Source organism: Alcaligenes sp. NLF5-7, assembly GCF_024266725.1.
Taxonomy (GTDB): Bacteria; Pseudomonadota; Gammaproteobacteria; order Burkholderiales; family Burkholderiaceae_B; genus Alcaligenes; species Alcaligenes phenolicus.
Window position 1 is genome coordinate 1,148,243 of the sequence record NZ_CP100755.1, and the last position, 230,686, is coordinate 1,378,928.

Annotated in this window: 204 protein-coding genes, 2 tRNA genes, 1 pseudogene and 2 riboswitches (2 of these 209 cut by a window edge); of the genes and pseudogenes, 88 read left to right on the forward strand and 119 right to left on the reverse strand. The window is 56.2% G+C overall.

Features of this window, described 5'->3' with window-relative positions; all coding sequences use genetic code 11:
• The 4 genes in view from MID00_RS05465 to MID00_RS05480 are tightly spaced (at most 19 nt apart) and all read right to left on the reverse strand, a layout consistent with a single transcriptional unit that may run on beyond the window.
• A protein-coding gene (locus MID00_RS05465; RefSeq protein ID WP_009463182.1) for a carbohydrate ABC transporter permease crosses the window boundary here: on the reverse strand, window positions 1-385 show its beginning. 506 nt of this gene lie to the left of the window's left edge; only the first 385 of its 891 coding nucleotides appear in the window; it begins with the start codon at window positions 383-385; the stop codon falls past the left edge of the window.
• A 12-nt stretch (window positions 386-397) separates the two neighbouring features.
• Window positions 398-1,660: an ABC transporter substrate-binding protein gene (locus MID00_RS05470; protein ID WP_254499867.1), complete on the reverse strand. Its 1,263-nt coding sequence runs from the start codon at window positions 1,658-1,660 to the stop codon at window positions 398-400.
• 19 nt (window positions 1,661-1,679) lie between these two features.
• A complete protein-coding gene (locus MID00_RS05475; protein ID WP_254499870.1) occupies window positions 1,680-2,780 on the reverse strand; it encodes an ABC transporter ATP-binding protein in 1,101 nt (366 codons plus the stop codon).
• Entirely contained in the window at window positions 2,777-3,547 is a 771-nt protein-coding gene (locus MID00_RS05480; protein ID WP_009463176.1) for a DeoR/GlpR family DNA-binding transcription regulator, read from the reverse strand. The genes MID00_RS05475 and MID00_RS05480 overlap by 4 nt, the downstream gene beginning before the upstream one ends.
• A 274-nt stretch (window positions 3,548-3,821) precedes the next feature.
• On the opposite strand from MID00_RS05480, the gene MID00_RS05485 reads away from it, so the two are divergent.
• Genes MID00_RS05485 through MID00_RS05495 form a run of 3 tightly spaced genes read left to right on the forward strand, consistent with a single transcriptional unit; the run spans window position 3,822 to window position 6,755 of the window.
• The gene (locus MID00_RS05485) at window positions 3,822-4,781 is read left to right on the forward strand and encodes a tripartite tricarboxylate transporter substrate binding protein (protein WP_009463174.1); all 960 of its coding nucleotides are present in this window, start codon (window positions 3,822-3,824) and stop codon (window positions 4,779-4,781) included.
• Window positions 4,782-4,800: 19 nt separating this feature from the next.
• Window positions 4,801-5,274: a tripartite tricarboxylate transporter TctB family protein gene (locus MID00_RS05490; RefSeq protein WP_254499872.1), complete on the forward strand. Its 474-nt coding sequence runs from the start codon at window positions 4,801-4,803 to the stop codon at window positions 5,272-5,274.
• On the forward strand, window positions 5,274-6,755 hold the full coding sequence (locus MID00_RS05495) for a tripartite tricarboxylate transporter permease (protein ID WP_250756674.1): 1,482 nt from the start codon (window positions 5,274-5,276) through the stop codon (window positions 6,753-6,755). The genes MID00_RS05490 and MID00_RS05495 overlap by 1 nt, the downstream gene beginning before the upstream one ends.
• A gap of 68 nt (window positions 6,756-6,823) precedes the next feature.
• Here MID00_RS05495 and MID00_RS05500 read toward each other — a convergent pair whose 3' ends face one another.
• The 5 genes from MID00_RS05500 to kynU all read right to left on the reverse strand — a co-directional run bounded on the left by MID00_RS05500 (window position 6,824) and on the right by kynU (window position 12,177).
• Window positions 6,824-7,375, reverse strand: coding sequence for a peroxiredoxin (locus tag MID00_RS05500; RefSeq protein WP_250756673.1), 552 nt, complete (start codon window positions 7,373-7,375; stop codon window positions 6,824-6,826).
• Window positions 7,376-7,462: 87 nt separating this feature from the next.
• Window positions 7,463-7,972, reverse strand: a complete 510-nt coding sequence (locus tag MID00_RS05505; RefSeq protein WP_152978317.1) for a TetR/AcrR family transcriptional regulator — start codon at window positions 7,970-7,972, stop codon at window positions 7,463-7,465.
• 238 nt (window positions 7,973-8,210) lie between these two features.
• Complete coding sequence (locus MID00_RS05510; RefSeq protein WP_009463164.1) at window positions 8,211-9,155, reverse strand: hypothetical protein; 945 nt, start codon at window positions 9,153-9,155, stop codon at window positions 8,211-8,213.
• Between the two features lie 360 nt (window positions 9,156-9,515).
• On the reverse strand, window positions 9,516-10,889 hold the full coding sequence (locus MID00_RS05515; protein ID WP_254499875.1) for an amino acid permease: 1,374 nt from the start codon (window positions 10,887-10,889) through the stop codon (window positions 9,516-9,518).
• Between the two features lie 37 nt (window positions 10,890-10,926).
• Window positions 10,927-12,177: a kynureninase gene (gene kynU, locus MID00_RS05520; protein ID WP_009463162.1), complete on the reverse strand. Its 1,251-nt coding sequence runs from the start codon at window positions 12,175-12,177 to the stop codon at window positions 10,927-10,929.
• 143 nt (window positions 12,178-12,320) lie between these two features.
• On the opposite strand from kynU, the gene MID00_RS05525 reads away from it, so the two are divergent.
• Window positions 12,321-12,782 (forward strand): Lrp/AsnC family transcriptional regulator, encoded by a 462-nt coding sequence (locus MID00_RS05525; RefSeq protein ID WP_021447021.1) that lies wholly within the window; start codon window positions 12,321-12,323, stop codon window positions 12,780-12,782.
• 42 nt (window positions 12,783-12,824) lie between these two features.
• Here the strand turns inward: MID00_RS05525 and MID00_RS05530 are convergent, their stop codons facing one another.
• From MID00_RS05530 to MID00_RS05540, 3 genes are all read right to left on the reverse strand, one after another.
• Window positions 12,825-13,529 carry a GntR family transcriptional regulator gene (locus MID00_RS05530; RefSeq protein WP_009462553.1) on the reverse strand — a complete coding sequence of 235 codons (705 nt, stop codon included), beginning with the start codon at window positions 13,527-13,529 and terminating at the stop codon, window positions 12,825-12,827.
• Window positions 13,530-13,642: 113 nt separating this feature from the next.
• Window positions 13,643-14,071: a hypothetical protein gene (locus MID00_RS05535; protein WP_083054229.1), complete on the reverse strand. Its 429-nt coding sequence runs from the start codon at window positions 14,069-14,071 to the stop codon at window positions 13,643-13,645.
• A gap of 204 nt (window positions 14,072-14,275) precedes the next feature.
• The gene (locus MID00_RS05540) at window positions 14,276-15,289 is read right to left on the reverse strand and encodes a TetR/AcrR family transcriptional regulator (RefSeq protein WP_021447022.1); all 1,014 of its coding nucleotides are present in this window, start codon (window positions 15,287-15,289) and stop codon (window positions 14,276-14,278) included.
• A 507-nt stretch (window positions 15,290-15,796) separates the two neighbouring features.
• Here MID00_RS05540 and lldP point away from each other — a divergent pair.
• From lldP to MID00_RS05595, 11 genes are all read left to right on the forward strand, one after another.
• Entirely contained in the window at window positions 15,797-17,464 is a 1,668-nt protein-coding gene (gene lldP / locus MID00_RS05545; protein WP_021447023.1) for an L-lactate permease, read from the forward strand.
• Window positions 17,465-17,542: 78 nt separating this feature from the next.
• Window positions 17,543-18,322, forward strand: a complete 780-nt coding sequence (lldR, locus tag MID00_RS05550) for a transcriptional regulator LldR (protein ID WP_254499878.1) — start codon at window positions 17,543-17,545, stop codon at window positions 18,320-18,322.
• Window positions 18,319-19,458, forward strand: coding sequence for an FMN-dependent L-lactate dehydrogenase LldD (lldD, locus tag MID00_RS05555; RefSeq protein WP_026484948.1), 1,140 nt, complete (start codon window positions 18,319-18,321; stop codon window positions 19,456-19,458). The genes lldR and lldD overlap by 4 nt, the downstream gene beginning before the upstream one ends.
• A 2-nt stretch (window positions 19,459-19,460) precedes the next feature.
• The gene (dld, locus tag MID00_RS05560; RefSeq protein ID WP_009462558.1) at window positions 19,461-21,182 is read left to right on the forward strand and encodes a D-lactate dehydrogenase; all 1,722 of its coding nucleotides are present in this window, start codon (window positions 19,461-19,463) and stop codon (window positions 21,180-21,182) included.
• A 294-nt stretch (window positions 21,183-21,476) separates the two neighbouring features.
• Window positions 21,477-23,264 carry an ABC transporter ATP-binding protein gene (locus tag MID00_RS05565; RefSeq protein ID WP_254499880.1) on the forward strand — a complete coding sequence of 596 codons (1,788 nt, stop codon included), beginning with the start codon at window positions 21,477-21,479 and terminating at the stop codon, window positions 23,262-23,264.
• Complete coding sequence (locus MID00_RS05570) at window positions 23,258-25,024, forward strand: ABC transporter ATP-binding protein (protein WP_254499884.1); 1,767 nt, start codon at window positions 23,258-23,260, stop codon at window positions 25,022-25,024. Before MID00_RS05565 ends, MID00_RS05570 begins: the two co-directional genes overlap by 7 nt.
• Window positions 25,024-25,968 carry an ABC transporter permease gene (locus MID00_RS05575; protein ID WP_254499886.1) on the forward strand — a complete coding sequence of 315 codons (945 nt, stop codon included), beginning with the start codon at window positions 25,024-25,026 and terminating at the stop codon, window positions 25,966-25,968. The genes MID00_RS05570 and MID00_RS05575 overlap by 1 nt, the downstream gene beginning before the upstream one ends.
• Complete coding sequence (locus MID00_RS05580; RefSeq protein ID WP_254499888.1) at window positions 25,965-26,906, forward strand: iron chelate uptake ABC transporter family permease subunit; 942 nt, start codon at window positions 25,965-25,967, stop codon at window positions 26,904-26,906. The genes MID00_RS05575 and MID00_RS05580 overlap by 4 nt, the downstream gene beginning before the upstream one ends.
• Complete coding sequence (locus MID00_RS05585) at window positions 26,903-27,679, forward strand: ABC transporter ATP-binding protein (RefSeq protein WP_254499890.1); 777 nt, start codon at window positions 26,903-26,905, stop codon at window positions 27,677-27,679. The genes MID00_RS05580 and MID00_RS05585 overlap by 4 nt, the downstream gene beginning before the upstream one ends.
• Window positions 27,676-28,680: a siderophore ABC transporter substrate-binding protein gene (locus MID00_RS05590; protein ID WP_250756665.1), complete on the forward strand. Its 1,005-nt coding sequence runs from the start codon at window positions 27,676-27,678 to the stop codon at window positions 28,678-28,680. Before MID00_RS05585 ends, MID00_RS05590 begins: the two co-directional genes overlap by 4 nt.
• Window positions 28,681-28,787: 107 nt before the next feature.
• Window positions 28,788-31,040, forward strand: coding sequence for a TonB-dependent siderophore receptor (locus MID00_RS05595; RefSeq protein WP_254499891.1), 2,253 nt, complete (start codon window positions 28,788-28,790; stop codon window positions 31,038-31,040).
• A 158-nt stretch (window positions 31,041-31,198) separates the two neighbouring features.
• Here the strand turns inward: MID00_RS05595 and MID00_RS05600 are convergent, their stop codons facing one another.
• The 3 genes from MID00_RS05600 to MID00_RS05610 form a co-directional block, all read right to left on the reverse strand.
• Window positions 31,199-31,747 carry a GNAT family N-acetyltransferase gene (locus tag MID00_RS05600; protein ID WP_250756663.1) on the reverse strand — a complete coding sequence of 183 codons (549 nt, stop codon included), beginning with the start codon at window positions 31,745-31,747 and terminating at the stop codon, window positions 31,199-31,201.
• Between the two features lie 118 nt (window positions 31,748-31,865).
• Entirely contained in the window at window positions 31,866-32,342 is a 477-nt protein-coding gene (cueR, locus tag MID00_RS05605; protein ID WP_009463760.1) for a Cu(I)-responsive transcriptional regulator, read from the reverse strand.
• Window positions 32,343-32,540: 198 nt separating this feature from the next.
• Window positions 32,541-33,542 (reverse strand): 2Fe-2S iron-sulfur cluster-binding protein, encoded by a 1,002-nt coding sequence (locus MID00_RS05610; RefSeq protein WP_083054240.1) that lies wholly within the window; start codon window positions 33,540-33,542, stop codon window positions 32,541-32,543.
• 327 nt (window positions 33,543-33,869) lie between these two features.
• Here MID00_RS05610 and MID00_RS05615 point away from each other — a divergent pair, with 327 nt between their 5' ends.
• The 3 genes from MID00_RS05615 to MID00_RS05625 are packed head-to-tail and all read left to right on the forward strand — an operon-like array spanning window position 33,870 to window position 39,753.
• Window positions 33,870-35,090: an efflux RND transporter periplasmic adaptor subunit gene (locus MID00_RS05615; RefSeq protein ID WP_254499893.1), complete on the forward strand. Its 1,221-nt coding sequence runs from the start codon at window positions 33,870-33,872 to the stop codon at window positions 35,088-35,090.
• A complete protein-coding gene (locus MID00_RS05620) occupies window positions 35,087-38,263 on the forward strand; it encodes an efflux RND transporter permease subunit (RefSeq protein WP_254499895.1) in 3,177 nt (1,058 codons plus the stop codon). Before MID00_RS05615 ends, MID00_RS05620 begins: the two co-directional genes overlap by 4 nt.
• A gap of 14 nt (window positions 38,264-38,277) precedes the next feature.
• Window positions 38,278-39,753: an efflux transporter outer membrane subunit gene (locus MID00_RS05625; RefSeq protein WP_302329849.1), complete on the forward strand. Its 1,476-nt coding sequence runs from the start codon at window positions 38,278-38,280 to the stop codon at window positions 39,751-39,753.
• A 109-nt stretch (window positions 39,754-39,862) separates the two neighbouring features.
• Here MID00_RS05625 and MID00_RS05630 read toward each other — a convergent pair whose 3' ends face one another.
• The gene (locus MID00_RS05630; protein ID WP_254002629.1) at window positions 39,863-40,393 is read right to left on the reverse strand and encodes a MarR family winged helix-turn-helix transcriptional regulator; all 531 of its coding nucleotides are present in this window, start codon (window positions 40,391-40,393) and stop codon (window positions 39,863-39,865) included.
• A 102-nt stretch (window positions 40,394-40,495) separates the two neighbouring features.
• Here MID00_RS05630 and MID00_RS05635 point away from each other — a divergent pair, with 102 nt between their 5' ends.
• Window positions 40,496-41,473, forward strand: coding sequence for a tripartite tricarboxylate transporter substrate-binding protein (locus MID00_RS05635; RefSeq protein ID WP_254499897.1), 978 nt, complete (start codon window positions 40,496-40,498; stop codon window positions 41,471-41,473).
• 18 nt (window positions 41,474-41,491) lie between these two features.
• Window positions 41,492-43,054 carry a sulfatase-like hydrolase/transferase gene (locus MID00_RS05640; RefSeq protein WP_254499898.1) on the forward strand — a complete coding sequence of 521 codons (1,563 nt, stop codon included), beginning with the start codon at window positions 41,492-41,494 and terminating at the stop codon, window positions 43,052-43,054.
• 50 nt (window positions 43,055-43,104) lie between these two features.
• Here MID00_RS05640 and MID00_RS05645 read toward each other — a convergent pair whose 3' ends face one another.
• The 4 genes from MID00_RS05645 to MID00_RS05660 form a co-directional block, all read right to left on the reverse strand.
• The gene (locus MID00_RS05645; RefSeq protein WP_009463740.1) at window positions 43,105-43,389 is read right to left on the reverse strand and encodes a hypothetical protein; all 285 of its coding nucleotides are present in this window, start codon (window positions 43,387-43,389) and stop codon (window positions 43,105-43,107) included.
• 131 nt (window positions 43,390-43,520) lie between these two features.
• On the reverse strand, window positions 43,521-44,042 hold the full coding sequence (locus MID00_RS05650; RefSeq protein WP_009463738.1) for a ferritin-like domain-containing protein: 522 nt from the start codon (window positions 44,040-44,042) through the stop codon (window positions 43,521-43,523).
• Between the two features lie 196 nt (window positions 44,043-44,238).
• Window positions 44,239-45,513, reverse strand: coding sequence for a chromate efflux transporter (chrA, locus tag MID00_RS05655; protein ID WP_254499900.1), 1,275 nt, complete (start codon window positions 45,511-45,513; stop codon window positions 44,239-44,241).
• 168 nt (window positions 45,514-45,681) lie between these two features.
• On the reverse strand, window positions 45,682-46,587 hold the full coding sequence (locus tag MID00_RS05660) for a LysR family transcriptional regulator (RefSeq protein ID WP_254499902.1): 906 nt from the start codon (window positions 46,585-46,587) through the stop codon (window positions 45,682-45,684).
• Between the two features lie 104 nt (window positions 46,588-46,691).
• Here MID00_RS05660 and MID00_RS05665 point away from each other — a divergent pair, with 104 nt between their 5' ends.
• Together MID00_RS05665 and dkgB are read left to right on the forward strand one after the other, a co-directional pair.
• The gene (locus tag MID00_RS05665; protein WP_254499903.1) at window positions 46,692-47,897 is read left to right on the forward strand and encodes an MFS transporter; all 1,206 of its coding nucleotides are present in this window, start codon (window positions 46,692-46,694) and stop codon (window positions 47,895-47,897) included.
• 151 nt (window positions 47,898-48,048) lie between these two features.
• Window positions 48,049-48,852 (forward strand): 2,5-didehydrogluconate reductase DkgB, encoded by an 804-nt coding sequence (dkgB, locus tag MID00_RS05670; protein WP_254499906.1) that lies wholly within the window; start codon window positions 48,049-48,051, stop codon window positions 48,850-48,852.
• Window positions 48,853-48,933: 81 nt separating this feature from the next.
• Here dkgB and MID00_RS05675 read toward each other — a convergent pair whose 3' ends face one another.
• A complete protein-coding gene (locus MID00_RS05675; protein WP_226348180.1) occupies window positions 48,934-49,968 on the reverse strand; it encodes a porin in 1,035 nt (344 codons plus the stop codon).
• A gap of 846 nt (window positions 49,969-50,814) precedes the next feature.
• Here MID00_RS05675 and MID00_RS05680 point away from each other — a divergent pair.
• Together MID00_RS05680 and MID00_RS05685 are read left to right on the forward strand one after the other, a co-directional pair.
• A complete protein-coding gene (locus MID00_RS05680; RefSeq protein ID WP_254499908.1) occupies window positions 50,815-51,249 on the forward strand; it encodes a hypothetical protein in 435 nt (144 codons plus the stop codon).
• Window positions 51,250-51,301: 52 nt separating this feature from the next.
• Window positions 51,302-51,847 carry a hypothetical protein gene (locus MID00_RS05685; protein ID WP_035273628.1) on the forward strand — a complete coding sequence of 182 codons (546 nt, stop codon included), beginning with the start codon at window positions 51,302-51,304 and terminating at the stop codon, window positions 51,845-51,847.
• 206 nt (window positions 51,848-52,053) lie between these two features.
• Here MID00_RS05685 and MID00_RS05690 read toward each other — a convergent pair whose 3' ends face one another.
• From MID00_RS05690 to MID00_RS05715, 6 genes are all read right to left on the reverse strand, one after another.
• Entirely contained in the window at window positions 52,054-53,055 is a 1,002-nt protein-coding gene (locus MID00_RS05690; RefSeq protein ID WP_254499909.1) for a restriction endonuclease, read from the reverse strand.
• A 73-nt stretch (window positions 53,056-53,128) separates the two neighbouring features.
• On the reverse strand, window positions 53,129-53,851 hold the full coding sequence (locus tag MID00_RS05695; RefSeq protein ID WP_254499910.1) for a M48 family metallopeptidase: 723 nt from the start codon (window positions 53,849-53,851) through the stop codon (window positions 53,129-53,131).
• The gene (locus MID00_RS05700) at window positions 53,848-56,958 is read right to left on the reverse strand and encodes a type I restriction endonuclease subunit R (protein ID WP_254499912.1); all 3,111 of its coding nucleotides are present in this window, start codon (window positions 56,956-56,958) and stop codon (window positions 53,848-53,850) included. Before MID00_RS05700 ends, MID00_RS05695 begins: the two co-directional genes overlap by 4 nt.
• A 19-nt stretch (window positions 56,959-56,977) precedes the next feature.
• Complete coding sequence (locus MID00_RS05705; RefSeq protein WP_254499913.1) at window positions 56,978-58,231, reverse strand: restriction endonuclease subunit S; 1,254 nt, start codon at window positions 58,229-58,231, stop codon at window positions 56,978-56,980.
• Window positions 58,224-59,948, reverse strand: coding sequence for a type I restriction-modification system subunit M (locus MID00_RS05710; RefSeq protein WP_254499916.1), 1,725 nt, complete (start codon window positions 59,946-59,948; stop codon window positions 58,224-58,226). The genes MID00_RS05705 and MID00_RS05710 overlap by 8 nt, the downstream gene beginning before the upstream one ends.
• Window positions 59,949-60,350: 402 nt before the next feature.
• Window positions 60,351-61,562, reverse strand: a complete 1,212-nt coding sequence (locus MID00_RS05715) for an inovirus-type Gp2 protein (RefSeq protein WP_254499917.1) — start codon at window positions 61,560-61,562, stop codon at window positions 60,351-60,353.
• Between the two features lie 277 nt (window positions 61,563-61,839).
• On the opposite strand from MID00_RS05715, the gene MID00_RS05720 reads away from it, so the two are divergent.
• From MID00_RS05720 to MID00_RS05730, 3 genes are all read left to right on the forward strand, one after another.
• Window positions 61,840-62,112, forward strand: coding sequence for an AlpA family transcriptional regulator (locus MID00_RS05720; RefSeq protein WP_254499919.1), 273 nt, complete (start codon window positions 61,840-61,842; stop codon window positions 62,110-62,112).
• A 332-nt stretch (window positions 62,113-62,444) separates the two neighbouring features.
• A complete protein-coding gene (locus tag MID00_RS05725) occupies window positions 62,445-63,092 on the forward strand; it encodes an inovirus-type Gp2 protein (protein ID WP_254499921.1) in 648 nt (215 codons plus the stop codon).
• Between the two features lie 404 nt (window positions 63,093-63,496).
• Window positions 63,497-64,174, forward strand: coding sequence for a uracil-DNA glycosylase family protein (locus tag MID00_RS05730; RefSeq protein ID WP_254499923.1), 678 nt, complete (start codon window positions 63,497-63,499; stop codon window positions 64,172-64,174).
• A gap of 312 nt (window positions 64,175-64,486) precedes the next feature.
• On the opposite strand, the gene MID00_RS05735 is transcribed toward MID00_RS05730, so the two are convergent.
• The 5 genes from MID00_RS05735 to MID00_RS05755 form a co-directional block, all read right to left on the reverse strand.
• Window positions 64,487-65,386, reverse strand: a complete 900-nt coding sequence (locus tag MID00_RS05735; protein ID WP_254499925.1) for a hydrolase or metal-binding protein — start codon at window positions 65,384-65,386, stop codon at window positions 64,487-64,489.
• Between the two features lie 86 nt (window positions 65,387-65,472).
• Complete coding sequence (locus MID00_RS05740; RefSeq protein WP_254499928.1) at window positions 65,473-65,973, reverse strand: RadC family protein; 501 nt, start codon at window positions 65,971-65,973, stop codon at window positions 65,473-65,475.
• A 90-nt stretch (window positions 65,974-66,063) separates the two neighbouring features.
• Window positions 66,064-67,068, reverse strand: coding sequence for a YqaJ viral recombinase family protein (locus tag MID00_RS05745; RefSeq protein ID WP_254499931.1), 1,005 nt, complete (start codon window positions 67,066-67,068; stop codon window positions 66,064-66,066).
• An 85-nt stretch (window positions 67,069-67,153) separates the two neighbouring features.
• Window positions 67,154-68,113 carry a DUF932 domain-containing protein gene (locus MID00_RS05750; protein ID WP_254499934.1) on the reverse strand — a complete coding sequence of 320 codons (960 nt, stop codon included), beginning with the start codon at window positions 68,111-68,113 and terminating at the stop codon, window positions 67,154-67,156.
• Between the two features lie 19 nt (window positions 68,114-68,132).
• A complete protein-coding gene (locus MID00_RS05755) occupies window positions 68,133-68,507 on the reverse strand; it encodes a hypothetical protein (protein ID WP_254499936.1) in 375 nt (124 codons plus the stop codon).
• 66 nt (window positions 68,508-68,573) lie between these two features.
• Here MID00_RS05755 and MID00_RS05760 point away from each other — a divergent pair, with 66 nt between their 5' ends.
• Together MID00_RS05760 and MID00_RS05765 are read left to right on the forward strand one after the other, a co-directional pair.
• Window positions 68,574-73,676 carry a type ISP restriction/modification enzyme gene (locus tag MID00_RS05760; RefSeq protein ID WP_254499938.1) on the forward strand — a complete coding sequence of 1,701 codons (5,103 nt, stop codon included), beginning with the start codon at window positions 68,574-68,576 and terminating at the stop codon, window positions 73,674-73,676.
• 86 nt (window positions 73,677-73,762) lie between these two features.
• Window positions 73,763-74,116 (forward strand): hypothetical protein, encoded by a 354-nt coding sequence (locus MID00_RS05765; RefSeq protein ID WP_254499940.1) that lies wholly within the window; start codon window positions 73,763-73,765, stop codon window positions 74,114-74,116.
• 20 nt (window positions 74,117-74,136) lie between these two features.
• On the opposite strand, the gene MID00_RS05770 is transcribed toward MID00_RS05765, so the two are convergent.
• The 3 genes from MID00_RS05770 to MID00_RS05780 form a co-directional block, all read right to left on the reverse strand.
• Entirely contained in the window at window positions 74,137-75,381 is a 1,245-nt protein-coding gene (locus tag MID00_RS05770; RefSeq protein WP_254499942.1) for an integrase arm-type DNA-binding domain-containing protein, read from the reverse strand.
• A gap of 209 nt (window positions 75,382-75,590) precedes the next feature.
• Window positions 75,591-75,675: transfer RNA gene (locus MID00_RS05775), tRNA-Leu, on the reverse strand.
• 313 nt (window positions 75,676-75,988) lie between these two features.
• The gene (locus MID00_RS05780) at window positions 75,989-77,053 is read right to left on the reverse strand and encodes an AI-2E family transporter (RefSeq protein WP_021447032.1); all 1,065 of its coding nucleotides are present in this window, start codon (window positions 77,051-77,053) and stop codon (window positions 75,989-75,991) included.
• Window positions 77,054-77,606: 553 nt separating this feature from the next.
• Here MID00_RS05780 and MID00_RS05785 point away from each other — a divergent pair.
• The 4 genes from MID00_RS05785 (at window position 77,607) to MID00_RS05800 (ending at window position 81,457) form a co-directional block, all read left to right on the forward strand.
• Window positions 77,607-77,987 carry a cupin domain-containing protein gene (locus MID00_RS05785; RefSeq protein ID WP_254499944.1) on the forward strand — a complete coding sequence of 127 codons (381 nt, stop codon included), beginning with the start codon at window positions 77,607-77,609 and terminating at the stop codon, window positions 77,985-77,987.
• A 136-nt stretch (window positions 77,988-78,123) separates the two neighbouring features.
• Entirely contained in the window at window positions 78,124-79,047 is a 924-nt protein-coding gene (locus MID00_RS05790) for a tripartite tricarboxylate transporter substrate binding protein (protein ID WP_143241228.1), read from the forward strand.
• A 17-nt stretch (window positions 79,048-79,064) separates the two neighbouring features.
• Window positions 79,065-80,294 carry a CaiB/BaiF CoA-transferase family protein gene (locus tag MID00_RS05795; protein ID WP_254499946.1) on the forward strand — a complete coding sequence of 410 codons (1,230 nt, stop codon included), beginning with the start codon at window positions 79,065-79,067 and terminating at the stop codon, window positions 80,292-80,294.
• Window positions 80,291-81,457, forward strand: a complete 1,167-nt coding sequence (locus MID00_RS05800; RefSeq protein WP_063689226.1) for an acyl-CoA dehydrogenase family protein — start codon at window positions 80,291-80,293, stop codon at window positions 81,455-81,457. Before MID00_RS05795 ends, MID00_RS05800 begins: the two co-directional genes overlap by 4 nt.
• Before the next feature lie 8 nt (window positions 81,458-81,465).
• Here MID00_RS05800 and MID00_RS05805 read toward each other — a convergent pair whose 3' ends face one another.
• Window positions 81,466-82,221 (reverse strand): IclR family transcriptional regulator, encoded by a 756-nt coding sequence (locus MID00_RS05805; protein WP_035273598.1) that lies wholly within the window; start codon window positions 82,219-82,221, stop codon window positions 81,466-81,468.
• A 2-nt stretch (window positions 82,222-82,223) separates the two neighbouring features.
• The gene (gene nadE / locus MID00_RS05810) at window positions 82,224-83,051 is read right to left on the reverse strand and encodes an ammonia-dependent NAD(+) synthetase (protein WP_254499949.1); all 828 of its coding nucleotides are present in this window, start codon (window positions 83,049-83,051) and stop codon (window positions 82,224-82,226) included.
• A gap of 283 nt (window positions 83,052-83,334) precedes the next feature.
• Between nadE and MID00_RS05815 the strand changes: the two genes are divergently transcribed.
• Entirely contained in the window at window positions 83,335-83,988 is a 654-nt protein-coding gene (locus MID00_RS05815; RefSeq protein WP_254499951.1) for a GntR family transcriptional regulator, read from the forward strand.
• 84 nt (window positions 83,989-84,072) lie between these two features.
• Here MID00_RS05815 and MID00_RS05820 read toward each other — a convergent pair whose 3' ends face one another.
• The 6 genes from MID00_RS05820 to ilvD form a co-directional block, all read right to left on the reverse strand.
• Complete coding sequence (locus tag MID00_RS05820) at window positions 84,073-85,521, reverse strand: amidase (RefSeq protein ID WP_254499953.1); 1,449 nt, start codon at window positions 85,519-85,521, stop codon at window positions 84,073-84,075.
• A complete protein-coding gene (locus MID00_RS05825; protein WP_115635265.1) occupies window positions 85,518-86,810 on the reverse strand; it encodes a TRAP transporter large permease in 1,293 nt (430 codons plus the stop codon). Before MID00_RS05825 ends, MID00_RS05820 begins: the two co-directional genes overlap by 4 nt.
• Complete coding sequence (locus tag MID00_RS05830; RefSeq protein WP_021447035.1) at window positions 86,811-87,323, reverse strand: TRAP transporter small permease; 513 nt, start codon at window positions 87,321-87,323, stop codon at window positions 86,811-86,813.
• Window positions 87,324-87,341: 18 nt separating this feature from the next.
• Window positions 87,342-88,364 (reverse strand): TRAP transporter substrate-binding protein, encoded by a 1,023-nt coding sequence (locus tag MID00_RS05835; protein ID WP_254499956.1) that lies wholly within the window; start codon window positions 88,362-88,364, stop codon window positions 87,342-87,344.
• Window positions 88,365-88,515: 151 nt separating this feature from the next.
• Window positions 88,516-89,001 carry a cupin domain-containing protein gene (locus MID00_RS05840; RefSeq protein ID WP_026484132.1) on the reverse strand — a complete coding sequence of 162 codons (486 nt, stop codon included), beginning with the start codon at window positions 88,999-89,001 and terminating at the stop codon, window positions 88,516-88,518.
• A 173-nt stretch (window positions 89,002-89,174) separates the two neighbouring features.
• A complete protein-coding gene (gene ilvD, locus MID00_RS05845) occupies window positions 89,175-91,034 on the reverse strand; it encodes a dihydroxy-acid dehydratase (RefSeq protein ID WP_137430784.1) in 1,860 nt (619 codons plus the stop codon).
• A 163-nt stretch (window positions 91,035-91,197) separates the two neighbouring features.
• On the opposite strand from ilvD, the gene ppc reads away from it, so the two are divergent.
• Both ppc and MID00_RS05855 read left to right on the forward strand, forming a co-directional pair.
• Complete coding sequence (ppc, locus tag MID00_RS05850; RefSeq protein WP_254499959.1) at window positions 91,198-94,032, forward strand: phosphoenolpyruvate carboxylase; 2,835 nt, start codon at window positions 91,198-91,200, stop codon at window positions 94,030-94,032.
• A 138-nt stretch (window positions 94,033-94,170) separates the two neighbouring features.
• A complete protein-coding gene (locus tag MID00_RS05855; protein ID WP_088451290.1) occupies window positions 94,171-94,953 on the forward strand; it encodes a sulfite exporter TauE/SafE family protein in 783 nt (260 codons plus the stop codon).
• An 85-nt stretch (window positions 94,954-95,038) separates the two neighbouring features.
• Here MID00_RS05855 and MID00_RS05860 read toward each other — a convergent pair whose 3' ends face one another.
• Window positions 95,039-95,608 carry a bifunctional 2-polyprenyl-6-hydroxyphenol methylase/3-demethylubiquinol 3-O-methyltransferase UbiG gene (locus MID00_RS05860; RefSeq protein ID WP_009462587.1) on the reverse strand — a complete coding sequence of 190 codons (570 nt, stop codon included), beginning with the start codon at window positions 95,606-95,608 and terminating at the stop codon, window positions 95,039-95,041.
• A gap of 119 nt (window positions 95,609-95,727) precedes the next feature.
• On the opposite strand from MID00_RS05860, the gene MID00_RS05865 reads away from it, so the two are divergent.
• Both MID00_RS05865 and MID00_RS05870 read left to right on the forward strand, forming a co-directional pair.
• Window positions 95,728-95,949: a hypothetical protein gene (locus MID00_RS05865; protein WP_009462588.1), complete on the forward strand. Its 222-nt coding sequence runs from the start codon at window positions 95,728-95,730 to the stop codon at window positions 95,947-95,949.
• A 4-nt stretch (window positions 95,950-95,953) separates the two neighbouring features.
• Window positions 95,954-97,168 (forward strand): class I SAM-dependent methyltransferase, encoded by a 1,215-nt coding sequence (locus MID00_RS05870; protein WP_115635269.1) that lies wholly within the window; start codon window positions 95,954-95,956, stop codon window positions 97,166-97,168.
• 214 nt (window positions 97,169-97,382) lie between these two features.
• Here MID00_RS05870 and MID00_RS05875 read toward each other — a convergent pair whose 3' ends face one another.
• Window positions 97,383-98,525 (reverse strand): tRNA CCA-pyrophosphorylase, encoded by a 1,143-nt coding sequence (locus tag MID00_RS05875; protein WP_254499961.1) that lies wholly within the window; start codon window positions 98,523-98,525, stop codon window positions 97,383-97,385.
• An 11-nt stretch (window positions 98,526-98,536) separates the two neighbouring features.
• On the reverse strand, window positions 98,537-100,639 hold the full coding sequence (locus MID00_RS05880) for a transglycosylase SLT domain-containing protein (protein WP_254499963.1): 2,103 nt from the start codon (window positions 100,637-100,639) through the stop codon (window positions 98,537-98,539).
• Here MID00_RS05880 and MID00_RS05885 point away from each other — a divergent pair.
• Entirely contained in the window at window positions 100,638-101,267 is a 630-nt protein-coding gene (locus tag MID00_RS05885; RefSeq protein WP_254499965.1) for a 5-formyltetrahydrofolate cyclo-ligase, read from the forward strand. The genes MID00_RS05880 and MID00_RS05885 overlap by 2 nt on opposite strands.
• 143 nt (window positions 101,268-101,410) lie before the next feature.
• Here the strand turns inward: MID00_RS05885 and metF are convergent, their stop codons facing one another.
• The 4 genes from metF to metK form a co-directional block, all read right to left on the reverse strand.
• Entirely contained in the window at window positions 101,411-102,250 is an 840-nt protein-coding gene (gene metF, locus MID00_RS05890) for a methylenetetrahydrofolate reductase [NAD(P)H] (RefSeq protein ID WP_021447042.1), read from the reverse strand.
• A complete protein-coding gene (locus MID00_RS05895) occupies window positions 102,247-102,585 on the reverse strand; it encodes a phage holin family protein (RefSeq protein WP_009462594.1) in 339 nt (112 codons plus the stop codon). The genes metF and MID00_RS05895 overlap by 4 nt, the downstream gene beginning before the upstream one ends.
• Before the next feature lie 42 nt (window positions 102,586-102,627).
• Window positions 102,628-104,025 carry an adenosylhomocysteinase gene (gene ahcY, locus MID00_RS05900; RefSeq protein ID WP_026484121.1) on the reverse strand — a complete coding sequence of 466 codons (1,398 nt, stop codon included), beginning with the start codon at window positions 104,023-104,025 and terminating at the stop codon, window positions 102,628-102,630.
• Between the two features lie 74 nt (window positions 104,026-104,099).
• Window positions 104,100-104,192: riboswitch (S-adenosyl-L-homocysteine riboswitch) on the reverse strand.
• A 204-nt stretch (window positions 104,193-104,396) separates the two neighbouring features.
• A complete protein-coding gene (gene metK / locus MID00_RS05905) occupies window positions 104,397-105,560 on the reverse strand; it encodes a methionine adenosyltransferase (RefSeq protein ID WP_009462596.1) in 1,164 nt (387 codons plus the stop codon).
• Window positions 105,561-105,797: 237 nt separating this feature from the next.
• On the opposite strand from metK, the gene MID00_RS05910 reads away from it, so the two are divergent.
• From MID00_RS05910 to MID00_RS05930, 5 genes are all read left to right on the forward strand, one after another.
• Window positions 105,798-106,652 (forward strand): lysophospholipid acyltransferase family protein, encoded by an 855-nt coding sequence (locus MID00_RS05910; protein ID WP_250756641.1) that lies wholly within the window; start codon window positions 105,798-105,800, stop codon window positions 106,650-106,652.
• Entirely contained in the window at window positions 106,649-107,539 is an 891-nt protein-coding gene (locus MID00_RS05915) for a lysophospholipid acyltransferase family protein (RefSeq protein ID WP_009462598.1), read from the forward strand. Before MID00_RS05910 ends, MID00_RS05915 begins: the two co-directional genes overlap by 4 nt.
• 8 nt (window positions 107,540-107,547) lie before the next feature.
• On the forward strand, window positions 107,548-108,471 hold the full coding sequence (gene dapF / locus MID00_RS05920) for a diaminopimelate epimerase (protein WP_254499968.1): 924 nt from the start codon (window positions 107,548-107,550) through the stop codon (window positions 108,469-108,471).
• Between the two features lie 2 nt (window positions 108,472-108,473).
• Window positions 108,474-109,151, forward strand: a complete 678-nt coding sequence (locus MID00_RS05925) for a DUF484 family protein (protein WP_021447044.1) — start codon at window positions 108,474-108,476, stop codon at window positions 109,149-109,151.
• A 74-nt stretch (window positions 109,152-109,225) separates the two neighbouring features.
• A complete protein-coding gene (locus tag MID00_RS05930) occupies window positions 109,226-110,179 on the forward strand; it encodes a tyrosine recombinase XerC (RefSeq protein ID WP_031232760.1) in 954 nt (317 codons plus the stop codon).
• A gap of 1 nt (window position 110,180) precedes the next feature.
• On the opposite strand, the gene MID00_RS05935 is transcribed toward MID00_RS05930, so the two are convergent.
• Genes MID00_RS05935 through MID00_RS05945 form a run of 3 tightly spaced genes read right to left on the reverse strand, consistent with a single transcriptional unit; the run spans window position 110,181 to window position 112,851 of the window.
• Complete coding sequence (locus tag MID00_RS05935) at window positions 110,181-111,230, reverse strand: metal ABC transporter substrate-binding protein (RefSeq protein WP_250756638.1); 1,050 nt, start codon at window positions 111,228-111,230, stop codon at window positions 110,181-110,183.
• Window positions 111,230-112,129, reverse strand: coding sequence for a metal ABC transporter permease (locus MID00_RS05940; protein WP_031232761.1), 900 nt, complete (start codon window positions 112,127-112,129; stop codon window positions 111,230-111,232). Before MID00_RS05940 ends, MID00_RS05935 begins: the two co-directional genes overlap by 1 nt.
• On the reverse strand, window positions 112,129-112,851 hold the full coding sequence (locus tag MID00_RS05945) for a metal ABC transporter ATP-binding protein (RefSeq protein ID WP_009462606.1): 723 nt from the start codon (window positions 112,849-112,851) through the stop codon (window positions 112,129-112,131). Before MID00_RS05945 ends, MID00_RS05940 begins: the two co-directional genes overlap by 1 nt.
• A 234-nt stretch (window positions 112,852-113,085) precedes the next feature.
• Between MID00_RS05945 and MID00_RS05950 the strand changes: the two genes are divergently transcribed.
• The 5 genes from MID00_RS05950 to hslU all read left to right on the forward strand — a co-directional run bounded on the left by MID00_RS05950 (window position 113,086) and on the right by hslU (window position 117,629).
• Complete coding sequence (locus MID00_RS05950) at window positions 113,086-113,577, forward strand: Fur family transcriptional regulator (RefSeq protein WP_009462608.1); 492 nt, start codon at window positions 113,086-113,088, stop codon at window positions 113,575-113,577.
• 199 nt (window positions 113,578-113,776) lie between these two features.
• The gene (locus tag MID00_RS05955) at window positions 113,777-114,877 is read left to right on the forward strand and encodes a GTP-binding protein (protein WP_009462610.1); all 1,101 of its coding nucleotides are present in this window, start codon (window positions 113,777-113,779) and stop codon (window positions 114,875-114,877) included.
• A gap of 82 nt (window positions 114,878-114,959) precedes the next feature.
• Window positions 114,960-115,397: an RNA polymerase-binding protein DksA gene (dksA, locus tag MID00_RS05960; RefSeq protein WP_026484112.1), complete on the forward strand. Its 438-nt coding sequence runs from the start codon at window positions 114,960-114,962 to the stop codon at window positions 115,395-115,397.
• A gap of 343 nt (window positions 115,398-115,740) precedes the next feature.
• Window positions 115,741-116,274, forward strand: coding sequence for an ATP-dependent protease subunit HslV (hslV, locus tag MID00_RS05965; protein WP_009462614.1), 534 nt, complete (start codon window positions 115,741-115,743; stop codon window positions 116,272-116,274).
• 17 nt (window positions 116,275-116,291) lie between these two features.
• Window positions 116,292-117,629: an ATP-dependent protease ATPase subunit HslU gene (gene hslU, locus MID00_RS05970; protein ID WP_026484111.1), complete on the forward strand. Its 1,338-nt coding sequence runs from the start codon at window positions 116,292-116,294 to the stop codon at window positions 117,627-117,629.
• Between the two features lie 228 nt (window positions 117,630-117,857).
• On the opposite strand, the gene MID00_RS05975 is transcribed toward hslU, so the two are convergent.
• Complete coding sequence (locus tag MID00_RS05975) at window positions 117,858-118,163, reverse strand: copper-binding protein (RefSeq protein WP_009462618.1); 306 nt, start codon at window positions 118,161-118,163, stop codon at window positions 117,858-117,860.
• A gap of 111 nt (window positions 118,164-118,274) precedes the next feature.
• On the opposite strand from MID00_RS05975, the gene MID00_RS05980 reads away from it, so the two are divergent.
• Together MID00_RS05980 and MID00_RS05985 are read left to right on the forward strand one after the other, a co-directional pair.
• Window positions 118,275-118,799 carry a GNAT family N-acetyltransferase gene (locus MID00_RS05980; RefSeq protein WP_009462620.1) on the forward strand — a complete coding sequence of 175 codons (525 nt, stop codon included), beginning with the start codon at window positions 118,275-118,277 and terminating at the stop codon, window positions 118,797-118,799.
• A 9-nt stretch (window positions 118,800-118,808) separates the two neighbouring features.
• Window positions 118,809-119,372 (forward strand): cob(I)yrinic acid a,c-diamide adenosyltransferase, encoded by a 564-nt coding sequence (locus MID00_RS05985; RefSeq protein ID WP_021447048.1) that lies wholly within the window; start codon window positions 118,809-118,811, stop codon window positions 119,370-119,372.
• 140 nt (window positions 119,373-119,512) lie between these two features.
• Here the strand turns inward: MID00_RS05985 and MID00_RS05990 are convergent, their stop codons facing one another.
• Together MID00_RS05990 and MID00_RS05995 are read right to left on the reverse strand one after the other, a co-directional pair.
• Window positions 119,513-120,550, reverse strand: a complete 1,038-nt coding sequence (locus MID00_RS05990; RefSeq protein WP_009462624.1) for a C45 family peptidase — start codon at window positions 120,548-120,550, stop codon at window positions 119,513-119,515.
• A gap of 5 nt (window positions 120,551-120,555) precedes the next feature.
• The gene (locus MID00_RS05995; protein ID WP_254499970.1) at window positions 120,556-121,443 is read right to left on the reverse strand and encodes a MurR/RpiR family transcriptional regulator; all 888 of its coding nucleotides are present in this window, start codon (window positions 121,441-121,443) and stop codon (window positions 120,556-120,558) included.
• A 155-nt stretch (window positions 121,444-121,598) separates the two neighbouring features.
• On the opposite strand from MID00_RS05995, the gene MID00_RS06000 reads away from it, so the two are divergent.
• Together MID00_RS06000 and MID00_RS06005 are read left to right on the forward strand one after the other, a co-directional pair.
• Window positions 121,599-122,924 carry an aspartate aminotransferase family protein gene (locus MID00_RS06000; protein ID WP_254499973.1) on the forward strand — a complete coding sequence of 442 codons (1,326 nt, stop codon included), beginning with the start codon at window positions 121,599-121,601 and terminating at the stop codon, window positions 122,922-122,924.
• 103 nt (window positions 122,925-123,027) lie between these two features.
• The gene (locus MID00_RS06005; RefSeq protein WP_026484105.1) at window positions 123,028-123,552 is read left to right on the forward strand and encodes a carboxymuconolactone decarboxylase family protein; all 525 of its coding nucleotides are present in this window, start codon (window positions 123,028-123,030) and stop codon (window positions 123,550-123,552) included.
• Here MID00_RS06005 and MID00_RS06010 read toward each other — a convergent pair.
• Window positions 123,549-124,490 (reverse strand): LysR family transcriptional regulator, encoded by a 942-nt coding sequence (locus MID00_RS06010; protein WP_051359130.1) that lies wholly within the window; start codon window positions 124,488-124,490, stop codon window positions 123,549-123,551. The two genes, MID00_RS06005 and MID00_RS06010, sit on opposite strands and share 4 nt — an antisense overlap.
• An 86-nt stretch (window positions 124,491-124,576) precedes the next feature.
• On the opposite strand from MID00_RS06010, the gene MID00_RS06015 reads away from it, so the two are divergent.
• The 3 genes from MID00_RS06015 (at window position 124,577) to MID00_RS06025 (ending at window position 126,733) form a co-directional block, all read left to right on the forward strand.
• Window positions 124,577-125,212, forward strand: coding sequence for a threonine--tRNA ligase (locus MID00_RS06015; protein ID WP_254499976.1), 636 nt, complete (start codon window positions 124,577-124,579; stop codon window positions 125,210-125,212).
• A gap of 125 nt (window positions 125,213-125,337) precedes the next feature.
• Window positions 125,338-126,072 (forward strand): 2OG-Fe(II) oxygenase, encoded by a 735-nt coding sequence (locus tag MID00_RS06020; protein WP_009462634.1) that lies wholly within the window; start codon window positions 125,338-125,340, stop codon window positions 126,070-126,072.
• 1 nt (window position 126,073) lies between these two features.
• Window positions 126,074-126,733 (forward strand): LysE family translocator, encoded by a 660-nt coding sequence (locus MID00_RS06025; protein WP_021447051.1) that lies wholly within the window; start codon window positions 126,074-126,076, stop codon window positions 126,731-126,733.
• Between the two features lie 217 nt (window positions 126,734-126,950).
• On the opposite strand, the gene MID00_RS06030 is transcribed toward MID00_RS06025, so the two are convergent.
• The 8 genes and pseudogenes from MID00_RS06030 to MID00_RS06060 all read right to left on the reverse strand — a co-directional run bounded on the left by MID00_RS06030 (window position 126,951) and on the right by MID00_RS06060 (window position 138,769).
• Window positions 126,951-127,073, reverse strand: a complete 123-nt coding sequence (locus MID00_RS06030; protein WP_009462638.1) for a putative transporter small subunit — start codon at window positions 127,071-127,073, stop codon at window positions 126,951-126,953.
• Between the two features lie 33 nt (window positions 127,074-127,106).
• Window positions 127,107-128,810 (reverse strand): sodium:solute symporter family protein, encoded by a 1,704-nt coding sequence (locus MID00_RS06035; protein ID WP_021447052.1) that lies wholly within the window; start codon window positions 128,808-128,810, stop codon window positions 127,107-127,109.
• Window positions 128,811-129,337: 527 nt separating this feature from the next.
• Window positions 129,338-130,135 carry a winged helix-turn-helix domain-containing protein gene (locus MID00_RS06040; protein ID WP_250756635.1) on the reverse strand — a complete coding sequence of 266 codons (798 nt, stop codon included), beginning with the start codon at window positions 130,133-130,135 and terminating at the stop codon, window positions 129,338-129,340.
• A gap of 42 nt (window positions 130,136-130,177) precedes the next feature.
• A complete protein-coding gene (locus tag MID00_RS06045; protein ID WP_152978318.1) occupies window positions 130,178-130,747 on the reverse strand; it encodes a hypothetical protein in 570 nt (189 codons plus the stop codon).
• Window positions 130,748-130,854: 107 nt separating this feature from the next.
• Window positions 130,855-136,272, reverse strand: a complete 5,418-nt coding sequence (locus MID00_RS06050) for a YadA-like family protein (RefSeq protein ID WP_254499978.1) — start codon at window positions 136,270-136,272, stop codon at window positions 130,855-130,857.
• Window positions 136,273-136,431: 159 nt separating this feature from the next.
• A pseudogene (locus tag MID00_RS20675) lies at window positions 136,432-136,503 on the reverse strand (ESPR-type extended signal peptide-containing protein); the annotation flags it as partial.
• Between the two features lie 278 nt (window positions 136,504-136,781).
• Window positions 136,782-137,561, reverse strand: coding sequence for a DNA-binding response regulator (locus MID00_RS06055; protein WP_250756633.1), 780 nt, complete (start codon window positions 137,559-137,561; stop codon window positions 136,782-136,784).
• A gap of 332 nt (window positions 137,562-137,893) precedes the next feature.
• The gene (locus tag MID00_RS06060; protein WP_254499980.1) at window positions 137,894-138,769 is read right to left on the reverse strand and encodes a phosphorylase; all 876 of its coding nucleotides are present in this window, start codon (window positions 138,767-138,769) and stop codon (window positions 137,894-137,896) included.
• A gap of 117 nt (window positions 138,770-138,886) precedes the next feature.
• Here MID00_RS06060 and MID00_RS06065 point away from each other — a divergent pair, with 117 nt between their 5' ends.
• From MID00_RS06065 to MID00_RS06080, 4 genes are all read left to right on the forward strand, one after another.
• Entirely contained in the window at window positions 138,887-139,264 is a 378-nt protein-coding gene (locus tag MID00_RS06065) for a RidA family protein (protein ID WP_009462650.1), read from the forward strand.
• A gap of 92 nt (window positions 139,265-139,356) precedes the next feature.
• A complete protein-coding gene (locus tag MID00_RS06070; protein ID WP_009462652.1) occupies window positions 139,357-139,854 on the forward strand; it encodes a RidA family protein in 498 nt (165 codons plus the stop codon).
• Window positions 139,855-139,998: 144 nt separating this feature from the next.
• Complete coding sequence (locus tag MID00_RS06075) at window positions 139,999-140,349, forward strand: CidA/LrgA family protein (RefSeq protein ID WP_254499982.1); 351 nt, start codon at window positions 139,999-140,001, stop codon at window positions 140,347-140,349.
• Window positions 140,349-141,083, forward strand: a complete 735-nt coding sequence (locus MID00_RS06080) for an LrgB family protein (RefSeq protein WP_021447054.1) — start codon at window positions 140,349-140,351, stop codon at window positions 141,081-141,083. The genes MID00_RS06075 and MID00_RS06080 overlap by 1 nt, the downstream gene beginning before the upstream one ends.
• A 20-nt stretch (window positions 141,084-141,103) precedes the next feature.
• Here the strand turns inward: MID00_RS06080 and MID00_RS06085 are convergent, their stop codons facing one another.
• From MID00_RS06085 to MID00_RS06100, 4 genes are all read right to left on the reverse strand, one after another.
• Window positions 141,104-141,676, reverse strand: coding sequence for a trimeric intracellular cation channel family protein (locus MID00_RS06085; RefSeq protein WP_022983380.1), 573 nt, complete (start codon window positions 141,674-141,676; stop codon window positions 141,104-141,106).
• A 53-nt stretch (window positions 141,677-141,729) separates the two neighbouring features.
• Window positions 141,730-142,959: a muropeptide transporter gene (locus tag MID00_RS06090; protein WP_254499984.1), complete on the reverse strand. Its 1,230-nt coding sequence runs from the start codon at window positions 142,957-142,959 to the stop codon at window positions 141,730-141,732.
• 17 nt (window positions 142,960-142,976) lie between these two features.
• Complete coding sequence (metW, locus tag MID00_RS06095; RefSeq protein WP_009462662.1) at window positions 142,977-143,606, reverse strand: methionine biosynthesis protein MetW; 630 nt, start codon at window positions 143,604-143,606, stop codon at window positions 142,977-142,979.
• Window positions 143,603-144,847 carry a homoserine O-acetyltransferase gene (locus MID00_RS06100; RefSeq protein ID WP_009462664.1) on the reverse strand — a complete coding sequence of 415 codons (1,245 nt, stop codon included), beginning with the start codon at window positions 144,845-144,847 and terminating at the stop codon, window positions 143,603-143,605. The genes metW and MID00_RS06100 overlap by 4 nt, the downstream gene beginning before the upstream one ends.
• A riboswitch (SAM riboswitch) is annotated at window positions 144,837-144,915 on the reverse strand. Its footprint overlaps the gene before it by 11 nt.
• A 203-nt stretch (window positions 144,916-145,118) precedes the next feature.
• On the opposite strand from MID00_RS06100, the gene MID00_RS20610 reads away from it, so the two are divergent.
• Window positions 145,119-145,394, forward strand: a complete 276-nt coding sequence (locus tag MID00_RS20610; RefSeq protein ID WP_009462666.1) for a response regulator transcription factor — start codon at window positions 145,119-145,121, stop codon at window positions 145,392-145,394.
• On the opposite strand, the gene MID00_RS06110 is transcribed toward MID00_RS20610, so the two are convergent.
• Window positions 145,324-145,854 carry a hypothetical protein gene (locus MID00_RS06110; RefSeq protein WP_254499986.1) on the reverse strand — a complete coding sequence of 177 codons (531 nt, stop codon included), beginning with the start codon at window positions 145,852-145,854 and terminating at the stop codon, window positions 145,324-145,326. The genes MID00_RS20610 and MID00_RS06110 overlap by 71 nt on opposite strands.
• 194 nt (window positions 145,855-146,048) lie before the next feature.
• Between MID00_RS06110 and gshA the strand changes: the two genes are divergently transcribed.
• The 3 genes from gshA (at window position 146,049) to MID00_RS06125 (ending at window position 150,636) form a co-directional block, all read left to right on the forward strand.
• Complete coding sequence (gene gshA, locus MID00_RS06115; protein ID WP_254500004.1) at window positions 146,049-147,632, forward strand: glutamate--cysteine ligase; 1,584 nt, start codon at window positions 146,049-146,051, stop codon at window positions 147,630-147,632.
• Between the two features lie 176 nt (window positions 147,633-147,808).
• Window positions 147,809-149,863: a TonB-dependent receptor gene (locus tag MID00_RS06120; protein WP_250756629.1), complete on the forward strand. Its 2,055-nt coding sequence runs from the start codon at window positions 147,809-147,811 to the stop codon at window positions 149,861-149,863.
• Window positions 149,860-150,636, forward strand: a complete 777-nt coding sequence (locus tag MID00_RS06125; protein ID WP_035269227.1) for a class I SAM-dependent methyltransferase — start codon at window positions 149,860-149,862, stop codon at window positions 150,634-150,636. The genes MID00_RS06120 and MID00_RS06125 overlap by 4 nt, the downstream gene beginning before the upstream one ends.
• A 400-nt stretch (window positions 150,637-151,036) precedes the next feature.
• Here the strand turns inward: MID00_RS06125 and MID00_RS06130 are convergent.
• Window positions 151,037-151,111, reverse strand: a tRNA-Arg gene (locus tag MID00_RS06130).
• Window positions 151,112-151,354: 243 nt separating this feature from the next.
• Between MID00_RS06130 and MID00_RS06135 the strand changes: the two genes are divergently transcribed.
• Together MID00_RS06135 and MID00_RS06140 are read left to right on the forward strand one after the other, a co-directional pair.
• On the forward strand, window positions 151,355-152,248 hold the full coding sequence (locus MID00_RS06135) for a cytochrome c5 family protein (protein WP_035269225.1): 894 nt from the start codon (window positions 151,355-151,357) through the stop codon (window positions 152,246-152,248).
• 180 nt (window positions 152,249-152,428) lie between these two features.
• Window positions 152,429-153,037, forward strand: coding sequence for a hypothetical protein (locus MID00_RS06140; RefSeq protein WP_254500005.1), 609 nt, complete (start codon window positions 152,429-152,431; stop codon window positions 153,035-153,037).
• Between the two features lie 29 nt (window positions 153,038-153,066).
• Here the strand turns inward: MID00_RS06140 and MID00_RS06145 are convergent, their stop codons facing one another.
• From MID00_RS06145 to MID00_RS06220, 16 genes are all read right to left on the reverse strand, one after another.
• Window positions 153,067-154,353 carry an MFS transporter gene (locus MID00_RS06145; RefSeq protein ID WP_254500006.1) on the reverse strand — a complete coding sequence of 429 codons (1,287 nt, stop codon included), beginning with the start codon at window positions 154,351-154,353 and terminating at the stop codon, window positions 153,067-153,069.
• Between the two features lie 29 nt (window positions 154,354-154,382).
• Window positions 154,383-155,399: a porin gene (locus MID00_RS06150; RefSeq protein WP_254500007.1), complete on the reverse strand. Its 1,017-nt coding sequence runs from the start codon at window positions 155,397-155,399 to the stop codon at window positions 154,383-154,385.
• A 177-nt stretch (window positions 155,400-155,576) separates the two neighbouring features.
• Window positions 155,577-156,545, reverse strand: coding sequence for a PDR/VanB family oxidoreductase (locus tag MID00_RS06155; RefSeq protein WP_254500008.1), 969 nt, complete (start codon window positions 156,543-156,545; stop codon window positions 155,577-155,579).
• 78 nt (window positions 156,546-156,623) lie between these two features.
• On the reverse strand, window positions 156,624-157,643 hold the full coding sequence (locus MID00_RS06160) for an aromatic ring-hydroxylating dioxygenase subunit alpha (protein ID WP_083054292.1): 1,020 nt from the start codon (window positions 157,641-157,643) through the stop codon (window positions 156,624-156,626).
• Window positions 157,644-157,686: 43 nt separating this feature from the next.
• Entirely contained in the window at window positions 157,687-157,905 is a 219-nt protein-coding gene (locus tag MID00_RS06165; protein WP_254500009.1) for a recombinase-like helix-turn-helix domain-containing protein, read from the reverse strand.
• An 89-nt stretch (window positions 157,906-157,994) separates the two neighbouring features.
• Window positions 157,995-158,966: a VOC family protein gene (locus tag MID00_RS06170; RefSeq protein WP_254500010.1), complete on the reverse strand. Its 972-nt coding sequence runs from the start codon at window positions 158,964-158,966 to the stop codon at window positions 157,995-157,997.
• 128 nt (window positions 158,967-159,094) lie between these two features.
• Entirely contained in the window at window positions 159,095-160,582 is a 1,488-nt protein-coding gene (locus MID00_RS06175; RefSeq protein ID WP_247966076.1) for an aldehyde dehydrogenase, read from the reverse strand.
• A gap of 25 nt (window positions 160,583-160,607) precedes the next feature.
• A complete protein-coding gene (locus MID00_RS06180) occupies window positions 160,608-161,408 on the reverse strand; it encodes an aspartate dehydrogenase (protein ID WP_083054295.1) in 801 nt (266 codons plus the stop codon).
• A gap of 11 nt (window positions 161,409-161,419) precedes the next feature.
• Window positions 161,420-163,129 carry a thiamine pyrophosphate-binding protein gene (locus MID00_RS06185; RefSeq protein ID WP_254500011.1) on the reverse strand — a complete coding sequence of 570 codons (1,710 nt, stop codon included), beginning with the start codon at window positions 163,127-163,129 and terminating at the stop codon, window positions 161,420-161,422.
• Window positions 163,122-163,955 (reverse strand): SDR family oxidoreductase, encoded by an 834-nt coding sequence (locus tag MID00_RS06190; RefSeq protein WP_254500013.1) that lies wholly within the window; start codon window positions 163,953-163,955, stop codon window positions 163,122-163,124. The genes MID00_RS06185 and MID00_RS06190 overlap by 8 nt, the downstream gene beginning before the upstream one ends.
• A gap of 64 nt (window positions 163,956-164,019) precedes the next feature.
• Window positions 164,020-164,823: an IclR family transcriptional regulator gene (locus tag MID00_RS06195; protein WP_083054297.1), complete on the reverse strand. Its 804-nt coding sequence runs from the start codon at window positions 164,821-164,823 to the stop codon at window positions 164,020-164,022.
• Window positions 164,813-165,733 (reverse strand): alpha/beta fold hydrolase, encoded by a 921-nt coding sequence (locus MID00_RS06200; RefSeq protein ID WP_247966080.1) that lies wholly within the window; start codon window positions 165,731-165,733, stop codon window positions 164,813-164,815. Before MID00_RS06200 ends, MID00_RS06195 begins: the two co-directional genes overlap by 11 nt.
• Before the next feature lie 25 nt (window positions 165,734-165,758).
• The gene (locus MID00_RS06205; protein WP_026484076.1) at window positions 165,759-166,292 is read right to left on the reverse strand and encodes a cupin domain-containing protein; all 534 of its coding nucleotides are present in this window, start codon (window positions 166,290-166,292) and stop codon (window positions 165,759-165,761) included.
• 24 nt (window positions 166,293-166,316) lie between these two features.
• Window positions 166,317-167,129, reverse strand: coding sequence for an SDR family oxidoreductase (locus MID00_RS06210; protein WP_254500014.1), 813 nt, complete (start codon window positions 167,127-167,129; stop codon window positions 166,317-166,319).
• 264 nt (window positions 167,130-167,393) lie between these two features.
• Window positions 167,394-168,929 (reverse strand): 3-hydroxyacyl-CoA dehydrogenase, encoded by a 1,536-nt coding sequence (locus tag MID00_RS06215; protein ID WP_009462680.1) that lies wholly within the window; start codon window positions 168,927-168,929, stop codon window positions 167,394-167,396.
• A 31-nt stretch (window positions 168,930-168,960) separates the two neighbouring features.
• Window positions 168,961-170,193, reverse strand: a complete 1,233-nt coding sequence (locus tag MID00_RS06220) for a CaiB/BaiF CoA-transferase family protein (RefSeq protein ID WP_254500016.1) — start codon at window positions 170,191-170,193, stop codon at window positions 168,961-168,963.
• Window positions 170,194-170,439: 246 nt separating this feature from the next.
• Between MID00_RS06220 and MID00_RS06225 the strand changes: the two genes are divergently transcribed.
• From MID00_RS06225 to MID00_RS06245, 5 genes are all read left to right on the forward strand, one after another.
• Complete coding sequence (locus MID00_RS06225) at window positions 170,440-171,411, forward strand: nitronate monooxygenase family protein (protein WP_009462684.1); 972 nt, start codon at window positions 170,440-170,442, stop codon at window positions 171,409-171,411.
• Between the two features lie 13 nt (window positions 171,412-171,424).
• Window positions 171,425-172,168 (forward strand): enoyl-CoA hydratase/isomerase family protein, encoded by a 744-nt coding sequence (locus MID00_RS06230; protein WP_254500017.1) that lies wholly within the window; start codon window positions 171,425-171,427, stop codon window positions 172,166-172,168.
• 219 nt (window positions 172,169-172,387) lie between these two features.
• Window positions 172,388-177,121: a glutamate synthase-related protein gene (locus tag MID00_RS06235; RefSeq protein WP_254500018.1), complete on the forward strand. Its 4,734-nt coding sequence runs from the start codon at window positions 172,388-172,390 to the stop codon at window positions 177,119-177,121.
• A gap of 33 nt (window positions 177,122-177,154) precedes the next feature.
• A complete protein-coding gene (locus MID00_RS06240; RefSeq protein WP_009462691.1) occupies window positions 177,155-178,627 on the forward strand; it encodes a glutamate synthase subunit beta in 1,473 nt (490 codons plus the stop codon).
• Window positions 178,628-179,338: 711 nt separating this feature from the next.
• Window positions 179,339-179,575, forward strand: a complete 237-nt coding sequence (locus MID00_RS06245; protein WP_022983381.1) for a hypothetical protein — start codon at window positions 179,339-179,341, stop codon at window positions 179,573-179,575.
• Window positions 179,576-179,904: 329 nt separating this feature from the next.
• Here the strand turns inward: MID00_RS06245 and MID00_RS06250 are convergent, their stop codons facing one another.
• The 13 genes from MID00_RS06250 to MID00_RS06310 form a co-directional block, all read right to left on the reverse strand.
• Window positions 179,905-181,980, reverse strand: a complete 2,076-nt coding sequence (locus MID00_RS06250) for a UvrD-helicase domain-containing protein (protein WP_009462695.1) — start codon at window positions 181,978-181,980, stop codon at window positions 179,905-179,907.
• Window positions 181,981-182,274: 294 nt separating this feature from the next.
• Window positions 182,275-184,368, reverse strand: a complete 2,094-nt coding sequence (locus MID00_RS06255) for a primosomal protein N' (protein WP_254500019.1) — start codon at window positions 184,366-184,368, stop codon at window positions 182,275-182,277.
• Window positions 184,369-184,653: 285 nt separating this feature from the next.
• A complete protein-coding gene (gene hemE, locus MID00_RS06260; protein WP_042488206.1) occupies window positions 184,654-185,730 on the reverse strand; it encodes a uroporphyrinogen decarboxylase in 1,077 nt (358 codons plus the stop codon).
• A 31-nt stretch (window positions 185,731-185,761) separates the two neighbouring features.
• Window positions 185,762-186,565 (reverse strand): hypothetical protein, encoded by an 804-nt coding sequence (locus MID00_RS06265; RefSeq protein WP_009462701.1) that lies wholly within the window; start codon window positions 186,563-186,565, stop codon window positions 185,762-185,764.
• A 115-nt stretch (window positions 186,566-186,680) separates the two neighbouring features.
• Window positions 186,681-187,637, reverse strand: a complete 957-nt coding sequence (locus MID00_RS06270; RefSeq protein WP_230940616.1) for a helix-turn-helix domain-containing protein — start codon at window positions 187,635-187,637, stop codon at window positions 186,681-186,683.
• Window positions 187,638-187,747: 110 nt separating this feature from the next.
• Entirely contained in the window at window positions 187,748-188,248 is a 501-nt protein-coding gene (locus tag MID00_RS06275) for a hypothetical protein (RefSeq protein ID WP_021447058.1), read from the reverse strand.
• 137 nt (window positions 188,249-188,385) lie between these two features.
• Complete coding sequence (locus MID00_RS06280; protein ID WP_137430807.1) at window positions 188,386-188,934, reverse strand: methylamine dehydrogenase light chain; 549 nt, start codon at window positions 188,932-188,934, stop codon at window positions 188,386-188,388.
• The gene (mauD, locus tag MID00_RS06285; protein WP_254500020.1) at window positions 188,918-189,559 is read right to left on the reverse strand and encodes a methylamine dehydrogenase accessory protein MauD; all 642 of its coding nucleotides are present in this window, start codon (window positions 189,557-189,559) and stop codon (window positions 188,918-188,920) included. The genes MID00_RS06280 and mauD overlap by 17 nt, the downstream gene beginning before the upstream one ends.
• Window positions 189,560-189,568: 9 nt before the next feature.
• Window positions 189,569-190,111 (reverse strand): MauE/DoxX family redox-associated membrane protein, encoded by a 543-nt coding sequence (locus tag MID00_RS06290; protein WP_009462709.1) that lies wholly within the window; start codon window positions 190,109-190,111, stop codon window positions 189,569-189,571.
• A 1-nt stretch (window position 190,112) separates the two neighbouring features.
• The gene (locus MID00_RS06295; protein WP_083054306.1) at window positions 190,113-191,285 is read right to left on the reverse strand and encodes an amine dehydrogenase large subunit; all 1,173 of its coding nucleotides are present in this window, start codon (window positions 191,283-191,285) and stop codon (window positions 190,113-190,115) included.
• Window positions 191,286-191,316: 31 nt separating this feature from the next.
• Window positions 191,317-192,189, reverse strand: coding sequence for a transporter (locus tag MID00_RS06300; RefSeq protein WP_051316325.1), 873 nt, complete (start codon window positions 192,187-192,189; stop codon window positions 191,317-191,319).
• Between the two features lie 63 nt (window positions 192,190-192,252).
• A complete protein-coding gene (locus MID00_RS06305) occupies window positions 192,253-193,743 on the reverse strand; it encodes an aldehyde dehydrogenase (RefSeq protein WP_250756621.1) in 1,491 nt (496 codons plus the stop codon).
• A 125-nt stretch (window positions 193,744-193,868) separates the two neighbouring features.
• On the reverse strand, window positions 193,869-194,426 hold the full coding sequence (locus MID00_RS06310) for a methylated-DNA--[protein]-cysteine S-methyltransferase (protein WP_009462720.1): 558 nt from the start codon (window positions 194,424-194,426) through the stop codon (window positions 193,869-193,871).
• A gap of 791 nt (window positions 194,427-195,217) precedes the next feature.
• On the opposite strand from MID00_RS06310, the gene MID00_RS06315 reads away from it, so the two are divergent.
• Entirely contained in the window at window positions 195,218-195,373 is a 156-nt protein-coding gene (locus tag MID00_RS06315; protein WP_254500022.1) for a hypothetical protein, read from the forward strand.
• Between the two features lie 76 nt (window positions 195,374-195,449).
• Here the strand turns inward: MID00_RS06315 and MID00_RS06320 are convergent, their stop codons facing one another.
• The 6 genes from MID00_RS06320 to MID00_RS06345 form a co-directional block, all read right to left on the reverse strand.
• On the reverse strand, window positions 195,450-196,355 hold the full coding sequence (locus tag MID00_RS06320; RefSeq protein WP_254500023.1) for a dihydrodipicolinate synthase family protein: 906 nt from the start codon (window positions 196,353-196,355) through the stop codon (window positions 195,450-195,452).
• 14 nt (window positions 196,356-196,369) lie between these two features.
• The gene (locus MID00_RS06325; protein WP_009462726.1) at window positions 196,370-197,038 is read right to left on the reverse strand and encodes an amino acid ABC transporter permease; all 669 of its coding nucleotides are present in this window, start codon (window positions 197,036-197,038) and stop codon (window positions 196,370-196,372) included.
• A gap of 12 nt (window positions 197,039-197,050) precedes the next feature.
• Complete coding sequence (locus MID00_RS06330) at window positions 197,051-197,722, reverse strand: amino acid ABC transporter permease (protein ID WP_026484058.1); 672 nt, start codon at window positions 197,720-197,722, stop codon at window positions 197,051-197,053.
• Between the two features lie 8 nt (window positions 197,723-197,730).
• Window positions 197,731-198,462 carry an amino acid ABC transporter ATP-binding protein gene (locus MID00_RS06335; protein WP_009462730.1) on the reverse strand — a complete coding sequence of 244 codons (732 nt, stop codon included), beginning with the start codon at window positions 198,460-198,462 and terminating at the stop codon, window positions 197,731-197,733.
• Between the two features lie 87 nt (window positions 198,463-198,549).
• A complete protein-coding gene (locus MID00_RS06340) occupies window positions 198,550-199,488 on the reverse strand; it encodes an ABC transporter substrate-binding protein (RefSeq protein WP_026484057.1) in 939 nt (312 codons plus the stop codon).
• Between the two features lie 254 nt (window positions 199,489-199,742).
• On the reverse strand, window positions 199,743-200,651 hold the full coding sequence (locus tag MID00_RS06345) for a LysR substrate-binding domain-containing protein (protein WP_009462734.1): 909 nt from the start codon (window positions 200,649-200,651) through the stop codon (window positions 199,743-199,745).
• Window positions 200,652-200,801: 150 nt separating this feature from the next.
• On the opposite strand from MID00_RS06345, the gene MID00_RS06350 reads away from it, so the two are divergent.
• The 9 genes from MID00_RS06350 (at window position 200,802) to MID00_RS06390 (ending at window position 209,812) form a co-directional block, all read left to right on the forward strand.
• Entirely contained in the window at window positions 200,802-201,815 is a 1,014-nt protein-coding gene (locus tag MID00_RS06350) for an ABC transporter substrate-binding protein (protein ID WP_035268378.1), read from the forward strand.
• 67 nt (window positions 201,816-201,882) lie between these two features.
• Entirely contained in the window at window positions 201,883-202,644 is a 762-nt protein-coding gene (locus MID00_RS06355; RefSeq protein ID WP_009462739.1) for an ABC transporter ATP-binding protein, read from the forward strand.
• Window positions 202,644-203,462, forward strand: a complete 819-nt coding sequence (locus MID00_RS06360; protein ID WP_021447064.1) for an ABC transporter permease — start codon at window positions 202,644-202,646, stop codon at window positions 203,460-203,462. Before MID00_RS06355 ends, MID00_RS06360 begins: the two co-directional genes overlap by 1 nt.
• 2 nt (window positions 203,463-203,464) lie before the next feature.
• Window positions 203,465-204,973, forward strand: coding sequence for an amidohydrolase family protein (locus tag MID00_RS06365; RefSeq protein ID WP_254500024.1), 1,509 nt, complete (start codon window positions 203,465-203,467; stop codon window positions 204,971-204,973).
• A 122-nt stretch (window positions 204,974-205,095) separates the two neighbouring features.
• Complete coding sequence (locus MID00_RS06370) at window positions 205,096-206,463, forward strand: dihydroorotase family protein (protein ID WP_009462747.1); 1,368 nt, start codon at window positions 205,096-205,098, stop codon at window positions 206,461-206,463.
• Window positions 206,460-207,722: a Zn-dependent hydrolase gene (locus tag MID00_RS06375; RefSeq protein WP_254500026.1), complete on the forward strand. Its 1,263-nt coding sequence runs from the start codon at window positions 206,460-206,462 to the stop codon at window positions 207,720-207,722. Before MID00_RS06370 ends, MID00_RS06375 begins: the two co-directional genes overlap by 4 nt.
• A gap of 1 nt (window position 207,723) precedes the next feature.
• The gene (locus MID00_RS06380) at window positions 207,724-208,362 is read left to right on the forward strand and encodes a flavin reductase family protein (protein ID WP_254500028.1); all 639 of its coding nucleotides are present in this window, start codon (window positions 207,724-207,726) and stop codon (window positions 208,360-208,362) included.
• A 7-nt stretch (window positions 208,363-208,369) separates the two neighbouring features.
• Complete coding sequence (locus MID00_RS06385) at window positions 208,370-209,035, forward strand: aspartate/glutamate racemase family protein (RefSeq protein WP_115635294.1); 666 nt, start codon at window positions 208,370-208,372, stop codon at window positions 209,033-209,035.
• Between the two features lie 6 nt (window positions 209,036-209,041).
• Entirely contained in the window at window positions 209,042-209,812 is a 771-nt protein-coding gene (locus tag MID00_RS06390; protein WP_250756618.1) for a 2-keto-4-pentenoate hydratase, read from the forward strand.
• Between the two features lie 153 nt (window positions 209,813-209,965).
• Here MID00_RS06390 and MID00_RS06395 read toward each other — a convergent pair whose 3' ends face one another.
• From MID00_RS06395 to MID00_RS06410, 4 genes are all read right to left on the reverse strand, one after another.
• Window positions 209,966-210,736, reverse strand: coding sequence for an APH(3')-II family aminoglycoside O-phosphotransferase (locus tag MID00_RS06395; protein ID WP_250756617.1), 771 nt, complete (start codon window positions 210,734-210,736; stop codon window positions 209,966-209,968).
• Between the two features lie 77 nt (window positions 210,737-210,813).
• Window positions 210,814-211,248: an acetyltransferase gene (locus MID00_RS06400; RefSeq protein WP_254500029.1), complete on the reverse strand. Its 435-nt coding sequence runs from the start codon at window positions 211,246-211,248 to the stop codon at window positions 210,814-210,816.
• A gap of 100 nt (window positions 211,249-211,348) precedes the next feature.
• Window positions 211,349-211,966: a GrpB family protein gene (locus tag MID00_RS06405; protein WP_009462759.1), complete on the reverse strand. Its 618-nt coding sequence runs from the start codon at window positions 211,964-211,966 to the stop codon at window positions 211,349-211,351.
• A gap of 34 nt (window positions 211,967-212,000) precedes the next feature.
• On the reverse strand, window positions 212,001-212,588 hold the full coding sequence (locus tag MID00_RS06410; RefSeq protein WP_009462761.1) for a TetR/AcrR family transcriptional regulator: 588 nt from the start codon (window positions 212,586-212,588) through the stop codon (window positions 212,001-212,003).
• Between the two features lie 78 nt (window positions 212,589-212,666).
• Between MID00_RS06410 and MID00_RS06415 the strand changes: the two genes are divergently transcribed.
• Window positions 212,667-213,770 (forward strand): DUF418 domain-containing protein, encoded by a 1,104-nt coding sequence (locus tag MID00_RS06415; protein ID WP_009462763.1) that lies wholly within the window; start codon window positions 212,667-212,669, stop codon window positions 213,768-213,770.
• Window positions 213,771-213,810: 40 nt separating this feature from the next.
• Window positions 213,811-214,302, forward strand: coding sequence for an N-acetyltransferase (locus MID00_RS06420; protein WP_009462765.1), 492 nt, complete (start codon window positions 213,811-213,813; stop codon window positions 214,300-214,302).
• An 86-nt stretch (window positions 214,303-214,388) separates the two neighbouring features.
• On the opposite strand, the gene MID00_RS06425 is transcribed toward MID00_RS06420, so the two are convergent.
• Window positions 214,389-215,309 carry a LysR family transcriptional regulator gene (locus tag MID00_RS06425; RefSeq protein ID WP_060186133.1) on the reverse strand — a complete coding sequence of 307 codons (921 nt, stop codon included), beginning with the start codon at window positions 215,307-215,309 and terminating at the stop codon, window positions 214,389-214,391.
• Window positions 215,310-215,417: 108 nt separating this feature from the next.
• Here MID00_RS06425 and MID00_RS06430 point away from each other — a divergent pair, with 108 nt between their 5' ends.
• Complete coding sequence (locus MID00_RS06430; protein WP_009462769.1) at window positions 215,418-216,260, forward strand: branched-chain amino acid aminotransferase; 843 nt, start codon at window positions 215,418-215,420, stop codon at window positions 216,258-216,260.
• Between the two features lie 84 nt (window positions 216,261-216,344).
• Here MID00_RS06430 and MID00_RS06435 read toward each other — a convergent pair whose 3' ends face one another.
• From MID00_RS06435 to MID00_RS06450, 4 genes are read right to left on the reverse strand one after another with little or no spacing between them, the layout of a single operon-like run.
• Window positions 216,345-217,277 (reverse strand): hypothetical protein, encoded by a 933-nt coding sequence (locus tag MID00_RS06435; RefSeq protein WP_254500031.1) that lies wholly within the window; start codon window positions 217,275-217,277, stop codon window positions 216,345-216,347.
• Between the two features lie 3 nt (window positions 217,278-217,280).
• Window positions 217,281-219,191: a beta-ketoacyl-ACP synthase III gene (locus tag MID00_RS06440; protein ID WP_254500032.1), complete on the reverse strand. Its 1,911-nt coding sequence runs from the start codon at window positions 219,189-219,191 to the stop codon at window positions 217,281-217,283.
• A 14-nt stretch (window positions 219,192-219,205) separates the two neighbouring features.
• Window positions 219,206-220,120, reverse strand: a complete 915-nt coding sequence (locus MID00_RS06445; RefSeq protein WP_254500033.1) for a fatty acid desaturase — start codon at window positions 220,118-220,120, stop codon at window positions 219,206-219,208.
• The gene (locus MID00_RS06450) at window positions 220,117-220,854 is read right to left on the reverse strand and encodes a sterol desaturase family protein (protein WP_254500035.1); all 738 of its coding nucleotides are present in this window, start codon (window positions 220,852-220,854) and stop codon (window positions 220,117-220,119) included. Before MID00_RS06450 ends, MID00_RS06445 begins: the two co-directional genes overlap by 4 nt.
• Window positions 220,855-221,044: 190 nt before the next feature.
• Here MID00_RS06450 and MID00_RS06455 point away from each other — a divergent pair, with 190 nt between their 5' ends.
• The 3 genes from MID00_RS06455 (at window position 221,045) to MID00_RS06465 (ending at window position 224,040) form a co-directional block, all read left to right on the forward strand.
• Window positions 221,045-221,908 carry a pirin family protein gene (locus MID00_RS06455; protein ID WP_254500037.1) on the forward strand — a complete coding sequence of 288 codons (864 nt, stop codon included), beginning with the start codon at window positions 221,045-221,047 and terminating at the stop codon, window positions 221,906-221,908.
• 145 nt (window positions 221,909-222,053) lie between these two features.
• Window positions 222,054-222,404 (forward strand): hypothetical protein, encoded by a 351-nt coding sequence (locus MID00_RS06460; protein ID WP_022983384.1) that lies wholly within the window; start codon window positions 222,054-222,056, stop codon window positions 222,402-222,404.
• Between the two features lie 76 nt (window positions 222,405-222,480).
• A complete protein-coding gene (locus MID00_RS06465) occupies window positions 222,481-224,040 on the forward strand; it encodes a TerC family protein (RefSeq protein ID WP_021447067.1) in 1,560 nt (519 codons plus the stop codon).
• A gap of 35 nt (window positions 224,041-224,075) precedes the next feature.
• On the opposite strand, the gene MID00_RS06470 is transcribed toward MID00_RS06465, so the two are convergent.
• The gene (locus tag MID00_RS06470; protein ID WP_254500039.1) at window positions 224,076-225,050 is read right to left on the reverse strand and encodes a FecR domain-containing protein; all 975 of its coding nucleotides are present in this window, start codon (window positions 225,048-225,050) and stop codon (window positions 224,076-224,078) included.
• A gap of 169 nt (window positions 225,051-225,219) precedes the next feature.
• On the reverse strand, window positions 225,220-226,116 hold the full coding sequence (locus MID00_RS06475; protein WP_009462789.1) for a LysR family transcriptional regulator: 897 nt from the start codon (window positions 226,114-226,116) through the stop codon (window positions 225,220-225,222).
• 89 nt (window positions 226,117-226,205) lie between these two features.
• Between MID00_RS06475 and MID00_RS06480 the strand changes: the two genes are divergently transcribed.
• Entirely contained in the window at window positions 226,206-226,775 is a 570-nt protein-coding gene (locus MID00_RS06480) for a DMT family transporter (RefSeq protein WP_254500040.1), read from the forward strand.
• A gap of 6 nt (window positions 226,776-226,781) precedes the next feature.
• On the opposite strand, the gene MID00_RS06485 is transcribed toward MID00_RS06480, so the two are convergent.
• The gene (locus MID00_RS06485; RefSeq protein WP_250756611.1) at window positions 226,782-227,975 is read right to left on the reverse strand and encodes a multidrug effflux MFS transporter; all 1,194 of its coding nucleotides are present in this window, start codon (window positions 227,973-227,975) and stop codon (window positions 226,782-226,784) included.
• 180 nt (window positions 227,976-228,155) lie between these two features.
• On the reverse strand, window positions 228,156-230,686 hold the 3' portion of the coding sequence (locus MID00_RS06490) for a DEAD/DEAH box helicase (protein WP_254500042.1). 670 nt of this gene lie beyond the right edge of the window; the window shows 2,531 of its 3,201 coding nt (coding positions 671-3,201); its start codon lies off the right edge, out of view; its stop codon occupies window positions 228,156-228,158.

Below are 230,686 nucleotides of genomic sequence, written 5' to 3' on the forward strand. Positions count from 1 at the left end.
ACAGCCATAGATTGGCGGCGGCAATCATGGGCAGCATGGTGGGCGTGAAGTAGGCACAACGCACCCAGGCCCGCATGCTCATGGCCCGGTTGGCCCACAAGGCCATCAGCAAGGCCAGAGCCATGGACACCGGAATCACAATGGCGGCATACCAAAGATTGTTCTTCAGAACCAGCCAGAACGTCGGGTCAGCCAGCATGGCATCGTAGTTGTCCATGCCCACAAACTGGGCCGGGCGACGAGCCGTGCCTTTGCTCAACAGGCTGGACCAGAACGTGTGCAGCGCCGGGATAAAGGCAAACACGCTTAGCAGCACAAACAGCGGCGTCAACAAGAGGTAAGCAAATACCCACTCTTTACGCAGCACACGCAATGGTTCAGCCATTCCTGCACCTGCTTAGTTGAAAGGACGCAGCAGACGGTCTGCGGCAGCCTGGGCTTCGTCCAGAGCGGCCTTGGGCGTCTTGGCATTGGTCAGCACGGCTTGCACGGCGTTGGACAGCAGCTCGCGTACACGTGCTGTCTCGTAAGTGGCAAACTCGGGCGAGGCCACGGCCAGCTGATCGCGGGCGACCACAGCTTGCGGGAACGTTTTGGCGTACTCGACCAGAGCAGGCGTTTCATAGGCAGCAGGGCTGACACCGACATAACCCGTAGCCATGGACCAGTTGGCCGCACGTTCGGGAGCCGTCATCCAGCGCACGAAATCCAGGGCCGCTTTCTTCTGTTCCTCGTTCGCGCCCTTGAACAGGTAGAAGTTGCCACCGCCGGTAGGCGACGCGGCTTTTTCCTTGGCGGGCAGCATGGCAACACCAAAGTCGAACTTGGCTTCATTCTTGACGGCCGTCAGGTTGCCCGTGGTGTGCCACATCATGGCGGTCTTGCCTTGGACAAAAGCCTGGCGCAGCGTGCCCCATTCAATGGTGCCAGTGGGGCTGACTTTGTGCTTGTAGGCCAGGTCGTGGAAGAACTGTAGCGCCTCCACCGACTTGGGGTCATTGAAGTAGACCTGTGTGCCTTCTTCATTCATCAACTGACGGCCATTTTGCAAGGCCATGGCCTGGAACATCCAGTAGGGGTAGCCCGTCGACGGAATCATCAAGCCGTGATGCTGGTCATTAGTCAGTTTCTGGGCGGTTTGCACCAGCTCGTCCCAGGTCTTGGGAGCTTGATCCGGATTCAGGCCCGCTTCACGGAACATGTCCTTGTTGTAGAACATGACAATGGTGGAGCGCTGGAACGGAATGCCCCAGACCTTGCCTTCCAAGGTGCCGTTAGCCATCAAGGCAGGATAAAAGCTTTTCAGCCAATCCTGGCTGGGGGTGTCCTGAGCCACATCGCTAAAGGCTTCGACCAGACCTTGTTCCACCAGATCATGCGTATCCAGTGCGCCCAGTACAGAAAGCTGCACCGGCTCGCCCGCACGCAGGGCCGACAAGGCACGTACTCGGGTTTCATCGTAGTTACCGGAGTAGACGGCTTTAACGGTGACCTCCGGGTTTTGGGCCTGGTAGTCCTTGATCATTCCATCGACCACATCGGTCAGCGGACCTCCTACGGCAATGGGGTAATACATGGTCAATTCCACCGCGCTATGGGCATTGGCGCCCAGGCCCATCAACAGGGCGCTGGAGGTGGCAAGCAAACAATTCTTCAACATGGGTAGACTCGCAGTACGTTTAGGGAAGAACAGCAGGAGGAACAGCGAAAGGAGCAGCAGTCAGAGCATCCGCAGACGGCAGGCGAGCCCCGCTGTCCTGGTTAAAGTAAAAAGCGTGAACAGGGTCCCAGCTCAAGCCACAGCGAGCACCCGCCTCGACGCTGCGGCTGTGCGGCGCGCGCACGATCAGGGTGTGGCCATCGTCAAGCTGCACATACACATAGGCATCGGCCCCCTGAAACTCCTGGTGCACCACGGTGGCAGCCACATACTGCTCGCTCGCTTCGTGCAAGTTCAGGTTCTCCGGGCGCACGCCCACCAGCACACGATGCGGCTGGTCGTACTGACGGCGCGAGGGCCACAACTCCAAGGGCACTTGGTCACTGTGAATCATCATCATGGGTGGGCTGCCGATAAAGCCGGCGGTAAAGACGCTATTGGGCTGCCCGTACAGGTCCTGAGCACTGCCCTGCTGCTCAATATGTCCGGCATTGAGCAGCACCACGTGATCGGCCATGCCCATAGCTTCGGTCTGGTCGTGCGTGACATATACAACAGTCAAGCCCAAACGCTGCTGCAAGGCACGGATTTCATGGCGCACGGTGTGGCGCAGCTTGGCATCCAGGTTCGACAGCGGCTCGTCCATCAGGCAGATACGATGGCCCGACACAATGCTGCGCGCCAGGGCTACACGCTGCCGCTGCCCGCCCGACAACTGGCCGGGCTTGCGCTCTTCCAGGCCTTCCAGATTGGTCAGCGCCAGGGCTTCACGCAGACGCTCTTTTTGCTGCTGACGATCGGCACGGCGTACTTGCAGGCCGAACAAGATGTTGTCGGCCACATTCAGATGCGGGAACAGGGCGTAGGATTGGAACACCATGCTCAAGCCACGCTTGGCGGGCTCCAGATAGGTGGCGTCCTGCCCATTGATCAAAAGCCGACCCTGATCGGGGGTTTCCAGCCCGGCAATAATGCGCAGCAAGGTGGACTTACCGCAGCCCGAAGGCCCCAGCAAGGCGGTAAATTTACCTTCCTGAATGGACAGATCCATTTGTTTGAGCACGGCCTGTTCGCCCCAGGCTTTGCCTATGCCTTGCAACTCGATAGCTGCGCGACTCATGCCTGCACCTCGTCAGCAATCACGATCTGAACACGCGCAGGAATTTGCTCGCGGTAAGGCTCGGGAATAGGCTGGTCGCTGACCAGAATATCCACATCATCCAAAGAGCCACTGCGCACAGGGGCACGACGGCCAAATTTGGTGTGATCCAGCACCAGAATCCGCACACGGCAATTGCCGCGCAGGGCTTTGTGGCAATCGGACTCGGCCATATCAAAATCCAACAAGGCACCGTCCGAGTCAAAGCCCCCTACCCCGGACACGCCAAAGTCCGCCTTGAAGCTGTTGAACAGGCGTTCGGCGCCGGGGCCCAGAATTTCGGGGTTGGGCTGACGCAGTTCACCACCCGTCAGTACCACGCGGTGGCTCATATTGTGGGACAGGGCCAGAGCGGCACTGATGTTGTTGGTGACCACGGTCAGATCGCGATGGTCGGCCAGCGCCAGGGCCACTTGCTCGGGGGTGGTGCCAAAACCCAGCAGCAGGCTGGCACCGGGGGGAATCAAAGTGGCAACGGCTCGCCCGATACGGGCCTTGGCTTGCAAATGGGTAATGCGGCGCGTTTGGAAAGGCACATTACGCTCGACCACATTCAGCTCGGCACCACCATGGCGGCGGCGCACCAGATCGGCTTCATACAAGTGGTTCAGGTCGCGCCGGATAGTCTGCGGCGTCACCCCGAAATGCGCGGCCAAGCCATCCACTGACACCGCCCCTTGGGCGGCCAGCAGATCCACAATAATGCTTTGCCTGACAGATAGGTTCATAACACGGCGTATGGGTTTCGTTTGAATACCCGGCAGTGTAGGAACGCGAAGTTACGTGTCGGTGACGCTCAGATGAAAGTTTTATGACGCCCAAATGTTCATATGAACATACTCTGCCTACCATCAGCCATCAAACGCATGCGCCACTCGAGCAGGCCGACTCCATCGTCCATCCTGCACATAAGGTAGCTCTGCATTACGCATAGGGTAATATCAACGCCGAACAACTAAAAAAACCAGGCGTCTACAGGCGCACTTATTCAGGAGACATGACATGAAACTTCATCGCTTTCTGCGTCCCTTGCTGGCCGCTACCTTGCTGGGGGCTACAGTCACTGCGCAAGCCCAGCTCAGCATGATGCTGCCTGCCAACCCAGGCGGAGGCTGGGACTCCACAGGCCGCCAATCCATGCAGGCCATGAATGAGGCGGGCATCTACACCGGCACGGTCAGCTTTAGCAATAAAGGCGGTGCCGGCGGCACCATCGGTCTGGCCGACTTCCAGCGCTCGCAAAAGGGCAAACCCGATGCACTGGCTGTATTCGGTGCGATCACAGTCGGCTCGATTGCCATGAACAAATCCCCCATCGATTTAAGCAAGTTTCGACCTGTTGCGCGTTTGACAGCGGAATACGTTGTGCTGGCGGTCAAAGCCGACTCCCCCTACAAAAACCTGGACGATTTTGTACAAGCGATGAAAGCCAACCCTGGGGCCATGCCCGTGGGCGGTGGCTCTGCCGGTGGAACGGATCACATTGCTCTGGCCTTGCTGGCACAGCAAGGCCAGGTGCCCGTCAAAGCCCTGAACTACATCCCGCAAGCCGGCGGGGCCGATACAGTGACAGGGATCGTCAACGGGACCCTGAAGGCCGGAATCTCGGGGGCGTCCGAGTTTCAGCAATTTGCCGACAGCGGCCGCATCCGTATTCTGGCCATCTCCTCGGACAAACGGATGAAAGGCCTGGAGCAAGTGCCTACCTTCACAGAAGCTGGCTACAAGGTGGAGATTGCCAACTGGCGGGGCATTCTGGGCTCGGTGGACATGCCTGAAGAAAACTATCAGCTGTGGATTGACCACTTCACCAAACTCAGCGAAGCACCACAATGGAAAGCAACGCAGGAACGCTTGGGCTGGGAACCGTACTTTCTGGCCGGCGACAAATTCGGTGACTTCATCAAGGCAGAAACCGAGCGCACCACGACCATCCTGCAAGACGCAGGCTTGATCCAGTAAAGCAAGTCGGGGAACACACATGAGTGTAACTTCGCGTCAGCCCTGGTGGCTGGGGCTGGCGGTCATCCTGGCGGGTGCCGTCTGTCTCTACGCCTCCATGTCCCTGACTCTCGGCGCACAATATGCCGCGATCGGCCCAGGCCTGTTCGTTGCGCTGGTCGGCGTGGGACTGGTTGTTCTGGGCATTTTGTTCCTGCTGCAAATGCATCGTGGCACCGCCTTCGACAAGGAAGAGCTGGCCCAGGATCCAGGCATGGACAAGGGGCCCTTCCTGACCGTCCTGCTGGCTGCCGTGCTGCCCAGCCTGATGATGGAGCCGTTGGGCCTGCCACTCACGGCCTCAGTGTGTTTCATGCTGGTGGCACGTGCCCTGGGTTCACGTCGCGTGCTGCTGGATCTGCTCTCCGGCTTGGTACTGGGCAGCGCCTGCTGGTTTCTGTTTGGCCGCCTGGGTTTGCAACTGGGCGGCTTTCTTCCTGTGGCGGGGCTGTAATGAATACGCTTTCTTTGCTCTTGCACGGCTTTGAGGTGGCTCTGCAGCCCATGAACCTGATGTGGGCCTTGATCGGTTCGGTGCTGGGTACGGCCATCGGCATTCTGCCCGGCATTGGCCCGGCACTGACCATTGCCCTGCTGCTGCCAGTCACGGTTTCCGTGGGGCCGGTCTCAGCCTTCATCATGTTCGCCGGTGTGCTGTACGGCGCCATGTACGGAGGTTCGACCACCGCCATTTTGATCAATACCCCCGGTGAAGCGGGCTCCATGATGACCGCGCTGGAAGGCAACAAGATGGCACGCCGTGGGCGAGGCGCGGCCGCCTTGGCCACGGCCGCCATTGGCTCTTTTATTGCTGGCACCATCGCCACGCTGGCGTTGACCTTCGCCGCCCCGGCCGTGGCCGAACTGGCCTTTATTTTCACACCGGCGGACTACTTTGCCCTGACCATCATGGCATTTACCTCGGTCGCTGTGGTGATGGGAGCTTCCCGTGTCCGTGGTTTTATTTCCTTGTTTCTGGGCCTGGCTTTGGGCGTGATCGGCATCGATGCCATGACCGGGCAGGCTCGCATGACTTTCGGGCTGCCCGACCTGCTCGATGGTGTTGAGCTGACGGTGGTGCTGGTCTCGGTCTTTGCGGTGGGAGAAATTCTGTACGTGGCCAGCCGCTTTCGTCACAACGACGAGCAGATCATCCCCATCAGTGGCAAAGCTTTCATGACACGCAATGAATGGGCACGCTCATGGAAGCCCTGGTTGCGTGGCACGGTCATTGGTTTCCCGATGGGAGCGATTCCTGGCGGAGGCTCTGAGCTGCCCACCATGCTGTCCTATTCCCTGGAAAAAAACCTGTCCAAAAACAAGGACGAGTTTGGACACGGTGCAATCGAAGGCGTTGCCGGTCCCGAAGCGGCCAATAATGCCGCCGCAGCCGGAATTCTGGTGCCCTTGCTAACGCTGGGCTTGCCCACATCCGCCACCGCCGCCATTTTGCTGGTTGCCTTTCAAAACTACGGTCTGCAGCCCGGCCCTTTTCTGTTTTCCAGCAACCCCGAACTGGTCTGGGGCCTGATTGCCTCGCTGTATGTCGGCAATGCCATGCTGCTAGTGCTGAACCTGCCGCTAGTCGGCCTGTGGGTGCGTCTGCTTTATATTCCCAAACCGCAGCTTTACGCCGGAATTCTGGTCTTTGCCATGATCGGCATCTGGGGCGTGTCCGGCTCCACCTTTGAACTGGCCATGATGGCCGGCCTGGGCGTGGTCAGCTACATCATGCGAGTCTACGGCTTTCCCATTGCCCCTTTGCTGATCGGTCTGATTCTGGTGCCCTTGGCAGAAAATCAGTTGCGAACGGCCCTGGCGGCCGGACAGGGAAATTTTCTGGTACTGCTGGAAAGTCCAGTTGCAGTGGGTTTTTATATTGCTGCCATTCTGTTTTTGAGCGTGCCATACATGCTCAAGCGCCTGCAAAAATAAGCCAAAAAAAAGCAAGCCCCGTATCCTGCGCGGCTTGCTTTCCCCCGACCAAGCCTCAAGCCAAGCGTTTATTTTGTCCCTTGCTGCGCCGCCAGATCGCGCACGGCCTGCAAGGTTTTGCTGACATGCTCATCGGGATCCATAGCCGTGTATTCGTACACAATCTTGCCTTCGGGCGAGATCACATAAGACATGCGGGCAGCCCGTTCGGTGTGCGTCCCCAGGCCCGCATCATAAGCCTTGATGACCTGGCCTGTGGTGTCCGCCCCCACCGCGAACTTGCTGCCGCAAGGTCCGGTGGAAAAATCCTTCAGGGTATCGATATTGTCTGAAGACAAACCAATTACAGTGGCGCCAAAGTGGCTGTATTCGTCAATGGCTTGCGCAAAAGTATGCGCTTCGACAGTACAACCCTGAGTAAACGCTGCCGGGTAAAAATACAGGACGACCGGCCCCTTCTTTAAGGCCTCATCCAAATTGAATTCAAAGGTTTTACCGGCCAGAGCGGCCTGCACGGTAAAGTCCGGCGCGGGTGTGCCCACGTCCAAAGCGGCCTGTGCGCCACCTGCCCCCGCCAGCAGGGACAAACCCAAAGAGAAAGCTGCTATTGCCTGCTTCATGCCATTACCTCCGTATGTGTGCGCTGCACCAGCAAGCAGCGTAATCCGCACAGGCATGAAAGCACAAGGCCTGGTTTTCCGGCCCGATCAGGGATGAACGATGCCGCTCCACAGCAGGACAAACACATTGTGGGGTGCGTCATGGCGGGCCAGACGGCCAGCTCGAATCAGCCTGGCGGCCTTGCCCAGCAAGGCAAACAAGGACTCGCATAACCAACTGGCCGCCAGATCGCGCCGCAAGTCCCCGCTTTCCTGCCACTGTTGGAACTGCTCAATCAACGCCTGTCGTACCGCTTCAGTGCGAGCCGTGGAATACTCCTCTACCTGCAACTGGCGCTCAACGTACATGTACAGATCCACAATAGGCAGCAGTTCCTGGATTAGTCGTTGAATGACTTCTTGTGGACTTCCCTCGCACAAGCGGGCGCGCTCAATAGCCTGCTCCGCACTATTTACCCCTTCCTGGAAGATCTCCATCATCATGGCTTCACGAGACGGGAAGTAGCGGCACAGGGTTGCGCGACTCAAGCCCACCAGACCGGCCAATTGCCCCATGGACGCCCGCGGCTGGTCGGCCAAAGCGCTTACAAGGCGCAATAGCAATTCCTCGCGAGGCCGAGGCTTTGCTGCAGTCATAATTCTTCCCCTAGGTAATACAGGACTGGATCGGGCACGGGCTATTGCCAGATCGCTGCGAATCGGTCTTCTTGTTTGGCACCACTGGAGAGCAGGAAAACGAACAGGCACGCTACCTGGGTGGAGCGTGCGCTAGTGTAACGTCATTCATTGAGAAACCGTATTTCACCCATGGAATAATGACTATGCGGGTGATTTTTTAAACGCTCAGACCGGCACGCGGAGCCGGCCAGAAAGCATCTGTCAGCAAGGTATCCGGATCCAGATCCAAAGGGCCGGGCCGGGTCTCCGGCACGCAGCGGCGCAAGGCTTGCTGCATCCGGTGCAAGGCCAGTTCGCCCGTGGCCCCGGCAGTGACCCGATCCCACCAGAAGCGATGCACATGGCGTACCTGCACGGGTACGCTAGGCAGGCCCAGCCTCTGGGCCATGGCCAATCGGTGCAGACCACGATTAATTTTCAGAATACGGCCATCACGGGAGATCACCACTCCCAAGGCATCTTTGCCGCGCCTGGGATCAAAGCCATCACGAGCCATCTCATCCAGAAAACCCAGGTAAATACGCAGGTACTCAATAATCTTCTCCGGCGTATCCAGAAATACACCTTGCTGATACGACTCCCAAGGATTGCCCTGTTCAATACGCTTCATCAGCTTTTTGAAACGCGCCGTTTGTTCCAGCTGATGCCGGTTTTCATCCAGATCGCTGATCAGGGAGTAACGCGTTCCGACGCGCAAATCTTCACGTCGCTGGTCCCAGCTTCCCTCCCAGATAAAGGCCAGGGAGGACGGCCGTTTTTCCTCTTTGCGAGGCGCCTGAATGGCCATGCGGATCAGCTCGCGCGGGTTCACATGCAGGGTTAAGGCCTGCTCCCCCAAGGTTTCATGGACGATGTGACGCGGCAGGCCAAACGCCTCGATCCGACGGCTGCCAGCTTTGCTGTGCATCCAGCGCTGCAGCATGATGCGGCCCAAGGGGAAACCCAAGTACTGCTGGGTCTTGTCCCGGCTATGGGCCACCCAATGGGCCAGCAGCACGCGCTGCCGAATCTCGGGCGCCGCCAAGCTGCTAAAAGCGGCATCCGCGCCGGGGCCCAGCAAGGCTTCGCGATTCGATTGACGCAACTCACGCGGATGAGTCATGCGCTTTCCATGACGGTTCACAGTTTTCCTCCCAAGCACTCGCAGCCCTGGCCGCCCCCAACAAAGCACAGCGGCCCAGAACGACTGACAGTGGCCTTATTGAGCAATCACAATACCAAATGATACATAATAGTCTCAAATAATACATATTTTTATCGAGCCGATTCTCCACAAACCGCAAGGCTGACAAAGATCAAACCGGCCCCACACCGCATCCTTACCTGTTCAGACACACACGCCTCAACATCACTACGCTCCCGCTGTTATCCGACAGGACGAGCTTCCTGAAACGCACGCTGCAAAAAAAAAGCCCCTGCCAAGGCAGGGGCTTGTTCAAACAGAGCCAGAAAGTCAGATCACTCAGGCAGCCTTACGAGCGCCTCGTACAAAGTAAATCACGACCAATGCAAGCAGGAACGGCACACCAAACAGCAAGGTGTAGTGAAAGATATTGATGAACCAGGTGGTCACCAAAATCGCGACAATGCCAATCAAGCCCAGCAAGGTGCCGATGGGATAGGCCGGCATACGGAAACGTAGCTGCACACCGTCCTGTGCCACGCGGCGGCGGAAGAACAAATGAGTCAGGAAGATCATGCCCCATGTGAACAAGGCGCCAAACATGGACAGGGCGATCATCACCGGAAAGGCGGTTTCCGGATTGTTGGCATACACCACTGCGGCCACGGCCACACCGCTGGCCGATAAAGCCAGGGCATTCAAGGGCACACCATTGCGCGCCACCTTGCCCAGCGCAGCGGGCGCATCACCGGCACGCGACAGGCTGAACATCATGCGGGTCGAGATATAGAGCATGCTGTTCATGGCCGACAAGGCCGCAATAATCACAATGAAGTTCAGGATACTGTCTGCATAGGGAATGCCGACGGACTGCATCACCGTAATGAAAGGACTGGTTGTGCCTTCCGCTACCAGCACCTGCCAAGGCACCAGCATCACGATAAGCGACAAGGACAGCAGGTAGAAAATGATCAAGCGCCAGATGGTGGCCTTGAAGGCCTGGCGCACGGCTTGATCGGGGTTTTCTGCCTCGCCCGCCGCCACGGCAATCATCTCTATACTCAGATAGCTGAAGATGGAAATGATCACCCCTACCCACACCCCATACCAGCCATTGGGCATGAAGCCACCCTGGCCAAACAGGTTTTCCTGTACCTGTGCGGGCTTGTAATAGCCCGTCAACATGCCAATGGCCAGCACGATGAACGCAATAATGGCAAACACCTTGATCAGGGCAAACCAATACTCCACCGAGCCAAAAGCCTTGACGCTGTAGGCATTGACGGCAATCAGCACGGCCGAGAAAAAGGCGATCCAGATCCAGGGTGAGACGTCCGGGAACCAGAACTTCATATAGTCCGCCACCGCCGTCACCTCGGTGCCCACGGCCAGAACAATGCAGGCCCAATAGCTGTAGCGCACCAGGAACCCGGCCAGCGGATGAATATAGAACTCCGCATAGGCTCCAAAAGAACCCGGTGTGGGGTGTTCCACCGTCATCTCGGCCAGGCAGCCCATCAGGACCAGAGCAATGAAGCCGCCAATCACATAACTCAGTACAACGCCGGGACCAGCAAAGCCAATGGCAAATTTGCTGCCCAGGAACAAGCCGGTACCGATGGCGCCCCCGATCGCAATCATGCTCATTTGGCGGGCACTCAGTTTTTTATGCAGCCCGGCTTCGCGCGATTGAATTTGCTCAAATCGGCTCATGTCTCCTCCTTTATGCTTATTTTTTATATCAGCCTGATCAGGTCACCTTGGAGCGTGTTTTATAGGCGGGCTTGTCCCATTCCTTATCGGTCAGTACCGCCTTGATATGCTGCACAGCCTGCCAAATATCCACAAAAGACAGATACAAGGGCGTAACACCAAAGCGCATCACTTCAGGCTCGCGGTAGTCCCCAATCACACCACGGGCGATCAGGGCCTGCACCACGGCATAGCCTTGCTCATGGGCAAAACTGACATGGCTGCCACGGTAGTGGTGATCGCGTGGAGTCACCAGACGCAGGCCAAATTCCGCACATTCCTGTTCCACCAACGCGATGAACAAGTCCGTCAGCGCCAGGGATTTACGGCGCACCGCCTGCAGGTCGGTTTGCAGGAACACGTCCACACCGCAAGCCACCAGGCTCAAGGAAACAATGGGCTGAGTACCGCACAAGAAACGCTCGATACCGTTGGCGGCTTCATATGACGGGCTCATGGCAAAAGGGTGCTTGTGGCCCCACCAGCCGGACAAGGGCTGGCTGATCTGGCCCATCAGCTTGGGGTTCACCCACAGCAGGGCCGGAGCACCCGGACCGGCGTTCAGATACTTGTAGGTGCAGCCAATGGCAAAGTCGGACTCGCTGTCTTTCAGCTCGATAGGCAAAGCACCCACGGAGTGGCACAAATCCCAGATCAACAGGCCATTGTGTTCATGCACCAGGCGGTTGGTCGCCTGCATATCGTGCAAGTAACCCGTGCGGTAATTCACATGGGACAGCACCACCACAGCGGTTTCATCATTGACGGCTGTTTGCAGGTCTGCCGGGTCATCAATCAATTCAAGCCTATAGTCTTTGCCAAAGAAGGCGTTAAACCCTTCAATGATGTAAAGATCCGTAGGGAAGGAATCACGCTCGGCCAGGATCACTTTCTTTTCCGGATGGCGCTCTTTTTGCAAATTGACGGCGGCAGCCAGCACCTTGAACAGATTGACCGAGGTGCTGTCGCTGACGATGGTTTCACCTTGACCGGCACCGATCAGGGGCGACATCTGGTCGCCCAGACGCACGGGCAAGGTCCACCAGCCTGCCTTGTTCCAGCTATTGATCAGGTCGGTACGCCATTCCTGAGCAATAACTTCCTGGGCACGCTCCATGGCGTGTCGGGGCATGGCGCCCAGCGAATTCCCGTCCAGATAAATCGTGTTGGGTGGCAGGTCGAACTTGGCTTTGAAGGCAGCCAGTTCATCGGCCTGATCCCACTGCTCGCATTGCTGCAAGGTAATCATATTCATGCTCCTCGATTCTGCTTTTTAAGCTATTTAGTCTAGCACCGAGCCTCTGGTAAATTATTGCAAAGCGATGAAGATTACGATTAATACTGGAAGAAAATTCGGTTTTTAAAAACCTTTTTCATAGAAAATTCTAAAATATGAGACTAGATGAGACAGACCTGAAAATCCTGCGTCTTTTACAGGACAACGGCAGGCTCAGCAACCAGGAACTAGCTGACCTGGTAGCCCTTTCGCCCTCCTCCTGCCACCGGCGCGTAAAGATTCTGGAGCAGGAAGGCTTCATCGAAAACTACAGCGCCAACTTGAGCGCAGGCAAACTGGGCTTTGCCATTGAAGCCTTTGTGGAAGTGAATATCGGGCAGCTCAACGAGAGCGAGCATCAGTACCTGAGCAAAGCACTGGCTACCATGGATGAAGTGCTCCATGCCTACATCGTGACCGGGCAGGCAAACTACATGCTGCACATACGCACGCGCAACTTCGAGACTTTTTCCAATTTTGTCATTCACAAGCTCAACACACTGCGCGGCGTCACCAAGATCCATTCGCAGATCGTGCTGTCTTGCATCAAGGCCAAGGGGCAACGCTTGCCTGTGTAAACCGGCTACCGGCAAGGTCTGGCCAGGTGCCAGACCCCGGACTTAGTCGTAGTTCAGTTTGAAGCGTCGCTTGAAATGCTCGCTGCGCCACCAGCCCTTGCCGCTTTGCACCGGTTTGTTATCGGTATTGAACAGATCAATACGCTGCACAATCACGGCCTGGTTCTCCTTGATCCAGAGCTGCTTGGCCATGTCTGCCGACGCATTGGCCATGCTGATCTCTTCTTGCGCATGCTTAATGGGCACATTCAGCACGCCAGTCAGCATCTCCACCATGGTGTGTGTTTCCAGAGCCTGTTGCTCGATACGTTCTCCTATCGAGCGTAGCAAGTAGTTCTCAGCAAAATAAAGGGGCACCGCTGACCTGTAGCGCACCGCTTGCAGCTTATAAACCGGCTCATCGGAAGCGAAAAACTCAGCAATATCTGCCGGAGGGGTGACCAGCCCCCAACTGGCAATCTGAGTGGTGGTGTCTTTGCCCAACTGCACCAGGTCATTGATGGAACTCAGCTCCCAGGAGCCGGTGTTCTTGCGTTCCAGCACAAAGGAGCCTCGGCTGGGAAAACGCTCGATCAAGCCATTGCGCGTCAAGATCGCCAGGCCCTGACGCACGGTGATGCGGCTGACGCCGAACATCCCCCCTAGCTCGGCCTCTGTAGGCAAGCGGTCGCCGGGCTTCAAGCGACCGTCCTGGATATAGCGGGTCAGCTTGTCAGCAAGCTGCTCATACAGTGGTTTTGTACTCACTTTTTTATCTCATCCCTGTTGATGACGCTCTGCTGCTGGCTCTCCCTACGTGTTGTGTTCCACCTGCGGTATCAACAGAAAATCGTTGGTTCCCCTGCCAGTAAGCCGTCTTCTTATTCGCGTTCCAGCAGGCCCTTGATCAGAAACATCTCGGCCTCATGGACACAGGAAATCTGCTCCCATGCCGCATCGCTTTGTGTAGCCAAACGCCAGGTCAGCAAGCTCACTACACATTTGTCTGCGCCCAGCTTGAGCACCTCGCCTGGAATAACGCGCGACATATTACGAAACTGCATCGCCTCCTTGCTGGCGCCCACCTCGTAATCCACCTGAAAGCGGTCTGCATCCACATTCAAGCGCACATAGGTTTCCTGGCCGCTAAAGACCGAGGTCCCCATGAACAGACCCGGTTCCACTTCGCTGCGATTCGCACTGCCCCAGGCCCACTGACCTTGCAAGATGCCATCGGACATGATCTCAAAAGCGACCTTAGCCGGGCGCTCCACCAGGATGCTACTGGAATGACAATGTGGATCTTTCACGTACTTGCTCCTGTGACCAATGCTTATTGTTATGACAATGTTTTTATTGTCATGCCAAAGGAAAACCGATACTAGACGGGAAAACACGTACAGTTCAGCAAAAGATTGTCCATAACAAAGCCGCTGCCTCTCAACCCGGAGACGCAGCGGCTTTGAAACCTGAAGCAAAGCGCTATCAGGCGATGGACTACTGTCAGTTATGTCCTAACTTGCTGTCACCCACTGCTGGATGAAAGCGCGCAGCTCGTCGGGGCTGGAGGCCACACCCCCAGGTACCCGATAAACCTTTTCCAAAGGCCCCACCATCTCCTGCAGGGCAGGCAGATTGGCAGGGTCATCGCACATCATCACAATCCCGCGGCAATAACGACCGAAGCCTTCACGATGTGCCTTTAACCACAACACCGCTTTCTTGCGCCCTTCCGGGTCGCCGGGAGTGGAAGGATCGGGCAGGCTTTCGTAGACCAGAACGAACTCTTTTTCGGCCTTGATCAGGGTTTCCATATCGTCCAGCCATTGCGTGGCCAGCTCCAGGGTCAAGGGGAACTCGCGCACCCTTGCTATCGGCAAAGCGGATGTATCCAGAAACTGGGTAGAAAAGTCAGGAGAAATGTCTTGCTCACTCATTGCTAAAGCTCCTTGAATGAGGGCTGTCATGCCCAATTGCAGTATGCCCTCCATCTCGACCTCCTCCACGACCCGTTCCACGGCTGCACGTGGCTCCCGGCCAGCCACGGCATAGACCGTATCGGCAACCGCCAGGCAATGAAAGGCCACCGTTCCCATCAAGTAACGCGAGCGCTCGAAGGACACGCCATAAGCCTGGGCAATGTGCTCTTGATGCTCCCGGATCTTGTCCAGCATGGAAGGAGTCGCCACCAGCCTGCGTATCACATAGGGCGTGATACCAGGATTGGCTTTCACAAAAGCCTGTGTCGCCGCACTGAACAGCTGCAGATAGTCCTCCAGGCTGTCTTGAACCGGAATCGTGGCCCGAGGCACTTGCCAGCGGCTGAAAATTTCTTCGGCCACCAGTTGTTTAAGCCCTTCCAGATTGCCCACATGCTTGTACAGCGCCATCTGGCTGACACCCAAAGCGGCCGCTACCCCCACAAAGGTGATGTTGGGCAGGCCAATCTGAATGCCAGCGTCGGCAATCCGTGCTCGGGTGATGGTGGGAGGACGTCCGCGTGGCGCGGGCGCCTGAGGGGTTGGCATATCTATGTTGACCCTTTTGATGGCAGCAGCGTGCTAGTACCTGCCACTGCCTCTTATTTAATTTATGAAACTCTACTAATTAGAAGCCTAGTTTACATCCACGATAATGATTCTCAATATCATTTTTTGCAAAGCGAGTGTTCCCGCTGATGAAGTCGCAAGACATCGACCTGAACGAGCAACAGCGTAACCCGATTCCTCCCGCCCCATCCTGGCAAAAATAGTCAGGAACAGAGACTTTTCACGCCTGAAAACCGTGTGACAGCCCCTGCCCGTTCCACCTCTTATTTCTGGTTTTTGACCAAAATTGGTCTGACCAATTAATTGGATAAAAAATTGTTTATTCTTGAATCGTTAGGGTAAACACTTAGATTCAATAAAATAATCCTTTCTATACAATGCGCTCTGTTCTTGACGATCTCAAGAAATGGTCAGACCAATTTAACGACCTTCAGGCTCGCTTGCGATACAAGCGCCTCCCATTTGCTCCTGCGGAGATAGAACAACATGCAACAAGCGTGGCTGCAGCAATACGATCCCACCGGCAATATCTGGCTGTCGGCACTGATCGCCCTTATTCCGATCATCTTTTTTTTCCTGGCCCTGACCAAGTTGCGCATGAAGGGGTATATGGCAGGGACGATTACCGTCTTGCTGGCCCTGGGCGTTGCCCTGTTTTTCTATCGCATGCCGGTTTCCACTGCGCTGGCCTCGGTGGTGTATGGCTTTTTCTATGGGCTGTGGCCGATCGCCTGGATCATTGTGGCCGCCGTTTTTCTGTACAAGATTTCGGTCAAGACCGGTCAGTTCGACATCATTCGCGCCTCCATCCTGTCCGTCACGCCTGACCAGCGCCTGCAACTGATCCTGGTGGGCTTTTGCTTTGGCGCCTTCCTGGAAGGGGCAGCCGGTTTTGGTGCGCCCGTTGCCATTACTGCCGCCTTGCTGGCTGGCCTGGGTTTCCGCCCCTTGTACGCGGCCGGTCTGTGTCTGATTGCCAATACCGCCCCGGTGGCATTCGGTGCCATGGGTATTCCTATCATCGTGGCCGGTCAGGTATCGGGTATTGATCCCTTTGAAATCGGCCAGATGGCTGGTCGCCAACTGCCTTTCATGACGGTGCTCGTGCTGTTCTGGCTGATGGCCATCATGGACGGCTGGCGCGGTATCAAGGAAACCTGGCCTGCCGTGCTGGTCGGTGGCGGCTCCTTCGCGCTGGTGCAGTTCCTGACCGCCAACTACATTGGCCCCGAGCTGCCGGACATTACCTCGGCTCTGGTTTCCCTGGTTGTGCTGACCCTGTTCCTGAAAGTGTGGCAACCCAAGCGTATCTTCCGTTTTGAAACACAAGAAGGCTCGCCTGCCCAGGACAATCTGGCCGATCAGGCCCCTACCGTGCTGAGCACTGGCCGCATCATCAAAGCATGGTCGCCCTTCATCATCCTGACCGCCATGGTCACGATCTGGAGTGTGCAGCCTTTCAAAGCCTTGTTTGCTGCCAATGGCCCGCTGGCGTCGACCATCGTGAATATTCCTGTGCCCTTCCTGCACAATCTGGTCGACAAGGCCCCACCCGTCGTGGCCTCGGCCACTCCGTATGGCGCGGTCTACTCCTTTAACTGGCTCTCTGCCACCGGCACCGCCATTCTGATTGCCGCCTTGCTGACTATCCTCTTTTTGCGCATGAAACCCGCAAAAGCGGTGGAAACCTTGGGCGAAACCTTCAAGGAACTGGCTGTACCGATCTACTCGATTGGCATGGTGCTGGCCTTTGCCTTTATCGCCAACTACTCCGGCCTGTCCGCAACTTTGGCGCTGGCCTTGGCTCACACCGGCAAAGCCTTCACCTTCTTCTCGCCATTCCTGGGCTGGATTGGTGTGTTCCTGACTGGTTCCGACACCTCTGCCAACGCCTTGTTTGGTGCCTTGCAGGCAACCACGGCACAGCAGCTGGGTCTGCCTGAAGTGCTGATGGTGGCCGCCAACACCACAGGTGGTGTGACCGGCAAGATGATCTCGCCCCAGTCGATCGCCATTGCCTGCGCGGCAGTGGGTCTGGCCGGCAAAGAATCCGATCTGTTCCGCTTTACCGTGAAACACAGCTTGATCTTTGCGGTTCTGATTGGCCTGCTGACTACCCTGCAAGCCTATGTGTTACCTTGGATGATTCCCTAAGGGCCCGCCCTCATCCTTCATCTGCAAGGCGCGTAGACGCGTGCCTTGCAGATTTATTTTTCCGGTATCTCAAGAACTATGCGCCTCTCTGATCACGTTGCCCAACAATTGCTGGCGCTGATTCAATCCAGCGATTTCAAGGCCGGGCAAAGACTGCCTGCCGAGCGTACGTTGGCAGCTCAATTGAATGTGTCGCGTGCATCGCTGCGCGAGGCTATTCAGCAACTGAACAGCCAGGGCATTTTGCGCAGTCAGGTAGGTTCAGGCACTTACCTGGCCTCCCAAACGCCCCAATGGACCCAGCGCTCGGTAGACCCGCTGGCCGCCCTGATGCTGTCTGATCCCCAGTACCGTTACGACGTGCTGGAAGCGCGCATTGCTCTGGAGAGCAGTACCACCTGGCACGCCGCCCTGCGTGCCTCGCCCGAAGACAAGGACAAGATCCTGCAATGCTTCGAGCAAATGATTCGCTACCAGCAAAGCGGCGATACCGTGCAGTCCGCCCGCGCCGATGCCCAGTTTCACCTGGCCGTGGCCGAAGCCTCGCACAATCTGGTGCTGGTTCAGGTCATGCGGGGCCTGTTTGATCTGGTGCTCAGCAGCGTGACGCAAAACCGGGACATCATCATGTTCGTGCATGACTCCCCCGAGACCATTGTCAATCTGACGGCGCAACACGAAGCCCTGGTCAAAGCCATTGTCGATGGCGATCCCGCTCAAGCACGCCACGTTGTGAACGACCACCTGGGCTACGTACGCAACACCCTTCTTCAGGCTGACGAAGACCTTGCACGCCGCGAACGTGCCGCGCGCCTGCAAACCCCTCCTTCCGTCTTATCCGACCCGACTCTGCCATGATTATTTCCTCCTCGACCGACTACCGGCGTGCCGCCCAAAAACGACTGCCTCCTTTCCTGTTCCACTACATTGACGGCGGTGCCTACGCCGAGCACACGCTGCGCCGCAATGTGGACGATCTGGCCAATGTCGCCCTGCGCCAGCGTGTCCTGAAGGACATGAGCCAGCTCGATACCAGCATTGAGCTGTTTGGTGAAAAACTGTCCATTCCGGTGGCCCTGTCCCCGGTAGGTCTGACAGGCATGTACGCGCGTCGAGGTGAAGTCCAGGCTGCCCAGGCAGCCGATGCACATGGCATTCCCTTCACCATGTCGAGCGTGTCAGTCTGCCCGATCGAGGAAGTTGCCCCGCGCCTGAAGCGGCCCATGTGGTTTCAGCTGTATGTGTTGAAGGACCGTGGCTTCATGCGCAATGCACTGGAACGCGCGCAAGCTGCTGGCTGCAGCACCCTGGTCTTTACCGTGGACATGCCCGTACCCGGCGCTCGTTACCGCGATGCGCATTCGGGCATGAGCGGCCCGAACGCCGCCCTGCGTCGCTATGCACAGGCTGTCATGCACCCGCGCTGGGCCTGGGATGTTGGTCTGCTGGGTCGCCCGCACGATCTGGGCAATATCTCGCGCTACCTGGGCAAGCCTACGGGTCTGGAAGACTATATGGGTTATCTGGGCGCGAACTTTGACCCCTCGATTTCCTGGAAGGATCTGGAGTGGATACGCGAATTCTGGAAAGGCCCCATGCTGATCAAAGGCATTCTGGACCCCGATGACGCCCGCGATGCCGTGCGCTTTGGTGCCGATGGCATCATCGTCTCGAATCACGGCGGCCGTCAGCTTGACGGCGTCTTGTCCTCGGCACGCGCGCTGCCTGCCATTGCCGATGCCGTCAAAGGCCAGATCAAGATTCTGGCAGATTCGGGTATCCGCAGTGGCCTGGACGTGGTGCGCATGATTGCGCTGGGTGCCGACGCTGCCATGCTGGGCCGCGCCTACATCTATGCCTTGGCCGCCGCCGGGCAATCCGGCGTGGACCACCTGCTGGGCCTGATTGAAAAAGAAATTCGGGTCGCCATGACACTGACCAGTGTCAGCAGCATTTCCCAGATCACCTCTGACCTGCTTGTACAGGAGTCTTGACCATGTCAGTTTCCACCAGCGCTGCGGATTTGTTGCAGCAACTGCGCTCTATTGTCGGCAACCCTCACGTCCTGACGGACGACCGCAGTACGCGTCGTTACCGCAAGGGCCATCGCACGGGTGAAGGCAAGGTATTGGCCGTTGTGCGGCCCGGAACGCTGCTGGAACAATGGCGCAGCCTGCAAGCCGCTGTCGCTGCCGATTGCATCGTGATCATGCAGGCAGCCAACACCGGCCTGACGGGCGGCTCCACCCCCGACGGGGACGACTACGACCGCGACATCGTGCTGATGAACACCATGCGTCTGCAAGGCATACAAGTCATCAACGATGGCCAGCAAGTTGTCTGCCTGCCCGGTGCCACGCTGGACCGTCTGGAACAGACCCTGGCCCCGCTGGAGCGTGAGCCCCACTCGGTGATTGGCTCCTCATGTATCGGCGCCTCTGTGCTGGGCGGTGTTTGCAATAACTCAGGCGGTGCGCTGGTACGACGCGGCCCGGCCTACACGGAATTGACGCTGTACGCGCAAGTGCTGGACGATGGCACCCTGCAACTGGTCAATCACCTGGGCATCAATCTGGGAGATACCCCGGAAGAAATTCTGAGCCGCCTGGAGCAAGGCAAATACAGTGTTGCGGATATCATCAACGATCCGGAACGCAAGGCCAGCGACCCACGCTACGCCGACGATGTGCGCGATGTGGATGCCCAGACCCCGGCCCGTTTCAATGCCGACCCTTCACGCCTGTACGAAGCCTCCGGCTCGGCCGGCAAGCTGTGCATTTTTGCCGTGCGTCTGGATACCTTTCCCAAAGAAGCCAGTACTGTTTTCTACATTGGCACCAATGACCCGGACGAGCTCACGGCTGTGCGCCGCCATCTGCTGACGGAACTGCCCCGCCTGCCCATTGCGGGCGAGTACATCCATCGCACCGCCTACGATATTGGCGAGCAATACGGCAAAGACACCTTCTTGCTGATCGACCGTTTTGGTACCGCCAAAGTGCCATCCGCCTTTGCCATGAAAAGCCGTGTGGATGGCTTTTTTGAGCGCTTTGGCTGGCGCGGCGTCACTGATCGCGTGATCCAGGCCATCATGAACCGCCTGCCCAGCCACCTGCCGCCGCGCATGCGTGAATGGCGCGACCGCTTCGAGCATCACCTGTTGCTGCGCGTCTCCAACGACACCGCGCAGGCCACGCGCGATTTTCTGAGCCAGCAATTTGAAGGCAGCCAGCAAGGTGCCTATTTCGAGTGCGATGCCGAAGAAGGTCGCAAAGCCTTTCTGCACCGCTTTGCCATTGCCGGTGCCGCCATCCGCTACCGCGAGGCGCACCCCGACAGCGTGGAAGATATTGTGGCGCTGGACATTGCCTTGCGCCGTAATGACAAGGAATGGGTGGAGCAACTGCCGGACGATATGGAAAAAGACATCGTCCACAAGCTCTATTACGGTCACTTCCTGTGCCACGTATTCCACCAGGACTACATCGTCAAAAAAGGCGTGGTTCCTCTGGATATGGAACACCGCATGTGGAAGTTGCTGGATGAACGCCGTGCCGAATACCCGGCCGAGCACAATGTCGGCCACCTCTACATCGCCAAACCTGCCCTGGCCGGCTTCTACCGCGAACTGGACCCGACCAACACCTTCAACCCTGGCATCGGCCACACCTCGCGCCGCAAATGGTGGAGTGTGTGCTGCGGCGGCAAACACGACTAGCCCCCTTTTTCTTGAAGGCACTCACGGGCTGCAAGCCATTCCCTTGCTTGCAGCGCGGTCCGCCCCTTCAATAAACCGTCCGTCATGCAGACCAGCAGGCCCCCAAGCTCGACTTGGTGGGCCTGTTTTTTTGTGCATTGTGACAAACAGAACACAAAAATATTCTGCCGCCTTTCCTATTTAGTTTAATAGGTTCCACTAATTCAAAATTTAGATTACATTATCGATAATGATTCTCAATACCTTATATTGAAGAGCCGAATTCTCCGGCTTTTTAGATACTTACCACCGCTCATGACCACTCGTGAAACTGCTACGGACGTGCGTAAAGAGCCTGGCCCAATCAGCCAGATCCTCAGCTCCATACGCTCACGTCTGATTGTTGCCGCCGTTCTGGCGGCCTTGGGTTCAATGCTGACCCTGGTGCCTTTGGCCGGAATCGCCCATATCGCCAAGCTGACTTTGGGCAATACCCTGTCTGGCGAGCTGCAAGGCGATATAGGCTGGACGGTGCTATTGAGCATCATCAGCATGTTTGCAGGCCTGGCCCTGATCTCGGCAGGCGAGCTGCTGGCCCACCTGGCCGACAATCAGCTGACACGCGGTCTGCGTCTGAGTGCCGCCCAGAGGTTAGCCAAGGTGCCCCTAGGCTGGTTTACCGGCCAGGCTTCAGGCGAAGTGAAACAAGCCATGCAGGATGACATCGCCACCCTGCACAGCCTGACCGCACACTTTTACACCTCGGTCGGCCGCGCCGTCGGTGCTATTGCGATCTCGGTGCTGTACCTGTTCGTCATGGACTGGCGTATGGCCATCGTGGCTTTGCTGCCCTTCCCCGGTTTTTTCCTGTTCCTGCGCCACGCCATGAAAGCCAGCAGCGCGAACATGCAGGGCTTTGTCGAAAAGCTGGGCCGCTTGAATAGTGCCACCGTGGAATTTGTCAGCGGCATTCCCGTGGTCAAGGCCTTTGGTTCCAATGGGCAGGCACATGGCGGCTATAGCAAGGCCGTGGATGGCTTTGCCAACGCCTTTCTGAACTTTGCCCGCCCTTTGGTGGCCCGCATGGCTCACGCCCATGCCATGATCGCTCCAGTCACGGTTCTAGGTGTCGTGCTGATCTTCGGTGCCCTCTTCAGCTATTTGAACTGGATTGCCCCGGTAGACATTCTGCCCTTCGCCCTGGTGGCTCCCGGCATTTGCGCCCCCCTGCTCTTGCTGCATACCCTGCTGCACGATCTGGGTGGCGCAACGGGTGCCGCACAGCGCCTACAAGCTTTGATGAAAACACCCGTACTGGAACCGCTGAGCACTGATCAGCAACAAGTCCCAGCAAATCACGAAGTGCGAGTCGAAAACGTCAGCTATGCCTACGGCGAAGGCCATCTGGCACTTAGCAATATCAGCTTCACCCTGGAGCCAGGCACAGTCACCGCGATTGTGGGCTCTTCCGGTTCTGGAAAATCCACCATCGCCCGCCTGCTACTGCGCTTTTTTGACCCCAGCGAGGGCCGCATCACCCTGGGCGGTGCCGATCTGCGCCAGATTGAATCCACCGAACTTTACCGCCGCGTTGGCTTTGTGCTGCAAGAGGTGCGCCTGATCAATGCCAGCGTGCGCGAGAACATTGCGCTGGGCCGCCCCTCGGCCAGTCAGCAAGAGATTGAAGATGCCGCTCGCGCCGCCAATATTCACGACCGTATCTTGACCCTGCCTCGTGGCTACGACTCTGTCGTGGGTGAAGACGCCCAACTCTCGGGCGGCGAGCGTCAGCGCGTCAGCATTGCGCGCGCTGTCCTGCTGGACCCACCCATTCTGGTGCTGGACGAAGCCACCGCCGCTGCCGATGCCAGCAATGAAGTGGCTATTCAAGATGCTCTGTCACGCTTTGCCCAAGGCCGCACCTTGCTGGTCATTGCTCACCGCCTGGACACCATCATGCACGCGGATCGCATTCTGGTGCTGGAAGACGGCGCGATTGTGGAGCAAGGCAGTCACACCAGCCTGCTGGCTGAACAAGGCCGTTACGCACGGCTCTGGACCCTGGGTGGCTACGACAACCGTTCCAAGGACACATCATGCTAAAGACCCTGATTCAGTTGCTGGGTACGGATGCCCCCATTTTCCGCCGCTATAGCTGGATGGCTGTCTTATACGGCCTGCTGTGCGGCCTGACCATGACTACCTTGGTCCCCGTTTTCACTCATCTGCTCAATGGCGAACCCAAACAAGCAGGCGGCTGGTTGCTGATCCTGCTGCTTGGCGTGGCTATCTGCTGGGCTTGGCGCCGCCATGTGGAGCAGGCTGGTGTAAATGTTGGGGCCGCCATCCTGCAAGGTGGCCGGCATCGTCTGGGCGAACATATCGCCCAACTGCCCGTAGGCTGGTTCTCCGCTCAAAACACCGCGCGGCTTGGGCACATCGTCACTCAAGGCATGATGTCGGTGGCCCAATTGCCTGCACACGTCTTCACCCCGCTGATCGCCGGAGTTGTGACGCCGCTTGTGCTGGTCGTGGCGCTGTTCATCCTGCATTGGCCGCTGGGTTTGATTGCCCTGATCGCGTTGCCTTTGCTGGCGGGTGTTCTGGCACTGACCGCCCATTTGGGACGCAAGGCTGATGATGCCTTCCAGGCCCACTTCGCCCATGCCAGCCAGCGCGTGGTGGAGTTTGCCCAGGCCCAATCCGTGCTGCGTGCCTTCAATGGCGAAGGCGGTGGCACCCGTCTGCTGGAAGAAGCGATTGAGCGCCAGCACCAGGCGGGCAAGAAACTGATCTGGCAATCCACGGCCTCGGCGGTACTCAATGCCTGGGCCGTACAAGCAGCCTTTGCGGCCTTGCTGATTGCCGCCACGCTTTGGCTAAACAGCCATACGGGTCTGGGCCTAAGCAGTGCAGAAGTCATCGCCGTCATCGTGTCCTTGCTGCTGAGCGCACGCTATATCGACTCCTTGCTGGAAGTGGCCAGCTACGGTGAAGTGCTGCGCGGTGCACGCGGCCAACTTGATGCGATTCAAGAACTGTTTGCCGTTCAGCCCCTGCCCGAACCCGCTTCGCCCCAAACTCCAAGCGACGGCTCGATTGTGCTGAACAATGTGCATTTCCGCTATGCCGCCGACAAGCCCAATGTACTGAATGGCGTCAGCCTGAACATTGCACCTGGCAGCATGGTGGCCTTGATCGGGGAATCCGGCTCAGGCAAAACCACACTGGCTCGTCTGATTGCCCGCTTCTTTGATGTCAGCCAGGGCAGTGTCTCCATTGGAGGCGTGGATGTACGCCAGATCGGCAGCCCTGTACTGGCCACACAAATCAGCCAGATTTTCCAGGACGACTATCTGTTTGCAGGCAGCATTGCCGAGAACATACGCCTGGGCAAACCGGATGCCAGCCAGGCCGAGTTGATGGAAGCGGTAGAACAAGCCGGTGTCAGCGAAATCATCGCGCGCTTGCCAGAAGGTCTGAACACAACGGTGGGCGAAGGCGGGGCCCGCCTGTCCGGGGGCGAGCGTCAACGCATCGCCATTGCGCGCGCTCTGCTCAAGAACGCCCCCATTTTGCTGGTGGACGAAGCCACTGCCGCACTGGATGCCGAAAACCAGGCAGCCATTGCCCAGGCTTTGGCCCGTCTGCGTGGCAAGCGTACCCTGCTCGTGATTGCTCATCAGCTCTCTACCGTAGCCATGGCCGATCAAATCGTGGTGCTGGAAAACGGCCAGATTATCGAGCAAGGCCCGCCGGCCCAACTGCGCGAAACCCAAGGCCGTTATGCCCACTTCCTGAACCAGCGTCATGCCGCCAAAGGATGGCGTATTGCCACCGCAGCCCAGAATAACGGTGTGTGATGCGAGCTAGATCTTTTGTGCTGGTGTTTCTGATCTTGTGCAGCCTGTCTTTGCTGATAGGTGCACGGCAAATCAGCTGGGCACAATTATGGAGTTTTTCAGGCGATGCCTGGCTGACACTGAGCGCCAGCCGCCTGCCCCGTCTGGCGGCGCTGGTCTTGAGTGGTATAGGCCTGTCTGTCTGCGGGGTGATCTTGCAGCACATTGTGCGCAATAAATTTGTGGAACCGGCCACCTCGGGCGGGCTGGATGCCGCCAAGCTGGGCATTCTGATCGCCCTGACTCTGGCCCCCACCAGCGGCACATTGGGCAAGCTGCTGTTTGCCCTCTTGTTCTGCTTTGCCTCCAGCCTGATCTTCATCGCTGTGGTACGCCGCATCCGCTTCAAGAACACCGTGCTGGTGCCGGTGATTGGCTTGATGTATGGGGGTGTGCTTAGCGCCATTGCCGAGTTCTATGCCTACCACCATCAGATTTTGCAAAGCATGCAGGGCTGGATGCTGGGCGACTTTTCCAAGATCGTGCAGGGCAATTACGAAATCATTTATTTGATCCTGCCCATTGTGTTGCTCACCTATCTGTATGCGCATCGCTTCACAGTGCTGGGCATGGGCGAAGGCATGGCCACCAGCCTGGGCCTGAACTATTCCGCCACCGTGGCCCTGGGTTTGATACTGGTCGCGGTTACCGTCTCGGCCACTGTTATTACCGTAGGGGCCATTCCCTTTATCGGCCTGGTCATCCCCAATCTGGTGGCGCTGCGCTATGGTGACAATCTGGCTCGCACCTTGCCCATTGTGGCGCTGGGTGGTGCCAGCCTGCTGCTGGCTTGCGACATCCTGGGCCGCCTCATTATCTACCCGTTTGAAGTCCCTATTGGCCTGACCGCAGGTGGCGTGGGTGGCCTGCTGTTTCTGTTCCTGATCTTCTGGAGGAACCGATGAAACGGCAACATCTGGTCTGGATACTATTGCTGGTGCTGGCACTGAGCTTTGTGTTCTATCGCTCCGGCCTGGACTTCGACTACATCATCCCCAAACGCCTGAACCGTTTGGCGGCTATGGTGATTGGCGGCATCTGCATTGCCTGGTCCTCGATTATTTTCCAGACCATGACCGGCAACCGGATTCTGACGCCCGCCATCATGGGATACGAAGCGGTTTACCTGCTGTTCCAGTCCCTGCTGATTTTGCTGCTGGGCACACAAAGTCTGGTGATGCTGGGCGCCAATGGCAATGTGGTGCTGTCCATTGTGCTGATGCTGGCCTACTCGCTGGCAATCCATCACTGGCTGTTTCGCCAGGGCAAGAACAATGTGTATTTCCTGCTGCTGATGGGGCTGGTACTGACCATGATCATCAGCACCTTCGCACAGTTTGTGCAGCTAAAGATCAGCCCCGGCGAGTTCTCCATTTTGCTGGGTTTTAGCCAAACGTCCTTTAACCGGGCCGAGCCTTTGCAACTGCTGGTTTCCGCCCTTCTGGTGGGGAGCATTTGCCTGGGCAGCCTGCGCAGCTTGCCCACGCTGGACGTGCTGTCTTTGGGCCGCGAACAAGCCATTTCTTTAGGTGTCGACTATCGCCGTACCGTGCGCATCCAGCTGGCACTGATTGCTGCCCTGGTGGCTATTTCCACCAGCCTGCTCGGGCCCACTGCCTTCATGGGGATTTTTGTAGCCAACACCAGCTATGCGCTGGCCCGCAGCTTCCGACACCGAATCACGCTGCCGCTAGGCTGCGCCATCGCCATCGTCATGTTTTTGCTGGCACAGATAGCGGTGGAACACATTTTCAATTACCGCACGACCGTCGGGATACTCGTCAACCTGGTGTGTGGCGCGTACTTTCTGGGACTGATGGTTCGTACCCGAGGCACTGCATGATTACGATCAATCAGCTCTCCAAACACTACAAGAAGAAGACCGTGCTTTCCAAGGTCAGCACACAGTTCCCCGCCGGACAGCTCAGCTCCCTGATCGGCCCCAATGGTGCCGGCAAAACCACCTTGCTGATGAGTATCGCCCGCTTGCTGGAGACCGACGAAGGCCGGATCCAGCTGGACGGCCGCAACATTGCGGATATACGTATTGCCGACTATGCGCGCCGGGTAGCCACCTTGCGCCAATCTCCTGATTTCAATTTGCGCCTGACCGTGGAAGAACTGGTCGCCTTTGGCCGCTTCCCCTATAGCCGGGGCGTGCTGACGGATGAAGATCAACAAGCCATCTCCGACGCTATTCAGTTTCTGTCGCTGGAACCCTTGCGCCAGTCCTATCTGGACGAGTTGAGCGGCGGTCAGCGACAGATGGCTTTTCTGGCCATGACCATTGCCCAGCAAACCGATTATTTGCTGCTGGATGAGCCGCTGAACAATCTGGACATCAAGCACGCCGTTCAGATCATGCGCGCCTTGCGTCGGCTCTGTGACGAGTACGGCCGTACCGTGATTCTGGTGGTACATGACATCAACTTTGCCGCCAACTATTCCGATCATATTGTGGCCATGAAAAACGGTGCTTTGTACTGCGCAGGACCGGTGTCAGAGGTCATCACGCAAGCACGGCTGACCGAACTTTATGGTCTGGATTTCGAGATTACGCACAGCGAGCGTGGCCGCCTGTGCAATTACTTCACCCCATCAGGAGAACTAGCATGATCGCCAAACACAGATACGGGCTGATAGCCCTGTTTGTGGCCGCCAGCTTTGCCTTGCAAGGCTGCGAGAAAAAGACCCAGGCAGCGGCGGAAACCCCGGCACCGCAAGCCGCCGTCAGCCCGCAGGCCAGTGCCCGCTATGAACCGATTGTGGTCGAACACAAGCTGGGCTCGACACGCATCGAAAAACTGCCACAACGCGTCGTGGCGCTGGACATGAACGAAGTGGATTTTCTGGATGCCTTGGGTGTCCCGGTGGTGGGCATGCCCAAAGACTTCATCCCGGCATTCCTGGACAAGTATAAAAATGCCCCTGAAATCCAGGACACCGGCGCAATTGTGCAACCGAATGTGGAACAGGTGTACGCCGCCAAACCGGACCTGATTCTGATCACCTCCTTGCAAGCCAATCACTACAAGGAACTGAGCCAGATCGCCCCCACCATTCACTTTGACGTGGATTACCGCGATAGCCAGGTCAACCACATTGAAGTCATCAAGAATCACCTGCTGACTCTGGGCTCGATTTTCAAGAAAGAAGAGCTGGCCCAACAAAAAGTGGCCGAACTGGATGCCAAAGTCGCCCAGGCCAAACAAATCACCCAGGATCGTCCTGAAAAAGCCCTGATTGTTCTGCATAACAACGGCTCGTTCAGCTCCTTCGGGGTGCAGTCCCGCTACGGTTTTGTATTCAATGCGCTGGGCGTACAGCCTGCCAGCCCGACAGTAGAAACCGGCCTGCACGGACAGCCTGTTTCCAGCGAGTTCATCCAGCAAGCCAATCCGGACATCATTTACATCATCGACCGTACCGCCGTAATGGAACGTCGCCCTGCCCTGAACGCCGACAGCCTGAGCAACCCGCTGCTGCGTGAAACCAAAGCCTGGCAAAACGGCCGTGTGGTATTTGCCAATGCCGAAGCCTGGTACGTAACTGCCGCCAGTGTCACCTCGCTGAAATTGATTATTGATGACGTGATCAAAGCCTACCAACAACCATGATCTAACGGTTTTTACACGGGCAAATAGACAGTAACGCGACTCAATCCAATTTCTATTTGCCTTAATCAAAGCAAAGAAACACACCCCGCCACATAAAGGAAACTGGCATGTACACACCACGCCACAATGGGACGTTTGCGCCCTCGATACGTAAAATCGGCAGTTCCAGCCGCTCCGGCTTTGCCCTGGACCGCACTTTCAGCGCCGTGCAAATAGCATTAATACTGGGTTTGGGAGCCAGCGCGCTGGCCTTGATGGCCTCGCCTGCGCAGGCACAAAACAGTACGGCTGCCCAGGCCGATGGAGTCGTCACCCTGCCATCCGTTACCGTCAAAGGCCAGCGCGACAAGACCGTCGAGAGCTACGCCGGTGGACAAGTTGCCACTGGCGGACGTGTCGGTTTGCTGGGCACCAAAGACTTCATGGAAACACCCTTCAACACCATCAGCTATACCGAGCAATACATAGCCGATCAACAGGCGCGTGACATCAGCGAAGTGATCGCCAAAACCGACCCCAGCGTGTTCATGAGCGGCATCGCAGGCGAGAGCAACGAAAGCTACTCCATCCGCGGCTTCCGTTCCGATGTGGGTGATGTCACCGTCAACGGTCTGGCCGGGATGGGCGGCTACTACCGCAACTCGCCCGAAGCCTACGAGCGCGTCGAGGTCCTGAAAGGCCCCTCGGCCCTGCTTAACGGTATGCCGCCCAAAGGCTCGGCAGGCGGCGCCGTCAACCTGGTCACCAAACGCGCCGGCGACGATCCCCTGTTTCGCGTCACAGGCAGCTATATGTCCGACTCGCACTTTGGTGGCCACGTGGATCTGGGCCGTCGATTTGGCGAGGACAAGCAGTTTGGTGTACGCCTGAACACAGCCTACCGCGATGGTGAAATTGCCGTCAAAGACCAGGACAAGAAAATTACCCAGACCTCTTTGGGCCTGGACTGGCGCGGTGAGCGTGTCCGCTTGTCTGCCGACCTGTTTCACAGCAAAGACCGCGCCTACGGCCTGACGCGCGGCCTGACCTTGAATCCCGGCGTAGAACTGCCCAAACCACCCAAACCCGATGTGTCGTGGAACCCGCCTTGGGCTTTTTACGACACCACCGATAAAGGCGCCATGATCCGTGGCGAGTTCGATCTGAACGATCAATTCACCGCTTACGCCGCCGCCGGTATCAGCCGTACCAAATTCAGATCCAATATGGGCGCTGGTCAGGTGATCAATAACGCAGGCGACTTCCGGATCAACTTCAGCGGCGTGGCCGACGAGATGCGGCGCAAAACCGCTGAAGTGGGTCTGATGGGTAAGCTGCAAACCGGCCCGGTCAGCCATCAATTCGCGATCAACGCCACGCAGTACAACGAAGACTACGACCTGAGCGGCTTTCGCAACTTGCTGCCCACCGCATGGGAAACCAATATCTACGATCCCGTCTGGGGCCCAGAGCCTTCCTTGCCGAACAATATTCCGCTGATCAGCACCACTAAAACTCGCTTGAAGAGCATCGGTTTTGCTGACACCCTGTCCTTTGCCGAGGACCGCGCACAAGTGACACTGGGCGCACGCCGTCAGCAAGTGATCAACGAGAGCTTTAACGGCACCACCGGCCAGCGTACAGGCGAGCGCTACAAGGAAAGCGCAACCACTCCCGCCGTCGCTTTCCTGGTGAAAGCCACTGATCAAGTCTCGGTCTACGCCAACTACATCGAAGGCTTGTCCCAAGGCGCGATTGCTCCCAACACCGCCGCCAATGCAGGTCAGGTTTTTGCCCCCTTCAAAACCAAGCAGAAGGAAGTGGGCCTGAAGCTGGATCTGGGTGACTTTGCCCATACCCTGGCCTTGTACGAAATCAAGCGCCCCGGCAGCTATACCGACCCATTTACCAACGTGTTCTCCTTTGGTGGCGAGCAACGCAACCGGGGCATTGAATGGGGCTTTTTCGGCTCCCCCATGGAAGGTGTTCGCTTGATGGGTGGCGTGGCTTACTCCGATCCGGAAATCACCAAAGCCGCCAACCCGGCTGAAGAGGGCCGCCAGGCCACGGGCCTGCCCAAGTGGCAAGCCAAGCTGGGCGTGGAATGGGATGTACCCAACTTGCAAGGTCTGACCGTGATGGCCAACGCCTCCACCTCATCCAAGCAATACCTGAGCGCGGACAACTCCCTGTCCATCCCCGGCCATACCGTGTTTGATCTGGGCGCACGCTATCGCACCAAGATCTCCGGCCGTCCGCTGACCTTGCGGGCGACGGTGAATAACGTAGCGAACAAAGCCTACTGGGCCAAGCCGCACTTCACCAGCCTGGGTGTGGGCGCACCACGGACTTTCATGTTGTCAGCAACGATGGATTTCTAAGCTGAAGAGCTGAATTTGATGACAGGGCCTTGTTGCAGCTGAGTGGTGTGACAAGGCCCTTATTTGATGACAAGCAGATGCTGCCATCGGTATTTTCAGGTGAGCTCACCAGCGGTCGACTCACCAGTCAGCTAAGTGGCGTACAAGTGAGCAATTTCTTAAGCCACGAAGCACAACAGGTGAATATCTTCCGGGTCCAGCGCAAATAAACGCGGGTCTGGCTCTGGCGCGATTTCAAAGCCGTGAGCCATATAAAAATCCACCGTATTCACCGAAGGCGTGGCCGAGGCATAGACCGCCTTTGCGCCCCACTTCACAGCCTGCTTCTTGGCCTGATCCAGCAGCCATACGCCCATCCCCTGCCCGCGCAAGGACTGGCTGACATGCAGAAAGAACAACTGACGCCACTCCCCCTGTGGTCCCAAGGGCAGGCTGTCCAGGCCGACGGCGGCCAGCAGGCTATCACCCTTGAATACGCCCATGAACCAGGAGCCTCGATGAAAAGCGTCCTCATGTTCCGGGTGATATTTCTCCGGGTCACCTTCCGGCCAACCCTGCAAATCAATATCAGCCGCTTGCTTGTGCAAGACGCCATCGCGCAGCTCGTACAAACCGTCAATCCGTTCACTACGGTCTATAGACCACAACAGATTCAGTTCGGTTTCTTTCAAAGGGCGCAGCGTCAAGCCTGGAGGTAAAGAGGGCATGGTAATCAAGGTGATGTATTTCGGGTTTGTAGAGGATTGAATCCGCCTCAACGCTCAACCAGGGAACTCGCCTGGCCAAGTCCCGCATGAAACTTGCCCCCTGAGTGAACGCGCCCGATTATAGGCGTACATCGCTCTGAATGCCTCGGCGAACAGGACGGCGCAAGACCGTAGCAGCTCGCAAATCGGGCTGTGGATCACGATCCTCTGCCTGCGCCAGCGTACTTAAAATCGAGCAGTCAGGCTGTTCATCACCCGGACAACAACCAATGGATGCTTCCAGCGCCAAGGCCATGTCCTGCATGTTTTTAATGCGGCTGCTCAGCTCAGTCAGATGCTGTTGCGCGACCCGCTTTACATCTGCACTCTGACGCGACGGGTCGTGCCACAGGCTCAGCAAATCACCAATGGCTACCATGGAAAATCCCAGATCGCGAGCACGTCTTATAAAGCGCAAGCGCTCCACATCTTTTCGGCTATACGTCCGGTAACCCGCAGCAGTGCGCTCGGTTTCCGGGATAAGGCCAATCTGCTCGTAATAACGAATCATTTTGGCCGACACTTTGGATACCTTGGAGGCTTCACCAATATTCATCTTGCTCCCCTTGCTCAATGAAAGGACTCGAAAGTCGGGTGTCAGTGATGGCAAAAGGTGGCAGGCCTTGTCCAAAGCCCCATCAGTCTTTTCTGCCTGCCCAGGCCTGTGTTGCCAGCACTGACAACACACAGTGTGAAGATTCCCACGGTAGGAAGGTCAAGCGCCCGCGTGGCCCAAGCCTCCGGCTCTAGAACGCTATGGCGTAAAAAATACATCCACATGCAAATCCTGCACTTTCAAACCGCGCTTGAGCACCATGCCCATCGTGGCATCCACCATGGATGGCGAGCCCGCCACATAAACCTTCCAACCGCTTAAATCAGGCTGATCGTGGCCAACGATATCGGTGACAAGCCCCCGGCGATAGTGAGTGGCCGGTATCCCGGAGATGACAGGAGTAAAAGCCAGATTGGGGTATTGGCGCTCCAGCGCCCGGAAGTCATCAATAGCATATAAATCCCGCAGTTCGCGCGCTCCAAAATACACATGAATGGGCTGGCTCATGCCACAGGCCAACGCCGTTTCAACAATCGATTTGATAGGGGCCAGGCCCGTGCCTCCCGCAATGCACAAGATAGGGCCGCCATGTCCCTCGCGCAGATAGGAGGAGCCGCGAGGCACGTCCAGGCTGAGCTTCTCGCCCGGCTGAAGCACGGTGTGCACATACGAAGACGTCACCCCACGGGGAACACGGCGTATGTGAAACTCCAGCTCGGGTGCACCAGGGCGGTTGGCCATGGAGTAACTGCGCACGGGCGCCTGTCCGAATTTGATATCCGCGTACTGACCGGCAAAAAACATCAGAGGCTCAGGCTCATCCAGACGGATACGCACAAGGCGCACATCGTGCGTCAGTTCTCGCAACTCGGACACCGTGCCGGTCACGCTACGCGAGGGTGCCAGCCCCCGTACATCATCCGTGCCAATCCAGTCTACGGTCACATCACTTAAGGGGATCGCCCTGCAGGCCAGAATCAGACCGCGGGCTTGCTGCTCCTCGGTCAGGGCAAAGCGGGAGTGCTCCAGCCGGTCAATTTGCCCATCAACCAGCCGGGTTTTACAGCCCCCACAACGTCCCAGACGACAGCCATGCGGATAGGCCAGGCCGCTTTGCAAGGCGGCCTGCAAAATGTTTTGCCCCTCCTGAGCGGCGATCTGCTGACCGGTCTGACGGATAAGAATTGTTTTGCTGCTCATTGCTGCCCCCTTCACGTATAGCCCCACGGGCCACGCATTGCTCTCAGTTCCCGCCCGGTTCTGGTTGACCAATAGGGATCTGGCTGTCTCATTCTTGTATTTGACATGGCGACTCCACACAAAGTTGTTGTTTAACGACACAAAAGGCTTATTTCTCAATGCCTTGTGAACAAGCTAAAGCTTCCAACGATTGGAGAGTCAACACCTTCAACAAGGTGTGCAGACAAACCTTGACCTTCCAATCGTTGTAATGCCTAGCCTTGGCTAACAACTTTGCACAGACGCTTCGGAAGGGCCGAAGCCCTGCTGCAAGAAAGGGATACAGCCATGCGTCGAACATTCAAATTTGCTTTAGCGGCAAGCGCCATCGCCGCCATCGGAACCGCCTACGCTGCCCGCGATGGTTCCGATCATAAAGACAAGGCAGCAGAACCGCCACCAGAAGCCGCCAGTGCACCCGCAGGCCCCAGCGTGCCTGTTGCTCAAGTTCTGGAGCGCAGCATTCTTCCCTCTACGGATTTCACCGGATTTCTTGCCGCCCCTCAATCGGTAGAACTACGTTCGCGCGTAAGTGGAGCGGTCGAAGCGGTCAGCGTCCCGGAAGGCAGTCTGGTACGTAAAGGGGAGGCTTTATTTCATATAGACCCGCGCCCCTTTCAAGTGGCTCTGGATACAGCCACAGCGCAATTACGTCAGTCCGAGGTTCTGGCCAAACAAGCGCAAGACGATCTGAACCGGGTACAGAAACTGGTCGAGACCGGCGCCGTTTCCCGCAAGCAATACGATGATGCACTGGCCATACGCAACGCCCAGCAAGCCCAGGTCCAGGTTGCCAAAGCAGCGGTCGCCGCCGCGCAGCTGGACCTGTCCTACACCCATATCCGCTCGCCCATCTCGGGTCGGGTAGACCGGGTCCTGGTCACGGCAGGCAATCTGGTCAATGGCGGCGCCACTGATCAGGCCAGCCTGTTGACCACCATCGTCTCCACAGACCCTTTGTATGCGTACTTCGACATAGACGAAGCCACCTACCTGAAAGCCATCCGCCAGACCCGCCCCGAAAAGGATGACAACACCTCCGGGCTACCCGTTTCCGTTGGACTGGCAACAGATCAGAGCTTCCCATATCAGGGGACACTGGACTTTGTGGGAAACCAGATTGATCGCAGCACCGGAACCGTACGGGCGCGCGCAGTCATTCCCAATCCCGACGGCATGCTGGCCCCCGGTTTGTTTGCACGCGTCAGACTGGCTACAGGGGCAGAACAGGCCGCTATCTTGATTGACGATCAGGCCTTGGGCACTGATCAAGGGAAAAGATATGTACTGGTTGTAGACCAGAACAATCAAGCCCAATACCGCGTGGTCGAACCTGGACCGATGGTCGATGGTTTACGTGTCATTAAAAGCGGTCTGCAAGCCGGTGAAAAAGTCATCATCAAAGGCTTGGTACGCCCCGGCATAAGCATCACTGCCCGCCTCGTTCCCATGCAGGCGAGCAGTGAAACAGCAAGCGCTGCGGTCCACCCCGCGGAGGCCCAGCCATGAAGTTCCCTCACTTTTTCATCGCCCGGCCCATCTTTGCCATCGTGCTGTCCTTGCTGATGCTGATCGCCGGTTCCATGGCCTTCTGGCAACTGCCGCTAAGCGAATATCCGGCAGTCACGCCCCCTACCGTGCAGGTAACGGCCAAGTATCCAGGTGCCAATCCAGAAGTCATTGCCGACACGGTGGCCGCGCCGCTGGAACAAGCTATCAACGGCGTGGAGAACATGCTGTACATGAACTCCCAAATGGCGACCGACGGCCAGATGGTCCTGACCATCGCCTTCAAGCAGGGAACGGATGCCGACATGGCACAGATCCAGGTGCAGAACCGGGTTTCTCGCGCCCTGCCTCGTCTGCCCGAGGAGGTTCAACGCATCGGCGTTGTCACCCAGAAAACCTCGCCAGATGTGCTGATGGTGGTTCATCTGGTCTCCCCGGAAAAACGCTACGACTCGCTGTATCTGTCCAACTTTGCCATCCGGCAGGTACGAGACGAACTGGCCCGCCTTCCTGGGGTGGGTGATGTGCTGGTTTGGGGAGCCGGTGAATACTCCATGCGCATCTGGCTGGACCCGTCCAGCGTGGCAACACGTGGGCTGACAGCCAGCGACATCGTGGCGGCCTTGCGCGAACAGAACGTGCAGGTCGCTGCCGGTTCGGTGGGGCAACAGCCCAATACGGACTCGGCCTTTCAAGTCACCGTCAATACCGTGGGGCGCCTGTCCACGGAAGAACAGTTTGGTGAGATTGTGGTCAAGACGGGCGAGGACGGACAAGTGACCCGTCTGCGCGATGTAGCCCGAGTCTCTTTGGGGGCCGATGGCTACACACTGCGCAGTTTGCTTAATGGCGAATCCGCCCCTGCCCTGCAAATCATTCAAAGCCCAGGTGCCAATGCCATTGATGTCTCCAATGCGGTACGCGCCAAGATGCAGGAACTGCAAGGCGGTTTTCCGCAAGACATTGAATACCGCATCGCCTATGACCCGACAGTGTTCGTTCGGGCCTCCTTGCAATCCGTGGCCATCACCTTGCTGGAAGCCGTCTTGCTGGTGGTGATTGTGGTTGTCCTGTTTCTGCAAACCTGGCGTGCTTCCATCATCCCACTGGTCGCCGTGCCAGTGTCCCTGGTGGGCACCTTCGCCTTGATGCATATATTTGGTTTCTCCCTGAACACGCTCTCGCTGTTCGGGCTGGTCTTGTCCATCGGCATCGTGGTTGACGATGCCATTGTGGTGGTAGAGAACGTGGAACGGCACATGGCGCTGGGCGAGTCGCCCAAGCAAGCGGCCTTCAAAGCCATGGATGAAGTAACCGGCCCGATTATTGCCATCACATCCGTTTTGGCAGCGGTCTTTATCCCCTCCGCGTTTCTATCCGGACTGCAAGGCGAGTTTTATCGACAGTTCGCCCTGACGATCGTGATTTCCACCATTTTGTCGGCCATCAACTCCTTGACCCTGTCGCCCGCGCTGGCCGCCATCCTGCTAAAACCCCATCACAGCAAGACACGTCCAGACTGGCTGACACGGCTGATCGATACCCTGTTTGGCGGATTCTTCCGCCTCTTTAACCGCTTCTTTGACCGCGCTGCCGGCTCTTACGTAGGGACAGTGCGCCGTGCAGTCCGTGGCAGTGCGATTGTTCTGGTGTTGTATGTCGGCTTTGTGGGTCTGACCTGGCTGGGTTTTCACCAAGTACCCAACGGCTTTGTGCCCGCTCAGGACAAGTACTTTCTGGTGGGCATCGCTCAGCTTCCTAGCGGAGCCTCACTGGACCGCACCGAAACGGTGGTCAAGCAGATGTCGAACATTGCCCTGTCCGAGCCGGGCGTGGAAAGTGTGGTCGCGTTTCCAGGCCTGTCCGTCAACGGGCCGGTCAATGTTCCCAATTCCGCTCTGATGTTTGCCATGCTCAAGCCTTTTGACGAACGTCAGGACCCCTCGCTTTCTGCCAACGCCATCGCCGGCAAGCTGATGGGCAAGTTCAGCCAGATCCCTGACGGATTTTTGGGGATTTTCCCACCGCCACCTGTCCCCGGACTAGGCGCCATGGGTGGCTTCAAACTGCAAATTGAAGACAGAGATGGTTTGGGCTTCGAAGCTCTGGTGCAGGCACAAGGGCAAATCATGGCCAAAGCCATGCAGGCCCCGGAGCTGGCCAATATGCTGGCCAGTTTCCAAACGAATGCGCCCCAGCTGGATGTGGAGATTGATCGGGTCAAAGCCAAGACCCTGGGCGTCTCCATGACAGACGTATTCGAGACCTTGCAGATCAACCTGGGATCGCTGTATGTCAACGACTTCAACCGCTTCGGGCGCACTTACCGCGTCATGGCACAGGCTGACGCGCCATTTCGCGCCCAGGCTCAAGATATTGGTCTGCTGAAAGTACGCAGTAATAAAGGCGACATGATTCCCTTGAACGCCTTTATCACCCTGACCGAAGGCTCCGGCCCCGACCGGGTGATCCGTTACAACGGCTTTCCTTCCGCCGACATCAGTGGCGGCCCAGCCCCTGGCTACTCGTCGGGACAGGCCACAGACGCTATCGAAAAAATCCTTAGGGAAACCTTGCCCGAAGGCATGGTCTACGAATGGACAGACCTGGTCTATCAGGAAAAGCAGGCCGGCAACTCCGCCCTGTACATATTCCCTCTGGCCGTCCTGCTGGCCTTCCTGATTCTGGCCGCGCAATACAACAGCTGGTCCCTGCCCTTTGCCGTCTTGCTGATCGCCCCCATGGCCCTGCTCTCGGCCATAGGTGGTGTCTGGCTATCCGGTGGCGACAACAACATCTTCACGCAGATTGGTTTTGTAGTACTGGTCGGGCTGGCCGCCAAAAACGCCATTCTGATTGTGGAGTTTGCCCGCACGCAGGAAGAGGCGGGAGCTGACCCATTAACGGCCGTCCTGGAGGCCGCCCGGCTACGGCTGCGCCCCATCTTGATGACCTCTCTGGCCTTTATCGCTGGCGTGGTTCCCCTGATGCTGGCCAGTGGAGCAGGTGCAGAAATGCGCCACGCCATGGGGGTGGCCGTGTTCGCCGGCATGTTGGGCGTCACCCTGTTCGGCCTGCTACTGACCCCTGTGTTCTACGTGCTGGTGCGCAAACTGGCACTGCGCCGCCAACAGCGCCGGGCCCCTGACCGCAACGACCAGCAACACGCATGAAGCCAAGGACAAGCATGAACATGATTTTCCCCTCTCTGCCCCGCGTTCGACGCCTCAGCCCCCTTGCCCTGGCATTGATACTGACAGGCTGTACGCTGGCTCCCAAGTACGAGCGGCCGGAAGCCCCTATCGAGGCCACGTATCCCGCTTCCCCCCTTATGACCGAAGAGGCTAGCTCTGCTGCAGTCATCGCTGCAGAAATAGGCTGGCGCGACTTCTTCCGCGACCCGCTACTACAGCAACTGATAGAAATTTCACTGGCAAACAACCGCGACTTTCGTACAGCGGCCTTAAATGTCGAAGCGGCACAGGCGCTGTATCGCATTCAACGCGCCAAACTGCTACCAGAGCTGGAGGCGGCCGCCAGCGGTGCCTCCGAGCGACTTCCCGCCGACCTAAATCCAACTGGCACCAGCCAGCTTAATCGTCGCTACGAGGTGGGCGGTGTCAGCACAGCCTGGGAGCTGGATCTATGGGGCCGCATCCGCAGTCTGAACGAACAGGCACTGGCCCACTATCTGGCCCTGGATGAAACTCGCGTAGCGGCCCAAACCAGCCTGATCACCGAGCTGGCCAATACCTATCTGACGTTGCGGGCCGACCAGGAGCTACTACGCCTGAGCAGCGACACGCTGGCAACGCAACAGCGCTCCTACGAATTAAGTCGCCAGTTAAAGGAACTGGGCCATGCCACCCAACTGGACCTGCGCCGCGCGGAAGTCGCCCTGCGACAGGCAGAATCCAGCTATGCCGCCTATAGCCGCCAGGCAGCCCTGGATCGCAACGCTCTGGTCCTGCTGTTGGGACAAGCACTCAGCGCTGATCTATCCAGACAGCTGGATGAGGCGGTTACGCTGCCCGATCAGATCCTTGTGGCGGATCTACCTGGCGGCCTGCCCTCCGACCTGCTGGTACGCCGACCCGACATTCGGGCTGCCGAGCAAACCCTTCGAGGCGCCAACGCCCATATTGGCGCAGCACGAGCTGCTTTTCTTCCTACCATCAGCCTGACTGGGTCCATCGGAACCGCCAGCGCTTCACTGGAAGGTCTGTTCGACTCGGGTACACGGGCCTGGAGCTTTTTTCCCAGCATTAATCTGCCCATTTTCAAGGGCGGTGCCCTGCTGGCAAATCTGGATGTCGCCCATGTGCGCAAACGGATAGAAATCGCCCAGTATGAAAAAACCATTCAGGTCGCTTTCCGGGAAGTTGCGGACGGGCTGGAAAGCAAAAGCCTGCTGGACCAGCAGATCCAATCCGAGAAGCTGGCGGTCACGGCCAGCCTTGAGGCTCAAACCCTGGCCGAGCAACGCTTTCAGGAAGGTATGGACGACTACTTGAGCGTTCTGGATGCACATCGCAGCCTGTACAGCAGCCAGCAAACACTGGTCAGAACGCGCCTGGCACGACTGAGCAATCTGATTGACCTGTACAAGGCTTTGGGGGGTGGGTGGAAGGAGTACACAAACTCGGCGGATCACAACACTTGAACCTCGCTTTTGTGCCCGAGGCAGGACGGCATGTGCATGGCGTGCATGGATGGACCTCCCACTCTGGCCCTGACACTGCTCTAGCAGTGCCAGGGCAGCACGGTTGATCTTAACGATTCCGACGGGCCCGCTCCTGCACGACGTTACTTTCCAGCATCAATGCCGCCCGGCTAGTAACCCGATCCAGCATGCTGCTCAGGGCCGACAGTTCTGCTGCACTCAAATCCTGAAAGATCTCCTCGTTCAAGGACGCAACAACCGGCATGACCTCCTCATAACGCTGCACTCCCAACTCCGTCACCGAGACATGCACAATGCGCGTGTCTTTGGTATCGCGCGTACGCTTTAGCAAACCTTTCTCGCACAAAGTACTGACCGCTCGTGAGCAACGAGCGGTATCCAATGCTGCCGCCTCGGCCAAAGCCGTGCCTGTCAAAGCAGGATGCATGTTGGCAATCGCCAGAATGCGCCATTCACGGCGAGTGATATTGAAACGCCCCTCGCATAAGCGAATAAAAATCGGATTACTGGCAGACCAGGCTCGATACAGCTGGAACATCATCATGGCCGGCAGCGTAAGGGGCGCCGCACTGCCTGCAGTGCTTGCCAAGGCAGGGGAAGGCTTGGGGGAGCTGACCATGGGATGACCTTTAACCTTGAAGATACTTGATTAGAACAACTATCAGCCCCCTTGGTAAGCTGCGGTAAAAACTGATGGAAATCAAAAAAAAGGAGACAAATCATGGCCCTGAACCGCCTTCGCGCCACGGTAACAAGCTGTCTGCTGTCAGGACTGCTGTTCACTGGTTTATCCCACGCAGCAAGCCCCGTTGAAACCCTGACTGTCGTTGTGCCCTATGCGCCCGGAGGCGCGTCTGACCGGGCCGCACGCATTGTGTCGGACGGTCTGCACAAGAAACTGGGTATTCCCATTGTGGTCGAGAACAAGACCGGCGCCGGGGGCCGAATTGCCGCCCAGTATGTCAAAAGTACGGCGGCAGACAAAAATGTGCTGATCCTGGCCAACCCCGCCGTCATGGTCGTCGCTCCCCTGGTTTTCAATGACATCCCCTACAAACCCGACACCGACTTCCAGGCCGTTTCCATGGTGACTGAATACGGTTTTGGGGTAGCGGTGTCGGCAGACAGCGACATTCAAACCATGGGCCAACTGATTGCCTGGGCCAAAGAGCATCCCGGTGCCTTCAATATTGGCGTCCCGGCCACTGGCAGCCTGCCGCACTTTTTCGGCTTGATGCTATCCCAGCAAATTGGCTCCAAGGGCGAGATCATCGGCTATCGCGGTTCGGCCCCAGTCATTACAGACTTGATCGGCGGCGTACTGCCCTTGGCTATCGATACGCTGGATGTACTGACGTCTCAGCACCAGGGCAAGCGCATCCGCACTCTGGCCACCTCGGGCAGCGAACGAGAGACCACCCTGCCAGACGTACTTACCTTGAAACAGTCCGGTGTAGACCTGGAAGCCTCAGGCTGGAACGCCTTCTTTGCCCCGGCTTCCATGCCTGCCGACAAAGTCGCCTTCCTGGGCACGGCCATTAAAGAAGTCACCCGCGACCCGGCGCTGCAAGAAACACTGCTGAAAAATGAATTGATTCCCGTATCTGCCGATGCAGAAGAAACCCGCGTCCGCATTGAACAATTCCGCCAGCAATGGGCTCCGGTTATTCAGGCTTCCGGCTTCAAAGTCACGCAATAAACCAGCAACACAGACAACATGACACAACGCAAGAACGTCCTGTTCATCATGGCCGATCAACTGCGGGCTGATCACCTGGCCTGCTACGGCCACCCTCATATTCGTACCCCCCATCTGGATGCTTTGGCCGCCAAGGGGGTGCGCTTTGATCGCGCTTTCGTCAATTCCGGCGTCTGCGGCCCATCCCGCATGAGCTACTACACGGGTCGCTACCCGTCGACGCACGGAGCCACCTGGAACCGCGTGCCCTTGTCGGTAGGCGAAGTCACCATGGGCGAGTATTTGCGCGCCGGTGGGCATAAACTGGTATTGGCGGGCAAGACCCACATCATGGTCGACCACAAGGGGCTGGAACGACTGGCTCTGGATGGTGGCAGCGAAATGGCCCGCCTGCTTAAAACAGGGGGGTTTGAAGAGATAGACCGCTACGACGGCCACCACGAACCGGGAGAAGAAAGCGGCTACCCGGCTTACCTGCGGCGTCATGGTTATGAATCCGACGACCCATGGACAGACTTTGTCATCTCTGCGCACGGGCCCGATGGGCAGCCAGTCAGTGGCTGGCACATGCGCAATGCTTGCTACCCGTCCCTGGTAGAGGAAAAGCACTCGGAAACGGCCTATATGACGGACCAGGCCCTGTCCTTCATGGAGCGCATGGGGGATGAACCTTGGGTGATGCACCTGAGCTACGTCAAACCACACTGGCCCTATATCGCTCCTGCGCCCTACCACGATATGTATAGCGCCGAGCAATGCCTGCCCGTAGTGCGCAATGAGGCCGAATTAAGCAATGCGCATCCGATCGTAGAGGCCTACCGCCAGCAAGAGGAATGCGTCAGTTTCGCCAGCGAAACCTGCATCAACACGGTCAGACCCGCCTACCAGGGCCTTATTACCCAATTGGACGACCACCTGGGCCGCTTGTTCGACTTCATGTCCCGCAATGGCCTGATGGACAACACCCTGATCATCTTCACGGCCGACCATGGGGATTTCCTGGGCGATCATTGGCTGGGCGAGAAAGAGCTGTTCTACGACACCGTGCAGCGTGTACCTTTCATCGTCTACGACCCGTCACCGGAGGCGAATGCTACGCGGGGAACAGTCGATAACAGAATGGTCGAAGCCGTGGATGTGCTACCCACCATGCTCTCGTGGCTGGGCCTGCCGCTGGCTTCCCACCGCCTTGAGGGACGAGACTTGCTGCCCCTGCTACATGGCACCCAGCCACCTTGGCGCGACTGCGTGTTTTCCGAACTGGATTACAGCTATCGCCTGGCCCGCGTGATACGCGATAAATCACCATCCAATGCCAGAGCCTGGTCCCTGCGCAGTGACCGCTGGCGCTATGTGTATTGGCTGGACGAGCCTGAGCAGCTCTACGACCTGCATGCCGATCCTGAGCAGTTCAACGACCTGGGCCAATCTCCAGACCACGAAGACGTACGGGTTGAATGTCGGGAGCGCTTGCTGCAGTGGTTCACAAGCCTGAAACGCCGAACGACCGTGACGGATGAAGAAGTAGAGCGCGGTACCAATGCGTATAAAAAAGCAGGGGTATTTTTCGGGCAGTGGTAAGCCCAGGAGCAGAAAGGGCAAGCGTGTAGCATCAAGCGCTTGCCCCCTTCCTAGTCCGGGTTCTTCGGACCGCGGCGCTTGGGCAAGATGGTGGGCGTATCGTCATGTGGCTTGAACAAATACGGACTCTTGTCGGGTTCCGGGTTCGGAGAACCATCAAACTGCGTGGCTTTATGGTCTACCGGCCGCCTTCGCTCCTTGTCTTTGCCGCGTTCATTTACTTCCTTCAGGTCTTCCTGCACCCGCCCGGCAATATCCACTTGGGATTCGCTGCTGGGCTCCGGTGCTTTGGCTTGATTCGAGCCTTCGGTGTTGCCTTTGCGTGTGGGACTCATGCTGACTCTCCAAAGATCAGGTTGCGCAGACAGGCTCCAGCAAACAGTGTGCCTGGTAGCCTTCATGGCTGCCCCCAAGCTGAAAACCTGCCAAGCAAGGCCGTCAATCAACCGCCTTGGACGGATGTGGACTAAGGTTTGGCCTGACTGTGACCTTCATTGGCACGAGCCAGAAAGATCCGTATCAACTCCGGTGAGTGCTCTTCCAGCCAACGAGCCATCGCGCGCTCTTGCTCCAGGATTTGATGGCACACCATCGCCGTCTCCGTATCGCCCACAAAATCAGCGGCCTCCTTGAGCTGGCTGTAGGCCGCAATTTCCAGGTTTTCGAAGGCAAAGCTGAACATCGTGCCTTTCACCACCTCATCAGAGGCAAAGATCCCGGAAAAGCCCTGAAACGCTGCCATAACTTTCCCGCCCAGGTCTTTGAGCAAGGACGTATCCCCACCGCGCCGCTCTATGCATTCGCGCACCAGCCCCTGCTGTGTCTGAGTTTCCTTGATATGTTGCTGAATGCGCTGATGCAACTCCGGGTAGTTCTCCACCCGCGAGAGCATGCTGTTCAGCATCGTCTCAGCCTGTTCTTCCATTGCATGCGCGTCTCGAAGCCAGTCCATCAAGTGTTTGTCCGCGCGTGATTTATTGGTATCCATGACATTCTCCTGTCGGTTTACCTTGCCGCAACTGCGACAAGCAACTGATACCCAGCATATGGCGTTCCCAAGGTGCCAGCGCCCCGCGCACACCTTGAAAAACACCAAACAGCTACCTGCTTCCTCTTGAATCAGCCCCCACACATCTCGGACCGAAAAATTGAAGCCAGGCAATCACACACGGCAAGCAAAACACTTAAATAATCGACATTAGAAAGGCGCCCAGCCCCGCCAAAAGCACAACCAACGCCGGCGGTACACGCCCCACCGTCAACAAGCCAAACAAGAGCAAGGCCAAGCCAAAATCCGCCTTGTCATGAATGGCACTGGTCCATACCGGGTCATACAGCGCGGCCCCCAGGATGCCGACCACCCCTGCATTAATCCCTGCCATCGCCGTGCGCACACCAGCCCGATGTCGCAGCCCTTCCCAAAAAGGCAGGACGCCAATCAGAATCAAGAACGCCGGGATAAAAATCAGTGCCAACAGCGCCATGCCACCCAGCCAGCCTTGCAAAGGCCATTGAGCCATCGCCCCGATATAAGCCGCGAAGGTAAACAGTGGGCCCGGCACTGCTTGCGCTGCTCCATAACCCACCATCAAGTCCGCATTGCTGACCATTCCTGTCGGTACGACAGAGGCCTGCAAGAGCGGCAACACAACATGCCCCCCACCAAAGACCAGTGCCCCAGATCGGTACACCCCCTCAAGTAACTGAACAATCGATGAGCCTGTTGCCGCAGCCCACACGGGCAAAACAAGCAAGAGCCCGACAAAAGCCACTAGGGCAGCCATCCCTACCCTGCGAGACACCGGAAACGAATGAGCCTGAGCCACTCCTGCTTGAGCAAAGTCCAATTTCCTCCATGCGATCAAACCTGTCACCGCAATGGCCAGAACCTGCCCAAAGGCCGAGGGCAAGGCCAGACTTAACAAAGCAGCCACCATCGCCAATGCAGCACGAGATCGATCAGGACATAAGGACCGGGCCATTCCCAACACCGCCTGGGCCACAATTGCTACCGCCACAATCTTGAGCCCATGTACCCACGCAGACTCTGCAATCCCCTGCTGTCCCGCCAATCCCATGGCAAACAAAATCAATGCAATGGCCGATGGCAAGGTAAAGCCGGTCCAGGCTGCCAGCAAACCCATCCACCCGGCACGCCCCAGCCCCAGCGCCATCCCGACCTGGCTGCTGGCCGGGCCCGGCAAGAACTGACACAGGGCAAGCAGATCGGAGTAGCTGCGATCATCCAGCCAGCGACGGCGCTCTACGAACTCGGTACGGAAATAACCCAGGTGCGCGATCGGGCCGCCAAACGAAGTCAGCCCGAGTTTCAGGAAGGCCCAGAAGACCTCCAGCGGGCTGCCTGGCCTATCCGACACCTGCCTCTGCACTTCTGCCGGTACTGATGTGGGTGTCTGTGTCTGTGTCTGTGTCTGCACAGGTTCGTTCGAATTATTCATTGCTGCCTGTTCCCCCCCTTGATCAACATCCGGCACACGTCATCTGCACCACCTGTTTTTACTGCTGATTAGTTTTCTGCTTACCGCCGATAGACAAGCTACAGACACCTTAGCCTGGCAACATATGAATACTGTGATGTAGAACGTCAGAACCGTCCTCATCACGCGCTATTTCGACCCACCCAGCCCTGCCTCCCAGCACTCGCTCAGATAGCTTACAAACGTGGAAATCCGCGCCGATAAAGCCGTATTGCGGTAGTACACCGCATTGATAGGCTGACACATCTCCAGCGTGCGTTTCGGGAACAACTGCACCAAACGTCCTGCCTCGCGATCCCGGTGCGTCATGAAGTCCGACAACGACACAATCCCCACGCCATCCAGCGCCAATTGCCGCAAGGTTTCCCCACTGGAAGCGGCAATACTTGGCTTGATATGCACCGGCATCCCGTCCTGCGCAGGCAAGGGCCATTCATTCAGAGATAGCGGCTGGGTAAAGCCCAGCAAAACATGATTATCCAGATCGGCCACGTCACGCGGATGACCGTGCTTTTCCAGATAAGCAGGTGAAGCCATCACGCGCAGACGCGTGTTGCCAATAGGTCGCGCATGCAAGGTAGAGTCCTTGAGCCGACCAATCCGAATAGCCACATCCGTGCGATGCTCCAGCAGATCAATCCATCCTTCATTACTGGTCAGCTCCAGGCTGACCTGCGGATAACGCTCCTTATAGCCGGGCACAATCGGCACCACGCAATGCAGAATAAAAGGCGAGGCCGCATCCACCCGCAAGCGCCCTACTGGCTGCTGCCGGCGTATGGCCAGATCCTCCTCCGCCTCCTCCACATGGGCCACAATGGATCGGGCTCGCTCCAGAAAAACCGCCCCTTCCTCCGTCAGTTCCAAGCGCCGTGTGGTACGCCGTAGCAAGGTGGTGTTGAGCTTCTCCTCCAGCCTGTTCAATGTGCGGCTGACCGCCGACACCGTCAGCCCCAGATGCTCGGCCGCCCGCGAGATGGCACCGGCATCCACCACGGCTATAAATGCCTGCATTTCATCCAGAGTTGTTTTCATTATTGACTTTAAATCAAATGTATTTCGACCAATATGGACTTTTTAGACTAAATCATCAAGAACACAATGGCATCTTCTGCAATGCTCCACGCAAGGATGCCATCATGCCTATAGCTCTACTGGCGCTGACCATCAGTGCCTTTGCCATCGGAACGACAGAGTTCGTGATCGTTGGCCTTCTCCCTACCATCGCGGCGGACCTGGCCGTCAGCCTGCCCTCCGCCGGGCTGCTGGTCAGCTTGTACGCCCTGGGCGTTGCCGTAGGTGCCCCCGTCCTGACCGCCCTGACCGGCAAGGTCCCCCGCAAAGCCTTGATGCTGGGCTTGATGGCCCTGTTCACCATCGGCAACCTGGTGGCCTGGCAAGCACCAGGTTATGAATCCCTGATCGTGGCCCGTATTCTGACCGGCCTGGCTCATGGCGTGTTCTTTTCCATTGGCTCCACCATTGCGGCCAGCCTGGTCCCCAAAGAAAAAGCCGCCAGCGCCATTGCCATCATGTTCACCGGCCTGACCGTTGCCCTGGTGACGGGCGTACCGCTGGGCACCTTTATCGGCCAGCAGTTCGGCTGGCGCACCACCTTCCTGGCTGTCTCAGCCCTGGGTGTGATCGCCTTCCTGGGTAGCCTGCTCTTTGTGCCCAAGAACGTAGTACACAGCAAACCGGCCACACTGCGTCAACAAATCCGCGTCTTCGCCCAACCACGACTGTTGCTGGTGTACGCAATGACAGCGGTGGGCTACGGCGGCTCTTTCATTGCCTTCACCTTTCTGGCGCCCATGCTGGAACAGATTACGGGCTTTTCCATTCACGCCGTGGGCGGCGTCATGCTGGCTTACGGGGTGTCAGTTGCCATCGGTAATCTGTGGGGTGGCAAGCTGGCCGATCAACGCGGCCCCATCCCCGCCCTGAAACTGATTTTCCTGCTGCTGGCCATCGTCCTGCTGGCCCTGACCTTTACCGCCCACAACCCTTGGTTGATGCTGGCAACCGTACTGGCCTGGGGTGGTGTGGCATTTGGCAACGTACCCGGACTGCAGATCTATGTTGTTAACCAGGCCCAACGCTTTGTCCCTGAAGCAGTCGATGTGGCCTCCGGCCTGAACATCGCCGCCTTCAATATCGGAATTGCAATCGGAGCCTGGGGTGGTGGCCTGATCGTCGCCAACGTCGGCCTGATTCATACCGCCTGGATCGGGGCCATCGTCGTCCTGCTGGCCCTGAGTCTAACCGTCTGGGCAGGCAAACTGGATCAGCGAGATCAAGAAGATCAACTGGACGTAAAGGCAAGGCCCCTGGCGGTTTGCTAAGCATCCAGCCCCAACAACGCAACAACCCAGCAATACTGCTGCACCAAAGCACCGAGCACGCTCCCGAAATCAGCACTGGAAGCGTTCCCCCATACGCATCAACGGGCGGCTCTTGCCAACCGTACAAATTTACTCAAATGGAGTTACCACTATGTCTATCCCACAAATCGGCCTCGGCACCTTCCGCCTGAAAGAACAAGCGGCCATTGATTCAGTACGCACCGCCCTGGACGTTGGCTACCGCGCCGTCGATACCGCCCAGATCTACGAGAACGAAGCTGAAGTTGGCCAAGCCATTGCCGAATCCGGAGTGCCTCGGGACCAACTGTTCATCACCACCAAGATCTGGATCGACGAGCTGTCTGCCGACAAACTGATCCCTAGCCTGAAAGCCAGCCTGGAGAAACTGCGCACCGACCACGTAGACCTGACCTTGATCCACTGGCCGTCGCCACAAGGCGCTGTGCCTTTAAAAGAGTCGCTCCAAACCTTGCTGCAAGCACGCGAACAAGGCCTGACCCGCCAGATTGGCGTGTCCAACTTCAACATCGCTCTGCTGGACGAAGCCATCAACGCCATTGGCGCAGAAAACATCGCCACCAACCAGGTAGAAATCAGCCCCTACCTGCAAAACGCCAAGCTGGCTGCCTTTGCACGGGAGAAAGGCGTGCACCTGACGTCCTACATGACCTTGGCTTACGGCAAGGCGGTGCAGGATACGGTGTTGCAGGAGATCGCAGCTAAACATGGAGCGACTGCGGCCCAAGTGGCACTGGCCTGGGCGATGCATCAAGGATTTTCGGTGATTCCTTCGTCGACCAAACGGGCGAATCTGGAAAGCAACCTGAAGGCTGGCGAGCTGAAGCTGGATGCGGAGGATTTGCAGAAGATTGCAGAGCTGGATCGCGGGGAGCGTTTAGTTGATCCTGAGGGTTTGGCGCCGGTTTGGGATTGAGGCCAAGGATTCAATAAGCCCAAAAGCAGACGACACGTCTACGGGCATGTCGTCTGCTTGCCTTCTACTGCAGTGAACCGTTTAGAAGCGTGTGCGTATACCCACACCAAACGTATCGCCACGCGACAAACCAGTCAGTTTGTCGCTGTAATACGCGGCATAAACATCCGTGCGCTTGGAAAGGTCATAGTCGTAACCCAAGGCCCAACTGTTGCGCTTGACGTCACTCGCCCCGCTGCTACGAGTATGACCATACGAAGCCAGCACCTTGCCGCCGCCCATGGGGACAGACACACCAAACTGCCCGCCCTTCATCGTGATGTCACCACTAGTGATGGTGTTCTTCACGTACTGAAACTGAGCAAAAACCTTGGCGAAATCAAAGTCATAAGCCATGCCTAACTGGCTTGCTCGCTGATGACGAAAGCCCACAATAATGTTTTCCAGATCATCCGCCTGATTGTCGAACTTGATCTGCTGATAGGCCAATGTCGCAGAGAAAGCACCATTGAAATACAGCGCATTGCCACCCCATTTATTGGAGCCAGACTTGTTAGGCTCGTTACTGAACCCGTAAATCAAGTTTGCCGTCAGGCCATTGAAGTCTGGCGTGGTGTACTTGACCGCATTGCTCCAGCCCGAATCGCCCAGCACGCCTTGGCCTTCCATCCCCAGATACGTGTGAAACACCGACGGGGAGAAAGTGTAGGAATCGCCAAACGGGTTAAACAAAATGGTGGAGACGAAATAAGGCGTAGTCAGCCGCCCCAACGTCAAGGTACCTGCATCATCACTTTGCAAACCCACATAAGCACTACGAGAAAACATGGGATCGCCATTGAACCGCCCCGCTTGGCCTGTCTCTGGCCGGAAGAACCCTTCCATGGCAAACACGGCGCGAACACCGTTGGACAACTCCTCCTGGCCTTTCAAGCCCCAGTAAGAGGTTGTCATCCCTCCCCCGCCTACCGTCCCTTCCCGCTTGTTGCCTCCTACAGGCTTATGTATACCTGCCCAGGCATCGACCAGACCGTACAGCTGCACATTGGATTGAGCGTGGGCAGTTGACCCTATTCCCAGCAAAGCGGCCAGCAGCCCGCCTGCCAATATCGGCATCTTTAGAACCATTGTGTCTCCGTTATCGTTTTCAGTATTGTGGTGATCCCCCTTCCCTTTTTCTAAGGGGGAGCCCTGACTGGGTGTCATCCACTTCGGCAGTACAAACAGGCAAAGCGAACAAACCCAATTTTTCTAGGGACTTTTAATTTTTACTGTCACTTACAAGTGGTTTGGAAAGATGCGGGTGATAACGGTTATTCCTGGGCCTGCTTTAAGAAGCACACACCTTGTACTGGCACTACCGCCTTTTTTGCCTGAATTTGTTGCTATTGAGAACTTTCTACATAGCCAAAGAGAGCGCAATAGACATAGGCGTAGATGCGCACCCGCTTGGGAAAGATAGATCGATAAGTTGAGCCTCAGGCCGGTTGTAGAGGTATTCCCTAACGTGACGCCTAGACTACAAAATCTTCCAAAGATTCGGCATGCGAACAAGGATTGAGCGTGCCAAGACCGGACTCAAACCAGCATAACTTGCCGCCTAAACCCCCAGTCGAAGAGTGGCCTGATGCCTACAGGAGAATGCTGATGTCCCTTACCTAAAGACGAGCGTTCTCTTCTTGCCTACTTGACCCTCTAAGGTCAGAAGCGGGAAAAAAATTTGCTAAATCCAAAAGTCATATTTTTTAAAAACAACAGAAATTTAAAATAAATGACAATTAATAATTAATAAATAAAAATAGAATTAAAATATATTAATATTTAATTATTAGCATACTAATAAAAAACAATAAAAAAAAGAAAAAAATGAATTAAAGCTGTTTCACATACCAATCCTTGTTTTTTAATAAAAAACAAACGAATAAACTAAAAATTACTCTTAATCAAAAGCAAGGAAATGGCGTGAAAAATAGAACCTCTATAGCATCATTGTTTTTTTTATTGCTGCAAAACCTGCTCTTTATCGCCCCAACACACGCCGCCAGCTCTTACTGGATGGGCACACAAACATTCCAACTGAACAGACTAAGCTCCTATCAGGAAACCTACGACCCAAGCAGGTTCGGCCACAACATCCCTCCCGGCTCTAGAATTACCCGTGTCGAAGTTGGCATGTCGGGAACTCAAGCCAACACCATCTCGGCCAACAACAAACTCTGCTGGAACAGCACTACAAACTGCGTCAGTTTTCTTGGCAAAGATCTGACCACTCGAGTTTTTAATGACCTCGATGCCAGCAAACCTTTCTACGTCATTTTTGATGTCAGAAGCTGGGGTAGCGGACGACCACCCATCTATGTCCCCACAACCGTGACCGTGTACTACTCGTACCCCTGATCTTCTCGGGGCTCCATAAACTCACTGGGGCCCCCACTTCTGGATGTGACCCATGCTTATCAACTCATCAACTCCCAAATTTGCTTTGGTTGGCACAAACGTCAATCAACAGCCGCCCAACGCAAGCACTACTACGACCAGCTTCCAAGCCGCTCTTGAATCAGCCTCGACACGAGTAACAATCTCATCCGCAGCTCAACAACAAGCTCAGGTCACCGAGCTTAAGCATGGCAGCTTTGCAATGCGCGACACCGTCAGCAAAATGGACGAAAGGGAATTTGGCGCTTTTCTGAAAGATATCGTGTATGAAGGAGGGCCCAAAAGACTAGCCCTGCACGAAATCATGGTTGATATCACCGACTGGCTAAAAGGTGGACCGATGTACTACTCAAATACACGGGAGCCGGTCACGGAAGAAAGCACCGCCTATTTCATGATGGCTGATGCCAAATACCAGGCGGAGAAAGTCGCCTTGTATGAGCTGGAACTAAGTAAGGGCACGCCGCTTATTGATATTTATGACAAGTTATCAGACTTGACATCCAAACAACCTGCACGGCTTTTGGGGATGAGGGGGTATCTGGTTAAGCCGACTTGATTCTGCCTATCCGGTTTGAAAGGCTACATGTTCTGATGAAGCCAACAGGGAGCTGTTCGCAGGCTCCCTTTTTAACTACACCTTTTGTTGCACTATCCTGGCATCGCAAGAGCGAGGATCACGACACATCGCCATACGTTTTGTTAGCCACGGCTTAGCCGCCCCATCAGCAACAATGCACTGCACAGTGAAATACTTGCGCACTACTATGCAGGTACATAAAAATACTTAAGCGGCACTAACTGCTTGGTAGCCATATCAGTATCCTGATAATTATCCATTAGTGCTCTGGCCAACTCTTCCAGAGTCCAAAGCATCAATGGCACATTAGCTCGATCAGCCTCATAATAGGCATCCTTAGTAAAGCCTCCGGTACTGACAAAGAGCCCTCTATCGTCCTTATGACGCCCTCCTAAGAAGCTACGTATTTGGGGGCTGGAAATACGGCCATTCCGATGCTTTACTTCAACGACGATACGAGGTTGTTGAAAACCGAATCCATCCGGGGATGCCAGAATATCCTTACCTCTGTCCGCACCAACTGAGGACACAGTCGTCTTATACCCCATCGCACGTAATATACCCGCGACCAGCTCTTGCATTTCCTCCCAACCCAAGCCATTGATCTGATCCTTGATCCGCTCAAACGCAATATCACTCAGACCTTTTAAAGGATCATCTAACTGCTCATCATCCAGCTTTTCAAGTACTGGATTAATGGTGCTTGGCTTTCCTGCGGCGAGAGCCAACAATTCCTGACGAGCAAAGTCAGGGACCTTGAATACAGTAAGGGTAGAGCCAAGACTGTTTTTACTAGCAATGCTCAGTAAGTCCCGATCAACCTCTTCTACCTTCCATTCAACAGCGCGAGTCAGTGCCATGCCATTTTCGGCACCACCTGGATTGTATTGCGATGGACTTTTGAACTTTCCAACTAAATACGTCCGTGTCGCTGGCGAATATGTCACCACGTCATCGTCTTCTTTCACCTCATTCACAAAACGAAAAACCTGAGAGGCTCCTGAAATAGCGGTACCCTCTTTGATCCCTGGCTCTCCTGCTAAATATGCATGAGTAAGGGCCTGACGAGAAACACCTGGCTTAGCCTGTTCAGCAATCTGAGACCACCCGATCGCCGCTATTTTTTGCTCGCGAAAATCGTCGTAAAGACGGCCAGCGTCTCCTCGAATCATCCACATGTTTTTCATAAAATTATGTGCCTCTTCAATGACTTTGCAACAACAAACCGTTGTGCCACTATTACCAGGTCCGCCTCTTGTGTCAGACCCTTAGGTTTTCCCCGTTTTCCCTCAGCCACAAGCGACACTCTAGATAATCGGGCATCACCCGCGCCACTTCCTTCCAAAATGCAGGCGAATGATCATGGCGAATAAGATGACAAAGCTCATGAATCACCACGTAATCCACCATCCTGTTCGGGGCCATAGTGATCTGCCAGTTGAACTCTAGCTTGCCGTGGGCGGTACAACTTCCCCAACGGGACCGAAAGGTTTTAACGCCTACACCATTAGGGAGGACGCCTACGATAGGCGCAAAACGCGCTACTTTTTCTGACAGCTTTTGTGCTGCTTGCCGCTTGTACCAACGCACCAAAGCATTTCGTACCATGTGCGGCTGCTCGCTACCTTGTGGAGCACGGACAAGCAGCCTACCTTGTATCAGGCGCACAGGAGCAAAGTTGCCGTGCTCCACCTTCAAACGATAATTGCGCCCCAGGTAAGGAAAGGCCTCCCCAGAGACAAATGCTTTGCCACCAGCAGGTGCTATTTCTTGATATAGCGCCAATTTTTCTTTAATCCAGAGCCGCTTTTTCGCCAAAATCTGGTCGATTTTTTCGACGCTAACATGATGGGGAACCACAATGGAAACAGCACCGTCCTCGACACGCAAATCAGCCGTTTTCTTGCGGTCTGTACGAATGACTTCAGCTATAAACCCGTCACCGTCACGAAACTCGCCTTGCGCGTTCTTCCTATCAATCATGACGCAAACTTGGTTTTTGCAAGTTCCATAAACCGATCTTGAAGCACACTTACCAAGGCTCTATCGTTAAACGAACAATCCATAAGCGCACGTTTGATTTCTTTTTTCATGCGCTTGATCTCATCCGGTTTCCGAAAAAAATCCACAATACGGGTCGCTTCCTCAAAAACACCCACCAGTGCCTGGCTTTTCAACTTGATTTCGTCATTCACTGTCTCGCTAACCGTATCCTCACCTAAAAGCTGCGTCACTTCCGCCATCAAAATGTTATAGAACGCATACTCAGTTGGGTTTAAACCAAGGGCCTCAGCCGCCTGCTGGTGGTCGGTCTTCATGGTGCCAACCATATGCAGCAGCAACTCCAACTGCTGCTCCCACTTACCATTTGTTTGCTCAATAATGTCCCGTAAGCGTAGGCTCAGCGACTTATAGTATTCGGGGTCTTCATCCAGATTCACGGTGATATGGTGTTTGATGGCACTTTCAATTTCTGAGGCCCGTGACTCCAGCGACTTGGTGTCGTCGATACTTATCTTGAAGTTTGCATCCATCAAATCTATAGGTGGGATTTTCGGGTCAACGCCAGTACTGATGATATGTTCATCCACCAGCTTGCGTACCTTGGCTCCCGCATCATGCAGATTTAGACCCGGATCGTAATACCTGTTACGAGCGGCATGCTGCACTTTGCCCCATAGTCGAAGGTCCGCTAAAAAAGGTTTGGCGGCTGCATCAGGCAGAACAACGTCCATCTGCTTTGCAAACTTCTTAAAGGCTATATCAAACTGTTGACGAATTTCCTCATCTTTGAGGTACAAAACATAGTCATCAACATCGTGACCCTGTACCGTTTTAAAGATGGCTGCCACTCGAGTATGAGTAGCCTCCAACTTAGGAATCTCGTCGCGCAAAGTCACATAACTACCTTCTACATCATCGCTGCTAAACAGATCCAATGCCTGCGTCAAATGATCCGATAGCCCGTAGTAATCCACGATGAAACCGGCTTGTTTTCCCTTATAGGTTCGATTGACACGTGCGATAGCCTGCATCAAGGTGTGATCTTTCAGACTACGGTCGATATACATCACTTGAGCGATCGGCGCATCAAAACCCGTCAACAGCATATCCTTCACGATGAGCAAGGCGGTCGGGTCTTCGTCTAACGGCTTGGTGAAGTTCTTGATAATGGACTTCTGGCGCGTACTATCGGTGTACTGCGCCAAATAAGCCGGGTCATTATGACTACCCGAAATAATCACTTCGCTTGGCGGGGCACCCAACTCATCCAGGGTCTTTTTGAAGATCGTCGCAGCATGGCGACTACCTACAACGATCATGCCTTTAAAGCCGTTAGGCAGGATATGTTCTCGGTAATGCTTTAAAAGGTCGATACAGACCCAACGAATCCGTGCTGGTGCTTCACGCACAGCACGCTCAACACCATATTTCTTCTTGATCGCTCGCTTGTCTTCCTCGCTGTAGTCTTGAAAATACTCTTCAAACAAAACATCCAACGAGTCACCCACAACATCGGTTTTCACCTGGCGACCTTCATAGATGATGCGCACCGTAGCACCATCCTCAACGGCTTCATTAATCTTGTACTGATCGATATAACCGCCAAAAGCCTGATCCATTTTCTGGGTCTTTAGTAATGGCGTACCCGTAAAACCAATCTTGGGCGCGTTGGGCAGAGCGGCATTAATAGTCATGGCTAAGCCACCAAACTGCGTCCGATGTGCTTCGTCTGCCAGCACAATAATCTTGTCGCTGATGTTCAGCTTGCTAAAGTCGCCTTCTTGTTCAGCTTCCTGAAACTTCTGCACCATGGCTGTCACAATGTCGGACGCATCCTTCTGCAGCAAGCTGCGTAGATCAGCCACGGAATCCGCGTTATGCACTGTCTCATTTTGCGCATTGCGAAAAGTCGTGGACAGTTGGCTGTCCAGTTGAGTGCGGTCAGTCACGAACACCAGTTTGTACTGCTTTAGGACCGGATCGCGCCGCATCTTCACCGCCAGCATAACCATCGTCAGACTCTTACCTGAACCTTGGGTATGCCACACCACCCCCGACTTTTCTTTACGGGTAACTCCGTTCTTCAGACGGTCAATAACCTTGTTAACCGCTCGATACTGTTGATAGCGAGCCACTTTCTTGATCAGACGACCATCAATCGGCTCATAGATCACAAAATTTTGAATAATGTCCAGAAAATGCGAGCGGTAAAACATACCCGCCAACAAACACTCTTGGGCCGTAATTGCGGCAGGGGCACTGTGAACTCGCTCTGCAGGGCGTGTCGCCTTGATAAGATAAGGGGCAGCCGACATATCGCTAAGCAAGGTAGGTAATGCTTCGTTGGCGACTGGAGCCTCCAAGAGATCACGAACCTGGCTGATAGTCAGCGGGTAGGCATCCTTCCAATCGGCGTAATGCGACATGCCTGAGCTAATTGTCCCTACCTTGGCCTGATCGCGGCAGGTAGACACCATCAACTGGTTGTACCAGAACAATTTCTGTGCACCCTCTTCGGCTGATGGCTCACGCAAATTGGCATAACGGTGCAACTGATCTATGCCCTGCGCCACTGCATCTGCAATGTAAGGGGATTTGCACTCAATCACGGCCAAAGGCAAGCCGTTCACGAAGCAAACAATATCGGGAATGATCTTCTGGTTCGGACCTTCGATTTTGAACTGAGTAGTACAAAGAAAATCGTTATTGTCCGGGGTGTCGAAGTCAATAATCTTGACTGTCTGGCCCTTGCGCCCTCTCCCAAGGTCTTGCTCGACAGAGACATAATTAACCAGCATTTGCCAAAACGCTTGGTTGTACTCCATCAGCCCCGCATGGATCGGATGCGTGATGTCACGCAGCACTTTACGTAGATTCTCTTCACTGAGCCATGGGTTTAGGCGTTGGATTGCCCGTTCCAAGCGATTGGCTAGTACGACATCGCGGTAATAGGCCCGCTCAGCTTTTTGACCGTATTGAGTCGGTGCGTCAGGCGTAAGCAACGCGCCAGGAATATACGTCCAACCGAGACGCTGAAGCAGTTCAATGGCGGGCTGTTCAACTTTCTGGATTTCGTCTTGGAACATGGCAAAGGGCGGCAACGCCTTAGGCTGCTACAGTTTCCGGGGAATCTACCTTGACGCGGACTTTGCCGGTTAGGAGGTCTTGCATTAGGGCTTTTTTTAGATCTATCAGCGTTCTAAGCTGATCACTCTTTCGCATTATTCGTTTCGATAAGATTTTATGCACATCAACTATTTTTTTCTGCTCTTCTATGGGAGGGACAGGAACCATCAAACTCTTTAAAGTTGACGAGCTTATAGACTCCATCACCCCACCTTGAGATTCATTAAGAAACTGCTTTTTCACCCAATCAGAAAAATTAATTTGCCAGCAAAGCAACTCAGGAAAATACTTCTCTTTATCAAGTGACAAAGTCCAAACATGCTTAGAGGATAAGGCTATACCAAAATCTTCTGGAACCACACAACATCTTCCTACCGTACCCATTATTGTAACCATTACATCATTGGGAAAAACTCTATATTTTCTTAATTCTTGAAATTTTTCATTGCTTACAAATCTTTTAAAAACCGAGCGTAATTCCTCAACATGTACATTGTCTATTCCCAACAAAGGAATTCCAGAATTAACTAGCTCACTTTTCAGTAAAGCGCTTCCGAATGGCCCACTTCGGAGAGCATATTTCGTATCCGCCAGTAGTTCTTGCACTTTGATCATCGACCAAGTTTTCGGGATTTTTCCAATAGGCGAATCCTTGAACTCCGTATGCCCTATCCCTTGTGTCAGCAACTCCTGCATCATGCCGGTTTTCAGGTCTTTCAGCTTTTCAATTTGGGCACGCGTTTTTTCGATCACGTTATCGACGAATGACAGGATGGTAGCGATCTTTCGTTGTTCGAGGAGTGGGGGATAAAGAAATAAAAACTCTTTCAGCTCATTGCCATTGATAGCTTCGAACGTACTGCCCTGAGAGACTGCCTCAAACTGCGATTTGGAGTGACAAAGATATTGAAAGAGAAACTCTTGATCAGCATCCTTTGCTCTTATAGCAGCGAGACCGCGCCCGATACAGCAATCCGTCGGGGCAATATTTACTTCTCCAACAGGAGCTCGGACGGAAAACAAAACTGAGCCAGCTTGTGCAATCTTATTTGGCTCTGAGCACCAATTTCGAACGATTGCCTTCCTTGAGCTAAAGTCTGCCTTTCCTTGAAAAAACGGTAGGCCAATACCCTCTACGTTGTAAGTTTGGGAGGCAGGAGATTGCCCCATTGTCAGCACGGCAACATCGCCCAGTTTCTTGTGAGCCCACCCTAACGGAATCACCTCACTCATACCCCAACTCCTTCAAATACCCACGCATCACCTTCTCTGCCTCGGCCACCTGCACATCCAACTCATTCAGCGACACGCGATACTTATCCCACCAGCGTTCTAGTTGAGTGATCACCTTACTATCAACCTCTCCCACCGCTTCCCGAATCTGCTCTTTCGTCTCGATCTGCGGCTTGAACTCGTAATACGCATCGTCGCGCTTTACAAATACAGCCGACACATCAAAATCCCCCAGAATTTCCTCACGGATGTACTCGCTTTCGACCTCACGCACGGGAATGCCGCCATGCAGAATGGCTCGTACATCAAATATTTCTGGCGGTGGCGAGGTATCCGCATAGCGGCGGATGTTGAGGTTGTAATCGTTCTGGGTAATCTCATCCAACGTAACGATTTCCGAGTACCGTTTGATCCGGGTATAGCCCTCAAACGTACTGACAATCTTGTCAATATCGATATCACGTAACTTGTTCTGGTTTTTGCCTTCTTCGTATTCCAGCTCGCCGTTAATAAAGAGCACCTTGCCCTGACGCGATGCTGGTTTGTTCTTGTTGATAATCAATAAGCAGGCCGGAATGCCTGTGCCATAGAACAAACCCGCAGGCAGTCCAATGACGGCTTCGAGCAAGTCACTGCTCAAGATACCCTTGCGAATTTCTTTCTCGCTGGAGCCACGGAACAAAACACCGTGCGGCATGACCACGCCCATCACGCCATCCGCATTCAAGCTGGCGATCATGTGCTGCACAAAGGCCAGATCACCAGCATCTTTGGGCGGAGTACCGTAGGGGAATCGGCCGAAGGCATCGTTGTCGGCTTCCTCTTTACCCCACATTTTCAAGCTGAATGGCGGGTTGGCGATGACCCGATCAAACGTCATCAACTCACCCTGATGAGTGTGTTGCGGTTCGCGCAGCGTATCGCCCTTACGAATGTCAGCACTGTAGACCCCGTGCAAGAACATGTTCATCTTGCAGATGGCCCAGGTATTCAAGTTCATTTCTTGGCCGAACAAGGACAGGTTCGCGGGGTTCTCTCCATGATTGGCCAGATAGTTACGCGTCTGGATCAGCATGCCGCCTGACCCGCAGGTGGGGTCATAAACACGCATACCGGCGGTAGGTTTAAGCAGCGACACCAGAAGCTGCACTACTTCGGATGGGGTGTAGAACTCACCGCCCTTTTTGCCAGCACTGTCGGCAAACATCTTGATAAGGTATTCGTAAGCCGTGCCCAGCAAGTCAGTACGCTCGAAGTCTGCATTGCGCAGCCGGTAGCGACTGAAATGGCTAAGCAAGTCGCGCAGCTTTTTATCGGACAACTTGTTCTTGATATTGAAGTCGATAGAGACCAACACCCCTTCCAATGTAGTGTTGTATTCTTCAATCGCTTCCGTGGCTTTGTTTAGCTCTGCACCAATATCATGCTTCAGGTCTTTTAGCGCGTCCCAACGGGCCACAGGAGGGATGTAGAAAGCCTGGTCGTACTCATCCTCATCATCGGCTAGCTCATGAGCCTCCGCCTTCGTTTTACCTTTATCCAGGTAGTACTGAATTACGCTGTCTCGCGCTTCGTCAAACGCATCAGACAGCCGTTTCAGAAACATCATCCCGAAGATATAGTCCTTGAATTCAGACGCATCCATGTTGCCGCGCAAAATATCGGCCGCGTCCCAGAGAAAGGATTCAAGTTGCTGGAGGGTAATACGTTGGGTCATGCTAGAAATTCCGAGGGATAGATCAACGGCCTGAATACGCCGTTCGCGGCATATCAGCGTGCAAGCGTCTACCGCGTGCTGCGCAATGATTGTGTGATGTTATTGTCTTAGCGTCAAACTTAGATACATGCAAGGCTGTACGCGGAGACGCACGGGTGCACCAAGGCTGTACCTAAGCGAACTTTGAGGAAAATCCCCCAGTACTGGGGCTATGACTTGAATCGCGCTAAGTGCTTGTGAACACTAGGGATTTTTGAGTGGTGCCGGGGCCGGAATCGAAGATCTTTGTATGTTGTTGAAAAAACAAAGGTTTTTTGTTTTGTTTCTTGCGTGTACCAACATATGTACCAACAACAATAAAAATGATGGTGTGACATAGGTCGGGCAATATATTGTTAGTGGCTATTTTGGTATTTGTCCTTTGCCAAAGATTCGTCCTTTATCAGGTGGAGTGACACGTAAGAGGTAGTCCGTACGAATAAGCCTAGAAACCAGTTCCTGCATACGCCCAGTATAACCATTTTTACTCGTGGGCAGTGCGGATGCTTGATCGGGGGAGGGGGTAAGTGAAGCCATTCCTTGTTGCACGGTATGTGCTCTTTTACAGAGCTGTAACCAAAGCTGGTTGCAAGTGGCGTGCAGATATGACTCACTTAGGTTGGGCTGGGAGGCAATATCAAAAAAAATGGCTAAATCATAAGACCATGAAGAAAAGCCGTTGTAATTTAATTTCCATACATAGCCAGCAAAAGCGTCTCCTAACACAGTGTGCTTTTGCATGTTTTTAATATGAGCAGTACGTGCATTTTGTAGAGTTTTATATAACGCATGGTTAGGGTTAAGGGTCCGATCTGAAGGTAGCAAACTTGGATCTATATGCAGTCTAGAGTGTTTGAGAATTTCCGCCTCATGAGCGGATTTTCCTGTCTCAGAATCCGAGAAATTAATTGAGTCAGCTAACGTGATGTTTTGTTGAACAAGCAAAAGTCTAGGGTGTTTTTTTTCTAGCTTAATCAGGTAATCTTTCAGTCTTTTTGCATTCTGCCTTACGGGTTTATCAAAGTCATTGACAGCAGTAGTGAACCCATTTTCTCCATGAAAATTCTTCATTAACCTGATGACTAGATGACAGACTCTCCATACCAGTTTTGCCTCTTCTAAGCTCATGGGGTGGGAAAGATTGTTCTCGATAAAGTAGAAATTATCCTCTAGGCTTAAGCGCTGTTTCATCATCTTTTTTGCAGTGATAAAAGCTTCTAAATAGGGGTTGAATCTGTGGTGATAAAAGTAAGAAGTGAGTTTTTTTAGGTCAGACATTAATGCGTCATAAAACCTACTTCCGAGTTCGGATGTTTCTATTTTGAAGTGATTTTCTAAGTGATGCTTCTTGATCTTGAAGTAGATGAGTTGGTGCTTTTTTTGTTCATAACCTAGTGTTTCAAGGATGATTTTTTTGCCCTTTATGAGAGGATGGTCGATGATTTTTTTTGAAAGTTTTGTAAGCGATAGCAAGTGGTAAGAGTGGGTAATTCCATCAGGAAATATAAATTTTTTACCGGTTGAGTTGTCTAGGATTGTGGAGTTTTTCTTCATATTTTCTAGACTGTTTTTCATGCTTTTCTTCACAATCCCTCCTGTTAAGTTAGTGGCTATATGTTTTTAAGTTAGCTCCTATTGTTGGTTTTGTGGGTGTTGCTGTCAAGAAAAAGGTACTGTTTTCTATGTGGGCTTAGGAAGAGCCTCAGTACGAAAGAAAGATGAGTATGGTCGTTCTATGTACCAAGAAATGAAAATAAAAATATTTTTTTAATGGCTGATTACATGCTTTGGAAGTGGTGTTGACTACTCTTGTTAGCACGAACTTCTGACTCTGAAAAGACAGGAGCTCAGCATGACTGAAAAGCCTATTGAAAATCTATTTTTATCAAAAATTCCACTACAGTCTAGTGTCCCTTTGCTTGAGGATCAGTTTGTAGATATGAAGTTCATCACGAAGTTTACTACGATGTCAGATAAGTGGTTTTACAAGCTTATAAATGAGGGGAGGTTTCCAAGTCCGGTTAAGCTAGGAAGGAGATCTCTTTGGTTAAAAAGCGAAGTTGAGGATTGGCTGCTACAGCGTATTCTAAGCTCTAGAGGATGTTTAAGATCTGAGATAGGTTGAAGGGGGGAGTGGCATGCCTGCTACTCCTCTAAAGTGGGTTTTACATGAAATCTAATGATTGGTTTCCTAGGAAGTAACGGATAATTTTTTATGCCGTATCACACATGTTATGAACCTAAGTGTGTAGAAAATATTTTCCTATGAAGACTGATTTTGGTGCTGATTACAGCGATGTTTTGAAATGACTTCCTGCACTGATTGGGTTCGTGATTTTAGGTTTTAGATGTTATTAAAGAGAAAGGTATGATGAGGAGTAAGGGTGTGCCCAACACTCCCTCCTTGACTCTCTTCATTTAAGACCTATTCCTAAATCTACACTTAAGGACATAGGCATGCACGTAACCACTATCAACCGTCGATTATCCGTTAATCTTTTCAACCAACGTAGACTTCATGGACTGATCAATGAACTCTTCAATGACTACTCAAAGCTGTTAGTTATCCGACTAGACCTTTACCTAAAAAGTGAGTACGAAGACATCAATACTCATGCATACATGAACCAAGCGTTTACGCGCTTAAGAAATAACTTAAGGTTTAACAGTCTGTTCGAGCACTACATCACCTACGCGGCAAAGCTTGAGTACGGAGAAGACAGAAAATGGCACTACCACGTGCTATTTTTCTTTGATGGGCAACGTGTGAGAAATGATTACTTACTCGCCAGAGACATAGGCGAATATTGGACTCACACTATCACCCGTGACATCGGTGACTACTACAGTGCCAACATGAACACCAGTAAATACCAAACAGTAGCAGTAGGTATGCTTCACTACCAAGACAGCTTAAAGATAGAGAACCTAAAGGCTATTGCAAACTACCTAGTCAAAGAAGACAGGGGCAGGTTTACGATACGTGATGCAGCAAACAAAGCCTACCGCTCTTATAGACAAGGGCACTATAAGCCTAGAGTTACAGGCTTAGGTAGGCCAAGGGAATACACTTTCAACAGACGCAGGACTACTACGCCCAGTTAAGTTCGGGTGTAATTCACATTGGCTAAAAAAAATGACAGAGTGGGTCCTGGGGCGTATTGAAGAGGCACGTATCATCTAAACAAACCAAGTGTTTTTGGCGCTTAAACGGAACTTAAGCCTGTTGCATAGATCATCAATCAGTTGGGCTTCAGCTCTAAGATACAGAGGCTTACTCATGCAAGATGCAAAGGCAGAAACCATCTTAGGTAGCTGCTATGAACAGCTCAAGAAACTCATCCAGAAACAGGACTGGATAACGGTGAGCTTACTCCAACATAGTTTCAGGTTGAACTATCCGTATACTTTCTTTCCGATGGATATACTAGAGAGCAGAGGCTTCAGGGCTGCACACTCAACGGGAATACCTCAACTGATCACTACCACCATTCAAAAAGGATAAGGCTATGCAAACAAATAACATCCCTACTATTACAAAGGAAGATATCCCTGCTCTTGCGGCACAGACTCTCGATGAACTGCTAGATCAGCCAGGAACCATTTTATATAGCAGCCATGAGACGATCAGTCCTGGAAGTATCTATCTGATCGGCCTTAACCCAGGTGGAAGTGAGAGCGACAAGCTCCTACGCGGAAATATAGCCAACATGTTGAGTGAAACCCAAAATGCCTACCTTGACGAGGCCTGGGGGAGCTCAGATGAAGGAAAATCACCTTTGCAACGAAGGGTTCAATGGGTCCTGGAAACGCTGGGTACCAATCCAAGAGATGTGCTCTCCACAAATCTGATATTCAAGCAGAGCCCCGACAGTACAGGCGTCACCACAGACATGGCTAGGAAGTGTTGGCCGATTCATGAGGCTTTGCTGGGTATTGTTCAGCCATCACTGATTGTCGCTTTTGGTAACTCTGGTTTGTCGCCCTACAACTATATTTACTCTCTCTATGGAGGGACACCACAGGAGTACCAGCTAGCAGGACATGGCGACTGGAACCTGAAACGTTTTCAGACTTCCATAAACGGGCGAACAACAACGGTCATCGGACTCCCTCATCTGAGTTGGTATCAACCGATGGGTAAGCCCAATGTAGAGGCTTGGCTGAAGACAAACCTGCCGCGCTAATTTCAAGTTGTACTAGCCCAGACCTGATCTGATAGTTACCCGATTTTGGGTGCCGTTGTCAGATTAAATTTGGGCTAAATACTTTGCACTAGCTCAGACCTACTCCCTATTTTAATTTTCATTACAATCCAGCAAACTCGTGCTGACTCTTTGATTGGTTACAGGAGAGGTGAGCGCTTCCATCGCTCACGTAAACACTCGTTTTCCAACTTCAGTCGCTGATACTTTACGTAGTGTTTATAGCTAGCTCGTAGCATCACAATAAAGCCTATTGCTGCAAATAATAAAAACATGGCTATCTCCTAAAAATGATTACGCACACGCAACGTCAGTTTCTGCCTCACCAGTCAATTGCGTAAGTTTGTCAGTAAGTGATGGTCTACTTTGTACGCTGTCATCAAGGCTGCTCTGACTTGGGTAAAACTCTTCTATCACCTCTGGCGCTTCATCTGCGCTGTCCTCAAAGGCTCCGTTAGCAAAGCCTGTACGCGCAATGGCGTCTAGTGCTTGTTGGTCAAATCCCATGGCCTTACGCTGTGCGTGGATTTGCTGTGCTTGAGTCAACGCCTCTTCTAGCGTCATGCCTTCGCGTATGGTGAGGTCTACGTAGTAAATAGGTGTGCCGCGAGATTGGGCGGTACTCTTACCTCGTAGCCGTAACTCTAAAGGCAAGCAAGCGAGCAGATCACCTGATACGGCTTGGAAGTAATGCAATCTCGCCGCTAAGGTGCGAATGCTGTTGTAGCCGGTCGTTCTAAAGATAAACGTACCCAGTTCATCGTCGGCAGTGAGTTTGACGTTTAAGCGTCCATAAGGCTTACACGCGCCGCCTTTCGCTAGCTCACAGCTATCGCTACCAGGGCAAGGCAGGCTTTGTATGCCACTGGTGGTAAGTCGTCGGCACGTATCCCCATTACCAACACACACCGGACGTCCTGAACTGCGATCAAACAGTGAGTACTCTGCGCGTAGGTTCAAATCGGGATCATTAAAAAGTAATGTGATAGGAGTAGAGCGCAACTTACCGTTAGGGTTTTGTTTACGTAACGTTTCATCCAAGGGGTGAACAAGCCAGCCGTCTTTTGTATTGATCTGGCTGGTAATCGTGAATTGGTCGTCTTTCTCTGGCAGTCGTTTACCGTTACGTTCAACAACACGGCCAATAGAGATACGACCAAGCACAGGAGGAGTGATGGCTAAACCTTTAATCATGAGGAGCTCCAAATATAAAGAGCCCACTGCATGCACAGAGGGCTCTAGGAAAGAGTGATAACAACAGTAGAGTAGTAAGTAACTCGCTATATCTGGCCACGTTCTGCTAAAGACGTGCAGCCTTCAGTCCCTACAACGATATGGTCAACCACTTGAACAGCAACGAGATCCAGTGTGTTTTTTAGGTTGCGGGTGAGATCAATATCTACTTGGCTAGGCTCAGGGTTACCTGAAGGATGGTTGTGTACCAAAATAGCGGCGGCAGCATTGTGTTTGAGGGCTAGCTTAACGACTTCGCGCGGATGCACTACAGCCGAATTGATCGTGCCACGAAAGAGTTCATGCAGACCAATGACACGGTAGGTATTGTCGAGCAGCAAGATACTAAACACCTCATGCTCATAATGCGCATACAGGGTTTGTAAGTGAGCTTTGACGTCGCTGGGGTTCGCAAGGCTTCGGCCCTTAGCAAAACGCTTACGTGCGAGTTGTCTCGCCATGGTCAGAATATCGTGTTCGGTCACAATAGCGCTTTCCATGACGTAAGTGCCCGGCTCAGGGCCAGCTTTAAGTTTGTGGTAACGCATGGGGATTCCTTGATAATGCAAAATGCCGCTCATTAATAGCGGCATCTATGCGGGTGAAAGTAATAGGGAGGACCAAGGCAGTAGAGACGACTACGCACTGATCACGAAACGTCTACTGCCTGGACGAGTGAGGCTGAACTGATTGAGGAGTTCAGGTTGCTCACTGAGTAAGCGTTTGCTATCGAGCACAATGCTGTCTTTGCTGCGTTTCCAAGTCACCGAGCCCGTTTCAAAGACTGCTTTACTGGCTTCGCCCATAGACTGCTGAATTTTCTGTTTGTACTGTTCCTCTAAGGCTTTGTATTTATCAGCATGGAACCGTGCCTCTTGCAGATCCGTAAACAGTGCAGACATCTGGCTGTCTTGGCTAAAGTCCACGTGTTGGCCGCTATCTACGGGGTACAGGAATTGCAATGCTGTAGCGGCAGAATGTGAACCGTCTGTTGGTGGTGGTGTATCTGTTGTGACGTATTGCCAGAAGCGTTCTTGTAGTCCAATGAGCTTCATGATGAGTTCCTCATCACGGGCTATGCGGTATACCTGCAATTGTTGACCGCATAACAGCACGGCGACATCTGCCGCTTGTTTACCAGTGACGGCTAATTGGTGTTGGACTTGAAGTTGTACATATTCCGGTACGCCTTCTTTCCATAAACGAGCCCCAAACTCCCCCGCAGTTTTGCACTCCAAGATTTGTACATCACTGGCTCCAATGACCTCACGGTCTATATTGGCGAGCATCCACGGTTTTTCTGGATGTTGTAGTACGGCATTGATCTTGCGTACTTTACGGCCTGTTTGTTTGGTGTAAGCAGTCGCCACGATGGGTTCCAGTAACGTTCCCCAATACACCGGAGCCGTTGTGTCATCTGGATCAGGTTTTGGTAAGCCTGCATCGCGTCCTGTTTTTTCCATCCAGAGTTCGAGTTGGCTTTTATAAGGGCTTAAACCTACCGCTGCTGCTGCATCGGAGCTGCCAATGCCATGCTTACGTACAGTTAACCATTCATCGCGTGTGAGGGTGTTGGTTTTGACTAGGCGTAAAGCAGGACGTAGTGTGGGTGGTGAAGTATAGGTTTGTGCAAGATTCGTCATGGTTTTTGAACCCATAAATAGCATAAGGCCCAGCGCAATGAAGTCGCTGGGCCTTATGCTGTAATCGTAGAAAAGGAAGATGGTGTTAGGCGAGCATGAGTAATGTTTGCTCTAAGGCACTTTGTTTAAGTGTGGCGCCTTGGCCGAACCAGGCGGAGTCTAAGCGATAGTCACTATTACGGGCTCGGCGTTCATGATCCACAAACTCTGTGACCGAGTTAAGTAACCCCAGTGCCGTACCTTTGGCTGCCCCTAACTCTGCACCACGACCTTGACCGTTATAGATGCTAAGCGTCTTACGCATGGCATGTTCATTGGGTGTTTGTGTGGCAGGCTGCTTGCTACCTGAAAATAGCTGCCTGAAGAATTGCTCGGCTTCAGCGTGTTTGACTTTGCGTTCACTCAACTGCTTCATGCGATACATAAAAGTATCCCAACTAGAGACAGAAATGCCTAATTGCTGTTTTACCGCTTGAGCATCAAAGGCTGTACTGTGTGGGACTTTAACCGCTCCTTTGTTATCGTCTAGTGCGACAGCTAACGTGTTGTTGCAGACTACGCGAATCGCTGTAAATTGTGCGGTGGTCGCCAACGAGCCATCACAGGCTGTGGCTAGCAGCACATAGGCATTGGTAACATCATTGCCTTGTAAGGAGGCAGAGTGCCCGGTCCGCGCTAACGCCCATACCTTTTTACCGCCTTTTAATACACCGGCTGTTTCCAACTGAAAACCTGACACCTCGGTGAGATCTCTATAAAACTCCAGAATCTCGCGAGGTTGTACAACTTGATAGCGTTGGCTGACAACGGAGAGTGGTGTATTGGTATCTGAGCGGTACAAGACCTTATTCTGGGGAAAGGTAATGAGACTGCTTTGGGTTTCATCCACCGAGTCCATGAACTGTACCGGCGCTTCTTTTATGTCCCAGTCCATACCCGCTTGCTGTTGCCAGACCTCAATAGGCTGATTGGCTGATAAGTGATTGCCCAAGCCATGCCAGGGCGTTTGGCCTACATAGGCCATCTGTTCAACGTGATGTGACATTGTGACTCTCCTGTAGGTGTTAGGTGGTTTGAAATGAGTGATGACAACGTAAACACCTGTAGTTTTTTAAGATGGTGTTATCAATTGCTTGTCCAAAAGCAGCACCGGTAGCGCAGCCTATTGCTCCTCCTACGAGGGCTCCGAGTACGGATGCTGAGATACGAGTAAGGGGATGTGTGGATGATGTAAAGTGAAAAGCCAGTGCAGCACCACTGCTAGCTCCTTGAGCAGCACTTGATAAGCTGCTGAACATCCCAAGTCCAGCACCTAGCGTACCGCCGAGTTTTTGAGCGTGGTTTTTAGTGTGGATAGAAGAAGAGCCGCAAGCTGGGCAGCGGATAGGTGGCTTGGCGCGATGAGCACGTTGCCCATCGGTAGTGAACGATTCAGACATAGATAATCCTTGATGTAGGTAAACGGCATATGAGCAAGCCTTCGCTTGCTCTCATCAAGGTGATATATGTTTGAAAAAATTTGGATTCCTTCAGGTAGAGTGTTTAAGCAAGACTGCGACGATACTGCGTTGATTGCTATACTCCGTCATATTCGCTATATCGCTATTGTCACGGAAATCCACATGTCAGCATTGCACACCATTCTTGATTCCTTTCGTCAGGTCGCTGTTACTGAGCGGGAGAAGGGTACGTACTTTGAAGAGCTAATACTTACTTACTTACGTAATGAAGCTACCTACCGGGATTTGTATAGTGACGTGTGGACGTATTCGGACTGGGCTGCACAACAGCAGCTCGATAAACGTGATACCGGTATTGACCTTGTGGCTAAAACTCGTGGTACGAATGAATATCATGCCATTCAATGTAAGTTCTATGCAGAGGACTACAAGGTTCAGCGTCGTGACATTGATAGTTTCTTTACCGCATCAGGACAACGTCCTTTTACGCATCGCATTATCATCAGCACCACAAACAACTGGAGTGAGCATGCTGAGGACGCCTTACGGGATCAGCAGCCTCCTGTCAGTAAAATCGACCTATACGACCTAGAGAACAGCCAAATTGATTGGGTGCAGTATCAGATAGGTCAGCAAGCACCTGTCTTAAAACCACTTAAAACCTTACGACCCCACCAAGTCAATGCGCTAGAAGCAGTAGAGCGGGGCTTAACCACAGCGGATCGGGGCAAGCTAATCATGGCCTGTGGTACAGGTAAAACCTTTACTAGCTTAAAGATTGCTGAGAAGTTAGCAGGGGCTGGCGGACGAGTCTTATTCCTCGTGCCTAGCTTGTCGTTGTTATCCCAAACGTTGACCGAATGGACGCAGGAAAGTGAGGTGCCGCTGCATAGCTTTGCGGTGTGTTCAGATAGTGACGTAGGTAAAAAACGCAGCGCAGACGATGACATGGTGCAAACCTTTACCCATGAACTACGCTACCCAGCCACGACCAATGCCAAGCGTTTAGCTGAAGAGATGACTAAGCGCTATGACAATGAACATATGAGCGTGGTCTTTAGTACCTACCACTCCATTGCCACGATCAGTGAAGCACAGCATGAGTTTGATCTGGCTGAGTTTGATTTGGTGATTTGTGATGAAGCCCACCGCACAACAGGGGCTAGTTTTGCAGATGAAGATGAAAGTGCTTTTGTACGAGTGCATGATGCTGACTTCTTGCGTGCTAAAAAGCGCTTGTATATGACAGCGACGCCTCGTATCTACAGCGCGGATGCCAAGATGACCGCAGCAGAAAGCAACGCTGCGGTGTACTCGATGGATAGCGAAGAACACTACGGTAAAGAGCTGTTTGTGATTAACTTCTCTGAAGCCGTACAACGTGGTCTATTGGTGGATTACAAAGTCATTGTTTTGACGGTATCCGCTGATCTGGTAAGCGATCGTCTACAAACTCTCTTGGCTGATGATGATAATCAACTCAAAGTCGACGACGCAGCGAAGATAGTAGGTTGTTGGAAGGCTCTGGCTAAGCAAGGCTTAGACGAAGGCTTAGAGCATGACCCAGAGCCAATGAAACGAGCCGTGGCTTTTTGTCAGGTGATTCGTCCTAGTGCTAAGGCACGTCGTCATCAGGTGTCATCAGTCAACATCGCCAATATCTTCCAAGATGTGGTAGAAGCGTACCAAGAGGCGGAGGCCTTTGAGAGCCTCGATCCTGAAACGGCTGTTCGACTCCGATGTGAAGCCGAACACGTTGATGGCAGCATGAACGCCAGTCAAAAAGAAGAAAAACTAAACTGGTTAAAAGCCGACACGCCTGAAAACACTTGCCGTATTCTTAGTAACGTACGATGCTTATCTGAAGGGGTAGATGTGCCTGCGTTGGATGCAGTGTTATTCCTTACCCCGCGTAACTCACAAGTGGACGTGGTGCAATCCGTAGGCCGTGTGATGCGCAATGCACCCGGTAAGAAGTTGGGCTATGTGGTGTTACCGGTGGTGATTCCATCAGGCATGGAGCCACATGCAGCCTTAAACGACAACCAAACCTATAAAGTCGTTTGGCAGGTGCTACAAGCCTTACGCTCGCACGATGACCGTTTTGATGCGATGGTCAACAAGCTAGAGCTAATCGGTCAAGATCGCAGCAAAATGGAAGTCATTGCTATTACTGATAAGGTGCAGCAACGCAGTAAAAGCACACCTCAACAGAAAAAGAAAAAAGCAGGTAAAGGGCAATACGGGCTTGGCGAGTCAAGTGGAGGTTACCCAGCAGAGCAGCAACAGGCGAGCTTGCAATTTGAGATTGGTGAGATTGAACGTGCCATTTACGCCAAGCTCGTCGAGAAGGTGGGCAACCGTTTGCACTGGGAAGAGTGGGCAGAAGATATTGCGAAAATTGCCAATACTCACATCAGTCGAATCAAAGTGATTCTTGATAACCCAGCTAACCTAACCGAACGGGCAGCTTTTGATGCCTTTTCCCTTGAGCTACGAGATGACCTGAATAACTCCATCAGTGATGACGAAATCATAGAGATGCTGGCTCAGCACCTCATTACCAAGCCTGTGTTTGATGCTTTGTTTAAGGGGTATAACTTTACTGAGCATAACCCCATGTCAAAGGCCATGCAGGCGGTGGTAACGGCCTTAGAGGCGCACCATATAGACAAAGAGGCAGATACGCTCCAGTCGTTCTACCAGTCCGTACAAATGCGAGCCGAGGGCATTGAAAGCGCCGAAGGGAAGCAACGCATTATTGTGGAGCTGTACGATAAGTTCTTCCGTAAAGCCTTCCCACGTATGACTGAACGCTTAGGGATTGTGTACACCCCTGTGGAAGTGGTGGATTTTATTATCCATAGTGTTGAAGATGTGATGCGCAAGGAGTTTAACTCCAGCCTAGCAAACGAAAACGTTCACATCATCGACCCCTTTACGGGCACAGGCACATTCATCACACGCCTACTGCAAAGCGGCATTATTCCAGCCGACAAGCTGCCGTACAAATTCAAAAATGAAATCCATGCGAACGAGATTGTGCTGTTGGCGTACTACATTGCCGCCATCAATATCGAAGCCACTTATCATGGAATTTTGTCCGGTAATGTGACGGGTAAAGAAGATGAGGATGACATCACCGATGTACCCTATGTACCGTTTGAAGGTATTTGCTTAACTGACACCTTCCAGATGTACGAGTCAGAAGACCTAGTGGACCAACTACTAGAAGAAAATAGCGAACGTAGAAAGCGTCAAAAGTCATTAGATATACGAGTCATTATTGGTAATCCACCGTATTCGATTGGACAGGCTAGTGCAAATGATAACAATGCGAATATTGCCTATCCAGAGCTAGATAGGCGTATTGAGTCCACATACGTTGCTCGTTCCAGTGCTGCTCTTTCTAAAGGTATGTACGACAGCTATATACGAGCCATTCGTTGGGCGTCGGATCGAATTGGAGATCAGGGTGTAATTGGTTATGTGACTAATGGTGGCTTTTTAGAGGCGAATACTGCCGATGGAATGCGCCAGTGCTTGGCTGAAGAGTTTAGTAATCTGTATGTGTTTCATTTGAGGGGTAATCAACGTACCTCTGGTGAACTGTCACGTAAAGAGGGAGGCAAGATTTTTGATTCAGGAAGTCGCGCTCCTATTGCTATCTCTATCTTAGTAAAGAACCCTGAAGCCAAAGAGCATGGCAAGATTTTCTTTCATGACATTGGTGATTATTTAAGCCGAGACGAAAAATTAGGGTTGATTAGTCAGTTTGGCAGTATTGAGGGTATTCCAAAGTGGAAAACCATTACGCCCGATGAGCATGGGGACTGGTTGAGTCAGCGAGATGATAGCTTTGAGCAATATGTTGTCTTGGGTGATAAGAGTCGACAGCCGGAGCTAAAGTTATTTGATAATTTTTCGTTAGGGGTCGCTACTAACCGTGATGCGTGGGTCTATAACTCTAGTCAAGTAAAAATGATTAGCAATATGCAGCGTATGATTGCTAACTACAACGCGGAGTTGAATAGATTCAATGTAGAACAGCAAGGTTCAGATAGGAAGTCTAGGCAGGCGGCTGTTGATGGGTTTATAGATAATGATCCAACCAAAATTAGTTGGACCGTTAACTTGAAAACAGAGCTGGCTAAAGGTAGTGAAATTGCTTTTAAGGGTGAGAGTGTTGTTACTTCTTTGTATAGACCATTTACGAAGCAATGGATGTATTTCAATCGTCAGTTAGTTGAACGTGTACTTCAAATGCCCCGAATTTTCCCCAATGCTGAGGCTGAGAATTTGGTTATTCAAGTTAGTGGGATGGGCGCTAAAGAGCCAAGTGTAATTATTTCAAATGTAGTTACAGACTTGCAGGTGCAGTTTAATGGCCAATGCTTCCCCCTCTACCTTTATGAGGAAGCCCCTAAGCTAAGTGAAGCCGATTTATTCAACGACGCCACAGTCGAAACAGGCTTAGTTCGTCGTGATGCCATCACAGATGAAGGCTTAGCGCACTTCCAAGAAGCCTACCCCAACCAAACCATCAGCAAAGAAGATCTGTTCTACTACGTGTATGGTATTTTGCACAGCGAGGATTACCGCAGCCGCTTTGCAAACAACCTAAGCAAAGAACTACCTCGCATCCCTCGCGTTAAAACCTTTGAGGATTTCACAGCCTTTAGCCAAGCAGGCCGTCAGCTTGCTGAGTTGCACTTGAACTATGAAACCGTCGACAAGTACCCCGTGACATTTACGGGCAAGCTCCAGCATAACGGTGCTGATTTCGTGGGGGCTACAGATGAGGACTTCTACGTCACTAAAATGAAACACCCAAAGAAAAAAGACGAGGAAACGGGTAAGAGCGTAAATGACCTGAGTAAGATCATTTACAACACCAGGATCACGCTCTCTGACATCCCCTTAGAGGCTTATGACTATGTAGTTAATGGTAAACCCGCCATTGCTTGGGTCATGGAACGTCAAGGCGTATCTACGCATAAAGACTCTGGCATTGTGAATGATGCCAACGATTGGGCGGTTGAGACGATGGCCAACCCACGTTATCCGTTGGAGCTATTACAACGGGTTATTACTGTGAGCTTGGAGACGCTGAAAATCGTACGAGACTTGCCTGAGTTGGATATTTAACTATTTTCTCGGGGTAGTCCATTTTGAAGGACAGGACTATCTAGTAAACAGGTGGCGACTCATGTGCCATACTAGGAAAAATCAGCATGAAGAAAGATGAAACTCAAGAACTAGAAGCCAGCATTATTGCCAAGATAAGAACCAAGAAAAAACCGAACAATGTGGATGATTTCTTGTTGCTAGTAGATGCAGCAAGAAATAAAGCCTCTACAGAGATGCTCAGTGTGTATAGAGCTCTAATGCGGGATTTGGTGAAAATTGAGCTGTTAAAGCAAGAGCAACAGAGTTTAGCGGATGGGTTAGCCAGCAAGTATGGTGAGTATTTGGCGAACACGGATGGAGTTCTAGGGATGCTGCTGAGTCTCCAAAGAGAGGTTGAGCAAAATGCAGAAATAGAAAAAATGATAGAAAGAGAGGAGAGCTCTCAGGCAGGAGACTAATCTGCTGAAAGCTCCTTCGATTATTTACTGAACTCGAACGGATTAATGTAGTGATCGCGATTAGCATCTAAGTAGTCAGCCCACCATTGCATCATTTGCTTTCGTTCTTCTAGATGTCCGGCTTTATGGATGTATGCAGCTCGTACAGAGTTGCGTTCCTGATGGCTCATTTGCCGTTCAATCCCATCCTTAGACCAAAGCCCAGACTCGATCAGAGCACTGCAAGCCATAGCTCTAAAGCCATGTCCGCAGAGCTCTGTTTGAGTGTTATATCCCATATTGCTAAGAGCCTTGTTGATAGTGTTTTCACTCATGGGTTTTTGTGTATTGTGGTCACCTATAAAAATCAAGTCATGATTGCCGCTATAGAAATGAATAATCTTTAACACGTCCAATGCTTGACGGCTAAGCGGCACTAAGTGGGGGGTGCGCATCTTTGAGCCACGATGGGAAAATGGCACTCCTTTAATGGGTTCTCGCTCAGCAGGGATAGTCCACAGTGCTTTAGAAAAGTCGATTTCCGACCAGCGTGCAAAGCGCATTTCACTTGAGCGTACAAATGTCAACAAAGCAAATTTAATGGCGTGCAGAGTAAGTTGCCTGCCTTTGTATTGCTCAATGCGTCCTAGTAAGTGTGGCAGTTGGTCTAGATCTAAAGCTGGGCGGTGAACTGTTTTTCTCACTGTCAGTGCCCCCGCTAGTTCTTGTGCAGGGTTGTAGTCAGTAATTCCATTTTGTACAGCAAAACGCATAATGGATGTTACCCGTTGCTGTAAGCGGGTGGCGGTATCGTAGTTGCCAGTTTTGTCCACGCGTTTGATGGGGGCGAGCAAGTGGGGTGTTTTGAGCTCACTTACTTGCTTGTTCCCTATGTAAGGGAAAATATCTTTTTCTAAAGACCGTAAGACACGAGCGCGATGATCAGCCGTCCACGTTTTGTTAGCGTTGTGCCATTGACGAGCAATAACCTCAAAAGTGGTTTCAGTTGCTGTTTCTAAGGCTACCTCTTTTTTAAGCTCATTCGGGTCAAGGCCTTTAGCCACTTGAGTTTTGGCTTGGTTTCTAGCTTCACGAGCCTCAGCAAGTGAGATCAATGGATAGACTCCCAAAGCTAAAGTTTTTTGTTTGGTTTGAAAACGATAGTTGAGACGCCAGTATTTTGAGCCGTTGGGATGGATGAGTAGGTACATGCCTTCGCCGTCTACAAGTTTGTAGGGTTTGGCCTTGGGCTTGGCGTTTTTTACTTGGGTGTTTGTGAGCTTCATGTTCGATCCTTATTTGTTGGTACAAATTTCTATCGAACCAGCCTATACCAACAAATGTACCAACAAAAATTGCTTGATGTGGGTAGAGCTCTGTTGACTTCAGTAGACTTTCAAAATTGGTAAAAATCATGAAAGGCGCATGAAATATAGCTTTGGCAAACTGTAGACGAAAAAAAAGACCGCGTTAAGCGATCTTCTTTTAGTGTTCTTGGTGCCCGGGGCCGGAATCGAACCGGCACGCCTTGCGGCGGGGGATTTTGAGTCCCCTGCGTCTACCAATTTCACCACCCGGGCTAGGTATGGCAACCTGGGAATCCAGGCTTGGAAGGAAAGATTGTTATTATACGCAGATTCCTCGGGGTTTTGGCAAGTGATACAGCAATTTTTTTAAATTTAGCCTGGCACTGAAAACATTCCCGCCTAAAGTCCGTCTGAAGCTCCGTTTTCCGCCTGCTTTGTCACAACTGCTTAAGCATTAACAGACGGTTCTCGGCAGGCAGGAATCCACACCACTTTTGACCATACTCAAATCTGGATTCCAAATAAAAAAACAGGCCAGGTACACCGTCCTGGCCTGCTCAATTTTTTGGTTCTAAGTATAGAGTCCCTAGTCCCCTGCCACAGCCTGTCCGTTACGAATCCACTCTCTCCAGATCGCGACCAACAAAGCCATCAGGACCGGGCCGATAAACAAGCCCACGATGCCCATTGTTTGCACACCTCCAACCAAACCAAAGAAGGTCGGCAAAAATGGCAGTTTCACCGGACCACCGACCAAACGTGGTCGCAGTGTTTTATCGACAATGAACAGTTCGATTGCGCCCCACAGGAACAAGCTCACGCCAGCCACCAGGTGGCCAGAGCCTATTAAATACAAGGACACCATTGTGAATGACAGGGGGGCACCGCCAGGGATCAGTGCCATGAAGCCGGTGATCACACCCAAGAGTACGGGCGATGGAACACCTGCAATCCAATAGGCAATACCCAGAACCACACCCTCGCCCAAGGCGATCAAGCCCATCCCAGTGACGGTGGAGTTAACAGTAGCAGGCACAACACGAGAAAAACGCTGCCAGCGGCCTGGCAGGATGCGCTCACCAACAATATCCAATTGCACCAGCAGCCTGTCACCATCTTTAAAGATGAAGAACAGCGTGATCAGCATGAACAGCACGGTCAGCAGCAGGTGGAATACGTTGCCTGTAGCGGACAGTACCATGCGATAGATATTGCCCAGATGCTGGCCGCTGACCATCTCGACCAGCTCGCCCAACGCGTGGGGTTCGCCTAAATAGACTTGCCAGTATTCGGTCAAGCGCTCGCCCATCAGGGGCATGGCTTTGATCCATTCCGGGGTCGGTGTGCCGTAGCGGTTGGCAGCCAGCGCCCAGGTAATGAAGCTGCTGGCTTCCTGGATCGCAAAGGACAAGGCCAAGGATAAAGGCACGACCAGGACCACGATGACGACCAGCAAGGCCAATGTAGCCGCCAGTGCGGTGCGGCCATTGCAGCGTACGACCAGCCGTTTATATAAGGGCCAACCGGCCAGGCCTATGATCAACGCGGCGAGGACAGGGACCAGAAATCCCTTTAAAAAGTAGACGCCTGCGGCCAGCAAGAGCAGCAATAGCCAGCGAGCGATAAGGAATGCGGGTAAGACGGGTTGCATAAACGGTGGAGACCCTCTTGTCTATTGGTCTGGGCATGGGTCGGTGCCCGAAAGTTTTTTGACGATAGCATGATCACAGCCCTAGGAATACCCGTTTCTTACAACAAGCTGAGTGAGGTGTTTGATATGGCAAATTTGCTTTAGGCAAACCCGGTTCTTCAGGTCAAGCCGGCCTTGGTATAGCACCAAGCTATTTGGCGGTTAAACCAAGCCAAGGCCTGAAAGCTCAATTACATGATCTGCACCGCCCACTAAGTATCCTCCTCGCTCATCTAAAGGCCTAGAAAAAAAGTTGTCTCCAGCGCCTCACGGCCAAGTTTGTATGTCCACGGCAACTCTCAGGCTCGTCGCTCCTTTTGGGTCAACACGCTAAGGCCCTCCGCCCTTCCCCTCCTTACCCATCTTTCTCTCTGCTGGCCTGACTCAGAGTTCAGGCACGCGCTGCTGCATCTTTTTCTGCTTAAACCCTCCCAATCAATCACCCACAGGTAAACCCCAGTTTTTTTAATTTTTCACATACGTAAAATATTTTTCTTACACAGGAAATCTATAAATGAAAAAACCATCTTGGATTGTTAGTCCCGAAGACGCCGTTGCCTACTCTCCCGCCAATCACACGGGCACTGTGAATCGCCGCTTGATCAGTCAGGCCAATGTCGGCGCCAAGCATGTGGAGGTGCTTTTGGGGGTGATTGAAAAGAACCAGGGCGCCCTTCCCCATGCGCATCCTGGAATCGAGCAGGTCTGTTATCTGCTCAGCGGTACTGCCGATGTAGAAGTCGACGGCGAGCGCGGTCAGATGAAAACAGGCGAGTGCTGCTATCTCCCCCCAGACAAAAAGCACGTTTTCACCGTCACCAGCGATGAACCTGCCCAACTGCTGGTGATTTACTCCCCGCCCTATGAAGAGCACCCCGATCGGGTTATCCGCTGATTCGCTTGTGCTTGCTGGTTTGGGCTAACGCGCCCTGCCTTTCCACCCAGAGGAGACCGCTATGAATTTCAAGAAAAATAATCTTTTGCTTTCGCTACGTTCACGCTGCAAGGCCGTATTGGCTTGTAGCGCCGCCATGTTACTGATGGGAGGCAATGCCTGGGCTCAGTATCCGGAACGAGCCATTACCTTGATCGTGCCTTTTCCGGCTGGCTCAGGCACCGATGCCGTAGGTCGAATCTTTGCGGAAGAGATGGGCAAGCGGGTAGGCCAGACCATCATTGTGGAAAACCGCCCTGGTGCCAATGCCTCGATTGCGGCCAACTATGTGAAACGGGCTGCGCCAGATGGCTACACCCTGTTCATCACCACCAATACGTCGCATTCTGCTGCGCCGTGGTTGATGAAAAATGTGCCCTATGACCCGATCAAGGATTTCACGCCCATTGCCCGTGGTGGCAACCTGCCCTTTATTCTGGTGACGAATCCTGATCGTCCCTACCAAACTGTTGAGCAGCTGCTGCAATACGCCAAAGCCAACCCTGGTCAGATTACGTACGCCTCTGGCAACAGTACCGGCATCGTGGCAGGCGGCACGTTGGATCTGCAAGCAGGCATGAAAGCGCTGCATGTCCCGTACAAAGGCACCCCTCAAGCACTGACTGACCTGATCGCCGGGCAAGTGGACTTTATGTTTACTGACGTCACCTCCGGGCTGGCGTTTATTAATAGTGGCCGCCTGAAAGCCCTGGCCGTGTCCACCGCCAAACGCAGTGCCTTGCTGCCCGATCTGCCTGCCATGGAAGAAGCAGGCTTGTCTGACTTTGACATCACTTCCTGGAACGGATTTTTCGGCCCGGCGGGGATGGACCCGGAGCGCGTGCAGCTACTCAACCGCACAATCAATGAAATTGTTCAGGACGAAGCCGTGCGCCAGAAGCTGGCCCAGCTAGGTTTTGATGCCTTTAGTGGCCCACCCGAGGAGTTTGCCCAGTTTGTTCAAGAGCAGTATGTACTGTGGGGAAAACTGATTAATGACGCCAATCTCGGCCCTCAGTAATTGGGTGGACTCCTGCCATGACTGAACACAAGAAGGACAATGTGGGCCCCTTGAGCGGTATCCGTATTCTGGATTTAAGCTCGGTGGTGATGGGGCCTTTTGCCACGCAAATTCTGGCCGATCTGGGAGCTGACGTGATCAAGGTGGAGTCCCCCAGCGGGGACACCATGCGGGCAGTCGGCCCTATGCGCAACGCGGCTATGGGGGCCTTGTTTCTCCATCTGAACCGCAATAAGCGATCCGTAGTTCTGGATTTGAAGACCCCTGCCGGTCAAGAGGCCTGCCTGCAGCTGATTCGGGAATCGGATGTGCTGCTCTACAATCTGCGCCCGGCTGCCATGGCACGCCTGGGCCTGGATTACGAGCGCGTCGCCGCTGCTAACCCGGCTATTGTGTATGTCGGCGCCTATGGCTTCGGGGAAGATGGCCCCTACGCCGGACGTCCTGCCTACGATGACCTGATCCAGGGCATGACGGGGCTAGGCCATCTCTACCAGCAGCAGTCCGGTGATGTACCTCGCTATACGCCGTTGACTCTATGTGATCGCACAGTAGGTCTGCATGTAGCCGTAGCGGTACTAGCTGGTGTCATTGAGGCACGCCAAAGTGGCCAAGGCCAGGCCATTGAAATCCCCATGTTCGAAGCAATGGCGCATTTTGTGCTGGGCGATCATCTGGGCGGCCACTCTTTTGAGCCTGCACTGGGTCCCACCGGCTATGCCCGCCTGCTGGCTAAAGAGCGCAAGCCCTATCAAACCAGTGACGGCTTTCTGGTGCTGTTGATCTACAACGACAAGCATTGGACCAATTTCTTCTCCCTGATTGGTCAACCCGAACTGCAACAGGACCCACGTTTCAGCTCGCACTCGGCCCGCGCCATTCATATTGGCGAGGTCTATGACTTTGTGGCCTCACAGATCAAGCAAAAGGACACAGCTTATTGGCTCCACGCCTTGCGTCAGGTCGACATCCCGGCCGCCCCCTTGTACTCCATCGAACAACTGATCGATGACGAGCATCTACAAGCGGTACAGCATCTGCAACATATGGAACACCCGACCGAGGGCCCTATCTGCACCCCCTCCCCTCTGGGTAAATATTCGCGCACCCCTCTCAGCATTCGACGCCATGCACCGAGCCTGGGAGAACACACCGCCCAGGTTCTGGCAGAGCTGGGCTACACCGAGCAAGACATACAGGCCATGCTGGCCAGCGTTCACCCCTCACCCCGAGAACAGATTGTATGAATATTGAATTAAGCGAAGATCAACGCGCCTTGGTGCAGGCTATTGAGTCGGTTTGCCAGCAGTTTGATGACGAGTACTGGCTGGCCCGCGATCAGGATGGCGTCTATCCCCATGACTTTCATAAAGCGTTGGCAGACGGTGGCTGGTTGGGCATTGCCATGCCAGAGCAATACGGCGGGGCGGGCTTGGGCATGATGGAAGCCGCTCTAATGATGCACACCATCTCCCGTACAGGCGCTGGGTTCTCGGGGGCGTCTGCCGTACATATGAATATTTTTGGTCTGAATCCGGTTGTGGTGTTTGGCAACGATGAGCAGCGCGCCCGCTTTCTGCCACCATTAATTCAGGGCAAAGACAAAGCCTGCTTTGGCGTCACCGAGCCTAACTCCGGACTGGATACCAGCAAGCTGGAAACCCGTGCCGTTTTGCAGGGTGAGCACTATCAGGTACATGGTCGCAAGATCTGGATTTCTACGGCACAAGTTGCCAACAAAATCCTGCTACTGGCCCGCACAACCCCGCTATCGGAAGTCAAGAAACCAACGGATGGTCTATCTCTGTTCTATACCGACCTGGATCGCAGCACCATCGAGGTACGTCATATCGACAAGATGGGACGCAACGCAGTGGACTCGAACATGCTGTTTATCGACGGGCTACGTATTCCTGTTGAGGACCGTATCGGTGAGGAAGGTAAAGGCTTTAGCTATTTGTTGCACGGCTTGAACCCGGAACGAATCCTGATCGCCTCCGAGGCTATTGGACTGGGCAGAGCCGCCTTGGAGAAGGCCACCCTCTATGCCAAAGAACGGCATGTGTTTGGACGGCCAATCGGGCAGAATCAAGGCATACAACACCCGCTGGCTCAAGCCTGGATGCAGCTGGAAGCCGCCGACCTAGTCACTCTGAAGGCTGCAGCTTTATATGATGCTGGCAAGCCTTGCGGGGAGTACGCCAACGCCGCCAAATACCTGGCAGCCGAAGCCGGTTTCCAGTCTTGTCAGACCGCCATTCAAACCCTAGGAGGCATGGGTTACGCCAAGGAATACCATGTAGAGCGCTATCTGCGCGAAAGCTTTATTCCGCGTCTGGCTCCTGTCAGTCCGCAATTAATCATGTGCTATATAGCGGAAAAAGTGCTGGGACTGCCCAAGTCCTATTGAGGTACCTTCTAGGCCTCTTCAATAAAACGGCAAGCTACACGCAGCCGCTCCGCATAACTTTGCAGGTTCTGTTCAATACGATAAACAGGACCTGCAATCGAAATGGCGTAACTGCCGCCTGAAATCCGGATGGGCCACGCAATACCGCCCACATCGGACATGGATTCGCCCATATTGCCGTACCAGCCGCGCTGCGCAGAGGTTTCCAGGTCTGCATTCAAACTGTCCAGGCTGGTCAAGGTCTTGTTCGTAAAGGCTTCCAAAGGCCCATCACCCAAAAGCTGGGCGCGCTCTTCCAGTGTCATCTGAGACAACAGCGCTTTACCAATAGAGTTGGCATGAACATGGCGTTGGGTTCCTGCCACCGCCACATAGCGTATGGGATGCGGGGAAGAAATCACCTCTACATAGACTACTTTCTTATCCAGATCCAGCTTGCCAAACACAACGGTTTCCTGCGTGGTGTTGCGCAGTTCTTCCAGGCTGGGGCGAACTTTTTCCAGAATCGGGTCTGCTTGAGAAATACGCTGGGCCATCGCCAGCAAACGGCCTGTCGGGTAATAACCTTGCCGACGTCCCGTCTCGTAGATATACCCCTGCCGAGACAAAGTGCGCAGCAAAGCCAGGCAGCTGGACACAGGCGCATCCAGCAATCGGGCCATTTCAGAAAGCGCTAAAGGGCGCGTCTCTCGAGCAAACAGTTCGATAATCTCGATAACGCGCAGAGCCGTTTTGACATTGCTCTCGGCTGGTTTGGTGCTCATGCTCAGGGCGCCACCGGCAATGCACGTTTATGCGCCGAGGCATGGAAAGTCTTGATGATGATCTGCGTGGCTTCATCATCAATGGCTTTGCCTTCCAGAAAATCATCAATCTGGTCGTAGCTGACACCGAAGGCATCTTCGTCTGGCTTCAGAGGGCTGAGACTTTCCAGGTCAGCGGTGGGGACTTTAAAGACCAAGGCATCAGCAGCGCCCATTGCCGTAGCCAAAGCGCGCACACGGCGTTTGTTCAAGCCAGCCAAAGGCGTAATGTCAGCAGCGCCGTCACCAAACTTGGTGAAAAAACCCATCAGGGCTTCAGCGGCGTGGTCTGTACCAACCACCAAACCACCGTTCGCACCGGCAATCGCGTACTGCGCCACCATACGTTGACGGGCTTTAATGTTGCCCATCAGAAAATCCTGTTGTGCCGCGTCGCGGAACTTCAGGCCGGAGGCCAGCAGTTGCTCCAGCATGGCATCCGATGCGGGCTTCACATTCACGACCAAGGTCTGATCGGGATTGATAACCTTCAAACCACCTTGGGCGTCTATCTCGTCAGCCTGCTCACCGTAAGGCAAACGCACGGCGATGAATTGCGCTTGATGGCCTTGCTGACGTGCCTGCTCTACGGCTCGCTGAGACAGACACCCTGCTGCCAGGGAGTCCACGCCCCCGCTGATCCCCAGGACCAGGCTGCGGCAGCCGGTACGCAGCAGATAGTCACTTAAAAAGCGGACGCGACGTTCGATTTCTTCCTGAGCATCGAAATGATCCGTGATCCCCAATTCCGCACGGATACTGGCTTGCAAAGCTCGTTGATCATCTGTCATGGCGCAGGCTCTCTACACAAAGTGAACAATAGTTCGATTGTAAAGGACTGGGAGAGCTGTGCCATACCGCCTTATCAGGGGCTGTTAAAAAATTGGGATCCTTATTCATTAAAAATGGATTCTGTATATAATCTTCAGTCAAGAAAAACAAATCGCCCTTACTGAGACAAGCCCCTTAGCTACTGCTCGGGCACCATAAAACCCGCCCATGCCATCCAGTGCCTTGCGCGACATTGAGCGTGCCTACGCGCCCGGCTGACAGCAAGCTCACCAGACGTATCCCATGAGATCCTCAACTGAAATCGCAGACGAAATCCTGAGACGTATTCAGTCCGGCCACTACCGGCCCGGCGACTCGCTAAGTCAATACGAGCTTGCGGAGGAGTTTCAGACCAGCCGCACCCCTGTTCGGGAAGCCCTGCGTTTTCTGGAGGCACGCCGCGTGACCTCGTTGACCAAGACCGGGCGCACGATTGTGGCTATTCCTTCTGCCAAATCAATCCGCGAGGCATTTCAGATTCGGGCCGAACTGGAAGGCTTGGCAGCGCAACTGGCGGTGGACTGGATCAAGGACTCGGATCTGGAGATCTTGATGCAGCATCAGTCCGACTATGCCCGCACCTTGCGAACGCGTGTGCGCAGCGAGGAGGGGTCAGAATGGTTGCAACACAACCGCGCTTTCCACGACTTGATCACGATCACCAGTCACAACGAGCGCCTGCACGAGCTGATTCAGGAGCTGCAAAACGACAGCGTCTCCAGCGCTTTAAGTTTTGCCTCGAAAATGCCGCCGCGTTTGATGGAAGAAAATATTCTGGAGCACGAAGCAATTATCTCTGCACTGGCCGAACGCAATGGGACAGCAGCACGCGAAGCCATGACCGAGCACGTTGCCAAGACCATGAATCTGGTCCTGGACTGGTTGCCAGAGCGCTAAGCAAAAAAACAGTGCCACCCGCAAGGAGAGGTGGCACCGCACAATCAAGGTGGTTTGCGATCCCCCGGACAAACCACCCGATTGTTAAAACCGCGGCCTGCGCACTTGCAGGCAATCCTCTACCAGCTGGGCAACGTCCACCAGCCACTCATCCTGATACAGCCCCCCCACCAGTTGCAGCCCCACGGGCAAACCGGAGGCGCTGATACCGGCTGGCAAGGAAATGGCGGGCTGCCGCGTCAAATTGAAGGGATAGGTATAGGGATTCCAATCCAGCCAATTCTGCGAAGCGGCGTCAGACGGCGCTTCCCGGCCCGCCTCAAACGGCAATATCGGAACGGTAGGCGTCAGGACCAGATCAAACTGCGCAAAGTGTCTAAGCATGGCTTCACCCAGCTTTTGTCGGCCAATCAGGGCTTGGTAATAATCTGACAGGCTGTTTTGCTCGCCCTTGCTGGCGACCCGGCGCAGGCCCTCGTCAATTAAAGCGCGTTGCCCAGTAGAGACCTGACTTACCAACCAGGCCGTACCGGCTTCCCAATGCGCCGTAATCAGCTCTTTTGCACCAGCCAAGGGTAGCTCGGTAGGCATGATATGCGCGCCCTGCTCTTGCAACTTGTCCGCCGCCGTCTGGATGATGTCCCTGACCTCGGGGCTGCAATGCTCATCCAGATGCAGACCGATACGCAGGCCCTGCAAGGCACGAGCGGGAGCTCGCACATGACGCGGCAAGGGCACCGAGTTCCAGTCACGTGGGTCGGCCTGCATCATGACGTTCAGCAAGCCTTTCAGGTCCGCCACGGATCGGGCCATGGGGCCTACATTGGATAAAGTCAGCATCGGGCCAGCAGGCCAGGCCGGTACGCCCCCAAAGCTAGCTTTCATGCCGGTGACACCGCAAAAGCTGGCGGGAATCCGGGTGGACCCACCGCCATCCGTACCGATTTGCAGCGTTCCCATGCCCGCTGCCAGCGCCGTAGCCGCACCGCCACTGCTGCCCCCGCTGGTCAGACTAAAGTCCCAGATATTGCGTGTGACTCCCGTTAAAGGACTGTCCGCCGTGCCTTTCCAGCCAAACTCCGAGGTCGTCGTTTTGCCGATCAGTACCGCCCCGGCCTCACGCATCCGCGCCACCGCAGGCGCGTCATCCTGGGCAGCGTCCGCCATCTTTGCTGCACTTGAACCATAACCAGTCGGCAAGCCACGCACCAGAAGCAAGTCTTTAACTCCGTACGGAATGCCATCCAAAGGACCACGTGCCGCACCTGCCATCCAGCGAGCCTCTGATTCGGCAGCCTCTTGCAAGGTCAAGGCACGGTCCAGATAACAGTAGGCATTCACAATGGGATTCCAGCGATCTACCGCATCCAGCGTAGCCCGCGCCACATCTACAGGAGACACCACTTTGCTTTGATACAAGCGCTGCAGTTCATCCGCACTGGCATAAATCAGATCCATAGAAGTGGGAGACTTCATGTCCACGGCGCTCTCAGGTTTGGCGATTGGCTCATCCTTGTGGGAACTGCGCATCATGCTGACGCCTCCATCAAACGAACCAGCACCAGGGAGATCTCAGGCACATAAGCCAGGATGAACAGAACGATGATGGCTGCAATGACAAAGGGCATGACCCCTCTCACCACCACCTCGTAAGGCTGGCCTGATACGGAGACCGTCGTGAACAGATTCAAGCCAAAGGGAGGGGTAAAGAAACCCACCACCAGATTGACGCAGAACACCACGCCCAAATGAATAGGATCCACGCCCAAGGCAATGCCTATAGGAACCAGAATCGGTGCCAGGATCACGATGCTGGCTGCAGCATCCATCACGCAACCAACCAGCAGCAAAAACACCACCAACAAAGCCAGGTACAGGAACTGTGTATCAAGCAAAGGCGTCAGTTCCGTCACCATCAGCATGGGGATACGCGCCGAGGCCAGAATCCAGCCAAAAATACCGGCTGCGCCCAGAATAATGCCCACCATGGAAGAGGTTTCTACCGAGCTTTTCATGACCTGCCACAGGGTACCTACGGTGAACTGGCGGTAGCACACACCCAACACCAGGCTGAATACCACACCCACGGCGGCGGCTTCGGTAGGCGTGAACACACCACCATAGATGCCGCCCAGAATCACAACAGGCATCAACAAGGACGGAATCGCCTTCAAAGCCACCATGACCATCTCTTGCGAGGTATAGGAACGCGTTGCGCTTTTAGGCACTTTCAGCTTTCTGGTCAGCAGCATATGGGTCAGCATGAAAGCCAGAGCCATCAACAAGCCGGGCAGGATATTGGCTACAAACAGCTTGGGGATAGAAACGTTGACGGTTGCGCCATACAGAATCAAGGCAATGCTGGGCGGAATGATATTGCCCAAGGCACCGGACGAAGCCGTAATCCCTGTCGCCAAAGAAGCCGGATATTTCTGCGCGATCATCGCGGGCATCATGATGGCACCAATAGCCGCCACCGTTGCCGGAGCCGAGCCAGTCAAGGCACCAAACATCGCACAAGCAATCACCGTCACATAGCCCAGTGCGCCATGGACGCGCCCGACCAGCATGTCGATCAGATCAATCAGGCGCCTGGACAGGCCCGCCTTTTCCATCAGGTTTCCCATCAGGATAAACAGCGGCACCGCCAGCAAGGGGAAGGAGTCCAGCCCCGCCATCACACGCTGCGGCACAACAATCAGTGGCCGCATGCCGGTAAACAGCAAAAACAGCGCACTGCACAGCAATAAGGAAAAAGCGATAGGAATGCCCGCGATGAACAGCGTGAACATCAAGCTAAAAAGTAAGAGAGCTTCTTGCATTTACACCCCCTGCGCCGCTGGGCTGGGCTGATCCCGATACCCGTCCAGCAAGGCATTCACACACTGCACGGCAATGATGGCGCCACCTACCGGCAAGGCCGCGTACACATAGGCCATGGAGATGCGCATGGCAGGACTAAGCTGTTGGTAAACGATGGCAATCAATTGCAAACCCTGCACCAGCAGGACCAGTGCGCAGGTCAAAATCGCAATCTGAACCAAGCCGCTATGCACTTGGCGGGCTTTGCCTTTCAGTCGCATCACCAGCAGGTCAATCACGGCATGACCATTGCTTTTAACCAGCACAGCCGTGCCCAGCATGATCATCCAGATAAAGCTGTAGCGTGTGATTTCCTCAATCCACGGTGGGGAGTAACCCATAAAATAGCGCCCGGCCACCTGTATTGATGCGGCCAGCACAATCAGCCCCAGAAATGCCGCCCCCAAGGTTCTGCATAAGCTATCCAGGCGGGTACTGACTCTATCGGCCCAATCGAGCAAAGAGTGTTTCATGATGGTTATCCGCCAGGATTATTGAGCAAGCGCCGCAGCACGGGTGACCAGATCAGGATCAATCACCGTCTTGTACTTTTCATAAATCGGCATGACGGCTTTGCGGAACTGAGCCTTGTCCACATCGGCATTAATGGACACGCCTGCATCCATCAGCTTTTTCTCGATCTGCGCTTCGCTCTGGATCAGGAACTGACGCTGCTCCTGCACTGACTCGCTTGCTGCTTTCTGGAAGATGGCTTTTTCATCAGCCGACAAGGTGTCCCAGACCCGCCCGGAAATCACCAAAGGAATCGCCACATACACGTGCTCGGTTCGGGACAGATAAGGGGCCGCTTCGTAAAAGCGACTGGTATAGAACAAGGCCGTGGGGTTCTCTGCACCATCAATGGTTTTTTGCTGCAGGCCGGTAAACAGCTCCGGATACGCCATGGAGGTGACATTCACGCCCAGCGCCTGCCAGGTATCCACATAAATAGGACTTTCCGGCGTACGCACTTTCATGCTGCTCAGGTCCGACAAACTGCGGATTGCGTGCTTGGAGTTATACAGATTCCGGAAACCGCCATGCCCCCAACCCAAAATTTTCAGGCCGGACTTTTCCAGATCTGCTTCAATCGGATCCGTGAAACTGGAGTCCAGGGTTTTGAAGGCGGTCTGGTAATCCTTGAACAGGTAAGGCAGGTCAAACACCATCGCTTTTTTCTCGAAGGTGCCCAAGGTGAAGCTGGCAAGCAGGCTCATGTCCACCGTGCCCAACTGCATGCCTTCGGACACATCGCGCTCGCCACCCAGTTGAGCTCCGCCCAACACTTGGACCTTGATTGCCCCCTTGGTTTGATCTTCCACTCGCTTGGCAAAATTCGTTGCCAGGTGGTGGTACATGTCTTCGCTCTGCTCTACCGAAACGTGGGCAAGCTGTAGCGTTCGCGGGCCTTTGCTCTCGTTGTTGGCGGTATCGCCAGAACCGCCTTTGTCACATGCGCTCAGCGCGCCCAGCATCGCCAGAACCGCGATTCCCACTCGTGTCATTCGTTTCATGATCGTCCCCCTGCATCCTGTGGTATTGAATTTCTGTTCAGTTTTATTTGTGTTTCAAGCCAGCCCTGATCGGGCTTTTTTTGCTTGTGATGCTGCCCATACGCAAAGGCATGGGCAGCTTTCCTGTAGCTCGCTGTTAAAGCGGGACTGCTTACACCGCTCTGGATTCTTCGTCTAGGGAACGGCGGGTTTTCATATTGAAGCGGCCTTCATAAATCGCAGGCTGGCGGGTGGTCGGCCCCATGTACTGCACGTACAGAATCTCGCCGTCTTCCAGGGTCGTCAGTGCGTGCTCGTAATGCGGGTCCGGGTGAAACACCATGGTGCCCTCGCCGTAGATCACGCCATTGATCTCGAACTTGCCCGCCAGGATGTACCAGATCTGGGCAAAGTAATGGCTGTGCAAAGGGTGCCCGGAACCCTTCAGATACTTCACGACCCCGGCATTAGGAATGGTGGGGTCGTCTTGCGTGGGGTGGAACATCATCTTGGTGAACTGCCCTTCGTAGCGCAGGTTGTCCCACTCCAGATCATCCCGATGCTTGACCGCCATTTCCCGGTGAGCTGCCGTCAGCGGGCCACCAATGCCACCCGGATTCAGAATCGGAGCCAAGGTAATTGGATCTATTTCACTCATCACTTCCTCCTTAAAAACCAAATTAACAAAATGGGATCCCGTTTTGCATGAAATGGATTCTATCAGGACGATGGCACTGGAATATTCGTATTTACCCGGTACGTTTCTACCAGGCAGAAAAAAAACCCCACCTGCTTCAAGGCAGGTGGGGTTTTTACAAGCAGAACTAGTGCTTAGCGGTCCAGTTGCGACACATCACGCACGGCACCACGGTCAGCCGATGTTGCCAGCGCGGCATAGGCTTTCAATGCTTGCGACACAACGCGCTCGCGGTTCACTGGCTTCCAGGCCTTGGAGCCACGCGATTCCATTTCGGCACGGCGTGCGGCCATTTCTTCATCGCTGATAGCCAGGTGAATACGACGGTTGGGGATGTCAATCTCGATGGTGTCGCCATCTTGCACCAGGGCGATATTGCCACCTTCGGCAGCTTCAGGTGACGCATGACCAATCACCAGACCGGACGAACCGCCGGAGAAGCGACCATCGGTGAACAAGGCCGAGCTTTTACCCAGGCCCATGGATTTCAGATAGGAGGTGGGGTACAGCATTTCCTGCATACCTGGGCCACCTTTGGGGCCTTCGTAGCGAATGATGACCACATCGCCTGCCTTGACCACGCCGTCCAGAATGGCAGCAACGGAATCATCCTGGCTTTCATAAACACGCGCCGTGCCGGTGAAGGTCAGAATGCTGTCATCCACGCCAGCGGTCTTGACGATACAACCGTTGATGGCCAGGTTGCCGTACAGCACAGCCAAGCCACCGTCTTGAGAATAAGCGTTGGCCTTGTCGCGGATACAGCCCTTGACGCGGTCTGTGTCCAATTCCTGGTAGTAACGATCCTGGCTGAAAGCCACTTGGGTCGGAATGCCGCCGGGGGAAGCACGGAAGAAGTCGCTGATGGCTTTGACGTTGTCGCCCTTGACGTCCCAACGCTTGATGGCTTCACGCAAGGTGCCACTGTGTACGTTGCCCACATCCAGGTTCAGCAAGTCGGCCCGGGCCAGTTCGGCCAGAATGGCCATGATGCCACCTGCGCGGTGCACGTCTTCCATGTGGAATTCGGGGGTGGCAGGGGCCACTTTACACAGGCAAGGGACGCGACGCGAGATCTTGTCGATATCGGCCATCGTAAATTCCACACCGGCTTCCTGGGCTGCGGCCAGCAAGTGCAGCACGGTGTTGGTGGAACCGCCCATGGCCACGTCCAGGGTCATGGCGTTTTCAAAAGCCTGGTAGGTGGCGATGTTGCGTGGCAGGACGGATTCGTCGTCTTGCTCGTAGTAGCGCTTGGCCAGATCCACGATCAGGCTACCAGCACGCTCGAACAAACCTTGGCGACGAGCGTGGGTGGCAACAATGGTGCCGTTACCGGGCAAGGACAGGCCCAGCGCCTCGGTCAGACAGTTCATGGAGTTGGCGGTAAACATGCCCGAACAGGAACCACAGGTCGGGCAAGCGCTACGTTCAACAGCTTCAGCCTGTTCATCAGTGACATTAGGGTCAGCGGCTTGAATCATGGCGTCCACCAGATCCAGCTTTTGCACCACGGTCTTGCCGTCTGGCGAGTAGACCTTGCCCGCTTCCATCGGTCCGCCCGACACAAACACCACAGGGATGTTCAGGCGCATGGCGGCCATCAACATGCCGGGGGTGATCTTGTCGCAGTTGGAGATACACACCATGGCGTCAGCACAGTGGGCGTTGACCATGTATTCCACCGAGTCGGCGATCAGTTCGCGCGAAGGCAGGGAATACAACATGCCGCCGTGGCCCATCGCAATACCGTCGTCCACCGCAATGGTGTTGAACTCTTTTGCCACACCGCCGACCGCTTCAATTTGACGGGCAACCAGTTGGCCCATGTCTTTCAGGTGTACGTGACCCGGTACGAATTGCGTAAAGGAGTTCACCACCGCAATGATCGGTTTGGAGAAATCCTCGTCTTTCATACCGGTGGCGCGCCACAGGGCACGCGCGCCGGCCATATTCCGACCGTGGGTCGAGGTACGGGAGCGATATTGGGGCATGACTACTCTCTGAACAGGAAAATTATGTAAAGATACCTATCATAAACGTCCCAAGGCGCTTTGTGCGCGTCAAGGTCGGGAAGGCGTCTTACCGTAGGGCGGCTACCGATCTGGCACCCAGAATCCTTTGCAGCAAAACCCCTTAGTTAACAGGAGATATATTATGCCGCAGGCCGTGCCTGACCTTTCCAACCTGCTTCGACAGGACATCCGCTTTCTGGGCAAGGCCCTGGGAGAGGTGATTCGTGATAGCGAAGGAAAGGCGACCTTCACGCTGATTGAAGCCCTGCGCCGGGCGGCTGTCAGTTTCAGACGTGAACACGATCCGCAGCAAGCACGGATTCTGGAAAAAGACATTCCCAAGCTGAACGATGCGCAGGCCCGTTCCGTGGCCCGTGCCTTTGCCTACTTTTTGCACCTGTCCAATATTGCCGAGGACCGCGACCAGAACCGTCGCCGCGAAGAGCAAGATCCCGAGAAACTGCTGGGCAGCCTGCAACACGCCATTCAGACCTTGATGGACCAGGGTCTGAGCGCCAAGAAAATTCGCCGCTATCTGCAAGAAGCCTGTGTGATGCCGGTGCTGACGGCTCACCCTACCGAGGTCCAACGCCAAAGTACGCTGGCTGTGCATATGGCCATTGCCGATGAATTGAACGGCCTGGATCACAAAGCCAACGCCACACAGTCAGCCCGCACCCAGGAAAAGCTGACCGGTCTGGTGTCCCTGCTGTGGCAAACCCGCATGCTGCGCGATCACAAGCTGACGGTGATGGACGAGATCGATAACGCCCTGGCCTATTACGGCTCCACCTTCCTGCCCACCATTCCGCAGCTGTACCACGACCTGGACCGTTTGCTGGAACCGGGCAAAAAAAGCCTGCTGGATCAGAAAACACGTTCTCTGCCCGCCTTTTTGCGCATGGGTAGCTGGATTGGCGGTGACCGCGATGGCAACCCCAATGTGGGCCCTGAAACCGTTGAGCAAGCGGTGCTGCGCCAGTCGACACGCGCGCTGCAACACTATCTGGAGCAGATTCGTCTGCTGGGTACAGAAATCTCCGTATCCGACGCACTGAACCGCGTCAGCAAAGACCTGGCGGCCTTGTCGGCCAGCAGCCAGGACCCATCGCCACACCGTGTAGACGAACCTTATCGCCGCAGCTTTATTCACCTGTATGCCCGTATGGCGGCCACAGCGCAGAACCTGCTGGGCCGCGATCTGGCCGATCGCCCCACTTACACCGCTCCACCCTACGCAAACCCGCAAGAATTCAAGGCTGATCTGCAAATCATTGCCGACTCTCTGGCTGAAAACAAAGGCGGCGCCATTGCCGGCCTGCGTCTGAACGAATTGATTCAAGCTGTGGAGGTTTTTGGCTTCCATCTGGCCACTTTGGACCTGCGCCAAAGCTCGGACGTGCACGAGCGCGTACTGGACGAACTGTTCCGGGTGGCAGGCACGCTGTACAAGGACGAACCCGTCAATTACCGCCAACTGTCCGAAGAGGACCGCATCACTTTGCTGCGCTCGGAGTTGCGCCACCATCGCCCCCTGGTTTCGCCCTGGTATCGCTACTCGGAAGAAACCGAGAAAGAACTGTCCATTCTGCGCAAAGCCGCCGAATGCCGCCGTCGCTTTGGTGCGCGTGCGCTGGAACAAACCATTGTGTCGCACACCGAAACGCTCAGCGATTTGCTGGAAGTGCTGGTGCTGCAGCAAGAAACCGGCCTGATCGTGCCCAACTCCAACGAGCCAGAGCATCAAGGTTTGATGGTTGTACCGCTGTTCGAGACCATTCCTGACTTGGAGCGTGGCCCGCAAATCATGCAGGAATGGCTGGATATGCCTGAAATCCGCCAGCGCGTGCGTCACGCTCAGGACAGCGTGCAGGAAGTGATGCTGGGTTATTCGGACAGTAATAAAGACGGTGGCTACCTGACCTCCAACTGGACGCTATACCGTGCCGAGCGTGAATTTGCGCAGGTATTCTCGCGCCGCAAAGTACGTCTGCGCCTGTTCCACGGCCGTGGCGGTTCGGTAGGCCGAGGCGGTGGTTCCAGTTTCGACGCTATTTTGGCGCAGCCTCCAGGCACCGTGAACGGTCAGATTCGTCTGACTGAGCAAGGCGAAATGATTCAAGGTCGCTACAAGGATGCGGACGTGGGTCGCTGGCATCTGGAGCTGTTTGTCGCTGCCACGCTGGAAGCCAGCCTGGGTTCACGCAAAGGCTCGTCCAATGACGACGAACATCTGGCTGCGTATGGTGACGCCATGGCCTGGATGTCCGAGCAGGCTCATCAAAGCTATCGCCAACTGGTCTACGGTACGCCGAACTTTGATCAGTACTTCTTCCAGTCCACGCCTATCAAGGAAATTGCTGGCCTGAATATCGGCTCGCGTCCTTCCTCGCGCAAGGCCACGCAAAGCATTGAAGACCTGCGCGCCATCCCCTGGAGTTTCTCCTGGGCACAATGCCGTCTGCCTATTCCTGGCTGGTACGGCATGGGCACGGCCTTGAACCGCTATCTGGAATCGGGGCTGCCCAATGATGGCCTGAACCGCAGCAAGCGCTTGGCTCAGTTGCAAGCCATGGCGCGCGACTGGGCCTTCTTCCGCACGCTACTGTCCAATATGGAGCAGGTGCTGGCCAAGACTGACTTGGATATCGGCCTGAAATACGCCGGTCTGGTCGAGGACGAGGAACTGCGCGAGACCATCTTCACGCAAATCCGTGACGAGTTCGAACTGACACACCGGCTGTTCCGTGAAATTACGGGCCACGAACTGCTGGCGCACGATCAGGCTTTGCAAGATGCCCTGGCCGAACGCTTTGCCTATATTGACCCGCTGAACCACTTGCAGGTGGAACTGCTGCGCCGCCATCGCCGTCAAGGTGAAAAGGCCAACAAGCCCACACGCAGCGGTGTGAACAAGCAACACGTCATTCACCTGACGATCAACGGTATTGCGGCTGGCCTGCGTAACTCGGGCTAACTCCAAGCCATGGAAATTGACCTATTAATTACTTTTATAAATAAGCTAATTTCCAAAAGAAGTTAAGAGCGTACAATAAGCCATTACTACGCTTTCTGAAAAAGGCGTGATCCCTACCGGGGTCACGCCATATGGCTTATGGCGCTTGCAATCATCCTGGGAATTCTGACTGGCCTGTCGCTGGGCCTGACTGGCGCGGGTGGCGGTATTTTGGCCGTGCCCGCTTTGGTATTGGGCATGGGTTACAGCATGACGGCGGCCACGCCAGTGGCCTTGCTGGCTGTAGGCGCCGCCGCTCTGGTCGGCGCGCTGGATGGTCTGTACAAGCATATCGTGCGCTATAGAGCTGCCATGTTCATGGCTATCACGGGCGCTTTGGTCACGTCTTTGGGCGTACGCATCAGCCACGCCTTGCCGGAAAAAGTGCTGGTAACGCTGTTTGTCGCCATCATGCTGTGGATCGCCACCAAAATGCTGCGTCGTCCGGCGGCAACAGCACATGCTCATACACCCTGTTGCCTGAACCCGGAAACCGGCCGCCTGCGCTGGACGCCAGCAGGCACAGCCACCTTGGCTTCAATTGGTGCGGTAGCGGGTTTGTTTTCAGGCATGTTGGGCGTGGGCGGCGGCTTTCTGATCGTGCCTGCCCTAAAACGTTTCAGCGACCTGTCCATGCATAGCATTGTGGCTACATCCTTGATGCTGATCGCCCTGATTTCCCTGAGCGCGTCGGCCATGAGTCTGGCACACGGGGCGGAGATTCCCCTTAGCGGCTGGGTTTTTGTGGCCTCGGCCATGGGTGGCATGGTGATAGGCCGACAACTAGCCCCTCATATTCCTTCTGTGCGCTTGCAACAGGGTTTCAGCATCCTGACCGCTGTTGTGGCCCTGTCCATGCTGGCACGTACCTATCTGTTTTAAGCCGCGATTCGATACGCGCGCTCAAGCAACAACGGATACATGGCTTTGAGCCAAGCGCTGCGCTTGGCTCAAAACTGCACATACTTTACTCGCAGATACTGCCACCACCGTCTTGCGGATTCAGACGGTAATCGCTGAAAGAGCCGCCCTCACGCGGACGCACGGCGACAATGCGCTGAACAATATGGTCCGGATCGGCCCGGAAACCATGCTCATACGCCACGATATCCAGGTCCGCACACCAGCGCAGCAGCTCCCCCGGCTGCAACAGAAAGTCCGGATTACGCGGCGTGTTGTATTGCTCGTTGCCCACCCCAAAGGTTTCGTAAACCAGCACCCCACCTGGCTCCAGACTCTCCAGCAAAGTCGGCATCAAGGGGCGCCACAAGTACTTGGTCACCACCAGAGCATTGAACTTGCGCCCGGCAAAAGGCCAGGGACCGTTTTCGATATCAGCCTGGATAATTTCCCCGTAAGGCGAAGTCGCTGCCACCGCTTCCGGGTCCCGGTCTACACCGATCACGGTATTGCCGCGCTCGGCCAACCAGCGGGCATTGCGCCCCCGACCACAGGCCACATCCAGGACCGTGCCCGGATTCGGAATCAAATGGGCCCATGCCTGTAACCAGGCGCTGGCCTGTCCCCTGTCGTTCATCCTTACCCCTTTGCTAAGCAGACAAAACGCCCATGGTAACGCAGCAGTGGGCAAGCTCAAGCACAGCACTGGCCTGGGCTACAATTGGCCCCGATTCCACGCTATTTTTTTGAGGGTGTATGAAAGTTCTGCTGCAAAAACCCATATTGCTGATGGCCGTTCTGTGCCTGCCTTTATGGTTTGTCTACGGCAACTTCATCCTGGCCGCTGCCACCTCCATCCTGATCGGGATGCTGGTGGGCATGATCCGCACCCTGCACCAAGTGACCCAGGCCAAGAAAGCCAGCGCCAAGAGCGCCGCCCCGGCTTCTTCCGAGACACCTAACGACAAGCCCAACTGACGCCATGAACGTACTGTCCGCCCCTGCCCTGCCACACGGTTTGCCTCCCCTGTCCGAGGAACTGAAGAAACACGTCGCACAGGTTAACGATTACTTGCTGGACCGCATTGCCGATGAAGGCGGTTTCCTGCCTTTCGACCAATGGATGCACCATGCGCTGTACGCCCCGCATCTGGGCTACTACACCGGTGGCAGCACCAAGTTTGGCAGCAATCAGCCAACGGGCGACTTTACGACGGCCCCCGAACTCTCCCCCCTGTTTGCTCAGACCTTGAGCCGTCAGGTCATGGAAGTGCTGGAAGGCAGCCAATCCCTGTCCATTTTGGAGTTTGGCGCGGGTAGCGGTGCTTTGGCCGAAGCGCTGATTACGGAATTGCGCAAGCAAGGTATCGAGCCGCAGTATTCAATTCTGGAAGTGTCGCCGGACTTGCGTGCGCGTCAGCAAGAGCGTCTGGCCCCCCTGCAAGCACAAGTGCAATGGCTGGACAGCACCCCACACAGCTTCAAGGGTTGCGTGGTAGCTAATGAAGTTCTGGATGCCATGCCTGCCAGCCTGTTCACGTTTGATGTGGCTGGCAAGGTGCTGGAAGTAGGTGTCATTGCCGCAGACGACAGCACGGCCCAAGGCCTGCCAGCGCCTTTCTACCTGGCTACCCGCCCGGCTCCCGACCATCTGGCTTCGCTGGTGGCCGAGCGCGTGGAAGCGCAGCCCTTCTACCTATCCGAGATCAACCTGCAAGCCGAAGCCTGGGTGCGCAGCATGGGTACCTGGTTAAAGCAGGGCGCGGCCATTTTGATCGACTACGGTTTTCCGCAGCGCGAGTACTACCACCCACAACGTGACAAAGGCACCTTGATGTGCCACTTCCGTCACTTTGCTCATGCCGAGCCGCTGGTGCTGGCTGGCTTGCAGGACATTACCGCCCACGTGGACTTCACCGCCATGGCGGATGCCGCCCTGGAGGCCGGTTTGGATGTGCTGGGCTATACCAGCCAGGCGCGCTTCCTGATGAATTGCGGCATCACCAATTTCCTGGCTTCTCCGCCGGAAGACCCATCGCCCGCCGTGCAACAGCAATGGGCACAGACCATGAGTGCCGCCAACAAGCTGCTGTCTGAAGCGGAAATGGGGGAACTGTTCAAAGTGCTGATTATTGGGCGCGATATTTCAGCCCCAGTGCTGGGCACAATGAGCGGAGATCGACGCGAGCGTCTGTAAAGCGGCCTTGAGGAACTTCCTGAGGGCATTTCCCTCAAGAGCCATAAGCAGAGATCAGCAAACGGCAGGGTATATACCTTGCCGTTTTTACGTGAAGCAACCGCGCCAGAACACTCCCACGAGACACCGCCCCCTAGACGAACACGCACTCAGCAGAAAAGAATAAGCGGCTTATTCTTTTCTGAGTATGCACTCCAGGCTGCTCACACATAGACTAAACAGACTGCTCCAAAGCTGCCAATCGAGCTGCGCGCACCGCTTCACGGATTTTGCCTGGCTCGGCCTTGTATCGAGCAGCAACTGCACCGGCATCCACACTGGCCATCACCTTTCGCAAAGAGTCCCATTCCAGCTCTGGAACGTCTTGCAGACAGGCCGCCGCACTGATCAGCTGAGTAAAGCGCTCTGGTTTGCGCAAGGCATCCAAAGACTCCATGACTTGCAAGGCAGATTCCACGTCTGCACGAGGCTGCAACAAGGCAGGGCTGGCTAACAGCACTGGCAAAAGACGGGCCTGGTCGCGCCATTCAGAGGGTGCACGAATCTGTTCGGCCACCTGTCCTGGGGTGTCCGAAATATGGCACAGAACGGCAAAGCAGCTTGCCAGATCCAGACGCCTGTCTTTAGCGACCTGCACTTGGTGGCCCACCTGATCGTTGTAATTCAAACCAGGCATGACACGCTCTAGTGCGCCGACTTCCCGCAGTACCTCGAACATGCGAGCGGGCTGCTTGGCAGACAAGCCTTTGGCTATTTCCAGATAAATGCGCTCGGGCACCAGCTCGTCCACTTCACCCTGCTCGACCAGATCACGTGCCAGAGCCCAGGTATCGTCGGCCACGGTGAACTCGGAAAAGCGGGCGGCAAAACGTGCCAGACGCAGCAAGCGTACCGGGTCTTCGCTAAATGCGGTGCCCACATGCCGGAATAGACGGGCCTGCAAATCCGCCAAACCATTCAAGGGATCATGCAGATTCCCCGCCGCATCCACGGCCATGGCATTGATGGTCAGATCACGGCGACGCAAATCGTCCGCCAGGCTCACGTCTGTGCCGGTGTAAAAGGTAAAGCCCTTGTAACCACGGCCCGACTTGCGCTCAGTTCGGGCCAGGGCAAACTCTTCTTTGCTATGGGGATTCAGAAAGACAGGAAAGTCGCCACCTACGGGAACAAAGCCGCGCGCGGCCAGGTCTTCGGGCCGGGCACCGACTACGACCCAATCCTTGTCACCCGCTGGCAGCCCCAGCAAGGCATCGCGAACCGCGCCACCCACCACATAGACCTGCAAACCGTCCAGAACAGGATCTGGCGGCCCCATCAGGGCCGCCAGAGCTGCTTGCTGTCTGTTATCAAGCATGGACGAACTCATCAAGGCGAAATCGTACCCAAACGCCCTTTGAGGGACTGCGGCTGACCGCTGAACATCATGGCGTAATAGGTCGCGTTGGAGAGTACGTTTTTCACGTACAAGCGCGTTTCGGTAAAGGGAATGGTTTCGGCAAAAATGGCTCCTTCTACCGGAGTGTTCAAGCGCGAACGCCACTGGCGGGGACGACCTGGCCCTGCGTTATAGCCTGCCGATGCCAAGACCTGCGATCCATCCAATTGGCCCAGAACCATGTTCAGGTAATTGGTACCCAGCACCGTGTTCACCTCGAACTCGTTCACACGGGAGGGAGAGAAGTCGCGCATATCGATCTTGTTGGCCACCCATTTGGCGGTGGCAGGCATCAGCTGCATCAAGCCCGACGCCCCGACTCCCGAGCGTGCATCGGTAATGAAGCGCGATTCCTGACGGATCAGGCCATACACCCAGGCCGGGTCCAGATTGATGGACTTGGCCTGCTCGGTTACGCGGCCTTCAAAGGGCGCGATAAAGCGCTGGCTGAAGTCGATCTCGTTCTTGGTCAACAGGGAGGTATTCACCACGCGATCATAGATATGCTGCTCGCGCGCGAACTCGGCTGCTGCACGCAACTGTCTGTCGTTCATGCCACGCAAGGCAAAGTTCCACTCGGGTACCGCTTCCGGACGCCAACCCAGCTTGAACAGCTCCACCGCACGCAGCAAGCCCGCATTGGTACGGGCATCCTGCATGTCCAACGGCGTCAAAGGCTGTGGCTGAGGGGGCAAGGAAGGTGTCAGACCCAACTCTTCCGTGGCCAGTTGACCGTAGAAGTTCAGATCACCCACAATGGACTGGAACTTGGCACGAGCCTGATCTTTATGACCCAAGGCTTCATGGGCACGCCCCGACCAGTACACCCACACCGGCTCGGCCTTTTGCGCATCGTTCATCTTGTCGATGGCGGCAGAGACATGCTTCCACTCGATGGTGCTCTGACGCAACTCGGCGCGCACTTGCCAGGCATTGTTGTAATCCGTCATGGGGGTACGACCGGAGCGGCGATACCATTTGGCCGCATCGTCTTCCACCCGCAAGGCACTGATCAGACCAAACTGGCCCCACACCCAATTCAGGTTCTCCTGAGGGATCTTGCCCGCCCAGGTACGGTCGATATAGGCCGCTACAGCATCACGCTGACCACGACCCAGACGGGACAAGGCCAAGGACACCAGCTCCGGATTGACCGAACTGTTGTTCACATTACGATCCAGCCACTTCTGCGGGGAAGCCATCAAGGCGGTGTAATCCTTCATTTGCGGCGCAGTGAAGATAATCGCAGCCAGGCGGCGGGCCTGGGATGTGCGATTATTTTCCAGAGCATCACGCATCAGATCACGGACCTGATTCTTGCTGATCACTTTACGGGCGTACAACTGGTCCAGTGCCGACCAGCAGGCCTGGCTTGGAGAGAACGACGCCAGCAAGTCCTGCACATCCACAGGCTGACCGGCCATGTTCTGTGCTGACGCTACTGCACACTTCACAGCCGAGGTAGGGGCGTGAACGGGGGCAAGCTCACGCACCAAAGCATAGTTGCCGGTACGCGCGGCCGCCACAATCCAGTCGGACTTCAGGCGATTTTCCAGGTATTCGTCTTGATTGCCGCTCAGGAACAAACGAATTTGCTCATCGGGCACGGGCGTGGTCGTATCCTGCAAAATCCGGCGCAAGCGCCAGTATTCGGCGTAAGAACCCAGAACAGGATCATTAGCGGCAACCGGAGCCAGAGCATCGAGCGCCGTCCAGCGCTTGGCCTGCATGGCATCACGGGCGTCAATCAAAGCCTGGCGGGCCGTTGGCGGCACAGGCGGGACTCGATCCCAGCGACGCACGGCTTCTTTGGCAGGCTGCAACGCGACAGCTTGCTTGGCAACGGCAGGATCCGGGGAATGAGTCTGGGCTTGCGGCGACTGCGACCCCGCACAGCCGACCAAACCCAGGGCAAACACCACCAAAGCGCTCAAGGGCGGGCGAGGAAGCATGGATGCCATGCCCCAAGCTGGTGTTTTCTGGTACTTTAGCTGGTTGATACCCATAGTGACGGCCTTTAGAAAATCACCCATGATTCAGAACGTAGAGCATAACGCAGCCGCGCTGCGCACGCGACTAAAAGACCTGCGAGCCGGGCAGCCCTCCATCGACACCAACCGGGGCGCTTTGCTGATACGGGGCCGTCTATTTACCTGGCTGGCCACCAACCGCAGCCGCCTGCGTGAACAGGGCCGTACCGAACCCACTACCATTGCCGCTTTCTGGCCTATGACCCAGGAGCCGGACTTGCGCCCACTGCTGCTTCAATGGGTGGAAGAGGAAGGCATCAATGTCTGTCTGCCCGTTGTCAAAGAGGCCGATGCCCCTTTGAGCTTTGTCGAGTGGACACCCGAGACCGAAATGGAAAAGGGTCGCTACGGCATCGAAATCCCCATTTCCACTAAAACCATGCAACCGGATATTGTCCTGGTCCCAACCCTGGGCTACACCAGACAGGGTGATCGTCTAGGGTATGGCAAGGGTTACTACGACCGGACCTTGGCGGCGCTGAAAGAACAAAACCACGCTTTTACCAGCATTGGTATTGCCTGGGCAGTGGGCGATTTATCCGGCCAGGCCTACCAGCCCGCCCCGCACGACCAACGCCTGGACAGTATTCTGACTGATAAAGGCTGGGCTGTGCCCGCTCCGGAACTATAAGTAACCCGCTACCACAAACTGTTTAATCCACAACTCTGTTTGCCAAGCAGTTGATTAAACCGGGTCAGATGCTGGCTAGTCAGTTCCCCATGAAAAAACCCGCCAAATGAATGTGGCGGGTTTTTTTTCGCGACGCGAAGTGCTTAGCGCCAGGTCAAATTCGGCAAGATAGCCATGCTTGCATCTGCCCCGTTCAGGGTGTACATGTGAATGCCAGGAGCGCCGCCATCGAGCAGGTCCTGACACAAGCGTGCCACCACATCGATACCGAAAGCACGAATCGATGCACGATCATCACCAAAATCGGCCAGTCGCAGGCGAATCCAGCGCGGCACTTCTGCACCGCACATGGTCGAGAACCGCAGCAACTGGGACGAGTTGGTAATGGGCATGATGCCCGGTGTGATCGGAATCGTGACTCCTTGCGCCTGGGCTCGCTCAACAAAGCTGAAATACGAGTCCGGGTTGAAGAAGTACTGCGTGATCGCACCGTGCGCACCAGCCTTGACCTTGTTCACAAAGTGACCCAGGTCGTCGCTAAAGCCTGTGGCCTGAGGGTGCATCTCGGGATAAGCGGCCACTTCGATATGGAAGTGTTCGCCATAGTTTTCACGAATGAATGACACCAGATCGCTGGCATAGCGCAGTTCGCCCGCGTCACCACCCATACCCGAAGGCAAGTCACCGCGCAGGGCCACGATACGTCGTATGCCCTGATCGCGGTAATTGTCCAGCATCTCGCCAAGCTGCGCGGGCGCCGTACCAATGCACGACAAGTGCGGTGCGACATCAAAGCCCAGTTTTTGCAGCAGTGCTACCGCATCGACCGTGCCAGCACGGGTGGAGCCACCGGCTCCAAACGTCATGCTGACATAGGCGGGGTTCAGGCCCATCAAGGACTTGGCGGTGCGCACCAGTTTTTCCTGCGCCGCGATATCTCGCGGCGGGAAAAACTCCAGGCTCAAGGTTTGCTTGTTGCTCATTTCATTAACAATCCCGACAGCAGCCCGGAAACCAGACTGTAGACGATCGCCCCAATCACGGCCCACCAGAAGCCTTCAACCTGGAAGCCTTTGAGGATGGAGCCCGCAAACCAGAACACCAAGGCGTTGAGCACCAGAAGGAACAAGCCCAACGTCACAATAGTGATGGGCAAGGTCAGCACAATCAGCAAAGGTTTGACCAAGGTATTGAGCAGGCCCAGTACCAGCGCAGCGATCAGTGCCGAGCCAAACGAGGCAACCGTAATACCAGGCAGGATGTAGGCGACAACCAGCAGGGCAACAGCATTCAGGATCCAGACAAGTAGCAAAGTCATGATAGGGCTCCAAGAATAGGCGTCCGAAGACGCCGGTGCGTTTTAGTAGCGGTAGTGCTCAGCCTTAAATGGCCCTTGCACAGGTACGTTGATGTAATCCGCCTGCGCCTGAGACAAGGTCGACAAGTTCACACCCAATTTCTTCAAGTGCAAACGAGCGACTTTTTCGTCCAGATGCTTGGGCAGTACATATACTTTACCCGTTTCGTAGTTCTCGCCACGAGTGAACAGTTCAATTTGTGCAATGGTCTGGTTCGTGAACGAAGCCGACATCACAAAAGAGGGGTGACCAGTAGCACAACCCAGGTTCACCAGACGGCCCTTGGCCAGCAGAATGATGCGCTTGCCATCAGGGAAAATGATGTGATCAACCTGAGGCTTGATCTCTTCCCACTCCAGATCTTCCACCGAGGCCACGTCAATTTCATTGTCGAAGTGACCGATATTGCACACGATGGCCTGATCTTTCATGCGTTCCATGTGCGAGCGGTCGATCACGTGGTAGTTACCGGTGGCAGTCACGAAGATGTCGGCCTTGTCGGCGGCTTCTTCCATGGTCACAACACGGTAGCCTTCCATCGAGGCTTGCAGGGCGCAGATAGGGTCAATTTCGGTAACCCAAACCTGGGCGCGCAAGGCGGCCAGTGCTTGGGCACAACCTTTACCCACGTCACCGAAGCCGCAAACCACGGCGATCTTGCCGGCAACCATCACATCGGTAGCACGCTTGATACCGTCTACCAGGGACTCGCGGCAGCCGTACAGGTTGTCGAACTTGGACTTGGTCACCGAGTCGTTCACGTTGATGGCAGGGAAAGCCAGTTCGCCTTTCTTGGCCATCTGGTACAGACGATGCACGCCTGTGGTGGTCTCTTCGGTCACACCCTTGATTTGGGCCAGACGGGTGGAGTACCAGGTTTTGTCGTTTTGCAGACGGGCACGAATGGAGGCGAACATGACGCGCTCTTCTTCGCTGCCGGGTTTGTCCAGAACGGACAGGTCTTTTTCTGCACGGGCACCCAGGTGCAGCAACAAGGTTGCGTCGCCACCGTCGTCCAGAATCATGTTGGCCTGTTCGCCGGGCCAGTCGAAAATGTCGTGGGCGTATTGCCAGTACTCTTCCAGGGTTTCGCCCTTGACGGCGAACACAGGCACGCCAGATGCGGCAATGGCAGCGGCTGCGTGGTCTTGAGTCGAGAAAATATTGCATGATGCCCAGCGCACTTCAGCGCCCAGGGCGGTCAGGGTTTCAATCAGAACCCCGGTTTGGATTGTCATGTGCAAACTGCCGGCAATGCGTGCGCCCTTCAGGGGCTGGGAGGCAGCAAATTCCTCGCGGGTGGCCATCAGGCCAGGCATTTCGGTCTCGGCAATGGTCAGCTCGCGGCGGCCCCATTCAGCCAAGGAAATATCGGCAATTTTGTAATCGGTAAAAGTCACAGTCGGGCTCCGTTATACGGCACGCAGACTGCAGGGAGAGCAAATGAATTCTCACCAGCAGCCCGCCATGCAGGTCGTGGTGAGCGTCGTTCTCCAAGGTGGATACCACCTATCCATGCCCCGAGCCTGGCAAGACCGTGAGTCTTGTCGCAACGCCCCTCGAGGATGGCAAATGAATGTGGGTGACTGTACCCGTTTGGATCATCTTGGGAAGACAGCCCCACGGGTAAAAATCATAATTTCTTCTCATGAGACTGGCACTTGCCCGTCCCACCCAGCGTTGCTGGCTGACTGGTTTCCCGGCCCCGACAACGCTGTCAAACTGCAGCAAAGCGCCGCCCGCAAGCGGCCTTTGCCTATCTGCACATCGCTTAGATAGCCTGACGCAAAGCCTGGGCCTTGTCCGTAGCTTCCCAGCTGAACTCGGGTTCGCTGCGGCCAAAGTGACCGTAGGCAGCAGTCTTGGAGTAGATGGGACGCTGCAGATCCAGCATTTCGATGATGCCGCGTGGGCGCAGATCGAAATGTTGGCGAACCAGCTTGGCGATCTCGGTGTCCGGGATCACGCCTGTGCCTTCGGTGTAGATGGTGATATTGATAGGCTCGGCCACACCAATGGCGTAGCTCAGTTGCACCTGACACTGGCGGGCCAGACCGGCTGCCACAATGTTCTTGGCCACATAACGGGCGGCGTAGGCAGCGGAACGATCCACTTTGGAGGGGTCCTTGCCGGAGAAAGCACCACCGCCGTGAGGGCATGCGCCACCGTAGGTATCCACAATGATCTTGCGACCAGTCAGACCGCAATCGCCTTGAGGGCCACCAATCACGAACTTGCCGGTGGGGTTCACCAGGAAGCGGGTTTTCTCGGTCAGCAGATCCGAAGGGAAGCATGGACGAATGATGTGTTCGATCACGGCTTCGTGAATGTCTTTCTGGGACATTTCAGGCGCGTGCTGAGTGGACAGCACCACAGTATCCACTTCGGTAGGACGGCCATCCACGTAGCGGAAGGTCACCTGGGACTTGGCGTCAGGACGCAACCAGGGCAAACGGCCATCTTTGCGCAGCTCGCTCTGGCGCTGTACCAGGCGGTGGGCGTACCAGATAGGAGCAGGCATCAGATCAGGGGTTTCGTCGCACGCGTAGCCAAACATCAGACCCTGGTCGCCAGCGCCCTGGTTCAGCAACTCTTCTGGACTGCGATCCACACCTTGGGCGATATCGGGCGACTGCTTGTCATAGGCCACCAGAACGGCGCAGGACTTGTAATCAATGCCGTAATCGCCATTGTCATAGCCAATGCGCTTGATGGTGTCACGGGCAACCTGGATGTAATCCACGTTGGCGTGCGTGGTGATCTCGCCAGCCAGCACCACCAGACCGGTATTGCACAAGGTCTCGGCAGCAACACGTGCCTGAGGATCTTGCTCGAAAATAGCGTCCAGGATGGCGTCGGAGATCTGGTCGGCTACCTTGTCGGGGTGGCCTTCAGAAACGGATTCGGATGTAAAGAGAAAGTCGTTGTTGTTCACAGCGTAGCTTCCTTGAATAAGGGCTGATAATCAGCACGAGGTTGAACAAACTGCGTTGCACCTCGAAGCCAGCGATGTGGATACGATAGACGGGGCGCGACGCTTTAGCGGTTTATAGTGGGCAGCTTGCTGCCCGATCGCTCCGCAAGTTGTCGTTTAACTCAGCGATACAATCTATTTTAAGCGAAAATACGTATTTATTTCAGCAAAACTTCATTTTCAAGGATTGCCTGGCCCATGCTAGTGGCTCTTTTGCGCTTGATGGCTCGCCTGCCTTTACCCGTCCTGCATGGCTTGGGTAGAGCTATAGGCCGACTGATTTACGCCTTTCCCGGACGCTATCGCCGCCGTCTGCAAAGCAACTGTCGTCAAGCGGGCTACAACTCTCCGGCGTTCTTCCGACAAGCCGCCGGAGAAACGGGGGCCATGATAGTGGAAACCCCGCGCGTATGGCTGCACCCGCAAGCCTGTCTGGAACACTGCACAATCGACAATCTGCCCCTAGTACAAGCAACCTTGGCCGAAGGGCGCGGCATACTCTACCTGACCCCGCACCTGGGCTGTTTTGAGATGATTGCGCGCTACTTTTCCGGTGTGGATCCGATGACCGTTCTGTTCCGCCCGCCTCGTCAAGCGTTTCTGGAACCCTTGATGGTGGAGTCACGTGAGCTGCCAGGCCTGCATGCCGTACCCGCCAATATCAAAGGCGTGCGCGAACTGGTTCGCGCGTTTCGCCGAGGTGAGTCGGTAGGCATGTTGCCCGACCAGGTCCCCAGTGGTGGCGATGGTGTGTGGGCCCCATTTTTTGGTCGCCCTGCCCTGACCATGACACTGGCTGGCAAATTGGCCCGTCAGTCCAATGTGCCTGTGATTGTGACCGCTGCCGAGCGCCTGCCTAAAGGGCGCGGCTGGCATATTCACACCTTGCGCCTGCCCGAGCCGTTGCCCGAAGACCCGACGGAACTGGCCACCCTGATCAACGAATCCATGGAAAGCTTGATACGCCGTTTCCCCACCCAGTATCTGTGGGGCTATAACCGCTACAAGATTCCCCACGATGCGCCCCCTTTGCCTGGCGATACCACCCCATGAGTTTTAATTCTTACCCGCTGCTCAAATCCGTTTTCACCTACTTTGGCCGTGCCTCGGTACGCACGCGCCAGCGTTGGGGTGCTGTGCTGGGCGGGCTGGTGCATCGCTTTGCCTCCCGCCGCCGTCATATCGTGCGTACCAATCTGGATCTATGCTTTCCAGACACGCCCGAGAGCACCCGTCGCGAGTGGGAAAAGCAGCACTTTCGCCTGCTGGCCCAATCCTATCTGGACCGGGGCCTGCTCTGGTTTGGTTTGCCCAGCACTATTCTGAACACTCTGCACCTGACGGGCGAAGAACACATCACCCAGGCTCTGGAACAGGGTCGCAAGGTCATGCTGCTGGTGCCTCACTTTCTGGGTATGGATGCGGCGGGTACACGCCTGTCCATGTCCATCTCGCCGTTGGTTGCCTTTTACACTCCCCAACGCGACCCCCATGTGGATCGCCTGATGTACGAAGGCCGTAGCCGCTTCTCCTCCGTCCCGCTGATTTCTCGCAAAGACGGCATTCGCGGTCTGATGCGTGCGCTGCAAAAGGGCCAGCCGATTTATTACCTGCCTGATATGGACTTCGGCACCAAGGGCTCGGCCTTTGTGCCCTTTTTCAATGTACCGGCGGCCACGCTCTTGTCCACAGCCCAGATCGCACGCAACCAGGACGCGCTGGTGATTCCGGTCATTTCCCGCGTGGACGCCGAGACTGGTCACTACCATATTCAGGTGCTGGAACCCATGTCCGACTTTCCGGGTGAAGGCAGCCTGGAAGAAGCCACGGAACGCATGAATGCCCTGATCGAAAAATATGTGCGCGAAGACCCGCCGCAGTATTATTGGGTACATCGACGCTTCAAAACCCGCCCTGAAGGTCAACCCGGCATCTACTAGGCCCCATCATGCACAGCCCCACCACACCCCAGCCCGCTTCCTCGCTTTGGCGTTTCAGCAAAATGCACGGCGCGGGCAATGACTTTGTCATGCTGGATGGTGTCAGGCAAAGCATTGAAATGACCCCCGAACGCGCCCGCGCGCTGGCGGATCGTCACTTTGGCATTGGGGCGGACCAGATCTTGCTGGTTGAAGCCGCAACCGAACCCGGCGCGGATTTCCGATACCGCATATTCAACGCTGACGGTGGCGAGGTCGAACATTGCGGCAACGGCGCTCGCTGCTTTGTCCGCTTCGTACACGAACAAGGCCTGTCCTCGGCCAACCCTTTACGAGCACAAATTCGTACCGGCATCATCAGTTTGAATGACGATCCGGAGCTTGGCGTGGATGTCATGATGGGCACCACCCGATTTGCCCCTGCCGATGTCGCTTTTGACCCTAGCGGGCTAGAACAGAAAGCTCAGGGCGAAGATACGCTGTGGCTTCTGCCCGTACCCGATCAAGCCGAACCTGTCGCCCTGTCGCTGGTGTCCATCTCCAATCCGCACGCCGTGCAGATGGTAGACGATGTGCTGCAGGCGCCGGTTGCCAGCGTCGGCCCCTTCATCGAATCTCATCCGCGTTTTGCTCAGAAGGTCAACGCCGGTTTCATGCAGGTTCTGGACGCCCATCACATCAAGCTGCGCGTCTACGAGCGCGGCGCCGGTGAGACCCTGGCCTGCGGTACAGGCGCTTGTGCGGCTGTGGTGGCAGGCATACGGCGGGGATTGCTCCAAAGCCCGGTTGTCGTTGATACTCGTGGAGGCAGTCTGCGCATTGAATGGGACGGACAGGCGCTACGCATGAGCGGCCCGGCCCAAACTGTCTTTACCGGACAAGTCGATATAGATGCACTGTGTGCGTCCCTAGCCAGAAAGGAAACCTTCTAGACATGGATACCCCCAACAGCCTTAGCGCCGTGGAAGTGGCCCAGTTTTTGAAAGCCAACCCTGATTTCTTCGACGCGCATGCCGATGTTTTTTCCAAACTGATGGTGCCGCACCCCCATCAAAGCCGCGCTATTTCACTGGGCGAGCGTCAGATCATGCTGCTGCGCGAGCGCGGCAAGAAAACCGAGCGCCAACTGGCCACGCTGGTCGCCAATGCCCGTGGCAATGAAAAAATTTCGCGCCAACTACACCAATGGAACTGCCAGATGCTGGCCGAGTCCGACCCGGCAGCCCTACCCGAACTGATCTGCAGCAGCCTGGAGCGCATCTTTGAAATGCCCGTGGTCCGTCTGCACTGCTGGAATCCGGACGAAGTGCTGGCTGACGACGCCCTGGTCAGCTGGGCCTACACCTTGATCAACCCCTATTGCGGCGCTCGACGCGAACAGGAGTTTCTGGCCGATTTGCAGCAAGACGCGCAATCGGTGGCCATTGTGCCCTTGACGTTTCCGGAGTCGAACACCCTGTTTGGTCTGCTGGTTCTGGGCTCGCCTGAAGCCACGCGTTTTACGGCCGATATGGGTACGGACTTTCTGGAAGGCATTGGCGAATTGTGCAGCGCCGCCCTGCAGCGTTTGTACAAGCCCAGCAGTGTTGATCAAAGCGAATGTCCGGCCTGAAAAAACAAGATCACTCCCCTTCTGGGGACACGCCTCAAAAGCAGCCAGCCGCCCCCCAGGCCCTCAGCCCGGCCATGCAAAGCTGGCTGCATCAACTAAGCCACGAAAAACGCTATTCGGAACACACCCTTAGTGCGTACCGTAATGATTTGCGCCACTTGCTGGCGCAGTACCCAGGTACAGACCCCGACACACTGACTCAAAGCCAGTTGCGACAGGCTGCCGCCCGCTTGCATGCGCAGGGCCTGGCACCACGCAGCCTGGCCCGCATTCTGGCAGCCTGGCGTGGCTACTATCAAGCGCGCACTAAAGAACTGGGTTGGCCCTTGAACCCTGCAGCCAGCCTGAAGGCACCCAAGATAGGCCGCCCTCTGCCCAAGGCCTTGTCCGTAGACCAGACCCAGCAGCTATTGGACCGCCCCACCGCCCCCATTCAGGACGACCCGGTCAGCTGGCGCAATCAGGCCATGTTTGAATTGTTTTATTCCAGCGGACTACGTTTGTCCGAGCTGGTCAGCCTGGACACGCACTATCACCAGGACGCGCACTATCAGTCCAAGAGCTGGTTACTGCTGGATGATCGTGAGCTGGTGGTCAGTGGCAAAGGCGGCAAGACGCGCCGCCTGCCTGTCGGGGAGAAAGCGCTGCATGCCTTGCAGCAGTGGCTGGAAAAGCGCCCGGCTTTGGCATCACTGGCGACCAGCGCAGATGCCAGCGCGGCCCTGTTTCTGGGTGCCCGTGGAGCCCGCATTCACCCACGCGTGGTGCAGCAAGAACTGGAAAACTATGCCCGCGCCAGCGGCCTGCCAGTGCATGTCCACCCGCACAGCTTGCGTCACAGCTTTGCCAGCCATTTGCTGCAATCAGCACAAGACTTGCGGGCGGTGCAGGAACTATTGGGTCATACCAATATTTCCACGACTCAGATTTATACCCGTCTGGACTTCCAGCATCTGGCCCAGGCTTACGATCAGGCCCATCCTCGGGCACAACGCAAGAACCGGGCCAGTGACAAGCCGGAGGAGTGAATCAGGGCTGCAAGGCCTTGACCAACTGGTCTGTGTTCGAGCGCATCATGCCCAGGTAGGTATCCACGCCCGAGCCTGGGGCTCCCAAAGCATCGGAATACAAGGTGCCGCCGACTTTGGCGCCGGTCTCCCGTGCCACTTGCTCGACCAGTTTTGCGCTGACCGTGTTTTCCACAAAAATGGCCTGAATCTGCTCGCTACGCGCTTGCTGGATGATCTGCGCAATATCACGGGCTGAAGGCTCCGCCTGGCTGGATACCCCCACCAAGGGAATGAAACGGATGTCGTAAGCCTTGCCCATATAAGAGAAAGCATCGTGCGAGGTAATAACCTTGCGCTTTTCTACCGGCACCGCCTGCAGGCGGGTTTTGATGGAATCGTCCATCTCCTGAATGCGCTGTGCGTAATCCTTGGCGCGACGCTGGTAGTACTCGGCATTGGCCGGATCAGCCTGCTCCAGACCTTTGCTGATATTACGAACATAGATCTGTGCCAGGCCCAGGCTTTGCCAGGCGTGGGGGTCCTGGCTGCCGTGCTGATGACTATGGTCATGCCCGCCGTGGGACTGTGTATCCTCTTTGGCGTGGGTCTGCTCATGGTCGTGGGCATGCTCAGGTTCGGAGTCGTGACCGTGGTCATGGTCATGGTCATGGTCATGGTCATGGTCATGACCAGCATGATCCTCGTGTCCGCCACCTTCAAATGCCAAAGGCGTAATACCTTCTGTCGCCACGACTTGCGGCCCTTTATAGCCTGCTGCCTGCTGCAAGCGTGGCAACCAGGTCTCGAACTCCAGACCATTGATCACCAGCAGTTGCGCGTTAGCCAAGGTCTTTGCATCACTGGGACGCGGCTCAAACGAATGGGCATCCCCATTGGCGGGCACAATCGTGCTGGCCATAACCTTGTCGCCGCCTATCTCCTTGACCATATCGTTCAAAATCGAGAAGCTGCTGACCACACGCAAAGGCTCCGCCTGCACCGACAGGCTGGCCGCCAGCAAGCCCAGGGCCAGCACCGTGCGGCCTGAGTAAATGTCTCGCATTTTCATCAATCGTGCTCCAAGAGAGAGGCCATGCGCCGACGCCGTGCACGCCATTGGGAATAAGCACGCAGCAAACCGCCTTGGGGGCCAAAGGTGATAGAAAGAAAATAGAAGGCGCCGGCTGCCAAAATAATCGCGGGCGAAGCAGGCACGTTGTAGTAGTACGAGAACAGCAGGCCCAGATAGGCGCTGATCATGCCCAGCAAGGCCGCCACCAGCATCTGACGACCAACGGAATACACCCAGAATCGGGCCGAGGCAGCGGGCAGCATCATGATCCCCACCACCATCAAGGTTCCCAGCACCTGGAAGCCAGCCACCAGCGTGATGACCAGCATGAACAAGAACAACATATGGACGACGGAACCGCGCCCGCCTTGCGTGCGCAAAAAGATCGGGTCCATGCACTCCAGCACCAGAGGCCGGAATACCAAAGCCAGAATAATCAGCGTAACCGTCGTGCTGCTGGTCACCAGCAGCAAGGAGGCATCATCCAGGCCCAGCACCGTGCCAAACAGCACATGGATCAAATCCATATTGGAGCCGCGCAAGGACACCAGCAGCACCCCCAGCCCCAGGGATACCAGGTAGAAGGCCGCAAAACTGGCGTCCTCCCGTTGTGGTGTCAGGCGGGCCACCAGTCCGGCCAGCAAGGCGACAACCAGGCCGGTAATCATGCCGCCTATGGCCATCGCGCTTAAAGACAGGCCCGCCGTCAGAAATCCAACCGCCACACCGGGCAGGATGGCATGTGCCATGGCATCGCCCATCAGGCTCATGCGGCGCAACACCAGGAATACCCCCAAAGGTCCGGCCGCTGCAGCCAGGGCGAAAGAACCAGCCAGTGCGCGCTTCATGAAACCAAAGTCCATGAAGGGGCCAAACAGCACATCAATCAGCGCCATCATAGGTAGTCCCCCGCGCACAAATGGCGAGCCAGATGCAGGTTCTCCGGCGTCAGCACCGCCTCGGTCTCACCCCAGCCCACCACCTGCCCGGCAAGCAGCACGGTTTGCGGAAAACAGCTACGCACCATATCCAGATCATGCAGCACGGCCATCACGGTACGGCCCTGTTTGTGCCAGTCCAGAATCAGGTTCATCAATTCGTCCGAGGTTGCACGGTCCACCGCAGCAAAAGGCTCGTCCAGCAACAATATCTGGGCGTCCTGCATGATCATGCGGGCAAACAGGGCTCGCTGTAATTGCCCACCCGACAAAGTGCCAATGGAGCGACGCGCAAAGTCGGCCAGCCCCACCTGCTCCAGCGCATGGCCAATACGTTCATGTTCTGCCTTGGGAAATCCGCCCCAGGCACCCACGCGCTTCCAGGCTCCCATGGCCACCAGGTCATGCACTGTCACAGGGAAGCTTTTATCCAGATCGCCCATTTGCGGCAACAAGGCCAACTGATCCAGAAAACCGCTATCGACGGCAATGCGCCCTTTCAGGGGATTGATCTGCCCTGTCAGCCCTTTCAACAAGGTGGATTTGCCCGCCCCATTTGGCCCCACAATGGCCGTCAGCGAACCGCGTTTGAAACAGCCGCTGATGTCGCGCAAGGCTATCTTGTCTTTCCAGCCCAGCGCCACATGGTCAAGCTCGATCAAGGTTTGGTGTGAACTCATGCCTCTACCACGCACCCAATGCCCAGGTGGTCAGCAACCACAGGACTGCTGACACGCACAAAGCGCCCAGTACGCGCTGCCCGGCCGAAGCCAGCAGGAGCGAACGGCGGGGTGCCGCACTACGGGGAGTCGAGGAAAATTGAGAACAGGACATGAAACAGGGATAATGCGGCTAGATTGGGAATTTAATTTTTCCAAAGATGTTATAACATAACAAACACCTCATCAAGCGCCATGCCTGTACATATTCTTACGCCCAACGCCATTGAAGATCAGCTTGCTACCGCTGAACAGCTTTGTCTGGAACGCGGTAAACGGCTGACTTCAATTCGCCGCCAGGTGCTGGAAATCCTGATTCAGGCCCAGCGCAGTTTGCGCGCCTACGAACTGCTGGATCTGGTTCGCGAGTTCCAGCCCGGCGCCAAACCCCCTACCGTTTACCGCGCCCTGGACTTTCTGACGGAAGAAGGCCTGATCCACCGCCTGGATGCCGTCAATGCCTGGACGGCCTGTGTGGATGCCGGCGGCCACCCCCACGACTTGCTGATTGTCTGCACCCAGTGCGGCACCGTGGTGGAGCTGTGCGCTCCGGACCTGAGCCAAAGGCTGGCCGACTGTGTGCGCGGAGCGGGCTTTGCCCTGTCCGGCCACGAAACTGAACTGCGCGGCCTGTGCCAACGTTGCGTTGCAGCTAAAAACGAGCGAAAACCCTTATCTGCCCCCTAAAACGTGGTATTTTGCCGCCAATCGGTATATATTCCCCGATCTATTGGCAAACCTCTGTGAATTTTTACAGATCACCGTTTGCCCAACAGGCAAGGCTGTGATGTAATCGCACGTTGTTTTCGTGCGGAGCAGATGGGTGCAGGAAGCCGCGGTTGGTGCCGTGCCTTGTACCTTTCGCCCGCCACTGCGAGGCATGTTTATGAACGCGGCATCAGATCTGAACAACATGGTTCCAGTCACTGTTCTGACTGGTTTTTTGGGCGCTGGTAAAACCACGCTGCTCAAGCGCATCCTGAGCGAATATCACGGTCGACGCATTGCCGTCATCGAAAACGAATTCGGGCCCGAAGGTATCGACAACGAACTGTTGGTGCAGGACTCCGAAGAAGAAATCGTTGAGCTGAGCAACGGTTGCGTATGTTGCACCGTGCGTGGTGACCTGATGCGCACCCTGAATGATTTGCGCGTTCGCCGCCAGGCAGGCGAACTGAAGTTCGAGCGCGTCATCATCGAGACCACCGGCATGGCTAACCCCGGCCCGGTCTGCCAGACCTTCTTCATGGACGATGATATTGCCGACTACTATCGGCTGGACGCGGTCATCACGGTCGTGGATGCCAAACACGGCATGGCCACACTGGACCAGCAAGAAGAAGCTCAAAAACAAGTTGGTTTTGCGGACCGCCTGCTGATCTCCAAAAAAGATCTGGTCAACGATGTGGATTACGAGGCCCTGCGTGCCCGTCTGATCCGCATCAACCCGCGAGCCACGATTACGCCGGTTCACTTCGGTGAAACCGACATCAAGGATTTGCTGGAAGTCAGCGGTTTCAACCTGAATTCCATTTTGGACATTGATCCTCAATTCCTGGCAGAGCAACACCCCGATGCGGCGGACGGCCATGATCACCACCACGATCATGCCCACGGCGACGAAGGCGAGTGCGGTCCGGGCTGCGGACACGATCACCATCATCACCACCACGAGCACGCAGCTCACAATGACGAGATCGGGGCTTTCGTGTTCCGTTCGGACCGTCCTTTCGACCCCGAGCGTCTGGAAGATTTCCTGTCGGGCATTGTCCAGGTATTTGGACCAGATCTGATGCGCTACAAGGGCATCCTGTATCTGAAGGGCATCAATCGCCGTATGCTGTTTCAGGGCGTACACATGATGATGAGCGCCGAGCCTGGCAATGCCTGGCTGGCCAAAGATAAAAAGGGCACCAAGCTGGTCTTTATTGGCCGCAAATTGCCACAAGACATATTCACCCAGGGCCTGGAGAATTGCCTGGTTTGAATTAATAATTATTCAGTAAATGCGGAGCGATTGCGCGTGACGACAGTTACAGGCTCCCAGACGTCAACAAGAGGTAAGCATCATGGCAACTAAGTCACATGACAGTACTACAACCCTGCTGACCGAGCAGGAGCTTTTGGCGATGCCTGAGTCAGACTACATGAACGCCGCCCAGCTGGAGTTTTTCAAGCATCGCTTGCGCCAGCTGGAGCAAGACATTCTGGCCAACGCGGGTGCTACAACGGAAAACCTGCGTGAAACCCAGTTCGTTCCTGACCCGGCTGACCGTGCCACGATCGAAGAAGAACACGCTCTGGAGCTGCGTACCCGCGACCGCGAACGCAAACTGCTCAAGAAAGTGCAACAGTCCATCGCCCTGATCGATTCGGGCGAATACGGCTGGTGTGAGGAAACTGGCGAGCCCATCGGCCTGCCTCGTTTGCTGGCACGTCCTACGGCTAACCTGTCTCTGGAAGCCCAGGAGCGTCGCGAGAAGCGTCAAAAGATGTTTGGGGATTGATAGGCGGCACAGCCCATCACCCTGATAAAAAGCCCGCCCGATCATTCTGGCGGGCTTTTTTGTGAGTCACCCAACTCGATCCAACCCACTTGTGTACGCTGCTGAAAATAAGCAGGCTCAAAAAAGCCGGCTGCGTCTACCGCTAGCAGGCCAACAGGCTGCTTGCACGCCAAGAAGCCAGGCGACATACGAGAACAACCCCTGCAGCAGCCCCTGCCAAGGGAAGCCACCCTGTTTCAGCCCGGTTACCAGGCACGACCCTCAGTCGGCAAAAACTTCCTGCTGTCATGCGCTTGAAATTTCCTTCCGGGCCCCCAGATGGGAACCTTAAAGGAAGGAAATCATGGAACAATTTCACGCCACTACTATTGTCTGTGTACGCCGCGGAGATCAGGTCGCCATTGGCGGCGATGGTCAGGTCACCCTGGGCAATATCGTCATCAAGGGCACGGCCCGCAAAATTCGCCGTTTGTACAATGACAGCATCCTGGCCGGTTTTGCCGGTGCGACGGCTGACGCCTTCACCTTGCAAGAGCGCTTTGAAGCGAAGCTGGAAAAGCACCAGGGCAACCTGCTGCGCGCCGCCGTCGAACTGACGCGCGACTGGCGCACCGACCGCGTTCTGCGCCGTCTGGAAGCTATGCTGTTGGTGGCGGACAAGGAGCACACGCTGGTGCTGACCGGCAATGGCGACGTGCTCGAACCCGAACATGGCCTGGCCGCCATCGGCTCGGGCGGCTCCTATGCCCAATCTGCCGCCATGGCCTTGCTGCAAAACACCGATATGGCTCCCGCCGACATCGTCAAGAAATCGTTGGAGATCGCAGGTGATCTGTGCATCTACACCAACCAGAACCATATCGTCGAAACACTCTGACAGCCGGATACACCACCATGTCTACACCTAATATGACTCCCGGAGAGATCGTCTCCGAACTGGACAAGCATATCGTTGGCCAGGGCAAGGCCAAGCGCTCCGTGGCCGTGGCCCTGCGCAATCGCTGGCGCCGCCAGCAGGTTGCCGAGCCCCTGCGTAGCGAGATCGTCCCCAAGAACATTCTGATGATCGGACCCACCGGCGTGGGTAAAACCGAAATCGCCCGTCGTCTGGCCAAGCTGGCCAATGCGCCTTTCATCAAGGTCGAAGCCACCAAGTTCACGGAAGTGGGCTATGTAGGCCGCGACGTTGAAACCATCATTCGCGATCTGGTGGATATTTCGGTCAAGCAAACCCGCGAAATCGAAATGCGCCGTGTGCGCACCCAGGCCGAGGAAGCCGCTGAAGACCGTATTCTGGACGTGCTGGTGCCCCCTTCGCGCGATGCCCACGGCCAACCCCAACGCGAGGACAACTCTGCCCGCCAGGTGTTCCGCAAGCGCCTGCGTGAAGGCAAGCTGGACGATACCGAGATTGAAATCGAGATGGCCCAGGCCATGCCTCGTATGGAAATCATGGCCCCTCCCGGCATGGAAGAGATGACCGAGCAGTTGCGCGGCATGTTCTCCGGTCTGGGTCAGGAAAAGACCAAAGCCCGCAAGCTGACGGTCAAGGAAGCCTTCAAGCAACTGACCGAAGAAGAAGCGGCCCGTCGCGTCAATGAAGACGATTTGCGCACTGCTGCAGTGGCCAATGCCGAGCAGAACGGCATCGTGTTCCTGGACGAGATCGACAAGATCACGGCGCGAGGCGAAAGCCAGGGTAGCGGCGGCGATGTGTCCCGCCAAGGCGTGCAGCGCGACCTGCTGCCTTTGGTAGAAGGCACCACCGTCACCACCAAATACGGGGTGGTACGTACCGACCACATCCTGTTTATTGCCTCGGGTGCGTTCCACCTGTCCCGCCCATCGGATCTGATTCCTGAACTGCAAGGCCGTTTCCCCATCCGTGTGGAACTGGAATCGCTGAGCGCCCAGGATTTTGTACAGATTCTGTCCACGACCGACGCTTCGTTGACCAAGCAATACGCAGCCTTGCTGGGCACCGAAGACGTACAGCTGGACTTCCGTCCCGACGGCATCCAGCGTCTGGCCGAGCTGGCCTTTGAGGTCAACGAGCGTACCGAAAACATTGGTGCCCGTCGCCTGTACACCGTCATGGAAAAACTGCTGGAAGAGCTGTCCTACAGCGCTGGCAGCCACGGTGAGCAAAACGTGGTCATTGATGCGGACTACGTGAACAAACAGCTGCAGGAAACCGCAGCCAGCCAGGATCTGGCGCGCTACGTGCTGTAAGCCTGACTTCGGTCGGACATGAAAAAGGGGCAGATTTCTCTGCCCCTTTTTTTACATTTCGCTTGCAGACCACATCCAACACGGCATCAGGCTCTACCCTGTCAACGTAAACGCGATGGTCATCACATCACCCTGTCATCTCGACCACGAACCCACACCAGTGTTTCTCCTGCGTCGGAGATGAAAAAACCGGGCGAACCCGGCTTTTATCAACCCACTCAAACAGGCTTACTTGCTGATCTTGGTGACCACGTAATCACCACCGTCACGTTTGGCAGTGAACTTTACCTTGTCACCCGGTTTGATGTTGGCCAGCAAGGCGGGATCAATTTTGTACACCAATGTCATGGCGGGCAGTTCCAGGTCGCTGATCTCACCATGCTTGATGGTAATTTTGCCGGCCTCGGCATCCAGTCGGCGCACTTCACCCGACGCACTGGCTTCCTGAGCCTGGGCGACCACGACATATGCCGAGCCAGCTACCACACCCAAAGTTCCCAACGCCAAGGCTGCGCTTCGTTTCGTCCACGTCATTTTTCACTCCTGCAAATTGGGCAGAGCCAGACAATTAGCTCATAATGCCTACTTTCGGACGCCTGAGGCGTCTGTTTCCGATCAAGCATAACGCTAAACCTTTGCAAAAGCATGAGCGAATTTATTAAAGGGTATGTGCTGCGTCCAGCCACCCCCGCAGACCTTCCGGCCATTTTGGGCCTGATGCGCGATATGGCCGCCTTTGAGAAACTGGAGCATATTTTCAAGGCCAGCGTTGAGTCTCTGCGCAACAGTTTCTTCTCCGACGAGCCCAGTGCCTACTGCCTGGTGATTACTCCTGAGGATCAGCCCGACGCACCAATTTCTTACATTATGTGGTTTTACAACTACTCCAGTTTCCTGGATCGCCGCGGCATCTATCTGGAGGATTTGTATATAGACCCGGCTCACCGCAAGCACGGTCTGGGCGCTGCTGCCCTGCGCCATCTGGCTCAAATGGCCGTGTCCCAAGGCTGTGGCCGCCTGGAGTGGGTAGTACTGGACTGGAACCAGAACGCAATCGACTTCTACAAGTATCAGGGGGCCCAAGTGCTGGAAGACTGGCGCGTGGTACGCGTCACTGGCGATGCCCTGGTCAATTTGGCTCAAGGCACCCCTACTCCTGCCGAAACATAAGGCTTCTTCATGTCCACACGACTTTCCATTATCAGCACCCGCACCGGCGACGATGGCACAACGGGCCTGGGCGATGGCAGCCGCCTGCCCAAGACTGCCCCCCTGATTCATGCCCTGGGCGACGTGGATGAACTGAACAGCCATATCGGCGTCTTGCGCAGCATGGCACTGCCCGAGGATGTTGATGTCCTGCTGTCCGACATTCAGCACGACTTGTTCGATATGGGGGCCGAGCTGTGCATCCCTGGCCATCAGGTCATAGGCAGCGTCCATGTAGAACGTCTGGACCAAGCGATTCGTCACTACAACGAGCCCTTGGGCATACTCAAAGAGTTCATTTTGCCCGGTGGCAGCCCCGCAGCCGCACAAGCACATGTACTGCGTTGTGTGGCGCGTCGTGCAGAACGTAGCGTCGTGGCGGTGCCCTCAGAATCCTTGCCGCAAGAAGGCCCGCGCTTGTATCTGAACCGCCTGTCGGATTTGTTGTTTGTGCTGGCGCGTACCTTGAACCGCCATGCAGGCCGCTCTGACGTGCTGTGGGAGCCCAAGCGCAACGAGCCTGGCAAGGGCTGATCGCCCCATCGCGACTGCGACTGCGACTGCGACTGCGACTGCGACTGCGACTGCGACTGCGACTGCGACTGCGACTGCGACTGCAACTGCAACTGCAACTATAAAAATAGGGCCCTGCTTTAGCAGAGCCCTATTCCTTTTCAGGCCAGATCAATGCGAGTGGTATCCGCAAACCTCAGCACAGGCTCGTCCGTGGGGTCCTCATAGACCTGCCACTTCAAGGACTGGCTGCCCACCTGAATATCCACAGTAGCCAGGGTGTTTTCCGCATCACTGTCCGCTGGGTCACAGCGCCAGATCGGAAATTCCGCATGGTGCTGATCCGCCAGGACGGTCAAAGGATCAAGCGCAGCACCGGCTTGTGCCAACAATTGATCCCCACGCTCCTGCCGCAGTTCGGACGACCGGGTAATACGCTGTTCAAAGCCTTTCATGGACGGATGTACCGCATGGTTGGCGTGCAGATGGTTTTGCTCAATGGTCTGCACAGAAACGGCCTCGGCACTGAACTCCACGCTCAGCAAGCGTGGATCGCCACGCTGCGCCAGGCTCAAATGGAAAGCGCCGGAACGTGGGTGATCCTGCAAGATCCCTACTGCCTGATCCAGATCAGGCTGATCCAGCATGGCACGGGTCAGGACCATGCGCGGCACCCCTGGGGCCACATGCCGCGCCCGCACATTATTCACCGTCATGGCCAAACCGGCCTGGGTCACTGCAAAGCTGTGGCCCGGCAAGGAAGCAGGGTAAAGAAAGGAGACAAAGGACATGCCGCTGTCGGGGATGAATTTGGCCACCCCGCAGTAACCGGCAAAACCTGGATCACCATCTTCGTTATGCACCAGACGAGGTTCGCCCTGGGCGGGCATTTGCACGGTGGTGCAACCATCGGGAGCCATGGCCCACAAGTCGCCCCGGCAATTCCACAGGAAAACGTCTTCAAAGGGGAGCTCCAGACCCAATGCCAGGCCCTGGAGCTCGGTCCATATTCGGGGGAAATAACGCTCGGTGTACTGAGCCAGCTGACCGGCTACAGCCGTCCCCTTCGATTGCATGATGCCTTGCCATGCTGCTGAGTTCAGCAAGTAGGCATGCACGGCGGGGGCTCCGAAACGTCCCAAAGAATGGCCAATTTCTTTGGGACCACCACTTAACTCCAGATAGGACAACTTAGCCATTGCGTCTATTTCCAGTAAGCACCGGACTGGTGCAATTGATTTTCAACCAACTCAATACCGCTGACAGCACGACTGCCCGCCTTGGCCAGAACCTGTTCCAGCAAGACCTCCACCAGTGCCTGCGCAGCAACCAGAGAAGGAAAAAAAGACGGACTGTCGGTTCCAAACAATAATGTGGCATCTGCCTGCTGCGCAATAGGGGCAAGCAAGCTGTCGCAAATCGCCAGAATTTGTGCATCTGCCTGTCGGGCCGCTGCATGGGCCAGCACGGCTTCCTGGGAATACGGTGCAAAACCGAACAAGACCAGCACATCCCCTTTTTGCAGCGCCCGCAGATCCATATCCAGAGTACCGGACTCGCCACGCAACAAGCCAATCGAGGGCCGGAACAGACGGTACTGATAATGAAAGGAAAAAGCGGGTGCAAAAGAGGCTCTGAACCCGGCCACAAAAACCCGCTTGGCCTTGTTCAGCAATTCCACAGCCTGTGGCAAGCGTGCTTCATTCACCTCGCGCAGCAGCGCCAGAGTATCCATTTGTGCTGTCAGCGTCTGCGCCAGGCGATCTTCTTTATTTCGATTGCGTACCACCGCCCGGGCCTGATCGGCATAACGCCGTGCACCCTGTCCATGCAGCGCCTGGGTGAACACAGCCTTGAATTCCGCCCAACCGCCAAAGCCCAAAGACTGGGCAAAGCGCAGCAAGGTGGCAGGCTGCACCTGTGCCTGCGCGGCCAACTGACGCATGGACATCAAGGGCACCTGATCGGCATGATCCAGCACATAGCGCGCGCTTTGCTGGAACTGCGGCGACATGGTGACAAACACTGCCTGAATACGCTCGGTCAGATTGCTCAAGGAGTTCATGGGCCAACACGCTTCAAAAGGGGACATCAAGTATATATCGGGCGCAAATGCAGTCTGGGCGCAACAGTGAGGCCTTTATCCACCTGTCCCGACAAATCAATGATGATTTATTTGTTGAAAGTATTATTATATATTCAACATACGTTGAAAATCCTTCCGGGCCTACTTTCTGGATCTGCGCCATGACACATGTCTTTCATCGCAACCCCAAACAAACCTTGCCCTGCGCCGTCAAAGGCGATGGTATCCGCATCGTGGACAGCAATGGCAACACTTATATAGACGCCAGCGGTGGCGCGGCCGTATCCTGCCTGGGCCATAGCCACCCTGTTGTGATCGCTGCCATCAAGCAACAGCTGGACCAGATTGCCTACGCCCACACGTCCTTTTTCAGCAGCCAGGCTGCCGAGGACCTGGCAGATTTTTTGACCAGCCGATCCCCCGGTGATCTGGACCATGTGTACTTTCTGTCCGGAGGCTCGGAGGCCGTAGAAGCCAGCCTGAAGCTGGCACGGCAATATTTCGTGGAGATTGGTCAGCCCGAGCGTCATATTTTCATCGCACGCCGTCAGAGCTATCACGGCAATACGCTGGGGGCTTTGGCCATTGGCGGCAATGAATGGCGTCGCAAGCCGTTCCTGCCTCTACTGGCTCCGGCCCAGCATGTCTCGCCCTGCTACCCCTACCGCGACCAAGGCAGTGATGAAAGTGCCGAGCAATATGCCGACCGTCTGGCTCAGGAACTGGACGACATGATTCAAAGCCTGGGTCCCCAGAACGTCGCGGCCTTTGTCGGCGAGACTGTAGTGGGCGCGACCGCTGGTGCCTTGGCGCCAGTAGGCGATTACTGGAAAAAGATCCGTCGGGTTTGCGACAAGCACGGCGTGCTGCTGATTCTGGATGAAGTCATGTCGGGCATGGGGCGTACCGGCTATCTGTTTGCCTGCGAAGAGGACGGAGTCGTGCCGGACATCATGGCCATTGCCAAGGGTCTGGGGGCGGGCTATCAGCCTATTGGTGCAATGTTGGCCAGTGACCGGATTTACCAGGCCATCCTGAATGGCTCGGGCTTTTTTCAGCACGGCCATACTTATATGGGTCACGCCACAGCCTGCGCTGGTGCTTTAGCCGTGCAACAAGTGATTGAGCAAGACCAGTTGCTGGAAAACGTCCGTCAGCGCGGCGAGCAATTGCGCCGGGAGCTGCATCAGGCGTTGGACAGCCACCCCAATGTGGGTGATATACGTGGTCGTGGCCTGTTTGTCGGAGTCGAACTGGTGCAAGACAAGGCCAGCAAGCAAGCGCTGGACCCTGGCTTGAAAACCCACGCCAAGATCAAGCAGCATGCGTTTTCCCAAGGTTTGATGCTCTACCCTATGGGTGGCACGATAGATGGAGTTCACGGCGACCATATCTTGCTGGCACCGCCCTTTATCTGCACCGAGGCCGACATTCACGAAATCGTGACACGTCTGACCCAAACCATCGAACACATCCTGCCCCGATAAACCCGTCGAGCAGAGCGTCGAACAAACAGTCAGAACGCTCTGCTGACTGCGCTGCGGCAAGCCAGCCGCAAGAGGCACCGCTAGTTATACATAAAGGAGAACCATGGCCCGCCTACCCTATGCTGACCTGAAAGCCCCCGACGCCGCCCCATTGGTAGAACAGATCATTGCAGAGCGCGGCAGCGTCTTGCACCTGTACCAGATGCTGCTGCACAGCCCACCCATTGCCAAAGGCTGGCTGAATCACCTGACCGGCATACGCCACAACAGCAGCCTGCCAGGCGATCTGCGCGAACTGGTCATCATGCGCGTAGCCCTATTGAACCGTGCCCCTTACGAGGCCGATCAACATGCCCCTATCGCGCTGGCAGAGGGGCTGAGTCAAGCCCAACTGGATGCCCTGCCCGACTGGCAAGACTCCGATGCCTTCACGCCCATTCAGCGTGCTGTGCTGGCTTACACCGATGCCATGACTCTGAATGTGCAAGTGGAGCCCGCTGTTTTTCAGGACGTACGCCAGTATTTTGATGAAAAACTGACGGTTGAGCTGACCGCCACCATCGCTACCTACAATATGGTGTCGCGCTTCCTTGAAGCCTTGCACATTCATTCCGACGACTCGCGTTAAAACGGCACCTTGAGCGCCTCCGTCCGGCCACCTCCCAGGCGCCCCGCCAGAAACTCCACAAACAAACGCAATTTGGGAGGCAAATGGCGGGTGGGCGGATACAAGGCCCACAAGGCACCACAATACTGCGTGCGGAACTCCCAATCGGCCAGCACGCGCACAATACGCCCTTCCAGCTCCGGCTCCCTGGCCACAAAGCAGGGCAAACTGCCTATCCCCAAGCCGCGCTCTACCGCATCCAGACGCACACCCGTATGGTTAGCCGCATAGCGCCCGCTAACCGACACATTCAGTACCCGCCCGCCTTTATTGAAACGCCAACGTGAATCGCTGGGTGCCTCGCCCAGGTAGATGCAGCTATGTTCGCGCAACTGCTGAGGATGAACGGGCAGGCTGTGTTCGGCCAGATAATCCGGACTGGCGTACAAGCCATGCCGAATATCCGTCAGATGACGCCCCATCAAACCGGGCGGCGGCTGATCCGTGATGCGTATCGCCAGATCCAGCTGATCGTCGATCAGGTCTGCATAGCGATCATCCAGATTCATCAGCACATTCACTTTGGGGTGCGCCGCCAGGAAATCCGGCATATGCGGATGAATCAGAAAATGCCCCACGGCTTTGGGAACACTCAAGCGTATCTGCCCCTCCGGCTCGGTCTGGAACTGCCCTGAGATCTCCATCGCGGCCTGGGCGCAGGACAGCATGTCACGGGCATGCTCGTAAATCGCCTGGCCACTGTCGCTTAGCCGTAATTTACGCGTCGTGCGCTGCAATACCCGCGTTCCCAAACCTTTCTCCAGACGCGCAATGGAGCGGCTGACTGCCGACGGGGTATAGCCCAGGTGGCGAGAGGCTTCGGAAAAGCTGCCGGTCTCCACCACTTTGACAAAAACCACCATATCGCTCATCAGGGAAGTGAGATTACTTGTGCTCATAGGGAATAAATTATTTCAATGAATTGCAATTATCAGGACTGCTCACTATGCCTACAATGCCTTAAAACCAACCTACAGGTAATAAAATGCAAGATAAATTATATTTGACTAGCAATAGTCTTACCTGCATAGCGGAAATCCTGGAGTGTTATCACTCCGAAAATGAGCGTTATGCTGTCAGGCTGGATAAAACCTTATTTCATCCCCAAGGCGGAGGTCAGCCTTGCGACAAAGGCACGATAAATGGGCACGAGGTCCTGCATGTGGCTCAAAACCGCGACGGCCACGTGCTGCACTACCTGCATGTGCGCCTGCTCCTGGGGCCCGTAGAACTGCATATTGATCGCGCTCACCGACTGGAGCACGCCCGCCTGCATACGGCCGGCCACCTTATCGGCCATCTGGTTGAACGCATAGGCTGGCAGGCCGTAAAGGCGCATCACTGGCGGGGCGAGTCACGGGTGGTCTTTCGCAACCCCAAGGATGCTCTGCCCCCCTTTCTGGATGATTTGTCCAATCGTTGTGCTGAACAGATTCAATTGGCTCAGCCAATTTCCATCAGTTTTCAGGAAGGGCTCCGCGAGGTTGCAATTGGTAGCCTGGGGTGCTACCCCTGCGGCGGCACACATGTTGAAAACACATCCGAATTAAATGGACTGAAAATAATCCGTATAAAAAACAAAAAAGATGAATTGAGCATTCATTATGAAATGATGAATTAATAAATAATAAAAACCATGGCAGTGTATTAGCTTTGGCTATTATCGGAAAAGAAAAACAATTCTTTTAGAACCCCCAAGGGAAGTGAGATATGTATTTAGAGACCGAACGATTGCGGACTGAGCATATGCAGTCCCTGCTAAATGGCGAACTCCTGGCTATCCGCCTCTCCGGCTTCATTGATGCGCCCACCTCACAAAAGCTGGGCGAGCAAATCATAGACAAAGGCTTTGATCGCTATGTGAACGCTCCGAGCATTGGCCGCATTGGCATGGCTTTTTACGAAGCCGAAAACCAGCCCGAACGCATGGCCTCCTATTTCGAGGGGGTTTTTGACAATATCGACGAACTGCGCCGCCGCTGCGCCCCCTACCTGTCCCCGATTGACGTGCTGCGTTGCACGCTGGATGAAGTCTGGCCTGCCGGAGCCACACTGGAGACCTTGTACGGAAAGAAAATGTATGTGGGTTTGTCGCGCGTGGTGCAACCCGATGTGCGCTTTCTGGCGCATCACGACATTTTGGCCAAGGACGCCCCCGGTAATTACCAGGCCATCAGTCTACAAGGCCAGTTGGCCGCCAATGTCTATTTGAAAATGCCCGAACAAGGAGGTGAACTGCAAATCTGGCAAACCGAACTGAGCCCGGATGAATTTGATGAAATGCGTGGCGACAGCTATGGCATCCATCCTGATTTGTTGGGCACCCCCGAAGTACAGATACGCCCCGGTCCGGGCGATCTGATTATTTTCAATTCTCGCAAAATGCATGCCGTCACCCCCGGCAAGGGCGATTTGCGCCTGAGCCTGTCTTGCTTTGTGGGATATCGCGGTCCGGCCATGCCGCTGACCTTCTGGAGTTAACGTGTTGCAAACCTATTGGCCAGAGTTCGCTACTCTGGCTTTGATTCATTTTTTGGCCGTTATTGCCCCTGGACCAGATTTTGCTGTCACCATCCGCCAAAGTGTGCGGCTAGGCCGCCAGGCCGGTATTGCCACTGCCATTGGTATTGGCGCCGGAATCTCCGTGCATGTGATCTATACCTTGATGGGCGTGGGAGCCCTGCTGCACTCCACCCCCTGGCTGATGAGTGTGGCCGAGGTATTGGGAGGTGCCTACCTTCTCTATATAGGCTGGGGATTCCTGCGCCAGGCCAGCACACCGATGGAAGTGAGCCTGGCCGAGTCCGACAATGGCAAACCCGCTGCTGTCAGCGTGCGCCAGTCCTTGACGCTGGGCTTCATGACCAATGCCACCAACCCTAAGGCTACGCTGTTCTTTCTGGCCGTGTTTACTACCGTGGTCAGCGCCAGCACGCCTTTGACGACCCAGATGCTCTACGGCGTCTGGATGTGCCTGGTTAATGCGGGCTGGTTTATTGTGGTCAGCCTGATCTTTACCAATCCTCGCGTACGTCAGCGATTCCTGCGTATGGGGACCTGGTTTGAGCGCGTGACAGGGGTTCTACTGCTGGGGTTTTCGCTGCGCCTGCTGATCCATGCCGGTCAGCGCATCCTGCTTTAAGCCCGCCAACAAGCCATGGACCCCAAGGCTACGAGTGATAAGGTCTGCGCAGCAGAACCATCAGACGCTAAACAGCACACAGGTTTGACTTCATGCCTGTACTCACCATCTTGGCCTGAGCACCGTCTGGCACCTATGCGGCGCTTTGGTCTTGGCTTGGGCTCTGCGCATCATAAAAAAATCCCCGCCCTGAAAACAGGGCGGGGATTTTTACTCCTTAGACCATGGACTCACCCGTCTTGCGGGCGTTGCGCCAGTCACGTACCAGGTTACCGACCAGCAGAACCAGAATGATGGCCGACATGACCGGCCAGACCAGAAAGTAAATCGTCATAAGCATAGTGTTCTCCTTTTAACGTCTTGTCTCATACTCTCAAGCACGAGCCGAGGCCGGCTCACCTTGTTTCGACTCCCGAACTTTCTGCTTGCTCGGTGCAGGTGTGTCATCGTAGTGAAACGACTGCACACGCTCGGCAAGCACAGAGAAATCAAAACGTTCCTGACTACGCAAGCTGATGGCCACACACACCACAGCGCTAACGCCATAGGCGGTCAGGGAACCCAGCAAAACAATGTACTCACGCAAGAAGCCAATGAAGTTGGGCAAAAGAATCGCAGTGGCAATCACCCCCACCGCAATCGCAATACGGCTGCGGAAGAAGGCAAAAGCCATCAGACCGGCAACCACACCGCCACCAATCGAAGCGGTAATCTCGTAGAACACGGCGACCGCACCTTCGATAGGAATCAGCTCGAAACGCACGATCGTAAACAGCACGACGGCACACAACACCGACCAGCTAAAGGCTTTGTTGGTAACACGATCCCAGTAAAAGCTGACAATGACCGGGAACACAATCGCGCCCCACAACGCACCCACAAACACCAGCATGACCAGAATATCCAGCTTCAGGCTGGCGAAGATCACACCCACCATCGTGGCAACCACCATGGTCATACGGCCCCACCACAACATGCGGGCTGGTTTTGGACGACCACGTGCAATGTTCTTGGCGTAGATGTCGGTCATCACAATGGCCGACAGTGCAGCCAGGTCCGAGTCCGCCGTGGAAGACAAGGAGCCCACCACCAGGATGAAGAACAAGGCAATGCCAAATGGCGGCAAGTAGGTGGACGCCATCTGCGGGATGATGTTGTTCATGTTTCCATCCACAGGCTGCAAGCCGGTGAACAGAGCCAGCAAACCCAACATGCCCAGACCAATCACCACGGCACCATAGCCAATGGTGGCCGTCAGGAAAGTGGGTTTGATCAGGTCCTCGCGTACGGCGAACAGGCGCTGGGCAATAGTTTGGTTACCAATCGCGTAAGCCAGCACCGCCACAAAATACGGCGCCCCCTGCTCCAGAATTGCCTTGGTGGAATAGAAGTTGGCTTGCTCGGAATCCAGACGCCACCAGTTGGCCTGCACCATCTCCGGGCCACCGGCGTTAAAGAAAATCAGCGGGATAATGACCACGGCCGACAAAATCATGGCAACCAGCTGGGCAAAGTCCGTCATCACCGAGGCGCGGAACCCCGACCACAGGGTATAGGACAAGACGCCCAGACCCGCAATCAGCACACCTTGAATAAATGTCAGAGGGCTAAGGATCGAGACCAACGCACCTGCCGCGGTGAAGTTCACCATCAGGCTGATACCACTGCCTACCACGTTGGAAATCGCCATAATCATCTGGCTGGACGAGCCGTGCCGTGCATGCAGCACCTCGGCCAGTGTGTGTGCCTGCGGGGCCAACTGGCGAAAACGTCGCCCGAAGGGGTAGATGAACAAGATCATCAAGGCTCCCCATAGCCCGTAATGCAGAGGGCCGGATAGCCCGTACTTGAAGCCCGAGGTCGCGCTTGCATAAAACGACGCCGCCCATACCCAGGTGGCAATCATGCTGGCCGCCGACAGGCCAAACCCCACCGCACTGTTGGATACCATGTATCCGTCCACGTTTTCTTTCTTTTGACCAATCATGAGCGACATCAGGAACGTCGCGCCATAAAAGCCGACCAATAACAATATGGCCGTCGTGGTTGAAAGCGTAAAAAACTCCGCCTCTTGCATGTCTTTCCTTTTCTCTTCTGCGCGAGAGCCACTTGCACCACCTGGCTCACTCGCATGCATGCCGATTCCGCATTAACGCGCTGGGCGACACCCATCCCAGGACCAGAACCGAAACACTTGAACCGAACGCGCGCGCACACGCCCCCGCCCTTGGCACAAGCCAAAGCGAGAAAAAAGCAAGACACAGCGCAAAGTGCCTCACATTGCGGCGAGTCTGCGGGCCTTACAGCAAATAAACATGGCCAGAGACAAGCCGCTCTGTTGCAGGCCGATGTCGTGTGAGACAGTCGGCTGGTTGTTCCGCGACCCAAGGGCCGGGCAAGGTGTTTCGGGCTAAAGCCGGGTTGTTGTGCAACAACCTGTTGAAGAACGGGCCGTCATTTTTTTATGCAATTTTGTCGCACCTGAACGGCCTGCTCGAGAAGCTGATTCAATGAACCAGAGCGACCAATTATACATATTTAAAATTTAAGGGTCTATATCATGCTGTTTCAGCATCGAGAACGGGCTATCAAGCCCTTTCCGAGTCATTCATAGACCTCATCATTATTAAGGCTCACGCGTGCCAGCTCCTGACATGCTACGGGCACTTTACCCACAAAGGCGTAGCCTTCCCCGCGTACCGAACGAATGGGCAGCTCCTCTCCCATGGCGGTTAATTTACGTTTCAAGCGACTGATCAAAACGTCCACAGAACGGGCAGTTGCCTCCCGCCCGTCCTCCAGCGGAAAAAGACGATCGCGCTCTACGGTTTGGGGGCTGACAGCAAAGAGAACCTGGACAATACGTCGCTCGCCGCGAGTCAACATGACCGAGTGCCCTCTGGGCGTGATCATGGTCCAGCCATTCTCCATCAAATCCCAAAGCTGGGAATCTGGCTCCTGCTCGGATCTATAAGCGATATTGCCTGCATTGACCGGCTCTGCAGGAGAATCACGCAAGCTTCGCTGCAGGGCATAACCACGCCGGCGCAAGGCCTGCACGCAAGCGACCACCTCCACCGGCAAAGCCTCCTGATCGAAGCAGGCGTCCGCCCCGGCAAGCAACAAATGTCCACGTTCCAGGCCGGCCATTTTGTCGCGCCGCACAACGATGACGCCGGCAGCAGGAAAATCCATACGCAAACGATTGATGTGTAAAAAAACGTTGTCTGCCTGACACACCAAAGCAAACACCGTCTCCGCCCCGCAAGCATGTGCCTGAGACAGACACTGCTCCATCGTCTCTACCGTCTGGATCCTGCCCCCCCACTGCTCCGACTCCAAAGCGATCTGCTGCAAACCAGCCTTGTCGTCATACAACAGAAAAATCTGTTCTACCGTCATAGTCCTCACCCTTGCTGGCCCTATCAGGCACTTTATGTTTTTTTACCCTTGGACCTGCCTTAACAAACGCTGTGCTGCTGCGTCGTCAGGCATGGATAGATAAATAGCCCCCTGCTTCAAGGGCTCGCCAATTCGGGCGACTTGTGCCACCTGATCTTCCATGACCAAAACCAGCAAGGCTCCCACATTACCAGAGCTGATCTCGGCCAACTTACGCGCGCCCAAAGAATTCAGTTGGAATCGAACAAGATGCTGTCCCTGTTCGGTCCGCAAGGACGCCACACGCGTCAAATCGCTGCGTTGCACAACAACTTGCGGATACAACCACAGAGGGCCTTGCGGTCCCTGCACTTGCACCAGACCGGGGGAGGCTTGGCGCATTCCCACGTAGAAATCTACTTGAGGAACCTGCACCGAGCGCTGTGTCTGAGAGGCCAAAAAACTGCGTGTTCCATCTGCCCCTTCCCGCTCATAGTTGCTTGCCAGTGCAGGCGGGCTCAAATCAGCCCCGCCTCCTGCTGCTGTGGTCTGGCACCCGGCCAGTAAAAACAGCATCATGCCTATCGCCGTGCCCAGTACTGCTTGCCCTGTTTGACTATGCGTTGTCGCCATATTCACTCTCCGCTTTGACCCGCCGCTGCGGCCCCGTTCAAGACACCGGGCATAGCCCAGAAAAAAGGGCCGCGTGCCCAGGCACGCGACCCTTATCCCTCACCCCTTTACCATTGATACCCCACACCCACCGAGCCACCGTAATCACCACGGGAGGATCCCGCAACGTTGCCCTTCAGGACCCAACTGCCGCTGTCTGTCACCGTGGACAAACCCATGGCGTAGCCACTTTCACCACGCCATACACCGCCAGAAACGGAGAACATGCTCTTGCCGGGAACATAGGCTTGCGGCAAACCGGCCATTGCCATGGCGGCTGCCACGCCAGCACTCGCCCGGTTCTCCACCTTGTCGATACGACGGTCCAGATGGTTGAACTGATTGGTGATATTGGAGGTCGCCTGGTTCAACTGACGCACGTTGACGGCATCTTGCGTTGCCTGACCATCGGCCAGATTGCTGATGGTCTTGTCGTGCATGTCGATACCCTGCTGATTCATGGTTGGGCCATCGACAATCTTCACTTCATTGGTAGTGACGGACTTGGCCGCCACACTGTTCACCTTGATGTCCTGCGCCAGGGCTACTGTCACGTCCGTACCGGAGCGCGAGATTTCGATGTTGTCGCCATTAAGGAACTGCACTGTAGACTTGGGGGCCACATTGCTGGCCGTATCGCCATTGGTCTGGATGTTCCAGCCCGCACTGGCCAGCTCGGTCACGTTCTCTACCTTGGTATTCAAGCCACCCAAAGCATCGTTCACGTTGTTGTAGGTTTTATCGCCTACGTTCAGCTCCGTAACCAGCTTGCCGTTCTCGAACTTCGAACCCCCACCCATGCCGCTGGCGATGCTTTCACCCATATCGTGAATCTGGCTGCCATTGACCGCATCGGTACTGTTCGCGGAGATATCACCACGCGCCACATTAGTGATGCCCGTGCCACCCGTACGACCGCCATCAGTAGACTCGGCTCCGGCCATGGTGACCTTGCCATAGTTCACTGACTGGTCCGGATTCAGGTCGTACTTGACAGCACGATCCCCCAGATTCTGGGTTTCGCCCCGCACCAGATCCAGTTGCTCTTCAGTGGCGGCACGACCGCTCTTGCCAAAGTTGGCCCCCGTCAGGGTACGGTTGCTCAAGCCGGTAATGTCATTGTCCGTTGCCGACACCATCACGTTGCCAGCGCGCAGTCCGGCAGTGCTCAAGGCAATGTTCGTCCCGATAGCAAAGCCCAGATTATTCATGACTACATCAGGAGCGCCACCCGTGCCTTTCACGGTCACACTCTTGAGGTCCAGATCGTCATTCAAGGCAATGCTCAAGGTATCGCCGCCGTCGCCACTGGTGCTCAGATTGCTATTGCTGCCCACAATCTTCAGCGTCTCTCCCAGATCACGATGCACTGCCGTGCCGGTGCTGCCCGCAAAGTTCATGCCCTTGGCGGTCAAACCATCATCACGGCCTTCCAACTGACTGACGTTCACCGCATCAGTAGGCGCCACGCCTTTGGCCACGCCGGTAATCTTCTGATTACCAGCATTGATGCCCTGGTCATTGATCACCACATTGAAGGCGGTCAGACCGGCATTGGTCAGATTGACTTGCCCGATCGTCAAGCCGGTATTGCCCAGAATGACATCAGGTTTGCCCGTGGCACCCTTGACCTTCACTCCCGCGGTCGTCATCTCGGTATCACCTGTGGTGACGCTGGTCAGTGTCAGATCATCATTCAGAGCCACTTGCACTGTATCGCCCCCCACCGTGGAGGTACTCAGATTGGCATTGCTGCCCTTGATGGTCAGTGTCTGGCCCAGATCACGATGTACGGCTGTACCGCTTTGTGCAGCAAACTCCATGCCCTTGGCCGTCAAGCCACCTTCGGCGTCCGTCAACTGGCTCAGATTCACCGCGTCGGTACCTGTGGTTCCCTTGGCCACATTGGTGATCTTCTGGCTGCCCATATCAGCACCCTTGAAGAACGGGGTCTCGGCAATCTGTACCTGCAACTGACCATTCAGGACCTGGGTGCGCAGATTGGCACCGCTGTAATTACCCGCAGTCGTCGCCCCACCCAGAATCTCCAGGCGTTGCCCCAGATTCTTGTGAATCGTCGTATTGCTGTTGCCGCTACTGAAGTTATTGCCGCTGTAGTTGGTCCCCAGGGCCGTCAGATCCTGGTCCAGCTTGATCAACTGAGCAACGTTGACCGCATCAGTCAGATCCTGACCACCGGCCAGATTGGTGATACGGCGTTTTTCTGAACCATTACCGATCGATACCACACCCTGCCTGGCTTCCTGGGTAACCGTGCCTGTATAACGCGCAGTCGAGGACGTGTAAGCCGCATTCGTTGTGGCCCCCGCCCCCAGCGCCACTGCACCGGCTGCCGACACGGTTGCACCCGCACCCAGAGCCATACCCTGAATTGCCGTCTCATTGGCAATCGCGCCCTGCCCCATCGCCAGCGACTTCTCGGCAGAAGCGCGCGTATCCTTACCCCAGACCTGGGACCCGGCCGCCAAAGCCTGGGCATTAGTCCCCAGAGCCGAGGCATCCAGGCCTTCGGAAATGGCCTTGAAGCCCAGGGCCAAGCCACCATCTTCCTTGGCGTTGGAGCCTGCGCCCACGCTCATCGCCCCTTCACCGTGCAGGATGTATTCGATCAAGCCATTGGGACCTGTTTTTTCTTCAATCCAGCCGGCTTTGGCCTTGTCACCCACAGCAATGGAACGGCGACCATCAGCCTCGACATCCGAACCGGCCCCCACAGCATTGCTGGCACGGGTCTTGCTGCCTTGACCCAAGGCCAGGGAGCCACTGCCTGCCACAAAAGCCTGATGGCCCAGCGCCACGGACTGGCTGCCCGAGGCCGAGGAGCCACTGCCCAGCGCCACGCTCTGCGATGCTCCCCGAGCAACACTGGAACTGGTACCAATCGAGATGCCATCTATCGCTTGATCGTAGGCATTGCGTCCAAAAGCAATCCCCCCTTCCTGGGTAACTCGAGCCTGCTCCCCGATTGCCACAGCTCCTTTGGCATGCGCCAGCGCATCACCCATCACCTCTGCTTTGTAGCCAATGGCCACCGCGTAATTCGACGTATCCGATACCCGCGACTCCTGACCAAGGGCAATGGAGCTCTCGGACGCTGCCGTGGCAGAGGTGCCCAAGGCGGTAGCCCCCAAGCCCGAGGCCTCGGTATGTGAACCAATAGCGGTGGTCAGATTTGCCTGCGTCAACCCACCCGCTGATGAATTCAAGCCAATCGCCGTTGCCCCTGTTCCGGAACCACGAGCCACAGCCCCAATGGCTATCGCATCAGCACCAGTGGCACCGTTATTATTTTCATTGGGGTTATTGGAGGAGTTAACACTGACATAGCGCTGGCGGCTCGCAATCAGCGTTGACTCCAGTTCTTCCAACTGTCCTTTGTTGACAGCATCACCTGCAGCTATCCCTGCGGCCAAATTGGAAATTCGCACAGGTGCTCCTGTCGAACTGTCAAGATCAATCAAGCTGCGATCGGCATTGGAGTAGGTGACAGCAGACAGTCCCGAAATCGCTCCTGCTACCCCCGTGCGCATGGCCTCAAATGCGGACCCGATAGAGGTATAGGTATGATCATTCCCGTTTTCGTCTTTAATAATAAATGCCGGGCCAGTCATCTGCCCGTTTGCGTCCCATTTCAAGTTGCCACCCACAATGGCCGTTAAATCCCCATGGAGCAGCTTGAGCTGACTGACATTGACTGCATCCGTATCCAAACGGCCAGCAGCCAAATTGCTTAAGCGACGCTCCCCTCCTACCGTGCCAATTGACACACTGGATGAAGGTAACAATGCCCCAGATGCGGAACCGTAACCCGCTCCCACTGTCTGGACGGACCTCGAATTGGCACCAATTGCAACGCTATTGGCATGCGTGACATGAGCCTGATCGCCCAACGCAATTCCACCTGCAGCCGCATTGGTTGAAGTACCCGCATAAACCAATGCCTGATTACCAATCGCAATGCCGCCAATATCGTAATCAACGACGGTAGCCATGGAACCCAATGCAATAGAGCCATCTGCACCTGAACGAGACCGCTCACCAATGGAGACTGCATGTGCCGCTTTCACGGGTGGGGCAACCGGGCTGCCTGAACCCGTTTGACCGGGCAGATTATTGGCACCGTAGCCAATGCTGACCGTACGGTCGCCAGTAAGCTTGTTGCCCGCCTCCCGTCCAATAGAAACCGTATCGTCGCCCGTGATATCACTACCTGATTTGTAGCCAAGAGCGACGTTATAACCACCATATACTCCCTGCCCTGCCAGCCCCCCTACAGCCACCTGACCGAAGCGGTTGCCAATCACCGGTGTACCCGCATTCGAGCCGGCGCCTTCTCCAATAGACACACCTGAAGTGGTGTTACTCATCGCCCCTGCGCCTACTGCCACCGAATTACTACCGAATGCCTTGGAGCCACTCCCCCCGGCAAAAGCAGCACTACCGGATGCCTCGGCCACGTTACCAATCGCTGTGGATCCTGTCCCGGAACTACTTGCACCAGTGCCCATTGCGGTACCAGCGACGCCCCAAACCCTTGCTCCTGAACCCACCGCCGTTGCCCCGGCAGCATCCTGCGCAACGGTGGAGTTGTGCCCCAATGCAATTGCATTGGTCGCCAACAAACCTACATTCGCGCTATTGCCCACCGCAATAGCTCCAGTTGCCTTGGCCTGGGCTTGATTACCAACCGCAACCGTGTTGTCGACTTCCAGAGGATCGACCAAGCTGGCCGCCGCATTACCAATTGCTACATTATTGTTACCTTCCAGCCGCTGGCCCGCCTTGTTACCCAAAGCAACCAAGCCATTGCCTTTGCTCTGTATCCCGGCATCACTGCCAATCATCACCCCATTGACAACCGTGTTGTCGACTCCAGCACGAGCACCCAGGGAAACCGATTCCTTGCCCGCAGCCTGGGACTGCAGCCCCGCCGCCAGAGCTGCCTCACCGGAGGCTAAAGCCTGCGGACCGATAGCCAGCGCATCCGCTGCACTGGCCACTGAATCGGCCTTGGTTGACTTACTATGGAAATATTTCATTCCATCGCCCGAGTTCAACGCACCATACAAAACCTTGCCAGACACTGCCTCCGTGCTGGCAGCGCTGACTGTCGCATCCGCCAAGCCAGTGATTTTGTTGTTATTTACATTCACCCCGTGCAAGCTACTGTTGCCTGCAACTGTCAAACCACCGGTGTTCACATTACCAGCCGTCACAGTATTGGTAATAGCCGCAGAGCTTGCCTGTAATCCGCCTTGCAAGACGGCTGAGCCCGCGCTTAACTGCCCAGTGAATTCCCCACTCGCCCCTTTGATTGCGCCAGTGGCCGTGACAGAGTCCACGTTAAGGTCAGAGCTCAATGCAACAGAGACGGCCTGACCTGTCTGGGTCAAGACCATATTACTGCCCGAACTCAGGACGAACGCCCCACCCGGAATAACATGGAAGGGAGTGGCCCCATCCACGCTAAGCTCCCAACCGTCTGTTATCTGGGCGGTAACAGGAGAGGAAAGTCCACCCAGGAGCAGTAAAGACAGAACAACTGAGCGCAACTGCAGGACCGGTCGCAAGCCTGCAAAAGCTGGCGATGCACTGCACCCTGCGCTGCTGCGCTTACCGCAGGTTTTGGTATTTTCCGCAACAGCCACAAAGGTTGCTGTCCGCTCGTTCCAAACCGACTTATAGATTCTGTTCATGATCTGTTCGCTTACAAAAGTAATTAGTCATGTCTGCCCCCCTGAGCTCATTCCTCGCACTGGCGTAACAAAGTTTCAAGGCACAGCACAGCCCCTCACCTCGTTATGGCGATAAATTGAAATTTATTACTCAGAAAAGTCTTACCGAACCCTTACACCTATTCGGATATTTTTTATTCTCTTACCAACTTTTAATAATTACTTTTGAATTCTTACGTTAGCCGTTTGAATTATTGCAAAACATGAGCTTTCATTGAATCATCAATTTAAATTTAGCTCTAAATATTAGTTCTGTTCTGCTGCCTGTAGACTGAGGGTGACAAGCCGCTGTACTGCCTGAAGGCAGTAGCAAAATTGGCAGGGTTCACATAACCGGCCTCAACCGCCACGTTCGTGACAGCTATATCCGTGCCCCTGAGCAAATGCATGGCATATCTCATCCGGCTGGAACGCACGTAATCATGCACAGTCAAGCCGCAGCTTGTCTTGAAAAGCTCATTCAGGCGTCTGCCCGTCGTCCCGAACAAGTCGGCCAGACTCTCTGTGCTCAGGGGCTCAGACAGATTGTGAAGCACGTACTGCTGCACAGCCTGCACCAAATGATGGCGCACCTGCAGCCCATGACAAGCCTCCAGGCTAGAAGGGGAATCATGAGAACCACCCGCTTGAGGCATCTCCTTCAAACTCAGATGCAAACGAATCCGTTCCAGTACCAACTGCACATTCGTTCGATAATCGATGAAGTCACGAGCACCACTGCGCAACGCCATCAACTGGCTGTCAGCACACGACAAGGCCGACAGAAATACGACAGGGATAGCCGCCGTCTGCGGGTTGGCGCGCAACAGACGCATGAAAGAATCCCCGCGCAAGCGAGGTAGATGATATTCACTCAAGATGAAATCAGGCCGCAGAGACTGGCATCGAGCCAGACCTTGTTGCGCATCCAGCGCAAAACTGATTCGACCAAAATTAGTGCGTAATAAAACCAGCAAGTCTGCAACACCGGCCGGTTCCGGAGCAATAAATAGAATATGAGCTTCAGACGAGACGTGCATAAGCTATCCACCCAAGATCAGACAGGCCGTATTACTCCAAATTAGAACAAATTCTAATAATCAAGAAGACTTGCTTATAAATGAGCTATTTTTCTTAAACCCCCTATTTACTTAATTTCCAAAAACAAAAGTTACACTATTTCAATTTCTTTCTTTAAACACCCATTAATTGCTTAGCAAACCGCAACGAATAGAAATTAAACCTGCATTAAACATCCATATTTTATTTTTGTTTCCAAAGAGTAAATATAGATTCATAAAGCTACGGAAAATCCAAATAAAAACCCCGCTGTAGCGGGGTTCATCGTGTCCAGCTGGGTCAAACCCAAGAATCAGGCGCGGCGAGCATAGCCTGCACGAGCCAGCACACTCAGTGGGCCAATTTGGCGGACCAGATCTATTTGCTCGGGGGTACGCACATAAATGCAGCCTGCATACGACAGTGCATTGACCGAAATACCGTCAACTAACTCCACGCTGCGAGGCACCACCAGCATCCACCCCTGGCCTGCCAACATATTATGTGGCGGCAGCAAGCCATCTTCTGCCGTTTCCAATCCCAACTCATTGCAGGCATTTCGGTACGAACTCAAAAGACTGGCTGTCAAAACATCCGGCTCCTGCGCATCCTGCAACCGCACAAAACAGTGTTCAAAAGCCAGCGCGGGATGTTGATGCGCACTGCCTGCCGCAGCCTGGGCAGGGAGCTTGTCCAGATACAGGGCCAGCGAGCCGTTGCTAGCCGCCTGCGGAATCCATTGTGTATGTTTATGACGCTGACTGGCCCCAGCCGGGCCACCGCCGTTATAAAAGCCCAGACCGCCTTGCACGGCCAGGAAATCCGCCAGAATTCGGAAATCAATCTCGCGCAACGGGCTGAGCTGTTCGGAAAACACCTTGTCGGCCAGCACCAGATGCAGATCACAGACGGCAAACTTGTTCAGCACGATATTGTGCGTACTACTGGCGTCATCCACTGTCAGTGCCGGAGCAGGTGGCAAAAAGGGATTGAAGTTGGGGTCACGTGGTCCACCTGGAATCGAGACGCTGGCGGCATCCTTGGCCGCCAGAGTGGATACCCAACGCACAAAAAATGTCAGTCCCTGATCGTGCAGCAGCTCTTCCTGAGCTTGCACGGGCAACAAATCACCGCTGGCCAGCGCGGCCTGGCTCAGTTGGTCCAGGCGTTGCAAAATTTCCTTGCTCACGTCGTCTCGCTCCTCATTTGAAGTTGTATAGTGACGCCTTATTGTAGGCAAGAGACGCGAATAAACGCGCATTGCTGCCTAGTCCGAATTTTCCACCATCCCTATCAGGAGTATTCCATGTCCGGTATCCGCCGTATTGCCAGCCCACTGCCACTGCCCTTCTCGCGTGCCACCATGGCTGGCGGCTTTCTGTTCTTGTCCGGCCAGATTCCTTACGACGCCCAAGGTGAAGTGGTGCGCGGTTCCATCCAGGACCAGACCCACGCCGTCTTTGATCGCCTGATCGAAGGCCTGGCTCTGGCTGACGCCACCCTGGCCGATGTAGTCAAAGCCACTGTCTGGTTATCCGACATGGCCTTGTTTGCCGACTTCAACAAAGTCTACGCCGAGCGCTTTGGCGACACCCTGCCTACCCGCTCGCTGGTTGAAGCCAAGCTGGCCAAAAACGTAGACGTAGAAATCGAAGTGCAGGCCTGGCTGGGCGATCGCGCCTAAGCAGCCTTAAGGCCGACGGGCCGTCACACAAATTAACGCTGCTTGGCCCTGGCTATGGCACACTGAATTCCCCTAGTCCAAGGAGAATCCTGATGCGTTTTTTTGCTTCGGCCCGTCACATTTTGCTGGCTTGTTCTGCCTTAGGTCTTGGCGCCAGCAACCTCGCCTATGCCGCCAACACGGGCAAAACCGCAGAACCGACTGCGATCAAACGCTATCTGGGCGACTCGGACATGCCTTTTTCCCGCGCCGTGCAGGCCGGGGACTTTCTATTCCTGTCGGGACAAATCCCGCTGAATGAAAAAGGCGAAATCATACGCGGCAGCATTGAAGATCAAACCAATGCCACGCTGGACCGGATTGAAGAGACCCTGAAGCTGGCAGGTGCCGACTTCAGCCATGTCATCAAAGCCACTGTCTATTTATCTGATATTGCCTTGTACGAGCAATTCAACAAAATCTATAAAGAACGCCTGGGCAGCAACTTCCCGGCCCGCTCTCTGGTACAAGCCAAACTGGCGGGTGGTGTGGATGTGGAAATCGAGGTTCAGGCCTGGGTGGGTGCGCAAAACAGCCCCGCCAAGCATTGATGCAGGCCACTTACTATAGGCAATTCGATATAAGCAGCACGCTTACAGCCTGGCTATCTTGTATGGCACACTAACCCCTTAGCCAGACCCCTTACCTACGCCAGGCTTGCCGCCTGGCGTTTTCGTGCCTTTACGGAAACTCTCATGATCTACGCGATTACTGCCCTTTTCGCCTTTCAGCTATTAGGCGAGATCCTGGTGCAGTCCTTGTCCTTGCCATTGCCAGGCCCTTTGGCCGGCATGCTGCTTCTGACTGCCGCCTTGCTGATTCGAGGCGGCGTGCCCAGCTCTTTGGAGAGCACGGCCAGTGTCATGTTGCAGAACTTGATGCTGCTGTTCATCCCCGCTGTCACTGGCGTGATGTTGTATTTTGATCGGGTAGCCGAGGAATGGCAGCCCTTTTTGATCGCCACCCTGGGCGGCACCGTCATCACCATGGTGGTCACAGCCCTGGTGCTCAATCGTCTGCTTAAGAATCGTCAGGAAGAAGAATAATGACGGACGGACTTTTTCAAATCTGGGTCTTTTTATCCAGCTCGCCCCTGCTGTGGCTGACCTTGACCTGCTCGGTCTACGCAGGCTCGGTCTGGATGTACCGCCAGTCCGGCAGTAGCCCCTTTTTGTTGCCGATTCTGGTCTCGGTCGTTGTGATTGTGGCCCTGCTCTTGCTGACCCGCACGCCTTACCCCGTTTACTTTGAAGGGGCCAAGTTCATTCACTTCCTGATTGGACCGGCAACCGTCGCCCTGGCTGTACCGCTCTACAGTCAACTGCGTCAGCTGCGCAAGATCTGGAAGCCGCTGACCATTGCCCTGATCATTGGTTCGGTTACCGCTATTTTCAGCACGGTCCTGATTGCCTGGGCTTTGGGCGGATCAATTGAAACCATCATGTCGGTTGCCCCACGCTCGGCCACCATGCCGATTGCCATGGCCTTGGCAGAACAATTTGACGGTCAGCCTTCCTTGGCTGCTGTGGCGGTTGCCATTACCGGGATTGCGGGCACGATCATGGCGCGCCCGCTGTTGAACTTGCTGCGTATTGATCGCCCCGAGGCTCGGGGCTTTGCGGTGGGTGTAACGGCACATGCCATTGGTACGGCACGTGCCTTGCAGGTTCACGAAACGATTGGGGCATTTTCCGCCATTGGCCTGAGCCTGAACGGGATCATGACTGCCGTGCTGGTTCCTTTTGTTCCTATAGTCCTGCGCTGGTTAGGCGTGGCCTGACCCGGCAAGACAGGCTGGCTCTAGCGCCACTCGTCTCGATAGACGAAGCGGGGCATCTGCCAATTGCGGTGCAAAGCCAGCATACGAAAACTCAAGCCGATGATCATGGGGCCCAGCAGGGTCACATACGGGTGCCAGTCCAGGTGCTGGGCACCCAAATACAAAGCACCTGTCAGCATGGAAACGCTGGCATACATCTCCTTGCGTAGCAGCAAGGGGATGTCATTACACAAGATGTCGCGCAAGACGCCACCGGCACAGCCGGTAATCATGCCGCTTAGCAGCACCACCGTAATGGGCAGCTTCATTTCCAGTGCGATCTGACAGCCAATCACGGTAAAGACCACCAGTCCCATGGCATCGAGCAGCAGGAACAGGCTGTGCAAACGCCGCATGATCGGAGCGATCAAAGCTGTAAGGATGGCCGCGCCTGCCGTGATCCAGAGGTACTCAGGATGCTGCACCCAGGTCAGCGGGTAATGCCCCAAAAGCACGTCCCGCACCGAGCCACCGCCCAGAGCGGTGACACAGGCGATGGTACAGACCCCCACCCAATCCATGTCACGACGGCCCGCGGCCAGCGCTGCGGTCATGGCCTCTGCGGTGATGGCGATAATGTAGAGAACAAGTAAGAGCATGATATTTTTTACGCATCAAGCTGTTGAATAAGACCCCGATAACAACGCAGCATCAGCAAGCCAGGCACAGCAATAAAGACGGTACAAATAAAAAAACCTGGCCAACCCAGGGATTCGACCAGCACAGGCGTAAGAGGCCCGGCCAGATAGGTACGCCCCACTGCCGACAGGGCCGACAGCAGCGCAAATTGAGTGGCGGAATAGGTCCGATTACACAAAGCCATCAGCAAAGCGACAAAAGCCGCTGTGCCCAGGCCACCACACAGGTTTTCCAGACCGACCACAATCCCCATCAGCCACATGGATGGCGCGGTTTCAATCGCGATCAGCCAATAGCCCAGGTTGGAGACGGCCTGCAAGATACCAAAAATCATCAAGGCCCGGTATAGCCCCAGGCGGGCCATGATCGCCCCCCCCATCAAGGCTCCGACCACGGTAGCAGCCAAGCCAAACACCTTGTTGATGGTGCCGACCTCGGACAAGGTAAAGCCGGCTGCACGAATCAGAAAAGTGGTGGACAAGGCGCCTGCAAAAGCATCACCCAGCTTGTAGAGCACAATCAGCGCCAGAACGCTCCAGGCACCTGGACGCGAAAAAAAATCGGCCAAAGGCGCGATCACAGCTTCTGACAAACTGCGCGGCGGACGGCTTTGTTCCTTTGGTTCGGGTGAAATCAGGGTCACCAGCGCGCACAGCGCCATGAAGGCACCCATCAGAAAATACGTGTTGGACCAGCCCAGCCAGCGGTCCGCCAGAATCAGGGCCAGACCGCCAGACACAATCATGGCAATGCGATAGCCCATGACCTTGACCGCCGCCCCCGCCGCTCGCTCATGTGCTTGCAGCACGTCCGTGCAATAAGCATCGAAGGCTATGTCCTGCGTGGCCGACAAGAAGGCCACCCACACGGCCAGCAAGGCCAGTGCGGTCAAATTCACCGAGGGAGAAAACAGGCCCATGGCCGCAATGGAGGCGGCCAGCAGCAGTTGAGTGACAAGAATCCAGCCGCGCCTGCGCCCCATGAACGGCGGCGCGTAGCGATCAATCAGGGGAGCCCAGAGAAACTTCAGCGTGTAGGCCGAGCCGACCAGGGTCAGAAAACCAATCTCGGTCAGTGAAACATTTTCAACTGTTGCCCAGGCCTGCAAGGTGCCTGAAACCAGGGCCAGAGGCAGGCCGCTGGCGAACCCCAGAATCAGCAAAGGCAAGACTCGGGGACTGGTATAGACACGTGACACGTCAGGCCTTATTAGCGCTAAGCAGCAAGAAAATGGGGAGACTCGAAACGATACATGGCCAAGGTACTGCGCCAGCCCGGCAAAAAACGCACCGTGTCGCGACCATTGAAGGCAGCACGATCAAGAATACGTACGCCCACCGCCTGGGCCAGATCCTGAAAGTCTTTCATGGTGCACAAATGGATGTTGGGCGTGTTGTACCACTGGTAAGGCATTTCGCCCGTGACTGGCATGCGCCCGCGCAAAATGCTCCAGCCATGCGGCCAATAACCGAAGTTAGGAAACGAGACGATACCATACCGCGCCACCCGCGCCATCTCGCGCAGGATGTGCTCGGTATGGTGCATGGATTGCAGTGTCTTGGACAGGACAACGGTATCGAACTGCTGGTCGCTGAACAGCGCCAGGCCTTTTTCCAAGTCCTGCTGAATGACATTGACGCCACGGCGTACCGAGGCAATCACAAACTGGTCGTTCAGCTCCACCCCCGTTCCGACAACCTGGCGCGTGTCACGCAGATGCGCCAACAAGGTGCCATCGTTACAGCCCAGATCCAGCACACGCGAACCTGGCTCAATCCACTGCGCAATGCGCAGCAAGTCCGGTCTTAACATGGCGGCATCCACCTGAGTTTGCGGCTTAGTCATTCGGCCAACACCCCTGTAGTACGGGTGCGCGCAGGCAAGCCCAAATTAGCGGCAATCTGGTCATAGTATCCCTGCACAACGGCATGATAACGAGGGTCCTCAAGCAGGAAAGCGTCATGCCCGTGCGGAGCATCAATTTCGGCGTAAGTGACCTCGCGCTGGTTGCGCAACAAAGCCTGCACGATTTCGCGCGAGCGCTCGGGCGAGAAACGCCAATCCGTGGTGAAAGACACCAGCAGGAATTTGGCCTGCACCTTTTCAAGCGCCTTGACCAGGTCCCCCTGGTGCTGGCGCGACGGATCAAAGTAATCCAGCGCACGGGTGATGATCAGATAGGTATTGGCGTCAAAGTAACGCGAGAACTTTTCGCCTTGATAACGCAGATAGGACTCGACCTCGAATTCCACGCCGTAGTTGTAGTGATACTCGCCGCCCTGGGCTGGGGCACGCTGGTTGCGGCCAAACTTCTCGGCCATGACGGTGTCGGACAGGTAGGTGATGTGGCCCACCATGCGAGCAACACCCAGGCCAGCCTTGGGCACCACACCGTGCTCGTAATAATTACCACCGTGAAACTGCGGGTCGGACAAAATGGCGCTGCGGGCCACTTCGTTAAAAGCGATGTTCTGGGCCGACAGGCGCGGGGTACTGGCAATGACCACGCAGTTTTCCACGCGCTCCGGGCAGCTGATGGCCCAGCTCAGGGCCTGCATGCCACCCAGGGAGCCACCCATAACGGCCGCAAACTTGCGAATGCCAAAGTAGTCGGCCAGACGGGCTTGGGCACGCACCCAGTCTTCTACCGTCAAAACGGGAAACTCGGAGCCCCAGGGTTTGCCAGTGGCCGGATTGATGCTGGACGGGCCGGTAGAGCCAAAGCAGGAGCCGATATTGTTGACCCCGATGACAAAAAAACGATCCGTATCAACGGCTTTGCCGGGGCCGACCATATTGTCCCACCAGCCAATGCTTTTAGGATCGTCGTCGTAATAACCGGCAACGTGATGCGAGGCATTGAGTGCATGACACACCAACACCGCATTGTTGCGTTCTTCGTTCAGGGTGCCGTAGGTTTCGACAGCCAGCTCGTAGCTGGGCAGCACTTGCCCACTGCGCAGATGCAGGGGTTCGTCAAAGGCGATCAGTTCGGCATGTACAGGGCCCACAGAACCTTCGGGGATCAAACCGCAGGATGGGCTAAGGGCGCCAGTGTCGGCGCTAGGGACGGAATCAGTGGCCATCAGGACCTCTTTAGCTGGATTTATGGAGCGCCCGCAAGCGGATCAGGCAAATCGGCGCAAAACGTATAAGACAAAATTCTAGCATCGCTGCGGCGCGGCGTCCAAATCGACCAGCCAGGATCGATTCAGAACTCTGGGCAACGGTAACGTCAGAGAAAAGACAATGCTTTGATTTACATCATTATTTTCATGCACATTTGTCTGCCAGCTAAGCTAAATTTGAGTACATTGGCCCGACGTCTACCACGAATGCATGAGGAATGGCTTTACCGTGACGCACTTAACTTCACGCGAGCAGTCCTGCCTGAACTGGGCTGCCCATGGCAAGACCAGCTGGGAAATCAGCATCATCCTGGGCATTACTGAACGCACGATCAACTTCCACTTCCAGAACGCCTACGCCAAGCTTGGAGTCTATAGCCGCCAAGCTGCCATTACCCTGGCCTTGCAACAGCACCTGATCAGCGGCGACCCGGCTAGCGAGCTAAGCCGTCAAAGAAAACCTTTGCCTGAGCCGCGTCCGGGGCCTTCCCGGAATCCGTCATAACAAAACCCTGCACCAGCCAGCCTGGTTCCATGCGTATCATCGCTTCCAGGCGCAAGGCCACACCGCCCACATCGCGCGTCATGAAGAAAATCTGTCCGGGTGGCGGTAGTTGTATCTGATTTTTCTCGCTGACTTGCCCATCGGGTATGAATTTCTCGCGCAGGGAATCGTGCAGTGCCTCGTACAAGCGTTGGCGAGCAGCCTGGTCCTGCTGCAGTTCCTTGGGCAAAATCACATGGCCCACGGTGTAGCTTTGCCCGCCTGCCGTGGCGGTGGTCAGGTAAAAATCCAGTTGATGCTGCTCGAAATCCAACAGTCGGTGACTGGTCGTGGGCTTGCCGGGCAGCATGGCCGACAGGCCCGTTTGTTCAAGCTGAACCTTGCGCCAGTTAAACTCTGGACTGCAGGCTGCCAACATCAAGAAAGCCGCCAGTACCGCGGTCATGCGCCTGATCATCATGGTGCTAATCCCATATCCCGTTTCATGCTTTTCATCGGCTGGCTAAACAGCCGTCTTATACTCGCCCTGCCCGATACGCCTTTTGGCGCAACTTAACAAAGCAAGTCTGGTCGGACTACTATTTATAGACGGGGCCAGGCCCCCTTGAACAGTCCCGTATCTTGCACACGATTTCGAAAGTGGGAAACACCACCATGAACACCAGCCACGAACGCCGCCTTGCCCTGCAACAGAATCCCGAGATTTTGACGGGAATCTTGCGCGGCATCGAAAAAGAAGGACTGCGCGTCGATGCGCTGGGCCAATTGGCAAACACCCCCCACCCGCAAGCCATTGGGTCGGCCCTGACCAACGGCCATATCACGACCGACTACGCCGAGGCCCTGCTGGAGCTGATTACCGAGCCGCAAGCCCGGGTCGAGGACGTGCTGCAGGAGCTGACCGACATCCACACCTTTGTGGCTGGCAAGCTGGACCAGGAGATTATCTGGAACCAGTCCATGCCCGCATTGCTGCCCGCCGAAAAAGACATTGCCATTGCCTGGTACGGCAAGTCCAACACGGGCATGCTCAAGCATGTATACCGCCGTGGCCTGGCCGAACGTTATGGCAAGCCCATGCAATGTATTGCCGGCGTGCATTACAACTTTTCCCTGCCTGATGGCATCTGGCCCTTGTTGAATGTCTGTGGCGACAATCTGCAAGATCAGCGCTCCAATGGGTATTTGGCGTTGATCCGCAACTTCACGCGCTATTCCTGGCTACTGATGTACTTGTTTGGTGCCTCGCCCGTGCTGGATGCGAACTTCCTGCAAGGTCGCCGCAACAATCTGGACAAGATCGACGAGGACACCTTGACCATGCCCTGGGCAACCAGCTTGCGCATGAGCGATCTGGGCTATCACAACAAGGAAGCCCAGGCCGAGCTCCAGCTTTGCTACAACGACCTGGACACCTTTGTGATGCGCATGTATCACGCTGCCGTAACTCCTTGGCCGGATTACGAAAAACTGGGTACCCACCGCGATGGCGAGTGGATTCAACTCAACACCCATATCCTGCAGATTGAAAACGAGTACTACTCCAGCATTCGTCCCAAGCGCACCACCCAGCGCAGCGAGCGCCCGGCTACAGCCCTGGCCCAGCGCGGTGTGGAATACATTGAAGTCCGCTGCCTGGATATAGACCCTGAATCGCCTACTGGAATTTCCGAGCAAACCTGCCGCTTCCTGGATACGTTCCTGCTGTTCTGTGCCGTGCAAGACAGCCCCTTCTTCCCGGACGGCGGCTACTGTCAGGACAGCAAGAACAATTTTGCAACCGTCGTGCGCGAAGGCCGTCGCCCCGGCTTGATGCTGACCAATCAGCAAAAAGAGAGCGTCAGCCTGCAAGACTGGGGCCACGAAATTCTGGAATCGCTGCTGCCTTACGCGCAAATGCTGGATCAGGCCCTGGATACCCAAGGTCACACAGAAGCTGTGCAAGCCCAAATCCGCAAACTGGAAAACCCGGAGCTGACACCGTCGGCTCAACTGCTGAGCCGTTTGCGCGAAACCGGCTTGAGCTTTCACGACTACGCCTTGCAACGCAGCCGCGAGCATCACCAGACCTTGCTGGCCCATCCATTACCTGCCGACAAGCAAGCCGCTTTCGAGCAACAGGCCAAAGAGTCTCTGCAAGCCCAGATTGATATCGAAGCGCAGGATCAGGAGTCCTTTGAGGACTACGTCCATCGCTACGAACGCAATCTGATTCCGCCTGAAGTGGAAAACAGCTAAGCGTCACACAATTACAACAAGCCGCCGCCCCAGGGCGGCTTTTTTTTGACTGTTACCTGCAGGCTCATACAGCAGGAAGTTTCTCTTTCTCCCTTTTCTCAAAATGGCTTTTCCTCTATTTCGAATAATTATTGTTATGTTATAACATATCGAAAATTAACAAACCGGAAGATGAGATGCGTTTCCAACCCCGCCCCCTGCCACTAGCCCTGGCTCTGCTTTTGTGCGCCTCGGCCCAAGCCAATGAAATTGAAGAAGCTGTCCCTGAACTGGCCCCTATCCGAATCTCTGCCAGCCCCCTGGCCTTGCGACAAACCGAGCTGGCCACCGCCAGCACGGTCCTGCAAGGCCCCAAACTGGATTTGCGCCGCAGCAGCACCTTGGGTGAATTGCTGGACGGTGAAGTCGGCATCCATGTAGACAGCTTTGGTAGCGGTGCCAGCCGCCCCGTCATTCGCGGCCAAACTGCACCCCGCGTCAAAGTTCTGAGCGATGGCGCAGAGGTCATGGACGCGTCGGCCATCTCGCCCGACCACACCATCACGGTCGACACCTGGCAAGCGGATCGCATTGAAGTGCTGCGCGGCCCATCGGCCCTGCTTTACGGGGGCGGTGCTATTGGTGGCGTGGTCAACGTGCTGGATCGCAAGATCCCCACGGCCATTCCCGAAAAGGGTTTTGAAGGCTCGGTACGTGCCCAGGGCTCCACGGCTGACCGTGGCAGAATCGGCGCAATCGAAATGACAGCCGGCGAAGGCAATATCGCCTTGCACGTAGAAGGTGCCTCGCACCGTAGCCGCGACTATCGCGTCCCCAACTGGACCGATGGACGCGTCAAGGACTCCGACTCCAGCACGGACACAGGCAGCGTTGGCCTCTCCTTTATTGGGGACCGTGGCTATATAGGCGCGGCCTACTCCTACCGTGAAGGCAGCTACGGTCTGCCCGGTCACAGCCACGAATACGAGGACTGCCACCCGCACGGCGCCACTCTGCATTGCGGCGGCCACAGTCACGATCACGGCCATGCCCACGACCATGGCCACAGCCACGAACATGATCACGAACACTCGGCCACCGCTCACCTGCGTACTCAGCGTTTCGATATCCGTGGCGAACTGCGTGACCCTCTGCCCGGCTTCAAACGGGCTCGCCTGCGCGCTGGTGCGACCAACTACCAGCACGTTGAAAAAGATGGCGATATTGATGGCACCCGCTTCACCAATCGCGGTTACGACACGCGCCTGGAACTGGAACACAACCCTTGGGGACCGTTTGAAGGGGTCATCGGCCTGCAGACCAGCCAGTCTGATTTTGCGTCCCGCGACGGTGCTGAAAACTTCATTCCGCCCACCCGTACTCGCAGCCAGGGCCTGTTCCTTCTGGAAAGCGTGAACTGGGACGACTGGCGTCTGGAACTGGGCGCACGTCAGGAATGGCAAACCGTTACGCCCGACTCGCAAACGCTGGAACGCCGCAAAGGCACGGCGACCTCCTTCTCTTTAGGTACGGTCTGGGACTTCGCACCCGAATACGCCGCCAGCCTGTCCGTGTCCCGCTCTCAACGTCTGCCCACGGCTCAGGAACTGTTTGCCAAAGGCGTGCACTTTGCCACGCTGAGCTATGAGCGTGGCGACCCAAACCTGGATCGTGAGACCAGCCATACTGTCGACCTGGGGCTACAAAAACACCTGGGCGATCTGCGCTTTGATCTACGTACCTTCTACACCCGTAGCTCGAACTACATTTATGGCCGCAGCCTGGATCGTCACGAAGACTTTCAGCTGATCCAATACAGCCAGGACAAGGCCCAGTTCTGGGGCCTGGAAGCAGAAGCCTCTTACCCCGTCACGTCCTGGGTCTCGGTCAGCGTGTATGGCGATCTGGTGCGCGGTAAACTGCAAGATCCCGGCCGCAACCTGCCCCGCATGCCCTCCGCCCGCCTGGGTATTCGCACGGATCTGAACTGGCAGAACTGGTCCGGCTTTGTCGGCTACACCCACACCTTTGCCCAGGACCGACTGGCTGAACATGAAGAGCGTTCGCCGTCTTACGGTTTGCTCAGCATGGGTTTAAGCTACCGCCTGCATATGGATCAGAACACCTACACCCTGTACCTGAGAGGAAATAACTTGCTGAACAAGTTGGCTTACCGCCATACCTCCTTTATTGCCCGTCAAGCCCCGCTGATGGGACGCAACATCCTGGCCGGGATACAGGTGGAATTTTGAGCAAGACCGCCATACACACGGGTAGCCGCCTCTACCAGATCGTGGCCGACATGCAGGGCGAGCGTCCTTGGGGCAACTTTCTGGATGCCGGCACCGGCAAGGGTTCGCTGCGCTGGTTGCTGACGCTGGACACAGAACGCTGGACGGCCATTACCGCCTCTCCCAGCATGGCCGAACAAGTCACCCGCGAGCTGGGCGATCAAAAACGCCCCGAGGACCGTCTGCTGGTGGGCAACTGGAGCGACCCTGAATTTTTGCAGGGCGAACGCTTTGATACGGTTCTGGCCGATTATCTACTGGGTGCCATAGACGGCTTTGCCCCCTACACCCAGGACCAGTTGTTCAGCCGCCTGCGGCCGCTTACCGGCCAGCGTCTCTACATTATTGGTCTGGAGCCCTACGTGCCCTATAGCAGCACGGACCCGGCGGGCAAATTGATTGTGGAAATAGGCCGTTTGCGTGATGCTTGCCTGCTGCTGGCAGGCGAGCGCCCGTATCGCGAGTACCCGATGGACTGGGTCCTGCGCCACCTGCGACAGTCCGGCTATCGCTGTGTGGATGCGCAGCGCTTTGGCATTCGTTACGGCGACAGCTTTATCCACGGTCAACTGGATATGTGTGACGGGCGCTTGCGCCGTCTGAAGGACCGCAACCTGGCCATGGCTTTGTCCGAGCATGTCCAAGCCTTGCGCAAGCAAGCTCTGGCCTTGAACCAGACCTTGGGTGGTCTGCGTCATGGCCACGACTATGTAATTTGTGCCGAAGCTGTTTAAAAACCAGAAAGCTGCTCAGGAAAAAGCAAAAGGGGCCTCGGCCCCTTTTGTCTTGCATAGACTGCGATGGCAGCACATCTGGTTGTAGCGACGGCCACAAGTTCAAGACTCCAGGCACTGCCTGTCCAGACATCGCCTATACGCCTGATCGTCGTCCCGGCCAAACTCCCAAGCGCAAGCTCGCCTGTCAACGCAGGCGAATACGCAATTTCGTCCCAGGCCAAATGATCAGGATCAATAATTAGCCCACTTCACCTGAACCGCGCATAAGGCCGTGTTTTGACAAACAACAGACACAAAAAAAGCAGCCTTTGGCTGCTTGCATCGCGACACTTTATAACTGGAAATTCAAGCCAGGTCTTGAAAAGCAGTCCTAAAGAGCCGTATAAACAAGAAGTTCTGGCGCGTCCGACAGGAATCGAACCTGTATCGAGGGCTTCGGAAACCCTAATTCTATCCATTGAACTACGGACGCCAAGCTCGCTATTGTAGCGCGAGTTTGGAGTTTTTTTCAGCATCTATCCGGCAATTATGAGTGCGCTAAATCAAGAGTCAGATACAAGAGCGACACACTCCGCTATAATCCATGGTTGCGCGATCTGGGTCGGTGGCTTGGTAGACACGTCCTTGCGCACACCCATTAGGTAGGCGCAAGCCTTTATTGGTGGCCTTTAAAGGCCCTCCCGTCATTTCTTGTACGAACTCGCAGGATCCGATAATGAGCAACACGGAACAAAAACCCGAAGAACACAACGAGGGTCACTCAGCCATGATCAAAACCCCTAAACAATTGCTTGTGACCGTGGCTCTGGCTTTCTTGGTGCCCATCGCGATTATTGTCATGCTGGTTAGCCTGGTTACCTCCACCATGGGTGCTGGTGCTGGCTCCGCCGCCCTTTCCCCTGAAGCCATTGCAGCCCGCATTCAGCCTGTTGCCGGTTTCAAACTGGTTGACGCCAATGCCGTCAAAGAGCTGAAGACTGGTCAGCAAGTTTACGAAACCACCTGTACCGCCTGTCACGGCGCCGGTGTAGCCGGTGCGCCTAAATTTGGCGACAAGGGCGCTTGGGGCGAGCTGATCAAGCTGGGTCAGGACGAGTTGGTCAAGAACGCTATTCATGGTATCCGCGCCATGCCTGCCAAGGGTGGTAACCCTTCGCTGGACGACATCGAAGTGGCTCGTGCCGTTGCTTACATGGCTAACGCCGCTGGCGCTGACTTCAAGGAACCCGACGCTCCCGCACCAGAAGGTGAAGAAGCTGACGCCAAGCCTGAAGCCACTGCGGCTGCCGATACCAAGCCTGCTGAAGAGGCTCCTGCTGCAGAAGCTCCCAAAGCAACCCAAACCGCTGCTGCGGATGACAACAAGGTCGACCCAGCCGGTATCAAGCTGTACGACACCATCTGCTTTGCCTGTCACGCAGCCGGTGTTGCTGGCGCGCCCAAGTTTGGCGATCAAGCGGCCTGGAAGCCATATATCGAATCCGGTATGGACACTATGGTTCAAAAAGCCATTCACGGTGTAGGCGCCATGCCTCCACGCGGTGGCTCTCAAGCCTCCGACGACGAAATCCGTGCTGCCATCCAGCACATGGTTAACGCCGCCAAGTAAGACTGCGACAAGGCTCTGGCACCGTACAGAGCCTGCGAATACAAAAAGCCCGATGAATATTCATCGGGCTTTTTTATTGCCAAGACCTGCTGCGCAGATAAGCATCCTCACGCCCAAGCCCTACAATCGACCAACGTTAGCCGCACACACTGCACTCCACAATCCCGAACAGCTATTACCATGACACGTGCCTCCCTCTTTGCACGAGAAGTGCTCGCAAGCATCCTATCGGCCTTTGTCTTTGCAATACTGCCCTTCACCACCGTATCTGCCAAAGAACGGACAGAAGGTTCGGCAGCCACTCAAGGGGCGCAGCAAGTCTGCGCCACTGTGAATCGAGACAATCTGGACCTTGCCATGCAAACCCTGCTGCGTGCCACCATGGCCCGCGACATGGAAACCCTCTTGCAGTTCCAGCCTCCTCGAAAAATCCAAAAAATGGCGGAGGCCATGGGAAAAAGCCGGCAAGAAGCACTTGTCGAGATTGCGAAGTTTGGCCGCGCTCTGGACGAGCAGCAGCCAGTAGAGATCCTTACCGGCCATTACGATCTGGAAACTGCCCGATTCGGCAAAACCAGCACGGGCCGCACCTACGCGCTGTTCAACTACAGTCGCACATTCAAGAAAGAAAGCGAGACTTTCGAGCTGACTTACCCTACGCTGGCCAGTCAGGATGGTGAACATCTATTCATCATCCCTTTAAGCGAAGACAAGCTTTTATCGGAGCTGGTCGACCTCTACCCAGACCTGGCAGAGGTCAAAGTACCCACTGCCATAAACGCTCCTTGATAAGCTGACCTGTGCCAAGCGGAAGCAGGCTACGACTTGATCGGTTCAGCCAGGCGATGCGGGCTATGACGCTCCTGGAAGTACAGCACCAAACCACACACAGCAACAACAATCTGGGTTCCGATCAAGACACCAAAACCTGCCGCAAAACCGGCACCGCTAGCCGCATTACCGCCGGCAAACTGCGTGATTACCCAGCCCATGATCGCTGGCATGAACCCGGCAAACAGACTTCCTACGCCGTTCACCACCCCAAATGCACTGGCAACATGCTGGGCCTGGGAAAAATACTGGACTGTGCTGGGAATTGCCGGGCTGGCCAGTCCCCAACAAAAGTTGGCGGCAATTAGACACATGGCAGCGGTATAGCGATCTGGCACGCTGATTGCCAGCCAGATACATAGGCCCACCCCCGTTGCACCACCAACAAAGATCAAGGGCACACGTTCACGCGGCAAACGATCAATAATCATGCCGCCAATAAAGACGGCCACAATGGTTGCGTACTGCGGCAAGGAGGCAATCCAACCCAGGTCGCGCAAATTAAAGCCACGAGCTTCTTTCAGATACGCCGGCAACCAGTTGCTACTGCCCCACAAGTACGCCAAGAAAGCCGAAGTCAGCAGGGTGATCAGAAAAAGATGGCGGGTTTGCAAAGAGCCGCGAATGATCTGCCCCACTTGCTGCAAGCTGGCCTTGGCACTGGAAGCCTTGACCGTCCCGCGTTCCACTTTGGGCATGCGCACAAAGGCCAGAACCAGAGGAATACCCAGCAAAATATTCATCAGGCCCAATATATGAAAGGAGTTATCCCAGTTATGCGAGCTCAGCAAGAAGCCGATGAAAGGATAGCCAATGGCCAGCCCCAAACCCGTTCCCATATTCACCAGCGAATTAGGTTTGCCGTTCTCGCTGGCCTCGAAGTGGGCCTTGATATACGCCCCTGCCAAAGCAAACAGAGGCCCCTCTGAAATTCCCAGCAAGGCACGCGACATCAACAGCAGCCCATAACTGTGCATCAAGGGAGATACATAAGTGACTACCCCCCAGAAAATCAGCCCGATCACCAGGCTGCGACGCACACCCAGCAAGGCCGAACAAAACGGTGTCAGAACCACTGAAGACACGCCATAGCCCACCATAAAAGCCGTCGCCAGCAAGCCCTGGCTGACGCGATCATGGGCTTGCATGCCCATATGCCGCAAAAAGTCCTGATCGGTAATCAACACCGCAATATTGATGCGGTCAATGTAGGAGATGGCCACAACGATCAACAGGGTGATCACGCCATACCAACGAAATGTCTTTGGATTCATGATGTCTCTCTTGCTCTTGGAGGACGCGATCAAAAGAACTTCCGGATACCAAATTGGTAGCCCTGGGAGTTTCGACCTGCGCTGTTGATGGGCGAGTCCATGCCTTGCACGCTGATCGCTCGCGCCGAGCCTGACTGGTTATGCACATAGGCACAGGAGGCATAAATCTGCGTGGTCTTGGAGAAGTTGTAGGCGTAGCCCACGCTGTACTTGATCCAGTCCGCATTGGCTTGCTGACCGCTGACGTCGTACTTGCCAATGCTGCCGCGAATCAGATGCTGGCCAATCGGTGCCGTCGCCCCCAGCTGATAAGCTCGAATCCGGGCCGACCCACGCTTTTCCTGCGCCAGAATCAAAGATGGCTTGATAAAACCGAAGTCATACGTAGCCGCCAAGTTAGCCAGACTCAAGCTGGACTGCACATTGTCCTGCTGCCGTCCGGCCGCCAGAGCCACGTTCAGCGCTCCTTGTGCATAACCAAAACGCGCTCCGCGATAGTTGCCGCTGCTCGGTGTCGAGGTAGGTCCGGAGGCGTACTGCAACTGACCATAAATGCCTCCCAGATTGGGCGGCAGAAAATAGCTGATCGCATTGCTGATCTGAATGGGGCCACCCAGCATCATGAAGGAGTTGGTACCGGCCACCCCATTAGTCATGAAGGGGTCGAACAACAAGGTGCTCAGAAACGTGGCCGAATCGTCCCGTCCCAGACGCAGTTCGCCATACGGACTAAATAGACTAATCGTTGCTCGACGACGAAAGTCCAGACCACCATCCTCGGCCGCGCCCTTGCCCAGATTCGGATGCAAGCCCCCTTCCAACCAGAACCCGGCGGCATAGCCCGAGCCCAGATCTTCACGCCCTCGAAACCCGAAACGGGAGATATTGGAACCGCTGTGCGCCAGACCGGTTTGGGACTGGCCATCCGTACGTAAATGCGTCACAGCCATATCCAGAGTGCCAAAGATCTCCAGCGTATTGGGAGCTGCCTGCACCGCCCCCGCCAAGCTGAATGCCGCACCCACCATAACGACAGGTTTTTTCATCTGCTCCGTCCTCTCTTATAAGTATGCTTATCGCTCTTTTTGCAGGCACAAACCGCCCCTGCCCAGGTCCTGGAAACAAGACCGGCATATGCCAGAAAACTGAAAATAGAGTGGAAGGCCTAGGCGAAACGGCACAGTCTCACGCTGTGCCTCTAACGTCAGGTCTTGCCTTGGGAATTAAATATCCAGCACCATAGGCCCTCGCTTGCAGCGCGATACACACACCATCATGCTGCGACCCGCCTCACGCTCCTTTTTGGACAAGACCCCGTCACGATGGTCTGCTTCTCCTTCCAGAATGCGCGTCTCGCACGATCCGCACACTCCTTCCTTGCAGCTGTGTTCAATCGGGATTCCTGCATCCAGCAAGGCATCCAGAACGGATTTGCCCGCAGGCACCTGGATCGTCTGCCCGCTCTTGGCCAGGCGCAACTCGAAAGCATCGTCCGGAGCGGTCTGCGCCAAGGGGGCTGCCGCAAAACGTTCAATATGCGCATGCTCATAACCCAAGGACTGGCAAGCCGCCTCAAAAGCATCCAGCATGGGGGCAGGCCCACAACAGTAGTAGTGCGTGTCAGCCCCCTGCCCGGCCAGCACAGTCTCCAACTGCGGCCCAGCGCCCTGCTCCTGATCAAAATGAAAATGGCACAGGATGTGATGGCTGTCGCACAGCGACTGAATCTCCGCTACAAAAGCTGCTTCGCGACGGTTGCGCGCACAATAAAACAGCTCGACCGCCTGCCCTTGTTCGGCCAGCTTTTGCAACATGCACCACAGCGGGGTAATGCCAATGCCACCGGCTACCAGCACAGACTTGGGGGCCTGATCACTCAAGGCGAAGTTATTGCGTGGCGCCGAAATTTCAATGGTCGAACCCACCCGTAACTGCTCGTGCACATAGCGCGATCCACCACGGCTTTTGCGATCATGCAAAACAGCCACCACATAGCGCTGCTGATCCGTATGGGGATTGCACAGGGAGTAATTGCGCACCAGGCCATTGGGTAAATGCAGGTCAATGTGAGAGCCAGGCTCAAAGGACGGGAACAGTACCTGTTCCGTCGCAGGCTGAAATTCGACACTGACGATACCGTCCGCCTCATAACGCATGGCATGGATGCGCGCTGTGAGAGTCTGGGTTGACATAAGAGAACACCTTGCCCGCCTTCAAGAGCGGACCTTATCGGGAAAAACCGGCCCGCCAGGCGGGCCACCTGCAGGCAATCAAACGCTTGCTTCTACCTGGTCCTGCGCCAAGGAGCGCAAATGACGGCGCAAGCGGACAATGCCCAGATCATGCTGATACAGATTCTCGTAGTCACGAGCATTGGGCTCCATATCCTCCAACAGGACGCGGTCCTGCTCCAGCACATGCCAATGGCGCGCTTCCAGGCGGTTGCGGTAAAGGAAGCGCCAGGTATCACGCTGCCAACCCTTGGGCAAACGGCGAATACGCCAGAAGAAAACCGAACACAGGGTTTCATCAATCGGCGTGACACAACCCACAATAATGAAGTTGCCGCCAGGGCCACCCGTCTTGGGATACGGAATCTCCAGACGCGTCCAGTGCATGCCGGTGTCGGCCCACTCGGTCCAGTCAAAGTTCACATCACGCTGGCCTTCTTTTTCAAAGACAAAACCGATATCGGTCTGACGAATGACGAACTTGGCCTGGCTATCGCCCTCGGCCATGGAGTGCGACTGCTTGTGCAAAAAGGTGCCGTGCATGGGATCCATGACGTTATCAAGCACATAGCGGTAATCGCTCTTCCACTCGTTGTAGCAAAGGAAACTGGAGTAGGACTCCTGGTTGGCCAGCTCTTCAGGCAAGACCAGCTCGGGCGGCTCATCCACGGGCTCGACATCGTTGTACAAGAAGATAGTGTCCACAGCCTCACGCACATGGAAACGACGGCCTGCACGCGACCCTTCCAGAGAACAGCCGGGGCTGCCGGGCACACGGGTCACTACCCCGTCACTGCGCACTTCCACGCCGTGATACGGGCAGGAGATGCGATCTCCCAGCACCACACCTTGCGACAGCGGCGCACCACGGTGCGGACAACGGTCCAGCAAGGCATGCACGGTGCCAGTGGTATCGCGCCACAGCACAATTTTCTGCCCCAGACGACGCAGGGCAATGGGCGTCTCTTTGATGAAAGAAGCGGGGCAAATCGGATACCACAGGTTCTTCAGACCAACCTTCAGTAAATGCTCAACAGCCTGGTCGGGCGTATGGTTCATGGGAGTCTCCTTAAACAGGTTTGGTGGACGCGAGGGCCGGCGCTTACTGGGCCAGGGCCGCAATCGCGTCGCTGTAGTTTTCTTCTGTCCAGGCCTGTCCATCAGGGGTGGACAAGCCTTCACGATTCAATTGCTGAACCAGGCCGGGCAAATCATGCACGCCCTTGGCAAAGGCGCGCTCGATTGCATCGCCAAGCCGGTCTTCGTACAAGGTGGGTTCGCGCCGTTGCGCTTGATTGGCCTGGAGATAACGCACAGACATAATTCCTCCTGAAATACGTTCATGTATTGAAAATGAGCGGGCTAAGAGTGACTCCTGGCAGCCGCTTGTCGGGGCTGAGACCCGATCCCTTATTTTTTCTCGGTCAAGAAGGCCCCTTCCGGTGCCAGCGCAGTTTTCTGACGGCGTGTATTGCCATCCAGGCCGCCATCAATGGCCCATTCTGCAAACACGGTGGGGCCCGGCTCGAACTCGCGTGGCTCCCAATCCGCTGTTAACTGATCTTCATCCGCGTAATACTCGATCAGGCCTCCAGCCGGATTGCGGAAGTACCAGAAATAGGCTGATGAGACCGGGTGACGCCCCGGTCCCAGTTGGGTTTCCCAGCCGCAGCGCGAAAAGTGCAGACCACCACCAAAAACCTCGTGAATATCGCGCACCGTAAAGGCGACATGATTAATGCCTCGCTTACCAGTAGGCAGCTGCAGCAGGAACAGATCGTGGTGCCCACCATCCTCAGTGCAGCGCAAGAAGGCGCCACGGCCCGGATAGCGATCCGACGACACAAAGCCCAGGTGTTCAACGTAGAACTGTTCCACGCGATCCACATCCGCCACAAAGAACACCACGTGCCCGACTTCAATCGGCACGGCACGCTCATAGATAGGGGCTGGCTGGTTGACACGACGGCGCTCGTTCCAGGTGTTCATGGGTGCACTATCGGTCTCCACCTCACGCTTGCGAGTCACCTGCAAGGCAATGGCCAGACCATTGGGGTCCTGACATGCAACCCGTCGCACACCCTGGATTGATTGGTCAGAGAACCCCGGCTGATCGCGTAGGGCAGCTGCATAGCGATCCAGGTCGGCCTCGCTCTCCACACCCCAAACCACTTCGCGTACCGTTGGACCATCCTCAATGGCGGTCGGCAAATCCACCTTGCCAATATCCACCACCAGAACCTGACAACCGTTCAAGCACTCAAAGTGCAAGGTGTCCGCCGTTTCTTTTGCCAGCGTCAAACCCCAGTCCTGAAAAAACTGGCGCGATTCGTCCAGCGTTTCCACCCCATAGGTGATCTGATCAATGCCTACTATGCTCATCTCCGCTCCATCCAAATTTCTGTTTTTTTATGGGTCTTGCCGTGCTGACGGCGTTCTGCAGATAATCGCGCTGCTTTTTAAAAGGCCTGCGCGATCAAGCCTCAAGCCGGACGACAGTCCCAAAGGGCTTAACCTGCCCAGGCAATGGGGGCCTCATTCGTGCCCCAATACATGCTTTTCTGCTCCATATACTGCAAAATCCCTGCCCGCCCTTTTTCACGCCCCAAGCCCGAATCGCGCCAACCTCCAAAAGGCGTCGACACCGAAAACTGCTTGTAGGTATTGATCCAGACCGTGCCTGCCTGCACTTGCCGCCCCAGACGCCAGGCTCGCTTGAAGTCACGGCTCCAGATACCGGCAGCCAGTGCGTACACGCTGTCATTAGCCTCTTCGATCAGGGATTCTTCGTTCTCGAACGGCATGGCAACCAGCACCGGGCCAAAGATTTCCTCCTGGGCCGTACGGGCCTGATTGCTCAGGCCTTCAATAATGGTCGGGGTGTAAAAATAGCCATTGCGCAGACTGCCTGCTAAACCGGCGTGCTCAGGGCGCACCCCGCCGCTGCGGATCACTCCGCCTTCCGATACCCCCAGCTCCACATAGCGTTCGATACTGTCACGATGACGGGCCGTAATCAGAGGGCCCATCTGCGTGTCATCACGCGCCGGGTCACCCACGCGCAAAGACTGGGCGCCTGCAATCAGACGATTCAAAAACTCTTCATAAATCGGGGCCGACACAAACAAGCGGGAGCCCGCAATGCAGGACTCGCCCGAGCTGCTGAAAATGCCATACAGCACACCCGCGACAGCGTGTTCCAGATCCGCATCGTCCAGCACGATGGTGGGTGATTTGCCGCCCAGCTCCATGGAAACCGGCATCATCTTGTCGGCGGCGATACGGGCAATATGCTTGCCCGTGCTCGTGCCGCCGGTAAAAGACACGCGCTTGATCAGCGGATGACGGGTGATTACATCTCCGATCACAGAACCCTTGCCGGGCAGCACGCTGACCATTCCTTTGGGCACACCAGCCTGTTCACAAATTCGTGCCAGTTCCAGCGCCATCAAGGGCGTAACTTCAGCAGGTTTGACGATAACGGCATTGCCGGCCGCCAAAGCAGGTGCCAGCTTCTGGGCTTCACTGGCAATCGGCGAATTCCAGGGCGTAATGGCCGCTACCACACCCATGGGCTCGTACACGCTCATGGTCACAAAAGGGCCACGAGACGGCGTAATCGTTTCTTCCAACGTTTCGCAGGCGGCGGCAAAATATTGGAAGGTTGCAGCGGCGCTGGCCACCAGCGCACGGGTTTCGCTAATGGGCTTGCCATTGTCCAGGCGCTGCTTTTGCGCCAGCTCTTCTGCCTCGGCCCGAATCAAGGCGGCAATCTTGTGCAATACAGTGGCGCGTTCATGTGGCAGTTTTTGTGCCCACCCGCTGTGACGGAATGCATGATCCGCCTTCTCGATCGCCTCCAGCACATCGTCCTCGGACGCAGCGCGCACACGTGCAATCGGCTCGCCGGTGGCAGGGTACAGGCTTTCATACACATCGCCCCCGCCCTGACGCCACTGGCCTGCTACGCAAATATCAAGCACGTTCTGGAAAATCATAAAAACCTCTAATCCTGTTGCTGACTCAAATCGCCAAGGCATCCGCGCTATTGCGCAGGGCTCGCACGGCACTGAACACCGTCAATGCCGAGGTCTTGGGATTGCTCGCCAAAGGTTTGTTGCTCATGGTCAGCGACAGCTCGCCAAATGCGCCGCTGGCCTCAACCGTATGGGTATTTCGCTGGGCACCAGGGTCTGCCAAAAGACGAACCCGCGTCTGATCCAAACCCAGGCCTGCCAGGGAAATCGTGGCCGCTACATTGGCGTTCTTGGGGTACAAGCGAGCCGCTTCGCGGGCACTTCCCTCAAAGATCACTGTGGGTGCTTCCAGGTGCTCCAGATCAAAGGCTTCTTCAGCAGGCGTACCTTGCCAGGCGTGAGCCGGTTTGCGGCCGGTGTAGACCACAGCATCCAAGCCACCAATACGTGCAGCGGCAATTGCATCTACCGCGCCAATCGCACCCGCAATCAGCTCCACGCGTGTACCGCCGGCCACCGCGGCGGCCTCCAGTTGCTCAGCCAGATCCGACGACGACAAGGCGCCCACCGAAGCCACAATGGCCGGGATACCACGACGCAAGGCCGGTAAGACATGACCTTCAATGGCGGAGTGTCCGGCCACTTCGACCACCAGATCAATGCCCTCTTCCGGCACGTACTCACCCACTTGGGCTTTCGGTGCCAAGCGGGTGGCTGTGACCTGGGCCTGTTCCATCCAGGCCTGAGGCACCACAATCGCTCCGACGCACAAATTACTGTCGTTCTGGATGGTTTCCAGCAAAGCGGTACCGATGGCACCACAACCAATGACGGCAATAGTCAGCATGTCCGCCTCCCTCACTCTGGATTACCCGCCAGAGCGGGAATCTGGTTCAGCGTGTTGACGGGCGGGCCTGCAAAACGGCCTTTGAAACTGCCAATGGACACCATGTCAATTTCCAGCATGAACGGCCCTTGAGCCTTCAAACCTTGCTGCAACAGACGCGGCAAGTCGTCCAGCTGCTGCACCCGTGCATGCGGCAACTGCAATGAAGCACACAGTTGTTCATAGTCAGGCGTGTGCAAATCCACATAGCAGCGACGGCCGCCGTATTGGGCATCCTGAATATTCTTGATCACGCCGTAGCCCTGGTCATTCATCAGGACGATCAGCATGTCGGCCTTCTCCTGTACCGCTGTTGCCAGCTCACCCAGGTTCAGGATGAAGCCGCCATCTCCGGCCAGACAGATCGTCTTGCGACCCGACTGAGTTTCTTGTGCACCTACAGCGGCACCGATAGCCATGGGCATGCCTTGGCCAATCCCGCCGCCAGTGGCATGCACTCCTGCATCAGCTTCAAAAATACGGAGTTCGCGATTGCCCCAGGTGCTGTTGGAGATGGTCACATCACGCACCCAGTTGAACTGCCGGCCAGCCAGCTTCTGCAACTGCTGAACCAGTTCGGTGTAAGGGCCCAGACCGTCATGCAAACTGGCCACCGCGCTTTCGCGTACCTTGGCCAGATCTTTCAACAGCTGCGGATCAGCCTGGTAGTCTTGAGCTTCCAGACGATCGGCCAGCCCATTGAGCACACGTTCGGCGTCGCCACAAACAAAATCATCACTGACATAAGCGCGGCCTTGTGCCTCGGCATCCACGTCGCAGCGATACAAAGGACGGGGCAGCTTCAATTCATACTTGAGGGTTTCATTGCTGCGCAGACGCGAACCCACCACCAGCATGGCGTCGCAAGTCTGATAAAAATCTTCAACCGGCTTGTGAATGTTGTAGGCCCCCAGCGTGCCTGCATCATCTTCAGGAACAATACCGCGACCCTGCACGGTGCTGACCACCCCAAAGCCCAGCTTCTGCAAGCGACGCACAGCGGCACCGGCCTTGCGAGCCCCACCGCCCAACCACAGCAAGGGACGGCGAGCACATTGCAAGGACTTGGCAAGGCGGTCCAGCGCAGCAGGCTGCGGCTCAAAGCAAGGAATTGGCAAGGGGGACAAGTCCAGCGGCATGGGGATCAATGCCTGCTGAATATCAATCGGAATCTCTACACTGACCGGACCGCTGGGGGCTGTCAGCGCACATTGCACAGCCTGCTTGAGCACACCCAGCACATTGTCTGCGCTGCGTACACGAAAGGCCGCCTTGGACACGGCTTCCAGCATGGTCAGTTGATCGGGCGCTTCATGGATGTATGCCATTTTCTGGTCCAGAAAAGGCGTTTCGATCTGACCCGTAATGTGCAGCAAAGGCGCACCAGCGGTATAAGCTTCCACCAGGCTGCCCGCGATATTGCCAGCAGCAGGGCCGGTACTGGTCAGACACACACCCAGACTGGACGTGGAACGCGCATACGCATCGGCCATATTGCCCGCCCCCGCCTCGCCCCTTGCGGGCACGAAACGGATCTGCTCACGCTGGGCAAAAGCGTCCAGGATGGGCATGTTATGGATGGAAATAACGCCGAAGGCGGTCTTTACATCGCATTGCTCCAGAAAAGCCGCAACAACGGCACCGACGGTCACGAGCGGCTGTTTATTCGGGGCGTTACGCATGACGGGACAAACCTCCAGAAATATCGATGTGGCTGCCTGTGGTGTAGGAAGCCAGTGGGGATGAAAGAAAAACGATGGCGTTGGCGGCCTCTTGTGGCTTGCCCAGGCGTGCCAATGGAATCTGCTTGCTGCGCGCCAGTTGTGCGCTCCACTCATCCCAGTTCTGGCTGGCGTCATCACGCGCATCAAAACGTCGTCGCCACTGCCCGGATTCCACCAGACCAATCAAAATGCCGTTGACGCGCAAGCCGTCCGGTGCGAACTCGGTGGCCATGGAGCGCACCAGATTCAACAAGCCTGCGCGCGCTGCCGAGGTGGCCACCATATGGGGCTCGGGCTGACGTGCCAGCAAGGAATTCACACAGACAATGGCCGCATCACCATGAACCGCACGCTGGGCCCGCAACTGTGGCAAGTAAGCATGTGTGGGGTTGAGTACGGAAAAAAACTTCAAATCCAGCTCCGCACGCCAATCCTCGTCGCTGGTGGTGGCAAAGGTGGATACCCGCCCCTGACCAGCGTTGTTGATCAATATGGAAGCAGCTCCCAGCGCGTCCTGACTGGCCTGGGCAAAGTCGGCAACCTGCTGCGCATCCAGGACGTCACACTCTTGTGTGTACAGACTCGCCTGTGGCACGGATTGCTGGACCACTTCACGGGCACTGGCCAGACGCTGAGCATTGCGGCCGCAAAAAGCAACGGCGGCACCGGCCTGCGCCAGAATGCGCACGGTCTCCAGGCCTATGCCTGAAGATCCACCAGTGACGACGGCCACGCGACCAGCCAGCATATCGCTGGAGAACTGCACCCTATTGTCAACATTCATGGTTTTCTATCTCTTTCTTCCTGCCCCGGACCGATCGCTCATCCACGACCCGTCTAACGGAGTCTTAACTATGGGGGGAATGCCTGACGAGCTCCGAGAGCTCGGCGGCGGCTGCCTTGACCTGAGCAATCATCTCGGCCAGACGCTCACCTTCAAAACTGGCCGCCATGGCGGTTACGCCCAGTGCCGCTGCTACCTTGCCCGCACCATTGAACACAGGGGCCGCAATGGTCGAGATCGTGGACTCGAAATAGCCCTCACTCAGTGCATAGCCTTGTTCGCGTATGGCTTGGCAAAACTCGTACAGCTGGGGCACATCCGCTGGAGTATGGGAGGTAAAGCGCTCCAGTTCCGGTTCGGGGTACAGCTCTTTCAACTCAGTCAGGCTCAGTTGGCTAAGCAGCACATGGCCCAGCACTGTGGCATGCGCTGGCAAGCGGGTCCCTACCGTCACCGAGCTGGCAAACGGGGTTGGCGCCGCAATGCGGGACACATACACAATCGAGCGCAAATCACGCACCACCAGATTGCAGGGCAGACGCACCTGCTCACACAAACGCTCCATCACCGGACGGCCCAGTTCGGTCACGTCCAGGGAGGCCACGTATTCAAAACCCAGGCGCAAGACACCGACGCTCAAACGGTAATCACGGCCATTCTCGGTTCGCTCCACAAAACCCATGCCTTCCAGCGTGGACAGCAGGCGAAACACGGTCGAGCGGGGCAAGTCCAGGCGTCGCGCCAATTCGGGCGCACCCAAAGTGCGCTGATCCCGGCTGAACTGGGTCAGAATCAGCAGGCCCCGCTCCAGCGCGGGCACGGTATAACGGTCAGCACTGGCATCGCTCTTATTCAATTCACTGCTCATGACTACTCCTGGTCGTGGCCACGGAACGCAAGGCTTGCGTCTGGCCCAGCAAAGATTGCAAGGCTTCCAGCATGGCACCAGGCTGCTCGACATAACTGGCATGTCCCGCTTGGGGAACCAGTTGTAAATGTTGGGAACAAGCCCGCGCCACCCCGGCGCACGCCTCAGGAGTTGTCACCACATCCACTTCGCCACAACTCACTGCGACAGGCACGCTGCTGGAAAGAGGCAGGTAGGTTAGCAGGTCTTCCTGGCACAACATCTGCACAGCTTGCTGATAGCCCGCCAGGTGCAGACTGGCCATAATCCACAACACCAACTCCCGGTTTTCGGAAGTAGCCTGCTCCGACAGCAATCGCTGGTGACGCTGACGAGCCATCAAGCCCATATCACCCGACGCCACCTGCGCCATACGCTGATCCCACACTGCCTGACGGCGCTGTTCCAAACCCGGGCGTCCATACCCAATTGCAGGGCTCATCAGGAACAACGCCTGCATCTCTCCCTGATCAAGATGACGGGCATAGGCGCCCGCCATCAAGGCACCCAAGGAGTGCCCGACCAGCACAAAATCCTTCACTTCCAGAACATGCAGCAGTTCCTGCAGACGCCGGGCATAGTCCAGCGCCGTGGGCTTGTCCATTTCCAGAGGAGTAGACAAGCCATAACCGGGAGCATCCCAAGCCAGCAAGCGCAGGCCCGGTGGCAATTGCTGTGCCACCCGCAACCAGGACGCCGAGCCCGAACCGATGCCGTGCAAGCAAACGACCCATTGCTCACCGTCGCCCGCGCATCGCACCGCCACCTGTCGGCCACGACCGATGTCTACGGTCGACAAGGGCAGACAGGCCTGCAGATAGCGCGTCTCCCGGGCGGATAAAAGCGGCAAGGTGCCAGGCAGGGGATTCATGATCTGGATGCTCCGCTGTGCCCAATCAACGCTTGATCTTGGACAGAGGATGATCAGCCGGATAGGTAGGCGTGACGGGTTTCTTCGCACCCAGCATCACACACATCAAGGCGTCTTCATCACCGATGTTGATCTCTTCGCGATACACACCCGGCGGCACCGACACCAGATCGCGATCCGTCAGGATGGTCTCGAACCGTTCACCATCTTTTTCAATGATCAGCTTAAGCTTGCCGCGCATCACGAAAAACACCTCTTCCACATCGGTATGCAGGTGGGGCGGGCCTTCGTGACCAGCCGGAATCACCATGGTCGAAAAGGTGAAGTTTTCTGCAGGCACTGTGTTCATGTCAGCTGTAACACCTGTGCCGCCCGTACCCACATAACGCATTTGCGCACGACGGAATTTCGGGTCGTAATCAGCCTGGAACTTCAGCGCATTCCAGTCGTATTTGCGGGTGGAATAACGGGCAATGCGGGTATTCATCCAATCCTCCAGCGAGGCACCCTCCGGGCGACTCCAGCTGCTTACTTCCGTCTCCACGGTCTGCTCACTCATCTTCATGCTCCTTGATCGATAGCCTTAGTGCATAACAAAGCCGCCGTTGACGGCCAGGACCTGGCCCGTCACAAAGCGTGACAGTCCAGAAAGGGAAAAAACCACGGCGCCACACACGTCTGCTGCCTGTTGCTCGCGGGCGATAGCACGTCCGTCCAAATAGGCTTGATGGCGACTTAAAGGCACGTATTCGGTGGCTTCCACCAAGGTCAGCCCCGGTGCCACGGCGTTGACGGTGATACCGTCCTCACCCCACTCCCGAGCCAGGGAATGCGTCATGGCAGAAACTGCCCCCTTGCTGGCCACATAGGCGAGCAAATTGGGGGCACCCCACAAAGCCGTATCCGAGGACAGATTCACGATGGCGCCGCGACCACTGGCCTTGAGCGCACCATGCACCGCACGACTCATCAGCCAGGTGCCACGCACATTGACCGCCATCACCTTGTCCCACATGGCGGCTTCCAGCTCATGCGCATTGCGGCCACCCGAGTTGGTGATGGCGGCGTTGTTGACCAAACCATCCAATCCGCCCATCAAAGTCACAGCCTGCGTGGCACAGCGATCAATCGATTCGCTGTCCTCCAGATCCAGTGCCACGGCATGAACCTGCAATCCATCAGCGCGCAAACGCTGGGCTTCTTGCTGTGCCAGATCAAACAAAATGTCGGCAATCACCACCCGAGCCCCGGCCTGTGCAATGCAATGAGCAAACGCCAGACCAAGGCCACGCGCTGCACCAGTCACCAGCACTCGTCGCCCGGCAAGTAAATCGCGAGGAAGATCAGCCAGCAGAACCTGCAAGGACGTGGGATCGATAGCGGTACTAATAGTCATGCGCTTAAAACCTTGGAATAGATCTGCTCAAGATCGTAAAACCTGTTTTGTTTCACTAATGAAACGTTGATTTACTAATGGAATGAACACAGATTAACGAAAGCCTTATGGACGGAGTATCGGCAAAAACCCTAGTCGACAGCCCAAAAGGGTGCCTGCCCCTAAACACACAGACACTTAAAGATAAAAACCGGCGGGTAAAACAAACAGGGCCCCGCAAATGCGGGGCCCTGTTTGGCAGATAAAACGGAAAGGACTACAGCTTTACTGCGCCTTGCACTGAGCCAATGCCGTCAAGGACATACCCAGTTGGACACGGCGTTGCAGCCAGGGGCTGGCACGGTAGCGCATATCGCCCGTGACAGCTTGCAGGGTGTTCAATACATCCAGCAAATCACGCGAGCCGACGGCATCACCCATGGACAGCGGGCCATTGTGCGGATAACCCAGGCCCAGACGCACAGCGGCATCGATATCTGATGGGGTCGCTATCTGCTGCTGAGCGATATCGCTGGCGATGTTCACGATGGTAGCCACCAAGCGCTGGGCCACAAAACCGGCAGAGTCTTCGATCACGCTAACCGCCGTACCATCACTGGCCAACATGGCCCAGGCTTGATCGCGCCATTCTGGTGTGGTCGCAGCCGAGCACATCAGCACGCGGCGGCGGCCTTTCTCCAAGCCGAACAAGGTATCCAGCGCCACGGTGCGAGCTGGGTCCAGGCCATGCAAAGACACCAAAGTCGCCACGTCTTCACCATAAGGCGTCAACAGAATCAGCGCATCAGCAGGTGGCTGGTCGCCTTCCACCACTTTTACGCCCAGTTCGCTCAGCAATTGCAGCGCGCGAGCCTGACCTTGCTCGTGGTAAGGCGAGACCCACACAGGAGCAAAGGAGGTGACAGCGGGAACAGCAGGCTCTTGAGGAACCTGTTTCTTGCCATCTTCATACTTGTAGAAGCCTTCGCCGTTCTTGCGACCAAACAATTTACCGGCGTGACGCACGGCGGTAATGGGCGAAGGACGGAAGCGCGGCTCATCGTAGAACTGACGGTAAATGGATTCCATGACCGGATGGGACACATCCAGCGCGGTCAGATCCAGCAGTTCAAAGGGCCCCATGCGGAAACCGGCCTGCTCGCGCATGATGGCGTCGATCTGGTAAAAAGGCGCCACGCATTCCTGGGCGATTTTCAGGCCCTCGATGTTCATGCCACGACCGGCGTGGTTCACGATAAAGCCGGGCATATCCTTGGCGCGCACCGGCGTGTGGCCCATATCGCGCGACACTTGCATCAAGGCATCGCCCACTTCCGGCGAGGTGCGCAGGCCGTCGATAACCTCGACCACTTTCATCAGCGGTACGGGGTTGAAGAAGTGATAGCCAGCCACGCGTTCGGGGTGGCGGCAAGCTTGGGCAATGGCGGTAATGGACAGCGAAGAGGTATTGGAGGCCAGCACACAGTCGGCCGACACAATCTCTTCCAGCTGTTGCAGCAAGCCTTGCTTGACGTCCAGGCGCTCCACAATGGCTTCCACAACCAGATCGGCAGGGGCCAGAGCTTGCAGATCGCTGGCGGTTTGCAGACACGCTTTGGCCGCGTCCACCTGTTCAGCCGTCATGCGGCCTTTTTCTTGCAAACGACTCCAGACGGCGTGTACATCCGCCAAAGCAGCCTTGACCGAGTCCGCATTCAGGTCATACAGCAAGACCTGCTTGCCAGCCTGGGCAGCAATCTGGGCAATGCCCCTTCCCATAGCACCTGCGCCAACAATAGCGATGGTTTGTATCTGTTTCATGATTCACAACCTGATCGAAAAGCAATAAAAATTAAGCCTGTGCAGCGGAGCCGGACACCAAGGCCTCGACCTTGTCGGGCGACAGCTCCAGCACTCGTGCCAGGACCTCGCGGGTGTGTTCTCCCAGACGCGGGGGCGCACTGCGATACTGCACCGGCGTGGCCGACAAACGTAAAGGACTGGCTACCGAAGGCACGCTCCCCCCCTGCCCGGTCGGCAAGTCCAGGCGCAAGCCGCGCGCCAGCACCTGCGGGTCCTGATAAACCTGTTCCATCGTATTGATGGGCCCGGCTGGAATACCCACGGCTTCCAGCGTCTGCAACCAGCTATCGCGCCTGCGGCTTCGCATGATCTGCGCCAGCATGGGCACCAACTCGTCCCTGTGCATGACTCGTCCGGCATTGCGCGCAAAACGGGGATCATCCGCCCACTCGGGGTGACCCAGCTCCCGCGCAAAACTGCGAAACTGGGCATCATTGCCCACCGCCACAATCAAATGCCCGTCACTGGCTTCAAAGACCTGATAGGGCACCAAATTCTGATGTGCATTGCCGGGGCGCTGTGGCGCCTGTCCGGTACACAAGTAATTCATGTTCTGGTTGGCCATCATGGCCACCTGACAATCCAGCAGAGCAATATCCAGATGCTGACCCAGGCCACTGCGATGGCGCTCCACTACGGCTGCCAGCACAGCCACGGTGGCGTACATGCCTGTCATGACATCGGCCACAGCCACACCCGCTTTTTGCGGTTCACCACCTGGCTCACCGGTCAGGGACATCAAACCACCCAGCCCCTGGATCATGAAGTCATATCCTGGACGACTTGCATAGGGGCCAGTCTGCCCAAATCCGGTAATCGAACAATAAATCAGGGCCGGGTTGATGGCTTGCAGGCTTTCATAGTCCAGTCCGTACTTTTTCAGGCCACCGACCTTGAAGTTTTCCACCAGAATATCGCAGCGACTGACCAGCTGACGCACCACCTCGGCACCTTGTGCAGTGCCTATATCCAGGATGATGGACTCTTTATTACGGTTGGCAGCCCCAAAATAGGCTGCATCTTCCGTGTCCGCCCTGTGACCATCCTTCAGATACGGTGGCCCCCAGCCTCGGGTGTCGTCCCCGGCACCGGGACGTTCGACCTTGATGACTTCCGCACCAAGATCAGCCAGGTTTTGAGTACACCAGGGCCCGGCCAGCACGCGCGTCAAGTCCAGAACACGCAATCCCGCCAAGGGCGCTTTTCGTTCAGTCGTGGTCATAGCAAACAAAAATCCTTCAAGTCGCTTATTGTGCACTACGTCTTCTTAGTCCGGTCTACGGACAGAAAAAAGTGCTCAAACCATGGTCATTTTCGAGGCCGGAGGAATTTGTGCAGCGCACCAAGCCGGGCGACGATAAACCGTCCTAGAATAGGTGACGATAGATTATCAGCGGCAGATCTTCCTTGCAGGACCCCGCCCCTTCAAGAGGCAGGGCACTTCTTTCGATAACAGGAGACCGACCTTATGCCATCGGCATTAACGCAGCAGCTTTATCAATCTATGACCCTGCCTGTAATGGCAGCGCCCATGTTCATTGTTTCGAACCCCGCCCTGGTGATTGCACAATGCGCCAGCGGCATCATCGGTTCCGTCCCCGCCTTGAACGCCCGCCCCCAGGAAAAACTCAAGGATTGGCTGGACGAGATCGACGACACCCTGGCCGAACTACGCGAGCGCCATCCCGAGCGCCGTATCGCCCCCTACGCCATCAACCACATCATCCACCAATCCAATGACCGCCTGGAGCAGGATTTGCGTGTGTGCGCCGACCACAAGGTGCCACTGGTGATTACCAGCCTGCGCGCCCCGCAAGACATCGTGCCGCATGTGCACGCCTGGGGTGGCAAAGTCTTCCACGACGTAACTACCTTGCGTCATGCTGAAAAAGCGCTGGAAGCGGGTGTGGATGGCCTGATCGTGGTGGCTGCAGGTGCTGGCGGCCACGCCGGTACCTTGAGCCCCTTTGTGCTGGTTAACGAAATCCGTCAGATTTTTGATGGCCCGATTGCCCTGTCCGGCGCCATGAGCCGGGGTCGCGACATTCTGGCGGCCCAAGCCATGGGGGCGGACATGGCCTACATCGGCACGCGCTTCATTGCCAGTACCGAAGCCAATGCCTCGGACGATTACAAGAACATGATCGTCAAGGGTCGTGCCGCCGATATCGTCTACACCCCGCTGTTTACCGGCATCCCCGGCAACTACCTGAAAGACAGCATCCGCGCTGCAGGCCTGGACCCGGACAAGCTGGACAGCGAAAAAAATGCCGACACCGCCTTCGGTTCGGGCATGAGCAAAGCCTGGCGCGACATCTGGGGCGCTGGTCAAGGCATTGGTGGCATTGACTCGGTGGAATCTACTGCCGACATCGTGGCCCGTTTGCATCGCGAATACCAGGAAGCCAAGGCAGCACTGCTGGCCTCCCCCTTCGCCTGAACAGGAGCACGCCATGATACGGACTCATGACGCAGGTCATTGGCTGGAAGTCATTCTGGACCGCCCGGAACGACGCAATGCCTTGACTGGCCCCATGTACGAAGAGCTGGCCGACATCATCGACCAGGCCAATCAGAACCAGAAATATCGTGCCCTGATTCTGACCGGCGCGGGCGAGCATTTCTGTGCCGGCAACGACATCTCGGAGCTGTCCAATGTGCGCAACAATGACATGCCGCCGCCGATCAAGTTCCTGCGCAGTCTGGTCCAAGCCGACATCCCACTGATCGTGGCCGTAGAAGGTCACGCGGTGGGTATTGGCGTAACCTTGCTGCTGCATGCGGACTTTGTGTACGCGGCCCGTGACGCGCGTTTGCGCATGCCCTTCACCGCACTGGGCCTGTGCCCGGAAGGCGCCTCCAGCCACCTGCTGGCGCAGTACGTGGGGCCACGCCGTGCCAACGAATGGCTGCTGCTGTCACAAGCCTTCAGTGCCGAGCAAGCCATGGAAGACGGCCTGCTCACTGAACTGACCGACCACGGCAATAGCCTGGAAGCCGCCCGTGCCTGCGCCCACGCGTTGTCCGAGCAGCCTCCCATTGCCTTACGCACCAGCAAGCGTCTGCTACGAGAACCCCAGCGCGAAGTTTTGCTGGAGGTTCTGGAACGCGAGCGCAAGCTGTTTTCCGAACTGCTGGAAGGCGAAGAAGCTCTGCAGATTCTGGGGCAAATGAGCCAGAACCGCAGCGGCAAATAGCGCTTGTGTGGACCTGATTTCTGCGCAAACCCGCATGTGCAGCGATCTTGCCACACTGCACCCGGTTCAGACGGGTGATAAGGGGCCTGTGAGAGCAGGTCCCTAATTTTTTTTACCGTATTCGCAAAAAAATCTTGCGTGCAAAAAAAAAATCGCTGTATTTTATTTTTTGCGCTGCAACAAATGCACCGCTTTAACACGTTCTTTGCGGATACGCCCATGACACACTCCTGTCCCCCCCAAGCCCAAGGCTTGTACCTTCCCGCTAACGAACACGACGCCTGCGGCGTCGGATTTATCGCACACATCAAAGGCCAGGCGAGCCACGCCATCATCACCCAAGGCCTTAAAATTCTGGAAAACCTTGATCACCGCGGCGCTGTAGGCGCAGATCCCTTGATGGGCGACGGTGCAGGCATTCTGATCCAGATCCCCGACCAGCTTTACCGCGAAGAAATGGCCGCTCAGGGCGTGACCCTGCCGCCCCCCGGCGAGTACGGCGTAGCCATGGTGTTCCTGCCCAAGGAAACCGCTTCCCGCCTGGCCTGTGAACAGGAGCTGGAACGTGCGGTACGTGCCGAAGGCCAGCACATGCTGGGCTGGCGCGATGTGCCGGTGGACAGCACCATGCCCATGTCGCCCACCGTCAAGGCCAACGAACCGGTGATTCGCCAGCTGTTCATTGGCCGCGGCCCGGATGTGATGGTGCCCGATGCGCTGGAGCGCAAGCTGTACGTGATCCGCAAGACCGCCAGCCACGCCATCTACCGCATGGCATTGGCCCACGGCCAGGAATACTTTGTGACCTCGGCCTCGGTGCGCACCATCGTCTACAAAGGCCTGCTGTTGGCTGACCAGGTTGGCCGCTACTACCGCGATCTGGCCGACCCTCGTGCCTGTTCAGCCCTGGCTCTGGTGCACCAGCGCTTTTCCACCAATACCTTTCCCGCCTGGCCTCTGGCCCACCCCTACCGCCTGATCGCCCACAACGGCGAAATCAACACGGTACAGGGCAACTTCAACTGGCTGCGTGCCCGTGAAGGCGCCATGGAATCGGCCGTGCTGGGCTCAGATCTGCAAAAGCTTTACCCCATCGTGTACGAAGGCCAGTCCGACACGGCCACTTTCGACAACTGTCTGGAACTGCTGGTGATGGCCGGCTACTCGCTGCCGCACGCCATGATGATCATGATGCCGGAGGCCTGGGAGCAACACGCCGAGATGGACGAAAGCCGTCGCGCTTTCTACGAGTACTACGCAGCTCAGATGGAACCATGGGATGGTCCTGCTGCCATCGCCTTTACTGATGGCCTGCAAATTGGTGCACTGCTGGACCGTAACGGCCTGCGTCCCGCCCGCTACGTCATTACCGACGACGACATGATTGTGCTGGCCTCTGAAGCCGGTACCCTGCCTATTCCTGAGCACCGCATCGTCAAGAAATGGCGTCTGCAACCGGGCAAGATGCTGCTGATCGATCTGGAACAGGGCCGCATCATTGACGATGCCGAGATCAAGTCCCAACTGGCCAACACCCACCCCTACAAGCAGTGGATTGAACGCCTGCGCTTGCGCCTGGACTCCCTGCCCAGCGTGCCCGGCGTGCGTCCCCAATTGGCCACCCGCGACCTGCTGGATCAGCAACAAGCTTTTGGCTGGACCCAGGAAGATATCAAAGTCGTCCTGCAGCCCATGGCCAGCAAGGGCGAAGAGGCCACCGGCTCCATGGGCAACGACGCTCCGTTGGCCGTGCTATCCGACAAATCCAAGCCCTTCTACAACTACTTCCGCCAGCTGTTCGCTCAGGTTACCAACCCGCCTATCGACCCGATTCGCGAACAGATGGTGATGTCGCTGGTGTCCTTTATTGGCCCCAAGCCCAATCTGCTGGACATCAACAACGTCAACCCGCCGCTGCGTCTGGAAGTGTCCCAGCCCGTGCTGAGCCCGGCTGACATGAACCAGATCCGGCGCATTGAAGCGGCCAGCAATGGCAAGTTCCGCAGCCAGGAACTGGACATCGTCTACCCCAGCGCGTGGGGACCGGAAGGCATAGAGGCCAGCGTGGCCGCCCTGTGCGCCCGTGCGGCAGATGCCGTGCGCGATGGCTACAACATCCTGATCCTGACGGATCGCCGCTGTGACGCCGAGCATGTGGCCATCCCCGCCCTGCTGGCAACCTCGGCCATTCACCAGCACCTGATCCGCATCGGCCTGCGTACCCGCACGGGTCTGGTCGTGGAAACCGGCTCGGCCCGTGAAGTGCATCACTTCGCGCTGCTGGGTGCGTATGGTGCCGAAGCCATGCACCCCTGGCTGGCTTTTGAAAGCCTGCAGCATCTGGCCCAGGACCCGATCAACCAGATCGACGCCTCCCAGGCCGAGGGCTACTACATCAAGGCCATCAACAAGGGCTTGTACAAGGTCATGTCCAAAATGGGCATCTCCACCTACATGTCCTACACCGGCGCGCAGATTTTCGAGACCATCGGCCTGTCGCGCTCGCTGGTAGACAAATATTTTGTGGGTACTTCCTGCCCGGTGGAAGGGATTGATATCTTCACCGTGGCCGAAGAAGCGCTGCGTCAGCATCGCGCCGCCTACAGCAAAGACCCCGTGCTGGAAAACCATCTGGAAGCCGGTGGCGAATACGCAGTACGCGTGCGCGGCGAAGCCCATATGTGGACCGCCGACTCCATCGCCAAACTGCAACACGCCACCCGCAGCCAGAACTACAGCACCTACAAGGAATACGCCCAGCTCATCAACGAGCAAAGCCGCCGTCACATGACACTGCGTGGTTTGTTCGAACTGCGTCTGGACCCGGCTCAAGCGATTCCTTTGGAAGAGGTGGAACCGGCTAGCGAGATCGTCAAACGCTTTGCAACCGGCGCCATGTCGCTTGGTTCGATTTCAACCGAAGCCCACGCCGTACTGGCCGTGGCCATGAACCGGATTGGCGGCAAGTCCAATACTGGTGAAGGTGGCGAGGACGAGTTGCGCTACCAGCACGAAATGCAGCACGGTAAAAGTGGCATCCGCCAGGGTGACACCTTGGCCAGCGTGTTAGGCCAGGATCGCGTATTTGCCGACATTGAGCTGCAAGAGAACGATTCGCTGCGCTCGCGCATCAAGCAGGTTGCGTCCGGTCGCTTTGGCGTATCCGCCCAATACCTGTGTAGTGCAGATCAAATTCAGATCAAGATGGCACAAGGCGCCAAACCCGGTGAAGGCGGCCAGTTGCCCGGCCATAAAGTGTCCGAGTACATCGCCAAGCTGCGTTACTCGGTGCCTGGTGTCGGCCTGATTTCGCCCCCACCGCACCACGACATTTACTCCATCGAAGATTTGGCCCAGCTGATTCACGATTTGAAGAACGTGAACCCACAAGCAGATATCTCCGTGAAGCTGGTGTCCAAAGTCGGTGTGGGCACCGTGGCTGCTGGTGTTGCCAAAGCCAAGGCCGATCACATTGTGATTGCCGGTCACGACGGTGGTACAGGCGCCTCGCCCCTGTCTTCCATCAAGCATGCCGGCACCCCCTGGGAACTGGGTCTGGCTGAAACCCAGCAGACCCTGTTGCTGAACCGCTTGCGCAGCCGTATCCGCGTGCAGGCCGACGGCCAGATGAAAACCGGCCGCGATGTGGTGATCGGTGCCTTGCTGGGTGCGGATGAGTTTGGCTTTGCCACCGCTCCGCTGGTCGTGGAAGGCTGCATCATGATGCGCAAATGCCATCTGAACACCTGTCCCGTTGGCGTTGCCACTCAGGACCCCGTGCTGCGCCGCAAGTTCAAGGGCAAGCCCGAACACGTAGTGAACTACTTCTTCTTCGTTGCAGAAGAAGTGCGTGAACTGATGGCCAAGCTGGGTGTACGCCACTTTGACGATCTGATCGGTCGCAGCGACTGGCTGGATATGCGCAGCGGTATCGAACACTGGAAAGCCCGGGGCCTGGACTTCTCCCGTCTGCTGCATAAAGTGGACAATGAAGAGTCCCCACGTCAGATCGCTACCCAGGATCATGACCTGGAACACACGCTGGATCGCCAACTGATCGAGCGCAGCGCCGTGACCCTGAATCAGGGCACGCCGTTGTCTTTCATCACTCCCGTACGTAACCGCAACCGCAGCGTCGGTGCCATGCTCTCGGGCGTGTTCACCAGGAAATACGGCCATCAAGGTCTGCCTGACGACAGCCTGCACATTCAGTGCAAAGGTACAGCGGGTCAGAGCTTTGGCGCTTTCCTGGCGCAGGGCATCACCCTGGATCTGGTGGGTGAAGCCAATGACTACGTAGGTAAAGGCTTGTCCGGCGGCCGCATTATCGTGCGCTCGCCCAACGACTTCCGTGGCTACGGCCCGGACCACATCATCGTGGGCAATACCGTGCTTTACGGCGCCCTGTCCGGTGCGGCTTACTTCAACGGCGTGGCCGGTGAACGCTTTGCTGTGCGTAACTCCGGTGCCAGCGCGGTTGTGGAAGGCGTAGGCGATCATGGTTGCGAATACATGACGGGCGGTACCGTGGTTGTCCTGGGCGAAGTGGGCCGCAACTTTGCAGCCGGCATGTCCGGTGGCGTGGCCTACGTGTGGGACCCGCAACGTCGCCTGCAACTGCGCTGCAACCCCGGCATGGTGGATCTGGAGCCTGTGCTGAGCAAGGCCGAGCAAGAGATGAACAGCAGCATGGCGCAATGGCACAGCCGTAGCGCCCAGGGCGAACGTCAGACCGACGATGCAATCTTGCAAACCCTGGTTCAGGAACATTTCAAGGCCACGGGCAGCTTCCAGGCCCGCGAGCTCTTGAAAGACTGGGACAGCGCCCGCGCACAATTCGTCAAAGTCATTCCACGCGAGTACCGACGTGCATTGAGCGAATTGTGGCAAGGCCCGCAAGCGAGCAAAGCCGCGCCCAAAAGCAGTAAAACCCGCCGTTCGGCTTCGGCCTGAACCCTTCCCATCACCATCAGGAAACGACACATCATGGGAAAGACGACTGGATTTCTTGAGTTTCAACGTCTGCAAGAAGCCGTAGAAGCTCCTTTAAAGCGGGTCAAGCACTGGAAAGAATTTGTCCAGGTATTGAACGACGAGCAGGCAGGCCAGCAGGCCGCCCGCTGCATGGATTGCGGCATCCCTTTCTGCCACAACGGCTGCCCGGTCAATAACATCATTCCCGACTGGAATGATCTGGTTTACCGCCAGCAGTGGAAAGAGGCGCTGGACGTGCTGCACTCCACCAATAACTTTCCGGAAATTACCGGCCGCATCTGCCCCGCTCCTTGCGAGGCAGCCTGTACCTTGAACATTGACCGTGCGCCCGTGGGTATCAAATCCATTGAGCACGCCATCATCGACAAAGGCTGGGCAGAAGGTTGGGTTGAACCACAAGTACCTACCCACAAAACTGGCAAACGCGTGGCCGTCATTGGCTCCGGCCCTGCCGGATTGGCCAGCGCCCAGCAATTGGCACGCGTCGGCCACGAGGTTACCGTGTACGAGAAAAGCGACCGCATTGGTGGCCTGATGCGCTACGGCATCCCCGACTTCAAGCTGGACAAACACTTGCTGGATCGCCGTATCGCCCAGATGCAGGCCGAGGGCGTGCAGTTTTTCCCCTCTACCTATATTGGCCAAGCACAAGACCAAGCCGCCCAGGAACCGGGGCTGACCGTGCTGTCCCCTACCGATCTTGAGCAACAGTTCGACGCCATCATCCTGGCAGGCGGCTCCGAAACACCACGCCTGCTGGACGCCCCCGGCAGCCAACTGCAAGGTGTACATCCCGCCATGGACTTTTTGCGCATCCAGAACCAGCAAGTTGCCGGTTCGCGAGGCGCTCCCGCCATCAGCGCTCAAGGCAAGCATGTCGTAGTGATTGGCGGCGGTGATACCGGCTCGGACTGCGTGGGCACCAGCACACGCCAAGGCGCAAAATCGGTCACCCAATTCGAACTGATGCCCCGCCCGCCCGAGCAGGAAAACACGGAGCTGACCTGGCCCTACTGGCCCATGAAGCTGCGCACCTCGTCCTCGCACGAAGAAGGCTGCGAGCGTGACTGGGCGATCAACACCGTAGAGCTGGAAGGCAAGAACGGCCAAGTCAAAGAACTGCGCGCCGTTCGGGTGGAATGGAAAACCGATCCCGCGACAGGCCGCATGAGCATGACGCCCATCGCCGGTTCCGAAATGACCTTCCCCGCCGACCTGGTCCTGCTGGCCATGGGCTTCACCGCTCCCGTACGCCAAGTGCTGGACGCCTTCGCCGTAGAAGCCGACCAGCGCGGCAACGTCGCCGCCAACACGGATGACTACCAAACCAGCCGAGCCAAAGTCTTCGCCGCCGGAGACATGCGACGCGGCCAGTCCCTGATAGTCTGGGCCATCCGCGAAGGCCGCCAATGTGCCCGTTCCGTAGACGAGTTCTTGATGGGGAGTTCAACACTTCCCCGCTAAGTCTTCTTGGCAGTACCAGTAAGCAAACAGCCAGCCGCGATAAACGGCTGGCTGTTTGTCTTCAAGCGAGCGAGATCACTTCCAGGCCCCCTGACTTCGCGGGTTCTTATTTGTTGTTTGCGGCTCGCTGCCTGCTGCCTGCTGCCTACGAGCCTGTCATCCATATCTGCCAGCTTTATTTGCCTGGCAACGGATTGCAGCAAGAAGCAGCCAGAGCGATTAGTTGTGGGTTGTCGGCTGTTGGCTGTTGGTTGCCACCATTCTGAAGCCCTTGCTGGCTTGAGGCTGGGTTGGAGCATTCAGGGGGCTTGCCGCCGTCTGGGGCTGTTGTAGGGATGCAAGCACCTTGCTGTTTGAGTTCAACGCTTGTGGTTTGTCCGGGGGACAAACCACTGAACGAGTTCAAGGTGCGCCCTACAACAGCCCCAGACAAGGGCACCGGTGCGCAGCACCGGCAAGCTTCCGCTCCGACCCAGCCTCAAGCCAGCAAGGGCTGCCGCAAGGACTCCACTCCCCACCTAAAACCCGCAAAACCCTGCAAACCACAACCCCATAAGCCTTTGATTTAATTTCCCTTTCCAAAGAACCCTAGGGTTTTCCCTTAAAAACCACAGGCTAATCCAATCCCTAGGGTTTACCCTTGCTTTTAGACTAGGGAAAACCCTATAATGAGGACTCGTAACTTAGACCTTCACCTTAAAGGGAAAGCAAATGTCTACCATGACCACTTACTCGCACTACATTCACTGGAGTGATGCTGTTGAGCGTGGGGTAATGCAGCATGCCCTGGAAAATGGTGAATCCGTGTCTTTAACTGCACTGACCAAAGCAGCGGCCAAACAAGTTTCCAAAGCCGCAAACGTGGTGTTCAAGTACATGGTCGAACTGACCCGTGCCTTGAACGAAGCCCGCATCCGCGATTCCCGCATGTCGGCCAGCTACTGGTAAGCCACGCATCACCGTCGTAACGCTCAAGCAAAACACCGCTTGATGTTGAAAAGCCTGCTGATTTAGCAGGCTTTTGTTTTTTCTGCGTTTGCTAATACGGCCTTTCCAGCGGCACACCTTCATCCACCGCCCGGGACCTTGGCTCATTAGGCGCCAGCACCTCACCACGCGTCTCCCCAGCCCCAAGATCAAGACAAGCCCAGGCACGGAGAGCGTTTCTTCCAGCGCCGCAGAAAATGAAAAAGGCCAGCAAAAGCTGGCCTGCAGAACGACGGTGCCTCACAAAACATAGGCCCAACACGAAATCGTCCTTGATCAAGAAGCACTGCTCAAGACTTGTTCAACAAGTTCTTCAACATATCCAGCCGCTGCTTGGGACTTAAAGCCGCCTGCGCCGGATCTTCCTGGGCACCAGGGTCTTCAATCTTCATCTCATCAATAAAGCGCGATCGCTCACGCACCAGATTCTCACGTGCGCGTCTGCGCTTCTTGCACCAGCTCAAGCGCAAACTGCGCTGCGCACGCGTAATACCCACGTACATCAGACGCCGCTCTTCCTGAATGCGCTGGGCCAGAATATCGGCTTCTTTATCCGGGTCTATATCTTCGTCATCGCGCCCAATGTGCGGCAGCAGCCCCTCTTCCACCCCCACCAGGAACACATGCGGATACTCCAGCCCCTTGGAAGCATGAAGCGTGGACAATTTGACCGCATCCGGGTCTTCATCCTCACCGCGTTCCAGCATGGTGATCAGGGCAACTCGCTGCACCAAGTCATTCAAACTCAGCTGATCGTCTGCCGCTTTGGACTTCAGCCAGGTAATCAACTCCAATACGTTTTCCCAACGAGTCTGCGCGGGTCGCTCGTCGAACATATCGTAGAGATAGCGCTCGTAATCAATCGCCCGCAGCAGCTCGTCCAGCAATTCGCTGACGGCCGTCTCGTGTCCTTCCTGATCGCTCTCTACCCGGTCCGCTCTTTGCTGGATACGGCCAATAAACTGCGCAAAGACACTTAAAGGCTCCAACTGCCTCTCCGGTAAGCGATCCGTCAGAGCGATTTGCGAGACGGCGGAATACAAAGACAGCTTTTGTTCCGCCGCAAACTGACCCAGCACCTGCAAGGTAGCCTGCCCAATTCCGCGCCTGGGTGTCGTCGCTGCGCGGATGAAAGCCGGATCATCATCGTCGTTCGCAACGACTCGCAAGTAAGACAGGATGTCGCGAATCTCGGCCTTGTCAAAGAAACTCTGCCCACCCGAAATGGTGTAGGGAATGCGCAGATTGCGCAGCGCCTGCTCAAAGATACGGGCCTGATGGTTTCCACGGTACAGCACCGCAAAATCTCGCCACTCGGCCTGACGCTCGAAGCGCTCTGCCGAGATACGCATGGCCACTGAATCGGCCTCGTTCTGCTCGTCGTCCGTCACGTGGACCTGGATAGGCTCACCAAAACCCAGGTCAGACCAGAGCTTTTTACCGAACACGACGGGATTATTGCCAATGACATTATTGGCAGCCTGCAAGATGCGCTGCACCGAACGATAGTTCTGCTCCAGCTTCACGACTTTCAGGTCCGGATAATCCTTGGGAAGCTGCGCCAGATTCTCCACGGTAGCGCCACGCCAGGCGTAAATGGCCTGATCGTCGTCCCCCACTACGGTGAACATATTGCGCTGACCGGTTAGAGAGCGCACCAGCCGATACTGACAAAGATTAGTGTCTTGATATTCGTCCACCAGCAGATACTGCACCCGACGCTGCCAGCGCTCGCGCACTTCCTGATTGTCTTCCATCAACTGCGCAGGCAGGCGGATCAGATCATCAAAGTCCACCGACTGATAGGCAATCAAGGTGGCGGCGTAGTCGCGGTAAATACGAGCCGCCTCGATCTGGCTGGGCGAGTTTGCAGCACGCTCCGCATCGTCCGGCCCCATCAAGGCGTTTTTCCATAAGGAGATTTCCTGCTGAACGGACTTCAGGCGGCCTTTATCCGTGGTAGCCAGCAGTTCCTGAATAATTGCCAGCGCATCGTTGGAATCCAGAATGGAAAAGCGCGGCTTCAAACCCACGTGCTGTGCTTCCTCACGCAACATGCGCAAGCCCAGAGAGTGGAAGGTGCTGACGGTCAGCCCTCGCAACAGCTTGGGATCTACCAGGGCGCGAATCCGCTCATTCATTTCACGCGCCGCTTTATTGGTGAAGGTCAGCGCGACCACTTGCCGGCCCGTGTACCCACACTCACGCAGCAGATAAGCGATTTTCTGCGTGATCACCCGTGTCTTGCCACTGCCCGCTCCGGCCAGCACCAGGCAAGGCCCATCCATATACAACACAGCCTGACGCTGCATGGCGTTCAGGTCGGTGGGGACAGTATGGCCTGGAGTAGTTACGGAGGTGGACATGGTGGAATCAGTGAATACTAGGCAAGAAAACGAGGTTCAACGCCAAACAACGTGCAGAACTAAAAGTGACATCCCAGCCAGGCCGAGTACGGTTTGATGACAAGCGAAAGGCTGACACAGAGACACAGCAGCAGCGAGGTACAGCGGCATGGCAACGGCAGAGCAATCATCACCCTACAGCCATCGCTCCACAGCTTCATGGCTATTGGCTCATAGCTGCATAGCGCACAAGGATACACCCTGATGTACTGAAGATGCTCCTACCGTCCTGCATATACATGAGCCTGGAGAGTCTTAAATTTCGAGAGGATCAACCTCAATCGTAATGCGCACTTTATACTGCTTGGCCAACTGCGCGACCTGTGGCCCCCAATAGCGCACAAAGGCTTGCAAGGCCGGACGATGGGCGCTTTCCAACAGCAACTGGGCACGCTCCACTTTGGCAACGCGCAAAACACGTAAGGGCACGGGATCGTACAGGAAAACCTGATCCGCGCCCGGAAATTCATTCGGATATTCTTCAGGCAAACGACGTGCCTGGGTCAACAAGCGAATGGCATCTGCCAATTGCGGCGCTTCGGCAGACAGAAGCACCTGATAGGCAAAAGGCGGCAAGCCCACGGACTCGCGCTCGTTCAAGGCGCTTTGAGCAAAGCCTATGTAATCGTGCTTGATCAGGCTTTGATAAACGGCCTGCTCCGGGTAGCCCGTCTGGATGATGACATCCGCCCCTTCGGTATGGCGACCGGCCCGGCCTGCTACCTGCATCAGTTGAGCAAACAGACGCTCGGGCGCGCGGAAATCATGGGCGAACAAGGTAGCATCGGCATTGAGCACACCGACGACGCTCAAGCGGGTGAAGTCATGACCTTTGGCCACCATCTGGGTGCCCACCATGATGTCCACTTCGCCCGCATGCACCTGCTCGAACAATTGCTGCGCGCTGCCCTTCAAGCGGGTACTGTCCGCGTCGATACGCACCAGGCGGGCATTAGGAAAACGCTCGCCCAGAAACTCTTCAATACGTTGAGTGCCACGCCCCATAGGCTGCAAGTCCTGATCGCCGCAATCCGGGCAAGCACGCGGCACGGGGGCCTGATAACCGCAATGGTGGCACTGCAAATTGTGCTTGAAGCCATTTTGCCGGTGCAGCACGGTGTACACCGTGCAACGCGGACATTGAGACAGCCAGCCGCAAGAGGCGCAATGCAGCACAGGCGCGTAGCCACGCCGGTTAATGAAAACCAGCGATTGCTCGCCGCGCTCCAGACATGCTTCCAGCGCATCCAGCAGTTGGGGAGAAAAGCCCGACTCCAGGCGCAAATGGCGGGTATCGACCAGACGCACTCGGGGCAAGGAAACCTCTCGCGCACGCTTGGGCAGGCTCAACAGGCTATAGCGCCCTTGTCGGGCATGATTCCAGCTTTCCAGCGAAGGGGTGGCTGAACCCAGCACCACTGGCACTTTCAGATCGTAGCCACGCCACACAGCCAGATCCCGAGCGGAGTAACGCAAGCCATCTTGCTGTTTGTAAGAAGCGTCGTGCTCCTCGTCCACAATAATCAGGCCCAGCTCGGGCATGGGCGTGAAGATGGACAGCCGTGTTCCCAACAAAATGCGCGCCTGACCACTGTTGACGCGCAACCAGGAGCGCAGCCTTTCACCTTCGGACAGACCACTATGCAAGACAGCCAGCACATCGCCGGGCAGGACGCGCGCCAAGCGGGCACGCAGGACCTGCTCGAACTGAGGCGTCAGATTGATTTCGGGCACCATGAACAGGACTTGCCGACCAGCGGCCAGCACTTGTTCCAGCACCCGCATATAGACTTCGGTTTTCCCGCTACCCGTTACGCCATGCAGCAATAGGCAGCTTCCGGGTTTGGCCGCCACAATGCCATCTACCGCAGCCTGCTGCTCGGCATTGAGCACGGGCAGGACGTCGCTGTCCACCGGCTCCACCTTCTTTTCCTTGCGCTTGGCCATGCGCAATACCGGCCCACCAGCGGAACGCTTGCCCAGATAGGCAGAGGGTTTGCGCAACGGCCCTGGCAAGGACGGCATCATGACCTCGCCCAGCGGACGGTGGTAATAGGTAGACGCAAAGCGCGCCATCCGCAACCAGTCCTGCGGGAAAGGCGGCAAGTCATCCAGCAGCTGATCAATCGCTTTGACCTGCTCGGGCGGGTAGGAAGGTTGCTCCGGCAAAGCCACCACCACGCCTATCATCTGCCGCCGCCCAAAATGCACAATGACCCGCTGTCCGATCAGGACGGGTTCGTGGTGCTGATAATCAAACACCCCATCCAGGGGAACGTCCAAAGCCACATGCAGCCAGAAAGGTCCGGTGCTTGCCGATGCAGAAATAGCGTCAGGAGTGGCGGTCATGGATGGTGGTTCAAAAAAGGGCTGGCCTGGCTGAAAGCCTGATAAGTCAAGAGCTTAGCGACCTGTGGATAACTTTGGGGAAAATGACATGAACAAAAAATACAAAGAAGCAAGCACAGATACAATTTAATTTTCAATATCTCTGAAATAAGGATAAAACGCAGAGAAATCAACTAATTAAAACTGGGTATTGAAATTAAACCTTAAATATAAAGACCTCAAACCCAGCTCTGTCTGTGTGCATAACTTTGCGCACAAGCTGCGACAGCCCGTGCGCAAAGACTATCAAACGCTGTGGTGTCGACGGCTGTAGGAGTGCACTTCGTCGACCAGAATGCCCACGGCTTCCGGGTCTGTGAAACGCGAAATACCGTGACCGAAGTTGAACACGTGACCGCCCTGACCCACAGGGCCAAAGTCGTCAATAACGCGGCGGGCTTCACGGCGGATGGCTTCTTCGCCACCGAACATGGTCATGGGGTCCAGATTGCCTTGCAAGGCTAGTTTGTCACCAATACGAGCGCGCGCACGGGACAGGTTCACCGTCCAGTCCACACCCATGGCATCAGCGCCACAGCCAGCAATATCTTCCAGCCACATGCCGCCGCCCTTGGTAAAGACGATGGCAGGGACGCGCTTGCCGTCATGCTCGCGAATCAGGCCATCAACCACTTTACGGGTGTAGGCCAGGGAGAATTCCTGGAACAGGGAGTCGGACAACACACCACCCCAGCTGTCGAACAGCATCACAGCCTGTGCACCAGCACGGATCTGATTGTTCAGGTAGTCGCAGGTGGTTTGGGCATTGATTTCCAGCATGCGGTGCATCAGGTCCGGACGCTGATACATCATGCTTTTCACCAGACGGTAGTCGTCCGAGCCCTGGCCTTCCACCATGTAGCAGGCAATGGTCCAGGGGCTGCCGGCAAAGCCGATCAGCGGTACTTTGCCGTCCAGTTCCTTGCGGATCAGGGATACGGCATCAAACACGTATTGCAGCTTGGACATGTCCGGCGCTTCCAGCGCCATGACGTCGGCTTCGTTGCGTACAGGACGGGCAAAACGCGGGCCTTCACCAGCGACGAAATCCAGACCCAGGCCCATGGCGTGTGGCACGGTCAGGATGTCCGAGAACAGAATGGCGGCATCCAGATCGAAACGACGCAAGGGCTGCAAGGTTACTTCGCACGCAAATTCGGGATTCTGAGCCAATTGCATGAAGGAGCCAGCCTGGGCACGGGTGGCATTGTATTCAGGCAAATAACGCCCGGCCTGACGCATCAGCCAGATGGGGGTGTAAGGCACAGGTTCGCGCAACAGCGAGCGCAGGAAAACATCGTTTTTTAATTGAGGTAAAGACACGGCAATCCCTATTGAAAAATGCCTGTTAATTTTAACCATCGTGTTCGTCGTCTGGGTTTGACGCGGATCGAAAGCGTGCTGCATCGATATGGTGTTTGCGCATCAGTGCCCAGAAAGCACGCCGGTGCTTTTGCGCGGAGCGGGCCGCCATGGCGATATTGCCGCTATGGCGATCAAGGGCGGCGTGGATATAAGCCTGCTCGAAGCGGGCCACTATCCGTCCCTTGGCAACTTTGAAAGATTCCTGGCTGCTGGCGTAGCGCGAGGCTACCGCAGCGGCATAGGCTTCCAGCGTTGTCCCCTCCTGTTGCAAGATCGTTTGCGACAGGCGCTGCTCCGTTGGGCCGGGGTGCAGGACCAGATCCTGGTTTTCCTGCACCCTATAGTGTATCCGACCCGACAGCCCCGGTTCATTCAAAGCGTGGGAAGAGGTCTGTAAACGCTGACGATTGATGCGGGCGCGCAAATCGTCCAGGCATAAAGGCTCGCGCACGTAGTCTGCCAGACCCAGTTCCAGCAGGTCTGTCAGGGCCGCGGCCTTGATGGCACCCCGCAGCAAACCAAAGACCGGCACTGGCAAATGACCTTGGGCCACCGACAAGGCTCGACGCACGTGAATCAGGGTGGCCGCTTCGATGGGAATCAGACAGGCATCAAAACGTAGCAGCAAGGCCGATGCGCTGCGCAAAAACAAATACTCCTGATCGGGATGGGGCGGTGGTGGCGCCTGCAGAACATGCAGCTGCAAGCGCTCGCAAGGCGGGACGATGGCCTGTAAATTCTGAGCCCACGATGGCTGGGTGTGCAGCAACGCACAATCGAGGTGTAGACGCATAAGACTGTCCTTGAGAAGCCGGGCGAACCACACCGGCCGCCCCATAATCATGAGCCTCTAGGATAGAAATCCGACCCGTCTGCGATAAGTCGGAGTTGCGTCTACGTAGCTGTACTTAATCGCCGCAAATACGGCTGCGACGCCATTCGCTGGGCGATACGCCATAGCGTCGCCGGAAGGCGTGGCTGAACACGGCCGCGTCGGAAAAGCCCATTTGCCAGGCCAGCTCACTGATCTGCCGACCGGGTTTGCCGTCCACCAACAATTGACAGGCGCGCTCCAGGCGGGCGGCCATGATGTAGTCGGCAGGCGCTTGCCCGCACAGCTCGAACAGCTTGTAGAGATAACGGCGTGAAATGCGAAACTGCAGCGCCAGGGACTGGGCATTCAAACCGGTATCACCCAGATGATCCTGCACGTATTGCTGAATTTGCAGCAGCTGCCCGCGCCGCACTTCGTCCAGGGCGGACTCGGTCGTCACCGGGCGACCATCGGCCAGGCTCAGAGCCATCATGCGAATCACGGTCTGGGACAGTTCGCTCAAGGCCGAGGGCGACAAGTGCCCGCGCTCCTGCAAACCCAAACGCAGCATATCCATGGCAATTCGGGCCGGACCTGTCGTGGCGGAGAACGAGCGGGCCACCGCATCGCTTAGCCAGGGCAACCAAGGCAGCAAACGCTCTTCCTCGAACTGCAAGACCAGAAAATGGGATTGATCCTGCACGGCCACTTCGTAAGGGCGGGTGGTGTCATAAATGCCCCACTCCCCGGCGTGCAAGATGCCACTGCGATTATCCTGCTGAATCTGACTGCTGCCACTGATCTGCAAGGTGACCTTGTACAGCGCCTGCTCGGATCGGCTGGCCAAGGCCTGGGTACGACGCACGCGCTGCGCGCTGGTACACAGTTCCATGACATCGACCGAACCCATGCGATCGGTTGCCGCCCGGTTGGAGAAACCACGGCGAGAATCCGGCTGAACTTCCAAGGGCACAAAGTACGCGCACACCACTTCCTGCCAAGCAGCCAGGCTCTTGAAAGAAGCAGAGGGAGTGCGCAATAACATAGACATTGCCTGAGTGCCCTTTCGGCCAACGCAATTGATCGGGGTAAGGGGCAGAATATGCCCCCTTTCTTATAGCCCTAAAAAATTCAAGCGTCTACGGTCGTTAACCCGCTGTATCAGCGATCCATGGAGCCGTACAGGTAGGGCGCAGGCTCCAGACCCATACTGTTCATCTTGACGGTTAGCTCCGTACGCGCCTTGAGTACATCATCAAAACGATGCCGGCGCGATGCCCCTACCTCGGCCGAGGTAAAGGGTCGGTAATCGGGTGTCATTTCTTCCGGGCTGAACTTGGCCACAATCCAGTTCAGCACACGAGCCAGATCGGCATTATCCAGTTGCGACTGCGAGGCACCGGGCACTCGAATCATATAGTCCCGTCCAGCTGGCAGGCGTGTAAACAAGCCAATGGACTGGTTGAAATTGGGGATGCCCCGATGCGTCAGGCCCTGGCCATCGTAGCGATGGCAACCTGCGCATTGCAGCATATAGTCTTTGAAAGCCTGCGAACTTTGCAGGTAATCGCCCGTTCCGGCCATCTCTTCTTGGGCATGGGCCCAAGGCGTAAACGCCAGGAGTACGGCGCCCAAACAGGCCAGGCGCAAAGATGTCCACACAGTGATGCCTCCTTAAGTGACCGAACGCCATCCTGGCCGCCCGGCACCTTGTTCAAACCCTGGGGCTGCCTATGCAGGAAAGAACTGGCGTCCCAAGGACCGTTCTTCCCGCATGACTGGCAGCCCGACGGGCTTTTTTAGTTTTTAGCCAAGCCAACCAGTACCGATGTCGTGCAATGGAAGGTGCTGTTCTCGTTCGCCATGCACCAGTTCACGTCATTGTGCAGGAAGAACTCGTAACCAGGACGCTCACGGGTCTGCGTGTTGCACTGGCAGCGGCCGCAAGCGGTCTTGCCGCAGCAGTCGTGGTAGCTGATCAGGTAGTCCTTGCCATCATGCGGGTTGTGGCAAGTGCCAATCCACGAGATGGGCGAAGGCGTCGAGCCCGGAGGGCAGGTGGTGGTCGTGCCACCGCAGCAAGAGCACAGGAACCCGTCCACCGCACAATGACGCCAGTAGTCGCAGGAGTTCACTTCGTCTTCATTCGCCAGATCGGGATTCAGACTGATGTGATCGGCACCACTGCTGCTGCCACCACCACCGGCGGCGCGAGCCACCGGCAATACAGGCAACACAAAGGCCGAACCGACCATTAATTTGCCCACCGAGCGCAGCACGCTGCGACGCGAAGTCTTGTGGGCCACAGAACGGGAGAGGTTCTCCCCAAATTTATCCAGCCAACGCATTGACGTTCTCCTTTCGTGATACCTGCACTTGCTTCATGCCCGAGTCACCGGCCAAGTATTCTTGCGCCGAGGCCACGCCCAGGTCTTTGGCGGTAAACAGGCTTTCCAGCTGTTCACGCGAATTGACCAGACCCTTGCCGCGCACCACACCGTTCTCGTCGATCAGGACGGCGTAAGGCAGTTTGCTGATCTGAAAGCCCATGCCCAGCTGTGTGGACAGGACGTAAGGGAAGGCGTCCAGTTGTGCTTTCTGGTAGAAAGCCAGATGCTCGGGCATCTCGCCATCACTGGCCAGCACAATATCTACCCACTGACCTTCCGAGCCCTGAATGGACTTCAGAATCGGCAAGAGCTTCTTGCACACCGGGCAGGTAGGCGACATGAAGAAAATCAACTGGCTACGCGGGCCAGCCACGCCCACGGTAACGGCACGACCGCGCAGGTCCTGCAATTCCATGACGGGAGCGACATCACCCACCTGCGGGCCTTTATCCATAGTCAGGGCGCCCATGGGGGCAACCCGTTCATACAACACGCCAATCTGGCGCGACAGGGCAAGTACAACCAGCACCAGGGCCAGTACGATTACCCATAAAATGACGTTGGAAATCATTAAAGCGGTCATTTAGGTCTCCTAAGAATTCTGCATTTTCTGGAATTTCAGATGGGATTCGATCAGCTGGTTGGCCGCATAGTACAGGCCCAGCAAGGCCAAGGTGGCACCAAAGAAGGTCAAACCGTCCACCCAGACCAGTTCACGGGCGCTGCTGATGGCCCAGTCACCGCTGGCCACGGCCAGCGCAGCCAGCAAGGCATTGCGAGCCACCAGCCACCAGGACAGACCACCGGAGGATTCCCCCAGCCCGGAGCAGCCGCAATCCACATCGCGGCGGCCACGCAGCAGGTTCATCACAATGCCACTGGTGGCGACCAGCAGGACGCACAGGGCCAGAACCGCCCCCAGCGAACGGCTGGCTGGCCACAGCAGCAAAGGCGCACTCAAGGCCTCGGCAGCGACAAACAGCACACTGAACGGTCGTAACAACACTTCCGGCAACAATCGATAACCGCCAACGGCTGCCTCGAACAGGCTGAAGTGACGCAGTTTATCCAGCGCCCCCAGTCCCATCAGCACGGCCAAGCAAGCCAGGCTGGCGTAGGTCAGGACCGGGTCCATATCAGACACCCCCAACTGGGTGGAACTGAACTTGCAAGGATGCTTCTGCGGCGCCTTCAATGGTGCGCAGCAACTTGGGTTCAGGCTGGCTGATGTCATAGACGTTCACATTGCCACCGTCCAGGGTCAGCATCAGATTGCGTTGCTGATCAATGGTCATGGACAAGGCATCACGCCCTGGAATGCGGGCTACACGCTGCTTGGTCTTGGTGTCCATGACCCAGATCTCGGCCGCGGGGAACTTGTGAGTGCCCTCTTTGCCATCGGGATGCATGAACACATACATGCGACCGCTGGCGCGATGCAGACCCACCAGGTTGTAGCCACCGGGCACCCAGTTCTTGGCCTTGTCTTGGTCGTTCAGCAAGGACCAGGGGCCATCTACCTTGACCTCGTCACCGCTGAAATCAGCACTGTAGACATTGCCGTAGTAGGACACGAAGTGAGCCTTGTCCTTATCCAGAGCCGGAGCGATAAAGATCGGATCATCCTTCACGGAGAACATCTGCTTGCTGCGCGACTGGCTGGCGACCTTGCCGTCTTCGCCCAGATTGATGGTCAACAGGCCACCATCACCACAAATGGTCATGAAGCTGCGGGGGCGATTGGGCTGGGGAATCACGCTCCAGCAACCGGCGGCAGCTGTGACGTCTTCCACATAGTCGCCCTTGGCCACGTCCACGATCCCGATCGAGGTCGCTGGCGAGGCGTTTTGCAGCACGATGAACTTGCCGTCCGTCGTCTGACGGAACAGACCGTCATAGTTCAGACCTTGCACACGCTTGGGTGGCAGGGAAATCTCCTTCTCGAAGGTCAGCTTGTCGGCATCCCACACTTCCACTACATCCGAGCGCTTTCCACGCGTAATGCGCTCGTGATAGGTGGTCATGGTGTAGATTTTCTTGCCGTCGTTGGACACCTGCACGTGGCCGTTGAAGGCGGTGGGTACCATGCCCAGGAACTTGCCGTTGGTGTAGTCATAAACGTGCACACGGCTTTCGGTCAGGTGCATGAACACCGAGTCCATGACATAGATACGGTTTTCCTGCGGGGCAGACACACTGTGACCACCTGTCAGGACTTCGCGCGGCTTGTCCTGGGCCTGCGCGCCACCGGCCAGTACCATCAGCCCCAACATGGCGGCGGCGGTCGTTAATTTAAATTTAGACTTCATTGGATGTCTCTCCTCATGGGCGTCCACGCTGTCAGAACGCATAGGCATAACGGAATTGCAGGCCGCGCATGCGCGGGCCATTCTCGACTTTCAAATCATGGATGTACTGCAATTGCACCTGGTGAGCGTCGGTCAACTGGTGGGTGATCTCGGCGGCCAACTGGTGGTTACGTGCACGCGTCGCCGTGGTCTGGCCATTGACCCGCTCACGGCCACCTGTCTCGTAGCGGTAGCGCATACCCACATAAGTCTTTTCAGTCAGGTTGGTTGAAACCAGGGCCATCAAGCGGATTGCCGTGTCTTTTTTCAGAGTCTGGCCGTAGTAGTTCTTGTTGTTGCCAAAGAACTCGAACTCCGCCACACCTTCAATAAAGGAAGACTCCCCAAAGCCTTTCACAATCGCAAAGTCCTGGATGGTGCTCCAGCGGTTCTTGCCGGAAGACACATCGGCCTGCGAGCCGTGGTAACGACCTGTAGGAGCCGTAATGAAAGGCTCCCACGCGAACCAGAAACGGTTCTCCGGATCGTTGTGCAGCCACACGGCGGCACCGGCAGTCACATCACCAATACCGGTCATGCGATCGCGGTCCTGTCCTGGAACATCCAGCGTGTTGCGAAAACCGGGCACGATCAGCTCGTACTGCACCGTCTTGCCGGCCAGTTCGCGAAAGTGCATCTGGCGGTAAATCATGCCTTGCACATTCAGCTTGGGGCTATCGCCAATTCGTGAACCCTGATCATAAAAACCGTGAGACTTCAGGCCCATCATGTAGACGGCCAGGATATTGGTCCCTACCGGAGCAGGAATCCAGTCCCGCGCACTGGGGTCGCCCGCAAGGGCGGCACCGGCACTGACGCCGCTCAAGGCCAAGGCCAGAGCGGTCCGCTGCAAAATTGCATACATTATTGTTGTCTCCTCAAAGAGGCGCGAACGGTATCGTTATTGTGTTCGCGCCTTTATCCCTAGCTAGGCTGCCGGGTAGGCCATGCAGACCGATTTGGTCTCCAGGTAAGCCTCTACCGCAGCGCGCCCGTGCTCCCGACCCAGGCCGGACTGCTTGTAGCCACCAAAGGGCATGCTGGGGTCCAGCATGTTGTGGGTGTTGACCCACACGGTTCCGGCCTTGATACCAGTGGTCAAACGCTGGACGCGGGCCAGATCCTGACTCCAGACGCTGGCACCCAGGCCAAAGTCTGTATCGTTGGCCAACTGCAGTGCCTGCGCCTCGGTATCAAACGGGGTCGCAACCACCACGGGACCAAAGATTTCTTCACGCATGATGCGGGCATCGGGAGCGACGTCGGCAAACACGGTAGGGCGTACAAAGTAGCCCTGCTCAGGGCGAGCACCCTCGCCTGCCAACATGCGACCGCCTTGCTGGCGACCCACATCGATATAGTTCTGCACGCGCTGCTGATGACGGGCGGAAATCAGCGGAGCAATCTGGGTGGACTGCTCAAAGCCCGATCCCAGAGTCATGGAAGAAGCCAGATCGGCTACGCCCTGCACCACGCGCTCGTAAATGCCTTTTTGCACGAACAGACGCGAGCCGGCAGTACATACCTGGCCCTGGTTAAAGAAGATGGCGTTGGCCGCACCTTGAATGGCCATGTCCACATCGCAATCGTCCATGATGACCACGGGGGATTTGCCGCCCAGCTCCAGGGACATGCGCTTCATGTCATTGACGGCCTGATGACCGATCAACTTGCCCACTTCCGTGGAGCCGGTAAAGGAGATCTTGTTCACGCCAGGGTGAGCCGTCAAAGCCGCACCTGTGCTTTCGCCACGACCCGTGATCACGTTGATCACACCGGCGGGGAAACCAGCTTCCAGAGCCAGCTCGGCCAGACGAATGGCAGTCAGCGGTGTCTCTTCAGCAGGCTTCAGAACCACGGTACAACCGGCGGCCATGGCAGGCGCAATCTTCCACACCGCCATCAGCAACGGGAAGTTCCAGGGCACGATAGCGCCCACCACACCAACCGGTTCCTGGCGGGTATAAGCGTGGTATTTCACGCCGGGAGGAAAGCCGATGGAAGGCGAGAGCAATTCGCCATTCATCTTGGTGGCCCAGCCAGCCATGTAACGCAGCCATTGTGCGCTGGCAGCCACTTCCAGACCGTAGGAGAAGAACAGCAGCTTGCCGTTGTTCAGGGTTTCCAGACGAGCCAGCTCATCCGCGTGGGATTCAATCAAATCAGCCAAACGCAACAAGAGGCGCTCGCGCTGAGCGGGCAACATCTGAGCCCATTCGCCCTGCTCCAGAGCCTGGCGCGCAGCACGCACGGCCAGATCCACGCCTTGAGCACCGGCCTCGGGCTGGTGCGCAATCACTTGTCCCGTTGCGGGATCGTAGACGGGAATCGTGGGCCCTTGAGATTCAGTGACGGGTTTGCCGTCAATAATCATGTGTTCGCGAATCGCCTTGCGCTCGGCTTGTACGTCCTGCCCCATAGTCTGTCTCCACACGGAATAGTTGATTCTTAACGAATCCAGTATAGGGACGAGGACAAGCCCGGACTTGTGATTCTGTGCACGGAGGCTTGTTGATTTGGGTACGGAGTGAGCCCTGTCCTGCTTTAGAACAAATCCAGCTGGGCGGGCATGCTGGCCTGGATGTCGCCCGTGCCAGTCAAATGCACGCGGCGTTCAAAGTCCAGCAGGCTGGCTTTGCGATGCAAGCCGGAGCTAAAGCCGGTCAACATGCCATTGGCGCCTTGCACGCGGTGACACGGCACGATAATGCTGATGGGATTGAGGCCGCAGGCCTGGCCCACAGCACGGACCGCCTTGGGACGGCCCAGATGTTCGGCCATCTGGCCATAGGTCCAGGTCTGACCATAGGGAATAGTCAGCAAGGCCTGCCAGACCTGTTGCTGAAACTCTGTCCCTTGCAGGCTGAAAGGCAGATCAAACTGCTGCAGCTTGCCGGCAAAATACGCGTCCAGTTGAGTCTGCACGGGCTCGGCCAAAGCAGGTTCCGGGATCAGCCCGGCCAGTTGCTCGGGTGTCAGACCATGTACGGTCTCTTCCTCGAAGTCCAGACGCAGCAAGGCTCCTTGAGCGTCCACCAGCAGACGCATCGCCCCTAAAGGCGTATCAAAGCAGGCAGTACGCAGCCCGACATAGGCAAACATGGCAATCCCGATCCAAGGGCAGAATGTCTGATCATACTGCGCGGCTCCTGCCACTTCAAAAACTCCGGCAATACCCAGGCAGGCTAGAGGCCAGCTCCTGGTCAAAGGCTTTTCAACCCAAAGCCGCCTGGCCGCAGCACCTCTCGTCCTTGTACCAACTCCTTATGCGCCTATAAAAGCGCCTGAGTGAGCAAGAAAACCTAAAAGAACAAGAGACTGAGACAACAACAATCACCTTGGCAAGCGCATTGGCTTTGGCGTCAAAGACGCACGACAAGCTCCCGATTACGCACAACATTTTGTTGAGCGGGATATCCTGCGCAAGGTTCATGCTCCCATGAAGTGCCTGGCTCTCAATAGTTAGTGCTTGGCTCCTATTTTTGCGTCCCCCCACACCCACCGCTAACTATTGAGAGCGACGACCAACACGCAAACCTCGCTCCCTCAAGTTCCTCACGCCGCTACAGCAGCCCAAAGGGCTACATACCGCCAGGCCCAAAAAGGACGAAAGTCTCATATTGATAGTCATTGTGAGCCGATCTGGGCCGGGGGCCGTCCTCTGGGCGATTCAGGCTTCTTGCCGCAGGCAGGCTTGCTATTCGGGGTCCAAGCGTCCTGCTGTTTGAGCGAAATGCTTGTGCCTTGTCCGGGGGACAAGGCACTTTCGCGAGTTCAGGACGCGCCCGAATAGCAAGCCTGACCAGGGCACCGGTGCGCAGCACCGGCAAGGAGCCAAGCCCGGAGGACGGCCCCCGGCCCAGACCGGCGTTTTCACGAGACACTATCTAAACATGCAGGCTCTCTGCGCTCCTTGTCTCAAAAACCTCCTGCTCTGCACACAAACAGCGCCACTCCCCAACTCTCAGGAAACCGAAGAAGAAGAAGAAGAAGAAGAAGAAGAAGAAGAAGAAGAAGAAGAAAGAAGCGCAAGCAAAAAAACCGGCTAAATAACGCCGGGGCCCCCCAGACGTTATTTACCCGGCAAATCCAACAAATGCAGCAGTTACTCAAGAACAGCAAGGTTTAAACGGTTTGCACACCCGTTGCAGACAAGTCCAGACCCACACGGCGCACCACAGCCTCAAACTCGTCCCGGCTGATATGGTCCAGAGCCGTCGCCGGATCACGCGTCGCATCGCAGGCGATGATGCCACGGCGCATATAGGAATACTTGCGCAAGGCCAGCGCCACCAAAGGCTGAAACTCGTAACGAATCAGCGAACAATAACGGTCAAACACACGGGCGGCTTCCTCCTGTTCGCCCTGACGATGCAAGGCATAGACCTTGAGCAGAATTTCCGGGAAAGAGAAGCCGGTGACCACGCCATCGGCCCCCCGTTGCAGCTCTTCCAGAAAATGCATGCCACCCAGGCCACTCAGGATCGGCAAGGCATCGCCAGACAGACCCCGCACAGCGGTAATCTTCTGTCCCACGGGAGGGTCTTCGGAATTCAGAATGGACACACCCGCCTCTGCCTTCAAACGCACAGCCAAGGCCGGACTGATGCGGGCGGCAAACAGTTCCGGGAAGTCGTGAATGACCACCGGCAAACGAATAGCCTGCACAATCTGGCGGTAAAAGGACACCTGCATATCGTCATCCGCCCCCGCCAAGGGAGCGACAAAAATCGCATCGGCCCCCAGATCTTCAGCGCTGCGAGCCTGCTCCACCGCCGCTGCCGTTCCCATGGCCCGCACTCCCACCCAGACCGGCACCGCACCGCGCACTGCCGCCACGACGGTTTCAATGACACGCCGACGCTCAAAGGTACTGAGCTTGTGCAGTTCACCCATCACTCCCAAAATCGCCAAGCCGTGAATACCGGCTTCCAGCTGGAAACTCACCAGACTGACCAGGCTTTGCAAATCCAACTCACCACCCGGTTTGAAGGGAGTGGGGCAAATGGAAAAGACACCTTTATTTTTCATAATTACGCTTAGGCTCAACGTGGAATAACAAATGGCTTTTGCATACGCGAAATCATGCGTACCAAGGGCCAGAGAAGAATGAAGTAAATCAGCGCAGCGGCCACCAGCGGGGTCTGGCTATAGGTCTCGCCCTGCACGATCTGGGCCGAACGCAGCAGTTCAGGCAAGGCCACAGCCGAAGCAATCGAAGTCTGCTTGATGGCTTCCAGCGTGTTGCTGGCCAGATCCGGAATTACATTGCGCACACCTTGGGGCACAACCACATAGGCCATGGCCTGACGGGCGTTCAAACCCGTGGAGCGCGCCGCCTCGTTCTGTCCGGGGGACACCGACTCCAACCCGGCACGGAAAATCTCCGCGAAGTAACCACTGCTGTTCAAAACCAGCGCCAGCACCGTGGCGGAAAACTCATTCAAGGGCAGGCCCAAAAAAGGCAGGCCGTAGTAAATGAAGATCAGCAGCACCAAAGGCGGGAAGGCACGGAAGAAATCCACGTACAGCAGAATCAGGCGGTTCAGCCAGCGATGTTGCTGATAATGCAGGCAAGCGATCACCAGACCCAGCAAGGCAGCCAGCGGCACGATGATCACCGAGAGCTTGACCGTCAGCCACAAGCCCTGAAGCAGCAAGGGCCAACTGGCAGCAAGAATCTTCGGGTTCAGAAAAGTATCGATCAGTTCCATAGCGCGTCACTCCTACGACTTGATCGCATAGCGCCGTTCCAGCACCCTCGTCAGATGAACGAAGGGGAAGAAAATCAGGCAGAACAAAATGGCCCCGGCCGTAAAGGCGGTGGGGTTGGCAATGTTGGACTGGATATTGCTGGACACATTAAGCAGCTCAGGCACGGCAATCACCGAACCCAAGGTGGTGCCTTTGGTAATCCCGATAGCGCGATTGGTCAGTGGTGGAATCGCCAGGCGCACGGCTTGCGGCAGGATGATGGCAAACAGCGTCTGACTGAAACCCATGCCGGTGGAGCGGCCCGCTTCCCACTGCCCCGTAGGCACTGAAGCAATGCCAGACCAGAAGATTTCTTCAGCAAAGGCAGACAACACCAGGCTCAAGGCCAGCACCGTGGCGGGTACGGGCTCAATCACAATCCCCAGGGACGGCAAAGCGAAGAACACCAGCACAATAATGACCAGCTGCGGAATCGCACGGAACACGTCCACATACAAGGTCATCAAGATATTGACGGGGCGCCAGCCGTAGCAACGCAACACGGCCAGACCCAGGCCCAGGACAGTGCCCAGAACCACGGTCATCACGGCCATTTGCAGCGTGACCCAAAAGCCCTGCATGATCTCGGGCAAATAGGGGCTGATCAGCGTCCAGTTAAAGAAGTAATAAATTATCTGATCCATGGCCGGCCTCAGTTCATGCGGCTAAGAAAATCCTGAATACGCTTGTGACGCGGCTTACACAGAATTTCATCGGGACTGCCCTGGTCCAGAATCACGCCCTGGTCCATGAACACAATGCGGTCCCCTACTTCGCGGGCAAACTGCATTTCGTGCGTAACAATCACCATGGTCATGCCCGCATCGCGGGTGCGTTTCATCACGTTCAGCACTTCACCGACCAGCTCCGGGTCCAGACCCGAGGTAGGCTCGTCAAACAGCATGACTTTGGGCTCCAGCGCCAGCGCGCGGGCAATGCCCACCCGCTGCTGCTGGCCGCCGGACAACTGGCTGGGATAGTGTTCGATACGCTGGGCCAGACCCACCTGTTCCAGATGATGGCGGGCCTGCTCTTCGGCCTGCGCCTTGGGCACTTTTTTCACCTTGCGCAGCGCCAGCATCACATTGCCTAGCGCCGTCATATGCGGGTACAGGTGTATGCCCTGAAACACCATGCCTATGTTCTGGCGCACCTGGTTCAGGTCGGTGCGCGGACAGGTCACATCACTGCCAGCCACCACAATCGTGCCGCTGGTCGGGGTTTCCAGACGGTTGATGCAGCGCAGACAGGTACTTTTGCCCGAGCCCGAGCCGCCAATCATCACGACAACTTCGCCGGTGTTGACGCTCAGGTCTATGCCTTTAAGAATTTCGGCCTGCCCAAACGATTTGCGCAAGCCCTGGATGCGGACAATTTCACTCATGGTCGCTCCTTGACCGCCTGCCAGTCGGGCAGGCGGGGACCGGCCCCTGCAGGGCCATATAGCTAGAGAAACAGCGCGAAGGCGCTTTTAAGGACGGGAGCAGTCGGGGGTGTGCTCGGTGGGCTCGTAGCCAGGGAAGTCGGGCACGCCATAGCCGGGGAAAATCACCGTCATGGCCGTACCAGCATTGGGTTCCGTACCGAACCACTTCACATGCAGCTTGGACAGGGAGCCGTCCTGCTTCATGCATTCCAGCACTTCATCCACGCGATTACGCAGGGCCGTGTCGTCCTTGCGGAAGGCAAAGGCGTAGTTAGCCTCGGTGGTCATGTCGTAGACCGGGGCCAGTGCGGGGGTCTGGGTGGCGATATAGCGTGCCAAAGGAGTCTCGGACATATTGGCAAAGGCGCGACCAATAGCCACGGCCTGCACAGCATCCGTGTTCTTGTTGAAGCGCTGGATCTTGTAGCCGTATTTTTCCTGGTTGTCCTGCAACCAGCGGTCCGAGAAGCTGCCGTTATTGACGGCAATGGTCTTGCCTTTCAGGTCTTCCAGCGCATTGACGGTCGCGCCCTTTTTAGCCAGAAAGCTCAGGCCGCCCGCCATATACGGCTCGGCAAACAGCATTTGCTCCGCACGTTCACGTGTGGTGTTGGTGGGAGCCGCCACCATGTCGTAACGACTGGAAAACAAGCCCGCAAAAATAGCGGAAAACGGGGTGTCGATGACCTCCGCCCCCTCGTAACCCATGCGTCGGGCCACTTCCTGGGTCAGATCATTAGAAAAGCCATCCAGCTTGCCATCGGTGCCGCGCATGAAAAACGGAACCAGGCCCACGTCTGCAGCCACCTTGAACATCTTGCCCTGATTGGGGTTGACCGCATGAGCGGGCAGGCTCAAGGCCACGCCGGCAGCCAATGTGGCCAGCATCAAGCCAGCTTTGCTGCTGACACGTCCCCAGCGGGACAGGGTGTTTTTGCGGGATACAGCCGCAGCCAACGGGGCGATTGTGTATACGCCTTGCATAAGGTCTCCTTGCCATCCATTTTCTGTTTGTAGTGCTTTAATTCTAGGATTGGCAAAACCTTGATGTCATATGCTTTTTTATTAACTCTTCATAACACAGGGTTAAGAAAATACCCCTACCCCTTATACGCGGCGCAATACGCGAACACGCAGGTTTCCCGACAGCTGCCCTTGATAAGGGTAAGTCCCCCCCCTGGAGAGGCCGCCAAGCGAAGGCGCAGCGTGGGGGGATGGTTTATTTATGGATGAATCACTCAAGCCCAGCCTGCCCGCATGCCTCGGGAGGCTGTGGAAATCACCACTTCCATGAAGTCGTGCGCCAATTGCGACACCGGTACCACATTGGAATGCAGCATGTGCAAAGGCATGGTGGTGCGCGGATTAATGGGGCGTACCACCACATCCGGCCAGACCCGGCCTGCCACGGCCAGCTCGTCCACAATTGCAATCCCGGCTCCAGCCTGCACCATGGCACAGGCAATATGCGTCAAACGCACTTCTACCGCCAGTTGCGGCACACCAGGACGGTTACCAAATAACTGCTGCACCATCTGGCCATAAGGTGTGTCATTGCCATAACCAATCAGGTCCAGTCCTTCCAGATCGCTGGCGTCCAGCTCCTGCTTGTCGGCCAACGGATGGCTGGCTGGCAACACCGCCACCAGATGGTTTTCATAAATGGATTGGGCATGCAAGCTGGGATGTGTCAGCGGCACGATAGCCACACCGACCTCGGCCTGCTGGGTGACCAAAGCCTGTACCAGATCACTGGAAATCAGCGTGCGCACATACACCTTCACGTCCGGGAATGCCTGGCGAAAACGCGTCACCGCCATGGGGATCAAGGTCTGGCCCAGACTGGGGCTGACGGCAATGTGCAAGCTGCCGTGGCGCTTTTCGATCAGGTCGGTGGCCACCTCGTTTACCCGCTGCACGCTGTTATGAACCTGCTCCACCTCCTGATAGAGCCGACGCGCCTCGGGCGTGGGGTACAGACGCCCCTTGATGCGCTCGAACAGCACCAGACCAATACGCGATTCGGTATAGGACAGCAGGCGGCTGATGGCCGGTTGCGACACGTTCAGCAATTGCGCCGCCTTGCTGATGGAACCGGTCAGCATGATCGCGCGAAAAACCTCGATTTGACGAAGATTGAGCAGCATCCCTTAACGTAGCCTTATGTTTCGAGCACAAATAAGCATAAGACATTTTGATTTGCCTATGTTTCAATTTTTTCAAGCTGCCATCCCGGCGCGCTTTGATCGCAACGGGCTTACAGAGCGGCTTCATAACTACGACACGGAGACAAAATCATGCAAACCCTGCTTGCTCGCACCCTGGCGGTGCTGGGCTTGGGACTGGCCGCCGCTGCGCCCACCGCCCACGCCGCTGACAACGTTCATCTCATGCTGGACTTCATCCCCACCGGCGACTATGCCCCGTATTACTCCGGCATTGCCAACGGGATTTACGAGAAACACGGCATCAACCTGAAGATTACCCGTGGCACCGGTTCGGGTGACACAGTTCTGAAAGTGGCTGGCGGCGCGGCCGATATTGGCTTGGCCGATATTTCCGCCATTCTGACCTCGCGTCAGAACAGCCAGACTCCCATCAAGGCCATTGCTTCCACCTTCTCGCACTCGGCCCATTCCCTGTTTGTGCGCAAAGACTCGGGTATTACCGATTTCTCCGGCCTGGAAGGCAAGAAAATTGCCGTCTCGCCCGGTAACAGCCACAAGCTTTACTTCCCCATGGTGGCGCGCAAGGCCAACACCGATCCCGACAAGATTCAGTGGGTGACCGTTGACGGCTCCTCCATGGCACCGCTGCTGATCAACGGCAAAGTGGACGCCGCTCCTTTCCTGGCCACCAACTACTACTACCAGAACAAGCAGGCCAAGCGTTTTGGCAAGGAAATCGTGGTGCTGCCCTTTAGCGACCAGGGCTTCAACATCTACGCCCTGTCCGTATTCGCCACCGACAAGACACTGACCGAGCGCCCACAAATGGTGCAGAACTTCCTGGACGCCACCATCGAAGCCTGGGAAGCCGCCCGCAAGGACCCGGACACGGCTTGTCAGGCCCACGTAAAGGCCAATCCGGAAATCGACCTTGATGACTGCATGGGCAACCTGAACGCGGTGCTGGGCTACATCTACACCGATTTCAGTGCCGAGCACGGAGTAGGCAGCCTGGAAGAAGGCCGCATGAAAAACACCTACGAGGCCGTTGCAGAAGCCCAAAGCCTGGATCCCGCCTGGGACTATCACCAAGCCTACGACACCCAGTTCATCGTCAAGGCCAACGGCACGGCCAAGCCCTGAGCTGAACTGATTTTCGCGCGTGCTCCGGCTTGGCCCAGGCGGGCCGGCGCGCGCCTAGGAGCGCATTGTGATACGCATTCAAGACGTCAACCTGATCTACGGTCGTAATACCGAGCGAGAGACTCAGGCGCTGAAACAAATCAATCTGGACATCCAGGACAACGAAATCATTGCCATTGTCGGCGCTTCGGGCTGTGGGAAATCCACGCTGCTACGCCTGATCGCCGGCTTGCTGATGCCCACCACCGGCACCGTCAGCATTGATGATGAAATCGTTGCCCACCCCCGCCAGGACACCGGCATCGTGTTCCAGGCCCCGACGCTGGTGCCGTGGGCCAATATTCTGGACAACACCCTCTTGCCATCGAGCATCATGGGTCGTCTGGACGATCAGGCCCGCAGCCGCGCCACGCGTCTGCTCACTACCGCCGGGCTGGGCAATTTTCTGCACCACCACCCCAAGCAATTGTCGGGCGGCATGCAGCAACGCGTGGCCATTTGCCGCGCCCTGGTCCACAACCCCAAAGTCGTGCTGATGGATGAGCCCTTCGGCGCCCTGGACGCACTGACCCGCGAAACCATGACGCTGGAGCTGCTGCGCCTTTGGTACGAAGACCCCAAAACCATTGTCTTTGTGACGCACTCAATTTCCGAAGCCGTCATGCTGGGCCACCGCATTGTGGTCATGTCGCCGCGCCCCGGCCAGATTACCGAAATTCTGGACGTGAACCTGCCCCGCGAACGCGACTTTTCCCTGGTGGGCACGCCCGAATTTACGCGCTGTGCCGCTGCCGTCCGTGAACTCATTTTCCAACACGAGGTGGCTTGATGAGCGAGCAAACTCAAACCCTGGGCGCCGCGCCCGTGCGCAAGCGACGACTGCGCCTGCGCGATTTCAATGAAATTACCGTCCCGGCCATCACCCTGATTGCCGTGGTCATCCTGTGGGAGCTGGCCAGCCGCCTGTTTGATATCCCTGAATACCTGGTGCCTGCCCCCTCGCGCATCTGGGCCGATTCCATGCAAATGAAAGAGGCCATGCTGATGCACACGCTGGTGTCCACGCGCACCATCATGCTGGGCTTTTTGCTGTCGATTGTGATCAGCTTTCCGCTGGCCGTGCTGATTACCTACTCGCGCTTTTTCGAGCAGGCCATCTACCCGCTGCTGATCCTGACCCAGTCCATCCCCAAGGTGGCCCTGGCTCCGATTCTGGTCATTATCTTTGGACCCACTGAGCTGCCACGCGTCGTGGTGACTTTTCTGGTGGCCTTCTTCCCGCTGGTGATCTCCATGACCTCCGGCCTGCTGGCGGCCCCGCCCGAGCTGATCGAGCTGGTCCGTGCCTGCCGCGCCACCCGCTTGCAAGAGTTTTTCCGCATTCGCCTGCCCTTTGCCGTGCCCTTTATTTTCTCGGGCCTGAAAGTGGCCATCACCTTGTCCGTGGTGGGTGCTGTAGTCGGTGAATTTGTAGCCGCTGACCAAGGTCTGGGCTACTTGATCACCACCTCTACAGCCTTCTTCAAGACACCGGTTGCCTTCGGCGCCATGGCGATCTTGTCCGTGCTGGGCATTGTGTTCTTCCAGGTGATTTCTGCCGCCGAACGCATCCTGTTCCCTTGGGCAATCAAGGACAATCGGAGCTGATCATGACATCAAGTTATACCGTCATCCGTGGGGGCCTGGTGCTGGCCCACGCCCAAGCCAAGGCCGAACCTCTGGACATTCTGATCAAGAATGGCGAGATCGAAGCCATGGGTCCGCCCGGCCTGCCCGCGCCGTCTGAAGCCACGGTGGTGCAAGCGGATGACCAATTGCTGCACCCCGGCCTGATCAACGCCCACACCCACGGCCACGGCACCTATGCCAAGGCCATGGGGGATCGCTGGTCGCTGGAACTGCTATTGACAGCCGGCCCCTGGATCAATGGCGACCGCCATCTGGAAGACAAATACCTGAGCACTCAGTTGAACGCGGCAGAAATGCTGCTCAAAGGCTGTACCGCCAGCTACGACCTGTACTCCGAAGTCCCGGTACCCACAGCGGAAGGCATGAATGCGGTCGCCCAAGCCTATGTGGATGCCGGTATGCGAGCCACGGTAGCGCCCATGATGGCGGACCTGTCCTTTTACCAGTCCGTCCCCGGCCTGATCGAAGCCCTACCGGAAGAGCTGCAAAAGTTTGTGGCCCAACTGGCACCGCAGTCGTTCCGGGCCACGCTATCAGGCCTGACGGACTTTCTGGATCAGCAGCGCAACCCCGACCGCATTCGCGTGGCCTTGGCCCCGACCATTCCCATGCTGTGCTCGGACGAGTTCCTGCAAAGCTGCGGTGAAATCAGCGCGGAGCGCAATATCGGCCTGCACAGCCACGTTGGCGAGTCCTATGTGCAAGCCCTGACCGGCATGAAACGCTATGGCACCACCATTGTTCAGCATCTGGACAAGCTGGGCCTGATCTCGCCCCGTTTCACCCTGGCACACGCCATCTGGCTGGACGAGCGCGACCTGGACATTCTGGCCGAACGCGGTGCCATGGTAGCCCACAACCCCGGCAGCAATATGCGTTTAGGTAATGGGATTGCCGATGTGAACTCCATGCTGGAACGCGGCATTACCGTGGGCCTGGGCACGGACGGCTCCAATAGTGGCGATAACCAGAATATGTACGAGGCCATGCGTCTGGCCTCCTTCTCGTCCAAGGTGCGCGGCCCGGATACAGAACGCTGGGTCACAACCGCACAAGCGCTGTACGCCGCCACCGAAGGCAGCGCCCGCTGCCTGGGCATGGGCGAGCAGTTGGGACGTCTGGAACCGGGTCGCAAGGCCGACATCGTGTTTCTGGATCTGGCCCATATCAACTGGATTCCGCATAACAACACAGTCAATCAGCTGGTGCATCTGGAAGACGGGCTGGCGCTGCGCCATGTGATGGTCGACGGCCAGTTTGCCGTGCGCGACCGACAGTTAACACAAGTGAATATGCCTCGCCTGCGCCAACAAGTGGAGCAGGCCCAGGAACGCATCACACGCAATACCTACGACAAGCGCCACATCACGGAAAAACTGGCCAAAGCCGTAGGTTCGTTCTGCCTGTGCCTGGGCCACGACCGCTATCACGTGCAGCGCTGGGCGCACTCCAAGCAAGACTTAACATGACGTTATGTTTTACCGATAAATAGGCATACGACATTCATGACTGGATTTGCTTCAATCATGGAAACGAACACGATTGCGGGCACGCGAGATGCGCGGGTCCGAGCCATCCAAGGAGGAAGATAATGAGCGACTTTGATCTGGTAGTACGAGGAAATATTGTTGAACGCGACCGCATCATCACTGACGGCTGGGTGGCCGTCCGCGAAGGCCGAGTAGCAGCCCGCGGTGTTGGCGCGGCTCCTTCGGCCCGTGAACATGTGGATGCGCGTGGCATGTGGGTCATGCCCGGCGTGCTGGACGGTCAGGTGCACTCTGGTAGCCAGGCCAATCAGGAAGGTCTGGGTTGGGCCTCGCGTGCGGCGGCCGCCGGTGGCGTGACCACCATGGTGGAAATGCCGTACGACGATCCCGAACCCGTTGCCTCCCGCCCGCAGTTGGAAGACAAGATTGCCCGCATTGAAAGCGATTGCCACGTGGACGTGGCCTGCTACGGCACATTGAACGACCAGCACGGTCTGGAAGCAGCCGCTGGCCTGATTGAAGGCGGCGTTTGCGGTTTCAAGTTCTCTACCTTTGAAGCCAGCCCCAACCGCTTTCCGCGCGTGGAAGAAGACATCCTGATGGAAGCCTTCCGCCTGATTGCCCCCTCCGGCCTGGCCTGCGGTGTCCACAACCAGGACCAGGAACTGACACGCAAGAACATCAAGCGCATGGTCGAAGCCGGTGATACGGGTTGGGACGCCTTCTTGCGCGCTCACACCCCTTTGATCGAAAACCTGGCCACCAGTGCCATTTATGAAATCGGTGCCCAGACCGGTGCCCGCGCCCACGCCGTGCACGTATCTCTGTCGCGCGGGTTTGAAATCTGCAATATGTACCGTCAGGCAGGTCACAAAGCGTCGATTGAAACCTGCGTGCAGTACCTGATGCTGAACCACGAAGAACACACCCGCCGCTTCGGTGCCAAGACCAAGCACTACCCTCCCATTCGCCCCAAGGCGGAAATGGATCTGCTCTGGACCCACATTGCCAACGACGAATGTACCTTCGTGTCCTCCGACCACGTCAGCTGGGGCCTGGAGCGCAAGCAGTTTGACAATGTGTTCCAGAACTCCTCTGGTGGTCCTGGTCTGGAAACCCTGCTGCCCGCCTTCTGGACAGGCTGCGCCGAACACGGCATTTCCCCCACTATGGTCGTCAAGCAATTGTGCTGGGGCCCTGCCCAACACTTCCTGCTGGAACACCGCAAGGGTTCGCTGAATGTGGGCGCAGACGCCGATATCGTGATCGTCAAACCCGAAACCTACCGTTTTGACCCGTCCACCAGCCTGTCCGCCGTCACCTGGAGCTCCTTCGAGGACCGCGAGTTCCAAGTGCGTGTGGAAGCCACCTATGTGCGCGGCCAACTGGCCTGGGACGGCAAAACCGTGCGTAACGCAGCGGGCGACGGTCAGTTCATCCGTCCGCACAAGGCAGGCGAATTGTCATGAGTCTGGCCATGCCCTTGTTGAATCAGGAGCGCCTGTGGCGCAGCACCCAGGAGCTGGCCGCGTTCACGCTACCCGACCAGCCCTGGACACGCCGTGCATTCTCCGATCTGTTTCTGCAATCGCGTCAGTGGCTGCTGAAACAGTTCGAAGAAGCGGGCCTGACCGTACGCATGGATGCCGCGGGCAATCTGATCGGTCGCCGCGAAGGGCGCAAGCCCGGCCTGGCACCGATTACCACCGGCTCCCACTGCGACACCGTGATGTATGGCGGACGCTACGACGGCATCATCGGCGTGCTGGCCGGGCTGGAAGTGGCCCGTTGCCTGAACGAGCAGAACATTCAGCTGGACCATCCTTTTGAAGTAGTAGATTTTCTGTCTGAGGAGCCTAGCGACTATGGTGTGTCCTGCGTAGGCAGTCGCGCCATGGGCGGGGTCTTGTCCGACGCCATGCTGGCCGAACGCAATCCGCAGGGCGAAACGCTGGCGCAAGGCATTGCCCGCGTCGGAGGCCGCCCCCAGGAGCTGGCCCAGGCCCGTCGTGCGCCCGGTGATACCGCCGCCTTTGTCGAGTTGCATATCGAACAAGGACCGGTACTGGAATCGCGCAATCTGCCTATCGGCGTGGTCAGCAATATTGTGGGCATTTGCCGCCACCGCATCATCATCACAGGTCGCCCGGACCATGCAGGCACCACCCCCATGGACATACGCCGTGATGCTCTGGTCGGTGCCAGCCTGATCATCAGTGAAGTGGAGCGCAAGGCCCGCCGGGCTCTGGGGGGACCAGACTATCTGGTCGCCACCATTGGCAACCTGAACCTGACACCCAACGCCTCCAATGCCGTTCCCGGACGCGTAGAAATGATGGTGGAAGTACGCAGCGACCGCCAGGAGCTGATGCAGAACTTCACTGAGGAACTGTTGGCCCAGTTGCGCCCGGAAATCGAGGCCATGGGCCTGGGTCTGGACGCGGCGCAAGTCAGCCTGGCCAAACCCACAGACTGCACGCCCGAGGTGATGAGCATCATCGAGCAGGCTGCCAGCGCTTTGGGATACCCGAGCATGGTCATGCCTAGCGGCGCCGGTCATGATGCGGTTTACATGGCACCCAGCGGCCCCATGGGCATGATCTTCATTCCCTGCCTGAATGGTCGCAGCCATTGCCCTGAAGAATCCATTACGTCCGAGCAGCTTCTGGACGGTACGCGGGTTCTGTATCAGACCGTTGTCATGTTGGACCAGAGCCTGGAGAGCTGACATGGACTGGTCCTGTGATCAGCTTGGCGAACGCGAACGCTACCGCTTGTTGGTCAACACCGTGTTGCCGCGCCCCATTGCCCTGGTCACGACCTGTGACCAGCAGGGGCGCGTGAACACGGCCCCGTTCAGTTTTTTCAATGTGATGGGCTCGGAGCCTGCCGTACTGGCACTGGGCCTGGAAAACGATGCGCACTCTGCCGATGGTCTGAAAGACACCACCCGCAATATCCTGGCCACCGGCCAGTTTGTGGTGAACCTGATCAGCGCCAAGATGGCACGCGCCATGAACATCTGCGGCATTGCTTACCCGACCGCTCAGGCCGAGCACCTGCAGGCGGGCCTGGATCTGGCCCCCAGCGTGCAAGTGCAGCCGCCCCGTATCGCCCAATGCCCAGTGCAGTTTGAATGCCGCTTGCACACCGCGCTGGACCTGGGCCCGCTACGCCATATCGTCATTGGCGAAATCCTGCATTTGCACTGCGACGACGCCATCCTGACACCTGAAGGGCGCATTGATATCGATGCTTACGACCCAATCGGACGCATGCATGGTTCTGACTGGTATGTCGGCCTGCAAGGCCGCTTTCAGTCAGAAAAACTAAGCCACCAAAACGGGCTACCGCCCACCCAAACATAAAAACATCATGAACCGTCGCCCTCATATCTACGTTCTGAACCCCAATTCCAGCCAGATCGTAACGGATGGCCTGGACCGTGCTGTCCAGCCTCTGCGTCTGGCCGATGGCCCGGCCATCTCCTGCCTGCGCCTGCCCCAAGGCCCGGCGGGTGTACAAAGCCAGACCGATATTGACACCCTGATCCCTCACTTGCGCGCCCAGGCCCTGAGCGTCAAGGAAGACGCCGCTGCTTATGTGGTGGCCTGCTTTAGCGACCCCGGCCTGTACACCTTGCGCGAAGCAGTGGATGTGCCTGTATTGGGCATTGCCGAAACCGGCGTGCTGACTGCCTTGTCACTGGGCCAGCGTTTTGGGGTGCTGTCCATTTTGCAGGCCTCTATCCCGCGTCACCTGCGCTACTTTGGTGCAATGGGGGTGACTGATCGCCTGGCCGCCGACCTGGCTATCAATATGGGCGTGTCGGAGCTGGCTGACGAGAAAAAAGCCCTGCAACGTCTGACAGAAGTCGGCCAGCGCCTGCGCGATGAGCACGGTTCTGATGTGGTGGTGCTGGGTTGCGCTGGCATGGCCAATCAGCGCGAGGCGCTGGAACAGGCTTTGGGCATTGCCGTCGTGGAGCCCACGCAGGCCACCGTTGCGGTGGCCTTGGGCCGTTGCTTATTAGGCTGGTAAGCCTTGATGAGCACCACACTGCAAACCGACTGCCTGGCGACGGCACAACGTCTGCTCCAGGCCCGCCAAGAACACCGTCCCATCGAAGACTGGCCCGACGCGCTGCGACCTGTGTCTTTTGATCAGGCCTATCGCGTCCAGGCCGTGCAAATGGAAACCCTGGGCCCCATAGGAGGCTGGAAAGTCGGCGCGGCCAATAGCGTGGCCCCGCCCACCTGCGCCCCCCTGCCCCAGCGTTCTCGTTACGCCAGCCCGGATGTACCATCCAGCAAGGAGCTGTCCTTGCGCGGCATAGAAGTGGAAATCGGCCTGGTTCTGGGTCAGGACTTACCGCCCGGCCAGGCACCGTATTCCATGGAACAAATCTGGCAGGCGGTCAGCCAGATCTGTGTAGCCGTCGAAATTGTGGAATCCCGCTTTGCGCAGCGTGACTCCGTAGGCCGTCTATCCACCCTGGCCGATCTGGCCAGTCACGGTGCGCTGGTCTATCAGCCGCAAGGCGTCGCCGCGCAGGATATGGCACTGCTACAACCTGAATGGGCACGCCTGCAAGTGGGGCAGCAACCCTTGCTGCAAGGGCCGAACCAGAACCCGGCGGGTGAGCTGACGCGACTGCTCATCTGGCTGGCTAATCAAGGCAGCCACCACCTTGGCGGGCTGCAAAAAGGGCAGGTCATCATTACGGGCACCTGTTTACCCATGCTGTATGCCGCCCCCGGCGACCGAATTCAGGCTGCCATTCAGGGGATCGGCGAGCTGAACTTTATCTGCGCCTAAGATCACATCGCCAGCGTCCGAAACGGCGCTGGTTTTGCCCGACAGAGCTTCTCATCAGGCAGCACAAGCTCTGCACTGCTGCTCCAAGAAATGCAGCGTGCAAAGCCGATTTGCCAATAGTGGCTGACCTTGAGAGACAACGACCAGTCGGGTTTAAAAAAACTCATCCAACAGGCAGAAGAAAGCGATGCGCTCGGCATCCATTTCCACGCCGTACAAAGCAAAGAAAGGCGCTAGCCACTCCTTGCCCAAATTGCGCTCTATGCTGCGCGCCGTCAGCGCCAGATCCTGATAACGATCCGCCACGCCCAAACGTCCGCAGTCGATAAAACCGCTGAACTGCCCTTGATGCACCATGAAGTTGGGCAAGCAGGCATCGCCATGGGTGACCACCAGATCTTCTTGTCCTGGGCGGCTGGCATATAGCTCGTCCAGCAGGCTTTGAACCGGCATGCCCTGACGCTCATCGTCAAAATCTTCTTCATCAATCAGGCCGGCTTTCGCCCTGGCACGTGCATCGGCCAACCGATGCTCCAGGCGATGATCGAAGGGGCAGGCTTCAAGTGGCAAGCGGTGCAGGCCTTGCAAGGACGAAGCCAGTAACTCCACGGTTTGCTGGGGAGACAAGCCCTCTGTGCAGGCCAGATCGCGCCCAGGAACAGCACTCATCAGCAGCCAATGGCGGCCCTGCGCCAACAAGGTATCCAGCACCTCTGGGCAAGGCAGACCTTGCGTATGCATCCAGCGCAAGCGCTCAATTTCATCGGGCAGCTCGGCCAAAGGCAGATCGTCCTCCGCCTTCACAAACTGGCAGGAGCCATCCGGCCAGTCCAGACGCCAGACATCAGCCCCGGACTCCCCAATGGTTTGACGTTGTACCTTGGCGGCAGCCAGTCGGGTTTGCCAGGCAAGAGGAAAACTCATACTTAAAAACCTTGCTGAAAACAGTCGATAAAAACGGAGGGAGGGATCAAGCCAAACGAATCAAACCGTGATGCCCATCAGACCTGATACTGCAGGTGAATCAGCGGGTATGGCTTGCCCTGATCGTCCACGGGCGAGCGTCCAATACGCTTGAGGCCCATTTTTTCGTAAAAGCCTACAGCCTGCTCATTCTGTTCATTCACATCAGTGGTCATGCTGGGATGCAGGCTCAAGCCGTGCAGCACCAAAGCCTTTCCTACGCCCGTTCCCCGGCTGTCCGGGTCCACAAACAAGGCCTGCATATGGCCCTGCTCAAGCAGCATGAAAGCCAGCGGGTAATCCGTCTCATCCACCGCCAACCATAAACTGGCCTGGGGCAGAAAACCGCAGACCATGACATCAATTTCCTGACGATCCTGCACGGATAAAAAATCGTGCGTGGCATCCACGGCCTTGCGCCAGATTTCAACCGCACGTTGCCCGTCCTCCGGGCGCGAATGACGAATCCTCATGGGGCGCATCCTGTGTGTAAAGTGTTAGCTGGCAAGCAGGACACTGATGTCAGCGGTAGGTACGTCAAGGCTGCAGCCGGGACAAGAACACCGGCCAGGCTCAAGACAACAGTCCCTGCGATGCAAAAATCTTTTGATAAATATTCCGCACTACTGCCTGCTTTCGCTGGTTGTAATCCCGCACACTGCCAGCCCCTTCTTTAGCCTGCATTTTGGCCTGAGCATAGCGCTGCAAATCCTCGGGATGCGTACCCAGCCAGTCCCGAAACAGGATATGGCGAATATGTTCAGGGCAATCCGGGCCGAACACATGCAGATTCACACGCGGCTCTTCCTGACGCAGCATGCGGTGCTGATACCAGGAGCGCTCACGTATGCTCAACTCATAACCCAAGGCGTTCAACGCAGGAACATAGTCCTCTTCCTGCTCCGGGTCGGCCACCAGCACATCAATATCAATCACAGGCTTGGCAGGCAGACCGAGCACCGCGGTCGAGCCCACATGCGCAATAGTCAGGGCCTTATTGCCCAGGGCCGCCTGAATTTCCTGACTCAAGCGCTGATACAGCACCGGCCAGTTCGCGTCGTAGTCCTGAACCTCGATCAGCTCTGCTTTAGGCTGGCCTGCCACCCAGGGATTCTCATTGGGGTCGCCATCCTCGAAGGTGGTGATTCTATCCAGTGCCCGTACAGGCACATTTTTGTTCTGATTATTCAAACAACTTCTCCTTGATACGACGGACCTTGCACCCTCAGCCTTGTGAGCCGGACAGAATCGGCCGGGTTTCCAGAAAAAATAAATGACGCAAATGCTGCTCGGCCTGGGCAGGGCTCAGATCCGTAAAATCGGTCAACAGCATATTGGCCAAGCCGTCATACATCGCAGATAAACGCAGTGCCGTGCCCTGGGCATCGGGTACCTGCCAAAAACCTTGCTCCGTGCCCCGACTCAGGTAAGAGGCCAGTTGTTCCAGCATTCTTTTATGCACGCGGGTGGTCACTACGGCCAGGGCTGCATCGGTTTTGGCCAGATCAGTGGCATCAATCCACAAAAACCAATAAATGCGATTGCGTTCTTCAAAAGCCGTCTTCAGGTAGTCCTCCATCAGAACTCGAGGGTCTGCAGATTGCGCAGCCTCCCATTCCATGAGCTGATCGAAGATCTCGCCCCAAGCCTCGGCCCGCAGTTCGGACCAGCGAAAGTAATGGTTCAACAGTCCACGGCCCACACCAGCCCGTTCGGTCACCATGCGAGTGGTGGCGGCACGAACACCAACTTCCATCAGGACCTCAACCGCGGCCTGTCGAATTCGTGTGGCACTGTCTTCTTTTTCACTCATCACCTTCCCTCCCTATTGACAAATTGAGCAAGCGCTCAATATTATGGCATTGAACAAGCGCTCAATCAATAAACATCCATGTCTACGGCTTCTCGAAACTCCTCCATCGACCTGATTCGCACCGCTGCCCTGATCGGTATTTGTGTGGTGAACCTGCCCTATCTGGCACTGAGCGACAGTGGCCCGACAGCCACATCCTCCTCCTATGACCACATGGCTGCCTTCCTGATCGAATTTCTGTTTCAGGGCAAATTCTTCCTGCTGTTCTCGCTGATTTTTGGCTGGGGTATAGAAATCCAGGCACGCTCTGCCGAACGTGCTGGCGTCCCCCTCAGCAGCCGCTACTTCCGCCGCATGTTCGGCCTGGCCGTGCTGGGTTGCTTGCACGCGACGCTGGTTTTTACCGGCGATATCCTGCTGCTTTACTCGGTGCTGGGTGTGCTGATCTGGCCGCTACGCAAGCTCTCCCCGCGCGGCTTGATCAAGGTGGCGTTGTTGATGGTGCTGGTAGAAATTGTCAGCCTGGCACTGATCGCTTATCTGCTGGCCGGTAGCGAAGACATGGCCCCGGTGTACTCCTTGGGCGGTGCCTTCTCCGAGGCAACGCTGGCACGCATCAGCGAATGGCCGGAGTCCTTTGTTTTCCTGTTTCTGTACCAGGGTCCACTGGCCTTTGGAGCCATGCTGATGGGCTTGGCCGCGGCCAAGAGCAACTTCTTTGAAGCCCATAGCGCCGGACAACAAAAGCTGGGGCGCGCCCTGCCCTGGCTCCTGCCACTGGCTTTGGCGATCAACTTCTTTAGCGCCTCCGTGACCAACGAAGAGAACCTGATGGGGCTGACGGGTCTGTTCAGCATCGCCATCGGCGCGCCCTTGCTAGCAACGGTGTATCTGTACCTGCTGCTGCGTTGCGGACAATGGCTCAGCTTGCCCAATGTACTGATTGAGGCGGGCCGCAATTCACTGAGCGCCTATGTCAGCCAAGGCATTCTGGCTGGTCTGATTTTCAGCAGCTATGGCCTGGATCTGTTTGACTCCTTTGGCAATGCAGCACTGCTATTGATCTCCATTGGCCTGGCTTTGCTGGCCATGAGCCTGACAGGCCTGATCGCCCAGCGCTGGGGACGTGGCCCACTGGAGGCGGTTCTACGACGCATCACCTACGGGTCCAAACACGCCTGAACCGAGCGCCTTTTAGCTGAACATGAAACCTTGAATTCATATGAGTGAACAAACCGTTTCCAAAGACGCCACCGTCTCTTTTCGTCGCATCAACTCGCAAACCGTCTACGAGGTATGTGAGCTAAGCGAGACCCTGTCTCCCGCACAGCGCAGCATGATTGCCGACAATGGCACCTCCATTGCAGAGGCGCACTTTTCCGAGAATGCCTGGTTCCGTGCCATCTACGCCGATGACACCCTGGTGGGCTTTATCATGCTGCATATCGGTGCCGACCACGACGAAGGCATTCTGTATCCTGGTGCCTTTTTATGGCGTTTCATGATTGCAGCCCCCTTCCAAAACCTGGGTTTCGGGTGCAAAGCAATTGCACTGCTGATCCACGATCTGAAGTACCAGGGCTACAAGGAAATTAGGCTAGGCTATAGCCGAGGTGAAGGCAGCCCGGAAGCGTTCTACTCGAAACTGGGTTTTGAGCTGACAGGCGGCACCTATGGGGAGCACGAGCTGGAAGCCGTGCTGAAATTTGCTTGATAGCCAAATGGGCAAGGTGCTGAACGACGGCCTTCGCAAACCGTGTGCAGCCCTTGTGCAAACCGCATCCTAATCACCAGATAGGCTTAGCGCTGCCCGAACAAATCCGAAATGGCCGTGCGCAACCAGCGCACGCCTTCGTCCTGTCGACTGCGCTCATGCCAATGTACGCGCACATCAAAGCTGGGCAGAGCCAGCGGCGTAGGCACAATGCACAAGGCGGCAGGGTCCTGGAAAGACAGGACGGCCACATTGGGCACGGTCAGCAAATAATTACTGTTAACCAGAATCTGCTCCGCAGCCAGATAGTGGGGAATCGTCAGGCTGATATTGCGCCGCATATCCAGGGAGCGCAGGGCGTTTTCCACCAGAGAATGCCCGCTGCTGGTGGCATCAATGGCCAGATGATCAGCCGCCACAAAGGCTTCCAGATCCAGCTCATTTCTGGCCAGGGGATGGCCTTTGCGCATGGCTGTCACATAACGCTCGTGGCGGAACACGCGCGAATGCACTCGCCCTTTAATCATGGGCAAAGAGCCAATCGCCAGATCAATCTCGCCCGAACTCAAACCGCTTTCCAGCGATTCCCAGCCCAGATTCTTGATGACCAGGCGAATACCTGGCGCGTGTTTGGCGACAAAATTGTTCAGCCCCGGCAAAAAAACCAGTTGGCCGATATCCGTCATATGGACCTTGAAAACACGCGTAGACTGAGCAGGATTGAAGCCTTGGGTTTGCGTCAAGGCAATGCCCACTTCTTCCAGCAACGGTTGCAGTTTTTCGCGCAGTGCAATGGCGATCTGCGTGGGTGCCACACCATAGCGCGCCCGTACAAACAAAGGATCACCCAGCGCCTGTCGCCAACGTTGCACCATCAGGGAAATAGCCGACTGGCTGATCCCGATACGCAGCGCGGCCTGACTCAGGTTCTGACATTCACAGATCAGGCAGAAAGCATGCAGCTCGGCCAGCGTCCAGTTATATGTTTTGTAAATATCAGATAGCACGCTGACACCACCTCAAGTCGTTTTTTGCTCTCTATTATGTGTGTTGGAAATAGTACAACGACAAGATAAATTGCCACTACGTCCCAACAAAACCAGGAGGAAAGCCCCATGAGTAAAAATGAAATCACGTGGTCCAACGGTCAATGGAATAGCACCAGCGCACCTTTGATTGGCGCGACCGACCATGCGTTCTGGATGGCCACCACGGTCTTTGACGGTGCCCGTTCTATTCAAGGCCATACTCCGGATCTGGACCTGCACTGCGAGCGCTTGAACCGTTCTGCCCTCACCCTGGGCATGGAGCCGGTGATGACGCCGCAGCAAACCGTGGACCTGGTGCGCGAGGGCCTGAAAAAGCTGCCTCACACTACGGACTACTACATCAAGCTACTGTATTTCGCACCCGGCGGCTTCTTGTTGCCCGACCCGGCCACCACCCAACTGGCCATTCATATTTTTGAATCCCCACTGCCTGCTGACAGCGGCTTTAGCGCGACCTTCAGCGAATTCCTGCGCCCTGATCCGTCCATGGCTCCTACCGATGCCAAAGCCTCCTGCCTGTATCCCAACACCCAGCGTATTTTGCGTGATGCCAGCGCACGCGGTTTTGACAACGCCATCGTGCTGGACTCCAAGGGCAAAGTGGCCGAGTTTGCTGTTGCCAACCTGTGGATTGTGCGTGACGGCGTCGCCCTGACCCCGGCGCTGAACGGCACCTTCCTGAACGGCATTACCCGCCAGCGTGTCATGCAGCTGCTGCGCGACGACGGAATTGAAGTACGTGAAGCCAGCCTGACACCACAAGACGTACTGGATGCCGATGAAGTATTTAGCACCGGCAATAACGGCAAGGTCCTGCACTGCAATCGCATTGACGATCGCCACTACGCCCACGGCCCGATTGAAACCCGTGCTCACGAGCTGTACATGGCCTATACCAAGCGCAACTAAGTCTCAGAAAGTAGCCAACAGCATGGTTGGAAATGGGCCATGTGCCCAATAGAAAAACGGCTCATTATTGAGCCGTTTTTGTTTTTACATCTCGGCAGAAATCGAACTATCGCCCTGCCCCAAATCGGGTGTTTGAGCCCCCTCTGCCTGCGCTTGCGCCTGCTTCATCTGATTGAGCAAGCTATGCAGCATCTCTGTAGACAGACCGTGCAGCACCAAGCGGTAGCCTGCTCGCAAGGTCGACATGGGCACCAAGGGGTGACCATTGTTCACCAGAATCAAATGCTCGGGTGCCTGCAAAATCTTGGCCGCGTAAATCCCGATAGTCTCGTCCAGCTGCAGGGAATTGGCCGCACGCCAGAAGTCGTTATCAGTCAGCAGCAACTGGTACAGGGGTGTGAACAGTTCGATGGCACTTTGCAGATCCATCTTGTTCAGCGGGCCTTGCGGCATATCGTCCAGCGCCAAAGGCACGGGCTGGATCATGGAGAAATCCACGCGTTCCGGCGGGCCGATTTCCTGATTATTGTCCCGCAAGGTCTGATTGAGCCGGATCACGAAATTGAACAGATTCAAATCGTGCTTCACAAAGGTGTGATCGCGCAATTCGTCGATGTTCATGGGGGTGAGCGGCGTAGTCGGCACCTGGGTGGGCGAATTGGCCGCGATAAAGGCCAGCACCTGTGATCCCAAATGGAAGTGACGCAGAATCAACCAGTTGGCCTGTGGCGAGACAAAGCGCTTCAAGCCCCAGACCAGAATGCGATGCAACAGCCCCGAATGCGACCATTTACGCGGCAAAAAGGTTTTAACGACCTGAATCACGATAATCATCAGGCGCGCCAATGGCCGCAGGAATGGCAGCAGATACTGGCGTGACGACGAACTGGAGTCGGCCAGCCAAGCCTGCTTCACTTCATCCGGCAGGGGCGTGCTGCGATCCAGATACAAGGCCCGCCAAGGATTGGGGTCCTGCGGGTCGTGCGGCTTGCTTAAAAAATCCGGGATTTGATCCATGACTTAAAACTCTTTCGCGTATTGGAACTGCATCAGGTACAGGGCGGCGGTACGACGCGCGGTTTCAATAATAATCTGCTCGGCGCGGCCTGTTTCATCACAATCCAGAGCCAGTTCAACGGCCACCAGCCAGCGGGCCAGGTGATGCTCGTCGTTCATGCCATGGTAGTGCAGGAAACGGTACATATTCGGTTCGAGCGACAGCGAGGATTTCAGTAGCGGTAACAAGGCAGGAACAATGCGCTGGCCGGTGCCCTCAATAATGTAAATCGCACCCAGCAAACCAATCGGGTCCTGGCTGGCCGCCAGGGCATGCAAGTAAGCGTTCAGCGCCTGACCGCCGGGATTACGGCTCAGCTGCTCGATCTCGGTCGCGGTGCCACCGGCATGCTGATAGTCCTCGAACAGAATCTTGAAGTCGTCCTGTTCTTCGCCGGCGTGCAAGCGAATCAGCTCGGCTAACGGAGCATAGGTGGGCGACAGGGAATCGCACGCTTCGCGCATCCACTTGGCGCCTTCACGTACCTGGGGAATCCAGTCTGCCATCCACTTTTGATAATCCTGCATGCGGATCGAACCGTCGTGCAGGCTGCGCAGCAAGGGCGTACGCCACACTTGGGAGCGATAGTCGTGCCAGATGGGCGCCAATTGCGTCAGCAGATCGCGCAAACCTTGCGGGGCTGTGGCCGGGTCATGCGGAGGGGCAATATCCACCTGATCCACCGAGGCCGGAGCCGACTGTTTGGCAGACGGGTAAGACACAGCCGGGGCTGGTGCATCGCAGGCTTCTACTTCCAGCAGCATGTAGGCCGTCATGAAGCGGCCTGACTCGGGCACGTAGCACAGGATTTGCTCGCCGGGCGTCAAGGTCCGGTCGCGCATGAACTCGGCCAGCATGATCAGAATGGACGCTGCGCCCGTATTGCCGCGCCAGCGCAGATTGCTGTACCAGCGCTCGGCAGGAATGCCCAGACCAGCCTGTTCCAGCAAATCTGCCACCACAGGGATGAATTTTTCGGAGGAGTAATGGCACAGAAAGTGGCTGATGCGCTCGGGGTCTACCCAGCCATCACGCACCAGTTTCACGTACTCGTGAATGCCGATGTCGAACAAGTGCGGCAGCAGGCGAATATCCTGGCGCAGGGACAAGGCACCGGCCTGCTCGGCGTCGGCCCAGGAATCGTAATCCAGGTGGCTGCGTGTGGAGTCACGTGCGGCACCTAACTGCATGCAAACGGGGTAGTCACCGGAGAATGATTTTTGATGAATCCAGCGCAGGCGCAAACGAACACCGGGCTGAGTGGTGGGCAGCACCTGATCTTGATGGCTAAGCAAAGCGGCACCCGCCCCATCGGACAGCATCCAGCGCAGGAAGTGCGCATCGAAGTCCGCCTGATAGTCCTGCGACGCAAAACGCGATCGGCGGAACAAGCGCGATGGCATTTCACTGGCCACGGCCATGCCGTGACGGTGCGCACCCAGCTCGATCCCCTGGGCAACGGCCTGCAAGGCGGTCACGCCAGCGGCGCAAATTCCGTGGACCGAATGCACCTCCAGTGGAGGAGCGGCCAACTCACCTTGAATGGCATTGGCAAAGCCGGGCATCAACAAATCCCCGCCTGAGGAGCCGCTGGCCAGCAAGCTCACGTCAGCCATGCTCAAACCCGCCTGCTCCAGGCACGCACGCACGGCATTAGCGGCCATGGCCGTATTGCTCCAGCGCGTGCTGCCATCTTCACCAATGGCGTAGTAGCGCTGCTGAATACCGTTCTCGGCCAGAATGCGTTGCTTGATGCGCCCCGAAATACGGTTCAAAGGGGCAATAAAGTTATCCATTGCGGTGTTATCGACCGGCTCTCCGGGCATAAACCACTGGGCCTGATGGATAACAACGTGCTCAAAGGCCACGGGCATAGAAATACTCCTGATTACACGGAATCACGCCGACGCTCCGTCTGGCCCACGGCGTTCAAGGATTGACTGCGGTAGCGGGGCACAAATAGGCCCAGCACAAAAACACGCAGCATATAAGGCACCAGCCCCCCTTCGTTCAAGGCGTCCGGGGTGCGGGCTCGGTATTCGGTGTCGTGCAGCCGGGTCAGCTCGGACCAGTGCGCGCGAGAATGCTCATGGTGGGCCACATGCAGGCCGATATTAAAGAGCAAGGGATTGACCAGGCCCTCGAAATTGCGGGCATAGGCCAGTTGCTCGCCATGACGGCCCTCATGACTGCCATCAGCATGGGCATGTTGCAGATAATTCGTGGTCAGCAGCCAGTGCAAACCGTGCAGCTGCGGCAGGATCACGTACAAAAAGCCTTTTACCGGGTCCAGCGCCAGGGCCAGCGCCCAGCTTCCCAGCCACACGCCGTACTGCGCCATGCAATAGGCCCAGACGCCCGGCCAATGACGGCGCAGGCTACCCAGCCAGCCAAAAATCATGGGGTACAGCGCAGGTACGGCCTCAAAAGGGTGCATCAACCAGCCCAGCGTGTCGTTGGTATCGCCCCGCCAGAAACGGTAGGTGCGGGCCACATCTTTTTCACCATGTTTATAGCGATGGTGATTGCGCCCATGCGCAGGCCAGAACACGCAAGCGGGGTGGCCCTGTACCAAGGTCAGCCAGAAATCCGTCAAGCGATTGGGGATACGCCCCCGCCACATGCGCAGATGATGATGGTTGTGGTTGATGACGCCAACGCCCAGCGTCAGGAACAGCAGCAAGCCGTACAGAATCCAGGAGAAGCCGCCCCGCCAAAGCGCGACCACCAGCACAGGATAGGCAATCAGGTACAGCAGGCTTTGCCAATCGCGCGGCTGACGCAAACGCCACGCAGCGCTCATCCCCGCGCCTCCTCGGGGCGATCGGGCAAGCGGGTGCCAAACAGGCGATCCATAAAGCTGAATTGAAAACCGTAATTGCCGTTGTACTGCGCGTGATGGCGTTGGTGACGACGGCTGGCCGCCAGCCAATGGCGGCTGGAGACTTGGGGGAAAAAGTCGTAATTGGAGTGGCCGATGCTGTTGAAAAACAGGCTGAACAAGGGCACGGACAAGAGCGACCAGAAACTGAAGTCATGCACGACCATGGGCAGCAAAATCACATTGCCCAGCATGATCGACTCCAGCGGGTGGAAACTGTAGGTGGAGAACGGCGTCACCACAACGGAAGAATGGTGCGGGCCGTGATAACGGCGCAACCAGCGGGTATGCAAGAGACGGTGATTGATCCAGAAATGCACGTCGTTCCAGATCACCAGAGCCAGAATTTCCAGAACAATACGGGTCGCGCTGGCATCAGGCGTCAAATGCGCCCAGCCTAGCTGCAAAAAACCCCAGGGAAAAATCATGCCGGTGCCAAAAATCAGAATGGCCGTACCGGATTGCTTCAGTTCCCGGCGCAGTTGGCCAGGACGCAAAGGGCGCGTGTCCAGGGGGCGTCCCCAACCCAAGGCAGGTAAAAGCCAATGTGTCAGCGCCAAGGTGCCTAGTGCAAACAGCACATAAATGCCGCCGAAGAACAATAAGCCCACGCCCATTACCTGCCAGACGCTCAAGGCCTGAAAAGCCTGCCCCATTCCACTCTCTACGTAACAAAGTGCGCTAATGCTAGCGCGGTCAGGAAGATTACGTTTGTTAATTTGGTTACTAATTGCTCACATTCGTCCAGCCCGCCCAAGCAATACAGTTTTGCAATAGCGGGGGCTAATCATAGCGGGGTTTCGCCCCTATCCTTGAAGGCATGCGCTTTCAATCGGAATCCATGCCATGAAAAAGGTCGTCAGCATCCTCAGTCCATGCCCCTCTTTGGCGGGTGACGATGGCCTGGCGGCGCGTACCTTGTTCAGCCATCAGGACCACGCGGACCGGCACAGCCCCTTTCTGCACTTGAATTATGCCGCTCCCACCCCCTACCCGGCCCGTAGCCGTCGCCACAAGGTACATGGCTCCCCGCAGCGCGGCTTTGAAACCGTCACGCTGGTGTATCAGGGCGAGCTGGAGCATCGCGACTCCAGCGGTCATAGCGGCATTCTGGGTCCGGGCGATGTGCAATGGCTAAGTGCGGCCTCCGGCCTGCTGTATCAGGCCAGCCACTCCGAGCCGTTCGCCCGTCAGGGTGGTACTTGGGAAATGGTGCAGCTATGGATCAACCTGCCTGCTTGTGCGAAAACTCTGCCACCCAGCCAGCAGTCTCTGCCCAGCACAGACATTCCCGTTCTGGCCCTGCCCGATCAGGCCGGACAGATACGAGTGATTGCCGGGCAATACCTGGACCAGCCCGGCGCGGCCCGGCATCACAGCCCGCTCCTGTTGTGGGACATACAGATCAAGGCCGGGCATCAAGCCTGTTTTCAGGTGCCCGAGGGCTGGAACACCAGCTTGCTGGTGCGACGCGGCGAAGTACAAGTGAACCAGCAAACGCGAGTGCGCCCCGCTCAGGTCGTGTTGCTAAGCCTGGAAGGCCAGACTATCCGGCTGAACGCCCAAAGCGACACCCAGCTACTGTTGCTGGGCGGCGAGCCCATTGATGAGCCCGTTTTGACCTACGGCTCTTTTGTGATGAATACACAACAGGAAATTACCCAGGCAATTGCCGACTTTGATCAGGGCCGGTTTGGCTGCCTGGGCTGAGCTTTCCCTCTCCTATTTCCAAGCTGCCACGCACCCCGATGGCGGCCCCTGCCACCCCGACCTGACCATCCATCATCACAGCACACTTGCATTGAGCCAGCCCGCATACGATATACTGAACCGTCATCGACTTCCCTTAGACACTATGAGACGCTGGTTCGTCGTCGTCTTGCTTCTTATTCTTCCCCTGCAGGCTTACAGCTCCCACTACCACGCAACCGTGCAAGGTGGTCAATCGGCTTTATTCGCTCAACACGAATCCGATGCAGCCGAGTCTGCGGAACGCCGTGTCTCATCCGCCGATCATCCTCTGCATCAGCTCAGCGCCATTTTGGCGCACACGCCCATGCAACAGTACGCCGATCACGCGGATACCCCCTTGCCCTGCCCGGTTCAGTCTTTTTGGCTGCATGCCTGGCCATCGGCTTGTCCGACCTATTGCCTGCCAGCAATTTGCTGCGAATTTGCCCCGGAGCACCGCCCGCCCCGCGTCTGACGCCTGACGCGCCGCGGCGCGGCGCCCTGCTTCTTTGCTTTTTTGCACTTATTTATCTGTCTAACAGGACAACATCATGGAATGGCTACTCGATCCCAGCATCTGGGTCGGCTTATTAACTCTGGTGGTGCTGGAGATTGTTCTCGGCATCGACAACCTGATCTTTATCGCGATTCTGGCCGATAAACTGCCCCCGCATCAGCGCGACCGTGCTCGCCTGATCGGCCTGTCGCTGGCGCTGATCATGCGCCTGGGTCTGCTTACTATCGTCTCCTGGCTGGTCACCCTGACCACGCCACTGTTCTCCATTGGCCCGCTCAGCTTCTCCGGGCGCGACCTGATCCTGCTGCTGGGCGGTCTGTTCCTGCTGTTCAAGGCCACCAGCGAACTGCATGAACGTCTGGAAGGTGGCGATCATCACTCCAGCACCAACAAGGCCTATGCCAGCTTTGGTGTCGTGGTAGCCCAAATTGTGGTGCTGGATGCCGTGTTCTCGCTGGACGCGGTGATTACTGCCGTGGGGATGGTGGATCAACTGCCCGTCATGATGGCAGCCGTCATTATCTCGATTGCGCTGATGATCTGGGCCTCCAAGCCACTGACCACCTTCGTGAACAACCACCCCACCGTGGTGGTGCTGTGCTTGAGCTTCTTGCTGATGATCGGTCTGACGCTGACCGCCGAAGGCCTGGGCTTCAAGATCCCCAAGGGCTATCTGTACGCGGCCATTGGTTTCTCCATCCTCATCGAGTTCTTCAACCAGATTGCCCGCCGCAGCCTGCAGCGCTCGCAGTCACGCCGTCCTTTGCGTGACCGTACTGCGGAAGCCGTACTGCGCATGCTGAGCAACCGCAAGAATGAAGACAAGGACGACAACGGCAACGAGGGTCAGCTGGAACTGGACGAACAGGCATTCCGCACCGAAGAACGCAATATGGTCAGCGGTGTGCTCAGCCTGGCCGAACGCCCGATTCGCTCCTTGATGACGCCTCGTCAGGAAATTACCTGGCTCAATATCGAGGACTCCGCCGACACCTTGCGCCAGCAACTGCGCTCTACCCCGCACAGCTTCTTGCCGGTGTGTCAGGGCGATCTGGACCAGGTGGTGGGTGTGGCTCGCGCCAAGGATTTGCTGGCCGATCTGGACGACTACCCGCAGGTCAAACTGTGGCCGGATCTGCGTGAGCCCATCATCGTGCACGAACACACCGATGTACTCAGTGCGATTGCCATGTTGAAGCAGTCCAATGGCCAGTTCGTGCTGGTAACGGACGAGTACGGCGCGATTGAAGGCCTGCTGACCCCCATCGACATTCTGGAGGCCATTGCCGGCGAGTTCCCCGACGAGGACGAACAACCTGCCATTCAGCAGATTGGCCCCAATCTGTGGCAAGTGGATGGCAGCATAGACCTGCTCTTGCTGGCCCAAGCCGTGGAAGCGGACGACCTGCTTTTGAAAGACAGCAGCTTCAATTCCGTGGCCGGCTTTTTGCTGGAGCGTCTGGACTCCCTGCCCACGGTAGGGACGGTCGTTGAGGCAGACGGCCTGCGCTTCGAGATTACCGAAGTCAGCCAACGTCGTATTGCAACGGTACACGTCAGCCGCTTGCAGGAACCCGAGCAGACACAAGAGTAAAAGAAAAGGCCCGCTTCACAGCGGGCCTTTTTCAATCAGGCTCGGCTTAAAAGAGCGATTCCGCCAGGCAAGCGCGTCACCGCCACGCCATATAACTGCTGCAAAATGTCCAGCGCCTCAGGCAGATTATCCAGACTGACGGCAAAGCTGACCAAGACAGGGCCTAACGTGGCGTCTCGCAAAATCAGATGTCCTGACCAATAGCGGTTCAGCTCGGCCAGCACCTGCGACAAAGGCTGCTCATGAAAAGTCAGACGGCCCTGACGCCAGGACGGGAAGTCCTCCGCCGCAACTGTCTGCACCGAGCTGATCGCATGGCGTCCATACACCAACTGCTCACCAGCCGCCAGCCGATATCCCTGTCCACCAAAATCCACCTGCGCACTGCCGGACAAACAGGTGACTTCGGTTTTGCCATCCAGATAGCGGATATTGGTACGGCCATTAAAGGTCTGAATGGAGCCAGCACCCGCAAACACCGTACACACCGAGGCCGAGCGCTCGGACTGTCGCACTTCCACTTCCCCATCCAGCAAAGCCACAATTCGCCCCAGATGCGGGTCGTCACCGACGTTCAGGCGACTGCGCGTATTCATATCCAGCCAGACATGGTCCAGCAACTGCACGCGCCGCTGCTCGCCCGCACCCGTGCGATAGTCAGCACGCAAATCAGCCAAGGAAGGCCACAACTGCATAGGAGGCTTGGCGACCAGATACAGGCCACCACCCAGCAGCAAACCGCCCAGCAGGGCGCGACGAAAAGGCTGGTGGCCACGTTTTTTCATCAACTTGGCTTCGCGCAGCCAATCTTCACGATCTTGGGGCATGGCATCCCACATTTCGCGCGCGTGCGCAAAAGCGGATGCATGAGAAGGACTGCGCCCACACCAGCGGCGCAGCTCCCGAGCCTGACGAGAGGTCAGCGAGGACGTTTTCAGGCGGCTGACCCAGGCTCGTGCCTCCTTGTGCAAGGTGTCTTCATCCAGATTCAAGGCATTAGCAGGGTTCATCAACAATCAATTCAAAAAGCACTACACAGGGACTGACAAACGCAATCCAAAACGTTTTATCCAGCCGTTTAAACGGATAAAAACGAGAATTCAAAAGTAAACATAAATTGTCGGAAACTGCAGGCCCTATCGTCAAGCCATAGCCCGTCATAAAGAGTAAAGACGGGCTTTAACAGCACTGCATCAACTGCTGGCGCAGCCAGACATGAGCCGGGTCCGCGTGGCGACGGCTATGCCAGACTTGCTGAAACAAGACCGAGGGAATGGGCAGAGGAGGCTGGAAAAACACCAGTTCAGCCTGTTCGCGCAAGTGCTCGGCACTGCGGCTGGACACCGTCAAAATCAGGTCCGTGCCCGCCAGGACTTGGGCAGCCGCACTCCAATGCGGCAAGGACAAGGCAATCTGCCGTTTAAGACCGAGCCGATTCAGGACGTTGTCGACCTCACTTTCCCCTCCCGGACGCATGGCCAGCAACACATGCGGGCGCTGCAACCACTCTTCCAAAGCAGGGGCTTGCCCGCCGCTCAGACTGGCCCGATCCGCAATGCAGATCAGGTGTTCCTCAAACAAGGTCTGCGCCTGCAAGCCGGCCGGAATTTCCGAGAACACGCTCAAGGCCAGATCAATCTCGCCATCCCGCAGCTGACCCTGCATGGCTTCCCGGCTGGCCTGGCTGACCGCCAGCCGAATACCCGGTGCGTCACGACGCAGGCGGCGCATCAACGGTGGCAAGACAATTTGCGCGCCGTAATCCGACATGGCCAAGCGAAATTCACGTTGTTCACTGGCTGGATCAAAGCCACCCGCATCCAGCAGGCCATTGAGCTGCTGCAAAGCCTGCTCCAGAGGACGCTGCAACTGCAAGGCCAGCGCGGTCAGCTCCAAGCGGGAACCGCGGCGTATCAACAAAGGATCGTTGAACACCTGGCGCAAATGAGCCAAGGCATGACTGACGGCAGGCTGGCTTTTGTGCAGGCGCTGGGCAGCCCGCGTCACATGCTGCTCGGTCAACAAGGCATGCAGGCTCAGCATCAAATTCAGGTCTATACGGCGCAGTTCATCCATAGAACGAATAATGACTGTGCACACTATTAATTTCAATAAGAATTGCGAATAGTGCAAGATAGAGCTTTGATTCTTATGGAGATACGCTCATGCCCGGTCCCGCTTTGTTCAGTATGTTGGTGGCTGTCTTTGCCGGTTCGGCCGTGCCGTTTCAAGCTGCCAGCAATGCCGTTCTGGGTAAGGTCCTGGGGCATCCGCTCTGGGCCACACTGGTGTCGCTCTGTATCAGTGCGGCTCTGGTGCTGCCCACAATCTGGCTGATGCGCGCCCCCGCTCCCCTGACCGCGCAACTGGCGCATGCCCCCTGGTGGGTATGGACGGGTGGCGTTGGCGGGGTCATTTACATCAGCGCCGCCCTGATTCTGACGCCACGCATGGGCGCCGCCAGCTTTATTGTCTGTGTGGTGGCCGGGCAAATGCTCAGCTCCATGCTGATCGACCACTACGGTTTGATGGGTCTGACACCACGCCCGGTACATATGGGACGCATTCTAGGCGTGCTGCTGATTTTGGCTGGTATGGGCCTGGTGCAATGGTTTACGCCTTCCGTAGCTGCGGCGGCTGAAAGCAAAAGCGCCACTGCAGATCAAAGTGGCGCTCAGGAAAACAATCCAAGTCTGACTCAACGCGCTGGCGCTGACAACAGCACCCGATCTTGATGTCGCTTAAGCGGACGCCTCGGTCGATTTGGAACGGAACTGGCTGCACCACCAGAACCCGGCCGACAAGGCAGCCGCCGACAACATGCCCAAGGCCAACAACAAGCCGCTATCGAACAGCAGCGGAGCCACCACACCGGAAACGGTGGCGAACAAAAGCATTTGCCAGGCACTTTGTACCGAGGAAGCCAGGCCGCGCATGGTGGGGAAGGTGCCCAAGGTCACCACCGTCATGCCCGGCAAGGCCATGGACATGCCAAAGGCGTACACAAAAATAGGCATCACGGCCCACGGCACCTCTGCCTGGAACAGGAGGTTGTACACGGTATTGAAGGTGGCGCCAGCCAGCATGATGGACAGGCCCAGACGAATCATGCGTGCCGGGGCCAGCTTTTCAGCAAAGCGGGCATTCAGGATGGAGCCACCCAACATACCGCCAATGAAGGGCAGGAACAGCCAGGCAAAGGCGGTTTCTGTCAGACCCAGCACATCAATCACAAAGCTGGCCGCCGACGAAATGTACAAGGCAAAGCCGCCAAACGCACAGGCAATGGCGGAGATCGCCAGCACGAAGCGGCCATTGCTCAAGGCCCGTGCGTAATTGGCCAGAATCACCCACAGCTTCAAGGGCTGGCGCGAGGCCACGGGCAAGGTTTCAGGCAGTTGCCGCCAGCACAGCGCAATCAGGGCAATACTGAGCACCGTCAGCATCCAGAACACCGAGCGCCAGCCCGAATAACTACTTAAATAGCCGCCCATGACCGGTGCAAGCGCCGGGGCCAGACTGAAGACCATCGTGATGTGGGCAAACAAGCGCTGAGCTTGCACCCCTTGTACACAGTCGCGCGCCAGGGCCTGACCGACGACACGCCCGGCACCTGCCGAACAGCCCTGGATCAAACGGAAGAACAACAGCCAGGAAAAGCTGGGGGCCAGCGCCGAGCCCACGGACCCGATCAGGAACAGGATCAGGGAGGCCAGAATCACGGGACGCCGCCCGAAGCTGTCGGACAACATGCCCCAGAACAGGCTCATGAAGGCAAAACCAAACAGATACAGACTTAAGGTCTGCTGAACCATTGACTGGTCAACGGAAAATTCAACACCGATACGGTGAAATGACGGCAGATAGGCATCGGTAGCAAAAGGCCCCAGCATCGCCAACGCCGCCAACACCAAGGTCAGCTTGCGGTAATTCATAGATAGCTTTGGAAAACAGGGAGGGCGCCAGAATCAGCGCAGGGATAGGGGCATGGTACCCCTTAACCGGACCGTACGGACACATCCGCACGGTGCACAGTGTATCAAACGATATAAAGCGGATCGAGCCAAGCCGCTTTCATGCTAGCTGGCCCGGTAGCCACTTGTCTGAAAAAAAGATCAGCGTCTGCTCGGCGACGGCGTACCAAAAGCCTCGCGGCTGGTCTGTCCGAAACCGCTTTGATGCAGCAGGCTGCGCTCAATAAAGCGGCTGACCAGGGAGCGCACTTCCGGCAACCACGGGCCTTGGTCAAACACTTGCGGGAACTTCATGCTGAACCAGGCATAAAGGCTGATCTGCTTGCTGAGCAATTCGGCGTCTTCCAGGCGGGAGGGGCTGGCGGATTTCAGCCAGGACGGCGCCGGTGGCAAGGCCATGGGGCGTTGTGCCACATAGGCAGACAGGCAACGCTTGAAGTAATCCAGCTCCGTATCCTTATCCACGGACACCGGCGCGCAGGCAAAGGTGAACTTCTCGCGCAAATCCAGCTTGGGAGCCAGGCGGTCTACACAAAAGCCCAGCTCGATGGCGTCTTTCAAGCCCGCTGTCTGAAACAAGGGGCTATCGGAAGCCACTTTCTGCGCAAAGTACTGCAACACAGCGCCGATATTGTTGTTATCCAGTAAAGAGGCCAGCGCCTGCACGTGCTCGGGGCTGGGTGCAATGGGCAAGCGCAAATCCACGCTGGGGGCGTCGCTTTGCAATTGGGTACGAATATGGTTCAGATCCTGCTTGTCCATCGCCCCCACATAGCCTTTGGGGTACAAGCCATAGCGGCCTGCCCGTCCGGCAATCTGGCGCACTTCGGTTGCGTTCAAGGCTCGCATGGAGCGGCCGTCAAACTTGTGAACCGTAGAGAACAGGACGCGGCGAATCGGCAGGTTCAAGCCCATGCCAATCGCATCGGTGGCTACCAGCACATCGGCCTCGCCTTGGGAAAAGCGCTCGGACTCGGTGCGGCGCACTTCCGGAGCCAGCGCGCCGTAAATGGTGGCGACTTTCCAGCCTTGGGCGCGGTAACGAGCACTGAGCGTCAGTACGTCCTTACGGGTAAAGGCCACCACCGCGTCGCCTTTGGAAACACCCTGAGCTTCACGCTGACGATCTTTGCGCCCCCGCCACGGCGCTTTATGACGCCCTTGCTTGCCTGTTGCTCGTGGCGGCTCCACTGGGTAAGGCATGACCTCCAGGGGAGTTTTGCGTTCGGTAAATTCCAGCTCCATGGTCTCTTCCATGGAGCGCACCAGACGCTCGCACGGACGCAGGACGGAAGCATCACCACAGACAAACAGGGTACGGGCCGGAACACCGACCAGGGCTGCCGTCCAGGCCCAACCGCGCTGCTCGTCTTGCAACATTTGAATCTCGTCCAGGACGGCCACACGCACTTCCATCGTGGGGTCCATCATCTCGACCGTGCAGGCGGTGTGCTGGGCACCGGGCACCATCACGCGCTCTTCGCCCGTCACCAGATTGCAAGGGATACCAGCATTCATCAGGCGATCGCGCACTTCCATGGCCAGCAGTCGCAGTGGGGCCAGATACACGCCGGATCGGGCTTCCATCAAAGCTTCCAGGGCCTCGTGCGTCTTGCCCGAATTGGTCGGGCCCAAACGGAACACCAGATGGCGGCGGATGCCTCGGGCCAGGCTGAACATTTCCGGGAAGTCGCCCAGGCGCATCAAATCTTGAGCGCGCTGCTGCTCCACACTTTCCAGGATGCGGCGCACCGGGCCATTGAGCAGACGCTTTTCAAAATCCCCGGCCTCGATTTCTTTTTGCTCGATGCCCTCTTCCAGAGCCATGCGCAAGGCTTTGGCCAGTTCCAGAAAGGACGAGCCATCAATCAGGGGGCGCTGGGTTTGCAAAAACGCATCCAGCGAATCTTCCAGACGCTGGGACAGACGGTTTTGAGCTGCCGTGTTGAACAAGACTGAAACACGAGCGGGCAATCGATCCAGCTCCGAGCCGGTACGTGGCAAAGGCACGGCAGCCTGCATACGCACATTGGCGCGCCAATGCTGACGCTCGCCCGCTACGGGCACATTCACCGCCAGCCACAAATCCTTGTGCCACCACAGGCGCAATGGATCTTCCGGGTCAATTTCGTAATCGCACGCTTCTTGCTTCTTGATCTGGTTCAGCACTTGTTGCTGACGCCATTGTGTACGCGCACGGTCAGCCGCTCGCTGGTACTGCGCACGTTCACGATTGCTCAAGCTGCTGGCGTATTGCTCGCGCCATTGCTCAATCTGGCTTTGATCAATCGCTGCCAATAAATCCGGGTGATGGGCAACACGGTCACGGCCGCCAGCGGCTCCGCCACGCACTTCCAGTTTGGTACTGGGCAAACGGCGATCAGCCAGCCATAGCTCGTATTCCTGACGAGTAATGCCCAGCAAGGCCATCGTTTCTTCCGACCCTATGCACTCCTGCTCCCAAGCCCAACGCTGCTGTCGTTGCTCTCTCTGACGCTCCTGGCGTTGGGCTTGAGCCTGCAGCAAAAACTCCTGCTGCTCGGCATCCAGCTTGAACTCCTGGGTCAAGACAGCGGCACTGGCATTGCGGCCATACACGGTCATGAACCAATGGGCAGGTTCCCCGGCTTGCAGGCCCTCGAAGGCCTCCAGGGTGATGCGTTGCGGCTCGC

Bases quoted from the DNA above. Each gene is read 5' to 3' on its own strand.
- MID00_RS05470 (WP_254499867.1), bottom strand. From the start codon at position 1,660: ATGTTGAAGAATTGTTTGCTTGCCACCTCCAGCGCCCTGTTGATGGGC.
- MID00_RS05475 (WP_254499870.1), bottom strand. From the start codon at position 2,780: ATGAGTCGCGCAGCTATCGAGTTGCAAGGCATAGGCAAAGCCTGGGGC.
- MID00_RS05480 (WP_009463176.1), bottom strand. From the start codon at position 3,547: ATGAACCTATCTGTCAGGCAAAGCATTATTGTGGATCTGCTGGCCGCC.
- MID00_RS05485 (WP_009463174.1), top strand. From the start codon at position 3,822: ATGAAACTTCATCGCTTTCTGCGTCCCTTGCTGGCCGCTACCTTGCTG.
- MID00_RS05490 (WP_254499872.1), top strand. From the start codon at position 4,801: ATGAGTGTAACTTCGCGTCAGCCCTGGTGGCTGGGGCTGGCGGTCATC.
- MID00_RS05495 (WP_250756674.1), top strand. From the start codon at position 5,274: ATGAATACGCTTTCTTTGCTCTTGCACGGCTTTGAGGTGGCTCTGCAG.
- MID00_RS05500 (WP_250756673.1), bottom strand. From the start codon at position 7,375: ATGAAGCAGGCAATAGCAGCTTTCTCTTTGGGTTTGTCCCTGCTGGCG.
- MID00_RS05510 (WP_009463164.1), bottom strand. From the start codon at position 9,155: ATGACTCATCCGCGTGAGTTGCGTCAATCGAATCGCGAAGCCTTGCTG.
- MID00_RS05515 (WP_254499875.1), bottom strand. From the start codon at position 10,889: ATGAGCCGATTTGAGCAAATTCAATCGCGCGAAGCCGGGCTGCATAAA.
- kynU (WP_009463162.1), bottom strand. From the start codon at position 12,177: ATGATTACCTTGCAGCAATGCGAGCAGTGGGATCAGGCCGATGAACTG.
- MID00_RS05525 (WP_021447021.1), top strand. From the start codon at position 12,321: ATGAGACTAGATGAGACAGACCTGAAAATCCTGCGTCTTTTACAGGAC.
- MID00_RS05540 (WP_021447022.1), bottom strand. From the start codon at position 15,289: ATGCCAACCCCTCAGGCGCCCGCGCCACGCGGACGTCCTCCCACCATC.
- lldP (WP_021447023.1), top strand. From the start codon at position 15,797: ATGCAACAAGCGTGGCTGCAGCAATACGATCCCACCGGCAATATCTGG.
- lldR (WP_254499878.1), top strand. From the start codon at position 17,543: ATGCGCCTCTCTGATCACGTTGCCCAACAATTGCTGGCGCTGATTCAA.
- lldD (WP_026484948.1), top strand. From the start codon at position 18,319: ATGATTATTTCCTCCTCGACCGACTACCGGCGTGCCGCCCAAAAACGA.
- dld (WP_009462558.1), top strand. From the start codon at position 19,461: ATGTCAGTTTCCACCAGCGCTGCGGATTTGTTGCAGCAACTGCGCTCT.
- MID00_RS05565 (WP_254499880.1), top strand. From the start codon at position 21,477: ATGACCACTCGTGAAACTGCTACGGACGTGCGTAAAGAGCCTGGCCCA.
- MID00_RS05570 (WP_254499884.1), top strand. From the start codon at position 23,258: ATGCTAAAGACCCTGATTCAGTTGCTGGGTACGGATGCCCCCATTTTC.
- MID00_RS05575 (WP_254499886.1), top strand. From the start codon at position 25,024: ATGCGAGCTAGATCTTTTGTGCTGGTGTTTCTGATCTTGTGCAGCCTG.
- MID00_RS05580 (WP_254499888.1), top strand. From the start codon at position 25,965: ATGAAACGGCAACATCTGGTCTGGATACTATTGCTGGTGCTGGCACTG.
- MID00_RS05585 (WP_254499890.1), top strand. From the start codon at position 26,903: ATGATTACGATCAATCAGCTCTCCAAACACTACAAGAAGAAGACCGTG.
- MID00_RS05590 (WP_250756665.1), top strand. From the start codon at position 27,676: ATGATCGCCAAACACAGATACGGGCTGATAGCCCTGTTTGTGGCCGCC.
- MID00_RS05595 (WP_254499891.1), top strand. From the start codon at position 28,788: ATGTACACACCACGCCACAATGGGACGTTTGCGCCCTCGATACGTAAA.
- MID00_RS05600 (WP_250756663.1), bottom strand. From the start codon at position 31,747: ATGCCCTCTTTACCTCCAGGCTTGACGCTGCGCCCTTTGAAAGAAACC.
- cueR (WP_009463760.1), bottom strand. From the start codon at position 32,342: ATGAATATTGGTGAAGCCTCCAAGGTATCCAAAGTGTCGGCCAAAATG.
- MID00_RS05610 (WP_083054240.1), bottom strand. From the start codon at position 33,542: ATGAGCAGCAAAACAATTCTTATCCGTCAGACCGGTCAGCAGATCGCC.
- MID00_RS05615 (WP_254499893.1), top strand. From the start codon at position 33,870: ATGCGTCGAACATTCAAATTTGCTTTAGCGGCAAGCGCCATCGCCGCC.
- MID00_RS05620 (WP_254499895.1), top strand. From the start codon at position 35,087: ATGAAGTTCCCTCACTTTTTCATCGCCCGGCCCATCTTTGCCATCGTG.
- MID00_RS05625 (WP_302329849.1), top strand. From the start codon at position 38,278: ATGAACATGATTTTCCCCTCTCTGCCCCGCGTTCGACGCCTCAGCCCC.
- MID00_RS05630 (WP_254002629.1), bottom strand. From the start codon at position 40,393: ATGGTCAGCTCCCCCAAGCCTTCCCCTGCCTTGGCAAGCACTGCAGGC.
- MID00_RS05635 (WP_254499897.1), top strand. From the start codon at position 40,496: ATGGCCCTGAACCGCCTTCGCGCCACGGTAACAAGCTGTCTGCTGTCA.
- MID00_RS05640 (WP_254499898.1), top strand. From the start codon at position 41,492: ATGACACAACGCAAGAACGTCCTGTTCATCATGGCCGATCAACTGCGG.
- MID00_RS05645 (WP_009463740.1), bottom strand. From the start codon at position 43,389: ATGAGTCCCACACGCAAAGGCAACACCGAAGGCTCGAATCAAGCCAAA.
- MID00_RS05650 (WP_009463738.1), bottom strand. From the start codon at position 44,042: ATGGATACCAATAAATCACGCGCGGACAAACACTTGATGGACTGGCTT.
- chrA (WP_254499900.1), bottom strand. From the start codon at position 45,513: ATGAATAATTCGAACGAACCTGTGCAGACACAGACACAGACACAGACA.
- MID00_RS05660 (WP_254499902.1), bottom strand. From the start codon at position 46,587: ATGAAAACAACTCTGGATGAAATGCAGGCATTTATAGCCGTGGTGGAT.
- MID00_RS05665 (WP_254499903.1), top strand. From the start codon at position 46,692: ATGCCTATAGCTCTACTGGCGCTGACCATCAGTGCCTTTGCCATCGGA.
- dkgB (WP_254499906.1), top strand. From the start codon at position 48,049: ATGTCTATCCCACAAATCGGCCTCGGCACCTTCCGCCTGAAAGAACAA.
- MID00_RS05675 (WP_226348180.1), bottom strand. From the start codon at position 49,968: ATGCCGATATTGGCAGGCGGGCTGCTGGCCGCTTTGCTGGGAATAGGG.
- MID00_RS05685 (WP_035273628.1), top strand. From the start codon at position 51,302: ATGCTTATCAACTCATCAACTCCCAAATTTGCTTTGGTTGGCACAAAC.
- MID00_RS05690 (WP_254499909.1), bottom strand. From the start codon at position 53,055: ATGAAAAACATGTGGATGATTCGAGGAGACGCTGGCCGTCTTTACGAC.
- MID00_RS05695 (WP_254499910.1), bottom strand. From the start codon at position 53,851: ATGATTGATAGGAAGAACGCGCAAGGCGAGTTTCGTGACGGTGACGGG.
- MID00_RS05700 (WP_254499912.1), bottom strand. From the start codon at position 56,958: ATGTTCCAAGACGAAATCCAGAAAGTTGAACAGCCCGCCATTGAACTG.
- MID00_RS05705 (WP_254499913.1), bottom strand. From the start codon at position 58,231: ATGAGTGAGGTGATTCCGTTAGGGTGGGCTCACAAGAAACTGGGCGAT.
- MID00_RS05710 (WP_254499916.1), bottom strand. From the start codon at position 59,948: ATGACCCAACGTATTACCCTCCAGCAACTTGAATCCTTTCTCTGGGAC.
- MID00_RS05715 (WP_254499917.1), bottom strand. From the start codon at position 61,562: ATGAAAAACAGTCTAGAAAATATGAAGAAAAACTCCACAATCCTAGAC.
- MID00_RS05720 (WP_254499919.1), top strand. From the start codon at position 61,840: ATGACTGAAAAGCCTATTGAAAATCTATTTTTATCAAAAATTCCACTA.
- MID00_RS05725 (WP_254499921.1), top strand. From the start codon at position 62,445: ATGCACGTAACCACTATCAACCGTCGATTATCCGTTAATCTTTTCAAC.
- MID00_RS05730 (WP_254499923.1), top strand. From the start codon at position 63,497: ATGCAAACAAATAACATCCCTACTATTACAAAGGAAGATATCCCTGCT.
- MID00_RS05735 (WP_254499925.1), bottom strand. From the start codon at position 65,386: ATGATTAAAGGTTTAGCCATCACTCCTCCTGTGCTTGGTCGTATCTCT.
- MID00_RS05740 (WP_254499928.1), bottom strand. From the start codon at position 65,973: ATGCGTTACCACAAACTTAAAGCTGGCCCTGAGCCGGGCACTTACGTC.
- MID00_RS05745 (WP_254499931.1), bottom strand. From the start codon at position 67,068: ATGACGAATCTTGCACAAACCTATACTTCACCACCCACACTACGTCCT.
- MID00_RS05750 (WP_254499934.1), bottom strand. From the start codon at position 68,113: ATGTCACATCACGTTGAACAGATGGCCTATGTAGGCCAAACGCCCTGG.
- MID00_RS05755 (WP_254499936.1), bottom strand. From the start codon at position 68,507: ATGTCTGAATCGTTCACTACCGATGGGCAACGTGCTCATCGCGCCAAG.
- MID00_RS05760 (WP_254499938.1), top strand. From the start codon at position 68,574: ATGTTTGAAAAAATTTGGATTCCTTCAGGTAGAGTGTTTAAGCAAGAC.
- MID00_RS05765 (WP_254499940.1), top strand. From the start codon at position 73,763: ATGAAGAAAGATGAAACTCAAGAACTAGAAGCCAGCATTATTGCCAAG.
- MID00_RS05770 (WP_254499942.1), bottom strand. From the start codon at position 75,381: ATGAAGCTCACAAACACCCAAGTAAAAAACGCCAAGCCCAAGGCCAAA.
- MID00_RS05780 (WP_021447032.1), bottom strand. From the start codon at position 77,053: ATGCAACCCGTCTTACCCGCATTCCTTATCGCTCGCTGGCTATTGCTG.
- MID00_RS05785 (WP_254499944.1), top strand. From the start codon at position 77,607: ATGAAAAAACCATCTTGGATTGTTAGTCCCGAAGACGCCGTTGCCTAC.
- MID00_RS05790 (WP_143241228.1), top strand. From the start codon at position 78,124: ATGTTACTGATGGGAGGCAATGCCTGGGCTCAGTATCCGGAACGAGCC.
- MID00_RS05795 (WP_254499946.1), top strand. From the start codon at position 79,065: ATGACTGAACACAAGAAGGACAATGTGGGCCCCTTGAGCGGTATCCGT.
- MID00_RS05800 (WP_063689226.1), top strand. From the start codon at position 80,291: ATGAATATTGAATTAAGCGAAGATCAACGCGCCTTGGTGCAGGCTATT.
- MID00_RS05805 (WP_035273598.1), bottom strand. From the start codon at position 82,221: ATGAGCACCAAACCAGCCGAGAGCAATGTCAAAACGGCTCTGCGCGTT.
- nadE (WP_254499949.1), bottom strand. From the start codon at position 83,051: ATGACAGATGATCAACGAGCTTTGCAAGCCAGTATCCGTGCGGAATTG.
- MID00_RS05815 (WP_254499951.1), top strand. From the start codon at position 83,335: ATGAGATCCTCAACTGAAATCGCAGACGAAATCCTGAGACGTATTCAG.
- MID00_RS05820 (WP_254499953.1), bottom strand. From the start codon at position 85,521: ATGATGCGCAGTTCCCACAAGGATGAGCCAATCGCCAAACCTGAGAGC.
- MID00_RS05825 (WP_115635265.1), bottom strand. From the start codon at position 86,810: ATGCAAGAAGCTCTCTTACTTTTTAGCTTGATGTTCACGCTGTTCATC.
- MID00_RS05830 (WP_021447035.1), bottom strand. From the start codon at position 87,323: ATGAAACACTCTTTGCTCGATTGGGCCGATAGAGTCAGTACCCGCCTG.
- MID00_RS05835 (WP_254499956.1), bottom strand. From the start codon at position 88,364: ATGAAACGAATGACACGAGTGGGAATCGCGGTTCTGGCGATGCTGGGC.
- MID00_RS05840 (WP_026484132.1), bottom strand. From the start codon at position 89,001: ATGAGTGAAATAGATCCAATTACCTTGGCTCCGATTCTGAATCCGGGT.
- ilvD (WP_137430784.1), bottom strand. From the start codon at position 91,034: ATGCCCCAATATCGCTCCCGTACCTCGACCCACGGTCGGAATATGGCC.
- ppc (WP_254499959.1), top strand. From the start codon at position 91,198: ATGCCGCAGGCCGTGCCTGACCTTTCCAACCTGCTTCGACAGGACATC.
- MID00_RS05855 (WP_088451290.1), top strand. From the start codon at position 94,171: ATGGCGCTTGCAATCATCCTGGGAATTCTGACTGGCCTGTCGCTGGGC.
- MID00_RS05860 (WP_009462587.1), bottom strand. From the start codon at position 95,608: ATGAACGACAGGGGACAGGCCAGCGCCTGGTTACAGGCATGGGCCCAT.
- MID00_RS05865 (WP_009462588.1), top strand. From the start codon at position 95,728: ATGAAAGTTCTGCTGCAAAAACCCATATTGCTGATGGCCGTTCTGTGC.
- MID00_RS05870 (WP_115635269.1), top strand. From the start codon at position 95,954: ATGAACGTACTGTCCGCCCCTGCCCTGCCACACGGTTTGCCTCCCCTG.
- MID00_RS05875 (WP_254499961.1), bottom strand. From the start codon at position 98,525: ATGCTTGATAACAGACAGCAAGCAGCTCTGGCGGCCCTGATGGGGCCG.
- MID00_RS05885 (WP_254499965.1), top strand. From the start codon at position 100,638: ATGATTCAGAACGTAGAGCATAACGCAGCCGCGCTGCGCACGCGACTA.
- MID00_RS05880 (WP_254499963.1), bottom strand. From the start codon at position 100,639: ATGGGTGATTTTCTAAAGGCCGTCACTATGGGTATCAACCAGCTAAAG.
- metF (WP_021447042.1), bottom strand. From the start codon at position 102,250: ATGAGCAACAAGCAAACCTTGAGCCTGGAGTTTTTCCCGCCGCGAGAT.
- MID00_RS05895 (WP_009462594.1), bottom strand. From the start codon at position 102,585: ATGACTTTGCTACTTGTCTGGATCCTGAATGCTGTTGCCCTGCTGGTT.
- MID00_RS05910 (WP_250756641.1), top strand. From the start codon at position 105,798: ATGCTAGTGGCTCTTTTGCGCTTGATGGCTCGCCTGCCTTTACCCGTC.
- MID00_RS05915 (WP_009462598.1), top strand. From the start codon at position 106,649: ATGAGTTTTAATTCTTACCCGCTGCTCAAATCCGTTTTCACCTACTTT.
- dapF (WP_254499968.1), top strand. From the start codon at position 107,548: ATGCACAGCCCCACCACACCCCAGCCCGCTTCCTCGCTTTGGCGTTTC.
- MID00_RS05925 (WP_021447044.1), top strand. From the start codon at position 108,474: ATGGATACCCCCAACAGCCTTAGCGCCGTGGAAGTGGCCCAGTTTTTG.
- MID00_RS05930 (WP_031232760.1), top strand. From the start codon at position 109,226: ATGCAAAGCTGGCTGCATCAACTAAGCCACGAAAAACGCTATTCGGAA.
- MID00_RS05935 (WP_250756638.1), bottom strand. From the start codon at position 111,230: ATGAAAATGCGAGACATTTACTCAGGCCGCACGGTGCTGGCCCTGGGC.
- MID00_RS05940 (WP_031232761.1), bottom strand. From the start codon at position 112,129: ATGGCGCTGATTGATGTGCTGTTTGGCCCCTTCATGGACTTTGGTTTC.
- MID00_RS05945 (WP_009462606.1), bottom strand. From the start codon at position 112,851: ATGAGTTCACACCAAACCTTGATCGAGCTTGACCATGTGGCGCTGGGC.
- MID00_RS05950 (WP_009462608.1), top strand. From the start codon at position 113,086: ATGCCTGTACATATTCTTACGCCCAACGCCATTGAAGATCAGCTTGCT.
- MID00_RS05955 (WP_009462610.1), top strand. From the start codon at position 113,777: ATGAACGCGGCATCAGATCTGAACAACATGGTTCCAGTCACTGTTCTG.
- dksA (WP_026484112.1), top strand. From the start codon at position 114,960: ATGGCAACTAAGTCACATGACAGTACTACAACCCTGCTGACCGAGCAG.
- hslV (WP_009462614.1), top strand. From the start codon at position 115,741: ATGGAACAATTTCACGCCACTACTATTGTCTGTGTACGCCGCGGAGAT.
- hslU (WP_026484111.1), top strand. From the start codon at position 116,292: ATGTCTACACCTAATATGACTCCCGGAGAGATCGTCTCCGAACTGGAC.
- MID00_RS05975 (WP_009462618.1), bottom strand. From the start codon at position 118,163: ATGACGTGGACGAAACGAAGCGCAGCCTTGGCGTTGGGAACTTTGGGT.
- MID00_RS05980 (WP_009462620.1), top strand. From the start codon at position 118,275: ATGAGCGAATTTATTAAAGGGTATGTGCTGCGTCCAGCCACCCCCGCA.
- MID00_RS05985 (WP_021447048.1), top strand. From the start codon at position 118,809: ATGTCCACACGACTTTCCATTATCAGCACCCGCACCGGCGACGATGGC.
- MID00_RS05990 (WP_009462624.1), bottom strand. From the start codon at position 120,550: ATGGCTAAGTTGTCCTATCTGGAGTTAAGTGGTGGTCCCAAAGAAATT.
- MID00_RS05995 (WP_254499970.1), bottom strand. From the start codon at position 121,443: ATGTCCCCTTTTGAAGCGTGTTGGCCCATGAACTCCTTGAGCAATCTG.
- MID00_RS06000 (WP_254499973.1), top strand. From the start codon at position 121,599: ATGACACATGTCTTTCATCGCAACCCCAAACAAACCTTGCCCTGCGCC.
- MID00_RS06005 (WP_026484105.1), top strand. From the start codon at position 123,028: ATGGCCCGCCTACCCTATGCTGACCTGAAAGCCCCCGACGCCGCCCCA.
- MID00_RS06010 (WP_051359130.1), bottom strand. From the start codon at position 124,490: ATGAGCACAAGTAATCTCACTTCCCTGATGAGCGATATGGTGGTTTTT.
- MID00_RS06015 (WP_254499976.1), top strand. From the start codon at position 124,577: ATGCAAGATAAATTATATTTGACTAGCAATAGTCTTACCTGCATAGCG.
- MID00_RS06020 (WP_009462634.1), top strand. From the start codon at position 125,338: ATGCAGTCCCTGCTAAATGGCGAACTCCTGGCTATCCGCCTCTCCGGC.
- MID00_RS06030 (WP_009462638.1), bottom strand. From the start codon at position 127,073: ATGCTTATGACGATTTACTTTCTGGTCTGGCCGGTCATGTCGGCCATC.
- MID00_RS06035 (WP_021447052.1), bottom strand. From the start codon at position 128,810: ATGCAAGAGGCGGAGTTTTTTACGCTTTCAACCACGACGGCCATATTG.
- MID00_RS06040 (WP_250756635.1), bottom strand. From the start codon at position 130,135: ATGACGGTAGAACAGATTTTTCTGTTGTATGACGACAAGGCTGGTTTG.
- MID00_RS06045 (WP_152978318.1), bottom strand. From the start codon at position 130,747: ATGGCGACAACGCATAGTCAAACAGGGCAAGCAGTACTGGGCACGGCG.
- MID00_RS06055 (WP_250756633.1), bottom strand. From the start codon at position 137,561: ATGCACGTCTCGTCTGAAGCTCATATTCTATTTATTGCTCCGGAACCG.
- MID00_RS06065 (WP_009462650.1), top strand. From the start codon at position 138,887: ATGTCCGGTATCCGCCGTATTGCCAGCCCACTGCCACTGCCCTTCTCG.
- MID00_RS06070 (WP_009462652.1), top strand. From the start codon at position 139,357: ATGCGTTTTTTTGCTTCGGCCCGTCACATTTTGCTGGCTTGTTCTGCC.
- MID00_RS06075 (WP_254499982.1), top strand. From the start codon at position 139,999: ATGATCTACGCGATTACTGCCCTTTTCGCCTTTCAGCTATTAGGCGAG.
- MID00_RS06080 (WP_021447054.1), top strand. From the start codon at position 140,349: ATGACGGACGGACTTTTTCAAATCTGGGTCTTTTTATCCAGCTCGCCC.
- MID00_RS06085 (WP_022983380.1), bottom strand. From the start codon at position 141,676: ATGACCGCAGCGCTGGCCGCGGGCCGTCGTGACATGGATTGGGTGGGG.
- metW (WP_009462662.1), bottom strand. From the start codon at position 143,606: ATGACTAAGCCGCAAACTCAGGTGGATGCCGCCATGTTAAGACCGGAC.
- MID00_RS06100 (WP_009462664.1), bottom strand. From the start codon at position 144,847: ATGGCCACTGATTCCGTCCCTAGCGCCGACACTGGCGCCCTTAGCCCA.
- MID00_RS06110 (WP_254499986.1), bottom strand. From the start codon at position 145,854: ATGATGATCAGGCGCATGACCGCGGTACTGGCGGCTTTCTTGATGTTG.
- gshA (WP_254500004.1), top strand. From the start codon at position 146,049: ATGAACACCAGCCACGAACGCCGCCTTGCCCTGCAACAGAATCCCGAG.
- MID00_RS06120 (WP_250756629.1), top strand. From the start codon at position 147,809: ATGCGTTTCCAACCCCGCCCCCTGCCACTAGCCCTGGCTCTGCTTTTG.
- MID00_RS06135 (WP_035269225.1), top strand. From the start codon at position 151,355: ATGAGCAACACGGAACAAAAACCCGAAGAACACAACGAGGGTCACTCA.
- MID00_RS06140 (WP_254500005.1), top strand. From the start codon at position 152,429: ATGACACGTGCCTCCCTCTTTGCACGAGAAGTGCTCGCAAGCATCCTA.
- MID00_RS06145 (WP_254500006.1), bottom strand. From the start codon at position 154,353: ATGAATCCAAAGACATTTCGTTGGTATGGCGTGATCACCCTGTTGATC.
- MID00_RS06150 (WP_254500007.1), bottom strand. From the start codon at position 155,399: ATGAAAAAACCTGTCGTTATGGTGGGTGCGGCATTCAGCTTGGCGGGG.
- MID00_RS06155 (WP_254500008.1), bottom strand. From the start codon at position 156,545: ATGTCAACCCAGACTCTCACAGCGCGCATCCATGCCATGCGTTATGAG.
- MID00_RS06160 (WP_083054292.1), bottom strand. From the start codon at position 157,643: ATGAACCATACGCCCGACCAGGCTGTTGAGCATTTACTGAAGGTTGGT.
- MID00_RS06165 (WP_254500009.1), bottom strand. From the start codon at position 157,905: ATGTCTGTGCGTTATCTCCAGGCCAATCAAGCGCAACGGCGCGAACCC.
- MID00_RS06170 (WP_254500010.1), bottom strand. From the start codon at position 158,966: ATGAGCATAGTAGGCATTGATCAGATCACCTATGGGGTGGAAACGCTG.
- MID00_RS06175 (WP_247966076.1), bottom strand. From the start codon at position 160,582: ATGATTTTCCAGAACGTGCTTGATATTTGCGTAGCAGGCCAGTGGCGT.
- MID00_RS06180 (WP_083054295.1), bottom strand. From the start codon at position 161,408: ATGCTGACTATTGCCGTCATTGGTTGTGGTGCCATCGGTACCGCTTTG.
- MID00_RS06185 (WP_254500011.1), bottom strand. From the start codon at position 163,129: ATGCGTAACGCCCCGAATAAACAGCCGCTCGTGACCGTCGGTGCCGTT.
- MID00_RS06190 (WP_254500013.1), bottom strand. From the start codon at position 163,955: ATGAATGTTGACAATAGGGTGCAGTTCTCCAGCGATATGCTGGCTGGT.
- MID00_RS06195 (WP_083054297.1), bottom strand. From the start codon at position 164,823: ATGAGCAGTGAATTGAATAAGAGCGATGCCAGTGCTGACCGTTATACC.
- MID00_RS06200 (WP_247966080.1), bottom strand. From the start codon at position 165,733: ATGAATCCCCTGCCTGGCACCTTGCCGCTTTTATCCGCCCGGGAGACG.
- MID00_RS06205 (WP_026484076.1), bottom strand. From the start codon at position 166,292: ATGAGTGAGCAGACCGTGGAGACGGAAGTAAGCAGCTGGAGTCGCCCG.
- MID00_RS06210 (WP_254500014.1), bottom strand. From the start codon at position 167,129: ATGACTATTAGTACCGCTATCGATCCCACGTCCTTGCAGGTTCTGCTG.
- MID00_RS06215 (WP_009462680.1), bottom strand. From the start codon at position 168,929: ATGAAACAGATACAAACCATCGCTATTGTTGGCGCAGGTGCTATGGGA.
- MID00_RS06220 (WP_254500016.1), bottom strand. From the start codon at position 170,193: ATGACCACGACTGAACGAAAAGCGCCCTTGGCGGGATTGCGTGTTCTG.
- MID00_RS06225 (WP_009462684.1), top strand. From the start codon at position 170,440: ATGCCATCGGCATTAACGCAGCAGCTTTATCAATCTATGACCCTGCCT.
- MID00_RS06230 (WP_254500017.1), top strand. From the start codon at position 171,425: ATGATACGGACTCATGACGCAGGTCATTGGCTGGAAGTCATTCTGGAC.
- MID00_RS06235 (WP_254500018.1), top strand. From the start codon at position 172,388: ATGACACACTCCTGTCCCCCCCAAGCCCAAGGCTTGTACCTTCCCGCT.
- MID00_RS06240 (WP_009462691.1), top strand. From the start codon at position 177,155: ATGGGAAAGACGACTGGATTTCTTGAGTTTCAACGTCTGCAAGAAGCC.
- MID00_RS06245 (WP_022983381.1), top strand. From the start codon at position 179,339: ATGTCTACCATGACCACTTACTCGCACTACATTCACTGGAGTGATGCT.
- MID00_RS06250 (WP_009462695.1), bottom strand. From the start codon at position 181,980: ATGTCCACCTCCGTAACTACTCCAGGCCATACTGTCCCCACCGACCTG.
- MID00_RS06255 (WP_254500019.1), bottom strand. From the start codon at position 184,368: ATGACCGCCACTCCTGACGCTATTTCTGCATCGGCAAGCACCGGACCT.
- MID00_RS06265 (WP_009462701.1), bottom strand. From the start codon at position 186,565: ATGCGTCTACACCTCGATTGTGCGTTGCTGCACACCCAGCCATCGTGG.
- MID00_RS06270 (WP_230940616.1), bottom strand. From the start codon at position 187,637: ATGTCTATGTTATTGCGCACTCCCTCTGCTTCTTTCAAGAGCCTGGCT.
- MID00_RS06280 (WP_137430807.1), bottom strand. From the start codon at position 188,934: ATGCGTTGGCTGGATAAATTTGGGGAGAACCTCTCCCGTTCTGTGGCC.
- mauD (WP_254500020.1), bottom strand. From the start codon at position 189,559: ATGACCGCTTTAATGATTTCCAACGTCATTTTATGGGTAATCGTACTG.
- MID00_RS06290 (WP_009462709.1), bottom strand. From the start codon at position 190,111: ATGGACCCGGTCCTGACCTACGCCAGCCTGGCTTGCTTGGCCGTGCTG.
- MID00_RS06295 (WP_083054306.1), bottom strand. From the start codon at position 191,285: ATGAAGTCTAAATTTAAATTAACGACCGCCGCCGCCATGTTGGGGCTG.
- MID00_RS06300 (WP_051316325.1), bottom strand. From the start codon at position 192,189: ATGTATGCAATTTTGCAGCGGACCGCTCTGGCCTTGGCCTTGAGCGGC.
- MID00_RS06305 (WP_250756621.1), bottom strand. From the start codon at position 193,743: ATGGGGCAGGACGTACAAGCCGAGCGCAAGGCGATTCGCGAACACATG.
- MID00_RS06310 (WP_009462720.1), bottom strand. From the start codon at position 194,426: ATGTTTGCCTATGTCGGGCTGCGTACTGCCTGCTTTGATACGCCTTTA.
- MID00_RS06315 (WP_254500022.1), top strand. From the start codon at position 195,218: ATGCAGGCTCTCTGCGCTCCTTGTCTCAAAAACCTCCTGCTCTGCACA.
- MID00_RS06320 (WP_254500023.1), bottom strand. From the start codon at position 196,355: ATGAAAAATAAAGGTGTCTTTTCCATTTGCCCCACTCCCTTCAAACCG.
- MID00_RS06325 (WP_009462726.1), bottom strand. From the start codon at position 197,038: ATGGAACTGATCGATACTTTTCTGAACCCGAAGATTCTTGCTGCCAGT.
- MID00_RS06330 (WP_026484058.1), bottom strand. From the start codon at position 197,722: ATGGATCAGATAATTTATTACTTCTTTAACTGGACGCTGATCAGCCCC.
- MID00_RS06335 (WP_009462730.1), bottom strand. From the start codon at position 198,462: ATGAGTGAAATTGTCCGCATCCAGGGCTTGCGCAAATCGTTTGGGCAG.
- MID00_RS06340 (WP_026484057.1), bottom strand. From the start codon at position 199,488: ATGCAAGGCGTATACACAATCGCCCCGTTGGCTGCGGCTGTATCCCGC.
- MID00_RS06345 (WP_009462734.1), bottom strand. From the start codon at position 200,651: ATGCTGCTCAATCTTCGTCAAATCGAGGTTTTTCGCGCGATCATGCTG.
- MID00_RS06350 (WP_035268378.1), top strand. From the start codon at position 200,802: ATGCAAACCCTGCTTGCTCGCACCCTGGCGGTGCTGGGCTTGGGACTG.
- MID00_RS06360 (WP_021447064.1), top strand. From the start codon at position 202,644: ATGAGCGAGCAAACTCAAACCCTGGGCGCCGCGCCCGTGCGCAAGCGA.
- MID00_RS06365 (WP_254500024.1), top strand. From the start codon at position 203,465: ATGACATCAAGTTATACCGTCATCCGTGGGGGCCTGGTGCTGGCCCAC.
- MID00_RS06370 (WP_009462747.1), top strand. From the start codon at position 205,096: ATGAGCGACTTTGATCTGGTAGTACGAGGAAATATTGTTGAACGCGAC.
- MID00_RS06375 (WP_254500026.1), top strand. From the start codon at position 206,460: ATGAGTCTGGCCATGCCCTTGTTGAATCAGGAGCGCCTGTGGCGCAGC.
- MID00_RS06380 (WP_254500028.1), top strand. From the start codon at position 207,724: ATGGACTGGTCCTGTGATCAGCTTGGCGAACGCGAACGCTACCGCTTG.
- MID00_RS06385 (WP_115635294.1), top strand. From the start codon at position 208,370: ATGAACCGTCGCCCTCATATCTACGTTCTGAACCCCAATTCCAGCCAG.
- MID00_RS06390 (WP_250756618.1), top strand. From the start codon at position 209,042: ATGAGCACCACACTGCAAACCGACTGCCTGGCGACGGCACAACGTCTG.
- MID00_RS06395 (WP_250756617.1), bottom strand. From the start codon at position 210,736: ATGAGTTTTCCTCTTGCCTGGCAAACCCGACTGGCTGCCGCCAAGGTA.
- MID00_RS06400 (WP_254500029.1), bottom strand. From the start codon at position 211,248: ATGAGGATTCGTCATTCGCGCCCGGAGGACGGGCAACGTGCGGTTGAA.
- MID00_RS06410 (WP_009462761.1), bottom strand. From the start codon at position 212,588: ATGAGTGAAAAAGAAGACAGTGCCACACGAATTCGACAGGCCGCGGTT.
- MID00_RS06415 (WP_009462763.1), top strand. From the start codon at position 212,667: ATGTCTACGGCTTCTCGAAACTCCTCCATCGACCTGATTCGCACCGCT.
- MID00_RS06420 (WP_009462765.1), top strand. From the start codon at position 213,811: ATGAGTGAACAAACCGTTTCCAAAGACGCCACCGTCTCTTTTCGTCGC.
- MID00_RS06430 (WP_009462769.1), top strand. From the start codon at position 215,418: ATGAGTAAAAATGAAATCACGTGGTCCAACGGTCAATGGAATAGCACC.
- MID00_RS06435 (WP_254500031.1), bottom strand. From the start codon at position 217,277: ATGGATCAAATCCCGGATTTTTTAAGCAAGCCGCACGACCCGCAGGAC.
- MID00_RS06440 (WP_254500032.1), bottom strand. From the start codon at position 219,191: ATGCCCGTGGCCTTTGAGCACGTTGTTATCCATCAGGCCCAGTGGTTT.
- MID00_RS06445 (WP_254500033.1), bottom strand. From the start codon at position 220,120: ATGAGCGCTGCGTGGCGTTTGCGTCAGCCGCGCGATTGGCAAAGCCTG.
- MID00_RS06450 (WP_254500035.1), bottom strand. From the start codon at position 220,854: ATGGGGCAGGCTTTTCAGGCCTTGAGCGTCTGGCAGGTAATGGGCGTG.
- MID00_RS06455 (WP_254500037.1), top strand. From the start codon at position 221,045: ATGAAAAAGGTCGTCAGCATCCTCAGTCCATGCCCCTCTTTGGCGGGT.
- MID00_RS06460 (WP_022983384.1), top strand. From the start codon at position 222,054: ATGAGACGCTGGTTCGTCGTCGTCTTGCTTCTTATTCTTCCCCTGCAG.
- MID00_RS06465 (WP_021447067.1), top strand. From the start codon at position 222,481: ATGGAATGGCTACTCGATCCCAGCATCTGGGTCGGCTTATTAACTCTG.
- MID00_RS06470 (WP_254500039.1), bottom strand. From the start codon at position 225,050: ATGAACCCTGCTAATGCCTTGAATCTGGATGAAGACACCTTGCACAAG.
- MID00_RS06475 (WP_009462789.1), bottom strand. From the start codon at position 226,116: ATGGATGAACTGCGCCGTATAGACCTGAATTTGATGCTGAGCCTGCAT.
- MID00_RS06480 (WP_254500040.1), top strand. From the start codon at position 226,206: ATGCCCGGTCCCGCTTTGTTCAGTATGTTGGTGGCTGTCTTTGCCGGT.
- MID00_RS06485 (WP_250756611.1), bottom strand. From the start codon at position 227,975: ATGAATTACCGCAAGCTGACCTTGGTGTTGGCGGCGTTGGCGATGCTG.